The organism is Pseudoalteromonas sp. MEBiC 03485 (assembly GCF_004195145.1).
Taxonomy (GTDB): Bacteria; Pseudomonadota; Gammaproteobacteria; order Enterobacterales; family Alteromonadaceae; genus Pseudoalteromonas; species Pseudoalteromonas apostichopi.
The window spans coordinates 3,196,737-3,427,422 of the sequence record NZ_SGBT01000001.1; the positions used below are offsets into that span (position 1 = coordinate 3,196,737).

The 230,686-nt window shown below is 40.5% G+C and carries 186 protein-coding genes, 16 tRNA genes and 1 pseudogene (2 of these 203 only partly in view); 85 read left to right on the forward strand and 118 right to left on the reverse strand.

All coding sequences use genetic code 11. From position 1 onward, the window contains the following. The 8 genes from EVU92_RS14715 to nth form a co-directional block, all read left to right on the forward strand. On the forward strand, positions 1–1,294 hold the 3' portion of the coding sequence (locus EVU92_RS14715) for a GGDEF domain-containing protein (protein ID WP_130051846.1). The gene continues 650 nt to the left of window position 1, outside the view; the window shows 1,294 of its 1,944 coding nt (coding positions 651–1,944); its start codon lies off the left edge, out of view; its stop codon occupies positions 1,292–1,294. Between the two features lie 176 nt (positions 1,295–1,470). After that, positions 1,471–2,052: an electron transport complex subunit RsxA gene (gene rsxA, locus EVU92_RS14720; protein WP_054553689.1), complete on the forward strand. Its 582-nt coding sequence runs from the start codon at positions 1,471–1,473 to the stop codon at positions 2,050–2,052. A 1-nt stretch (position 2,053) separates the two neighbouring features. Then, complete coding sequence (rsxB, locus tag EVU92_RS14725; protein ID WP_054553690.1) at positions 2,054–2,608, forward strand: electron transport complex subunit RsxB; 555 nt, start codon at positions 2,054–2,056, stop codon at positions 2,606–2,608. Positions 2,609–2,616: 8 nt separating this feature from the next. Next, positions 2,617–5,298 (forward strand): electron transport complex subunit RsxC, encoded by a 2,682-nt coding sequence (gene rsxC, locus EVU92_RS14730; protein ID WP_130051847.1) that lies wholly within the window; start codon positions 2,617–2,619, stop codon positions 5,296–5,298. Continuing rightward, entirely contained in the window at positions 5,295–6,350 is a 1,056-nt protein-coding gene (gene rsxD, locus EVU92_RS14735; protein WP_130051848.1) for an electron transport complex subunit RsxD, read from the forward strand. Before rsxC ends, rsxD begins: the two co-directional genes overlap by 4 nt. Beyond that, the gene (gene rsxG / locus EVU92_RS14740) at positions 6,350–6,985 is read left to right on the forward strand and encodes an electron transport complex subunit RsxG (protein ID WP_130051849.1); all 636 of its coding nucleotides are present in this window, start codon (positions 6,350–6,352) and stop codon (positions 6,983–6,985) included. Before rsxD ends, rsxG begins: the two co-directional genes overlap by 1 nt. Beyond that, on the forward strand, positions 6,985–7,683 hold the full coding sequence (locus tag EVU92_RS14745; RefSeq protein ID WP_130051850.1) for an electron transport complex subunit E: 699 nt from the start codon (positions 6,985–6,987) through the stop codon (positions 7,681–7,683). The genes rsxG and EVU92_RS14745 overlap by 1 nt, the downstream gene beginning before the upstream one ends. 38 nt (positions 7,684–7,721) lie before the next feature. Further along, entirely contained in the window at positions 7,722–8,354 is a 633-nt protein-coding gene (gene nth, locus EVU92_RS14750; protein ID WP_130051851.1) for an endonuclease III, read from the forward strand. A 214-nt stretch (positions 8,355–8,568) separates the two neighbouring features. Here the strand turns inward: nth and EVU92_RS14755 are convergent, their stop codons facing one another. Then, the gene (locus EVU92_RS14755) at positions 8,569–9,762 is read right to left on the reverse strand and encodes a sensor domain-containing diguanylate cyclase (protein ID WP_130051852.1); all 1,194 of its coding nucleotides are present in this window, start codon (positions 9,760–9,762) and stop codon (positions 8,569–8,571) included. 230 nt (positions 9,763–9,992) lie between these two features. Here EVU92_RS14755 and EVU92_RS14760 point away from each other — a divergent pair. Next, positions 9,993–10,230: pseudogene (locus tag EVU92_RS14760) on the forward strand (endonuclease III); the annotation flags it as partial. A gap of 124 nt (positions 10,231–10,354) precedes the next feature. On the opposite strand, the gene EVU92_RS14765 reads toward EVU92_RS14760, so the two are convergent. After that, complete coding sequence (locus tag EVU92_RS14765; protein WP_130051853.1) at positions 10,355–11,893, reverse strand: serine carboxypeptidase; 1,539 nt, start codon at positions 11,891–11,893, stop codon at positions 10,355–10,357. Positions 11,894–12,147: 254 nt separating this feature from the next. Between EVU92_RS14765 and EVU92_RS14770 the strand changes: the two genes are divergently transcribed. Together EVU92_RS14770 and gloA are read left to right on the forward strand one after the other, a co-directional pair. Then, entirely contained in the window at positions 12,148–14,055 is a 1,908-nt protein-coding gene (locus EVU92_RS14770; RefSeq protein WP_130051854.1) for an aminotransferase class V-fold PLP-dependent enzyme, read from the forward strand. A 252-nt stretch (positions 14,056–14,307) separates the two neighbouring features. After that, positions 14,308–14,706, forward strand: a complete 399-nt coding sequence (gene gloA / locus EVU92_RS14775; protein ID WP_054553771.1) for a lactoylglutathione lyase — start codon at positions 14,308–14,310, stop codon at positions 14,704–14,706. A gap of 10 nt (positions 14,707–14,716) precedes the next feature. Here gloA and EVU92_RS14780 read toward each other — a convergent pair whose 3' ends face one another. The 13 genes from EVU92_RS14780 to EVU92_RS14840 form a co-directional block, all read right to left on the reverse strand. Further along, positions 14,717–16,954, reverse strand: coding sequence for an ATP-binding protein (locus tag EVU92_RS14780; protein ID WP_130051855.1), 2,238 nt, complete (start codon positions 16,952–16,954; stop codon positions 14,717–14,719). Then, positions 16,951–18,090 (reverse strand): extracellular solute-binding protein, encoded by a 1,140-nt coding sequence (locus tag EVU92_RS14785; protein ID WP_130051856.1) that lies wholly within the window; start codon positions 18,088–18,090, stop codon positions 16,951–16,953. Before EVU92_RS14785 ends, EVU92_RS14780 begins: the two co-directional genes overlap by 4 nt. Before the next feature lie 92 nt (positions 18,091–18,182). Next, positions 18,183–19,337 (reverse strand): ABC transporter permease, encoded by a 1,155-nt coding sequence (locus tag EVU92_RS14790; RefSeq protein WP_175580516.1) that lies wholly within the window; start codon positions 19,335–19,337, stop codon positions 18,183–18,185. Further along, on the reverse strand, positions 19,334–20,260 hold the full coding sequence (locus EVU92_RS14795; protein WP_130051857.1) for an ABC transporter ATP-binding protein: 927 nt from the start codon (positions 20,258–20,260) through the stop codon (positions 19,334–19,336). The genes EVU92_RS14790 and EVU92_RS14795 overlap by 4 nt, the downstream gene beginning before the upstream one ends. Beyond that, complete coding sequence (locus tag EVU92_RS14800) at positions 20,257–21,204, reverse strand: HlyD family efflux transporter periplasmic adaptor subunit (RefSeq protein WP_130051858.1); 948 nt, start codon at positions 21,202–21,204, stop codon at positions 20,257–20,259. Before EVU92_RS14800 ends, EVU92_RS14795 begins: the two co-directional genes overlap by 4 nt. A 317-nt stretch (positions 21,205–21,521) precedes the next feature. Next, positions 21,522–21,597, reverse strand: a tRNA-Glu gene (locus EVU92_RS14805). A gap of 166 nt (positions 21,598–21,763) precedes the next feature. Continuing rightward, positions 21,764–21,839, reverse strand: a tRNA-Glu gene (locus tag EVU92_RS14810). A gap of 77 nt (positions 21,840–21,916) precedes the next feature. Further along, a tRNA-Glu gene (locus tag EVU92_RS14815) sits at positions 21,917–21,992 on the reverse strand. A gap of 77 nt (positions 21,993–22,069) precedes the next feature. Continuing rightward, positions 22,070–22,145 (reverse strand) — tRNA-Glu (locus EVU92_RS14820). Positions 22,146–22,402: 257 nt separating this feature from the next. After that, positions 22,403–22,478: transfer RNA gene (locus EVU92_RS14825), tRNA-Glu, on the reverse strand. A 168-nt stretch (positions 22,479–22,646) separates the two neighbouring features. Beyond that, a tRNA-Glu gene (locus EVU92_RS14830) sits at positions 22,647–22,722 on the reverse strand. A 130-nt stretch (positions 22,723–22,852) separates the two neighbouring features. After that, positions 22,853–22,928: transfer RNA gene (locus EVU92_RS14835), tRNA-Glu, on the reverse strand. 39 nt (positions 22,929–22,967) lie between these two features. After that, positions 22,968–23,043, reverse strand: a tRNA-Ala gene (locus EVU92_RS14840). Between the two features lie 643 nt (positions 23,044–23,686). Here EVU92_RS14840 and EVU92_RS14845 point away from each other — a divergent pair. From EVU92_RS14845 to EVU92_RS14890, 10 genes are all read left to right on the forward strand, one after another. After that, positions 23,687–23,762, forward strand: a tRNA-Val gene (locus tag EVU92_RS14845). Between the two features lie 36 nt (positions 23,763–23,798). Then, positions 23,799–23,874 (forward strand) — tRNA-Val (locus EVU92_RS14850). A 26-nt stretch (positions 23,875–23,900) separates the two neighbouring features. Continuing rightward, positions 23,901–23,976, forward strand: a tRNA-Val gene (locus tag EVU92_RS14855). Between the two features lie 39 nt (positions 23,977–24,015). Beyond that, a tRNA-Val gene (locus tag EVU92_RS14860) sits at positions 24,016–24,091 on the forward strand. A gap of 43 nt (positions 24,092–24,134) precedes the next feature. After that, positions 24,135–24,210: transfer RNA gene (locus EVU92_RS14865), tRNA-Val, on the forward strand. A gap of 35 nt (positions 24,211–24,245) precedes the next feature. Continuing rightward, positions 24,246–24,321, forward strand: a tRNA-Val gene (locus EVU92_RS14870). A gap of 33 nt (positions 24,322–24,354) precedes the next feature. Beyond that, positions 24,355–24,430: transfer RNA gene (locus EVU92_RS14875), tRNA-Val, on the forward strand. A 629-nt stretch (positions 24,431–25,059) separates the two neighbouring features. Beyond that, on the forward strand, positions 25,060–26,694 hold the full coding sequence (locus EVU92_RS14880) for a response regulator (RefSeq protein WP_130051859.1): 1,635 nt from the start codon (positions 25,060–25,062) through the stop codon (positions 26,692–26,694). Positions 26,695–26,713: 19 nt separating this feature from the next. Beyond that, positions 26,714–28,078 (forward strand): extracellular solute-binding protein, encoded by a 1,365-nt coding sequence (locus EVU92_RS14885; RefSeq protein WP_168990026.1) that lies wholly within the window; start codon positions 26,714–26,716, stop codon positions 28,076–28,078. Then, a complete protein-coding gene (locus EVU92_RS14890) occupies positions 28,075–30,024 on the forward strand; it encodes an ATP-binding protein (protein ID WP_130051861.1) in 1,950 nt (649 codons plus the stop codon). The genes EVU92_RS14885 and EVU92_RS14890 overlap by 4 nt, the downstream gene beginning before the upstream one ends. On the opposite strand, the gene msrB is transcribed toward EVU92_RS14890, so the two are convergent. The 11 genes from msrB to EVU92_RS14945 form a co-directional block, all read right to left on the reverse strand. Continuing rightward, a complete protein-coding gene (gene msrB, locus EVU92_RS14895; RefSeq protein ID WP_130051862.1) occupies positions 30,021–30,464 on the reverse strand; it encodes a peptide-methionine (R)-S-oxide reductase MsrB in 444 nt (147 codons plus the stop codon). The two genes, EVU92_RS14890 and msrB, sit on opposite strands and share 4 nt — an antisense overlap. Before the next feature lie 68 nt (positions 30,465–30,532). Continuing rightward, on the reverse strand, positions 30,533–30,985 hold the full coding sequence (locus EVU92_RS14900) for a hypothetical protein (protein ID WP_130051863.1): 453 nt from the start codon (positions 30,983–30,985) through the stop codon (positions 30,533–30,535). Positions 30,986–30,994: 9 nt separating this feature from the next. Further along, positions 30,995–31,483 (reverse strand): DUF2919 domain-containing protein, encoded by a 489-nt coding sequence (locus EVU92_RS14905; protein ID WP_130051864.1) that lies wholly within the window; start codon positions 31,481–31,483, stop codon positions 30,995–30,997. Beyond that, entirely contained in the window at positions 31,480–31,824 is a 345-nt protein-coding gene (locus EVU92_RS14910; RefSeq protein WP_130051865.1) for a DUF3392 family protein, read from the reverse strand. The genes EVU92_RS14905 and EVU92_RS14910 overlap by 4 nt, the downstream gene beginning before the upstream one ends. Next, positions 31,817–33,838: an NAD-dependent DNA ligase LigA gene (gene ligA, locus EVU92_RS14915; RefSeq protein ID WP_130051866.1), complete on the reverse strand. Its 2,022-nt coding sequence runs from the start codon at positions 33,836–33,838 to the stop codon at positions 31,817–31,819. The genes EVU92_RS14910 and ligA overlap by 8 nt, the downstream gene beginning before the upstream one ends. Before the next feature lie 83 nt (positions 33,839–33,921). Further along, entirely contained in the window at positions 33,922–34,650 is a 729-nt protein-coding gene (gene zipA / locus EVU92_RS14920; protein ID WP_130051867.1) for a cell division protein ZipA, read from the reverse strand. A gap of 37 nt (positions 34,651–34,687) precedes the next feature. After that, positions 34,688–38,089: an AAA family ATPase gene (locus EVU92_RS14925; RefSeq protein ID WP_130051868.1), complete on the reverse strand. Its 3,402-nt coding sequence runs from the start codon at positions 38,087–38,089 to the stop codon at positions 34,688–34,690. A gap of 60 nt (positions 38,090–38,149) precedes the next feature. Further along, a complete protein-coding gene (locus EVU92_RS14930; protein ID WP_130051869.1) occupies positions 38,150–38,881 on the reverse strand; it encodes an RNA methyltransferase in 732 nt (243 codons plus the stop codon). A 111-nt stretch (positions 38,882–38,992) separates the two neighbouring features. Beyond that, entirely contained in the window at positions 38,993–39,439 is a 447-nt protein-coding gene (locus tag EVU92_RS14935) for a flavodoxin (protein ID WP_130051870.1), read from the reverse strand. Then, complete coding sequence (gene truC / locus EVU92_RS14940) at positions 39,426–40,199, reverse strand: tRNA pseudouridine(65) synthase TruC (RefSeq protein ID WP_130051871.1); 774 nt, start codon at positions 40,197–40,199, stop codon at positions 39,426–39,428. Before truC ends, EVU92_RS14935 begins: the two co-directional genes overlap by 14 nt. Before the next feature lies 1 nt (position 40,200). Further along, a complete protein-coding gene (locus tag EVU92_RS14945) occupies positions 40,201–40,515 on the reverse strand; it encodes a YqcC family protein (protein WP_130051872.1) in 315 nt (104 codons plus the stop codon). A gap of 126 nt (positions 40,516–40,641) precedes the next feature. On the opposite strand from EVU92_RS14945, the gene EVU92_RS14950 reads away from it, so the two are divergent. Continuing rightward, positions 40,642–41,670, forward strand: a complete 1,029-nt coding sequence (locus tag EVU92_RS14950; protein WP_130051873.1) for a DUF3549 family protein — start codon at positions 40,642–40,644, stop codon at positions 41,668–41,670. Further along, on the forward strand, positions 41,671–41,970 hold the full coding sequence (locus EVU92_RS14955) for a DUF3301 domain-containing protein (RefSeq protein WP_130051874.1): 300 nt from the start codon (positions 41,671–41,673) through the stop codon (positions 41,968–41,970). It begins immediately after the preceding gene. Positions 41,971–42,709: 739 nt separating this feature from the next. On the opposite strand, the gene EVU92_RS14960 is transcribed toward EVU92_RS14955, so the two are convergent. Further along, a complete protein-coding gene (locus EVU92_RS14960; protein WP_130051875.1) occupies positions 42,710–43,357 on the reverse strand; it encodes a GNAT family N-acetyltransferase in 648 nt (215 codons plus the stop codon). 147 nt (positions 43,358–43,504) lie between these two features. Between EVU92_RS14960 and EVU92_RS14965 the strand changes: the two genes are divergently transcribed. The 3 genes from EVU92_RS14965 (at position 43,505) to EVU92_RS14975 (ending at position 44,929) form a co-directional block, all read left to right on the forward strand. Continuing rightward, positions 43,505–43,735 (forward strand): DUF2789 domain-containing protein, encoded by a 231-nt coding sequence (locus EVU92_RS14965; protein WP_036969581.1) that lies wholly within the window; start codon positions 43,505–43,507, stop codon positions 43,733–43,735. Between the two features lie 154 nt (positions 43,736–43,889). Further along, on the forward strand, positions 43,890–44,156 hold the full coding sequence (locus EVU92_RS14970; RefSeq protein ID WP_130051876.1) for a hypothetical protein: 267 nt from the start codon (positions 43,890–43,892) through the stop codon (positions 44,154–44,156). Further along, positions 44,156–44,929 (forward strand): Zn-ribbon-containing protein, encoded by a 774-nt coding sequence (locus EVU92_RS14975; RefSeq protein ID WP_130051877.1) that lies wholly within the window; start codon positions 44,156–44,158, stop codon positions 44,927–44,929. Before EVU92_RS14970 ends, EVU92_RS14975 begins: the two co-directional genes overlap by 1 nt. A 50-nt stretch (positions 44,930–44,979) precedes the next feature. On the opposite strand, the gene syd is transcribed toward EVU92_RS14975, so the two are convergent. Further along, a complete protein-coding gene (gene syd, locus EVU92_RS14980; RefSeq protein ID WP_130051878.1) occupies positions 44,980–45,519 on the reverse strand; it encodes a SecY-interacting protein in 540 nt (179 codons plus the stop codon). A gap of 59 nt (positions 45,520–45,578) precedes the next feature. On the opposite strand from syd, the gene queF reads away from it, so the two are divergent. Then, the gene (gene queF / locus EVU92_RS14985) at positions 45,579–46,424 is read left to right on the forward strand and encodes an NADPH-dependent 7-cyano-7-deazaguanine reductase QueF (RefSeq protein WP_130051879.1); all 846 of its coding nucleotides are present in this window, start codon (positions 45,579–45,581) and stop codon (positions 46,422–46,424) included. Between the two features lie 68 nt (positions 46,425–46,492). Here queF and EVU92_RS14990 read toward each other — a convergent pair whose 3' ends face one another. Together EVU92_RS14990 and EVU92_RS14995 are read right to left on the reverse strand one after the other, a co-directional pair. Continuing rightward, positions 46,493–47,527 carry an isoaspartyl peptidase/L-asparaginase gene (locus EVU92_RS14990; RefSeq protein WP_130051880.1) on the reverse strand — a complete coding sequence of 345 codons (1,035 nt, stop codon included), beginning with the start codon at positions 47,525–47,527 and terminating at the stop codon, positions 46,493–46,495. A gap of 125 nt (positions 47,528–47,652) precedes the next feature. Then, the gene (locus tag EVU92_RS14995) at positions 47,653–48,357 is read right to left on the reverse strand and encodes a SapC family protein (protein ID WP_130051881.1); all 705 of its coding nucleotides are present in this window, start codon (positions 48,355–48,357) and stop codon (positions 47,653–47,655) included. A 242-nt stretch (positions 48,358–48,599) separates the two neighbouring features. Here EVU92_RS14995 and EVU92_RS15000 point away from each other — a divergent pair, with 242 nt between their 5' ends. After that, positions 48,600–49,310, forward strand: a complete 711-nt coding sequence (locus tag EVU92_RS15000) for a DUF6445 family protein (protein ID WP_130051882.1) — start codon at positions 48,600–48,602, stop codon at positions 49,308–49,310. Positions 49,311–49,348: 38 nt separating this feature from the next. Here EVU92_RS15000 and EVU92_RS15005 read toward each other — a convergent pair whose 3' ends face one another. The 5 genes from EVU92_RS15005 to pgi form a co-directional block, all read right to left on the reverse strand. Further along, positions 49,349–50,860, reverse strand: a complete 1,512-nt coding sequence (locus tag EVU92_RS15005; protein ID WP_130051883.1) for a tryptophan halogenase family protein — start codon at positions 50,858–50,860, stop codon at positions 49,349–49,351. Between the two features lie 239 nt (positions 50,861–51,099). After that, positions 51,100–53,694: a TonB-dependent receptor gene (locus EVU92_RS15010; RefSeq protein WP_168990027.1), complete on the reverse strand. Its 2,595-nt coding sequence runs from the start codon at positions 53,692–53,694 to the stop codon at positions 51,100–51,102. A 653-nt stretch (positions 53,695–54,347) separates the two neighbouring features. Then, on the reverse strand, positions 54,348–55,058 hold the full coding sequence (pgl, locus tag EVU92_RS15015) for a 6-phosphogluconolactonase (protein WP_130051884.1): 711 nt from the start codon (positions 55,056–55,058) through the stop codon (positions 54,348–54,350). Between the two features lie 5 nt (positions 55,059–55,063). Next, positions 55,064–56,536 carry a glucose-6-phosphate dehydrogenase gene (gene zwf, locus EVU92_RS15020; protein ID WP_130051885.1) on the reverse strand — a complete coding sequence of 491 codons (1,473 nt, stop codon included), beginning with the start codon at positions 56,534–56,536 and terminating at the stop codon, positions 55,064–55,066. 268 nt (positions 56,537–56,804) lie between these two features. Beyond that, positions 56,805–58,451 (reverse strand): glucose-6-phosphate isomerase, encoded by a 1,647-nt coding sequence (gene pgi / locus EVU92_RS15025; RefSeq protein WP_130051886.1) that lies wholly within the window; start codon positions 58,449–58,451, stop codon positions 56,805–56,807. Positions 58,452–58,799: 348 nt separating this feature from the next. Between pgi and EVU92_RS15030 the strand changes: the two genes are divergently transcribed. After that, a complete protein-coding gene (locus tag EVU92_RS15030) occupies positions 58,800–59,831 on the forward strand; it encodes a LacI family DNA-binding transcriptional regulator (RefSeq protein WP_130051887.1) in 1,032 nt (343 codons plus the stop codon). 64 nt (positions 59,832–59,895) lie between these two features. Here the strand turns inward: EVU92_RS15030 and EVU92_RS15035 are convergent, their stop codons facing one another. Both EVU92_RS15035 and EVU92_RS15040 read right to left on the reverse strand, forming a co-directional pair. Beyond that, a complete protein-coding gene (locus EVU92_RS15035) occupies positions 59,896–62,151 on the reverse strand; it encodes an aminotransferase class V-fold PLP-dependent enzyme (protein ID WP_130051888.1) in 2,256 nt (751 codons plus the stop codon). A 118-nt stretch (positions 62,152–62,269) separates the two neighbouring features. Further along, positions 62,270–63,337 (reverse strand): AI-2E family transporter, encoded by a 1,068-nt coding sequence (locus EVU92_RS15040; protein WP_130051889.1) that lies wholly within the window; start codon positions 63,335–63,337, stop codon positions 62,270–62,272. A gap of 366 nt (positions 63,338–63,703) precedes the next feature. Here EVU92_RS15040 and EVU92_RS15050 point away from each other — a divergent pair, with 366 nt between their 5' ends. The 5 genes from EVU92_RS15050 to EVU92_RS15070 are packed head-to-tail and all read left to right on the forward strand — an operon-like array spanning position 63,704 to position 67,239. Continuing rightward, positions 63,704–64,369 (forward strand): hypothetical protein, encoded by a 666-nt coding sequence (locus tag EVU92_RS15050; RefSeq protein ID WP_130052308.1) that lies wholly within the window; start codon positions 63,704–63,706, stop codon positions 64,367–64,369. 1 nt (position 64,370) lies between these two features. Next, the gene (locus tag EVU92_RS15055) at positions 64,371–65,831 is read left to right on the forward strand and encodes a M48 family metalloprotease (protein ID WP_130051891.1); all 1,461 of its coding nucleotides are present in this window, start codon (positions 64,371–64,373) and stop codon (positions 65,829–65,831) included. Between the two features lie 54 nt (positions 65,832–65,885). Next, entirely contained in the window at positions 65,886–66,233 is a 348-nt protein-coding gene (gene arsC, locus EVU92_RS15060; protein ID WP_130051892.1) for an arsenate reductase (glutaredoxin), read from the forward strand. After that, a complete protein-coding gene (wrbA, locus tag EVU92_RS15065) occupies positions 66,233–66,787 on the forward strand; it encodes an NAD(P)H:quinone oxidoreductase (RefSeq protein ID WP_130051893.1) in 555 nt (184 codons plus the stop codon). Before arsC ends, wrbA begins: the two co-directional genes overlap by 1 nt. Next, complete coding sequence (locus EVU92_RS15070) at positions 66,784–67,239, forward strand: DUF2069 domain-containing protein (RefSeq protein ID WP_130051894.1); 456 nt, start codon at positions 66,784–66,786, stop codon at positions 67,237–67,239. Before wrbA ends, EVU92_RS15070 begins: the two co-directional genes overlap by 4 nt. An 82-nt stretch (positions 67,240–67,321) precedes the next feature. Here EVU92_RS15070 and EVU92_RS15075 read toward each other — a convergent pair whose 3' ends face one another. Next, positions 67,322–68,659, reverse strand: a complete 1,338-nt coding sequence (locus EVU92_RS15075) for an ankyrin repeat domain-containing protein (protein ID WP_130051895.1) — start codon at positions 68,657–68,659, stop codon at positions 67,322–67,324. A 300-nt stretch (positions 68,660–68,959) separates the two neighbouring features. Further along, positions 68,960–69,553, reverse strand: coding sequence for an ABC transporter substrate-binding protein (locus tag EVU92_RS15080; protein WP_130051896.1), 594 nt, complete (start codon positions 69,551–69,553; stop codon positions 68,960–68,962). Between the two features lie 265 nt (positions 69,554–69,818). On the opposite strand from EVU92_RS15080, the gene EVU92_RS15085 reads away from it, so the two are divergent. Together EVU92_RS15085 and EVU92_RS15090 are read left to right on the forward strand one after the other, a co-directional pair. After that, positions 69,819–70,325 (forward strand): acyloxyacyl hydrolase, encoded by a 507-nt coding sequence (locus EVU92_RS15085; RefSeq protein ID WP_130052309.1) that lies wholly within the window; start codon positions 69,819–69,821, stop codon positions 70,323–70,325. Positions 70,326–70,364: 39 nt separating this feature from the next. Then, positions 70,365–70,511: a DUF2897 family protein gene (locus EVU92_RS15090; protein WP_130051897.1), complete on the forward strand. Its 147-nt coding sequence runs from the start codon at positions 70,365–70,367 to the stop codon at positions 70,509–70,511. 33 nt (positions 70,512–70,544) lie between these two features. Here the strand turns inward: EVU92_RS15090 and EVU92_RS15095 are convergent, their stop codons facing one another. Together EVU92_RS15095 and bamC are read right to left on the reverse strand one after the other, a co-directional pair. Further along, the gene (locus EVU92_RS15095; RefSeq protein WP_130051898.1) at positions 70,545–71,912 is read right to left on the reverse strand and encodes a YjiH family protein; all 1,368 of its coding nucleotides are present in this window, start codon (positions 71,910–71,912) and stop codon (positions 70,545–70,547) included. A gap of 71 nt (positions 71,913–71,983) precedes the next feature. Next, on the reverse strand, positions 71,984–73,045 hold the full coding sequence (gene bamC, locus EVU92_RS15100; protein WP_130051899.1) for an outer membrane protein assembly factor BamC: 1,062 nt from the start codon (positions 73,043–73,045) through the stop codon (positions 71,984–71,986). Between the two features lie 368 nt (positions 73,046–73,413). Here bamC and EVU92_RS15110 point away from each other — a divergent pair, with 368 nt between their 5' ends. Both EVU92_RS15110 and bcp read left to right on the forward strand, forming a co-directional pair. Further along, entirely contained in the window at positions 73,414–73,947 is a 534-nt protein-coding gene (locus EVU92_RS15110; RefSeq protein ID WP_130051900.1) for an ACT domain-containing protein, read from the forward strand. A 10-nt stretch (positions 73,948–73,957) separates the two neighbouring features. After that, a complete protein-coding gene (bcp, locus tag EVU92_RS15115) occupies positions 73,958–74,437 on the forward strand; it encodes a thioredoxin-dependent thiol peroxidase (RefSeq protein WP_130051901.1) in 480 nt (159 codons plus the stop codon). Positions 74,438–74,594: 157 nt separating this feature from the next. Here the strand turns inward: bcp and queE are convergent, their stop codons facing one another. Further along, the gene (queE, locus tag EVU92_RS15120) at positions 74,595–75,260 is read right to left on the reverse strand and encodes a 7-carboxy-7-deazaguanine synthase QueE (protein WP_130051902.1); all 666 of its coding nucleotides are present in this window, start codon (positions 75,258–75,260) and stop codon (positions 74,595–74,597) included. A gap of 121 nt (positions 75,261–75,381) precedes the next feature. On the opposite strand from queE, the gene queC reads away from it, so the two are divergent. Next, positions 75,382–76,062, forward strand: a complete 681-nt coding sequence (gene queC, locus EVU92_RS15125) for a 7-cyano-7-deazaguanine synthase QueC (RefSeq protein ID WP_267894589.1) — start codon at positions 75,382–75,384, stop codon at positions 76,060–76,062. An 87-nt stretch (positions 76,063–76,149) separates the two neighbouring features. On the opposite strand, the gene EVU92_RS15130 is transcribed toward queC, so the two are convergent. Together EVU92_RS15130 and gshA are read right to left on the reverse strand one after the other, a co-directional pair. Next, entirely contained in the window at positions 76,150–76,758 is a 609-nt protein-coding gene (locus EVU92_RS15130; RefSeq protein ID WP_130051903.1) for a transglycosylase SLT domain-containing protein, read from the reverse strand. Positions 76,759–76,894: 136 nt separating this feature from the next. Beyond that, positions 76,895–78,469: a glutamate--cysteine ligase gene (gene gshA / locus EVU92_RS15135; protein WP_130051904.1), complete on the reverse strand. Its 1,575-nt coding sequence runs from the start codon at positions 78,467–78,469 to the stop codon at positions 76,895–76,897. A gap of 392 nt (positions 78,470–78,861) precedes the next feature. Here gshA and EVU92_RS15140 point away from each other — a divergent pair, with 392 nt between their 5' ends. Further along, the gene (locus EVU92_RS15140; RefSeq protein ID WP_130051905.1) at positions 78,862–80,409 is read left to right on the forward strand and encodes a methyl-accepting chemotaxis protein; all 1,548 of its coding nucleotides are present in this window, start codon (positions 78,862–78,864) and stop codon (positions 80,407–80,409) included. 58 nt (positions 80,410–80,467) lie between these two features. Here the strand turns inward: EVU92_RS15140 and clpB are convergent, their stop codons facing one another. The 3 genes from clpB to rluD all read right to left on the reverse strand — a co-directional run bounded on the left by clpB (position 80,468) and on the right by rluD (position 84,848). Beyond that, positions 80,468–83,044, reverse strand: a complete 2,577-nt coding sequence (gene clpB / locus EVU92_RS15145) for an ATP-dependent chaperone ClpB (RefSeq protein WP_130051906.1) — start codon at positions 83,042–83,044, stop codon at positions 80,468–80,470. Positions 83,045–83,142: 98 nt separating this feature from the next. Further along, entirely contained in the window at positions 83,143–83,865 is a 723-nt protein-coding gene (gene pgeF, locus EVU92_RS15150; RefSeq protein ID WP_130052310.1) for a peptidoglycan editing factor PgeF, read from the reverse strand. Positions 83,866–83,870: 5 nt separating this feature from the next. After that, a complete protein-coding gene (gene rluD, locus EVU92_RS15155; RefSeq protein WP_130051907.1) occupies positions 83,871–84,848 on the reverse strand; it encodes a 23S rRNA pseudouridine(1911/1915/1917) synthase RluD in 978 nt (325 codons plus the stop codon). 129 nt (positions 84,849–84,977) lie between these two features. Here rluD and EVU92_RS15160 point away from each other — a divergent pair, with 129 nt between their 5' ends. After that, the gene (locus tag EVU92_RS15160; RefSeq protein WP_130051908.1) at positions 84,978–85,736 is read left to right on the forward strand and encodes an outer membrane protein assembly factor BamD; all 759 of its coding nucleotides are present in this window, start codon (positions 84,978–84,980) and stop codon (positions 85,734–85,736) included. A 69-nt stretch (positions 85,737–85,805) separates the two neighbouring features. Here the strand turns inward: EVU92_RS15160 and EVU92_RS15165 are convergent, their stop codons facing one another. Beyond that, positions 85,806–86,144: a P-II family nitrogen regulator gene (locus tag EVU92_RS15165; protein WP_054551748.1), complete on the reverse strand. Its 339-nt coding sequence runs from the start codon at positions 86,142–86,144 to the stop codon at positions 85,806–85,808. A 139-nt stretch (positions 86,145–86,283) separates the two neighbouring features. Here EVU92_RS15165 and EVU92_RS15170 point away from each other — a divergent pair, with 139 nt between their 5' ends. Next, positions 86,284–86,832 (forward strand): GspH/FimT family pseudopilin, encoded by a 549-nt coding sequence (locus tag EVU92_RS15170; protein ID WP_130051909.1) that lies wholly within the window; start codon positions 86,284–86,286, stop codon positions 86,830–86,832. A 71-nt stretch (positions 86,833–86,903) separates the two neighbouring features. Further along, positions 86,904–87,431 carry a GspH/FimT family protein gene (locus tag EVU92_RS15175; RefSeq protein ID WP_130051910.1) on the forward strand — a complete coding sequence of 176 codons (528 nt, stop codon included), beginning with the start codon at positions 86,904–86,906 and terminating at the stop codon, positions 87,429–87,431. Positions 87,432–87,434: 3 nt separating this feature from the next. On the opposite strand, the gene EVU92_RS15180 is transcribed toward EVU92_RS15175, so the two are convergent. The 15 genes from EVU92_RS15180 to murJ all read right to left on the reverse strand — a co-directional run bounded on the left by EVU92_RS15180 (position 87,435) and on the right by murJ (position 106,080). Beyond that, positions 87,435–87,860, reverse strand: a complete 426-nt coding sequence (locus EVU92_RS15180; RefSeq protein ID WP_130051911.1) for a type IV pilin protein — start codon at positions 87,858–87,860, stop codon at positions 87,435–87,437. 159 nt (positions 87,861–88,019) lie between these two features. Next, the gene (locus EVU92_RS15185) at positions 88,020–91,157 is read right to left on the reverse strand and encodes a PilC/PilY family type IV pilus protein (RefSeq protein WP_233786798.1); all 3,138 of its coding nucleotides are present in this window, start codon (positions 91,155–91,157) and stop codon (positions 88,020–88,022) included. A gap of 587 nt (positions 91,158–91,744) precedes the next feature. After that, the gene (locus EVU92_RS21830; RefSeq protein WP_276319776.1) at positions 91,745–92,650 is read right to left on the reverse strand and encodes a hypothetical protein; all 906 of its coding nucleotides are present in this window, start codon (positions 92,648–92,650) and stop codon (positions 91,745–91,747) included. A gap of 89 nt (positions 92,651–92,739) precedes the next feature. Then, positions 92,740–94,791 (reverse strand): VWA domain-containing protein, encoded by a 2,052-nt coding sequence (locus EVU92_RS21835; RefSeq protein ID WP_276319777.1) that lies wholly within the window; start codon positions 94,789–94,791, stop codon positions 92,740–92,742. Between the two features lie 14 nt (positions 94,792–94,805). Beyond that, positions 94,806–95,288: a pilus assembly protein PilX gene (locus EVU92_RS15195; protein WP_130051913.1), complete on the reverse strand. Its 483-nt coding sequence runs from the start codon at positions 95,286–95,288 to the stop codon at positions 94,806–94,808. Further along, positions 95,276–96,271: a PilW family protein gene (locus EVU92_RS15200; protein ID WP_130051914.1), complete on the reverse strand. Its 996-nt coding sequence runs from the start codon at positions 96,269–96,271 to the stop codon at positions 95,276–95,278. Before EVU92_RS15200 ends, EVU92_RS15195 begins: the two co-directional genes overlap by 13 nt. A 1-nt stretch (position 96,272) precedes the next feature. After that, positions 96,273–96,827 carry a type IV pilus modification protein PilV gene (gene pilV, locus EVU92_RS15205; RefSeq protein WP_130051915.1) on the reverse strand — a complete coding sequence of 185 codons (555 nt, stop codon included), beginning with the start codon at positions 96,825–96,827 and terminating at the stop codon, positions 96,273–96,275. A 175-nt stretch (positions 96,828–97,002) separates the two neighbouring features. Next, a complete protein-coding gene (locus EVU92_RS15210; protein ID WP_275668459.1) occupies positions 97,003–97,713 on the reverse strand; it encodes a LytTR family DNA-binding domain-containing protein in 711 nt (236 codons plus the stop codon). After that, positions 97,710–98,735 carry a histidine kinase gene (locus tag EVU92_RS15215; RefSeq protein WP_130051916.1) on the reverse strand — a complete coding sequence of 342 codons (1,026 nt, stop codon included), beginning with the start codon at positions 98,733–98,735 and terminating at the stop codon, positions 97,710–97,712. Before EVU92_RS15215 ends, EVU92_RS15210 begins: the two co-directional genes overlap by 4 nt. A 37-nt stretch (positions 98,736–98,772) precedes the next feature. Next, positions 98,773–99,702: a 4-hydroxy-3-methylbut-2-enyl diphosphate reductase gene (ispH, locus tag EVU92_RS15220; protein ID WP_130051917.1), complete on the reverse strand. Its 930-nt coding sequence runs from the start codon at positions 99,700–99,702 to the stop codon at positions 98,773–98,775. Continuing rightward, positions 99,702–100,142, reverse strand: a complete 441-nt coding sequence (gene fkpB, locus EVU92_RS15225) for an FKBP-type peptidyl-prolyl cis-trans isomerase (RefSeq protein WP_130051918.1) — start codon at positions 100,140–100,142, stop codon at positions 99,702–99,704. Before fkpB ends, ispH begins: the two co-directional genes overlap by 1 nt. Beyond that, complete coding sequence (gene lspA / locus EVU92_RS15230; protein WP_130051919.1) at positions 100,139–100,639, reverse strand: signal peptidase II; 501 nt, start codon at positions 100,637–100,639, stop codon at positions 100,139–100,141. The genes fkpB and lspA overlap by 4 nt, the downstream gene beginning before the upstream one ends. Positions 100,640–100,648: 9 nt before the next feature. Further along, positions 100,649–103,474: an isoleucine--tRNA ligase gene (ileS, locus tag EVU92_RS15235; protein WP_130051920.1), complete on the reverse strand. Its 2,826-nt coding sequence runs from the start codon at positions 103,472–103,474 to the stop codon at positions 100,649–100,651. Between the two features lie 25 nt (positions 103,475–103,499). Next, positions 103,500–104,426 (reverse strand): bifunctional riboflavin kinase/FAD synthetase, encoded by a 927-nt coding sequence (gene ribF / locus EVU92_RS15240; protein ID WP_130051921.1) that lies wholly within the window; start codon positions 104,424–104,426, stop codon positions 103,500–103,502. Positions 104,427–104,499: 73 nt separating this feature from the next. Further along, a complete protein-coding gene (gene murJ / locus EVU92_RS15245) occupies positions 104,500–106,080 on the reverse strand; it encodes a murein biosynthesis integral membrane protein MurJ (RefSeq protein ID WP_276319779.1) in 1,581 nt (526 codons plus the stop codon). A gap of 243 nt (positions 106,081–106,323) precedes the next feature. Between murJ and rpsT the strand changes: the two genes are divergently transcribed. Then, the gene (gene rpsT / locus EVU92_RS15250) at positions 106,324–106,584 is read left to right on the forward strand and encodes a 30S ribosomal protein S20 (RefSeq protein ID WP_054561913.1); all 261 of its coding nucleotides are present in this window, start codon (positions 106,324–106,326) and stop codon (positions 106,582–106,584) included. A gap of 100 nt (positions 106,585–106,684) precedes the next feature. On the opposite strand, the gene EVU92_RS15255 is transcribed toward rpsT, so the two are convergent. Continuing rightward, on the reverse strand, positions 106,685–107,068 hold the full coding sequence (locus EVU92_RS15255; RefSeq protein WP_054561914.1) for a response regulator: 384 nt from the start codon (positions 107,066–107,068) through the stop codon (positions 106,685–106,687). 151 nt (positions 107,069–107,219) lie between these two features. Between EVU92_RS15255 and EVU92_RS15260 the strand changes: the two genes are divergently transcribed. From EVU92_RS15260 to smrA, 3 genes are all read left to right on the forward strand, one after another. Continuing rightward, positions 107,220–107,663: a hypothetical protein gene (locus EVU92_RS15260; protein ID WP_130051922.1), complete on the forward strand. Its 444-nt coding sequence runs from the start codon at positions 107,220–107,222 to the stop codon at positions 107,661–107,663. Positions 107,664–107,763: 100 nt separating this feature from the next. Next, positions 107,764–108,009, forward strand: a complete 246-nt coding sequence (locus EVU92_RS15265; protein WP_036969134.1) for a hypothetical protein — start codon at positions 107,764–107,766, stop codon at positions 108,007–108,009. Between the two features lie 148 nt (positions 108,010–108,157). Continuing rightward, the gene (gene smrA, locus EVU92_RS15270) at positions 108,158–108,739 is read left to right on the forward strand and encodes a DNA endonuclease SmrA (RefSeq protein ID WP_130051923.1); all 582 of its coding nucleotides are present in this window, start codon (positions 108,158–108,160) and stop codon (positions 108,737–108,739) included. A 223-nt stretch (positions 108,740–108,962) separates the two neighbouring features. On the opposite strand, the gene EVU92_RS21840 is transcribed toward smrA, so the two are convergent. Both EVU92_RS21840 and EVU92_RS15275 read right to left on the reverse strand, forming a co-directional pair. Continuing rightward, positions 108,963–109,097, reverse strand: a complete 135-nt coding sequence (locus EVU92_RS21840) for a hypothetical protein (protein WP_256854724.1) — start codon at positions 109,095–109,097, stop codon at positions 108,963–108,965. 93 nt (positions 109,098–109,190) lie between these two features. Continuing rightward, positions 109,191–110,111: a glyoxylate/hydroxypyruvate reductase A gene (locus tag EVU92_RS15275; protein WP_130051924.1), complete on the reverse strand. Its 921-nt coding sequence runs from the start codon at positions 110,109–110,111 to the stop codon at positions 109,191–109,193. Between the two features lie 123 nt (positions 110,112–110,234). Here EVU92_RS15275 and EVU92_RS15280 point away from each other — a divergent pair, with 123 nt between their 5' ends. Continuing rightward, the gene (locus EVU92_RS15280) at positions 110,235–111,953 is read left to right on the forward strand and encodes a lysophospholipid acyltransferase family protein (protein WP_130052313.1); all 1,719 of its coding nucleotides are present in this window, start codon (positions 110,235–110,237) and stop codon (positions 111,951–111,953) included. 53 nt (positions 111,954–112,006) lie between these two features. Here EVU92_RS15280 and dapE read toward each other — a convergent pair whose 3' ends face one another. Next, positions 112,007–113,185, reverse strand: a complete 1,179-nt coding sequence (gene dapE, locus EVU92_RS15285; RefSeq protein WP_130051925.1) for a succinyl-diaminopimelate desuccinylase — start codon at positions 113,183–113,185, stop codon at positions 112,007–112,009. 70 nt (positions 113,186–113,255) lie between these two features. Beyond that, on the reverse strand, positions 113,256–114,674 hold the full coding sequence (locus EVU92_RS15290) for an MATE family efflux transporter (RefSeq protein WP_130051926.1): 1,419 nt from the start codon (positions 114,672–114,674) through the stop codon (positions 113,256–113,258). Positions 114,675–114,908: 234 nt separating this feature from the next. Between EVU92_RS15290 and EVU92_RS15295 the strand changes: the two genes are divergently transcribed. The 10 genes from EVU92_RS15295 (at position 114,909) to EVU92_RS15340 (ending at position 137,512) form a co-directional block, all read left to right on the forward strand. Further along, complete coding sequence (locus tag EVU92_RS15295) at positions 114,909–115,562, forward strand: OmpW family outer membrane protein (RefSeq protein WP_130051927.1); 654 nt, start codon at positions 114,909–114,911, stop codon at positions 115,560–115,562. Between the two features lie 329 nt (positions 115,563–115,891). Beyond that, the gene (locus EVU92_RS15300) at positions 115,892–118,105 is read left to right on the forward strand and encodes a CapA family protein (protein ID WP_130051928.1); all 2,214 of its coding nucleotides are present in this window, start codon (positions 115,892–115,894) and stop codon (positions 118,103–118,105) included. Between the two features lie 9 nt (positions 118,106–118,114). After that, a complete protein-coding gene (locus EVU92_RS15305; RefSeq protein WP_130051929.1) occupies positions 118,115–120,010 on the forward strand; it encodes a hypothetical protein in 1,896 nt (631 codons plus the stop codon). Continuing rightward, positions 120,010–123,123 (forward strand): poly-gamma-glutamate biosynthesis protein PgsC/CapC, encoded by a 3,114-nt coding sequence (locus tag EVU92_RS15310; RefSeq protein ID WP_130051930.1) that lies wholly within the window; start codon positions 120,010–120,012, stop codon positions 123,121–123,123. The genes EVU92_RS15305 and EVU92_RS15310 overlap by 1 nt, the downstream gene beginning before the upstream one ends. After that, entirely contained in the window at positions 123,110–125,377 is a 2,268-nt protein-coding gene (locus tag EVU92_RS15315; RefSeq protein WP_130051931.1) for a hypothetical protein, read from the forward strand. The genes EVU92_RS15310 and EVU92_RS15315 overlap by 14 nt, the downstream gene beginning before the upstream one ends. Next, positions 125,367–126,110: a hypothetical protein gene (locus EVU92_RS15320; protein ID WP_130051932.1), complete on the forward strand. Its 744-nt coding sequence runs from the start codon at positions 125,367–125,369 to the stop codon at positions 126,108–126,110. Before EVU92_RS15315 ends, EVU92_RS15320 begins: the two co-directional genes overlap by 11 nt. Then, complete coding sequence (locus EVU92_RS15325) at positions 126,095–130,369, forward strand: TonB-dependent receptor (protein ID WP_130051933.1); 4,275 nt, start codon at positions 126,095–126,097, stop codon at positions 130,367–130,369. The genes EVU92_RS15320 and EVU92_RS15325 overlap by 16 nt, the downstream gene beginning before the upstream one ends. After that, the gene (locus EVU92_RS15330) at positions 130,362–134,456 is read left to right on the forward strand and encodes a poly-gamma-glutamate synthase PgsB (RefSeq protein WP_130051934.1); all 4,095 of its coding nucleotides are present in this window, start codon (positions 130,362–130,364) and stop codon (positions 134,454–134,456) included. Before EVU92_RS15325 ends, EVU92_RS15330 begins: the two co-directional genes overlap by 8 nt. 252 nt (positions 134,457–134,708) lie before the next feature. After that, positions 134,709–135,950: a DUF642 domain-containing protein gene (locus EVU92_RS15335; protein WP_130051935.1), complete on the forward strand. Its 1,242-nt coding sequence runs from the start codon at positions 134,709–134,711 to the stop codon at positions 135,948–135,950. A 317-nt stretch (positions 135,951–136,267) separates the two neighbouring features. Next, complete coding sequence (locus EVU92_RS15340) at positions 136,268–137,512, forward strand: DUF642 domain-containing protein (protein ID WP_130051936.1); 1,245 nt, start codon at positions 136,268–136,270, stop codon at positions 137,510–137,512. A gap of 59 nt (positions 137,513–137,571) precedes the next feature. On the opposite strand, the gene EVU92_RS15345 is transcribed toward EVU92_RS15340, so the two are convergent. Further along, on the reverse strand, positions 137,572–138,102 hold the full coding sequence (locus EVU92_RS15345) for a thioesterase family protein (protein ID WP_130051937.1): 531 nt from the start codon (positions 138,100–138,102) through the stop codon (positions 137,572–137,574). Between the two features lie 109 nt (positions 138,103–138,211). On the opposite strand from EVU92_RS15345, the gene EVU92_RS15350 reads away from it, so the two are divergent. Further along, the gene (locus EVU92_RS15350) at positions 138,212–138,700 is read left to right on the forward strand and encodes a hypothetical protein (protein ID WP_130051938.1); all 489 of its coding nucleotides are present in this window, start codon (positions 138,212–138,214) and stop codon (positions 138,698–138,700) included. A 230-nt stretch (positions 138,701–138,930) separates the two neighbouring features. On the opposite strand, the gene tyrR is transcribed toward EVU92_RS15350, so the two are convergent. The 3 genes from tyrR to bcsE all read right to left on the reverse strand — a co-directional run bounded on the left by tyrR (position 138,931) and on the right by bcsE (position 143,957). After that, complete coding sequence (gene tyrR / locus EVU92_RS15355) at positions 138,931–140,487, reverse strand: transcriptional regulator TyrR (protein ID WP_130051939.1); 1,557 nt, start codon at positions 140,485–140,487, stop codon at positions 138,931–138,933. Positions 140,488–140,581: 94 nt separating this feature from the next. After that, positions 140,582–142,162, reverse strand: coding sequence for a cellulose biosynthesis protein BcsG (gene bcsG / locus EVU92_RS15360; RefSeq protein ID WP_130051940.1), 1,581 nt, complete (start codon positions 142,160–142,162; stop codon positions 140,582–140,584). A 169-nt stretch (positions 142,163–142,331) separates the two neighbouring features. After that, a complete protein-coding gene (gene bcsE / locus EVU92_RS15365; RefSeq protein ID WP_130051941.1) occupies positions 142,332–143,957 on the reverse strand; it encodes a cellulose biosynthesis protein BcsE in 1,626 nt (541 codons plus the stop codon). A 121-nt stretch (positions 143,958–144,078) separates the two neighbouring features. On the opposite strand from bcsE, the gene bcsR reads away from it, so the two are divergent. The 12 genes from bcsR (at position 144,079) to EVU92_RS15425 (ending at position 163,967) form a co-directional block, all read left to right on the forward strand. Next, complete coding sequence (bcsR, locus tag EVU92_RS15370; RefSeq protein WP_130051942.1) at positions 144,079–144,306, forward strand: BcsR/BcsP family cellulose biosynthesis protein; 228 nt, start codon at positions 144,079–144,081, stop codon at positions 144,304–144,306. After that, positions 144,303–145,022: a cellulose biosynthesis protein BcsQ gene (gene bcsQ, locus EVU92_RS15375; RefSeq protein WP_130051943.1), complete on the forward strand. Its 720-nt coding sequence runs from the start codon at positions 144,303–144,305 to the stop codon at positions 145,020–145,022. The genes bcsR and bcsQ overlap by 4 nt, the downstream gene beginning before the upstream one ends. Then, the gene (gene bcsA, locus EVU92_RS15380) at positions 145,015–147,681 is read left to right on the forward strand and encodes a UDP-forming cellulose synthase catalytic subunit (RefSeq protein WP_130051944.1); all 2,667 of its coding nucleotides are present in this window, start codon (positions 145,015–145,017) and stop codon (positions 147,679–147,681) included. The genes bcsQ and bcsA overlap by 8 nt, the downstream gene beginning before the upstream one ends. Further along, a complete protein-coding gene (gene bcsB, locus EVU92_RS15385) occupies positions 147,678–149,927 on the forward strand; it encodes a cellulose biosynthesis cyclic di-GMP-binding regulatory protein BcsB (protein ID WP_130051945.1) in 2,250 nt (749 codons plus the stop codon). Before bcsA ends, bcsB begins: the two co-directional genes overlap by 4 nt. Further along, the gene (gene bcsZ / locus EVU92_RS15390) at positions 149,927–151,042 is read left to right on the forward strand and encodes a cellulose synthase complex periplasmic endoglucanase BcsZ (RefSeq protein WP_130051946.1); all 1,116 of its coding nucleotides are present in this window, start codon (positions 149,927–149,929) and stop codon (positions 151,040–151,042) included. The genes bcsB and bcsZ overlap by 1 nt, the downstream gene beginning before the upstream one ends. Next, entirely contained in the window at positions 151,033–154,845 is a 3,813-nt protein-coding gene (locus EVU92_RS15395) for a cellulose synthase subunit BcsC-related outer membrane protein (RefSeq protein ID WP_130051947.1), read from the forward strand. The genes bcsZ and EVU92_RS15395 overlap by 10 nt, the downstream gene beginning before the upstream one ends. A gap of 244 nt (positions 154,846–155,089) precedes the next feature. Beyond that, a complete protein-coding gene (locus EVU92_RS15400; RefSeq protein WP_130051948.1) occupies positions 155,090–156,520 on the forward strand; it encodes a peptide MFS transporter in 1,431 nt (476 codons plus the stop codon). A 116-nt stretch (positions 156,521–156,636) separates the two neighbouring features. Continuing rightward, positions 156,637–159,360: a metallophosphoesterase gene (locus EVU92_RS15405; RefSeq protein WP_130051949.1), complete on the forward strand. Its 2,724-nt coding sequence runs from the start codon at positions 156,637–156,639 to the stop codon at positions 159,358–159,360. A gap of 315 nt (positions 159,361–159,675) precedes the next feature. After that, positions 159,676–160,722 (forward strand): 4-hydroxyphenylpyruvate dioxygenase, encoded by a 1,047-nt coding sequence (gene hppD / locus EVU92_RS15410; protein WP_130051950.1) that lies wholly within the window; start codon positions 159,676–159,678, stop codon positions 160,720–160,722. A gap of 155 nt (positions 160,723–160,877) precedes the next feature. Then, complete coding sequence (gene fahA / locus EVU92_RS15415) at positions 160,878–162,191, forward strand: fumarylacetoacetase (protein WP_130051951.1); 1,314 nt, start codon at positions 160,878–160,880, stop codon at positions 162,189–162,191. 152 nt (positions 162,192–162,343) lie between these two features. Then, a complete protein-coding gene (locus tag EVU92_RS15420; RefSeq protein ID WP_130051952.1) occupies positions 162,344–163,495 on the forward strand; it encodes a M23 family metallopeptidase in 1,152 nt (383 codons plus the stop codon). Further along, a complete protein-coding gene (locus tag EVU92_RS15425; protein ID WP_130051953.1) occupies positions 163,485–163,967 on the forward strand; it encodes a polymer-forming cytoskeletal protein in 483 nt (160 codons plus the stop codon). Before EVU92_RS15420 ends, EVU92_RS15425 begins: the two co-directional genes overlap by 11 nt. Here the strand turns inward: EVU92_RS15425 and EVU92_RS15430 are convergent. Then, a complete protein-coding gene (locus EVU92_RS15430) occupies positions 163,964–164,440 on the reverse strand; it encodes a hotdog fold domain-containing protein (protein ID WP_130051954.1) in 477 nt (158 codons plus the stop codon). The two genes, EVU92_RS15425 and EVU92_RS15430, sit on opposite strands and share 4 nt — an antisense overlap. Before the next feature lie 164 nt (positions 164,441–164,604). On the opposite strand from EVU92_RS15430, the gene EVU92_RS15435 reads away from it, so the two are divergent. From EVU92_RS15435 to EVU92_RS15450, 4 genes are all read left to right on the forward strand, one after another. Then, entirely contained in the window at positions 164,605–165,777 is a 1,173-nt protein-coding gene (locus EVU92_RS15435) for a multidrug effflux MFS transporter (RefSeq protein WP_130051955.1), read from the forward strand. A gap of 223 nt (positions 165,778–166,000) precedes the next feature. Further along, positions 166,001–167,839 carry a S8 family serine peptidase gene (locus EVU92_RS15440; RefSeq protein ID WP_130051956.1) on the forward strand — a complete coding sequence of 613 codons (1,839 nt, stop codon included), beginning with the start codon at positions 166,001–166,003 and terminating at the stop codon, positions 167,837–167,839. A gap of 98 nt (positions 167,840–167,937) precedes the next feature. Continuing rightward, complete coding sequence (locus EVU92_RS15445; RefSeq protein ID WP_130051957.1) at positions 167,938–168,570, forward strand: LysE family translocator; 633 nt, start codon at positions 167,938–167,940, stop codon at positions 168,568–168,570. An 8-nt stretch (positions 168,571–168,578) separates the two neighbouring features. Further along, entirely contained in the window at positions 168,579–169,043 is a 465-nt protein-coding gene (locus tag EVU92_RS15450; protein WP_130051958.1) for a methylglyoxal synthase, read from the forward strand. Positions 169,044–169,073: 30 nt separating this feature from the next. Here EVU92_RS15450 and yegD read toward each other — a convergent pair whose 3' ends face one another. The 6 genes from yegD to EVU92_RS15480 form a co-directional block, all read right to left on the reverse strand. Then, complete coding sequence (yegD, locus tag EVU92_RS15455; RefSeq protein WP_130051959.1) at positions 169,074–170,441, reverse strand: molecular chaperone; 1,368 nt, start codon at positions 170,439–170,441, stop codon at positions 169,074–169,076. Between the two features lie 67 nt (positions 170,442–170,508). Continuing rightward, positions 170,509–171,348 (reverse strand): DNA ligase, encoded by an 840-nt coding sequence (locus tag EVU92_RS15460; RefSeq protein WP_130052314.1) that lies wholly within the window; start codon positions 171,346–171,348, stop codon positions 170,509–170,511. 77 nt (positions 171,349–171,425) lie between these two features. Then, entirely contained in the window at positions 171,426–172,082 is a 657-nt protein-coding gene (locus EVU92_RS15465) for an HAD family phosphatase (RefSeq protein WP_130051960.1), read from the reverse strand. 65 nt (positions 172,083–172,147) lie between these two features. Continuing rightward, a complete protein-coding gene (locus EVU92_RS15470; protein WP_054561952.1) occupies positions 172,148–172,447 on the reverse strand; it encodes a hypothetical protein in 300 nt (99 codons plus the stop codon). A gap of 110 nt (positions 172,448–172,557) precedes the next feature. Further along, complete coding sequence (locus EVU92_RS15475; RefSeq protein WP_130051961.1) at positions 172,558–174,819, reverse strand: TonB-dependent receptor; 2,262 nt, start codon at positions 174,817–174,819, stop codon at positions 172,558–172,560. A 368-nt stretch (positions 174,820–175,187) separates the two neighbouring features. After that, positions 175,188–176,882 (reverse strand): mechanosensitive ion channel domain-containing protein, encoded by a 1,695-nt coding sequence (locus EVU92_RS15480; RefSeq protein WP_240701322.1) that lies wholly within the window; start codon positions 176,880–176,882, stop codon positions 175,188–175,190. A 156-nt stretch (positions 176,883–177,038) separates the two neighbouring features. Here EVU92_RS15480 and EVU92_RS15485 point away from each other — a divergent pair, with 156 nt between their 5' ends. After that, on the forward strand, positions 177,039–177,590 hold the full coding sequence (locus tag EVU92_RS15485) for a DUF308 domain-containing protein (protein WP_130051962.1): 552 nt from the start codon (positions 177,039–177,041) through the stop codon (positions 177,588–177,590). A gap of 53 nt (positions 177,591–177,643) precedes the next feature. Here the strand turns inward: EVU92_RS15485 and purF are convergent, their stop codons facing one another. From purF to EVU92_RS15595, 22 genes are all read right to left on the reverse strand, one after another. Beyond that, positions 177,644–179,170 carry an amidophosphoribosyltransferase gene (gene purF / locus EVU92_RS15490; protein WP_130051963.1) on the reverse strand — a complete coding sequence of 509 codons (1,527 nt, stop codon included), beginning with the start codon at positions 179,168–179,170 and terminating at the stop codon, positions 177,644–177,646. An 18-nt stretch (positions 179,171–179,188) separates the two neighbouring features. Beyond that, positions 179,189–179,683, reverse strand: a complete 495-nt coding sequence (locus EVU92_RS15495; RefSeq protein WP_130051964.1) for a CvpA family protein — start codon at positions 179,681–179,683, stop codon at positions 179,189–179,191. Between the two features lie 323 nt (positions 179,684–180,006). After that, positions 180,007–180,660, reverse strand: coding sequence for an SPOR domain-containing protein (locus EVU92_RS15500; RefSeq protein ID WP_130051965.1), 654 nt, complete (start codon positions 180,658–180,660; stop codon positions 180,007–180,009). An 11-nt stretch (positions 180,661–180,671) separates the two neighbouring features. Further along, complete coding sequence (folC, locus tag EVU92_RS15505) at positions 180,672–181,937, reverse strand: bifunctional tetrahydrofolate synthase/dihydrofolate synthase (protein ID WP_130051966.1); 1,266 nt, start codon at positions 181,935–181,937, stop codon at positions 180,672–180,674. 25 nt (positions 181,938–181,962) lie between these two features. Then, the gene (accD, locus tag EVU92_RS15510; protein WP_130051967.1) at positions 181,963–182,838 is read right to left on the reverse strand and encodes an acetyl-CoA carboxylase, carboxyltransferase subunit beta; all 876 of its coding nucleotides are present in this window, start codon (positions 182,836–182,838) and stop codon (positions 181,963–181,965) included. Positions 182,839–182,996: 158 nt separating this feature from the next. Further along, a complete protein-coding gene (truA, locus tag EVU92_RS15515; protein WP_130051968.1) occupies positions 182,997–183,791 on the reverse strand; it encodes a tRNA pseudouridine(38-40) synthase TruA in 795 nt (264 codons plus the stop codon). Between the two features lie 139 nt (positions 183,792–183,930). Continuing rightward, positions 183,931–184,263: a Na+/H+ antiporter subunit G gene (locus tag EVU92_RS15520; protein ID WP_130051969.1), complete on the reverse strand. Its 333-nt coding sequence runs from the start codon at positions 184,261–184,263 to the stop codon at positions 183,931–183,933. 8 nt (positions 184,264–184,271) lie between these two features. After that, positions 184,272–184,541, reverse strand: coding sequence for a K+/H+ antiporter subunit F (locus EVU92_RS15525; RefSeq protein WP_130051970.1), 270 nt, complete (start codon positions 184,539–184,541; stop codon positions 184,272–184,274). Further along, positions 184,535–185,071, reverse strand: a complete 537-nt coding sequence (locus EVU92_RS15530; RefSeq protein ID WP_130051971.1) for a Na+/H+ antiporter subunit E — start codon at positions 185,069–185,071, stop codon at positions 184,535–184,537. The genes EVU92_RS15525 and EVU92_RS15530 overlap by 7 nt, the downstream gene beginning before the upstream one ends. Next, positions 185,071–186,588: a monovalent cation/H+ antiporter subunit D gene (locus EVU92_RS15535; protein WP_130051972.1), complete on the reverse strand. Its 1,518-nt coding sequence runs from the start codon at positions 186,586–186,588 to the stop codon at positions 185,071–185,073. The genes EVU92_RS15530 and EVU92_RS15535 overlap by 1 nt, the downstream gene beginning before the upstream one ends. Further along, positions 186,585–186,929 carry a Na+/H+ antiporter subunit C gene (locus tag EVU92_RS15540; protein WP_054553167.1) on the reverse strand — a complete coding sequence of 115 codons (345 nt, stop codon included), beginning with the start codon at positions 186,927–186,929 and terminating at the stop codon, positions 186,585–186,587. Before EVU92_RS15540 ends, EVU92_RS15535 begins: the two co-directional genes overlap by 4 nt. After that, positions 186,929–189,721 carry a monovalent cation/H+ antiporter subunit A gene (locus tag EVU92_RS15545; protein WP_130051973.1) on the reverse strand — a complete coding sequence of 931 codons (2,793 nt, stop codon included), beginning with the start codon at positions 189,719–189,721 and terminating at the stop codon, positions 186,929–186,931. The genes EVU92_RS15540 and EVU92_RS15545 overlap by 1 nt, the downstream gene beginning before the upstream one ends. A 211-nt stretch (positions 189,722–189,932) precedes the next feature. Next, positions 189,933–191,105: a hypothetical protein gene (locus EVU92_RS15550; RefSeq protein WP_130051974.1), complete on the reverse strand. Its 1,173-nt coding sequence runs from the start codon at positions 191,103–191,105 to the stop codon at positions 189,933–189,935. 13 nt (positions 191,106–191,118) lie between these two features. Then, the gene (gene nlpI / locus EVU92_RS15555) at positions 191,119–191,997 is read right to left on the reverse strand and encodes a lipoprotein NlpI (RefSeq protein ID WP_130051975.1); all 879 of its coding nucleotides are present in this window, start codon (positions 191,995–191,997) and stop codon (positions 191,119–191,121) included. Positions 191,998–192,125: 128 nt separating this feature from the next. Then, on the reverse strand, positions 192,126–194,255 hold the full coding sequence (pnp, locus tag EVU92_RS15560) for a polyribonucleotide nucleotidyltransferase (protein WP_130051976.1): 2,130 nt from the start codon (positions 194,253–194,255) through the stop codon (positions 192,126–192,128). Positions 194,256–194,498: 243 nt separating this feature from the next. After that, positions 194,499–194,768 carry a 30S ribosomal protein S15 gene (rpsO, locus tag EVU92_RS15565; protein ID WP_130051977.1) on the reverse strand — a complete coding sequence of 90 codons (270 nt, stop codon included), beginning with the start codon at positions 194,766–194,768 and terminating at the stop codon, positions 194,499–194,501. Between the two features lie 110 nt (positions 194,769–194,878). Then, complete coding sequence (gene truB, locus EVU92_RS15570) at positions 194,879–195,823, reverse strand: tRNA pseudouridine(55) synthase TruB (RefSeq protein WP_130051978.1); 945 nt, start codon at positions 195,821–195,823, stop codon at positions 194,879–194,881. After that, a complete protein-coding gene (gene rbfA, locus EVU92_RS15575) occupies positions 195,823–196,227 on the reverse strand; it encodes a 30S ribosome-binding factor RbfA (RefSeq protein ID WP_130051979.1) in 405 nt (134 codons plus the stop codon). The genes truB and rbfA overlap by 1 nt, the downstream gene beginning before the upstream one ends. A 110-nt stretch (positions 196,228–196,337) precedes the next feature. Next, the gene (gene infB / locus EVU92_RS15580) at positions 196,338–198,995 is read right to left on the reverse strand and encodes a translation initiation factor IF-2 (RefSeq protein ID WP_130051980.1); all 2,658 of its coding nucleotides are present in this window, start codon (positions 198,993–198,995) and stop codon (positions 196,338–196,340) included. 25 nt (positions 198,996–199,020) lie between these two features. Beyond that, on the reverse strand, positions 199,021–200,520 hold the full coding sequence (nusA, locus tag EVU92_RS15585; RefSeq protein WP_130051981.1) for a transcription termination factor NusA: 1,500 nt from the start codon (positions 200,518–200,520) through the stop codon (positions 199,021–199,023). Between the two features lie 38 nt (positions 200,521–200,558). Further along, positions 200,559–201,014 (reverse strand): ribosome maturation factor RimP, encoded by a 456-nt coding sequence (gene rimP / locus EVU92_RS15590; protein ID WP_054553177.1) that lies wholly within the window; start codon positions 201,012–201,014, stop codon positions 200,559–200,561. 289 nt (positions 201,015–201,303) lie between these two features. Continuing rightward, a tRNA-Met gene (locus EVU92_RS15595) sits at positions 201,304–201,380 on the reverse strand. A gap of 244 nt (positions 201,381–201,624) precedes the next feature. Between EVU92_RS15595 and EVU92_RS15600 the strand changes: the two genes are divergently transcribed. Next, positions 201,625–202,086: a hypothetical protein gene (locus tag EVU92_RS15600; RefSeq protein WP_130051982.1), complete on the forward strand. Its 462-nt coding sequence runs from the start codon at positions 201,625–201,627 to the stop codon at positions 202,084–202,086. Here EVU92_RS15600 and EVU92_RS15605 read toward each other — a convergent pair. Continuing rightward, positions 202,081–202,854, reverse strand: a complete 774-nt coding sequence (locus tag EVU92_RS15605; protein WP_130051983.1) for a DUF4124 domain-containing protein — start codon at positions 202,852–202,854, stop codon at positions 202,081–202,083. The genes EVU92_RS15600 and EVU92_RS15605 overlap by 6 nt on opposite strands. Before the next feature lie 131 nt (positions 202,855–202,985). Between EVU92_RS15605 and EVU92_RS15610 the strand changes: the two genes are divergently transcribed. Continuing rightward, complete coding sequence (locus EVU92_RS15610) at positions 202,986–204,536, forward strand: cryptochrome/photolyase family protein (protein ID WP_130051984.1); 1,551 nt, start codon at positions 202,986–202,988, stop codon at positions 204,534–204,536. 63 nt (positions 204,537–204,599) lie between these two features. Here EVU92_RS15610 and EVU92_RS15615 read toward each other — a convergent pair whose 3' ends face one another. Next, positions 204,600–205,046 (reverse strand): Hsp20 family protein, encoded by a 447-nt coding sequence (locus EVU92_RS15615; protein WP_130051985.1) that lies wholly within the window; start codon positions 205,044–205,046, stop codon positions 204,600–204,602. A 329-nt stretch (positions 205,047–205,375) separates the two neighbouring features. Here EVU92_RS15615 and EVU92_RS15620 point away from each other — a divergent pair, with 329 nt between their 5' ends. The 3 genes from EVU92_RS15620 (at position 205,376) to EVU92_RS15630 (ending at position 208,182) form a co-directional block, all read left to right on the forward strand. Next, positions 205,376–205,834, forward strand: a complete 459-nt coding sequence (locus EVU92_RS15620) for a TlpA disulfide reductase family protein (RefSeq protein ID WP_240701323.1) — start codon at positions 205,376–205,378, stop codon at positions 205,832–205,834. 116 nt (positions 205,835–205,950) lie between these two features. Next, positions 205,951–206,214: a GrxA family glutaredoxin gene (locus EVU92_RS15625; RefSeq protein WP_054553185.1), complete on the forward strand. Its 264-nt coding sequence runs from the start codon at positions 205,951–205,953 to the stop codon at positions 206,212–206,214. A gap of 147 nt (positions 206,215–206,361) precedes the next feature. Continuing rightward, on the forward strand, positions 206,362–208,182 hold the full coding sequence (locus tag EVU92_RS15630; RefSeq protein WP_130051987.1) for a DEAD/DEAH box helicase: 1,821 nt from the start codon (positions 206,362–206,364) through the stop codon (positions 208,180–208,182). Between the two features lie 173 nt (positions 208,183–208,355). On the opposite strand, the gene EVU92_RS15635 is transcribed toward EVU92_RS15630, so the two are convergent. The 8 genes from EVU92_RS15635 to EVU92_RS15670 form a co-directional block, all read right to left on the reverse strand. Continuing rightward, the gene (locus tag EVU92_RS15635) at positions 208,356–209,915 is read right to left on the reverse strand and encodes an AbgT family transporter (RefSeq protein WP_130051988.1); all 1,560 of its coding nucleotides are present in this window, start codon (positions 209,913–209,915) and stop codon (positions 208,356–208,358) included. Between the two features lie 150 nt (positions 209,916–210,065). Then, positions 210,066–210,344, reverse strand: coding sequence for a YfcL family protein (locus tag EVU92_RS15640; RefSeq protein ID WP_130051989.1), 279 nt, complete (start codon positions 210,342–210,344; stop codon positions 210,066–210,068). A gap of 2 nt (positions 210,345–210,346) precedes the next feature. After that, positions 210,347–211,489: an ATP-NAD kinase family protein gene (locus EVU92_RS15645; protein ID WP_130051990.1), complete on the reverse strand. Its 1,143-nt coding sequence runs from the start codon at positions 211,487–211,489 to the stop codon at positions 210,347–210,349. Further along, complete coding sequence (locus EVU92_RS15650) at positions 211,479–212,048, reverse strand: elongation factor P hydroxylase (RefSeq protein WP_130051991.1); 570 nt, start codon at positions 212,046–212,048, stop codon at positions 211,479–211,481. The genes EVU92_RS15645 and EVU92_RS15650 overlap by 11 nt, the downstream gene beginning before the upstream one ends. A 90-nt stretch (positions 212,049–212,138) precedes the next feature. Next, positions 212,139–215,315, reverse strand: a complete 3,177-nt coding sequence (locus EVU92_RS15655; protein WP_130051992.1) for an HD domain-containing phosphohydrolase — start codon at positions 215,313–215,315, stop codon at positions 212,139–212,141. Between the two features lie 121 nt (positions 215,316–215,436). Beyond that, positions 215,437–217,878 (reverse strand): HD domain-containing phosphohydrolase, encoded by a 2,442-nt coding sequence (locus EVU92_RS15660; protein ID WP_130051993.1) that lies wholly within the window; start codon positions 217,876–217,878, stop codon positions 215,437–215,439. Positions 217,879–217,987: 109 nt separating this feature from the next. Beyond that, on the reverse strand, positions 217,988–219,151 hold the full coding sequence (locus EVU92_RS15665) for a GGDEF domain-containing protein (RefSeq protein WP_130051994.1): 1,164 nt from the start codon (positions 219,149–219,151) through the stop codon (positions 217,988–217,990). Positions 219,152–219,326: 175 nt separating this feature from the next. Beyond that, entirely contained in the window at positions 219,327–219,977 is a 651-nt protein-coding gene (locus EVU92_RS15670) for a glutathione S-transferase family protein (RefSeq protein ID WP_130051995.1), read from the reverse strand. 101 nt (positions 219,978–220,078) lie between these two features. Between EVU92_RS15670 and EVU92_RS15675 the strand changes: the two genes are divergently transcribed. Beyond that, entirely contained in the window at positions 220,079–220,918 is an 840-nt protein-coding gene (locus tag EVU92_RS15675) for a LysR family transcriptional regulator (protein ID WP_130051996.1), read from the forward strand. A gap of 13 nt (positions 220,919–220,931) precedes the next feature. Here the strand turns inward: EVU92_RS15675 and EVU92_RS15680 are convergent, their stop codons facing one another. Beyond that, on the reverse strand, positions 220,932–222,935 hold the full coding sequence (locus EVU92_RS15680; RefSeq protein ID WP_130051997.1) for a winged helix-turn-helix domain-containing protein: 2,004 nt from the start codon (positions 222,933–222,935) through the stop codon (positions 220,932–220,934). 130 nt (positions 222,936–223,065) lie between these two features. Here EVU92_RS15680 and EVU92_RS15685 point away from each other — a divergent pair, with 130 nt between their 5' ends. Next, positions 223,066–225,072 (forward strand): fused MFS/spermidine synthase, encoded by a 2,007-nt coding sequence (locus tag EVU92_RS15685; protein WP_130051998.1) that lies wholly within the window; start codon positions 223,066–223,068, stop codon positions 225,070–225,072. A 67-nt stretch (positions 225,073–225,139) separates the two neighbouring features. On the opposite strand, the gene aroC is transcribed toward EVU92_RS15685, so the two are convergent. Together aroC and prmB are read right to left on the reverse strand one after the other, a co-directional pair. Continuing rightward, positions 225,140–226,237 (reverse strand): chorismate synthase, encoded by a 1,098-nt coding sequence (gene aroC / locus EVU92_RS15690; protein ID WP_130051999.1) that lies wholly within the window; start codon positions 226,235–226,237, stop codon positions 225,140–225,142. A gap of 65 nt (positions 226,238–226,302) precedes the next feature. Then, positions 226,303–227,238, reverse strand: a complete 936-nt coding sequence (gene prmB, locus EVU92_RS15695) for a 50S ribosomal protein L3 N(5)-glutamine methyltransferase (RefSeq protein ID WP_130052000.1) — start codon at positions 227,236–227,238, stop codon at positions 226,303–226,305. 101 nt (positions 227,239–227,339) lie between these two features. Here prmB and smrB point away from each other — a divergent pair, with 101 nt between their 5' ends. Together smrB and EVU92_RS15705 are read left to right on the forward strand one after the other, a co-directional pair. Further along, positions 227,340–227,897 carry an endonuclease SmrB gene (gene smrB / locus EVU92_RS15700; protein WP_130052001.1) on the forward strand — a complete coding sequence of 186 codons (558 nt, stop codon included), beginning with the start codon at positions 227,340–227,342 and terminating at the stop codon, positions 227,895–227,897. A 24-nt stretch (positions 227,898–227,921) separates the two neighbouring features. Further along, on the forward strand, positions 227,922–228,842 hold the full coding sequence (locus EVU92_RS15705; protein ID WP_130052002.1) for an AEC family transporter: 921 nt from the start codon (positions 227,922–227,924) through the stop codon (positions 228,840–228,842). 2 nt (positions 228,843–228,844) lie between these two features. Here the strand turns inward: EVU92_RS15705 and EVU92_RS15710 are convergent, their stop codons facing one another. The 4 genes in view from EVU92_RS15710 to sixA are tightly spaced (at most 49 nt apart) and all read right to left on the reverse strand, a layout consistent with a single transcriptional unit that may run on beyond the window. After that, positions 228,845–229,579, reverse strand: coding sequence for an SDR family oxidoreductase (locus EVU92_RS15710; protein WP_130052003.1), 735 nt, complete (start codon positions 229,577–229,579; stop codon positions 228,845–228,847). Further along, a complete protein-coding gene (locus tag EVU92_RS15715) occupies positions 229,576–230,052 on the reverse strand; it encodes an ASCH domain-containing protein (RefSeq protein WP_168990028.1) in 477 nt (158 codons plus the stop codon). The genes EVU92_RS15710 and EVU92_RS15715 overlap by 4 nt, the downstream gene beginning before the upstream one ends. Beyond that, positions 230,036–230,386 (reverse strand): RidA family protein, encoded by a 351-nt coding sequence (locus EVU92_RS15720; RefSeq protein ID WP_130052005.1) that lies wholly within the window; start codon positions 230,384–230,386, stop codon positions 230,036–230,038. Before EVU92_RS15720 ends, EVU92_RS15715 begins: the two co-directional genes overlap by 17 nt. Before the next feature lie 49 nt (positions 230,387–230,435). Beyond that, positions 230,436–230,686 carry the 3' portion of a phosphohistidine phosphatase SixA gene (sixA, locus tag EVU92_RS15725; RefSeq protein WP_130052006.1) on the reverse strand. It continues 226 nt past the right edge of the window, so only the last 251 of its 477 coding nucleotides appear in the window; its start codon lies beyond the right edge, outside the window; it ends in the stop codon at positions 230,436–230,438.

Genomic DNA, 230,686 nt, shown 5'->3' on the forward strand with positions numbered 1-230,686 from the left:
AACTAAACACGACGATATTCAAAACAATGCGCTGAACATCAAAAAAGAAGCTTATAAAGATGTAGTGACTAACCTTGGCAACCGTAATATGTTTGTTGAGTACTACGAAAAGAATATCGAAAACGCAGAAAAAAGTACTTTTGGTTCACTTGCGATGGTTCGCTGTAGCGAGCTGCAAGCCATCAACCAAACTCGTGGTTACCAAAAAGGTGATGATTATGTTAAAAGCGTGGCCGATATAATTAAACATATCAGTGGTACTTATACTGGTAGCCAAGTGTTTCGTTTAAACAGCTCAGACTTTGCAGTTGTGTTGCCCAATACCCCACTAAAAGAAGCGGAACGTTTTGGTGATAACTTACAGTCTCGATTTACTCAGTATCAACAAAATCAAGAATTAAGCTCAGTCGCGAACACAGGTATTGTCGGTTACGAAAAAGGTAAACCTTTAGGAGAGTTATTATCTATTGTTGATAATGCGATGAGTATGGCGCAATCAAAGCAAGCTAACGCATGGCATGTTCAACGCGAGACTGACCTTGTAAATAATGCTAGCGCTGGTTTTGGTAACCAAAACTGGCGTAAAGTGATTAACGAAGTGATCGAAACCAAACGTGTTCACTTGGTCATGCAAAACATTATGCCAATTGGTAAAAGTGTGAAGGCCTATGCAGAGATTCAGGTTCGTTTCAAAACCGCAGAAAATCAAATGCTACCAACTGCCTCTTTTCTTGCTATGACCGAAAAGCTAGAAATGGCTATGGAAATTGACCGCTTAATCATTGACACCAGCTTAGAAAAAATTAAAACCCGTAATTTTTCTGAGAAATTCTTTGGAATCAATGTTACCGCATCAAGCGCCCATAATGATCAATTTGTGATCTGGCTTGAGCGCCGCCTACTAAAAGACAGTAATATCGCCTCTAAGCTTATATTTGAAGTGAGCGAGTTTGGCTTGCAACAAAATATTAAAGCAAGTAAGCGCTTTATCGATATGGTGCATCGTGTCGGTGCGCGTATCACTGTAGAGCGTTTTGGTGTTGGTTTAACGTCATTTAAATTCTTTAGAGATTTAAAACCTGATTTCATCAAAATGGATGCAAGTTATACCCGCGGCCTTGAAGAAGATAAAAATAATCAATATTTTATGCGCTTAATGGTTGATCTTGCCCACCGTATTGGAGTGAGTGTATTTGCTGAAGGTGTAGAGAGCCAAGAAGAAAAGCATATCATTGAAACTCTGTGTCTTGATGGTGTGCAAGGCTATTACATCGAAAAACCAAAAGACATTTAACCCCCTATTAAAGGCCCAAAAAACCTTACTGTTTTTGGGCCTATTCTATCTATTAACTTAGCTTTAACACTTTAATCGTAAACAGCTTTGCTAATTTTATCTATTCGTCCCTCATGTGTTGTGTCAGCCCCCAGAAAAAAGGATAATAGGGTCGTTTTTATTCTCGTGAGGCACGCATGACAGAGTATGTCTTGTTATTGATTGGCACCGTGCTAGTCAACAACTTCGTTTTAGTTCAATTCTTAGGTTTATGCCCATTTATGGGCGTGTCGGGTAAGTTAGATACCGCGATTGGTATGTCCTTAGCCACAACCTTTGTACTTACACTTGCCTCCGTGACTAGTTATCTAGTAAATCATTATATTTTGATCCCGCTGGATATCGAGTTTTTGCGTACCATGAGCTTTATTTTGGTTATCGCTGTTGTCGTGCAATTTACTGAAATGGTGGTTAGAAAAACCAGCCCGACACTTTATCGCTTATTAGGGATTTTCTTACCGCTTATCACCACTAACTGTGCTGTATTAGGCGTTGCCCTACTTAATATCAAAGAAGATCACTCATTCTTGCAATCCGCTGTTTACGGCTTTGGTGCCGCAGTGGGCTTTTCTATGGTGTTAATACTGTTTGCTGCATTACGTGAACGCTTAGCTGCGGCTGATGTCCCTGCTCCTTTCAAAGGTGCTTCTATTGCGATGATCACTGCAGGCCTTATGTCGATGGCCTTTATGGGTTTTACAGGATTAGTGAAGTTTTAATATGACCTTGTTTTATGCTTTGATAGCGTTAGGTTCATTAGCGCTAATATTTGGTTTAATTTTAGGTTTCGCTGCCGTGCGTTTTCGCGTAGAGAGCAACCCTATAGTTGACCAAATTGATACCATTTTACCGCAAACACAATGTGGCCAATGTGGTTACCCTGGCTGTCGCCCATATGCTGAAGCGATTGCTAACGGCGATGAAATAAATAAATGCCCACCAGGCGGCGAAGCAACTGTAAAAAAATTAGCTGATTTAATGGGTGTTGAAGCAAAACCACTTGCAGGCGGTGAGCAAGCTGATCCGATTAAAACAGTCGCCTATATTCGTGAAGATGAATGTATTGGCTGTACCAAATGTATTCAAGCCTGCCCTGTTGATGCCATTGTCGGTGCAACGCGTCAAATGCATACCGTGTTAATTGATGAATGTACCGGTTGTGACTTATGTGTAGAACCCTGCCCTGTAGACTGTATTGATATGTTGCCCGTAAAAGAAACTAAACAAACCTGGAAATGGCAATTAAACGCAATCCCTGTGACTCAGGTAGATTAGGAGCACAGATGGAAAAGCTAATAGATCAAATTAAACAAGGTAAAGTGTGGCCATTTCCTGGAGGTATTCACCCACCGGGTCAAAAGCAGCAATCAACTAAGCAAGCAATCGTAAGACTACCTCTACCTGACAAACTTGTTGTATCACTAAAACAACATATTGGCGCTAACGGCAAACTCATTGTTGAAAAAGGCCAACAGGTACTTAAAGGCCAAGCATTAACGAAACCAAGCGGGAATTGGTCAGTGCCAGTACACGCACCAACATCTGGGCTGATCAGCGATATTTGCCCAATGCCATCTGCTCACCCATCAGCGCTGCCAGAACTTAGCGTTATCATTGAACCTGATGGTGAAGATAAATGGTGCGAGCTTCGGTCTGTGTCTGATACCAAAGCACTTTCGCATGATGAACTTGTGGATATTATTCATCAAAGCGGTATTTCAGGTATGGGCGGCGCTGGCTTCCCTACTTATGTCAAAGCAGATATACGTAAAGACATTGAGTTTTTAATTGTCAATGCCGTCGAATGTGAGCCATATATCACCGCTGATGACATGCTAATGCGCGAACATGCTGATGGTATTATCGCGGGCATTGAATTAATGCAGCAGCTGTTAAACCCGCAGCTCACAATTATTGGTATTGAAGATAATAAGCCAGAAGCCATTGCTGCTATGAAAAAAGCAGCTGAACATAACGACAGCATAATGGTACAAACAGTGCCAACGGTTTACCCTTCTGGCGGTGAAAAACAACTGATTAAATTGCTAACTGGCAAAGAAGTCCCGAGTGGCAGTATTCCAGCTGATATTGGTATGTTAGTGCAAAATGTCGGTACCTTGTTTGCAGTAAATCAAGCTGTGCATGAGGGTAAACCTCTGATTGAGCGTGTGGTGACTGTAACTGGTAACACCATTCATAAACAGGGTAACGTGTGGGCTTTACTGGGCACTGAAATTAAACATTTATTAGATTGCCAAGGTTTTTCACCAGTACCACAACAACGTGTTGTAATGGGCGGCCCGATGATGGGCTTTACTCTACCAACAGTGCGAATTGGTGTCGTTAAAACGACAAACTGTATTTTAGCGCCAGATCACCAAGAACTTGCTGAGCCGGGTGAGGAAAAAGCCTGTATTCGTTGTAGTGCCTGTGCTGACGCCTGCCCTGCTTCATTGTTACCGCAGCAATTACAATGGTTTGCTAAGTCTAAAGAATACGACAAACTCAACGAGCACAATTTATTCGATTGTATTGAATGTGGCGCCTGTGCTTATGTTTGCCCAAGCGAAATCCCACTCGTTCAGTACTATCGTGTTGCTAAAGCTGAAATCAAAGAGCAGCAAGCAGAGCAAATCAAAGCAGAGCGTGCAAAGGAGCGTTTTGAAGCACGTAAAGAACGTTTAGAGCGCGAACAAGAAGAACGTCAAAACCGCCACAAACGTAAGCCAGCTGCTAAGTCAGATAGCGAAAAACAAAAAGTGGCCGATGCACTAGCACGAGTTAAAACTAAATCTGATGACAAAGAGAGTAAATCAGCTGTCGCTGCTGCTATCGCGCGTGCTAAAGCGAAAAAGCAGGGTGCAGAGCTTGAGCCTGATAACTCTGAAATAGCTAAAGAGCGTGCTGCGCGTAAAGAACAAGCACGTAAATATAAAGAGCAAAAAGCACTAGAGCAAGGTGAAGAAGGCGTCGATAAAGACGATAAAAAGTCTGCTGTTGCTGCCGCTATTGCCCGCGCTAAAGCGAAAAAGGCCGCGCAAGCTAAAGAAGATAACGCAGAAGTAGACTCAGCACCAAAAGATGACAAAAAAGCAGCTGTTGCAGCTGCTATCGCTCGTGCAAAGGCGAAGAAAGCCGCGCAAGCCGCTGAAAATAAAACTGAGGCTGAAGCTGATAGCGCACCAGTTGATGACAAAAAAGCCGCTGTTGCAGCTACTATCGCTCGTGCAAAGGCGAAGAAAGCCGCTCAAGCTGCTGAAAACCAAACTGAAGCTGAAGAAGATAGCGCACCAGTTGATGACAAAAAGGCTGCCGTTGCTGCAGCCATAGCTCGCGCTAAAGCGAAAAAAGCCGCGCAATCTGCTAAAAACCAAACTGAAGCTGAAGAAGATGGCGCACCAGTTGATGATAAGAAAGCCGCTGTTGCTGCAGCCATAGCTCGAGCTAAAGCGAAAAAAGCCGCTAAAGAGCAAGCGCAGAGTGACGATTTTTCAAAGCAAATAAATGATTCAGGTGATGAGATTGATGCCCTGCCACAAGCTGACGCTCCTGAATCTAGCGAAGACAAGAAAAAAGCCGCCGTTGCTGCAGCTATCGCTCGCGCTAAAGCGAAAAAAGCCGCTAAAGAGCAAGCGCAGAGTGACGATTATTCAGAGCAAATAAATGATTCAAGTGATGAGGCAGATGCCAAACCGCAATCTGATGAACCTGAGTCTAGCGAAGATAAGAAAAAAGCCGTCGTTGCTGCAGCTATCGCTCGCGCCAAAGCGAAAAAAGCCGCTAAAGAGCAAGCGCAGAGTGACAATTATTCAGAGCAAATAAATGATTCAAGTGATGAGGCAGATGCCAAACCGCAATCTGATGAACCTGAGTCTAGCGAAGATAAGAAAAAAGCAGCAGTCGCCCGTGCAATTGCAAAAGCTAAAGCTAAAAAGTTACAACAAGAAGGAAACGATAAGTCATGAAACTAACCATGGCGAGTTCGCCGCATAATCATAGCCATAAATCATTAAGTCGATTAATGATGACGGTGATTGCTGCGTGTATTCCTGGCTTAATTGCCCAAGTGTACTTTTTTGGCACAGCCGTTTTAATTCAGCTTATTCTCGCACTTATAACAGTAAGCGCCTGTGAAGCCGCTGTATTGCTGCTTCGTAAGCGCAAAGTTTGGCCAACACTCAGTGATGGCAGTGCTTGGTTAACGGGCGTATTACTGGCGTTGAGTATTCCACCTTTAGCGCCTTGGTGGATTATCGTAATTGGCTGTATGTTTGCAATTGTTATTGTAAAACAACTTTATGGCGGCCTTGGCTTTAATTTATTTAACCCTGCTATGGCGGCTTATGTATTACTACTTGTATCGTTTCCGGTGCAAATGACTAGTTGGTTACCTGTGAGTGATTTACTTGCATCTCCGATTAGCTTCTCACAACAGCTGTCTGTTATTTTCAATGGCTTTACCAGCGCTGGGTTTAGTGTCGATCAATTACGTGTAGCAATTGATGGCACAACTATGGCAACACCGCTTGATACCGTTAAAACAGATGTCGCCCATCACCTAACGGTGGCTGAAAGCATGAGTAAACCAATTTTTAACGACTGGTTTGGTCTTGGCTGGGGCTGGGTTAACCTCGGCTTTTTAATCGGTGGTCTTTATTTATTAAAAGCTAAAATCATTAATTGGCATATCCCTGTTAGCTTTTTAGCCTCGATAGCCGTGTGCAGTGGTATAGGTTATATCGCCGCCCCTGGCACAGAACCAGGTGTGGTATTTCACTTATTCAGTGGTGCGACTATGTTAGGGGCATTTTTCATTGCCACGGATCCTGTTTCTGCATCAACAACTAATAAAGGGCGTTTAATCTACGGCGCGTTAATTGGTTTGCTTGTTTACTTAATTCGTACTTTTGGTGGTTACCCTGATGCAGTGGCATTTAGTGTATTGCTGTTAAATATGGCGGTGCCTTTAATTGATTACTACACGCAACCACGAACTTACGGCCATGGGGTGAAATAATGATCCTTTCCTCAATGACTAAAAATGGTGCTATTCTTACTGCGTTTGCGCTCATTACCACAGGCACTGTAGCCCTTACTCATAACTTGACTGCTGAGCGTATTGAAGAGCAAGAAAAGCAACAACTTGCAGAACAACTGCAACAAGTACTTGATGCTCATCATTACGACAATCAGCTCTATAAAGATTGTGTTGTGATCACCGATGAGCGCTTAGGTCCACGCCCAGAGCAAGTTATTTACCGCGCCTACAAAGACAATAAGCCTTATGCTTTAGTGATGCGCCATGTAACACCAAGTGGTTATAGCGGCGATATCAACTTATTAACAGCAGTTTTTGCCAATGGCGAAATAGCCGGTGTCCGTGTGACTAAACACGAAGAAACGCCGGGTCTTGGCGATAAAGTCGAGATCAAGAAGTCTGACTGGATCACCCTTTTCAAAGGCCAAAATGTACTGGGTGAAGATGACAACCGCTGGGCGGTTAAAAAAGATGGCGGCCAGTTTGATCAATTCACCGGTGCTACGATCACACCCCGTGCTGTTGTCGGCTCAGTTAAACAAGCGGTACTTTTTGCCCAAGCTGAATTTGATAATCTGTTTGCTGCACCAAACATCTGTCAAGGAGCCAAGTAATGAGCCAAGTTAGAACCTTGTTTAAAGATGGTATGTGGGCCAATAACCCTGCCCTTGTTCAGTTATTAGGCTTGTGCCCGCTACTTGCCGTTACATCAACGATTACCAATGCGTTAGGCCTTGGATTAGCGACTTTATTGGTACTGGTTGGCTCTAACGTAACCGTATCGATAGTACGTAACTGGGTGCCTAAAGATATTCGTATCCCTGTTTTTGTGATGATCATCGCAGGCTTTGTAACCATTGTGCAGCTGATGATGAATGCCTATACATTTGGGCTTTACCAATCACTGGGGATTTTTATTCCGCTTATTGTTACTAACTGTGCCATTATCGGTCGCGCAGAAGCATTCGCCTCTAAAAATACCGTGCCACTTTCAGCCTTTGACGGACTGATGATGGGTCTTGGTTTTATGCTAGTTTTAGTGGTATTAGGGGCGATGCGAGAGCTTATTGGCCAAGGTACGCTATTTGATGGCGCCGATTTACTATTAGGGCCGTGGGCTGCTTCACTTCGTATTGAAGTATTCAGTTTTGATAACCAATTTTTATTAGCTATCTTACCTCCGGGTGCCTTTTTGGGACTTGGTTTATTGATTGCTGCAAAAAATGTCATTGATACACAAATAAAATCTAAGCAAGTTGTTACTCCAGAAGTAGAAAAAGGCCCAAGAGCCCGAGTAACGAGTTTAACTTAAAGGAGAGCGCGCACCGTCACTGCGTGCTTTACGCCACCATGAATAAAGAAAAACGCTACGAGATCTTATCTCGTCTTCGTGAACAAAATCCGCACCCAGAAACAGAGCTTGAATATTCAAGCCCGTTTGAATTATTAGTTGCTGTTACCTTATCTGCACAAGCTACAGATGTGGGGGTTAATAAAGCCACACGTAAGCTTTTCCCTGTTGCTAACACGCCTCAAGCGATTCTTGATTTGGGCCTTGAAGGCCTTCGTGATTACATTAAGACCATTGGTTTGTTTAATTCTAAAGCTAATAATGTCTATAAAATGTGTGAGATTCTGGTCAATAAACATAACTCAGAAGTACCAGAGAATCGTGAAGCACTCGAAGCATTACCGGGTGTTGGCAGAAAGACCGCGAATGTTGTTTTAAACTGTGCCTTTGGCTGGCCGACCATTGCTGTAGACACGCATATTTTCCGCGTTTCTAACCGCACTAAGTTTGCCATGGGTAAAGATGTAGTTGCTGTAGAACAAAAATTAGAAAAAGTAGTACCTAAAGAATTTAAAGTCGATGTGCACCACTGGCTCATTTTACATGGTCGTTATGTATGTACTGCACGTAAACCCAAATGCGGCAGTTGTATTATTGAAGACTTGTGTGAGTTTAAGGATAAAACTGAGTAATCAAAGACTTCATTGTTGTATTACTCAAAGTCAGTCAGCATCTTTAGACCAACCATTAAGGGGCAGCTTCGGTAAGTAAGTGATGGGCATACAATCACCCCTGACGTGATAACCCCCCTCAATAAGCACAGTACTTCTACATGAAACCTTCTCTTCATAAAAAGTAGATGCAGCTCACTCTCGGTTATTCGAAAAACGCAGCCACAATATTTCTTCAGGCAGTACAGTTTACCTTATTTCGACCTGAGGCTTTAGCTTGGTAAAGCACAGTATCTGCTTGAGCTAAAATAGAGTCAAAACTTTGTTTATAATCTGGCTGCTGGGCGACACCTATTGATAAGGTAAAACGAATAGTTTGTTGCTCAAATTTTACTTGGCATTGTTCTACATGTGCTCTCAGACGTTCAGCCATGTCTTTTGCCTCTTCTATTTCAGTTTCAGGTAGCATCATCGCAAACTCTTCGCCGCCTATTCTCCCGATGACATCGGACTTTCTTATAATTTTTCGCACTAAACCTGCAAGTGAACAGAGCACCTTGTCACCAGCAGCGTGACCGAAGGTATCGTTAATAGACTTAAAGTTATCGATATCAAACATCATTACACAATACGAATGACAATAACGAACAGCTTGTGAATGCTGACATTCAGCCATTTGATAAAAAGCTCTGCGATTAGGAAGCTGTGTTAATTCGTCCGTTAAGGCAAGTGTTTCAGCTTTTTTCTTGGCTATTTCGATCTCTGCCGTACGGGCTTTAACCTGCTCTTCAAGACTATGATTATATTTTTTTAATTTGGCTGCCATTTGCTCAATATCAATCACATAGTTCGCTTGGCGAATTGCAATTTCAATGTAAGAAGTAACTTCTTTTATTATTTCAATTTCACTGGCCGACCAGTGTTGAGTTGATGCACTGTCCAAGCAAAATAAACCGACGACATTATTTTTTACATTGATAGGAGCATCCAGTACAGCTCTGGTCTTTCCTTCTATCATAGCGTCTTTTAATGGCGCTATAAGTGAGTTGGTTTCGACATCATCAATCGCCAATATTTTTTGTTTTTTTAGCGCTGCGAGGTATTGCGGAGCAATAGTTAAATCAGCTTCTATGCCTTCGATAGAGGGTGAGTTTTCAGTGGGTATACAGCTATGTACGGATAAAATCCCTTGAGGTGAAATAGTAGAATAGGATACACGATACATAGGGAAATATTGGGCTATATCCTTTAGCGCAATGGTTATTATTTGATTCGGCGCTAATTCAGAGCTGATACATTTTGCTATTTTATTAACGATGTCAGCACGCTGTTTATCGAACCTAGCAGCACGCACTTCTATTTGATACTGTCTAATTTTTATAAAGGTAAACAACAGTGTCAAAACTAAAATTATAAAAATGATGCTCACATTCACTCACCTATTAAGTCACTATCATTATAACGATAAAACAGCGATAGGTTACTAAATAATTAACAAATTGATCACATTACTTTCTATACAGGAATCGAAAGAATCGATTTTTAATCAACCAAACACTGAAGTATCTAAGATTATCAAACAAATAGACTAGACAACTTAATCGTTAACAACGGCCATTGGCCTCTCAAAGCAGCCTATTTTAGCGCAATCATCTAAATCTACTTTCAGTATACTTCGGCTGGCCGACAATTGCTGTTGATACGCATTTTTTCCGCGTTTCTAACCGCACTAAGTTTGCCATGGGTAAAGATGTGCTTGCTGTAGAACAAAAACTAGAAGAAGTGGTACCTAAACTTGTTAATCCTGCATGGCCGCTATGTATGTACTGCTCGTAAGCCTAAATGCGGCAGTTGTAATATTGAAGATTTGTGTGAGTTTAAAGAAAAGACTGAGTAGTTGAAGTCTACTCGAAAGCAAATAATCTAAAGGTGATGTTCCCCACTTCTTCTTTTTCTATCCCCATGCAAGCTCATTTTGCACATTGTGCCAAACACAGGGTTTGACACAATGTACTAGGCAATTATCGAGGATTTTGGCTCACCTGCTTTTTAATAAATTCTCGCGTATCTCTTAAAAGCGACACTCTTGCTGGTTCGTGAACATACATCATGTGACCGCCGTGATAATAGTGATAGTCAATTTTATCAGCGTATATACCGTGTCTATTTAAAGTGTATTCAGCATCAAAAAATGGGGTAACAATATCGTAATATCCAGAGGCAACCATCACTTTCATCTGTGGGTTACTACGAAGAACATAAGATAGATCCGGTGCTGTGTTGACGTATTTTGGCTCCCAACCTTGTCCGTCAGGAGCAGTTCGCCAGCGCCAATTATCAGATAACTCAGGGTCGCCAGGATTTAAGTATTTTCTTTTCCACTGCACGTTTAAGTCTGTGTGCATGTATTTCATCAGTGCCGCTTTATATGCCGGCCCTATAACTTTCGAAGCGTCTTGCTTAGGAGCTGCTGTTAGATCATCTCTTTCATCAAGCTTATAACGTCCATCAAGAAAGCCAACGGCAACGCCCTCATCACGCAATAATTCTTTTGCAAATCTAAAGGCGTTAATGCGTAAATCAGCCTGTTCAATATATTGTTTACTTAGCCCTGTATAACGGTGAAGTCCATCAACAATTAGCGCTCTGTCAGCTTTACTGAGCGCATTACCCTTAAATAGTGCAGGCAGTAATTCATCAACTGCAAATTTTCGGCTAGCATCAATGAATGCTTCAAAATTTCCTGATGTGTCTACTTTTTTATGATACCAAGCGGTTGCAGCGAGCGTTGGTATGTAAGTGACGTAAGAAATGATGTTGTCATCAACATAAGGGCTTGAACCTTGATAGTCTAAAGCTTGTGAAACAAAAATAATGCCATTTACATTAATCAGGTGTTTATCCATAAGCACTTTAGAAACCGCTGCTGCTCGAGTTGTACCATAACTCTCTCCCAATAAAAATATTGGTGCATTCCAGCGATTTTCTTTCGTCAGCCACTGGGCAATAAAATCAGCGATAGAAGATGCATCTTCATTCAAGCCCCAAAAGGCTTTGCTTTCAGTGTCACCTAATGCACGTGAGTAACCTGTACCAACAGGGTCCACAAACACCATATCAGTCACATCTAGAATCGTCTCAGGCGCTTCTTTTAATTCGTAAGGAGCCATTCCAGGAGATGTTGCATCGCTTGGTACAACAACTCGTTTGGGGCCATAAGCCCCCATGTGTAACCAATTAGACGATGAGCCAGGGCCACCATTCCAGATAAATGTAACAGGTCTGTTTTTGTTGCCGTCTGAGGCTATGTAATCAAACGAAAAAATAGCAGCTGTTGGCTCTTCGTTTTTGTTTAATAAATAAGTTTCACCTGCTACAGCTTTGTATTTCAGCTTTTTGCCATTGAAAGTGCCTTTATGCTGCGTAACAAATTTTGTGGCTTCGGGTATCGACTTTTTACTGTTGTTTGAATCTGAAATTTCATCTGCATTGACCGCGTTTGTACAAAACGCAAACAATGTCGAGATGACTACGGTTTTGAAATTGGCAACATACGCCATGTTTTATTCTCCCTTGGAAGCTTGCCTTTATTTTTAGCTGTATCTGGCTTGAGTGGTTTTATCACTCAGTGCTCAATTAACCTTTTACTTTAGCGATTACTTTTACAGTAAGAACATGTAATTTCAACTATCTGCGATTAACACGCAAAAAAGCATACCCTGTATCGAAACAAAAAATATCAATGTATTAATTTCACAAGCTTCCATCCTTTCGTTATGCTGTTGAGTAATGTGAATTTTTTATGAGAGTTGCTATGTTACCTTTACTTCGTATCTTATTAATTGAGCAAGATCCTGCCACCTTAAAAGAGCTTTCAATGAACCTAGCAAGAACAATCCCTAACTTTGAACGTACTGATGTTGATATCGAGATTGTTGAGTGCATTGAGCTCAAGCAGGCGTTGAATTATGTAGAGGAAGATGGTGATATTCAAGCTGTAGTGCTTAGTTGGGATGTATTAAATAACGGCGAACGCACCTATAGTCGCTTTATCGAGCAACTAAAAGGCATCCGTCTTGAACTGCCAGTCTATGTTATCGGTGACGATACGAAAGGCTTGGAAATAGTCAACGAGTCTGAAGAAATTGAATCTTTCTTTTTTAAAGACGAGGTCATTTCAGACCCTGAAGCAATCTTGGGCTATATGATCAATGACTTTGATGACAGATCAGAAACCCCATTTTGGACCGCTTACCGTCGTTATGTAAGTGAATCGAACGATTCATGGCACACACCTGGGCACAGTGGCGGTGCTAGCTTTAGAAATTCTCCCTATATTAAAGACTTTTATCAGTTTTATGGCCGTAATGTGTTTGTTGGCGACTTGTCTGTTTCTGTCGATTCGCTTGGCTCATTGTCAGACAGTACCAACACTATAGGCCGCTCTCAAGAATCAGCAGCGGCGACATTTGAAGTAAAACATACCTACTTTGTTACCAACGGCTCCTCTACTTCAAATAAAATTATTTTGCAAACTTTGCTACGTAAAGGCGATAAGGTGATAATAGACCGAAACTGCCATAAGTCAGTGCATTATGGCATTTTGCAATCGGCTAGTTTACCTATCTACTTGTCGAGTATTTTGAATCCTAAATATGGTATCTTCGCACCACCGTCACTGGCTGACATTAAGCAAGCAATTGAACAAAATACCGATGCTAAATTATTGGTTTTAACAGGCTGTACTTACGATGGCCTGCTTAGCGATTTAAAGCAAGTGGTTGAATTTGCTCATCAGCACGGTATTAAAGTGTTTATCGACGAAGCCTGGTTTGCTTATTCACTTTTTCACCCGAGTTTACGCCACTACTCGGCGATTAATGCTGGCGCGGACTATGTTACCCATTCGGCACATAAAGTGGTTTCAGCGTTCTCTCAAGCATCTTATATTCATGTTAACGATCCTGATTTTGATGCCGATTTCTTTCGTGAGATCTACAGTATTTACGCCAGTACCTCGCCAAAATATCAGCTCATTGCTTCGCTAGATGTATGCCAAAAACAATTAGAAATGGAAGGTTATAAATTACTGAATGCCCTACTGAATCACGTTGCAGAATTTAAGCAACAAATGGCTTCCCTAAAACATATAAAAGTGCTCGATAAGCAAGATTTCATGGATATATTCCCACATTTTCGTGGCGATAACATGGGCCACGACCCGCTAAAAATTCTTATAGATATTAGTGAGCTACCTTATTCATTAAAGGATATTCATAAATTCCTATTAGATGAAATTGGACTTGAAATTGAAAAGTATACTCACAGTACTATCTTAGTTTTACTAACTCTTGGCGGTACACGCTCAAAGATCATTCGTCTTTACAATGCACTGAAAAAACTCGACAGTGGTAAAGTGAAGCTAGCCACCACAATGAGGCGCACTCGCTTACCAGAAAACTTACCTGCTATAGACTTGGCTTGTATCCCAAGTGATGCGTTCTATGGTGAACGTGAATCTGTGCCGATTAGTAAAAGTAACAACCGAATCTGTGCCGGATTAGTGACGCCTTACCCTCCTGGTATCCCACTGTTAGTCCCGGGGCAACATATCACTAATGAGCATATCGAATATCTTAAAGAGTTGGCGGGACAAGGTCTGACAATCCAAGGGAGTTTTGATGGCGAAATCTATGTACTGAAAGGTAAAGTGAAAAGCTAAACGTACGCTTATATCTCAAATACCTCATTGTTATGCAGCAATAGCTCTCCCATTGCTGCATATCATTACCTTCTTTATACCAAAGCTTAGTTATTAATTTTACAGCATGGACTTTGCGATTTGTCTCAATGCTACTGTGCAAGCAATCGAAATAACTTATAATCCATTTTTGATAATTTTAACGCGCAGCCTTATACCACACTGCGTTATTAGAATTGTGCGAATTTAAAGACAAGAAAGAGGATGCTAAAAATGCGCTTATTACACACAATGCTTCGCGTTGCTGATTTAGACAAATCAATTGAATTTTATACGCAGGTATTAGGTATGAAAGAGCTGCGTCGTGCAGACAACGAAGAGTACCGCTACACCCTTGCTTTTGTCGGTTATGGTGATGAAAAAGATTCGACAGTGCTTGAGCTTACTTATAACTGGGATACAGACAGCTATGATTTAGGTAATGCATACGGTCATATTGCTATTGAGTTTGATGATATTTATAAAGCTTGCGAAGACATTAAAGCTGCTGGCGGTAATGTGAGTCGTGAGCCGGGTCCTGTTAAAGGCGGCACAACTGAAATCGCGTTTGTTAAAGACCCAGATGGTTATGCGATTGAGTTAATTCAGAAAAAAGATAACAACACTTTTTGATTGATAGTGGCTATTTCAGCAATTGCTGAGATAGCCACTTTGCGAGTACTTTTTCCAGTTCAGTAAAATTAATTGGCTTTGCGATATGGTCGCTGATACCAATTTTTGAACTTCTTTCGATGTCGTCTTTCATTGCATTGGCACTGACTGCAATAATTGGTGTATTAAAACCTGACCTTGCTAATAAATTTTCACTGGCAGTTAAACCATCCATCACCGGCATTTGGATATCCATTAAAATCAGTGCGTAGTCTTTTGTTAGGGTTTTCTCACACGCAATTTGTCCATTTTCGGCCAATTCATAACTTAGACCTAATTGAGTTAAATACTTAGTGATAACAATTTGGTTAATTGGGTTATCTTCGGCAATTAATATAGGCTTATCGACTGAGTTAAAATCAAATTGAGAGTCTTTATCTAACTGATCCACTTTAGCGCTTACACCTTCTGGATATAGCGTTTTAAAACTGACATTAACCGTAAACTCGGTTCCTTTGCCAAGCTCACTAATTATCGCTATATTCCCTGCCATTAAATCAATCATCCCTTTACTAATTGCAAGCCCAAGGCCTGTACCGCCATATTCACGGGTGATATTACTTTGCGCCTGAACAAATGGATTAAACAGTGCTTTAATTTTATCTTCTGCGATACCAATTCCTGAATCTTTTACAGAAAACTCAACGTCTGTGACGCGTTCGTCTCTATTTAGCAAAGTAAGTGAGAGTACAATTTCCCCTTGGTTAGTGAACTTAAATGCATTCGAAAGCAAATTAATAAGCACTTGTTTAACACGTATTTCATCACACTCAACGAGCAAAGATTGTATTGAGGGGACATCTAGATTGCAGCGAATCCCTTTGTTATCACAACTAGGCTTGAATAATAAAATAAGGTCACGACAAAGCGCGACTAAATCACATTCACGCGACTCTAGCTCTATTTTTTTTGCCTCTATTTTTGAAAAATCAAGAATGTCATTAATAACGGTCAATAAAACATCGCTGCAGTTATTAATTTGCCTAACGAACTCTGCTTGCTCTTGCGTTAATTCGCTTTTATTTAGTAACTGTAAAAAGCCCACGATACCATTCATTGGAGTGCGTATTTCATGGCTCATATTCGCTAAGAATTGGCTTTTAACTTGCTCAGAACGCTCAGCCCGATGTTTTTCTAGCTGCAAAGAAGTAATTTGAATATCAATGGTTTCAGCCATGCTATTTAGCGACTCAGCAATATCTTTAAACTCTTGGTAGTGAAAGTCGTCAGTATTTTGTTTGTAATTCCCTAACGCATACTCGCGGCTAAGGGCAGTTATACGATTCAGCGGGTTATGAAGTCGCGCAGTCAGCCAACGGACGAGAATAAATGAAATAACAGAGAGTCCAAAAATTAGTAGTCCTGCTAATACGGCTGTTTGTTTAACGGCGCTGGTGTAACTTGTTTTGGTTTCGTTAATTTGAAACTGTAAGTTCGTTGGTTTGCCTTCGAAGTAAACATTATTAATCGTTGCTTGCCCCATTAGTTTCCCATTTTCGCCCGCATCACCCAAACTAAACAAAGTATTTTTTTCTGCTGTGATTTGTACTTGCTTGCCTTCTTGATAAACTGGCTGCTCATTATGTATTGCAAGCCACTTTAACGCTTCGGATAAGGGGACAAAAGACACTAATACGCCCGTTTTGATAATTGGCTCGCTCAGTGAATCTTGCTCATGGAGCAGTGTTGATGTAATAGCCAACAAGGCATTTTGTTTTGCTTGTGCAGGAACAAACAACTCACTCACTTGGGGGTTATCAATAATTTGAATTGTGTTCTGTTGTGTCGATGTTTGGGCGCTATCGAGAATGCTTTTTGTGAGCTTATAGTTCAAATTTAAAGAGGTAATAGGATAACCCTCAACTATAAACCCTTGGTTATCAATAACAATTGCAGCTTTAATTTGCGGGTTTTGGGCGACAAACTCCTGTAGCTGTACTAGCGCGAACTGTGAGTATACAACTTTATTAGGCAGTTCAGTAATCGCCTTGATACTACTAAGTAATTGGCTGTTTTTCTCAAGCTTAAATAATAGTTGCTCAAGACTAGCCGCATTATTTCTGGCTTGCCACTGTAAACTAGTGTTTGCCTGATCAATCGAGCTTAAATAGAAACGCCCTGTCATCAAACCTGCAAGTATCAATAAAGGTATAATTACCAGAAGTAAAACACTGATAAACAAGGCGCGACTAAAGCGTGGACTGCTCATTCATCCCCTTCATTGGCAATCGAACGCTCTGCCAACCCTTGCATAAATAACCCCGCTTGCTCAGCAGTTAAGGCTCCACTCCCATAGCGAATAAAACCTTTATTTAATACTTCCCATACAATGATCATAGATGGCGTTGATAGCATAGGTTTTGTGAATTGCATAGCATCAATTAAGGTTGATAACCATGAACCTTGTTGTGCTTTTAGCTTATTTAAAACCTCTGTATTGATAGGAATATCTTGGAGCTGTTGCCAAATCATTGTTTGGAACTTTTCTGCTTGAACCAATTTAGCAAATTTGAATAAGTTTTCTTTATTTGCACCATTTAGGCCATCATTTGGAAACGCCAGTACAAAAGTAGAGTAATAAGGCTGCATATACTCACCATTGAGTTTCGGTAACTGTTGCATCCCTAAATTATCACCAAGCGCCTGATCATAAGTTTTTAATGCCCATGCACCATCAATAGTAAATGCGGCTTGCTGTGCTTTAAATGCGTTATTTGAACAAGTGTAATCGCACTGTCTGTCAACGAGGTTTTGTTTACTTAAATCCCAAACAAATTTGAGAGCAGATTGCATTGCAGGCGTGTTTAGCTGAGCTTTATTATCTACTATTAGATCACCATTAAAAGCCGATAAAAACGGAATAAACCAGTACATCTCCATAAAACTCCATGTAACTAGTTTAACCTCTTCAGGCAAGGATGATTTAAAGCTATATATATCCTGCCAATTTTCTATTGGCTCTTTAACGTACTGCTTATTATAAAAAAGTAGCAGGTGATTACCTTGAATAATGGGAATACCCAAGAGCTGATTGTTTAGCTTAGCAGTGTCTAAGGTTCGCTTATCTGTAGTGTCAGCAATGAGTGAGCTTGGAATAACACTGTAGTTGGCATATTTATCAAGACCTAAATGATCTGCAGGCACAATAATAACGTCTGTTGAGGTGCTGGTACTGGTGTTTTGTACCAGTCTTACTTTTAGAGCTTTTTGATCAACCGACACAGAATTAACCGTCAAACCACTTTGCTCAGCGAGTGTGCTTAACAGTTGATCAAAATGCTCATGTTTCATGGTATGGGCTAGGTTTATCTTTGCCGCATAGCTATCAAATGTAACTATTAGCATCACTACCCAAAATACTTGCCACACGCTAAGGTTTGCTCATAAATAATGAAAATTATATTTTAGTTAAGCACATATGCCGTACATTGCCTAGCTTAATCAAGGGTTTTCTTGAACCTAAGTGCAGCCATAGCCAAGCCTAAAATAGTAAAGATCAAAAGCCAAATTAAGTCACTGCTCATACTCATTAGATTGACATCTTTTAGTACTATTCCTCTTATTAGCCTTAAATAGTGCGTTGCTGGTAAGCATTCAGCAAGCCACTGCGCCGCCATAGGCATTCCTTCATAGGGAAACACAAAACCAGACAATAAAATGGAAGGTAACAGAATAAAAATAGTCATTTGCATTGCTTGAAGCTGGTTTTTAGCGATGGTCGAGAGCACTAAACCTAGCACTAAACTGGCGCATATAAAGGCAAATGTTGCGACAACCAGTGCCATTAAACCACCGCCAAAAGGAATATGAAATAATATCTTGCCCATTCCTAATATAATAAATAACTGAATAAAACCAATGAAGATATAAGGCACCACTTTACCTATCATCAACTCAAGTGAGCTTAAAGGTAAGGTTATTAAGAGCTCCATATTGCCTCGCTCTTGCTCTTTAACAATTGCAGCAGAGGTAAACATAATCATAGTCATGGTCAAAATGACAGCTGCTAAACCTGGCACAATATTAACCGCAGAGCGCTGCTCAGGGTTATAAAATAAGGTTGTTTCAAAGGTAGGATAAGTTCTATTCGCGGGCTTATCGAGCAGCTCAGCAAGCGGCATGTTGCGAAGCGATTTAATGCTCGACGCTACCATTGTATCTGAGCCATCAACTAACCAATGCGCAATTGGCCTGACTAACGACTCATTACTACCATCTGGTAAACCAAAACCGACTGTTGGGTGTTGAGCAAGCCGGTTTGCTACATCGTGGGGTATAAAAAGCACGGCGCGCACTTTAGCACTGGCTATTGCTGTTTGTGCTTGCTCTATACTGTTATAGTAATCTGTCACTTTGACCACATTTGTGGCTGATACTGTTTGTACTAAAATGCGGCTGAGAGCAGTGTGACTATGATCGACTACTGCAACAGGGATATCCTTAACATTAGTGTTAATAGCATACCCAAATAGAATCAGCTGGATAAGGGGGATCATTACCACCATAGCAAATGTCATTCTATCACGGCGTAATTGTAATAACTCTTTGCTTACAATAGCTTTTATACGGCTTAAAGAGGTAACAATATTCATTGTCTGCCCTGCCCTGTACAAGTTACAAACACGTCCTCAAGGCTTGGGCGAACAATATTTACTTGCCACGTATCCTTACAAAATGATTGCTGTTTTATAAACTCAACGGGATCTTTAACATCTTTTTTCACTAATACTCGCAATTGTGCGCCTAACTGAGTCGCCGAGATAACTTGATCGATTGTTGCGAGCTGTTTTTTTAATTCTCTAGTTTGCGCCCCAGCTATTTCTACAACATAGGCATGCATGTCTGTCATTAATTGTTTTGGTGAGCCATCGGCGCGTTTAATACCGGATTCTAAAATTGCTAAACGATGACAGCGCTCCGCTTCATCCATGTAGTGAGTAGTGACTAATATTGTGGTACCGGCATTACTTAAATCAAAAAGTGTTTCCCAAAAGTCACGGCGATTTTGTGGATCGACTGCCGATGTTGGCTCATCAAGAAATAAAATTTTCGGTTTATTGATCACTGCAGCAGCCAATGCCAAGCGCTGCCTTTGGCCCCCACTCATACTTCCGGCCATTTGTTCCGCTCTTTGATCAAGACCGTAGGTATGGAGCAATTCATCAATTCTTTGTTGTTTTTGCCGCTTTTTTAAAGGGTAAAGCGCAGCCATGAACTGGAGGTTTTCAAGTACAGTTAAGTCGCTATAAAGTGAAAACTTTTGAGTCATATAACCAAGTTGTGTTCTCAGCTTTTCCGCATCTTTTGGCAGGCTCAAGCCAAGCACATTGATATCACCGGCGGTTGGCTTCAATAAACCCGTAAGCATACGTATTGCAGTCGTTTTGCCACAACCATTGGGGCCTAAAAAGCCATAAATTTGGCCTTGCTGAACGTCTAGATCAAGGTTATCAATCGCTGTTAAATCGCCAAATTGTTTTATCAAGCCTTTGGCATGGATCACCGACTCAGTCATGGCATAACCACTTGGGCAGGTACGCCTGTTGGTAAGTTATTCTCAGTTGCAGGTAGTGTTACCTCAGCAAGATACATTAAACGCGCGCGCTCTTCCTGATTAAGGGCATAAAAAGGAGTGAAAGCAGGCTCTGTGGCGATCCAAGTAAGTTCGCCTTCAATCTCTTGATCTATGCCGTCTACGCGAACCATGAGCCTCATGCCCTGTTTGAGCTTGGCGCGATATGGTTCTGGGATATATACGCGTGCGTATGGTGCGCTGTTCGCTTGAATAATAACCACAGGGCTTCCTTTAGTAACTCGCTCACCTACATGCCAAGGCAAATTATCGACTCTGCCGGAACGCATCGCTTTAATTGTCAGATCTGAAAGATATTTTTGTTGTACTTTTAGCTCAGCTTCTGCGGCTTGAACTTGCGCCTTTGCACTATTAATATCTTCGACACGAGAGCCATTTGTTAGCTCTTTTAGGTTCTGCTTTGCTGATTCTAAATTTGCAAAAGTTTCATCCCGTGCGGCTGTTGCGCTGTCTAAGGTTTCTTGGCTTGCGAGCTTATCTTTAACTAACGTTTTTGCTCGGCGAAAATTAGCTTCGCTTTGTGTGTATGCAGCATTTGCCGCTGCTACTTTGGCTGATGTCGCAGCAACCTCTTCTGGGCGAGCACCATTTAAAGTTTTATCAAGAAATGCTGTTGCTTGAGCTAGTTGCGCTTGAGCTTTGGCTACAATGGCTTGTTGAAGCTCAGCATCGAACTGTGCAATTACCTGCCCTTTTTCAACTAACTGACCTGCTGAGACGGGTAAATCAATCAGTACTTCGTTAGTCGTTGCAGGATGGATCACACGTTCACGCTCAAGAGTCCCTAGCGCTACTCCCTCATTAGAGTCTGAACAAGCTGAAATAACTAAAGAAATAAATATGAGTACAACACGTTTAGCTAACATTTTAAGTTCCTTACGGTTAGCTGATGAGTTGCTAAATACTATAAAGTAATAAAATGTTCAGTAAAAGTGTTCTGTAAAAATTGAATTTTTAGAAATTAAAAAAATAATATCGCAGAGAAATGTTGGAGAGTTAAAGCGATGAAATTCTAGATATGTTTATCTAACCATTTGAAGTTAGATTACAAGGTGATTATTCCTACTTAACATAAGATTATGTCAATATGTGGCATCGCGCTAAGACATTAGTACTCTTGATAACGTCTTGCATAGATTGTTCGGAGTTCACCGAACCGCTACACATAACCTACTTAAGTAAGTGGCGTCCCCAAGGGGATTCGAACCCCTGTTACCGCCGTGAAAGGGCGGTGTCCTAGGCCTCTAGACGATGGGGACGCAGAAATTGGTTTGCAAATCACCGATTTGCTATTTCTGTGTAAGATGAGACCGAGCCTGCGAAGCGAATGGCCTTAGCTTAAACAGAAAGTTTCTGTGTCACTAGGACAACTGAATAGTTAGACTCGATTCAGACGAGTTTTAATAACACAACACTTTTAGTAAGTGGCGTCCCCAAGGGGATTCGAACCCCTGTTACCGCCGTGAAAGGGCGGTGTCCTAGGCCTCTAGACGATGGGGACACATAATGTGTCACTAGGACAACTGAATAGTTAGACTCGATTCAGACGAGTTTTAATAACACAACACTTTTAGTAAGTGGCGTCCCCAAGGGGATTCGAACCCCTGTTACCGCCGTGAAAGGGCGGTGTCCTAGGCCTCTAGACGATGGGGACACATAATGTGTCACTAGGACAACTGAATAGTTAGACTCGATTCAGACGAGTTTTAATAACACAGCACTTTTAGTAAGTGGCGTCCCCAAGGGGATTCGAACCCCTGTTACCGCCGTGAAAGGGCGGTGTCCTAGGCCTCTAGACGATGGGGACGCAGAAATTGGTTTGCAAATCACCGATTTGCTATTTCTGTGTAAGATGAGACCGAGCCTGCGAGGCGAATGGCCTTAGCTTAAACAGAAAGTTTCTGTGTCACTAGGACAACTGAATAGTTAGACTCGATTCAGACGAGTTTTAATAACACAACACTTTTAGTAAGTGGCGTCCCCAAGAGATTCGTACTCTTGATAACGTCGTGCATAGATTGCGCGGTGTTCACCGCTCCACTACACATAACCTACTTAAATAAGTGGCGTCCCCAAGGGGATTCGAACCCCTGTTACCGCCGTGAAAGGGCGGTGTCCTAGGCCTCTAGACGATGGGGACACATAATGTGTCACTAGGACAACTGAATAGTTAGACTCGATTCAGACGAGTTTTAATAACACAACACTTTTAGTAAGTGGCGCCCCCAAGAGATTCGTACTCTTGATAACGTTTTGCATAGATTGCGCGGTGTTCACCGCCCCACTACACATAACCTACTTAAATAAGTGGCGTCCCCAAGGGGATTCGAACCCCTGTTACCGCCGTGAAAGGGCGGTGTCCTAGGCCTCTAGACGATGGGGACACATAATGTGTCACTAGGACATTAAATGATAGTTTGACTCATATCGGAGTTAAGGTTACTAAATTAACATGTAAGTACTCGAGACTAACATATTTATTTTCTTGGCAATTGCTCACTTACTTGAAGTAAGTGGCGTCCCCAAGGGGATTCGAACCCCTGTTACCGCCGTGAAAGGGCGGTGTCCTAGGCCTCTAGACGATGGGGACGCAGAAAACTGCAACCCTAGGACAAACACTATGCAAATCTGGTGGAGCTATGCGGGATCGAACCGCAGACCTCTTCGCTGCCAGCGAAGCGCTCTCCCAGCTGAGCTATAGCCCCGACTTGCATACACACCACCAATTAATGTTGGCTGTGTATCGCTGAGTGCGGGGCGCATTCTATGCAGCCCCCCAAATAAAGTCAACAGTTTTTTATCTAAGTTTATTTAAATGATTTAAATTTCAACAAGCTGACTAAATATCAATCCGTTACGGTGGTGTTTTAAACAAAGTGCTATCAAATTCGCTATTTTGAGCTACTTACAGTACTGGTTTCTCATTTAAAGGCTTCCTGCCTATAAACTTGCTTATTTAAATAAGGTATACATTTATATGCAAAACAAAGATCGCTACCTAAAGCTTTAAATAAAGAAACTAAGCGTACCCTATGTTGTTTTTTAATATACAAAATAGGTCGCTTTTAACTGATGCAAACTTATTGATACGAAGAAACTGCTATAAAGCTTTACTGTTCTCATATCACTTCGATCATTTTACTAAGGTCATAGAGCTATAGATCAACTTATAAATACAAGGTTATGAATATAAATTGCATATTTGTTCACCAAAAAATGCTTAAATGCCATGTCATTGTTTATAAAAGCTGCATCTAACACATTTTTACTCATTCAAGTGTTGACACATTTACAACTCTATCTATAATAGCGCCCCACAACAACGCAGCAATGAGTTGTTTTAGATATGGGTCGTTAGCTCAGTTGGGAGAGCATCGCCCTTACAAGGCGAGGGTCACTGGTTCAAGTCCAGTACGACCCACCATTATTCACTAATGGTGTTCATATCTAAATTCTTAATGGGTCGTTAGCTCAGTTGGGAGAGCATCGCCCTTACAAGGCGAGGGTCACTGGTTCAAGTCCAGTACGACCCACCATTAAGAAATAGGGCTGCATGTAATATGGGTCGTTAGCTCAGTTGGGAGAGCATCGCCCTTACAAGGCGAGGGTCACTGGTTCAAGTCCAGTACGACCCACCATTATTCACTAATGGTGTTCATATTACAAAAAATCTAAATGGGTCGTTAGCTCAGTTGGGAGAGCATCGCCCTTACAAGGCGAGGGTCACTGGTTCAAGTCCAGTACGACCCACCATTAAACACGTTTTAGTGGTGTTCTCATTTAGATTAATCTTCGCGGGTCGTTAGCTCAGTTGGGAGAGCATCGCCCTTACAAGGCGAGGGTCACTGGTTCAAGTCCAGTACGACCCACCATTTTCACCGATGGTAAGCGAAGAAAAAGATTATATGGGTCGTTAGCTCAGTTGGGAGAGCATCGCCCTTACAAGGCGAGGGTCACTGGTTCAAGTCCAGTACGACCCACCATTTAATCTTTAAGCCACTAGGCAATTTATATGTGGGTCGTTAGCTCAGTTGGGAGAGCATCGCCCTTACAAGGCGAGGGTCACTGGTTCAAGTCCAGTACGACCCACCACATATAAACACTTCATTAAATATATTTCCTTATTTACCCTTAGCTTTCAAAAGCATCGCCACCATTAACAAAACACAGGCTCGATGGTTCTAATCCAATACGACCCACCACATATAGACACTTCATTAAATATATTTCTTTATTTTACCCTTAGCTTTCAAAAGCATCGCCACCATTAACAAAACACACGCTCGATGGTTCTAGTCCAGTACGACCCACCACATATAAACACTTCATTAAATATATTTCCTTATTTTACCCTTAGCTTCTAAAAGCATCGCCACCATTAACAAAACACAGGCTCGATGGTTCAAGTCCAGTACGACCCACCACATATAGACACTTCATTAAATATATTTCTTTATTTTACCCTTAGCTTTCAAAAGCATCGCCACCATTAACAAAACACAGGCTCGATGGTTCTAGTCCAGTACGACCCACCACATATAAACCTCTAGTATCTAGTTCCTTTTATCTGACATTTGAGATTTAAACTCTAATACCAACCTCCCCCACTATTGATATAGCCTAAAAGTAAATTTTAAATCGCTGCAAAAGCTGTAATTTGCCTTGTCAGCAGCTAGACTGTTTATTATAGTCGTTGTTAATGTCACTTAGTCGCAAGTCCAATGCCTGCAAAGATTTTTTCGAAAGCCAAAATTTTAATAGTTGAAGAGCAGCCTCTTGCTCAAAGCTATATGAAACAATCCTTAGAAGGGTTGGGCTTTCGTCAATTGCGTTTTGCAGAGCATGCCATTGCAGCAAAAGAACAATGTCAAATTGAGCAATTTGACCTCATCGTTTGTTCATTTAACTTAAGTAAACATCAAGATGGCTATCAGCTTTATGAAGAGCTGAAAATGAAGCGCCTTATTAAAAACTCCACGGGCTTCATTTTTATCTCAGCTGAAACAAGTGGTTCTTTGGTTCACAGTGTGCTTGAGCTACAACCAGATGATTTTTTAGTTAAACCATTTACAATTTACGAATTAAAAAATCGTATAGAAAAAGTATTATTACGCAAGAACAACCTCCACCAAGTTTATCAGCTTATTGATGATGGTAACGATTCAAAAGCAATTAAACAAATTGATGCTTTGTTGCAAAATAAAGGCAATAGTTATAGCGCGATTCTATTGAGATTAAAAGGTGATGCCCTACTTCGCCTCAAACGCTTTGAAGATGCAAAAACATTCTTTAAATCAGTGCTCGATATTCAAAAATTCACATGGGCAAAAGTAGGTTTAGTAGAAGCACTCATTGCCAATAATGAACACACACTTGCACATCGTATGCTGAAGACAATGTTACAGCGCAGTGAAACTCGACTCGTTGCTCTTGATTTACTCGGTCGATTAGAAATAAAGCTGCATAAGTTTGATGAGGCTCAGCAGTTTTTTAGTCAAGCTGTTGAAATTGCGCCACGTAATATTGACCGTCAAAAAACCTTGAGTCATGTATCGTTACTTAATCACGACTACGAAAAGAATTATCTAACTCAAAAAGACATTGCTAGTTACGCAAAGCACTCTATTCACGACAACCCTGATGTGTATTTAAATGCGGCTCGTGCCGGTATTGATTTTGCTTTAACTACAGATCAGACTGATCAAGTTAATCGAATATCAAGACAGACAAACCAATACTTGAGTGATTTAAAAAAACAATTTCCTAATAGTAATAACCAAACACAGATTGACGTTCTCAATGCGCGTTTGCATTACTTAAAGGATGAACATCAAAAGGCCAAAGCACTCATCAATCAACTGGATGAAAGTGACAGCCAAATTCGTTCGGTAGATGGAGCCCTCGATAAAGCGAAAGCGTTTCATGAATTGGGCTTCCACCACAAAGCACAAACATTGTTTAACCAAATTATCAATCACTGTGAACGTCACCCATCAATAAGCGATCCGGTTTATTTACGTTATATTCAACAGCAACAAACTGAGCGGCGTGATATTAAGTTAGGTCCAAAAGAGCTCAATAACCACGCTGTGACGCAGTTTAATAAAGGCCAGTTAAATACTGCACTTGAAGCATTCACACAGGCATTTAGAATAATGCCAAAAAATGCCAGCATCGCCTTAAATTTACTGCAGTGTTTATTCGATACAAATAACCAAGGCCAATCATTTAATTTAGCACTCGCGAAAAAATGTTTTGCCTTGTTAGATGCTCAAACATTAGAAGATGAACAAGCAATCCGCTTTGAAAAAATTAAAGCACAGGCTGCAAAATTAAAAATTAAACTTGCAGAGTAACTTCTTTATGGCGTTTCGTTTGTTAAAACTTAAAAATCTCCCCCTCAGCGTTGCGCTTTTGGTTTTTTGTCAATGTAGCTTTGCCTCAGCAACGTTACAACATTGGCAGCAAGCAACTATAAATTGGCAAAGTGAAGCGGGTAGCCATATAAATATCTTGGCTGACGAGCAACCCGCATTTATGGCTTTAAAACCCTACATTCCTTTGTTTGAAAAGCTAACAGGAATTTCTGTTGGTTTTCATGCCTTAGAACAGTCGCAAATGCGTGCTCGTCGACATCAAGATTTAAGCGAAGCCACAGGTCTTTATGATGTACTGCCTATGGGAATCACATTTTTAGGTGAAGCTCAAAGCCAAGGCTGGGTTGACCCTTTACAGCCATACATTGAAAACCCTAGACTTACAGACAAAGCGTGGTATCAGTTAGAAGATATTAGTGAGCGTAGCCTAGCCCTTTGTAAGATCGACGATACACTATATTCGTTACCGTTTGATTTTTCTGCGCCGATATATTTTTACCGTAAAGATCTTTTCGAGCGCTTCAACCTAGAAGTACCCAATACCTACGAACAACTGCAAGCGACTAAAATTAAGCTGCAAAAGGCTATTGACCGCACCCCTTCTTTGAATGGTATGCACGCATTTGCCTCACGCACACTGCCGGGGGCAGGATTAAACACCTGGACAGTCTTGCCTATTATGCGTGCTTATGGCGCTGAAGTTATCGACGCGCAGGGTCAGTCTGTTTTTGATAGCCCTCAAACAGCACAAAGCCTGCAAGTGTATCGTGATCTAGTCACGGGATTCGGCACCCCTGATAACAGCCGTTTACTGCATTTTTATGAAATTCGGCGCTTGTTTAAAGAGGGCCAACTTGCCTCGGCCTTTTTGGCCTCTCATTTTTATAATGAAATAGATACCGCAGAAGAGTCTGATATTTGGAATAAATGGGAGGCCGCCCCCTTGCCTGCTGGCCCAATAGCCCGAGAAACATCGCCATGGGCATGGGCGTTCGCGATAAATAGCAAATCAAATGAAAAACATGCTGCATGGTTATTTATTCAATGGGCAACAAGTGAACAAACAGCCGCACTACTGAGTACCGGTGGTTCACCACCAAGGCAAAAGGTGTGGCACGAAAAACTATTTACTTTAGTAAACAAGCCTGGCTTTAATAAAACCATGTTATGGGTATTTGATCACGCAACTCCGGACCGCCTGCAGTCTGGTATGGTCGAGTTTCCTGTTATTGGCAAAATTATCTCGCAAACCTTTAGCCAAATTTTCTATGGTGCAGATATAAAGCAATCTATTAAAACTGCTGACGAAAAAATAAACACTAATATGCAAGCGCTAAAAGTACGGAGCAATATTCAGCAATGAGAATTAGTATTGCCCATAAAATTTTAATGATCATCGGCTTTACCATTACCCTTATTTTAGGGGCAAGTACGTCTTTGCATGTTATGGAGCTAAAAGAACAAACACTTTTGAACATGAGTGAAAAAGCTGACGCTATTGTCTCACCCATGTTGTCAGAAATAAAAAGCTTAACTAAAGACAATACGGTAGGTAGTTGGGTACTTAAAATTCAGGGATTAACATTAAAAAATATTCTAAAAAATAATACCTTTGATGACTTACAGACGATTTACTTTATCGATCAAAATAACTTTATTGCTGCCCATCCTGATAACAGTAAAGTTGATACCCTTGAAACTAACCAAATGCTATTAAAGCAGCTTAATCCAAAGCAAAATACCATTGTAGCTATGGAGCAACAATATGCTGTTGCTGTACCAATTAGCAACTTTCAGGGCGAAAATATCGGTTATGTTATTGTGAGCTTTTCAGATAAAGACTTAGCATTAAAAACTAAATCTATCATTAGTAATGCTGTGTCACTATTTGCAATCTACCTTTTAACTGCACTCATCATCGCCTACATCATTATTCGCCGTATTATCTTGCAGCCAATTGATCAGCTTGTTGAGTTTTCTCATGCTGTGACCACTGGTGATCTAAACTGCCCTATTAACATAAAAAGCCAAGATGAGATTGGCACCCTTGCCAGTGGCTTTAAAATGATGCGTGCTGCGGTTAGGCAACAGATTAACAGCATGCATGAACAACATAGTTTACTCGAAGATACCGTTGCTAAACGTACTCAAGAGTATCTTGATGCTAAAGAGCAAGCTGAGCAATCAAATCAGGCTAAAAGCCGCTTTTTAGCCAATATGTCCCATGAACTTAGAACTCCGCTTAATGCAGTGTTAGGCTTCAGCCAGTTACTGCAAGATAGCGAAACAGATAAAAATAAACGTCGTTACTTAGAAGCAATTTCAATCTCGGGTAATTCCCTGCTTAATGTATTGAATGACATTCTCGATTTATCAAAAATCGATGCTGGTAAAATGCAACTCGATATTGAGCGTGTAGAAATCCCTAAAATGTGCCATGAACTCAATATGATGTTTTTACAACTCAGTGCACAAAAAGATCTCGACTTACAGGTGATTTCTAACCCAGCGCTAAAAACGCCCGTGTTACTTGATAGTAATAAAGTTCGTCAAGTACTCACAAACTTGATCAGTAATGCTATTAAATTCACTGCACAAGGCAGTGTCAAAGTGTATTTCGATTTTAAAGCCCACGATGACAACAGCAATATTGATATCAAAATTCATGTCAAAGACACAGGTAAAGGTATTCCTAAAGATCAACAAGATCTTATTTTTAATGATTTTGAACAAGTACAAGGCCAACGTAGTTCTGAGTTTGGCGGAACCGGATTAGGTCTAGCTATTTCTTTGCGCTTTATCAAGCTAATGGGTGGTGATTTATCAGTGATCAGCGAAAAAGGCCGAGGTAGTGAATTTATTGTATCGTTACCAAACGTTGAATTGGCCGAATCAAAAACCGAAGTTGAGCATCGTAATTACCCTGCCATTTCAAGCTATCATTTTAATCCTGCACGTATTTTAATTGTTGATGATATCCCTTATAACCGAGACTATTTAGAGTCCTTCTTATCACGCTGGAGCTTTACTATAGATACAGCTATCAACGGAGAAGATGCGCTTAATAAAATGGAGCAACATCAACCTGACTTGATCATTATGGATTTAAAAATGCCCGTAATGGGCGGTTTAGAGGCAAGTCAATTAATTCGTAGTGATGATCGCTTTAAACATATTCCAATCATTGCAGTTACAGCGTCAACGCTAAAAGATGATAAGGCGCAATCGAATATTTTGACAGACTACATTATTAGTAAGCCAATTTACCGCGAGCACCTTATTTTTATCATCGCTCAATATTTAGATTAGTCGCGTTTTTTCATCGCTATGGCATTCATACAATAACGTAAACCAGTTGGTGGTGGACCGTCAGGGAAGACATGGCCCAAATGCGCGTCGCAAACATTGCAAATAGCTTCTATTCGTTGCATACCATGACTAGAATCAGCCACATAAGCAATACTTTCAAGACTGCTAGGCTGTGTAAACGACGGCCAGCCGGTGCCACTATCGAACTTTTCATTGCCGTCAAACAATAAATTGTCACAACAGGCACACGCATATTGACCGGGTTCAAATAATGTACATGAATCAGAGCTGTGCGGGCGTTCTGTGCCTTTTAAGCGAGTAACATAGAATGTGTCTTGTTCGAGCTCAGCTTGCCACTCAGATGGCGACTTCTCGACTCGACGTGGAGGTGTTGGGTTACCATTATGGGCAAACTCTAGAATATCTTGCCAAGTTAACATAGTGTTCCCTCAGGGTTGAATACAACAGTTGCACAGTACAACACAAGCACTGCAATGGGCAAGCAACATTAGTTTAATTGTAAACGGATATCTATTTTAGAACGCTCGCGCTCAGAGAGTAGTTGCTCTAAATGACTTTTAATTATATCGCTGCGAACACTTAATATTGCGGTTGATTTCTGCTCATTGATATCAGTTACATGGATTATCCCTTCGCCGATTTCAATCTGCTTAATTTGGCCAATTAATACAAACTCAGCTTTGCGTTTGAAATCGAATAAACCCGCTAAGCTTATTAGTGCTAGCTGATTCACATCACGTTTTAATAAGTCAGTAATGGGATTGCGTGCTACAAATAACGGCGTAACTCGATAAAGGCTTGATAGGGTTATAAAACCCCATAACATCACAAACAACGAGAATGCAGCACTGTGCCAAAGTGGTGTAAATACCCATAAAGCAATTAAAACGAACGCGATTGTGAATGATATTTTTGCTAAAAGCTTATTAATTACCAGCATTGTGCTGCCCTATTTATTCTCTATTGGATCTGGCCAATCATTAAAAAAAACTGATAGATATCTGCTTTTTAATAAATATAACAGCACCCATAACACCAGTACCATTTGGCTGGCTAAAAACAACGAAAACTGATAATGGCTGTGCGCTGCCTGATAGGTTAACCAGCTTAAATCTGTAATTGCACACAGAATTAATGGCCAGCGCATAAACCGCCAAATAGACGCTAAACGTTTTGCACTTATGGCGTTTTCTTGTGGCCTGCGTAAGCAAAAGATCACTGCCGGTAATAAGGCAATCGCAGCAATCGCAATTGCTGTAAAGAAATCGCTTTTAGCTTTAAAAAACAGCGACATTATATCTAAATCAGGGCGGCGACTCAGCGCCGCTATTATCCAGATAAAATAACTTCGCAAAAGCACTAGTAAGGTTAAATGAAACGCTAATGGGGTACGATAAGCACCGTGTTTATCCCAGTATTCTGGGCCATAGCGATTCATATTTGGTTCTTCTTATCGGCAATCACGCCAAGTATCAAAAAGGCTGCTATTAGTGTTAGCGCTAGCCATTTAACACCAAGTAACATTAATAGCTTACTTAAAAATGGAGTTACAAACACCACAAGTAAGCCCATGCCAAACCCGGTGACTAGCACAAAGCAAAGCACACGGATAATAAAGTGACGACGCGCAACAAAGCGCTTGGTCACTTTAATAATATCATTTGCATACAAGGATAAAAAACACACCACCAGCAATAATGAAATATTGTAAAGGTGTGGTTGCAGCCAGCTGCCGATTGTTAAAGCAACTGACGACAATGCCTGCAATACACTATCCATTGTGCTCACTTAAAAGTGCAATGAGATCTGCCTCGGTTAATACATCAATACCTAAGTCTTGTGCTTTTGTTAATTTTGAGCCTGCTTTTTCACCCGCAATAAGCGCATCTGTTTTCGCCGATACACTACCCGACACTTTTGCACCTAACGCTTGTAAACGTGCTTTTGCATCATTACGGTTAAGCTCGCTCAATGTGCCGGTCAGTACGTAAGTTAAGCCAGCTAATGGCTGCGCATCGGCACTCGGCGCTGTTAATTCTGGCCAGTGAATACCTTGCTCAACTAACGCATTTACAACTGCCATATTGTGCTCCTCGCTAAAGAAGCCACGCACATGCTTGGCAACGATCTCACCTACGTCACTTACTTCTGTTAACGCATCAACGCTTGCTTGAGTGATTTTTTCTAGCGTTAAAAAATGGTTTGCTAAGTTTTGCGCGGTTGCTTCACCCACTTCGCGAATACCTAACGAATATAAGAATTTAGCTAAGGTTGTTTGTTTCGCATCTTGTAGTGCATTAACTAAGTTCTTAGCAGATTTAGGGCCCATTCGCTCTAGTGATTCAAAATGCCCTTGTTTAAGGATAAATAAATCAGCAGGCGTTTTGATAAGCTCACGATCAACAAGTTGATCAACAATTTTGTCGCCTAAACCATCAACATCAAGGGCTTTACGTGACGCAAAATGTTTAATTGCTTGCTTACGCTGCGCTTGGCACACTAAACCACCGGTACAACGGGCAACCGCTTCACCTTCAATGCGCTCCACATGTGAGTCACAAATTGGGCAAGTAGCAGGAAATTCAATGTCTTTAGCATCGTCTGGACGACGCTCAAGTACAACTTGGGTAATTTGTGGAATAACATCACCCGCACGACGTATAATCACGGTATCGCCAATTTTAACGCCTAAACGGGCAATTTCATCGCCATTATGAAGCGTTGCATTAGACACTGTAACGCCCCCCACAAATACTGGCTCTAGTCGTGCAACTGGTGTAATTGCGCCAGTGCGACCTACCTGAAACTCAACATCAAGTAATTGTGTGATTTCTTCTTGTGCGGGAAACTTAAAGGCAATTGCCCAGCGTGGTGCACGTGCCACAAAGCCTAAACGCTCTTGTAGCTTTTTGTCGTTTACTTTGATAACAACACCGTCAATTTCGTAGGCAAGATCACTACGACGCGTCAAGATGTCTTGATAATAATCAAGAGCAGCTTGCTGACCTTCAACGAGTTTTGTTTCTGGGCACAGAGGTAACCCCCAATCAGTAAGTTTAGCAAGCTGTTGATAATGATCTTCTGGTAGCTGCCCATCCGCAACAAGCCCAGTACTGTAGGCATAAAACATCAGTGGACGTTTTGCTGTTACTTTAGAATCAAGCTGGCGTAGGCTACCGGCAGCAGCATTACGCGGGTTTACAAACACCTTGTCGCCGCGTTTTTCAGCTTCACTATTAAGCTTGGCAAAACCAGCGCTATCCATAAATACTTCACCGCGTACTTCTAGTTCTGCGGGGAAGTCATCGCCACGTAACTTCAGCGGTACATTGCGAATCGTTTTTACATTCTGGGTGATATTTTCGCCCACCATGCCATCGCCACGAGTCGCGGCTTGTACTAAAACGCCATTACGATAAATAATTGATACCGCTAAACCATCAAGCTTTGGCTCACAGCAAAAGGTTAGCTCTTTGTTATCCATTACACGTTCTTTTATACGACGGTTAAAGGCAGCAAACTCTTCTTCTGAAAAAGCATTATCAAGTGACAGCATAGGCACTTGGTGAGTTACTTGTTCAAACTTATCAAGTGCAGCGCCACCGACTTTTTGCGTGGGTGAATCTGGGCTTTGAAACTCAGGATTCGCTTGCTCAAGCGCACTTAACTCACGCATTAGACGGTCATATTCAGCATCAGGAATGCTTGGTGCATCCAGCACATAGTAATTATGGTTATGCTCTTCTAACTGGGCACGTAGTTGGCTAATTTGCTCAAAGATAGGGCTGGACATGAAAACCTCAAAAATCTACATAAAAAAAGCCACTTAGACGACTTAACGCCAAGTGGCCTAATACTTATCATCTGTGCGTGCGATTAAGCTGAAAAGCTGCGAACTTTCTCAACATACTCACGAACGCTTTCAACCGTCATTTCTTCACGGTTGCTATCTAAAATAGTTGCGCCAAATTCATCGGCTAACTTTTTAGCTGCACTATGCAACATATTAAATGCACTTAGACCATCACCATCACATGGAAGGGTCATAAATAAGCTAATTCCCGCAGTGCTAAATTGTTCCATATTATCAATATCGAACGTGCCAGGGTTATACATATTCACTAAACGGAATAAAACAGGACCAGTGCCTGCTGGGTCTAAATGACGGTTAAAGAAACCTTCTTCAGAGTACTTAAAACCTAACATATTAACAGCTGGTAATAGTTGGCTGCCAGCCATGGTTAAGCCTTCTGGCATTTGCAAATGCACAATAATGAAATCACTTGGTCCTTGAGCATCTGCTTGCTCTTGATCTGTTTCTTCTTGCTGAATCTCAGTTTCTTCAACCACTTCTTCTGAAACAACCGGTTCATCGTGACTTTCTGCTGAAAAGCTTAAATCACCAAACTCTGGTTCATCACGCTCTTGTGACATTGCTTTCGTTGGTTCTTGAACTTCACTGGTTGTTTCAGTTGGTTCAACCCGTTCCACTGAAGGCGCATCTGGACTGTCCTTTTTTCGCACCGACCATAAGCCGTGAATTAATAAACCACCAATGACAAATACACTGATTACGATTAAAGCCCATCTTAATTCTTCGGCCATCCCCTCACCTTTATTATTTGATATGCCTAATTAAATTTTATGCTTGTGCCATTTGCACAGCTTGTTCTATATCTACAGCCACCATACGAGATACGCCTGGCTCAGCCATAGTTACACCAGTCAACCTGCCTGCCATTTCCATAGCAATTTTGTTATGACTAATATAAATAAATTGTACTGATTGTGACATCTCTTCTACCAAACGGCAAAAACGACCCACGTTCGCATCATCCAATGGTGCATCCACTTCATCTAGCATACAGAATGGAGCTGGATTGAGCCTGAATATTGAAAACACCAATGATAATGCGGTCAGCGCTTTTTCTCCACCACTAAGCAGGTGAATTGTCGAATTTTTCTTTCCTGGTGGTCTAGCCATGATGCTCACCCCACTTTCAAGTAGATCATCACTGGTCAATTCGAGGTAAGCACTGCCACCACCAAATACTTTCGGGAATAATTCCCCAAAGTCTGTATTTACTTGTTCAAACGTCGCCTTAAAACGGTTTTTTGTTTCTCGGTCTATTTTTTGAATCGCCCCTTCCAGGGTATTTAGCGCTTGCGTTAAATCATCAAGTTGCTGATTTAAATAATCGCTGCGTTGTTTAGCCTGCTCAAACTCATCAATTGCCGCTAAATTCACAGCGCCGAGCTCATTTAAAGCTTGTGTGGTTTTTGTCAGCCTAGTTTGCATGCTATTTAAATTGGCATTGTCAGGCAATTCTTCAAGTACTGTTTTTAAATTTTGTTCCAGTTCTGCAAGTGGCTCTAAAGCCGCTTGAGCTTTAACGATTAAACTTTGCTCATCCAGTGCTAATGCTTGCAACTGCTCTTGTAGCGTAACTAGCTCAGATTGCGATGATTTCAGCGCTGTTTGCTTATCAGCAAGCTCCTTTTTAGCTTGACTCAAGGCCGCTTGCAAGTTTTTCAGCTCAACATCACTTTGTTGATGCTTTTCAAGCAGTAGCATAATTTGCTCTGCCACCTCTTCAAGCGGGATCACTAATTCTTCTAGCTGCTCGTTGAGCTCTAATACCGCTTCACTCGCAGCATTTTGCGCTGCATTGGCGTGTTGCAATTTAGTTTCGCTAAGTTGACACTCACTGCGAGCTTTTTGCTCAGCCAAGTTTGCTTGATGCGCCTGAGTTTTATATTGCTCAAGCTGAGAAGCAACTTGGCGATAACGGTTATTTGCTTCAGTTTGCTGGTGTTTTGCTTGCTCTAACTCAATTTCAAGTTCTAATTGCTGCTCTAGCAATTGTTCAAGTAAACACTGCTGAGTTTGTTGCTGCTCATCAGCATTTTGCTTTTGCTCAGCCAATAAAGTTTGACGCTGCTGTAACTTTACAAGCTGGTTTTGCCACTGCGTTTGCTGCTCTAGCAACATGTCACGTCGCGTGCTGGCCGATGCTATCTGCTGAGCCGCTTGGTGAATTCGCTCTCTGTATTGCTCTTTGTCAGCGATAAGCGTTTTCTTATGTGCTAGATGCTCATTTAGCAATTGCTGCTTTGTTTCTAATTGCTCGTTGAGTTCTTCATCTAACTGCTGTGCATCACTGAGCTGGGCATGCTTTAAAAGCAATGAATTATCGGCGTCTTTATTGGCATTAGAGTGAAAGTTACGCCCATGAATATGGCCTTCTTCATCAATAACAGCTAACCAAAAAGGATCCGCTAAAATAGCTTCATCAAAATGGGGTTGAAAAGCAAACCGTGCTAATAAATCAGGGTAAACACCCGTTTCGATATAATTAGCTAATGACTCTTTTGGTAACGCAGCACTATCAGTCGCAGGCCAAACACTGTTAGCCTCTTTATGTTGATTCACCTTTAGATGCTCTAGACCTAGCAGAGCTTGCTCAACTAAAGGCTCAAAGCCAGAAGTAACTTTTAACTGCGCTAATAAAGAGACACTCCCGCTGTCAGTTTGCTCTACTAGCAAGGAATTAAGCGCAGCAATGCTGGCTCTATTTTCATTACTGTGCTGTTGAACCCGTCTAAAATCCTGTTCTAAGTGCTGTTGCTCTTTATCAGCTTGTTCTAGATTCTGAGTTAGCTTATTCAGCGCACTTTGCTGCTGCGCAAGTTCTTTTGTCAATGTTTGAATATGCTGTTGCTGCTCAGCAATTTGTGCTGCAACTGGGGAGGCTTCAAGCTCACTAATTTCAGCGGCGAGTTGTGCCTGCTGAGATTCAAGTTGTGCAAGTGTCTGTGCAAAATGCCTTAGCTGACTTTTTGCGACAGTAATATCACTGCTATGAGCTTGATTTTTCTGTAATACGCTTTGATATTGCTCATTAGCACTTTGCGTGCTTTGCTGTTGCAAAGCAACTTGTTCTTCAACCTCTGCTACTTGCTCAGCGCACAACAAACTTTGCTCAATCGCTTCTTGTAGCTGCTCTTGTAAAATGGCGGCTGAGGCGTGTTGCTCTTCTTGCAGCTCTTTATTTTGTAACTGCAGTTGTTGCTGTTTGATAAGGTTTTGGCTAAGTGTTTGCTGTTGCTGCTTTAAGCTGATCTGTTGCTGCTCTTTGCGCGTCAAATCAGTGTGTGTTTGATGCTGAGCCTGCTGTGCGTCTTGCTGTTTTTGCTGCTCAAGCTGCACCTGATTTTCAAGACTTGCTAAAACATCATCATGGCCAGAATGCGCTTCTTTAAAGAACTTGATTTGCTCTTTAAGTTTATTAATTTGCTCAGCTTTCTCGATTTGTTGTTGGTGTAACTTCTGCCACTTTAAAACCGCAATTTGCCCTTTTAAGGTGCGCTCAGTGGCTTTTAGCTCTCGGTATTTTTTAGCATCGACTGATTGCACCGCAAGCTTATCAAGCTGTGTTTGTAATTCCTGTCTTACATCAAGTAAACGTTCAAGGTTTTCGCGGGTACTTTTAATGCGGGTTTGCGTTTCACGTCGACGCTCTTTGTATTTTGAAACCCCCGCGGCTTCCTCTAAAAAAACACGTAAATCAGCCGGTTTGCTCTCAATTAAACGCGAGATCATGCCCTGCTCAATAATCGCATAGCTGCGCGGGCCAAGACCAGTGCCTAAAAAGATATCGGTAATATCACGCTTACGGCATTTACTGCCATTTAGGAAATAAATTGACTGGCCATCTCGCGTCACTAAACGCTTAATCGCCACTTGGTTTCGATCAGCAAAGGTATTTGGAAGGTGACCACTAGTGTTATCAAAAACTAATTCAACAGAGGCTTGCGAAATAGGTTTTCGATTAGTAGAGCCATTAAAAATAACATCGGTCATGGCATCGCCACGTAAGTTTTTAGCTGAGCTTTCACCTAGCACCCAACGCACTGCATCGATGACATTTGATTTGCCACAGCCGTTCGGGCCGACAACACACGTCATCTGATCAGGAAATGGGATCTTAGTGGGTTCAACAAACGATTTGAAACCCGCTAATTTTATGGTGCTTAAGCGCATCTAATTGTTTTACCGATTTTTATTGTTATTCTTCAATTTAACCCATTTTAGGGTAAAAGGTTAAGCGTGGCGCTTAAAATTATCTAAAATAATACCTGTTGCCATAGCTACATTGAGCGATTCTGCTTGGCCATATGCCGGAATAGTTATTTTATCAGTAACTAAGCTTTCGCAATCAGTACGTATACCATGAGATTCACTGCCCATTAGTAATACCGCATCTTGCTTTAGAGCGGTTTTGTGGATGTTCTCGCCTTCTAAAAATGCACCATACACAGGAAGGTTTAAACTAGACAAGTAATTGCTTAAGTCAGTTTGCGAGACACACACGCGAGCAAATGAACCCATGGTTGCGCTAATAGTTTTCGGGTTATAAGCATCCGCACTGTCTGCGCTTGTAACAATATGCTTAATACCATACCAATCAGCAACACGAATAATCGTGCCCAAATTACCCGGATCCGACACACCATCAAGGGCTAAAATTAATCCCGACTTTGGTAACGATTGCTGACTTGGCATATCAACAACAGCAATGGCGGCGTTGTTACTAACGAGCGTACTGGCTTTAGTTAGGCTGTCTTCGTCTGCTTCAATGACTTGATGGGCTGCAAGCGCAGGTTGGTGCGCAGAAATAAATGCAGGGGTCGCAAAAATATGAACAACACTTAAACCACTGTTTAGTAATTCAAGTACATTTTTTTCGCCTTGAACAAGGTACTGGTTATATTGCTTTCGGTATTTCTTTTGACCTAATGCACGAATTAGTTTCAGTTGGTTTTTTGAAATCATAACAGCCTCATAAAATGATGCTCTAGTATATCACCAAGGTCACAGATTCTGTACTCGAAAAACCAAGGGGAAAGTGCCAATTGCTTATTCAATCAGCACTTTTAAGAGACACTAGCTAATTTTTGTCAGCCATTCATTTAACCATGGCTCAGTAACAGGCCAAGGCTCAAAATCTTCACAGGCATCAATTTCTAAACGATGACCAACAGGTTTTGCCTGTAAATCACGAAACAGCTCATCAAAACTGCGACCTGCGCCACAAAACGTATCGCCATAGCTACGGTCACCCATAGCAATAATGCCGTATTGCTTGCCTGTTAACATAGGGAATTGATCATTCAGTTGGCTGTATAAAGCGACTAAGTTATCAGGAATATCCCCCTGACCCGTCGTTGATGTGATCACTAAAATATGTGACGCTGCCAGCATGTCATCAACCGTGCCATTTTCAACTAATTGCGCTTGATGCTCTGACTTTTCAATGACTTCAATAACTTGTTCGCTTAAGCGCTCGGCACCGCCGTAAACACTGCCGACAAAAATACTAATGGTTGCCATAATAATCCTTTTCTTCTGTTGGCCAGCCAAGTTGCTGGCAAATCGTTAACATTGCATCGCCTAATGGCGCTTTAATTGTTATTGGTTGCTTGCTATAAGGGTGCACAAACTTTAATTCAGAGGCAAATAACATTAAACGACGAAGCTGAAAATGTTCTCTAAAAAATTGATTATGCTGATTATCACCATGATTTACATCACCAATAATTGGCAATGATAAATGCTTTAAATGACGACGAATTTGATGCTTGCGACCAGTTTTTGGAAAACACTCCACCAGCGAGTAACGAACTGTTGGGTACTTACCTATTGGAATAGGTAAGCTTGCTTGGTGCAGGCAATGAAATTGCGTTTGTGCTTCTTGCGGTGCTTTATCTTGATCAGCAAACTTATCGGCAATTTTATCAAGCTCTTCTTTTAAAGGTTTATCTAAGAAGATTGATTCGTTTAAAAAGCCTCTGACTAAAGCTAAGTAACGTTTTTCAATTTGCCCATCAATAAATAACTGGTTCATGTCACGGGCTGCTTCTGAACTTAACGCAAACAGCAATACGCCGGACGTTGGTCTATCTAAACGATGTACAGGAAACACGTGTTGACCAATTTGGTCACGCAGCATTTGCATAGCAAATTGGGTTTCGTGTTTATCTAAAAACGAACGGTGAACCAATAAACCTGACGGTTTATCAATCGCAATGTAATTTTCATCGCGGTACAAAATCGTTAACTCGTCAAATTGTGGCTTAACAATCTCTTGCATGTTAGTTATCACTTAAAAGTTGATCGAGTTTTTGTAAAACGGTAATCACATCATTTCCGCCACTGTGTTGTGCCAGCATCATTTCAGCCATAGGTGCAATTGCAAAATTACGGGGTAAAGGCTGAGCATGTGCAATTAAGGTATGCATTTTTTCAAGAAAAACAAATTGCAGCCATTGCTCAAAGGCCATAGTGTCGTGGCAAAACGGTACACTTGAATTGAGCGCACTTGGGTCAATGGCTGTTGTTTGCCAAAATGAATGGCGTTGTAATGTGGATTCTAATTCGCGCAGCAGCGCCAAAGTCTGTTGATGCATTGTAAAACTCTTAATACCTTTTTACTTAGGGAAGGTAAACAGACCCTAGTATACCCTGTTCCAAGGCGCCATGGTATGGCGTATAATTCACGACTGATATAGATTAATAACGGTAATTGAGATTTTATGACTGAGCAGATCGCCACTTTAGGGCAACTTCTGGATGCAGCAGGTACCACTTGGCGTGCCTTCGATATTGGCAGACACATCACTAAATTAGACAAAAAACAATTTCTTGCCATTGAAGAGACAAAAATCCCTTACCCATACCCGCTTGCTGGTCATGCTTGGCTTGCTATTCAATTTTGGGATGTAAAAGCGTCTAAAGAACCTTATGTATGGTTTTTAAAATTCCCACTAGATGAGCAAAGCCGCCTAGTAAGCGCAAGCCGCGACCACTTCGCGAATATGGTAATTGAAGCACTCGGCACTGAAATTACCAGTGAAAATGCCGAAGGCAAACTAGATAACAATCCGTATGTATTTACGCCAAACGCGAACAAGCTAGCAGCATTTAATGCGCAGGTTAAATGTTTACTTAAACAAAGTGCCTCACAGTATTACGAATATGCTCAGCTTTATTTTTCAGGCAAGCTTGGTTTTGATAATTGGCAAAGTGTTGCAGTACAAGGTATTGCTGATTTTGCAATGCGTTTAGATAACGACAACAACTTAGCGAACCTACAAGCAGCTTGGGGGCAATTACCTGTAGAAGTATTACAGCCGCTTAGTGCCATGCTTGAACATGTTGCAATCGAACCCGTGTTTGCAGAGCAATTGTTAGCCTATGGTTTAAATGCCATAGAGCATAAAGACGACATCGCCCTTGTCGCAGCTCTTAGAAGTTTATCAAAAACACCGGCGCAAGGTTTAACTGCACAACTTGTTGATGCTGTATTACGCTCGGATATGAACAACCACTCTGATGTACTATTAACGATTGCAGGGCGTTGTTTTAGCACGCTAGAAGACCCTGACCGCTTACATGTGTTTATGGATTGCTGTGCGCACCATACTGAGATTGAGCAGCTGTTTGTGAGTATTTTCACCGATTTAGTTGCAATTCCTAGTATTCGCCCTCACTTACTTGGTTTATTAAGACAAGAAAATCGTAGCGAAACACTCGCTCGAGCAATTGGAAGGTTATTTTCGTAAATGGCAGGTTTGTGGACACTCATCATCATTGGCAGCATCATCTATTTTTTTTGGTTAAACAGAAAAGTAGCCGAAGCTGCTAACCTTCATGCGCAGAGACAAATTGAGCAATTGAATGTGCAATTGATGAGTGTTGCTTGTAACAAACGCAGAATTGGCATTTTAAAAAGCGGTAAACCAGGCATTAAAAGCGAGTTTATTTTTGAGTTTTCAAGTGATGGACAAAGCGTGTATCAAGGTGTTTTGATCATGGAAAATGAAATGCTTAAAAGTGTAGTAATACCGCCCCATAAGATTTAAGTTGCGAGTTGCGAGTTGCGAGTTGCGAGTTGCGAGTTGCGAGTTGCGAGTTGCGAGTTGCGAGTTGCGAGTTGCGAGTTGCGAGTTGCGAGTTTTACAAATTAACTGTTACTGCGAAAAATGCAAACCCTATAAAGAACTAAGGCGTAGCTATTAGCCACGCCCCAATCTTGCTACTTCCATGATTAAGTATCCTTACTTACGCCGAAGCTGCCTTTTTATCTTTCCCCTGAACGGGTATACATCCGATACACCCACCATGCTACTTCATGTAACATTTAACACATCCTAGTGCCGTCCTCTTGCCGTCAATGGCTCTCCACTTCGTTTTCCAAACGCTCCTTTTAGCTTCCTGCTAAATTCATCCTTTGGTCAGTCCTTTTCAATCGCTCCGCGATTGTACTGCATCCTGGCAGTGTCCTCGTTCTTCCTTGCTTCCCTAGCTCTTGTCCCTTTGCTTCCTGCTAAGCATCTTGCTTTGTTGCCATAATCCTAATCCTTGGCATCAGTTCAATCATTGAACCTGTGTCTTACTGACATTGTTAAGTTTAGAGAAACGAGGAATTCTTGATAGGCATAAAAAGTAATTTTTTCCATGTCACAAAAAAGACAAAAACAATAAACCCTTTAAAATCACTAAGATGAACGATTTTAGGTACAAAAATAACAGCATTAAACTGACAATGCGCACAGCAATGTAAGACTTATCTCACATTGCTATTTCCAAAACGTCCTTTCATCAATTTGCAGCTTTAAACATCAAATCTCCTTCGACTTGATTAAAACTAAGACCCTTGAATACGTCAAACCCTTCAGAGCTAAAAAATTCACGTTGCTCAGGGCGGGTAACAAATACTGCTAACCCGCTTGCTTGATTGCTTGATTCAACTAAATCATTAAGACCACGAAGCAAATAGCGCCCTAAGCCTTGTCCCTGAAAGTGTGGGTCAACGGCAATGAAGGTTAAAAACAAATAATGACCTTTGCTCGAAAGAGCTTCACGGATAGTGCGCTCTTTTTCTATAAGCTGATTTGTCTGTAAATAGCCTGCACTGAGCATCAACTTTAAGCGCCAATGCCAATATCGTTCAGCTTGTAGTTCACTTGCAGAATCAAATACACAAGCAATCGCTTTTAATCTACTTTGCGAGTAAAGGCCTATTAATGGCTGTTTTTCTTGCCAAAAACTTGCCAGCTCTTCACGCACCAAAGCACGTAATTTAGTTTCATATTTACTTGGGCTATCTTTTTGAAAACCTAGTACATTCTGAAGAACAGGGTCATCATGATAAGCCTGATAAATAAGGCTTGCAGCAGTGCTAATATCTTCAGCACTTAGGTATTGCACACTTAAGGTTTCGGGTTCAGCAACTGTCAAAATACTCATCCTTTTATTTGTTTTATTATTTTAGTACTAGACTATAAGGTATATACCCTACTGCGATTAAAGACAAATTCAGCGTAAGTTAAACTGCTGTTCATCATCATTAAGTTCAAGCAGTAATAATTATCGCCATACACAAGGAGCAGAACTATGGATACGACAAAACATGACATTTCGACACTATTTGCACAACTTGGTTTGCCAAGCAAAGAAAGTGAAATAGATGCTTTTATAGCATCACATCAACTGTCTGATACGACCCTATTGCAGGAGGCACCTTTTTGGGATGAAGCTCAGCAACACTTTTTAGCAGAATCACTTGCTGAAGATGGTGCTTGGAGTGAAGTGATTGATGAATTAGATGCAAGGTTACGCCAGTAACTTCAGCTAACTTATTTACGAGCTCGAATTACAATTTTTAGCTCGTAAATAAGGAAAGTAATTTCACTCCACATCTATTATTGCTACCATACGCGCGCACTGCAGCCCATATACTGCGGTGCTTTTTAGTCTTTATTAAAGAGTTAACACAAAAATGAATGCCGTTGTATTTGATGCAATTAAAACCCTTCTTGATGAAGGTAAAACCCCGACAGTTGCCTTAACCAAAAGTAAGCTAACTCAACCAATGCCGATGCCTGTGATCATCGCAGCTGTTAGCCAATATAAAAACAACCCGGATTCAATTAATAATTTCATAAATAACCCGTCGAATGAACAACTAATTACACCAAAAGAAAGTCAATTGGATCGTATTGAAGCTAAATTGGATAGGTTATTAGCACTGCTTGAGAAGAAATAATGTTTGTTGTCGATCTGACTTTTGATTGCTACCAAGATACTACCTTAGAACTTGCTGAGCAGGCGATAAATCGCCTGGTCAATGCACTTCGTTTTAACGGCCAAATTATTGGTGACGAATTTCCAACCGTTTTAAAGGATGGATTTTTTATTACCCGAGTGATGTGCCCAACCGAAGATGCAATGCATCCACTCAATCATAGCCCGTTTGTAAAGCACAGTATTGAGCAATTAAACACTGCAGGATTACTAGCACCAAAAGTTAAAGTGGTCGGCCAAGACATTCACTCAAATGGCGCAGACATGTGTAATGACCCCTCATGCTATATTTTATATACCACTTATGTTCACACCTGCAGCCCTCTTTATTGCGGTGATGACTTTTTACCCGTACCGTTATTTCGTATTCCGGCGATTGCCAATGGCGATTACAAAACACTGATAAAATGGCAAGAAGACTGGCAAGCATGCGATCAAATTCAGATTAATGGTGCTACCCGTTGTGAATTTCCTGCTCTTGAAGAGCTGACTAGCATCAACAGTGACTTATATCGCCGTGGTCGCGATATCACTAAGCGTATTAGTTACTTAACAAAGAAGCCGGTTTATTATTATTTATATCGTGTTGGCGGAGTGGATAAAGAGTCAGAGCTAAAACGTCGCTGCCCAAGCTGTGATGGCGACTGGAAATTATCTGAACCTTGGTTTGGTTTATTTGATTTTTGTTGTGAGCCTTGCGGTATTGTTTCTAATATCTCGTGGGATTTTCAATAACTTGCTTTCAAACACAAAAAAGGGGCGATAGCCCCTTTTTAACCAAACAGTTAAACCGTTACTTTATCTAAAAATTCACTAATGCTATTTGCTAACACATGATGTGGTTTCTTACCTACGTATTCTAAGCAAACCTCACCGCTTTCTACTAGCACAGTAATAAGTAAATCATCTTGTTCTGTCAGGCCAATAAACACCGTTTCTGGTTGCTTTAACTTACGCTTCATCAGCACGTGACCGGTAATATTTTGCTGTAAGCGGCTAAAATCATCTTCATTCCATGCTTGGAGCAGTTCAATGTGATGATCATCAACACTCAATAACAAATTACCCGCATATAAATGACCAAACAATGGGTTTAAGTCATCAGGAAAAGATAACTCAAGCGCTTTGGCTAAGTCATCTAAACTTCCGGCAGGTTGCTGTGGGACTGCACACCACTGAATAAGACCCTGCTCATCAACCTCGCCCTGCTCACATGGACTTGGCCATGCTGTATCATGTTCAATAACAGGAAGCTTTCCTGTGCGTTCTAGGCATTTTTCACTAAATGCTTGATGTAACTTATCTAATTTTGTAGAAACAGACATACTGCGAAACTCATTGGCTTTAGGTATAATGCCTCCATTGTAACTACAAAAGTGTAAAGATGACAGATTACAGCAACTCACCCGAACTGAAAAACAGTGTTCTTGGTAAAAGCACAGAGTACGTAGATACCTATACACCAAGCTTATTGTTTCCTATTGCCCGCAAACTAAACCGTGATGCATTAGGGGTTAGCGAAGATAACTTACCATTTAAAGGTCAAGATATTTGGACTGGCTATGAATTATCGTGGCTAAATAGCAAGGGTAAGCCTATGGTCGCTGTGGCAATATTTGTATTTCCTTGCCAAAGCAGTCACATCATTGAGTCAAAATCATTCAAGCTATATCTGAATAGTTTTAATCAGACACGTTTTGCAGCTATTGAAGATGTACACCACGCGCTTAGTAAAGACTTGTCAGAGGCCGTGAATGCGCCTGTTACGGTTAATTTATACCAAGCAGACGATTTCAACTGTTTACCATTTACAGCGTTACCGGGAGAATGTATCGATGACCTTGATATCGAAATTACGAGCTATGATATTGATGCAAGCTCACTTCGCCACCATGGTGATGACATTGTCTCAGAAACACTGCACAGCCATTTACTAAAATCGAACTGTTTGATCACCTCACAGCCAGATTGGGCTAGTGTGATTATTCGTTATAAAGGCCAAGCAATTTGCCATGAAGCCTTATTAAAATATTTGATTTCGTTTCGTACTCATAACGAATTTCATGAGCAATGCGTAGAGCGTATTTACTGTGATTTAATGCAACAGCTAAATCTCGAAGAGCTTGAAGTATATGCCCGCTATACACGCCGAGGCGGTTTAGATATCAATCCTTATCGCTCAACGAATCAAGACGAAACACCATTCAAAGTGAAGATTAATCGCCAATAAATCCTTATTAGCAATAAAAAACCGAGTTACAAACTCGGTTTTTTATGTCTGGCACCTACTGAATGCCATTATTCGCCTTTAAAAATACCCACATAAGTTGGTGATGTATTTGATTTACTCGCACGATACATTCCGGCAGTGTTAAACGGCAAACTAATATTACCTTTGGTATCAATGATGATCACTCCACCAGTACCACCCACTGGCATTAAAACATCATGGATCACTTCGTTACCTGCTTCAACAATAGTTTTACCTTGGTATTTTACGCGAGCACAAATGTCTGCTGCCACATTGTAACGAATGAAATACTCACCATGGCCGGTTGCAGATACTGCACATGATTCGTTCTCAGCAAAGGTACCTGCACCAATTACTGGTGCGTCGCCTACTCTGCCAAAGCGTTTTGCCGTCATACCACCGGTTGAAGTACCTGCAGCAATATTGCCGTTTTTATCAAGTGCAACCGCACCTACCGTACCCATTTTATAATTAACTGGTAGCGCTTTGTGTGCTGCTTGGTAATCTTTGCTCGTTACTTTTTGTTTATCGAGTTTTTCTTTCGCTTTTAATAACGCTTTGTAGCGATTTTCTGTATCGAATAGGTTGTTTTCAACCAGCGGCATACCTTGCGTTTTTGCAAACTCTTCTGCACCTTGACCACTGAGCATGACATGCACTGATTTTTCCATCACTAGGCGAGCAAGATTGATGGGGTTTTCAATATGTTTAACCCCAGCAACAGCACCTGCTTGGCGCGTACGGCCATCCATAATTGATGCGTCAAGCTCATGGGCACCATCATAGGTATATACAGCACCGCGACCGGCGTTAAAATACGGAGAGTTCTCAAGTACATTAATTGCCGCGGTGATGGCATCTAGGCTCTCGCCGCCTTTTTCAAGCACGGTATAGCCTGTTTCTACTGCTTCTTTTAATTTCGCGCGATAAGCTTTTTCTTGCTCTGGAGTAAAGCGGCTCTTTTCAATCGTCCCTGCACCGCCATGAATGGCAATAGCAAAGGGCTGCTCGGCACTGTGACTTAAGGTACTTAATGATAATGCGCTAAGCGCAATGGCTGAGGTGAGTAATGTTTTTAGCATAGGGGCACTTATATTTCTTTTAGTTGTAAGCCCAATGTGAATAATTCGGCGCTGCTTTTCAAGCATTAACCGATGAAAGAAACAAAAAAAGCGCCTAATGGCGCTTTTTCTTTAGCAGTTTAAAATTAAGCTTTTGCTGCTTTTAAACGTGCTAAACGAGCTACTTGGTGAGTAGACGTTAAGAAAGAGTAGATAGGTGCTAAATAGCCACGTTTACGAAGATCTAAGAACTCTTCATCGCTTAGTGAGTTAAGTTTTTTCTCATCAACAAGGTAAATACCGTTGATGTCTTTTTTCTCACCTTTGATTTCTACAGTTAGCGTTTGTGCAACAAGTAGTTCTTTATCTGCAAGGTATTTAGTGAATGCTTCAGTTACCTGAGAAAACTCAATGAAAGAAACAAGTGCTTCTTTACGACGCTTAAGGTATTCAGTTTCTTCACCGTTTTCGAAAAGTGCGTTACCCGTTTCTTCGCTTACAAGCGGGCTTGCTTCGTCGATTACAATACCAAACTGATCAGCTTCTGGGTGCTTAACAAGACCAAGAGGGTAACGAGTCATAGACATAGGTGCAAATGCAGCTGTCCATTTATCATCTTGAATGAAAAGGTTTTCGCCTGGCTCTAGACCAAATAAAGCAACTGCTTGGAATTGGCCTGATTCGTTGTTTTTAACAAATGCCATTGGGAATTCATTTGCCATGCGTGCAAATTCGTGTGCAACCACAGGTACTAAGTGCTGAGTTTTCATGAACTCAATGTTGATGCCATTTTGAACTTTAATGTTGGCATGTTTTTCGTTATGTAAAGGCTGTACTTGTTGCTCCGCCATGATACTGCTCCATTAATTTTATATATGTTTTTGCTGTTAGTGCCCAAAGCCTATAGGTTTTGGCAACAAAAAGGAAGTGAAAATTTTGTGGCAGTTTGTACATTATAAATTAACAAATTTAGCTACCTTATCAATTAACCTTAAACGGCGAAAAAACAAACTATAACCATGCAAATATTATCACTCATAAGCCACTATTTTTGTTAGTATATTCAATAATTATGGAATGAGTGAGGCAAACAATGGAAGGCTATCAATTAAATAAAGACTATAAAGTAAGCAGTGTATTCATTACTGAAATTAATGAAGCAGTGTTCATTATTGATGACTTTTTAAAATACCTAGAGCCAGTTTATCACTTTGCCGCAAATACTGCGTACTTTCAGCCTCTTGGTAGTGATGGAACACTCTACCCAGGCAAGCGTGATGAAATGCCAGCCCCCTATTATCGTGCTTTTGAGCAGTTAATTAGCGAGCTTTTAGAGCATGGAACTATTACAAGTGGTAAAAACAATTTATATCTCCATCGCTGCAAACTTTCACTAGTTACTCAAAATGCAAATGAATTAAATACGTTGCAGCGTATGCCACATATTGATTCAACCGATGATAAAACATTTGCAGCTGTGCATTATTTGTCTCCAAAAGAATGGGGTGGCACAGGGATATACAAATACTTACCCGATAACATTATTAAAGTGACAGCCGATAATCAAAATAGTGTGCATCAAATGATTGCTGATACAGAAAAACACAGCGCAACTCATCAAGGTTACTTAAATGAAACAACAGAGCTTTTTGAAAAAGTGATTAATATAGAAGCCAAAGTGAATAGACTAGTAATTTATAAGAGTAACTTACTGCATAGCGCAGCTCTTTTTAATACCAAAAAGTATAGTAATGACATAAACAACAGCCGATTATCTGTCTCTTCTTTTTTTAGAATAGAATGAACTGGCTAGCTTTGATAGCCAGATCATCTAAGTGAAATTTAGTACTTCTGTAAGCCAAATTTCTTTATTTTATCTAACAGCTCCCTGTGCTCAGGTAGCTCATTCAATAACTGCTTTATGCGTTGCTGTTTAAATTCAGCAACTTGTTGATTGTCGCTCTGCTTGGTTTGCTGCCTTGCCGGTACATAATGCATACCAAACAGTACATATAAGTAGTTTTCTAAGTCAAATAAATCGAACTTACTGGCAAAGTCTTCTCGTACCGGTGTAAAGCGCTGCCAGCGTGCTAGGTTACTTTTTAGTTTTTCTGATAACTGGTCGGTTTTTTTGTTATCACGCCAAAAGGCCGAGTCAGTTCTATCCGAAATACAGTAATGCATTTTTATAAAATCAAAGGTTTGTTGCCATACATAATTAACATGCTGATTGTAATCATCAGCAACTAAGTTAATATCATCTCGGGTACGAGGAAAGCGTTTGGCTAATAACCCCGCAGAAAAATCTGCAATTAAAATGGCTGTGGCTTCAAGTGGCTCAACAAACCCTTGCGACAACCCTACGGCGACACAGTTTTTGTGCCACATTTTTTCTCTGTGCCCTACTTTCATCGGGATCTTTCTTGGCGTTAAGTGCTCAAATTTGTTACCTAAGTAACGATGTAACTTTTCATGAGCTTGTTCGTCGCTCATATACTTAGATGAATAAACAAAACCCACTCCCCTTCGCTCTGTAAGCGCAATATCCCAAATCCACCCTGCTTGATGTGCCGTTGCAATTGTGTAGGGCGGTATTTCATCATCGCTTTGTGTAGGCACTTGCAATGTGATTGCAGTATCAGTTAATAAGCTATCTGATTTATCAACAAAACCAACTCCCAGCTTTTGTCCTATAAAGGCAGCCGAAAAACCAGAGCAATCGATAATAAAGTCAAACTGCAAGGCAGTACCTTCTGAGTCGATTAGGTGTGTAATGAAGCCATGCTCATCACAGGTGACATCTTTAATTTCTGCAAACAGGTGTTTAACAGCAAAATGTTGCGTGGCATGACTTCCTAAGAATGCAGCAAACTTTTTAGCATCAAAATGATAGGCATAACCGTTGACACCGGCATATTGTGGAGTCGCAATTGTTTTTGGTGCTAAATTATTTTCACAGCACGCATGCTGCTTAGAAACAAACTCAGCGTAATCATTACCGCTTCCTTCAGCAAGCCACTGCTGTGTTAACTGCTCACCAAAAATATGTGGGTGATCAAATAAATGATGGTAAAAGTTAGCACCATGTTTGTGTTTATCTAGCCAATTTACAAACTTGATTGACTGCTTAAAAGTAACATCACATTCATTGATAAAGTCACTTTCACTGATACCAAACTTTTGTAAAGAGTTACGCATCGAAGGAACTGTACCCTCACCAACCCCGATGCTGGCAATATTAGGTGACTCGATTAATGTAATTTCAATGCCACTTTGTAACAGTGCATGACCTAAATGGTTAGCAGCTAACCAACCTGCGGTCCCGCCACCAACAATTGCGATTTTTTTTATCATTTATACTCGCCCACTTTTTATACCAATTCGCTTAATTAAATGGTCTTTTTTGAGGCAATAAAACCTCGTTGATAACAAGGCAAAAATTTCGTTATTTAGTCGTTCTAAATCAGAAATTTTTAACGCAGGTAGCGACAGGTTTAATCCCTCAAAATAACTAAGTATTATTGCGGATTGGTATTACTCACAAAAAAGCCCAGTACGAGCTGGGCTTTCTTAATTTCGTTATCTAAATCAAATTAGAAACGTAGTGATACACCTAGCTTGTAGCGTGCTTCACCTTCAAAGCTCCAAGCTGGGTAGCCGTTACGAAGCTCTGGAACAACTTCTGCATCTGAAGGAGCAACACCGATTTGTACGCTATCTTCTTCAGTTAAGTTAACAGCTTCAAACGTTACGTCAATATTATCAGTTACGCTGTAGTTAGCACTGAAATCAAGTGTACCGTATGATTGGTGCTCACGGTTACCGTAGAAGCCTGGAAGCTCACGAATCATGTACTCTGAACGCCAGTTATAAGCTAAACGAGCTGAGTAAGTATCTGTTTCATAGTAACCCACAAGATTCACAGTATGCTTAGACGAATCTGAGAATAATGGGATCATATCTGGGTAGTTTTCAGCTTCTGATGGTGCATCAACAAATGTGTAGTTTGCTGAGTAACCAAAGCCACTATCAAAGCCATCTTGAATTTGTAGCTCGATACCTTCGATTTGACCACCACTTGCATTTAGCTTAGTAGATAGAGTCCAGTTATCACCTTGAGTATCAGGGTCCACGACACCAATTTGTTGATTTAAGATTTGGCTTGAGGTAACAAATGATGTGATGTCTTTGAAGAAGTAAGTTGCACTTACCATACCATCACCATCAAAGTACCACTCAATACCTAAATCAGCTTGAGTTGCTTTGAATGGGTTAAGACCAACGTTACCTTTAGTTAGTACCTCATTATTTGCTGTACCATCAGCGTAACCTGCAAAAGATGATGCAGAGAACATATCAGTGTAGTTAGGACGTGCAATAACTTGTGCTGCAGAGGTACGTAAAATAACATCTTCAGCTAAATCAAATGCGATATTGATGCTAGGTAATACGTCGTTGTAGCTTGCTTTATCAGTACTAAGTGAACTCTCGTACTCACCGTTTGCAAAACCGTAGTAATCTGACTCTGCATCTGTTGAGATATAACGTAAACCGAAGTTACCGCGGATAGATTCTGCAGAGAATTCAGCCATTGCGTAAACTGCAAAGTTTTCTTCTTCGATTGTACCGTAACCTGAACGATATACAGCTGAATCATTATCGAAGCTTGAAATTGCAGCACGTGCATCAGCTACCATCTTGTCAAAATCTGGCTCTGGTAAAGTGAAACCAGCACCTGATGACATAGTACCTGAGTAGTAAGTCTCACCATCGCCACTAGGTAATGTATCAACTAAAGTAGTTGAGTAAGTTTCTTGTTTTACTTCGTGGTCTGCCCAACGGAAACCTGTTTTGATTGCAGTAATAGCACCAAAGTCTACAGGGAAAGATAGATCAACCTGTGCATATGTTTCTTCATCTGTGTTAGGTTGTTTTTTCAGAGCCCAACCAGCTGGAGATAATGGACCTGCAAAGTCTGATGGTTCAAAGTACTTGTTATTAATATCAATTTTTATCACATCGCCAGTTGCATCATAAGTACCAGCATAATCAGATGGAACACCAATGAAGTTACCGTAGTTTGCAGTTAGGTCTGTACCACCTTCTGATTCAGTTGTACCGAAACGACCTTTTAATGTGAAATTTTCACCTTCGTATTTAAGGCTGAAATCAGCTGTGTCAGATGACATGCTTGCAATACGTGCCCAAGTTTGAGTCCAACCCGGGTTTGCACCTTCACCAGTACGACGGTAGAAAGTACATGTACCAGATGCATTTGTTTGCTCACATGCAGCTTCTTTGTCGTCTGGGAACATCACGAAGTTTGAGGTGTTTGCATTGTTTGCATCTAACTCAAGGCTCATAATGTTTAAGCCTAACTCTAGGTTTTCTGTAGGACGATATTGGAAAGTTGCATTTAGTGCAGTACGCTCACGTTCTTGTTGGAACGTAGTAGGCACAATATCACCCCAGCCGATAAGTGACTCAATACCGTTACGTTGATAATTTGTTTCTGCCCAAGATACTGAACCTAGTAAACCGAATGTTTCCTCATCATTTTTCCAGCTAAACAAACCAGAAACTTGAGGATCTGTTTCTTCAGAGATTGTGCCGTAATCGCCTTTTACACTTAAGAAAGTCGTACCAGCGTCAAGATCAAGCGGCTTACGAGTGTTAACGATAACCGTACCACCAACACCACCTTCTACAACGTCAGCTTGAGAAGATTTATAAACTTGGATTTCACCAACTAGTTCAGGTGGTAAAAGTGTGTAGTTGAAACTACGGTCGATTGATTGTTGGTCATACCAACCTGTTGATGCAACAGTTTGACCGTTTAAAAGTGTGCGTGTTAATTGGCTTGAAGCACCACGAATCGACACTTGTTGACCTTGACCGAATTGACGATTAACTGCAACACCTGAAATACGACCAAGTGCTTCACCTACATCGCCATCAGGAAACTTACCAATATCTTCAGCAGAAACAGCATCGACAACGCTGTCAGCAAAGCGCTTAGTATTCATTGAAGCTTCAAGTGAACGGCGAATACCGCGGACTTCAATTACTTCAACATCTTCTTGAACTTTAGTTTCTTCTGCTGCGTATGCAGCACCAGTGAACCCAGCACTCATTACGAGGCCGATATTAACTGCTAATAAGCTTTTCTTAAAATTTTTAGCTAACACAGGATTCCCCTTGAATCATTTTGTTGGTTTTTTATATCACTTCTGCCCAGTGATGATGACAACGCTGTCATCTAGTAACAAACCATACACTCTAAATTACATTTGTGCTACATCTTTTTGGTTAATTTGTGCAAAAAATTTACAACAAAATAATCAAGTTATTGATATAACTAATGTTTAATATTGAGTTTTTAAGAATTGTTACAAATAAACGGCGCAAATATAGCATGACTGTTATCGCAGATGAAAAGACCTGAGGAGTGAGATTTTGACAATAACTAAAAATAACATCTATTTTTGTAAGCTTTAGTTTCCACTGAGCAATTATTAACCATAACTAAAAGTTATATAAAACCTTTTAACTAACAATAAATTAGCTTAATAAACTTGCTTGTTTCCAAAAGCATGCTGTCATGGACAAATTTTTTTAACTTTTTCTGGGCAGAATGAGCTAAAGGAATACTGAGAATAAAAATCAATAACAATGACAGCGTTGTCATTTTTAATTATATAGAGCCCTTTTGTTCTTGTCTAACACTTTATAGCGTTATTTAAAGAAAGCGTATTGATTCAAATGAATCACAAAAAGTGATTATTTAAAAACAAAAAAGCGAGCATAACAGCTCGCTTTTAAAGTTAGGTTTAATCTGCTTTTAAGGGGCCCAATAAACTTCAATATTGATATGTGGGTGATTCAATACTGCACGTAAAGGCATATCAGCAACTGCCCCCCCCTCTTTCGCTTGCTTATAAACAGCCAGTTTTTCTTCACCGCTAATTAAAAGCTTCACTACTTTAGAATCTGCGATAGCAGATAAAGTTAACGTCATACGCTCGGTGATTTTACCAGTCACATCACTTTCAATAGCGTTAATTGCACATACTAAATCATCTGTCGCAAGGCCGTGTTCTAGACCTTCAGCATGAGGGAAAAGAGAAGCCGTATGACCATCAGGACCCATGCCTAAAATTGTCACATCAAAAGGACGCTTTAATGCTTTGTATGCAGCTTCACATTCAGCTACACCGTTTTGTGCCGTTAATGCGTCATTTTTCATTGTTACAAAATTAGCTGCAGCGCCATGGTTTTGTAATAGCGTGCTTTTGATAAAAGCTTCATTACTTTTTTCATGATCAGCATCAACCCAACGCTCATCAACCATAGCAACATCAATGTTTGCCCAGTCAAGGTCAAGGTTTGATAAGTGTTTATAAGCAGGTGCTGGCGATGAGCCACCCGATACCATCAGTACCGCGCGACCATCTTCTTTAATACCTGCAACAAGGCTTTGCTCAAGGCTTGAAGAAAGCTCAGCTGTTAATTCGTCTTTGTTTGCAAAGAATTTTTCAACAATTGTTGCCATCTTAATTACGCCTTATCGCCTGTGTTAAACCATACATGGTTGTTTTCTTCTAACAATTCATCAGCATCTTCTGGGCCCCATGTACCTGCACGGTATAAAGATGGTGCACCTTTTTCTTGCCAACGTTCAATGATTGGGTCGATCCACTTCCATGCCTGACGAACTTCATCACGGTGAATAAACAGTGATGGATTATTTGCAGCTGCATCTAACATTAAGCGCTTATAAGCATCAGAATGGAAACCATTACTGTATGCCTGTGATAACTCAATGTTCATCGTCACTGGTTCTAATTGCATCTCAAGATTATCAAGGCGCTTAGACATCAGTGTTAATTGAATTGTTTCTTCAGGTTGTAGGCGAATAACAAGACGATTTGGCTCAATATTACCTACATTGTCTGTATAAACATTGTGTGAAACTTTTTTGTATTCAACAACGATTTCAGCACAACGCTTTTTCATACGTTTACCAGTACGTAGGTAGAAAGGCACGCCAGCCCAACGCCAGTTGTCGATATGCGCACGAATAGCAACGAAAGTTTCTGTTTTACTTGCGCCTTCGTTTAGCTCTTCTAAATAACCAGGGACGATTTTACCGTCTAAGTTACCTGGCACATACTGACCACGAACAATGTTCGCATCCACATCTTCAGCCACTAACGGACGTAACGACTCAAGTACTTTCAGTTTTTCAGTGCGGATACTGTTAGCATTTAATTTGTTTGGTGATTCCATCGCTACTAGGCAAAGTAATTGTAGCAAGTGGTTTTGTACCATATCACGTAATGCACCCGCTTTATCGTAGAAACCAGCGCGGCTTTCTAAACCAACAGTTTCCGATAGGCTGATTTGGATGTTATCGATTGATTTAGCATCCCACAGGTTTTCAAACAGTGAGTTTGAAAAACGCAATGCCATTAGGTTTTGTACAGTTTCTTTACCTAAATAGTGGTCAATGCGGAAAATTTGTTCTTCACTAAAGTACTCTGCAATTTTCGCATTAATGGCTTCAGCTGATTCACCACAGTAACCAATTGGTTTTTCAACAACAACACGTGATGTTTCTGTGATCAGGCCTTTCTTAGATAAGATTTCACAGCAGCTACCGTATACTGCAGGCGGTAATGAAAGGTAAAAAACACGAGACTTATCAGCGTCGTGTTCATTAAGGATATCTCTTAGTTTATCCCAGTCATCATCTGCTTCAGTCACATTTGATACAACTGGCACAAGGTAAGCAGAAAAAGCTTTCCAATCTTTTGCGTTGTATTCACCTTTACCTAAAAAGTCCTGTAAGGCTTTGTGCGCTGTTTCGATATATTCTTTACGTTTGCTTTCTTCGCGTACCGTAGGCAGGATACGAGAACCTTGAGGAAGGTTGCCCTCTTGATAAGCGCGATACATTGCAGGAAGTAACTTGCGTAGCGCAAGATCACCGCCACCCCCAAAAATTACGATATCAAATGGATTTAACATATATCACTCTCTACATTGGCAATGCCATGTTAATCGACTCATTCAGTATGGCAGTGCGTGTTGTTATCTGGTTGATTGGCTGTGTTAGATGATCCCTTTAACAAAGCCTGTTGAATTTGTTTGTAAGTAGCTCACTCATTATTCTTATGTTGGCTGAAGTAAATGAGTCTTAGGGGCTCTGTAAATCCTCTCACAAAAATACAGGCCCTAAGAACTCCAGCGCTACCCGTTCAAAGGTATTCTGTTTGCAGCAGCTGCTGCGAATCTGTTACTGCTTACGATGTGTCTTATAGTAAGCGATCAGTCCGTTGGTTGAGCTATCGTGTGGATGACTAATTGAGTCATCAAATAGTTCAGCTTCAATTTTCGAGGCAAGTCCTTTACCTAGCTCTACACCCCATTGGTCAAATGAACAGATTTCTAAAATAATGCCTTGGCAGAAAATTTTGTGCTCATAAAGCGCAATTAAACGTCCTACCGTTTTCGCATCAACTTTATCTAATAACATTGACGTTGTTGGGCGATTGCCTTGGTGAATCTTGTGATTCAATAATTCTGCAATTTCTGCTTCAGATTTACCTTTTGCGGTCAAATCAGCAGTGACTTGCTCTGCATCAACACCGGCCATCATCGCTTCGGTTTGTGCAAAGAAGTTTGATAATAAAATATCATGGTGCTTACCAACATTTACTTGCGGCTCAATTGAAGCAATAAAGTCAGCAGGCACAATTACATTACCTTGGTGCAGACATTGGTAAAATGCGTGTTGGCCATTGATACCTGTCATACCCCAAATAATAGGAACCGTCGTATAAGGAACAGTTTCACCAGCAAAAGTAACATGCTTACCGTTACTTTCCATTTCACCTTGCTGTAAATACGCAGGTAACATGTGTAATGCTTGGTCATACGGTAAAATTGCTTGTGCGGTATAACCTAAAAAGCTAGTGTTCCATACACTTAAAAGCGCCATTAACAATGGTACGTTATTTTCAAATTCAGCATTTTTAAAATGCTCATCAATTTCAAACGCACCTTCTAGGATCTCTTCGAACGCGTCGAAGCCTAGGTACAAGGCGATTGGTAATCCTATCGCACTCCATAAAGAAAAGCGACCGCCTACCCAATCCCACATTGTGAATACGTTTTCATCAGCGATACCAAAGGCCGCTGTTTTTTCTAAATTGGTGCTTACAGCAACAAAGTGCTTAGCAATATGCTCTTGAGCTTGGGCTGTTTGTAGAAACCACTCAACAGCCGATTTAGCGTTAGTCATAGTTTCTGAGGTCGTAAACGTTTTAGATGAGATAACAAATAATGTTGTTTCAACGTCTAAACCTTGTAAAACAGATGCAATCTGAACACCATCAACATTAGATACATAGTGAACATTTAATGTGTCATCAGCATAAGCAGCAAGCGCTTCTGTTGCCATTTGCGGACCTAGGTTTGAACCACCCACACCAATTGCAACAACATCTTTCACAGCTTTACCTGTGTAGCCTAACCACTCACCACTGCGCACTTTGCTAACAAACGCTTTCATTTTAGCAAGCTCTGCGTTAACAGCGTCCGTTACATTTTCGCCATCAACCATTACAGCAGTGTTAGCGCGGTTACGTAAAGCAGTATGAAGTACAGCACGGTCTTCAGTAATGTTAATTTTCTCACCACTGAACATTTTGTCTCGCCATGCGCTAATGTCACACTCTTTCGCTAAAGCAATTAATTGTTCAAAAACAGTTTTATTAATTTGTTGTTTCGAGTAATCGAATAATACACCTGGGATCTGAGCAGAGAATTGCTCGAAACGCGTGCTATCTTTGGCAAATAAATCTTTAAGATGAATTTGTTTCATCTTTTTGGCACTTTCAGATAGTGCTTGCCAACTAGCTAATTGCGAACGGCTGCTCATATATATAATCCCCTAAAAACTTGCAACAAACTGATTTTTAAATATCTTTTTATTAATGTTGAATAAAGACAGCAATAAAAAATAAGATGAAAATTAACACTAAGTCAAAATGACAACGCTGTCAATGCTCTACTTTTACATTTTATAGTCGAGATAATAGCGCAATTTTTCTCTTTTGACACCGGTATCATAAAAATTATCTCAATTATTTTACTGCTAATTTAGTAGAACATTAGATACACTAACTAACTTATATTAAATATTAATGTACCTATTAAGAAAAAGCGCTCTAGCGAACACTTTTCAATATTATTATAATACAAATATAACTAACTATAAAGTAACAGTATGAAAGTAACCATAAATGATGTAGCCAAGCTCGCTGGTGTTTCAATGAAAACAGTCTCGCGAGTGATCAATAAAGAGCCATCGGTCAGAAAAAAAACTTACGACATAGTGATGGACGCTGTTAACACGTTGAACTATCAACCAAACCTTGCAGCTCGTAACCTAGCAGGCACATCGTCTTTTACTGTTGGTTTAGTTTATGACAACCCGAATGCTTATTATGTCATCGACATGCAAAATGGCGTATTGTCGCGTTGTAAAGAAGAAGGCTATGAACTAGTCATTCACCCTTGTAACTACCTCGATGGCAACATGGAAGAAGACTTCAAAACCATGATAAAGCGCTCTCGTTTGGCTGGTTTAGTGTTAACACCACCCCTATCAGAACAAAGCAGTATCATCGATATGCTTGATGAAATGGGCATTCATTATGTGCGTGTACTCTCCGGTCGCCCTACAGAGGAAGACCAAGACACCTGTATTTATGTAAATGACTACGCGGCTGCATACGAAATTACTTCTCACTTACTCTCGCTTGGTCATAAAAACATTGGTTTTTTATGCGGCGATAAAGAACATAAATCTACGACTGAACGTTTAGCGGGTTATCAGGCTGCATTAAAAGATCACAGCATCTCATTGAAGGATGAGCTAATCTACGAAGGCCAGTACTCTTTTGAATCAGGTGTTGAAGGTGCAAAAGCATTGCTTGGTGAGAGTAACCCGAAAAGCATCACTGCCCTACTTGGCGGAAACGATGAAATGGCAGCTGGCGCGTTATTCGCCTCACGCTTAATGGGTATTGAAATTCCACAGCAGTTATCAATTACTGGGTTCGAAGATTCTCCATTCTCGCGTCAAACTTGGCCAAAGCTTACCACAGCCCATCAAGCAAATGATGTAATTTCACAGCATGCAGCACGCCTGTTGTTCAGAAAAACCCGTGGTGCACGGAATCAAGATAAAGACATTATCACGACCTTTACCCCATCATTAGTGGTACGTGAAAGTTCAGGCCCCATAACAGCCTAACTTAAACAGCTTACAAAAAAGCCGCTCAATAGCGGCTTTTTTAATGAACGACTTAAATTACCTTTTACAACAACGCTAAACCACCATCTAAGTTATATACCTTTTCAAAACCAAGTTGTGACAGGTTATTTGCTGCTTGCTTTGAGCGGTTACCGCTTCGACAAACCAAGATATAAGTATGCGTTTTATCTAATTGCTCTTCGACGATGGCATTTGCCATACGGCTCAATGGAATGTTGATCACTTTACTATTAGCAACGGAAAATAACTCTGAAAGGTTATTCGCGCCATGTTCATAAGGCTCACGAGTATCAATTATATAAGTAGCTTGAGAGTCAAGCATCGCTTTAGCATCCGCTGCAGTGAGCTGTTTCATAGGTGCGCTTTCAAGGGTTTCAACATAACCACATAAAGAATGACTTGCAGTATGCTTTTGTTCATCAGCTTGATGTTTTAACTCAATAAACTGCGTATCTGATATTTGGTCATTCAATAACTGTGCTAATAGCGGCGTGGTCTCTTTTTGCGCATGCCAATCCATAGCAAAACATTGTTGATAATCATGACCCGAACAAATCACCGTTGAATCTTGTATTGCTATAGCAAGCTGCTTTAATGACTGTGCCATTTGCGCAGCATCGCCGCCACTAATAGCCGTATTACCTAAACCACCCGGTAAGATTAAATCGCCACAGAAGCAATAGCTCACATTACCACTTTGAGTATCTGTTAATAAGTAGCTGGCACTATCTTTACTATGTCCCGGTGTCGCTAATTTAGTTAAGCGTACACCAGTTAATTCGATAGCCTGTGACTCTTTAGGCCAACCAAGTTCATCTATCTCGCTAGCAACATAACGCTCTGCTAGCTCTTTGGTTAACAAACAACGAGCCGATAAACGCTCTTGGTGGTTATGGGTATCTAAAATCGCTTTTACTGTTAGACCTTGTGTCGCAACAATTTTCGCCATACGTGGAATAAGCTCGATGATAGGATCAATCACCACTGCGTTTTTATCGCTATCAACATAAAGCCAGCAGCACGCAGCTTGATGGCGAAGTTGTGTTAAGCCAATCGCACAGACTTCGTGTTGAGGTGATGTACTATCAGACACAACAAGGCAGTTTGCTTCTAGAATCGGTTTTAAAGAACGAATTTTATCGCAAGCAAAGTCAATTTCTTGTTGATTTACAGCTGGGCCAAACGACATACGTATCGCGTTTTCACTTTGCCAATCACTGGCCCCCATCGCATCAAGTACAAAACTACGATTTGCGCCTGAGCTACATGCAGAACCGCCACTCACACGGATACCCGCAGCATCAAATAAATCCATCACTTCTTTACTCGTTAATTCATTAACTGCAAAGTTCAACGTTGTTGGCACTGAATGCTCAAAACTGTGGTTAAACGTGATGCTGCCAAAGGTGTCTGTTAGTGCTCCTAATAATTGCTCACGATAAGCATGTAGCTGCTCAATTGGTTTGAATGTTTGGTTTTGTTTATCAAGTAATAACGAGAACAGCTTATTTAAACCGGCAATACCTGGTAAGTTTTCGGTGCCTGATCGCATACCGCTTTCTTGGCCGCCACCAGCAATAAACGGTGTATATGCACTGCCTTCACGAATATAAAGTACGCCAATTCCTTTAGGGGCATACAATTTATGGCCTGAGAATGGGGCGTAATCAATGGTTGTTTGGCTTAGCGCTAAGTTGGTTTTGCCTAAGGCTTGTACGCAGTCTACCATCCAAGCAACATGGGTGTTTTCACTACGAATAACTTGCTCAATAGCGATTAAGTCTTGGAATACACCGGTTTCGTTATTGACCGCCATAGTACAAATCATCAGCGCATTAGCTGCATGTTTGCGAATAAATTCGTGATCTAAAATACCGTTTTTATCAACGGGAATAGCTAACACCTGTGCATTAATATCAAGCACGCTGTTCCAATGTTTTAGGGTATTTGGCACTGCTTTATGTTCTGTTGCCCCATAAAGTAATACCGGGTTCTCAATTGGGTGATTTTTCGCAGCAATAAGCGTTGAAACAACCGCCGTTTGAATACCTTCGGTTGCACCAGAGGTAAATAAAATATCGCCGTCGGTTGCGCCAATTACTTCACGCGCTTTGTTACGCGTTTGCTCTAATAAGTGCTTTGCTTGAATACCAGTAATATGAGAGCTTGATGGGTTACCAAAACATACTCGCATCGTATGCGAAACCACATCGGCAATTTCAGGAAGTACAGGAGTCGTTGCATTCGCATCTAAATAAATTTGCTGATTAGCATCGTCAGGAAGGTAAAAATTTGCCATGTAAAACGCACCATATTACTAAAAGATATATCTTATAACCTATTTTACATTTTTCACGGCTAAATTATAATAATCAATTAGTCAGTAAAGTGCGTTTTCTATACTTTTTAAGACTAAGCTAATTTTCGATTAGTTCAACCTGTTTTGAAGACCATGCATTAATAAGTGCTTTAACCAATGACGCAAGTGGTATCGCGAAAAATACGCCCCAAAACCCCCATAAGCCACCAAAAAACAGCACAGCCACTATGATAAACACAGGGTTTAAATCGACAGCTTCAGAGAACAGCAATGGCACTAAAACGTTGCCATCAAGTGCTTGGATCACGCCATAGATAATTAGAATGGTCCAAAATTGTGTTTCTAAGCCAAATTGGAATAACGCCACCGCTGCCACAGGAATAGTCACCAATGCTGCCCCTACAAATGGAATCAGAACTGATAAGCCAACCAACACACTTAATAAGGCTGCATAACGAAGATCAAGAACTGCAAAGGAGATGAAGGATGCAGTGCCCACAATTAAAATCTCGAATACCTTCCCGCGGATATAATTCATGATTTGCTGATTCATTTCTTGCCACACTTGAATGATCAAACGGCGCTGCTTTGGCAATAATCGCTCAGCACTTTGCGTCAGCTCTAATTTATCTTTAAGCATAAAGAACACTAAGAGCGGCACTAAAATCAGATAAATCAGCCAAGCTGCTACATCTTTAATAGAGGTTAACGATACGGATAACACCAACTGACCAAACTCAATGGCTTTAGTTTCAACACTGGTAACAATTGATTTAACCTGATCTTCAGTAATCAAACTTGGGTAATCTTCAGGAAGGTGTAAAAGCAGTGCTTTACCTTTCTCAATCATATATGGGGTTTCTTGAACTAGATTACTGGTTTGCTGCCAAAGCACAGGCCCCATGCCAACAATAATCATGATCATCAAGCCACTAAATACCAACATAACAAGAATCGTTGCAGTAAAGCGCTTTAAACCCAGCTTTTCTAAATGAGCAACGGGCCAATCTAGTAAATAGGCAATCACCAAGGCAACTAAAACAGGCACGATTAGCGAGCCAAAAAAGTAGAAAAATGCAAAGGTTGCAATAAGCAGTAACAACAAGGTTACTGAATGGGGATCTGAAAATTTATTTTCGTACCAGGCTTTTACATACTCAAACACGAATGGGCTCCACAGTTAGCACACCTAATTCTAGGTCAATTTTAAAATGGTAATGATGTTTTTCTAAAAATCGCTGCATATCGTCCGTTGCCTCTGCAGCATTAAATGTAAAAGTCACGGGTTGTTTAACTGATATTGCCTTATTCAACCCTAATTTAAACTGAATAAATTGTTGGGGGCACTTATAGTCCCTTAAATCAACCGTTAACATAGCGAATCAACTGCGTTATTAATATGAATAATAAGTATAAGATGTCAGCATCTTGCGGAAATAAGTCTTTATAATGAGAAACAACTCATTTTTTGCTTAAAACACGCAAAACAATAGTTTATCCTTAATCAATAACTGGTAGTAAAGGAAACATGATGCCTGGCTCGCATAATAAAGCGCAATTACCTGCGAATCCAACTCTTAAAGAGATAAATTGGTATAAAAAACAAATTAACTGGGGCGAGCTGCCGCCTTTTTATCATATGGTGGCATCATCAGTCAGCGAATCAGAAGGGATTTTAGACCACGGTTTTGATAATGCTGTTAAGCGATTAATTGACCCACGTAACTGGAACCTTGATTTATTAGGAGGCCATGTAACCGAAATGGGCGAAATTGTTTGCGAGCAAAAACCACGAATCGCATTACATCAAAGCTTTACAGATCGAGGCTTTGAATTATGGGCTTACCCTTATGCAAAAGATGTTACTGTAGATCAATTTATTAAAGACAACCGCTTTATGGAGTTTAAGGTGTGGGATCCGCACAGCATGAAAAACCTTATTCGCTTTAATCAGCTCCATAAGTTCATTGGTTTTTACTTTGAAAGAGGCGATAAAGCAGACAAAGCATTAATTCTTCATGCCCATAAAGTAGCTCATAAAATCATAACTTTTTTACAACGAGAATTGAACGTTGTTAAGCTAGATGGAGTCACAATAAAAGATTTCTATCAATTGTGCGAAAAAGACAGCCGAGCATGCAGCGACGAAATAGACATAGCAAAAGTCATGTTAGGTGAGCAAATCAACAAGGAATAAGATGCGACTAAAATTAGCCTTTATTACACTATGCAGTGCATTACTGACATTCTCGATACTGCATAGTGAGCCGTTGAAGGCACAAACTAACTTTAAGCTGCCCGATTTAGGGACCTCGGCTTTGCAAGCGTTGCCGATTGAAAAAGAGCAAGCAATCGGTGAAGTGATGATGATGCAAATTCGTGGTTCATCGCCTGTTGTGAATGACCCCGTTCTCGATGAATACCTCACTACTCTGGGCAGACGTTTGGTCGCAAACGCTAACGATGTACGTTTTCCATTTTCATTTTTCTGGCTAAACAATTCAGAAATCAATGCATTTGCATTCTATGGCGGCCATGTAGGTGTGCATACAGGCCTCATCGCACAAGCCGATAACGAAAGCCAATTTGCCTCAGTACTTGGACACGAGATAGCTCACGTCACACAACGCCACTTAGCGCGCCGTATTCAACAGCAACAAGACAACAGCGCATTAACTATCGCAGGCATGATTGCTGGTATTTTGGCTACAGTTGTTGCACCTGATGCCGGTATTGCGATTATTTCAGCGAACCAAACACAAGCGGCATTTAGTCAATTAACGCATAGCCGTGCTGCTGAGCAAGAAGCTGACCGTATTGGTATGCAAACCCTTAATAACGCAGGATTTGACCCCCGCCAATCAAGTGAGTTTTTAACTAAGCTTGCTGCACAAATTCGTTATAAGTATAAGCCGCCAGCATTTTTACTGACTCACCCATTACCAGAAAGTCGTGTATCTGATGTACGCTTACGTGCCGAGCAATACCCAAAAAGACACTATGCTGACAGCCTAGAATTCAATTTGGCTAAAAGCCGAGTGATTGCTCGTTATCAGCAAAAGTCAAAAGCAGCGGAAGATTTGTTTCGTAAATTAATGCGTGCAAATACTGTTCACAACGACACAGCTCTCAAATACGGTTTAGGTATTAGCCTGTTGGATCAGAAAAAGCTTGATGAAGCGGCCAACGTATTGAATCCATTGCTTGAGCAAGATCCAAAAAACTTATTTTATATCGATACCCATACAGACTTACTGATTGCTCAAGGTAAAGCTAACGAGGCTGTAGAATTTTTAGCTAAGTTAGATATCGATAGACCTAACAATCAGGTGATTGCCTTAAACTATGCAAATGCCGCTATTGAAGCAAAACAATTTGACCTTGCGGAGCGTATTCTAAAATCTTACTTGTTAGCAAAACCTGAGAACAATCTAGCCAAAGAGCTCATTGCTGATGTCTATAAAAAGCAAGAAAATATGGCTTCCTACCATGAAGCTCATGCCGATGTGCTCGCTCAATATGGCGCTTATTTAAAAGCAGCCGATGAAATTCAAAAAGCACTAAACTTTGTTGAGCCTGAAGAATTAGTAAAACAACAACGTTTAAAAGCCCTACTTACACAATACCGTCAATTACAAAAAGAGCTTGCGAGACTTTAAGTCTCGCGGCGCTTGCCCTAAAATAAGCCAAAATATTAAATGTGAGAACACACCATGTCTGTGACTATTTATCATAATCCACGTTGTTCAAAATCGCGTGAAACTCTTGCCCTATTAGAAAGCAATAATATTCAACCAAGTGTTGTTGAATACCTAAAAACACCGCTTAATGAGCAACAAATTGCGACTTTAATTAGTCAGCTAGGTTTTACTTCAGCGCGTGAATTAATGCGTACTAAAGAAGACATCTACAAAGAGCTTGAGCTTAAAAACGAACAAAATGAAGATAAGTTAATTGCTGCGATGGCTGCAAATCCAAAACTAATCGAGCGCCCAATTGTTGAAAATAAAGGCAAAGCTGCTCTAGGTCGTCCACCAGAAAACGTATTAAGCGTGCTTTAATGGCTATAAACATTGTTGTGCTATACCACTCAAGTCATGGCTCTGTAGAAGCTATGGCTCATGAGATAGCCGAGTCGATTGAGCAACAAGGTGCAACAGCCTTGTTGCGCACTTTTGTTAAGCGTCAGTCACACGATATTGTGATCAGCAAAGATGATCTTATTAATTGTGATGGCTTAGCCTTTGGCACTCCTACTCGATTTGGCATGATGGCCTCGCAAGCAAAGAGCTTTTGGGAAACCACCAGTGATCTATGGCTTAAAGGTCAGCTGATAGATAAACCCGCTTGCGTTTTTTCGTCATCAAGCAGCATGCACGGTGGTAATGAAGCAACCTTGTTAAATCTATCACTGCCACTATTACATCACGGTATGATGTTGCTAGGTGTGCCTTATGAAGTACCTGAATTACTAGCGACTGAAACTGGCGGTACGCCATATGGTGCGACTCATGTAGCCGGTAGCAATAACAGTAATGTGTTAAGTAAAGACGAAATTAAAATATGTCAAAGCGTTGGTAAGCGCCTGACACTAATTGCGAGTAAATTACAATGAGCTTGGAACCTGAGTTAAATCAGCCTGTTGCCAAAAAACCAATTACAAAACGATTCCAACGTTTCGCACTGATTGGTTATATCGGCTTATTAGTTTTAATGCCAGTTTGGTTGTTTTTAATTGCCCCAAGAGAAGGCCATAGTAATGCCTTTATCTTTGTTGTATATATCCTGCCTCTGCTGCTACCGCTAAAAGGTATCATTCAAGATAAGCCTTATACCTATGCATGGGCGAACTTTATTGTCATGTTCTATTTCATCCATGGTTTTACATTACTTTGGGTCGCGCAAGAACAGCTGATTTGGGTATTACTTGAATTAACCTTTGCGAGCCTAATGTTCATTGGCTGCACCTATTATGCACGCCATCGCGGACAAGAACTTGGCCTTAAGATACGTAAATTAAAAGAAGAGCTGGCTGAAGAAAAAGCGGCACATGAGCACGACAAATAAACACTTTTATTTAGAAAAATGAAACAAAAAACGGCAACCTAGGTTGCCGTTTTTTATGTCACTTTATATAGTTTTTATGTCTTCACACCAACTCAGCTAAGGTGGCTAGCGCGACAATACTTGCTAGACCCACTTGGCCAATTAAGCTAAACAACGAAAACAATCTTAAAATAAAAAGTCCCCAAGGATGGCGTATATGTGGGTAAAGCGCACATCGTTTCAAGCTTGTCGCAAAGAAAAAACATAAAATTGAAATTAGCGTAAAGCTAAGTGTTAGCTCACTTTTAATCGAAATACTGTCATCAAAAAAGAAGAACAGCTGCACAGGAAGTAACAAAGTTACAATCGCATGTAATAAATGTACCTTTTTAATGCGATCAAACTGCCCTTCAGGTGAAAGCTCTTTGATGCCAAAGTCATGCTCAAGGCACTTCACTAAGCTATCCGCTTTGATGCTTACTGCTAATCGGTAGCAACTTAAACCATCATTGTTACGAACTCTAAAGTCATAACCTGCTTTTAGAAGCAGCACAAGTAACGGTCCATTCTCGGCTAAAACTGCATAATGTAATGCCGTATTGCCTTTGTTGTCTTGGGATTTTTTATCTTGATACTCAAGCAAAGTCTCAACAACATTCACATAGCCTTTTTCGGTAGCCCACATAAAGGCTGTTTTACCGTTTGCGTCAGCTAATGCACCGGTTGCACCTTGCTCAATAAACCGCTTTGCCATTGTTTGTTTAGCATTTTCATGGCTTAAGTGAGCAAGTAAAGCTTGTTCAAGTAACGATGCAGAATCAACGTCAGGTGACACAAGCTTAAGCAACGTGAAATAATCTTCGCCATGGGCTACCTTTTCTGCTGCTAGCACAGTTAAAGGTTCAAGATCTGCAACAGACTCTGGAATAAAACCACTAAAGCGTTCTCTAAAGTCAACTTCAGTCCAGAGCTCCAGCACATCGTCCGCAGACATTTTCGCACCTTGATTAAGTACATGCTCTATCACAGTGAAATAGCGACGATTAAATAACTGGTGAATGAGTGTAATAGGTGTTTTAACTGCCGACTGTGCAAATGCGCTGGCGTATTTCTCTAAGCGCTGGCACAGCATTAACACAAGACTCTCAGGGGTGTAATCGTTTTCTAAAAAGTGCGATTTCATAGCATTAACATAATGCAACGCAGCTTCATCAAACTCAGAAATGTGTTGGAAATAACACTCTTCAAACGGTTCAAGAGGAGTCAACCAAGTGAGGTAGTAAATAGGCGGAAGAACCGTCGTACACACACCGTCATCTTCATTAGTAGAACGACATGCCGGCCAAGCTTCTAAAGCATCTAAAATATAGGCCCCGTTTTGCTCAGCTAATCCTTTGATCAGTAACGGGTATTCCTTTGGCCAAATCAGTACATTTTCCATTAAAAAAACACAACTCCGCTGCACATTATTCGATGTCTTATTAAGCACTCAGTTATAGCAAAATTTAACTGACAGTTTGCTTAATATTGCAACCAATAACACAGTATCTGAACAGATACTTTGGTAAACAAGAAAAGTAGCATGATTCTACCACAGAGGGTTACAGGTGCTAGCGCAAAGTAGGTGATTTTTAAAGAAAATAGAAAAGCAGCGGCACATGAACGGTGCTCACTGCTTGGTTGGAGACTGAAAGTAGCTAAAATGCTCGATGAGGTGAAGGTAATCGAGCTTTAAGCTAACTTACTTACTTGCTAATTCGCTTGTGACTTCGTCGATACCCACTTGACTGATGCGTTGCAATACTTCTTTTTGCTTCGCGCTTAACAGTGAAATGCCTTCAGCAACGATATCGTATACTTTCCACTGCTTATCTTTGCCTTGGCGTAATTTAAAGTGCAAATCGATGGCTGGCGCATTGTCATCAACAATTTGCGTTTTAACTGTTGCATAACCACCGTCGATGAGTTGTGATTGATCAAAAATAACTTTTTGGCCTGTGTATTTCATTAGTGCGCCGGCATAAGTTACTGTTAAGTAATGCTCAACCGCAGCAATAAAATCAACGGCTTGGTCACGGCGTAGGCCTTTAATGTGCTTACCTAAAAGCTTATACGATACAAACTTAATATCCATGTGCGGCAATAAGCGTTTTTCTACAATGCTTGCCATTGCTTCTGAACTTGCATCACCCTTCGCATTTACATTTGCGATATCAACAAATAAATCTGCTGTGACTGATTCTAATAGTTGCTTAGGCGAGCGGTCTTCACTGGCAAAAGCAGTTGCAGTAAAAAGCGCAGCTATAAGCAAAAATGAGTTAACTAGTTTGGTCATCGTATTCACCTCTCAACGAAAATTTTCGCTAATATACCGATATTAAATCCATAAAAAAAGAAACAATCCGACACCGTTTTAATGCCAATTAAGCACCAATCGATTTTTCCCATAGTTTTCAGTCAATTGCTAAAAGATATGAGAATGTGCACAGCTTCTGTGTTTTTACGCACATTGAAAAGCCCCTACCCTCACCCTTATCTACTTGCTCACAGTCATAATGAGAAGTACCGAGATGAAACTAAAGCACCCACTAAAAGCACTTATGTTAAGTGTAGCCGCCCTACTAGCAACACCGACTTATGCCGCTTCAAACCATGGCTATGCGGTTGATTACATCCAAGGTGAAGGTGATGTGAAAGGCTTAAAGCTGGCCTACCAGTACCATATACCCAATGAAAAGCTGCCTTTTCAACACGCCCGTTTGTACTTCGAGTCTAGTTTTAATATTTGGCAGTATGGCAAAGACAACAAACATCAAACTAATATCGTGTTAGCTATGTCTCCGGTGATCCAATACCCTGTATTTAATCTGAAAAACATGCCTGTTTATGTGGAGTTTGGGATTGGTGTTTCATTGTTAGATGACACCCATTTTGCAGGCAAAAACGTTAGTACTCACTATCAGTTCGAAGATAGATTGGGTTTAGTTGCAGACCTAGGTGACGACTCAACCTTAGCAGTTAGATATTTACATTACTCAAATGCAGGCTTCAAAAGCCCTAACCCTGGCCTTGATTTTATTTCACTGTCTTATGCAAAACGATTTTAAGTGCTACTATATCGCTGTGTATATCGGCAGGATTTAAAGATGGAAACTTGGCAAATTATAGCCATTGTTGTTGCCGTATTTGGTGTGGTAGTTGGTAACCTTATGTTGCTAAAACATGCAGCAAAAATGGACTTCAAAGTGCCTAAAAGCGATGATAATGAAGATAAAAAAAGCCCTGATGAATAATCAGGGCTTTTCTATTTAAGGTTTTAGCTAAGCTTATACTAACCAATGTGCCATTAAGACAATCACCGGTAATGTTACTAAGGTTCTTAAAATAAATATGAAGAACAATTCGATAATATTAACCGGGATTTTGCTACCTAAAAGCAGTGCACCTACTTCCGACATATAAATCAATTGCGTCACACTCATTGCAGCAATGATAAAGCGTGTGACATCACTTTCGATACTACCAGCCGCAAGAATCGACGGAATAAACATATCAGCAAAGCCAACCATAATTGTTTGTGCAGCAGCTTCAGCTTCTGGTACTTGTAATAGCTCTAAGAATGGAACAAAAGGTTTGCCCATATATTCAAAAATTGGCGTATATTCAGCAATAATCAAAGCAAATGTGCCCACAGCCATAACCACAGGTAATACAGCAAATACCATATCAAATGCGTTATGTAAGCCTTCTTTCACTGTACCAGCAAAACCCGGTGCAGTGCGTGCTTTAGCAAGTGCCACATCAAGTGAGTGAGAAACCAATGTTTTACCTTCAGGTACTGATTCTGCGTCTTTATCAGGCTCAGTTCCATCTACATAGAGGTCTTTTTTAAAGCGTAGCGGTGGTAAGCGAGGCACAATTAGCGCAGCTGCTAAACCCGCTAAACACACCGTTAAATAAAACGGTGCAAATAGGTGTTCAAGCTTTACTTGACCAATAACTACTAAACAAAAGGTAATTGATACAGCTGAGAAAGTGGTACCAATAATGGCAGCTTCACGTTGTGTATAATGTTTATCTTCATACTGACGAGCGGTCATCAAAATACCTACACTACCATCACCTAACCAAGATGCCACACAGTTAACTGCACTTCGACCAGGAACACCAAAAAGTGGGCGCATAACCTTAGTTAATAACGTACCCACTAGCTCTAGGAGACCGAAATTTAATAATAACGGTAATAATAACCCCGCTAGAACAAACACAGAAAACAATACGGGCAGCAAGTCGTTTAATACTAACGCACCAGTATTCCCTGAAATAATCATTTCAGGACCTTGCTTCGTGTAAGTCAGAATAATAAATATCATGCCCAGTAACCGAACACTCAGCCACAGCCAACTAACATCAAATAAGTGTTTAATGATAAAAAACTTAAGTAATGGCTGTGGTTTAAACAGCTTTATTATCAAAGATAAAACACCGGTGATACAAACGATACTGGTGATTAAACCCAATGCAAATGGGGCAATCCACTCTTGCACTGCTTTTGCCATAACAGCAATCGGAATAGTCATTGCTTCACCTATGGGTACCGGCGTCATAAACAAAAAGACACCTATAAGTGAAGGAACGAAAAAGGTAAACAAGGTTCGCAAGTCACTGCGATTTGCTGTGTTTAAGTTAGACATATTTTCAACCTGTAAAAACCACAAAAAGAGCGGCGAAGCTCTTTTTGTGGTGGTTTTAACTTTTTTAATTATTAAATATTGATACCGCGTTGACGCAGTGCATTTTCTAATGCTTGCTGGAGGTCATTCATTGTACCAGGCTCTAATGTCGAACCTTCAGAGTCCATCCAAGTTAAACTTGTACCGCCATCATTGGTACGGCTAACAAGAATTTGATATTGGCCTTCTTCAATTGGTAGCTCAGCTAGTTCTTCACCCCAAATTGAATCCCATACGCTTGACTCAGGCTTTTTGTAATCAGCCGTAATCAAACCACGTTCTTGGTCAATCTCTACGATAGTGAAAGATAATCGCTCTAAGAAACCAGAGAAACGATCAAACACCATGTTGTAATCTTGCTCAGTAACCAGTGCCGCATTACCTTTGTTATCAAAGCCCATTTCTAATGAAATAATGCCTTGTTGTTTACGCATTTCAACTTCAAGTTGACGGTAACGGTAATCAAACTCAGCAATCACTTGGTTTAAAGCACGTACTTCAAGTTGTTGCTGTAGTAATGGTGTTAACGGTACTGAGTCGCTTTTATAATCAGCAAGTTTAGCTGTTAAAGAAGCTGTACGCTGATGCGACTTTTCTTCAATAGTAAATATAAAACGTTGTTGTGATACTTCGGTTTCGCTTTCCCAAAACCAACCTTCTTCAGGTTTAATAATCGCATACCAACCTGTTTCAATTGAATTTGATGCTTTATCTTCTTTCAAAGCTGCGGTATTTTTTTCAGCTAGAACGGCTTTTATAGAGTTCCAGATAAATACATCTAAATCTTCTATACCATCGTTTTTATCAAAATAGACCCGCGCTTCTGTGTCACCTTCTTCAACCCAAGTACCTTGAGCAATGGTAATAACTTGCGCTGGCGGACGATAGTTTTTAGCTTCAGGATTATTGTCATATTGCGCAACATCCATTTTATATGTTGGATCTAGAGCTGGTTGCGCTAAACCTGCTGGTGCTTTGACCGGTTCATTTGCTCGATAATTACGTTTTTGATGTGCTTCGTCGGTAAATACACCACACCCTGTTAAACTTACCATTACGCTTACAGCAAGCGCCTTTGAGATCCAATACTGCACAGATATTTCTCCTTAGCAAACCCTTAATTTTTTTAACAAATATATGAGTGGGTAATGCCGATTTGGTTCACTGTAAAATCACTTTTAACTTTACATTTATAGTTTTTATGCAAAAAACCCGAATAGATTCGGCTAGCGTAACGTATTTGTTTGCTTGTCGCCTTGCAAAATTTTAACTATGGTACTTTCAGATGCCCCTAAAAACAAGAAAGAGCGCACTTTATTCACGGCTTAATTAATCGTCGCTATCGTTAACGATGCAAATTATGTTAAACTTCGCCGCCGTGCGGTATTAAACTCACGTGAAATCAAAGCTTACTCAAGCTTATATCCATTGGTATTGTTAATTACTAGGTATTTAAAATTCCATGACTGCTTTTACAAATCATCAGATAGTGCTCACTGCGATTGGCGAAGATAGACCCGGTATCGTTAGCGAATTAACTCAGTTAGTGAGTGATTGCCATTGCAATATAATTGACAGTCGCATTGCTATTTTGGGCAACGAGTTTACCTTTATCATGCTGTTAGCAGGTGATATGTCGGCCATTAGCCGCATTGAGCATACATTGCCAACTAAAGGCATGGAACTTGGCCTTTTAACCATGATGAAACGCACAGCAAGTCATGTTGCATGTGAATTTTGCGCCGGTTACACCCTCGAATACACAGGTATTGATACACCTGGAACATTAAGTAAAGTTACGCGCTTTTTTGCTGACAATAACATCAGCATTTGTTCACTTAAATCTGATACGTACGACGAAGGTGATGAGCTAAAAATGCGTTGTGAGCTAGAGTTTAATATTCCCGTTGAAGTCGATATTGATAACTTTAAAGTGAGCTTTGAAGATCTTTCTCGCAGTTTGAACGTAGATTATATTTTCAGACGCATTCGCTAAGGAGCAAAGCATGAAAACAATTAATCCATTACAGGCCGGTGATACAGCCCCTGCTTTTAGTTTACAAAATCAAAATGATGAAACAATCACACTCGCTGAGCTATTAAAAGAGCAGCAAGTGCTTGTTTACTTCTATCCAAAGGCATCCACTCCAGGGTGCACCGTACAAGCTGAAAACTTACGTGATGAAAAAGCTGAGCTTGCTAAATTAAACACACGTGTCGTGGGTATCAGCCCAGACCCAATAAAGCGTTTAAAGAATTTTGAAACCAAAAAAGAGCTTAATTTTGACTTATTAGCTGACGAAGATCACGCTATTGCAGATGCGTTTGGTATTTGGGGTTATAAGAAGTTTATGGGTAAGGAGTACGAAGGAATTCATCGTATTAGCTTCCTTGTAGGCCAAGACGGTAAAATCAAGCATGTGTTCGATAAATTCAAAACCAAAGACCATCATCAGGTTGTGTTGGATTATTTAGCGCAGAATTAGTAGCGATAAGCTAAAAAGTAAAAAGCGTTGCCATGGTGCAACGCTTTTTTTGTTTTTAACTGGAAATATTAAACCCAGTGTCTACTTTATCGGGGTCAGATCAGACGGCTGACGGCTGACGGCTGACGGCTGACGGCTGACGGCTGACGGCTAAACCCTAACTAATTCCCAAATACTTATGTACTTGAACTGATAAACGCCAGTTCTTTGCAATACAGGTTTCAATGGCAAGTTTAGTTGCTGAGGTCTTTTGGCTAATTGGTTGAAGGTACACTAGACGCGGATTAACACCTGTTTTTAAGAATAAATCTTCGAGCTCTTCAACATGCTTTTGCATTGCCACTGGGTGTTTAATTTCATCAGCGCGCTGCATAGCGCTGCGTAATACTTTGTAACCGCCACGCATATTAATCTTCGGTGATACGGTCACCCATGTTTGTTCAGGGACTAAAATCTCAAATGTGCCGCTGGTTTCAATTTGAGTCGAATAACCATTTGCGTGTAATAACTCACACACTGGATTTAGGTCGTACATGCAAGGCTCACCACCTGTGATCACCACATGTTTTGCGTTGTAGCCACGTTCTTTAAATAGCGCTAACACTTGCTCCGCAGTTGCTTCTGCCCAATGATCTGAGTCTGCTTTTTTCTCAACCGTGTCATCAAGTGACACTTTATATACATTATCAACGTCCCATGTTTGTTTTGTATCACACCAAGCACAGCCTACAGGGCAGCCTTGTAAACGTAAAAAGATTGAAGGTGTACCAGTAAAACTTGCTTCACCTTGAATTGTTTCAAACACTTCGTTAATTTTGTACAAAAGAGATCTCACTTACGACGCAACGATATATAATGCATACCATCAAAAAACCAAAAACACGCGCAAAAATTGTTATTTAGGCCCGAGCCGTGTAGTATATCGCGCCCTGAAGTAAACCTCTATCAAAAGTAAGAGCAAAACAGATATGACGCAAAAAGTAGTTGTGATTTATTCCGGCGGTATGGACTCTTTTACCGTATTAAATAAAGCCCTGCAACAAGGCCACGAAGTATATGCCCTGTCGTTCGACTACGGCCAGCGTCATGTTAAAGAGCTTAAAGTAGCTGCTCAAGTGTGTGAAAAATTAGGTGTTTCTCACAAGATTGTTGATATTTCAGCAATCAATCAATTGATTGGGGGCTCATCACTGACCGATGATATCGATGTGCCAGAGGGTCACTACGAAGAAGAAAGCATGAAGAGCACAATAGTGCCAAACCGCAACATGATCTTACTATCACTTGCAGTGGGTTATGCGGTGTCTTTAAAAGCCAGCAAAGTTTACTATGGCGCACATTCTGGTGATCATGCAATTTATCCTGACTGTCGCCCTGAATTCGTTCAAAAAATGGATGATGTTTGCCGTATTGCCAACTACGACGCTGTTGAGATTTTCAGTCCATATTTAAACAATACTAAAATCGATATTTTAACAGACGGCTTAAAAATGGGTCTTGATTACAGCCAAACTTGGACATGCTACAACGGCCGTGACAAAGCCTGTGGCAAATGTGGTGCTTGTCAAGAGCGCTTGGAAGCCTTTGCACTTAATAACGTTACCGATCCTATCGAATACGAATAAACAAAAAAGGCTATCAAATCTTTGATAGCCTTTTTAAAGACACATTTGGTAAAAATTTAAAGTCCAAACGGTTGCGTCAATGCTCTATTAACTAAATAGACGCTCAAACCAGTTTTTATCTAGATCTGCTTCACACTTTTTAAGTTGCGCGCCATAACGGCTAGCTCGATGTTTAACTTTATTTGCAACACTCATTAACCACTTTTTACTTTTATAAGTACCACGCTTATAGCCGCCCCATCCTTCATGGTAATTTAGGTATTGTGCGTACGCGTCCCATTTCGATACACCATTTACTTTATGAGTTTTGTAAACAAACCACGCCATAAAGTCGATAGCATCATCAAAATCATCCCTGTCTGCACCGCTGTTGCCTGTTTCTCGGATGTAATCTGACCAAGTAGGTGTTTTCGCTTGTGAATAGCCATAGGCAGAACTGGCACGACCTATTGGAATAACCCATAAGAAGTATTCCATTGGCGGAGCAGCATCATGACGAAATGAGCTTTCTTGATACATCATGCTCATTAGCACATGTTTAGGCGATCCCCATTTTTCTTGAGCATCGCGGGCATCGTAGTACCAATCAGGCTTTTCTTCAAAAATCTTACAGATATCATGGGGTTGCTCTGGAGGAGCGGTTGCACATCCAGCCAATGATGCGGCCAGCGATAAAATAATTATACTTTTTTTCATTTTTTTTTGGATCTCGCTGAACTTTTTCTTTTCAGGTCAGTCTGAACTTATGAATGCAGCAGTATAGCATTGTTTCATCCCTGAAGAATCTTTGACGCAGCCACCATAGGCTGCGTTTTTTTATGTCTTCACCTTACTAAGCTTTAGCAAAATAGTCATCTAAAAAAGCAGTAAACGTTTCGCTATCGGCAGCTTTAACTTCACGCTCTTTAAGCACAGAGTCAGCAGCTTGTTTCGCTAAAAATGCATGATCATAAAATTGATACTCTGACGCAAGATGGCTTTGCTTGTACTGCTGTGCAAGTGCTAATGCAAAATTACCATTATCTAGGTTCTCTTTTGCAAGTGTTGCTACGTATTTGCCAGAGTATGTTTTTCTAGGATCTTGTACCCAGGTTGCAAGCTCAGCAATAGTTTCACTGTAATAACTTACCCCGTATGCATTATCCATATAACGTGCAACGGCAGTTAAATTACTAAAAATTGTTTTAGCCCAATCTGTCAGGCGAACTATTTCGCCTTGCTTGTTAAGTGTTAATTCTGGATCTCGGCCTTCATTAACAACCGCATCGAGGTTGGTAGTGCTCAACTTTTGTTCTTGCCAATCCATCTCTGGAGAGTCATTTAATAAGCAATAAGTTAGGAATACGTCTAAAAAGCGTATTTGCTGTAAGTCGATACCCGTTTCACTAAATGGGTTAACATCTAATGCCCTTACCTCTATGTATTCTATACCACCACGAAGTAATGCATCTGTAGGAGTTTCGCCTGATGCTGCGTTGCGCTTAGGACGAATTGGTGAATAAAACTCATTTTCGATTTGCAGAATATTTTTGTTTAACTGCTTTGGTTCAGCACTTGTGTAATCATCAATATGGTCATAAATATCAGATGGCGTATGAATCGCTTCTTTTAAACCTGCTACATATTCTTCTAATGAATTGTACATAACACGTAAAGACGATTGCGCACTGTTGGTATAACCAAGGTTCCCCAAACGCAGCGCTGTGCCAACTTCTAAGTAAAGAGTACCTTTACCTAGTTTTTTAAATGGTAAGTCTGTTTCGCGCCCTTGCAAAAATGAACTACACAATGCTGGCGATGCACCAAATAAAAAGCTGATCAACCAAAGCTCACGTTTAAAGTTACGAATAAGTCCCAAATACCCATTCGAAATAGAATCAGCGAGTGTGCCTTGGCTGCCGTTTAAACTATACAAGCTTTGCCATAAGCTCTCAGGAAAAGAAATATTAAAATGCACACCAGCAATTGCTTGCATCATACTGCCATAGCGATTCTTTAAACCTTCACGATAAAGTGTTTTCATGCGGCCAATATTTGAGTCACCAAACTGTGCCAGTACGATGTCGTCTTGATGCTCAATAAAACACGGCATGCTGATAGGCCATAAGAGCTCATCATCCATCTGAGACAAGGTGAACTTTTGCAGATCTTTTAGCTGAGCTAAGGTTTGCTCTGCAGACGTACTTACTGGTGTAATAAATTCTAATAGCGATTCCGAAAAATCAGTGGTGACATGATCATTAGTTAAAGCGCTACCAACGCCTTTTGGATGACCTTGCTGTGAGATAACACCATTTGGTTTGATCCTTAATGCTTCTCGCTCGATACCACGTTTAATCCCATTAATTGCGTTAGGAAATTGTACTGTTAACGCCTCTAGCGTTTTATTTAAATCATGTTTTATCAAAAATGCTTCCTCGAGCCACGTGGCTGTAATCCTAAGTGTATGGGGGCAAAAAGTAATTACTCAAGTCAGAAAAATCAGTTTCATTTAGTACCCGTTCACTTGATGCTCAATCTTGCCATTGTGAGGGACAATATACAATTGCTTTGGCGGCACTTCATTGTTGCTAAAAACATTTAAAATACTATTTAGACTTATTTCTTGAGGATACTGAGCCTTTTAACTAATATAAAAGACTGAGGCTAAACATAATAATTCAAGCAAGATATTGTTTTAGATCAAAGGGAAGATGAAATTTTTAAAACTTTCATAGTTATCTATATGCACCCCCTTCCCTTACATTTTTCTGAGACTATAATCCGCACACCATAAAAAAGTATATTTCGAGGACTCATATGCGTCGTGGGCAAGAAATCATTAATCAAGAAGTGACATACTCTGATAATCAAGAGCTTGTCTCTACTACAGATTTACGCGGTGTCATCACATACGTAAATAAGGAATTTTGTACGATTGCAGGTTACACCGAGGAAGAGCTACTCGGAAAAAATCATAATATTGTTCGCCACCCTGACATGCCAAAAGCGGCATTTAAAGAAATGTGGGAAAAACTAAAGCAAGGCCATTCTTGGCGTGGCATGGTTAAAAATCTCTGTAAAGATGGTCGTTACTATTGGGTTGATGCATTTGTTACACCCATTTATGAACATGGTCAGTTGGTTGGCTATCAGTCAGTTCGAACTAAGCCATCTGAACAATTAAAAGACCGTGCAACGGCACTGTACACTAAGATTAATAATGGAAAATCAGTCGCGTCATTTCGTGAAAATATTTCGCTGAGACAAATTTTGTCTGCGGTTATTTTATTTGCAGGCATTGTCGGCTTAGCGTTTACTACTTCATGGATGGTTGCCTTAGCGAGCTGTGCCGTTGTAGCACTCCTTTTTGCATTAAATTATGACGAGCTCGTTGTAACCCCAAGCCATTTAAAGCAGCAACGTGCAGAGTTTGATTCAGTATCACGCTATGTGTATTCAGGTTCACACCCTTTTAGTATTGCTGCCTATAATCAGCAAATGCTGTTCGCTAAGCTTAGAACTGTATTAGGTCGTGTTAAAGACTCTACTTACTCATTCAAAGACATTGCTACCAACTTAGATAAACAATCGTCACTAACCGAGCAAGGTATTGCTGCACAAGGTCAACGTTTAAGTGATATTGCTACGGCAATGACACAAATGAGTACAACTATTGGCGAGATTTCAGCAAATACTCATCACACTGCTGACAAGGTTAAAACAACTTACCAAAGCTGTAACGATATCAAACTGCATATTGAAGATAATAGCAGCATGGTGTCTGATCTAGCTAACCAAGTAGAGCAAGCAGCCACTACCGCTAACTCTCTTGCTAGTGAAGCTGACAAAATAGGCCAAGTAATGAGTGAGATTGAAGGCATTGCTGAACAAACAAACTTATTAGCGCTGAATGCTGCAATTGAAGCAGCACGTGCAGGTGAGCATGGCCGTGGTTTTGCGGTTGTAGCAGATGAAGTACGCGCACTTTCTTCACGTACTCAAAATGCGACAGCACAAATTCACAGCTCAATTAAAGAGATCCAAGATACGTTATTTAGCTGGTCTAAAGTGATGCAATCAACTAAAGCGCAAGCAGATAATTGTGTTGATACTACTGCTCACACTCAAACTGAACTAGCGAGCATCTTCGCACAAATTGATGAAATATCAGGCCTTGCGACTGAGATTTCGACGGCTGCAGAGGAACAACAAGTTGTCAGCACCGATATACGCGAAAATGTAGAAAGCATAAAAGGACACAGCGAAGAGAACTTAAAGCTTAGCTACAACGTCGCTAAAGATGCAGCGGGGCTTGTTGAAGGCTCGCGCAAAGTTAACGATATGCTGTTAACCTTTAAAGTTTAAACTTAACTGATACAAAAAAGCCGCGTCAAAATGATGCGGCTTTTGTTTTTAGGGCTAATTAACGACTCGAGAAAACAAGTCCATTCTCATCAGCATCAATATGGATGATGGCACCCGGCTGGTAATCCCCACCTAATAATCGCTGTGCTAATGGATTTTCAATGGTATGTTGTATAGCACGTTTTAAAGGCCTTGCCCCATACACTGGATCAAAACCACTTTCAGCGATGCGGTCTAGGGCTGCATCCGTTACTTCAAGAATGTAGCCTTTTTCAGTTAATCGCTCACGTAGCTTACTTAACTGAATGTCAGCAATTTCTTTAATGTGTTCATTAGCAAGTGGATGGAATACCACGGTTTCGTCGATTCGGTTAATAAACTCAGGACGGAACTGACTAACCAATACGCCCATCACTTTTTCTTTTAAGCCTGCATAATCATTTGAACCAGCTTGCTCTTGGATAATGTCAGAGCCTAAGTTAGAAGTCATAATGATAACCGTATTTTTGAAATCAACGGTACGGCCCTGACCATCCGTTAAGCGGCCATCATCAAGTACTTGCAGTAAGATGTTAAATACATCAGGGTGCGCTTTTTCGACCTCATCCAATAAAATGACTGAATACGGACGACGGCGAACTGCTTCAGTTAAATAGCCCCCCTCTTCATAGCCAACATAACCCGGAGGTGCACCCACTAAACGTGCCACCGAGTGTTTCTCCATAAACTCCGACATATCAATGCGCACCATGGCATCTTCAGTGTCAAACATGAAGCTGGCTAGTGCTTTGGTCAGCTCAGTTTTACCTACCCCTGTCGGGCCTAAGAATAAGAATGAACCGATTGGGCGATTTGGATCAGCAAGCCCTGCTCGAGAGCGACGAATTGCATTCGCAACCGCTACAACGGCTTCATCTTGACCAATCACTTTATGATGCAGTTCATCTTCCATCTTAAGTAGCTTTTCGCGCTCCCCTTGCAACATTTTGGATACAGGAATACCTGTCCAACGCGATAAAATCTCTGCGATTTCGTCTTCACCAACTTGGTTTTTAAGCAAGCTCATTTCTTGCATTTCGGCCTGTGAAGCAAGGTCAAGTTTACGCTCAAGTTCAGGAATACGACCATACTGGAGTTCAGACATGCGCTGTAAATCACTTGCACGACGCGCAACATCTAAATCAAGACGCGCTTGCTCAAGCTCAGCTTTAATGACTTGTGTGCCCTGTAATGAAGCCTTCTCAGCATTCCAAACTTCGTCTAGTTCGCGGTATTGGGCTTCAAGCTCAGTGATCAACTCTTGCATCTCAGTACGACGTTTTTGGCTCGCTTCGTCTTTCTCTTTTGCAAGGGCGTTATCTTCCAGCTTTAACTGAATAATACGACGCTCTAGCTTATCTAAAGATTCCGGTTTTGAGTCAATTTGCAAACGAATTGAAGAGCCCGCTTCGTCAATTAAATCAATCGCTTTATCTGGCAATTGGCGATCACTAATGTAACGGTGCGACAGCTGCGCCGCAGCAACAATGGCCGGATCGGTAATATCAACTGAGTGATGAAGCTCATAACGCTCTTTTAAACCACGTAAAATCGCAATGGTGTCTTCAACCGATGGTTCATCAACAAATACTTTTTGGAAACGACGCTCTAAAGCGGCATCTTTTTCAATATATTGACGATACTCATCAAGAGTTGTGGCACCCACACAATGTAACTCACCACGGGCAAGTGCTGGTTTTAGCATATTACCTGCATCCATTGCGCCGTCTGTTTTACCTGCGCCTACCATAGTATGGATTTCATCAATAAAGAGGATGACTTGCCCTTCTTCTTTGGCTAGTTCATTCAACACTGACTTTAAACGCTCTTCGAATTCACCACGGTATTTAGCACCAGCAACTAAAGCACCTAAATCAAGCGATAATACTCGCTTATTCTTTAAGCCTTCAGGTACCTCTCCATTGATGATCCGCTGTGCTAAACCTTCGGCAATCGCCGTTTTACCCACGCCTGGTTCACCAATTAACACCGGATTATTTTTAGTACGGCGTTGTAATACTTGAATAGTGCGACGAATTTCGTCATCCCGGCCAATTACAGGGTCTAGCTTGCCTTGCTCTGCTCGCTCAGTTAAATCGATTGTGAATTTTTTTAATGCCTGACGGGTTTCTTCAGCATTCGGATCATCAACCTTTTGACCACCACGAATAGCTTCGATTGCAGCTTCAATTTTGCTAGAAGTAATATTTAGCGCTTTAAAAATGTCGCCTAATGGGCCTTTATCGTCACACGCGGCAAGAACAAATAACTCACTCGAAATGAATTTATCTTTTCGCTTTTGAGCATATTTATCACACAAGTTAATTAACGAAATCAGGTTGTTTGACAGCTGAACATCGCCACCAATGCCTTCAACTTTAAACAGTTTTTCGATTTCTTGAGATAACTTGGTGTTTAACTCATCAGCACTCACACCGGCTTGTGCAAGTAGCGCACGCACACTCGAGCCATTTTGTTGAAGCAATGAATACATTAAATGCACAGGCTCAATAAATTGATGATCTCGCCCAAGTGCTAATGACTGCGCATCTGAAAGCGCAGATTGAAATTTACTTGTAAATCTATCTAAACGCATAAGGGTTTACCTATTAAAAAATCTAATTGCTTAATTAATGGGTATGGTTAGTGATTTGTTCAAGTAAGAGAAGAAAATTTAATCACAAAAAAGGCGTATTAATTGCGCCAGATCAAGCTAGCCATGCGACCAGTTTGTCCGTCGCGGCGATAAGAGAAAAATTGTGACTTATCACTGACTGTACAGTATTCACCACCTGAAATATTGGCCACGCCTAATTGCGCTAATTGCTGACGTGCTAATAAGTAGATATCAGCCATGTATTTTTCATGTTTGGCTGTAAATGCCAGTTCGTGAAGCGGGTTTTGCGAACAAAAGCAATCTTTAACCTCTTGCCCAACTTCAAATTGTAAGGGACCAATAGCAGGGCCTAACCAAGCAATAATATCGCTTGTAGGCACTTTGAAATGCGAAATGGTTTTTGCCAATATACCTTGTGATAAGCCACGCCAGCCACCATGCACTGCTGCAATTTCATTGCCAGAATTCGAGCAAAGTAACACAGGCAAACAATCAGCTGTCATTATCGCAAGCGGCTGTTTTACTATATTGGTATACAGCGCATCAGCAGAATGAACTAGGCTTAAATCACACCTTTCATCAACCACAACCACATCACTGCTATGAACTTGGTTTAACCAAACCGCGGGATTTGGTAAGTGACTTGCTAGTAGCGCACGATTTGCAAGTACAGCTTGTTCATCATCACCAACATGTAAACCCAAATTGAAACTATCAAACGGTGCGAATGAAACACCCCCCTTTCGAGTGGTACTGATTGCGCTAACAGTTTTGGGTGCAGTCCATGCTGGTGTGATCATCACAATTAAAGCTCGATATTTGGGTTTGCTTTGGTATCTGCGCGTAATGCTTCTGTCATGGCAGCCATATCATCTGGAATTGGAGCTTGCCATGTCATCAACTCACCCGTAATTGGATGCGCAATAGAGAGCTTAACGGCATGTAAGGCTTGACGTTTAAAATCACGTAGCATTTGAAACAGCTCAGGTGTAGCCCCTTTTGGCGGACGCGGGCGACCTCCATATAGTTGATCACCAACCAATGGATGGTTCAAGTAAGCCATGTGTACACGAATTTGGTGAGTACGACCAGTTTCTAATCGTAAACGTAAGCGTGTATGAGCACGGAATTTTTCTGCTACACGGTAATGTGTTATCGCTGGTTTGCCCATTTCATGCACGGCCATGTGAGTACGTTTTGTTGCATGTCGACCAATTGGTTTTTCAACCATACCACCAGCAGTCATTGTGCCATTACAAATTGCTTCATATTCACGGGTGAAGTTTTCACGCTTTTGCAGTGCAGATACTAAATGTGTTTGTGCCGGAATAGTTTTAGCCACCACCATTAATCCTGTGGTGTCTTTATCTAGACGATGGACAATACCTGCACGGGGTACATTGATGATCTCTGGGTAATGGTGTAATAAAGCATTTAATACTGTGCCATCTGGGTTACCTGCACCAGGATGTACCACTAACCCCATAGGTTTATTAATTACCAAAATATCATCGTCTTCATAAACGATGTTTAATTTGATATTTTGTGCTTCATATTCACGAGGGGCTTCGATGGTTGTTTCAACACTCACCGTTTCGCCACCGAGTAGTTTTTCACGTGGTGTGTTTAAAATTTCGCCGTTCACAGTGATTTTATCATCCAAAATCCACGTTTTTATACGTGAACGAGAATAATCAGGGAACAATTGCGCTAATACTTGGTCTAGACGTTTACCGCCAAGGTCAATTGGAACCTCGGCTTGGAGAGAAATTTGCTCTGACATTAGTAACTTTACCCAATTTACCAGTGCAAGCTGTGCTCGACTGGGTTAGAATCGCTTTAATATAATACGTATAGTTTACTCGGTTTTCCTCACTTGGCCTAGCCGAAGACATCGAAGGTAAGAAATAAAATGATAAATAAAATAGGGAAACGTGCGTTCGCCATAGTTTTTTCAGTATCTGTACTTGGCTTAGGTGCCTGTTCATCAGCACCCGACCAAGAAGATATCCAACGCGTTCCTAATAAATCTGCGCAAGCTTTATATGAAGATGCCAAACAAACATTAGATTCTGGCTTATATGCTCGTGCAATTGAGCTATTAAGCGCTATTGATTCTCGCTACCCTTTTGGTCCTCTATCAAAACAAGTACAAATGGACTTAGTGTATGCACATTATCAAGCAGGTAATACTGAGCAAGCACTGGCAACTATCGACCGTTTTATTCGCTTAAATCCAAACCACAAAGATTTAGACTATATGTACTACATGCGTGGCTTAGTGAATATCAAAGCGGATGAAAACGCCTTCCAAGAATATTTTGGTGTAGACCGTGCAGACAGAGATGCAAACCGTACTCGTGTTGCATTTACTGATTTATCAACACTATTAAAACGTTTTCCTAATAGTGTTTATGCACCAGAGGCAAAAAGACGTGTTGTGTGGTTACTCAATAAAATGGCACGCTACGAGTTAAAAGTTGCTGAGTACTACTATGAGCGTGAAGCATACCTTGCTGCTGCTAACCGTGGCAAATATGTAGTTGAGCACTACTCACAAAGTAGTTACCTTGATCAAGCGCTTGAGATCATGGAAAAAAGCTACAATAAACTTGGCTTATCTGAGCTAAGTGAACACGCTAAAGCAACGCGAGAAGCAAACAAGCGTTAAAATAATTTTAAAAAGCAAAAAAGGCGCCTAGGGCGCCTTTTTAATGTTTGCGATTAATCTAATATTTTATCAAATCGCGTCTTCATCTTCTTCCGCGGTACGAATACGCACTACTCGCTCAACATCAGTGACAAAGATTTTACCGTCACCAATTTTTCCTGTCTGCGATGTTTTAACGATAACATCAATTGCACGGTCAACATCTTCATCGCTTAAAACGATGTCTAATTTTACTTTAGGTAAAAAGTCCACCATGTACTCAGCGCCACGATAAAGCTCGGTGTGTCCTTTTTGACGGCCAAAGCCTTTAACTTCACTTACCGTCATCCCTGTGATGCCAACATCTGATAATGCTTCACGCACGTCATCAAGCTTGAATGGTTTAATAATTGCTTCGATTTTTTTCATTTTAAGGGTTACTTATTATCTCTCGATTGACTCGATTTTAGACAATCCAATTGCTGATGGCAAACAAAGCTATGAATTACGGTGATTAAATCAGCAATCATGATATTATTAAACAAAGTGATTCAGAATAGAGATAACAATGAAATCATTACAACGGGGTTTTACATTATTGGAACTAATGGTCACGATTGCCATTGTTGGCATCGTTGCTGTCATTGCGCTATGGGATAGCTCAGATATGTTAGAAAGCGACCGCGCCGAAAGCTACTTGCTTGAATTAAAACGCACGCTCAGCTTTGCACGAGCAAAAGCGACGAGTAGTGATGAATTAGTCATTGTTTGCGCAGGCGATACAGAATCAATTGAACAAAATAAATCTATATTTTGTTCAAGAGACTGGAGCCTGGGAAGTATTTTTGTATTTGTAGATAAAAGCCCTAACGGTACTTTTAATCCTGGCCAAGGGGATATCATTTTGCGCGTAATGGAAGAGATACCCAATAATAGCTCGCTCAGTTTTTCTGGTGCAAGAGTTATAAGATTTGAAACTAGCGGTATGATTAGAACTGATCCAGGCACATTCGTATATTGCCCTTCAAGTAGCAATAATGATAACAATAAAGCCTTATCTATTTCACAGTCTGGCACCGCAATGTATGAAGGAACAACAACAAAAACATGTAATTAACTCTATTTAATTGACAAATACAAAGCTCCTATTACATTTTAATAAATAGTCGCGATTTGGAGTCTTCAAGGATGAAGACAAATAATTACTTGCGTAGCCTTAAAGGTGCTATGTTAATTGAAATCCTAATAATCTTATCAATTTTTTCGTTTTTACTGCATTTCGCTTTATTTGAATATAAGCCACTCCTCGCCAATAACCGCTTAGAAAGTAATATGCATACAGTTAAAAGAGCACTACAATTTACTCGCCTCAAGGCACAAACTAATAATGCCTATGTGACATTTTGTGCTTTAGAGCTTAACCGTTGTAACAAGGCGATGTGGCATAAATCTTTAACTGTCTTTGTCGATAAAGGCGAGCTTGGTGTGTTTGAAAGTGGCGATACCAAATTATTGGAAGTTGAAGCAATAAATAAATTAGATATGCTGACTTATCCACGTCACTCAGTAACATTTAGCCCAACAGGTATGCCAGTGGGTTTAAACAATGGCACTTTTATATACTGCCCAGAATACATAAAAGCAAGCCTCAAAGGGCTTGCTATTAGGGTCAGTACAATAGGTCGAGTCAGAATGATTGATACTGATAAGTGCTAAAGCCTATTTCCCCCAACAAGTGCTCGAATCAGCAGAACCTTGAGATTTTTTAAGGCCTGTGTCTGTAATTATTAATTTAGTGCATTCTGAATCTTGTAGTGGCGGACCTGATACTGGTGTTGCCTCTAATTCAAAGGTACCGGCATTATTATTGACAGTCGCCTTTAACTTATAAAAATTGTTTTCTGTTGTTTCTGCAACACCTAGAGCAGAAAGTGAAGTTGTATACTCACGATTATCAACAAAGTATTGTTCTTGTTTATTAGCCGCGTCTAATAATGAGGTTATTGCCTCTGTTCTTGCTGTACGTTTTACATGTTCAAAATAACTTGGGATAGCAATGCTCGCAATAATTCCTAAGATTGCTACAGCAATCATCAGCTCGATTAATGTAAAACCTTTTAGGTTTTTTTTCTTTATTATATTCATACAATTAATACCTATGCTTTTGTTAATTCAGAGCATTCTTCGCTTTAAACTTATCATAGGTTTAGAGTCGCGATTATGCAATTAGATAAATACTCAATTCCATCATACAACGCTGCCTAAGTTAGTTTTAAACTGTTAAGCAGAGTCTTTGAACGGGAATTAATTACTGTTATCGTTTATTTCTTGCTTATAAATAAATGTCTGTTGTGTTTTAAATCCAAAGCCAATTGGCACTGCATCACTCACTAATTTGATTTTACCATCTTCAATTGTAAGCCCTGGACCTAAAATTTCTTGAACCTTAAACGGGTTTTGCTCACCTTTAATACCTGGTCCTATAGACAAGAATTGGCTTTGCTCTTTTACCTTTTCACTTGTATTGTCATCGCAGAAACCATCACTATTACCATCGACACAGCTATCGCCTATACCAAAGTAGAGCTGAGGTGTGTCAGGCACATCATTAGAAGTAGTGAATTTTAAGTTATCATATACCTTAGTGCCGTAATGTAAGTGGAAAGCATACAAGCTACCAGAGCCCCCGGTAAGTGAACATTGATTTACTAAATCAGTAGTGGATGCTGGTGAAAAACTTGTAAAGTAAGCAACGCCACCTATTACGGTACTTGCCGCTAGTGACTTTTCACCGGTAGTTGGTAGGTTATAATACCAACCGCTAAATTCACCCAGTTCTACTTCAAGCTCAGTAAATTTATCCAGGTCATCTAGTGCATTACCGAATGGATCTGACCCCACATCCATTAAATCAGCTTGAGTGATAGGCGCTGGTACATCCGTTCCCATAAATGACTGAGTTACCGTATTGATATCGCGTATCATAAAAAGCTGATCATTTGTTGCTGTTGATAACGGTTTTGAGCGATTCCCGCTACCTATTAATACGGCATCAAATGGAGTATCAATACGTGTTGTAATTGATTCACCTTGATAAGTTGTTTTAGATACTTTGCTAAACATGGTCCTGGCAATCATAGGCTTATAGAAAAAACGACGATCTTGGGTAGCTAATGTACTGCCTAAACTAGCTAACTTAAAATGTGTCCATGGCTCTGTTGAATCATTATAATTCTCAGATGGCATATCAATTCGCCAAATATCTCCACCTGTATCTGTTGCGTATAAACGATCAACATAACCATCGTAGTCAGAATCTAAAACCGTTATATCTGAGGCAATACTGTGATTACCTGTAAATCCATTTTCATTTGGCGTTAAGGCCCATATTTTCTTTCCTGTTTCGGCATCAACAATAAAAACGCCTCGTCCTTTACTATCGTTTGTACGAATAACATTATCTTTGTTGGTATCATAACCTGCACCAAATATAAGCACAGGTTTATCTTTGTATCCACTTAAGTTAATGTACGTCACCGTTGGCTTAGACCATGTTTGTGCCAGCTCTGAAAAGTCGCCTGTTCCACCTGTAATAGGCTCATCCCATAATAATTTGGGAGAATCAGGATTAGTAATATCAAGGCCATAATACTTGTTACCACCTCGTCTTAGGCCAAAAAATGCCCAAACACGATCTGAGTCATTAACTATCCCATCATTATTTTTATCATCAAAAAATATTGAAATTGGCCCGTCAACACCATAGACCTTTGTATCTGCTTGATTCTCACGAAGTGGCTTTATAATTTTATATAAGCTTCTAGGGATAAATGCCCAGCTTTCACTTAGTACATCATTTTTATCTTGAAACATATGCAAATAACCTGCATTAGTTCCGATTAAAATACGGATATCATCATTTCCATAATCAATCGTTACAGGTTTTGAATGTAGTGGATCACCAAAGATATCTTTGCGCGAATCAGTTGTTGAACCATCTTTATCTTCATCATCAATATCAAGACCTCTTGACCAATTTATAAGATCCTCAACTTCATTGGCGTCCGCTTCAAAATCGACTGCTGCTTTTGCTATTGTTCCATAATGAAAAACAACTCGGTAACGTGTGAAATTAAGTAATCGGCCATTAACATTGGTGATAACCTTTCTGCCTTGATTAGGAACGCTTGAAGAATTAGAAAGATATAAGTTCACGCCACCTAGCTCTACTGAATTGCCATCAGCATTTTCACCACTTGGTAACCAAAATGTTTTTGCATTTTTATCTATAAGACCATCTTCATTTAGAGCCTGTTTACCATCTTTATCAATAATTTGGTCACCAGACACTTTTAACTTTTTCAAGTTACCACGCCAACGAGCTCCTGTTTTAGGATAAAACATCGCATAATAAATTGATTCTCGGCTGCGTGTTTGATCTACGTTGTTACTCGCTACAGAGGGAGCTGTAAAACTGTCATTGACCTCTCGAATTTGAGTTATGGTATTTTTTAAAGCCTCTGATAATTGATCAGAGGTATTGGCATGAAGGTACTTACCACCTCCAAGGCGAGCGGTTTCAGACAACAAACGTTTACCATTGTCGCTCATTCCAGAGCCAAAACCTATGGTGTAAACCCGACCTGTTTCATGAATTTCGGAAGTATCTGGACGTAGATCAACTTCAACATTGTCAGTTCCATGGATAATTTTTGCAAGCTTGTGCAAATACACACCAGCAATTTTATCGCTATCTGATAGAGAGCTACCGAAATACGACTTGTGTAAACTGCTTATGTTTGAGTCTTGCTCATTATCAGAGCCCGCAGATGGGTCACCATCAGTCATGTAAATTACATTAACTGAGTTATCACAGCGCTTTACTTCATCAGGGTTATCAAAAGGAGAGATATAAGTGTAATTAGTAACTGTTTCATTTTCCCACCAGCACCCCCACCAGTTACACTTCCTGACTCTATTTGTTGTTGATGTTTTACTTTCTACAGAAGTATCGCGAAATAGCTCATTAACTTTCTCGCCATAATATAAACTTTGCCCAGTAATATATAGATACGCTTCCCAGAGAGTTTCAGTTAGCGGTGTCCCTCCATCAGCAGGTAAATTGGCGATCGTCGTTTTCAGCGTTGACATTGGCGAACCAATACCCGCTAGTACATAACCACCGCTAGTACTATTAAAACGCATAAGACCAAAATCAATATCATCATTACCATCTACAAGTTTAGTTATCGCATCTTGTGCAACGCCTAATCGGCTATCGCTGCACAAAATATAGCCACCAGAATAACCGCAACTATTACCTGAGCTGGTTGAAAACGCCATACTACCTGAGGTGTCAAAAACAATGAGTACGCGTGGTTTTTCATCTAAATCAACATTGTGATTAACATACAATTCGATGTCTTCCGCATGGGTCATCATACTGAAAATCACAGCACAATTTAGCAAGAGTTTGCTAATTAATTTTCCTATTTTCATCACAAAACCCAACTCGATGCCAATGTTAAAAAAGAGTGCAGTTCAAGTAGCCAAATGCTTAACTTACTTGCCTGCAATTGTTCATAGTACTAAGTTATTTTTCAAACTTAAAATCTAGTTACTCTTTGATAAAGATATAACTTAATATGTATAATTAAAACTAAAATCTAGATTACATTAATTATAACCAATTATATTGAATTAAAACATAAGTACTGAAATTTGTTTATAGAAAACACCACTTTTTAATACAGACATTCACTACAATAAACATTTAACCATTTGAAAAAGTATTCATTAGCTATAAGTGACATTCAAAGGGTTAGTTAACACCTTAAAAAGCAGTAAAAAATAATCAAAAAACAAAACCCAAACAACCTAAAAGGATTGTTTTCATATTCCAGTAGATATTAATTTATAAAACCAAAGGCCTCACAAAAATATTATAATGGTATTTAACATCCCAAAAAGAGAGAAATAACACCACAAATAAAGGTTATCATCAGCAATCAATTATAAACCATTAATTTTCACTGACTTTGGTCAAACCTTTCTTGTTTATATATATAAGTTTGTTGAACTTCAAATCCAAGCCGATCATTACTGACTAATTTGACTTTACCATTTTCAATATTCAATCCGGGACCCAAAACCCCTTTTGCCACAAATGGCGCTTTTTCACCAATGATTCCAGTTCCAATCAACATGAACTGGCTTTCACCTTTATCATTTTCACCGAAAAATAATTGCGGTGTATCAGGTACATCATTCCCAGTTTCGTACTTAAGTTCATCATATACTTTTGTTCCATAATGCAAGTGAAAAGCATAGAGCCCCCCACTTCCCCCGCTCAGACTACATTGGTCTGTAATATTACTTGTCGAACCCGGTGAAAAACTTGTAAAGTAGGCGACACCACCCACAACAGTACTTGCGGCTAACGATTTCTCTCCTTTTATCGGCAAGTTATAATACCAACCATGAAAACGAGATAACTCAATTTCAAGGTTAACAAAGCCTTTAATATTATCTAGTTGCTTGGCAAATGGATCAGAACTTACATTCATTAAATCAGAGTGAGTAATTGTAGTAGGGACATTATTCCCAGTGAAAGACTTAGTCACAGTATTTATATCCCGGATCATAAATAACTGATCTTTTACCGATGTCAAAGTCGGCTTTGCACGGTTCCCACTGCCTATTAAAACCGCATCAAACGGAGTATCTAAACGTGTTATTGTTGACTTACCATTAACAACAACCTCAGAAACTTTACTGTACACACTTCTTGCAATAGTTGGTTTATAGAAGAAACGCCGATCTGTACTAGCATAAGTACCTCCAAGGCTCGCTAACTTGAAGTGTGTCCAATTATTGGAGTTATCTGTAGCCATATCAATTCGCCAAATATCTCCACCAGTGTCGCTCGCATACAAACGATCTATATAACCATCATAGTCAGAGTCAACAAGAGCAATATCTGAAGCTATACTGTGCTTTCCTTGGAAACCATTTTGCGATGGTGTCAGCGCCCAGATTTTTTTCCTGTCTCTGCATCAACAATATATATTCCCCTTCCTTTAGAGTCTGATGAACGTTGTCTATTATCTTTGTTGGTATCATAGCCCGCACCAAAGATGAGTACAGGACGGTCTTTATAGCCTCGCAAATTTATATAGGCTACTTGTGCTTTAGACCATGTTTGAGCTAGTTCTTGAAAATCACCAGAACCGCCAACAATTGGTCCCCCCCACATTACTTTTGGTGAATCAGGCTTTGTAATATCAAGTCCGTAGTAATTATTACCGCCTCGCCTTAAACCAAAAAATGCCCAAACTCGATCACCTTCACCAACAATACCATCCTTATTTTTATCATCAAAAAATACCGAGATAGGCCCATCGATACCATAAACTTTATTATTTCTCTGGTTATCTCTCAGCGGTTTTATAATTTTATATAGATGTCTAGGAATGAAAGCCCAACTTTCACTTAACACATCGTTCTTATCTTGAAACATATGTAAGTAGCCAGCATTTGTACCTATTAAAATACGAACGTCATCGTTACCATAATCAATAGTGACAGGCCTAGAGTGAAGTGGGTCACCAAAAATATCTTTTCGTGAGTCAGATGTTGAGTAATCATTATTCTCATCATCTACATCGAGACCTCTTGACCAATTAATTAAATCTTCAACTTCTTCTGGTTTTGCTTCAAAAACTGCAGCAGCCTTTGCAATTGTCTTATAGTGATAAACAACACGGTAGCGGGTAAAGTTAAGCATACGCCCACTAAGGTTACTTAAAACTTTGCGTCCACCTTTTGGTAAACTTGAAATACTTGATAAGTAAAGGTTGACCCCACCTAATTCAACAGAATTACCATCAGGGCTCTCTTCATCTGGAAGCCAAAATGTTCTTGCATTCTTAGCAATTAGTCCTTGAGTATTCAATGCAGACTTACCAGTTGCATCAACGATTGAATCACCCGACACTTTCAATTTCTTTAGGTTTCCTCGCCAACGAGCGTTAGTGCTTGGATAGAACATCGTGTAATACAAAGCATCTCTACTACGAGTCTGATCTCTATTATTCGAAGTAATAGCGGGTGCAGTAAAATCTCCACTATCCTCTCTAATGACTGCGAAGGCCTTATCGATTGCTTCAGATAACCCTTTCGCATTATTTGCAAAAAGATATTGGCCGCCACCAAACTCAGCAGTTTTCGTAAGCAGTGCTTCATTGTTATCAGTGATACCACTGCCAAAACCTACGGTATAAATTACCCCTTGGTCATTTACAGATGATGTTTTGGTATACAAATCAACCTTTACATTCTTTGTTCCATGAATAATTTTTGCTAATGCAGCTAAATGGCTATCTGGTTCATAATCATTCACAGGATAAGAAGGCGCTGTTGTACCAAAATAGTTTCGGTAAATATTTTGTATATAAGCATCACGGCTATTATCCCACTGAGGCTCACCATCAGAAATAAGAATAATATTGACTGTATTATCACACCGTTTATTTGGAGAACTAAAAGGCGACACATATTGCTGATCTTTTTCCGCTGTCGTATCTCGCATTGAAGGATCAATTAGTTTCGCAAAATCAACACTTTGCCCGGTTAAATACCGATAAGTTTCCCATAAAGTCTCTGTGACTGGAGTAGATCCCCCAGCTGATATGTTACTAATAATATTTTTTATTGTTTTGTGATCTGTTCCTAACTTTGCTTTTAAATATCCACCTTCATTCGCTGAAAAACGAAATAAACCAAAATCCATATCGGGGTTGGAGTTAATAACTCTTGTAATTACATTTCGGGCTGCATTTATTCGGCTATCTGGACACTCTAATAAAAAGCTAGTGTATGGATCACGACATTGTAAACCAGTTTCTGCTGAACGGAGCATACTTCCTGATGTATCTAACACAAATAATACTCGTGTCTTTTCAGCTAAATCTTTATCGTAATTTACATATAGCTCTGTATCATCAGCATACCCTGGCACGATAAATATTAAGGCAAATATACACATAAAAAAAAGTAAAATAGTACTGGCTTTCATTTTGCTTTCCTTCTCTAACCACCCGTATTTAGGCTTGCCATTTCTTGGGCAACCCCCGTAGTTATTGTCAGAACATGAGTACTTTTCTTGCCATAAGTTATTGTGCTATTAACCTGAATCATGTTGCATGCTACGCCTGAGGTGAAATTATATTTTCGAGGACAAGGTAAATCTAAGGCACCATTATTTAAGTTAGTCATGGTGTTAGTTGTATTGCCAACCCTTCCAATTACAAAGCCCCCCTCAGGTATTTCTGCAGCTTTCATCAGAAAAGCACTATCGCCGCCTTTTGTGGCCTCTGCTGCAATTACTTGCTGAACATTACCAAATAACTCATTTTCAGCGACTTCACGTTCTTGTACTGCGTTTGTTATTTTTATATCAATAGAACTACTATTCATTAAAGTAACAGCAATCCCTGTAACAGCTACCACCATTATCAATGCTACAATTAATACAACGCCTTGTTGCTTTTTTGCTAAGGTTACATGCGCCATAAATTTGCCCCCACATTGTTAAGCCTAATTGTTGTTGTAAAAAGAGCTCGCCTGTAATTGTCATTAAATTTAAGCACCCTACCGCTAGTACCTTCTCCTAACGTGTATGTTTGATTAGTAACCTTTACATTTGCATCAGGCATTAGCGTTCTGGCTAATAAAAACACCTGAACCGTTAAAATTCCTCGGCGATTTTCCCAGTCACTTTCTGTCATATCAGTAATACTTTTATAAGTGTCTACACGACTGTTATTAGTCGTATCCAAGCCAAAAACAAAATGTAAATTCTCAACCCCTTCCATGATGGTTTCTTTTCTCATACCTGCATTTACTGTTAGCCTCATTCGTTTTAGAGCGGGTACTTTGACTGTCTTTTTGTTAAAACTAAACGTTTGCTCTGAAATGTAGTAGACATGGTGCCTGTAACGCCAAATTGTTGCATTCCCATTTATTGCGCCTGCAGCTATCGGTCCTCGAGAAAAAAGCCCAAACTCTTGCTCAGCAACAAAATAAAAGTTTCTGTTATTAGTACTGTTAGGTTGGATTTGTAGTCCTTCTAAAAACTTAACCTGTAAAATATCGGAGTTTTGATTAGCATCGTTAATACAGCCTAAAGCATTGGCTGAACTTGCTTCTATTGCATAAACCGAGCGAAAGTTTGTATTTGCATTAGCATCTGGAAAGCTTGCATTGTTCAAGCCTGCTGAACAGTCATTACCTGGGTTATTAACCCGTGTGGTATCAGTGTTATCACTCGAAAACGAGTCTTCATAAAAGGTGCCCCAAAAGCCGATTTGTTCTATATCACGTTGCATTATATTTAATGCTAAACGACCTGTTTCCTGTAACTCACCAATAGCCATTGTATCTTTTGTAGTTACTTTCATACTGATATAAGTAAACATAACTCCACCAAGAACCAGGCCACCTATAAATAAAGCGACCATTACCTCAACCAGTGTAAATCCATTATGTTTCTTCATATCAAGACCTTAAATAGATATAACTATCAAGAACAACCAAACGACGCTTATCATTAGCAGCGCCACATTTGACAGCATTATTTTCTTTGCTAGCTGATAACTCTTGTCTACCTCGCCAACTGATCACAACTTGAATATTGAACTCATTTGCACTCCCTGCAGCGACAGGGGTGCTACTTATACACACTGTTGCGTCATCTAAAGCACCTGTATTTTCACGTGCTTGAATGGCTCGTATCCACTGTTGTTTATCGAATGCTGCGATTTGTTGCGCAGAACATCTAGCGTTAAGACACGGTTGTACTGCACCAGCCGAAGATTCACTGCTAAATTCTCCATTATACAAACCTGCAAAGCCTGAAGAATCATTAGCTCGCATGCGTTGAATAATGTCATTGCCTAACGCAATTGCAGCAGAGCGTTGCAATGCATCGAAGCTTGCTTGCTTAGCTTTTGCTTGGAGGGCCACAGCGCCTAATAAACCAAAACTTAAAATAACAAAGGCAATAAGTACTTCGATTAAAGTAAAACCTTGCTGGTCAGGATGTTTAAACATGATGAAATTACGGATACTTTTACATACCGTAAGAATAAAAGAACACTAATAAATCACAATCTGAATATGGATAAGCGGTCAAAATGCTCGATAAGCGGTATTCCTTCCTCATTGAAGCTAATACCATTGACCCAGAAAGAGCCAAAACTAATAGGAAAGACTAATTAGGTGACTTTTACTTACCCATCGCAGCTTTAACATTTTTAAGCTCTCGACGACTAACAGCTAACGGCTCTTCAAATTGCTTCATAATCACGGTATGACCACCCGTCAACGAGTTATTAAGACTTACAATATGCTGTGAATTCACAAGCGTGTTGCGATGAATTCGCAGTAGCTGTAACGGATAGGTTTGCTCGAGTTGCTTTAAACTCTGTTCAATAAGCGCTTCACCTTTGAAAAATACAACTCGAGTGTATTTTTGTTCAGCGATACAGCATATAACATCGTCCACATTTATCCTTCTCAATACGCCAGCAAGTTGATAACTAATATAGTTATTTTCAGGTGGGCTTACTTGAGTCCGGTTTAATTTACTAAGTTGAGCCATTGCTTTGGTTAATGCTTGCTCAGAAACAGGTTTAACTAAATAACCATCAACAGCGAGCTCAAATGCAGTTAACGCATGCTCGGCATGTGCTGTTAAAAACATAACTGCAGGAGGGATAGAAAACTGCTTTAGCTCTGCTGCTACCTCTAACCCAGTCAGCTTAGGCATATTAATATCAAGCATGACTAAATCAGGTTGCAAGCACTTACAAAGCTCTATCGCTTGTTCACCATTACTTGCTTCACCAACCACAGTATAACCCTCATTAGTAGATAATAAACGTTTGATACGTGCCCTTGCTAAAGGCTCATCATCAGCAATCAATACTTTTATCATGCGCCCCTCTGCTTTGGTATAACTAGCTTCACTCTAAAAATTCCATCACGAATAGTAGTCGTAAGTTGCGCTCTTTGATTATAAAACAGCGCCAAGCGCTGACGAATATTATCAAGCGCCATACCATTACCTGTTCGCGAATGGCTCACTTGTGCTGCGACTGGGTTAGTTATAATGAAGGTATAAGCTTTGTCTGATTGATGCATTTCGACCGAGATATTTCCCAGCTCAGCGGGCTCCACACCATAAAATACGGCATTTTCAATAATTGGTTGAATTGTTAAACAGGGAATATCAATATCTGGCAGCGCCTCAGGTAATTTCCAACTTAAAGCTAGCCGCTCACCGTAGCGCCAACGTTCAAGTGCTACATACTGTTGGCACAAGGTGATTTCGTCAACAAGCTTAATCGCTTTACCGCTTCGCATAGCAGCCTGTGATAGCGCCGCCAGTGCTAAAATTGCCTGCTCTGCGGCGTCAGCATCATAATGTGTAAGCTCAGCGGCCGTATTTAAACTATTAAACAAAAAATGGGGCCGAATTCTTGCTTGCAATGCATCTAGCTCAGCCTGAGCTAACGCTTTAGTTTGCAGCTCTTTTTGATTATGAATATGCAAAAACTGACCAAATAGTGCCGCTACTAAAAACACAATTAGTAGGTTACTGCCAATAAAGTTTGCTCTCGACTCCATAGAAAAAACATCTGAAAATAGAGTCAAAAACAGCCAGCTATAAACGTAAGTTAATCCAAGTAAGGATAAAATTAAAATGGTCAGCTGATGCGTCTGTGATAGCTTTATGAGTATAACTCGACTCAAATAAAGTAAAGATAAACTAGAAAGAAAGATAAGGTGTAAAAAGCAGCTAAATATTGCAAGACGTGACCACACATCACCTAAACTCATTGGCGAGAAAGCGAGTAAAATAGCAATGACTTGGCTGACGATCAGTGTGGCAAGGACACCACGGGATTGAAAAAGAGCCGCAATCAGCAAGCCGTTTGAATTTGGCTGTTTGCTCATGGGCTCCTCTTTTATTGTTGTCTACTAACTGTTTAGATTAGCGTAGCTCAACGGGAACAGCAAATACTATGTTCTCTTCTTCACCTGGATTTTCAACAACTTGATTACCACCTAATTCTTTTAGACGTGCAATTACCTGCTGAACTAAAACTTCTGGTGCAGATGCGCCTGCAGTGACACCGACAGCATTTACATTGTTAAACCAATCAGCTTCAACATTACTCGCATCATCGATTAAATAAGCGGTCGTTCCCATTTTGTCAGCAAGCTCACGTAAACGATTTGAGTTAGAGCTATTTTTAGCCCCCACAACAAGCAGTACATCTACTTTATCTGCCAAGTCACGAACGGCATCTTGACGGTTTTGCGTAGCATAACAAATGTCATCTTTACGCGGACCATCAATCGCCGGAAACTTAGTACGAAGTGCATCAATCACATCTGCCGTATCATCAACAGATAAGGTTGTTTGGCTACAGTAAAACAGATTTTCAGGGTTTTTAACCGTTAAGCTAGCAACATCCTCAGGGGTTTCTACTAAATAAATACCACCCTTTTCGTTGTCATACTGCCCCATTGTACCTTCGACTTCAGGGTGCCCATGGTGACCGATTAACACGCACTCAGTCCCTTTGCGGCTTGCACGTGTTACTTCCATATGTACTTTTGTTACTAGTGGGCAAGTTGCATCAAACACTTTGAGATCACGACGTTTTGCTTCGTTGCGAACAGCTTGCGATACACCATGAGCGCTAAAAATGACAATGCTGTCGTCAGGCACCTGATCTAGCTCTTCAACAAATACTGCACCACGATTTTTAAGTCCATCAACAACATATCGATTATGAACCACTTCATGGCGCACATAGATAGGTTTTTCAAAGATATCAAGTGCACGTTCCACAATACTAATTGCACGATCAACACCGGCACAAAAACCACGTGGATTTGCTAATAAAATATCCATTAACCTGTTACCTCTAAAATATCGACTTCAAAGGTTAAGCGTTGTCCCGCAAGTGGGTGATTAAAATCAATCGTGACAGAGTCACCTTGCACTTCACGAACAAGTCCTGGTAATTCAGTACCATCAGGCTGAGTAAAAGCTATAATATTACCTACTTCAGCAGGGGTCTCTGCACCAAACTTGCTGCGGTCTACATAATAAATGTTATCTGGATTTGGCTGACCAAATGCATCCTCTGGCTCCAACGCAAATGACTTACTGTCACCAGCAGCTAAACCTAGTAAACATTTTTCAAAGTTTTCTGTCAGGCTACCATCACCCATTCGCAATTTTGCAGGTTTATTATGCACCTTAGTTGAATCGGCTGCTGAGCCATCCTCTAATTTAATTGAGAAATGAAAGATCACTTCAGAGTTTTCACCAATTACAGCTTGGCTCATGCTTGTTGCTCCTTAGGACTTTCGCCTGTGAAGGCATCAAATAAAAGTAATGCGGCACCGATGCAAATTGCACAATCGGCAATATTAAAAACAGGAAAGTGCCAATTTTCATAATATACGTGTAAGAAGTCAATAACATAGCCATAAGCGATGCGGTCGTATAAATTGCCAATCGCGCCGGCTAACACTAACGCATAAGCAGAACACAAGACCTTGTTCGTCGCTGGTAAGCGTTTAAGCCACCACACTAATAACACACTGATCGACACAGCAATCAAACTAAAAAACCAGCGCTGCCAACCACCAGAATCACTTAAAAAGCTAAATGCTGCACCATAGTTATGTACATAGGTGAAATTAAAGAACGGCAGAATATCTATCGACTCTTTGTAGGCCATGGTATTAACGACAAGTGTTTTTGTCGCATGGTCTACTACTAAAAGTAGTAGACTCAGCCATAACCAAACCAAGCCACTTTTTCCGGCTAGTTTGCTCACTAACAACTCCTATGCGAACTGACGCTGTTCACCATCGCCGTCAACATTACTTACACAACGGCCACAGATTTCAGGGTGTGCTGGATCAGCACCTACATCATCACAGTAATGCCAACAACGCTCACATTTTTCAGCAGTTGTTGCGGCAACTTTAATGAATAAACCATCAATCTCAGTCGCCTGAGTACCTTCAGGCTGCGCTGTCACTGTTTCAACTGTCACGCCTGAAGTTAATAGTACAAAGCGCAGCTCATCACCTAATGCAGCTAATTTCGAGCTTAGCTCTTCACTAGCGTAGATGCTTACGTTTGCTTGTAGTGTTGCACCAATAACGTCTTCTTTACGAGCAGCTTCTAGCACACGGTTTACTTCATCACGAACATTAAGGATTGTTAACCAATCATCATTGCTGAACTTACCTTGTGAAGAGGCTTGCAAGCCATCGTACCACACTGAAGTGAATACAAACTTGTCACGCTCACCTGGTAATGCTTCCCAAATTTCTTGCGCAGTGAAGCTTAAAATCGGTGCCATCCAACGCGTCATTGCTTCAGCAATGTGGTAAAGCGCAGTTTGACATGAACGACGTGCATGGCTGTCGCTTTTAGCTGTGTATTGACGATCTTTGATTACGTCTAGGTAGAACGAACCAAGCTCACCGGTACAGAAGTTCATTAGCTTTTGTGTTACAAGCAGCATTTGGTATTTGTCGTAAGCCGCTAAGATTTCATCTTGCAGCTCAGCTGCACGACCCACAATCCAACGATCAAGCTCAACCATGTCTTCAATTGCAACTTGATCCGTTTTAGGATCAAAACCATTAAGGTTCGCAAGTAAGTAACGGCTGGTGTTACGGATACGACGGTAACGGTCAGCTGAACGTTTAAAGATTTCATCAGATACAGTCATTTCGGCTGTAAAGTCAGTTGATGCAACCCATAAACGTAAGATGTCAGCACCTAGTTTGTTCATCACGTTTTGTGGCGAAATTACATTGCCTAATGATTTAGACATCTTGCGGCCGTTTTCATCAACTGTGAAACCGTGTGTTAACACTTGCTTATATGGCGCATGACCATTGATAGCAACCGAAGTCATCATTGACGACATGAACCAACCACGGTGTTGATCAGAACCTTCTAAATAAAGATCTGCCGGACTCGTTAAATCTTCACGAGCATCAACCACACATGCGTGAGTCACGCCTGAGTCAAACCATACATCTAGGGTATCTTGTACTTTCATGTATTGCTCAGCGTCATCGCCAAGCAAGGTTGCAGGGTCTAAGTCATACCAAGCTTGAATACCTGATTTCTCAACCAGTTTTGCGGCTTCTTCGATTAGCTCTTGCGTATTTGGGTGAAGCGCACCTGTGTCTTTATCAACAAATAATGCAATTGGCACACCCCATGTACGTTGACGTGAAATACACCAATCAGGACGGCCTTCAACCATGTTTGCAATGCGGCTCTCGCCCCACTCAGGTAACCACTCAGTCTTTTTGATTTCATTTAATGAATCTTGACGAAGGTTAGCTTGATCCATACTTACAAACCACTGTGGCGTAGCACGGAAGATAATTGGTGTTTTATGACGCCAGCAATGTGGATAGCTATGTGTAAGCGCATGGTGGTGTAATAACGCATTGTTTTCAGTTAATACGTCAATTACGCTCGCATTTGCTTTAAATACGTGCTGACCAGCAAACATAGGTGTGTCAGGTAAGTAAACACCGTTTGCACCTACAGGGTTAGCAACTTCTAAACCATAAGCAAGACCTGCCGCGAAATCCTCTTGACCGTGACCAGGCGCAGTATGAACAACACCAGTACCAGAATCAGTCGTTACGTGATCAGCAACAATTACAGGCACTGTGAAGTCATAGAACGGGTGAGCAACCTGTAAATTCTCAAGTGCCGCACCTTTTACATAACCTAGTACATGGTAATGCTTAAAGCCATAACGGTCCATTGCATCTTTTACTAGCTCTGAACCTAAAATTAAACGCTGCTGTGCGCCTTCGTCATCAACTTGAACTAGGGCATATTCAAGCTTTTCGTGAACTGCTACTGCACGGTTAGCTGGTAATGTCCAAGGTGTTGTCGTCCAAATGGCGGTACTAACAGCACCAGTGCCATGATGGCCCTCTGCTAGTTCGAACGCATCAATAACAGCGTCTTGATCAGCAAATTCAAAACGAACATCGATTGCTGGTGACTGTTTATCTTGGTATTCAACTTCCGCTTCAGCGAGTGCTGAACCACAATCTGTACACCAGTGAACAGGCTTAGCACCTTTATGTAAGTGACCATTTTTAATGATGCGACCAAGTACGCGAATTGCGTTCGCTTCAAAGTCAAAGTTCATTGTTAAGTAAGGCTTGTCCCAGTCACCAAATACACCAAGACGTTTAAAGTCTGTTTTTTGACCTTCAACTTGTTTTTTGGCGTATGCGCGACATTTTTCACGAAACTCAGCGGCAGACACTTTCACGCCAGGCTTGCCTACTTTCTTTTCAACCATTAATTCAATAGGTAAACCGTGGCAGTCCCAACCCGGCACATAAGGTGCGTCGAAGTCAGACAAGGTTTTTGACTTAACAATAATATCTTTAAGGATTTTGTTTACCGAGTGGCCTAAATGGATATCACCGTTTGCATACGGAGGGCCGTCATGCAAAATGAAGGTTTTTTTACCTTTTTTAGCGCTGCGAATTTGACCATATAGATCGTCTTCATACCATGTCTTAAGCATCTTTGGTTCACGTTGTGCCAAATTGCCGCGCATTGGAAACGCTGTTTCCGGTAAATTCAAAGTATGTTTGTAGTCGCTCATTAATCCTACTTTCCGTATCGGCTACCTAATTTAAACCAAAACACTGCTTAGCGGCGGTTACATCATCTGCAATCTGCGCCGTCAGTTGTGTTAATGTCTCGAATTTTTTCTCATCGCGAAGCTTCTTGATTAGCTCCACGTGCATGAATTGTCCATAAATGTCTTGCGCAAAGTCGAAGAGATGAACTTCTAACAATGCACGTGTCCCATTAAATGTGGGTTTGTTGCCAATATTTGCAACCCCAAATAATTCTTTATTACCAACTTTTGCTCGCACCGCAAACACCCCATTCACAGGGCATACTTGGCGTTTCAATGCAATATTGGCGGTTCTGAACCCTAATTCACGGCCTTTTGCCCAACCATGAATAACGCGCCCAGAAATTGCGTATCCATGACCTAACATGGTCTTAGCATCTTCTAATTGCCCTGCAGCAAGCGCATGACGAATAAGAGTACTGCTCACCCTATCATTGAGTCTGCGAAAACTTGCAGTACTTTTCACATCCATGTTTAACTCAGCGCCCATAGTTTTCAGTAGCGCAAAATCACCACGGCGACGTTTACCAAAGCAAAAGTCATCGCCCACGGTTAATGCTTTGACACCTAATTTTTCAACCAGTACATGACTAACAAACTGCTCGGCTTCCATATTGGCAAATTGCTGATTGAAACTAATGCAAATCACCCGCTCCACTCCTAATTTAGCAAGTAAGCTGAGCTTATCACGAAGTCGAGTCAAACGCGCTGGTGCATTATCTTTGGCAAAAAACTCTTGTGGCTGAGGCTCAAATAACATCACGGTACTTGGCAACTGATGTTTTTGTGCGTCTTGAAGCAAGCCTTTAATCACTTCAGCATGACCTAAATGCACGCCATCAAAATTACCAATGGTCAACACACAGCCATAGTGCTGCGCGCGAATATTGTGAATACCTCTAATTAACTCCATGCCACCTTTTTGCCTTTATAAGCGAGCCCAAAACATTGATATCGAGCTTGAAACGCCGATTATAATCTTTTTTTTAGTTTGATTCAGTAGTTGCAACACTTTTTATCGTATTTAGTCGCACACCTAAAATGAATAAGGCCGCAAAGTACACAAAAACCGCCAACACTAATAACCCGCTCAACAGCAGCACTTGCTCAGTAAAGTGCCATGTTCTCCACGCAAATTGCTGACCAACAAACCACACCGAAGCAGCCATTAATATACTTGAAAACAAACACTTAAATGTAAAACCTAAACTCATCACTGAAAACTGATAGACCCCTTCTTTACGCAGTTGATGATACAACAAATAAGCATTACAACTGGCCGACATCGCTGTTGCCAACGCTAACCCCAAATAACCGATAAATGGTGCTAGCATAATATTAAACACCATATTCAACACGAGTGTTTTAATGCCTATTTTTACGGGGGTTTTAGTATCTTGGCGAGAGTAAAAGCCGGGTGCTAACACCTTGATCAACATGAAACTAACCAATCCCACAGAATAGGCCATCACACCGTAACTTACCGCTTTCACATGATCAATTTCACCGTCCTGAAACGCGCCATGGTCAAATAAAACCGTAATAATTAGCGGGCTTATCACCATTAAACCAAACATGGCAGGCAAACCTAAAAATATAACAAACCGTACTCCCCAGTCTAAGGTCAGCTGAAAATCTCTAGTACTTTTGGTGCTATGCAACTTTGACAGTGCCGGCAAAATTACCGTTGCGATACCGATACCAAATAAGCCAAGAGGAAACTCAATTAAACGGTCTGAGTAGTAAAGCCAAGCGATAGAGCCTGTCATCAACATTGAGGCAATCATGGTGTCGAGTAACAAATTTATTTGACTGATAGAAACACCAAACAACGCAGGAAGCATTAGTTTTCGGACTTTTTTAACGTTTTCATCTTGCCATCCCCACTTTGGGCGGCTCAGCATGCGTGCACGGTATAAAAATGGCAATTGAAATAGCAACTGCACTAAACCACCGACAAACACGCCGATAGCAAGCGCATATGCCCCTACCGAAAATTTATCATGAAGTAAGATAGCGCAACTAATGATCGATATATTCAACAGCACTGGAGTAAACGCCGCAACAGCAAAACGATTATATACGTTCATTACCGCACCACTAAGGGCAACTAAACTTACAAAAAATAAATACGGGAAAGTCAGTTTTAAAAGCGCACTGGCAAGTACGAACTTTTCAGCATTTTCGCCTCCTTGCCACCAATCGATAAACCAGCCAGTGCCAAATAGGGCTGCTATGACAGGGGAAGCAACGACCCCAAACAAGGTAACAATTAATAAAATAGTTCCTAAAGTGCCAGCAGCTTGAGCAACAAACAGCCTGACTTTGTCATCACCTTGTTGCTCTTTTATTTCAGATAAAACCGGCACAAAGGCTTGTGCAAATGCACCTTCGGCAAACAAACGTCTTAAAAAGTTAGGAATACGATTGGCAAACAAAAATACATCTGCAGCGGCACTGGCGCCAAGCAGGTTCGCTACAACAGCATCTCGCACTAATCCTAAAATACGCGAAATCATTGTCATTGCACTGACAATCATCCCAGAACGAAATAATCCTTTTGCCACCTTAAACCTATTATCAAAAAACCTCTAAGATGGGCGATTATGCCTAAAATATCTTTAAAGCACTAGGCTCGAACCCGACCCTTTGTTACAATGGCGATATTAACTGCTAAAGCGGCAAATTGATGTTCGTTATAAGGAGCAGTTTTTCTTGAGATGTCAAAATTTCGTTGACATTCATGATAAAAACAGGCATATTCCACGGCCTTTAAATTAAGCTTATTTTAAGATTGTTAGGAGCAAACCTTGGCTAACATCAAGTCTGCAAAAAAACGCGCTATTACGAGCGAAAAAAATCGTCAACATAACGCAAGCCGTCGTTCAATGATGCGTACTTACTTCAAAAAAGTAGTTACTGCTATTGAAGCGGGCGACAAAGAAGCTGCACAAGCAGCATTCGCTGTTGCAACACCTATCCTAGACCGTTACGCAACTAAAGGTCTAATCCACAAGAACAAAGCAGCTCGTCATAAGAGCCGTTTAGCAGCTAAAATCAAAGCGCTATAATTTGTTTTTGATGAATATATAAAAAACCGGCTTATGCCGGTTTTTTTTTATTTAGAATTTAACAAAGTAATCGCTCAATTTACCTCATTAAATTAATTAGCTAGACAATTTCCAGCTCAGGGTAAAACTTCTTCAGCATCGCTGCAATTTTCTTAGGTGTAAAAGGTTTAACAACAAATCCTTTAGCCCCCTTTTCGATCGCCTCTTTAACATTTTCTACTGTCGAATGGGCCGAAACCATGACCACATTTGCTTCAGGCGAAATTTCATTGATTTGTGAGATAATCTCTTTACCGTCACCATCAGGTAATTCAATATCTAAAAAGATAATATTGAATTCTTTTTCTTTGCATGCGCTTAAACATTGCGCGGCCGTAGAAGCCTCACGCACATTGTCTATACCTAGGTGCATTAATGTTTGATTTAAAAAACTGCGAACCGTGCCTACGTCGTCCACAATAAGAATTGAAAGCTGCGTATCCATACTATTCCTCTTAAACTATGAAGATAAACACTCATTGCACTCAAGAGTGTAACGCATTTAACCTATAAGTGATTTGAATTTGACTATTATATCAAAAACTTCGTTATAATCTCATTATAGATACCTACATTTAAAAGGCCAGATAAGCTTTATGTCTAATAAAATAAAAAAACAATCTTTGCTTGGTAAAACACCTGAACGAAAAAAACCAACGCAAGCCAAGCGTCAAAGACCGTCAAATCAACAACAAGCTCGCGCACAAGTAGCGCAACAAACAGCCCCTGAAGTAGAACTTAAAAAAAGCAAAACACGTTGGTACGCACTCGCAGCTGTTGTATTAATTCTATTAATTACACCAAAACCGATGTTAATCACTTATGAAAAGCTTGGTATGGTCTCACAAAGTGTATTTTGGCCAGGTGTTTTTGGCTATGGTGCAAACTTATTTGATTCAAGCCTCAGCCCGCGCGCAGACCTAAGCCGCAACACTATATACTTATGCCAAGATAAGCATAAACCAGATACTTGTCAGAAGTATCGTGTAACAGAACAAAGCGGTTTTATTGCAGCAATGAAAAAGCTATTAATAGATTAAAAAATCTAATCCGAAAATTAAAAATTACTTGGTTGAAAGCTGTGTAAAAGATCACCATAATGGCGCTCCTTTTTCAACACAGACACGATCAGATACGACCATGCTAAACGAGCTAGATTGGCTTTTAAACTTTACATTACTTGCACTAGGGCTAGGTGCATTTTTTATTAACCAGCTCACATTACTGCGTTTTGCGGCAATTAGCGCGTGTAGTTTATTATTTTTATCGTTTAGTTTAGATCTGATGTCATCAAGCGTTATCTCGAATATGAGCTTGGTGTTGATCAACACATTTTATTTATTCAAGGTCTACACATTTGGCCAATTGAATATCAATCAAGGTTAATCTTCTCCTAAGATAAATTGATAGAATAGGCTATCCCATCTATCATCTTTTATGCCCAAACAGCCTTCTGTTTGGGCTTTTTTTTACTTACAAAATAATTGAACTGAGATACCATAAACGGCGTATATAAATAATTTGGAGGTACCTTATGTCATTAAACGACTTCGACTTATTTCTCTCATCAATGGAAGACGTCAAACCTCTTGAACATGACACAGTTCAATTTGATTCCAAAAAGCAAGGTCCTTCGTTAGCACAACAAGAAAAACGTAAAGCCGCAGAGTGTGATTTAGCAATTGATGAAAATTATTTACGTAGTGAATACGTCGAGCTGTTAGATCCGCATAGCATATTGGCATTTAAGAAAGATGGCGTTCAAGGGCAAGTATATAAAAATCTTCGCTTAGCAAAATATCAACTTGACGCTACCCTTGATTTACATGGTCAGCCCTTGCAACGAGCTCGCAGCACACTATTTAACTTTATTGATGACTGCCATAAAAGAAATATTCGGGTTGTACTAATTCGCCATGGCATTGGCATTAAAAATAAATCACAGCCGGGTATTTTAAAGAGTTACACCAACAAGTGGCTGCAAGAAATTCCAGCCGTTTTAGCGTTTCATAGTGCTCTTAAACATCATGGTGGTAGCGGTGCAACGTATGTAATGATTAAAAAGTCAGACGAGAAAAAACACGAGAACAGAGAAATACATTCAAAAAGAAGTTAGTTGAATAAGCGATTGAAGTGCAGCATTTATACCAATACGCTTAATTTAGTAGTCTATTTTGAGGCAACATAGCCTCGTTGATAACAAGGCAAAAAATTAGTTATTTAGTTGTTCTAAATGAAAAATTTTAACCTAGTTAGCGACAGGTTTAATCCCTCAAAAAGATTAAGTATTATTACGGATTGGTATTATACATGCTGCACTAGCTGACAATGATTTGTAGTTATGATTGGCTAATATCAATGGCCTGAGCTGGTTGCTCAGATGCATTAGCTTGATTAAACCATGCTGACACACCTAGAACGATAACTGACACTACGACTAGGCTAAATTTAGCCCCACCTTGATTAGATTTCATAACGCCTCTTTTTATTGTTTTTTTATTGAGCAACAACAGAATAGCAAAGTTACAGATGTTAACAAGGTGTTTATTAAACTAATTTGTAATGCGTCAATAACCTTTTGTTCTATCAACCTGATTTATTAGATTTTTACCCTCAATTAATCTTTTAACATTACCCGCAATTTGCAAAGTGACTGACTCTAAATCTGATAATGCAGCGCAATGAGGCGTTAAGGTTATCTTTTCATGAGACCAAAATGGATGTGTTTTAGGTAAGGGCTCTTCACTAAATACATCAAGCGTTGCACCTCGTAATTGCTCACTATCAAGTGCCCTCAGTAAATCTTCATCAACCACATGTTTGCCTCTGGCAACATTAATTAGCACTGCATGGGTTTGCAGTTTACTAAGAAGTGATTTATTGATAATGCCCTGAGTGTGTTGATTAAGTGGAAGTAAGCAAACGAGAAAATCAATTTGACCAAGCATTTCATACAAACCCTGCTGCGTGTAATACGTATTCACCTCAGAATCATGTTTTTCACTATTAGACCAAGCACTTACTTGAAAACCGTTGCGAAGTAAACGCTTAGCGCAGGCTTTACCTAGTTCGCCATAACCCAAGATACCCACATGTTGATGTGAATACGCTCGCTTTGGCTTCCAAGTGCTGGCTGATTGTTTTAAATAATATTCTTTAAGCCTAAGCTTGTGTGCTAACACATGAGTCAACACATACTCTGCCATGTCATTTGCAAGGTTATGAGCAACAATTCTAACAACGGGAACATGCGCTGCTATCTTCGTTAAGTCGATGCTATCAACGCCTGCACCGAATGAAGAAACCGCTTTTAAATTTACCAGCTTAGGCCATAAATCAGCAGGGGCATTCCAAGCCAGTACAAACTCAACTGCTTCGTAGTCAGTACACTCAGACCAAAGCTGCACGTCAACCTCTGGTAATAACGCTTGTAATCGGGCAATTAATTGGCTGCAATCTCGGCCAGTTACAGCTACAAGTAAAATCATTGTCTTCTCCATTTTGCCTCGTACTCGAAGCGCTCTTTAAAAAGTCACACAACTGCAACCTAACTGTCACAGCGAACTCTTACCCTAACCTCATCGCTGAATGCGTTTATGTTTGAGGTTTGTATGATCAGTGTTGATAAAGTAATAGAAGCAAATTTACCACAGTTAGAAAATTCACCAAAAGTAAAAGGCTTAGTAAAGAAAGGTCTGGGTTATTTATTACATGAGCAAGAGTTTGTTGCCTTTGGTGATGCATACCCACACTTACAAGGACTAGAGTTTGTAGAGCAAGTACTTGATGAGCTGGACTTTGACACGCGCTACAAGCCTAAGCAAATGGAACATATTCCGAGTGAGGGTAATGTCGTCATTGTGGCTAACCACCCTATTGGTTCACTCGATGCATTAGCGCTGATAAAAGTATTATCAAGTGTGCGCCCTGACTTAAAAGTCGTTGCAAACCGCATGCTGATGTCAATCACTCCGATGCACTCGTTACTCCTTCCCGTTGACAACCTCTCTGGTACAAGCAAAAAGAAAGAGCTTGCTAATATCCAACAGCATTTAAAATCAGACGGTGCGTTATTAATCTTTCCTGCCGGTGAAGTTTCAAGGTTAAGTCCAACCGGAATAAAAGACTGTAAATGGAACTCTGGCTTTTTAAGGATGGCAAAAAAAGCCAACGCACCTATTTTGCCAATTTATATCAAAGCGAAAAACAGCCCGCTATTTTATGGTACTTCAATGATCTACAAACCCTTAGCCAGTTTGTTATTAGTCAAAGAGATGTTCAAACAGCGACAAAAATCATTAGAGTTTGAAATTGGCGCGTCCATCCCACCTGAGTCATATTTAATCGAGAATTTAAAAGACAAAGAAATAGCTCAGCTGATAAGAAAGCAGTTGTATCGACTTATCACAAAAAAACCTCTGCCGTTAAAAACGCAAACCCCTATTGCCAGTCCAGAAGCAACGAAAGACCTTAAAAAAGCCATTGAAGAATGTGAGTTATTAGGTGAAACCTCTGATGGTATGAAAATTTACTTATATCAATACTGTGGTAGCTCACCGATTTTCCGTGAACTGGGGCGACTGCGTGAAATTGCGTTTCGGGCAGTCGGTGAAGGCAGTGGCAAACGCCGAGATATAGATAAATACGACATGGATTATCAACACCTTGTACTGTGGGATGCTAAGCAACTTGAACTAGTCGGCGCATACCGACTTGCCTGCGCACAAGACATTATAGAAAAACATGGCCGTAAAGGTTTATATACCGATAGCCTATTTAGCTACAGCAATGATATGACGCCGTATTTTGAAAAGGGCATTGAGCTTGGTCGCAGCTTTGTGCAACCCAAGTACTGGGGCAGAAAGAGCTTAGATTATTTATGGTTCGGCATTGGCGCATTTGTGAACCGCTACCCGCAATACCGCTATTTGTTTGGCGCAGTTAGCGTATCTAACGCACTCCCCGAGCAAGCTAAATCACTACTCGTTCATTATTACCAGCATTATTATGGTGCTAAACAAGTGTTAGCTATCCCCAATAATGAATATCGCCATACCGAATCACAAAAAGAACAATGTGCTCAGCTATTTGCTGGGGATGATATTAAAGAAGACTTTGTTGAACTTAAGCATGTACTTGCCAATATCGGCGCGCAAGTCCCAACTCTATTTAAACAATACACAGAGCTTTGCGAACCTGGTGGCGTACAATTTTTAAGTTTTAGCATCGACCCTGAGTTTAATAACTGTATTGATGGTTTAGTGCTTGTCGACTTAGATAAAGTGAAAGCGAGTAAAGCCAAACGATACTTAGGGCAGACACGCGAATAGTCGTTATAAAATAGCTAAAAGAAAAAGTCGGCACGCTCGCCGGCTTTTTCTTTTTAATTAAAGATATTTCTAAGTGCAGCTAAATATATTTGCTCAATAGTTTTTAAATCTGCGATAGGAACATGCTCATTAACTTGATGAATGGTATGGTTTCGCACGCCACATTCAATCACTTGCGTGTGCTCATTAGCAAAAAAGCGGCCATCAGATGTGCCACCACTGGTACTAAGCATAGGAAAGCTGCCAGTTACTTCATGCACAGCTTGTTCAAGCTGCTGCAATAAGCAATTGCTTGCTTGATGCATGGTATAAAATGATTCGCACGGGCGCTCCCAAACAAGCGTTAGCTGCGATGCTAAATCTGCCAATGCAAACTGAATTTCTTCTTTAACGTCTTTACTTTTATAGCCATGACTATAACGCACGTTAAAAGTGAGCTCACATTGAGCAGGAACAAGGTTATCTACCACATTAGCAATATTAATTCCGGTCACTTGCAGTGTTGTTGCCGAGCCAGCTTCATCTTTGTGCCAGCAAATTGCCGTTAAGCGCTTCACAACCTCTGCACTTAAATGCGCTGCGTTTATGGTGTTTTCTGGATAGGCAACATGTCCAGCTTTACCTTGAATAGATAATCGAGCAGACAATGCGCCACGTCTGCCATTTTTAATGGTATCACCAACATGCAAGTGACTCGTCGGCTCGCCAACTAGGCAACCATCAAGCACGACGCCTTGTTTGGCTAGACGCTCAGCAATCAATAAAGAGCCGTATTCAGCCTCGCCCTCTTCATCTGAGGTTATTAACCAGTAAAATGTGCCTCGTTTATTGCTATTTTGCGCTAAAAAGCGTTTGGTTGCGCAAAGCATAGCAGCAACGCCGCCTTTCATGTCTGCTGCGCCACGGCCATAGATATTGCCATCAACTATCTCACCACTAAAAGGATCAACTCGCCAATCACCTTCTGCAGCAGGGACCACATCAATATGACCAGAAAAAGCAACGATAGGGCCATCACCAAAGGTGATTTTAGCAATTAAATTAGTAACATGATTAAAGCTAAATACTTCACAGTCAAAGCCGAGCTGGCTTAAATTACTTTCAAGCCAATCAATTGCACCAGCTTGAGCAGGCGTTACCGATTTAAATCGGATCAAGGTTTGTAATGTTTCTACCACATCTGATTGCACCGAGAAGTGCGTTGCTAACTCTGCATTTGATATCAAACTCATAATAACCCTAGTCAGTTAGAAAGCTTAGGTTATTACAACGAGAGATTATGACCGCAGTGTGAAACTTAAATTAATGATTTCCTTCTTCAATGAGGGTTTCTTGGGTTACCTTGGCAATATCTTTGTCTTCTTTGGTTAATTGTGTTCGCTGCCAACGACCAGCTGCGAACCAAAGATAAGTAATAATAGCCACAAGTACATTAGTAATAGCAAACGAATACCATATGCCCTGTGGTCCAAGTGAAGTATGCTTTGACAAAATATACGCGGTAGGAAATTGAATAACGCATTGCGAAAGCAGTGACACAACCATAGCATTGAGCATGTTTCCTGAAGCCCTAAATGCAGCAACCACACAAAGCTGCACGCCTATTCCGCCCCAAGTTAAACACATAACGCGAATGAACTCTGCGCCACCAGCAATCACAGACTCATCATCAGGAATGAAAAAAGCCACAAAGTATTCAGCAAACAGATAAGCAACAACGCCCACTAATGTTAGGCCTAGTAATCCCCAAAGCGAGGCTAAACGTGTTATTTGTGCTGCACGCTGTGGATTTCTTGCCCCCATGTTTTGACCAACCAAGGTTGAAACAGCCATTGAAAGACCCATTGCAGGGATCATCACCATTTGTAAAATATTAGAACCAACACCATAAGAGGCAATGGTGTGCGTACCAAAGCTGGCAACCAAAAACGACATAATGATTAAGCCAAAGGCTCTCGCAGAAAGTTCAACCGAGCCAGGAGCCCCTAAAAAGAAGGCTTGTTTCATATATTGCCAGTCTGGTTTAAAGCTAGAGAGTTTAAGTTGGATGCCGTGGCGGCCTCGCAAAAACACCCATACCCCGATTGCAGCCGCTAAGCTTTGCGTGATAAGTGTGGCTAATGCAGCCCCCATTACGCCAAATCCAGCAAAGTCACCAAAACCAAAAATCAGTAAAGGGTCGAGCACAAAATTGAGTAATACAGTAGCGCTTACAATATAAAGCGGTACCTTGGTTTGCCCTATGCCACGCATTAAGGCTTGAAACATGGCATAAATAAATACAAACACAACGCCAATAAAAGATACATGCATAAATTTAAGCGCATCACCAAACACTTGATCTTCAACACCTAATAAAGTCAAAAAGTAAGGAGAAAGCACATAGCCTATTAAACCAAGTATGGTTGCGGTAATTGTCACCATTAACATAGTTTGGGCAGCAACATGGTTTACCTTATCTTGCTGACCAGCTCCCATGTATTGAGCGGATAAAATAGCGCCCGCCATTGCCAAACCAGAGCCAATAGCAATCACTAAAAAAGTAACAGGCATACTGACAGAAACAGCAGCTACTTGCTCTGCCCCTAAACGTCCTACCCAAAATGCATCGGTCAGCTGATAAGCCGACTGCAAAATATTGATTAAGATGATCGGGATACCTAATTTAAGTAGCGCTTTTGAAATCGAGCCATGAAGAAATAAATGCTGGGGTTCAGCCATGAAAAACACCTAATAAGCAAATAACACCGTTAGTTTACCAGCCGTAAATGAATATAGAGTCAATAAGAGTCAATCTTTTTTTTGCTGTACCCGCTTAAAAACTTAATCTAAATCAATAAATGCCTTCACTTAGTTCAAACATTTTTGAAACTTTGATCTAGAACAGGTTTTGTCCGCTTCAAGTTAGTAATAATAGCGTCAACCAAATAAGACAAGTAGTTCGCGGAGAACAACATGAAAACTAAATTAAGCATTGCATTACTTACTTCACTATTAGCACTCTCTCCTGTTGCAAACGCAAACTTAAGCGTGAACGTAGGTGCAATTAATGTAAACCCTGATAACGACAGTTCAAAAATCAATGAAGCACCAACATTAGGTCTACGTGCAGATGATGATACTCAATTAGGTATTACTGTAGATTATGCGCTTGATGACAATTGGGTAATTGAATTAGTAGCAGCAACACCTTTTAGTCATGATGTTCAAGGTGCTGGTGGTTTAGCAGGTAACAAAATTGCGACAATCAAACATTTACCACCAACACTTTTAGCGCAATACCACTTCTTAGACTCAACTTATAAGTTCCGTCCATTTGTGGGTGTTGGTCTTAACTATACAACTTTCTTTGATGAGAAACCTTCAGCAGCTTTAAAAGCAACACTAGGTACTGACGATGTAGAAGTTAAACTAGATGATTCATTTGGCTTTGCAGCTCAAGCTGGTTTTAACTACATGATGAGTGAAAACTGGGGCCTTCATGGCATGGTTTCACTAATCGACATCGATACAGACGCTACAGTTTATGCTGACGGCGCAAAAGCATTAACTTCAACTGTAGAAATCGACCCAGTTGTTGCTATGTTCGGTGTTAAATACAAATTCTAACTTTCATTTTGTGAAAGCCCATACGCACAAAAAGGCCATATATTGGCCTTTTTTATTTAATTCTCATAGCCAATTCCATATTAAAAACTAGCTTAGTGTATCCTCTCTGACCAACTAATGAATTTAGGTTGCACCTCAAAAATAAACCATTTTATATCATTAGTTTTTAATTTTTATTTAGTTAACGCTTCTCATTTTTACCGTTTTTGACTGCAATATCTGAATTTTCAGAGCCCTAGACGTGTTGTTCCCACCCCTACGCAATTATAAAATGACCGTAATAATTTTGACCTATTTAAACTAAACTAGGTGTCAGCTTGAGGTGTTAATTGAGAATAGTTATTAATTCCTTGGTGTTAATTCTTTGCGCAACTTTATTATCATGTAAAGTAAAAGACCCCAATGAAGATAAACCACAACAACAAAAGCAAGATTCAATTAGTGACCGTGAAGCATTAATTGCTGGTTCTACTGACGTCGAATTTACTATAACAGATGAGAATCAAGCGCCTCTTAGTAATGTAACTGTTTCTGTAGCAGCTCAAGAGTATCTCTCTGATGTAAATGGACGAGTCTCTATCAATAACCTTTCATTTGGTAACCATGCAATTTTCATTTCACAAGAAGGCTACTTTCCTAAAGCCGGCATATTAGTGAATCAACCTAACTTTTTCACTTCCCATATTCAGTTAGAAACAAAGCCTGCTAACTCAAAGAGTTTGCTATTTGCAGGTGATACAATGTTTGGTCGACGTTTTCTAGACCCCAAGTTAGACACCATGGGTACATCAGTACCTGATGTTAGTAATGCGCTAATTAGACCTGACTCAGCGCGAGAAGACAGTATTGCGATTACCAACCAAGTGGCAGCACTGTTTAGGGCTGCTGACTTTTCATCAGTCAATCTTGAGTCGCCAGTGACGACAATGCCAACGAATGTACACCCAACCAAAGAGTTCAGTTTCTTTTCATTACCAGAATCATTGCAAAGCCTAACTGAAATTGGCATTGATTATGTCGGCCTCGGTAATAATCACATCTATGACTATTTGCAAAATGGCCTTGAAGATACCTTGCTTGAAGTCTCAAGTGCAGGATTTCTTAATAGCGGTGCAGGCCTTAACGACTCTGAAGCATTTAAAACTGTCTCACATAACCTTGAAGATGTTAACTTAACACTTTTTGCAGCAACCACAATTACGGGAAAAGAGCACCAATATACGTATGTCGCTGATGCGAATAAAGGTGGGGCTGCGGATTTGACTAACTCAGAAGAAGTTAGAGCAGTACTTGAGCAACTTGATCCTAATGATTTTGTAATCGCACAAATGCATGGTGGCGATGAATACTCATATACGCCTTCACCCTATATAGGTAGCCGATTTAAGGTTCTTTCTTCGCAGAACACCGATTTATTAATTGGCCATCATCCTCATATTGCTCAAGGGTTTGCTGTATATAATAAAATACCGGCCATATTAGGTTTAGGTAATTTTGTATTTGACCAGCCTAGACTTGACACTTTGTTAGGTCTTGCTGTGATGCTTGATCTTGATACCCAAAGCCAAACTATTAATCGCGGCTTTGCCTACCCAATATATTTAGAGGACTATAAGCCTCGATTCACAAACGGTTTTTTAAGTCATTATTTATTGAGAAGAATCGCTGAGCTTTCTGATGATAATATTACCCTTATCCCCCGTGAAAACTACGCAGAGATATACTTTACAGCTAATCAAGCAAGTAAAAAATCTCAGCAAGTGACCATTGATATTGACGCGACTACAGACATCATCGATTTAAGACAGTATTCGCCATCTTCAGCAGCCTATGTTTCATCTATTGAAGTGAACAATGAAGCGCTTGATAACCTTTTACTTGGCCGTGATATTATGGTGTTTGGTGATTTTGAAGATTGGGACAATGACACCGAAGCGTTTGAAGTAAGTCGATGGGATCACAGCAGTGAAAGTGTTTTACCTTGCACTGATAAGCCACTTAATGGCTTGCAGGCTCTGTGCTCAACGCGTGATAGATTTGATAATACCCCTTCTATTATTCCATTTAGACATACAATGCGAGTCATGGAATTAACCGATGAAGCAGGCGAGCTTGATCTCAGTAAAGACTTTTCATTACTAACCTATTTACAGTCTGAAAATGGTGGACAATTCGAGGCATTACTGACCTATACCACTGAAATCGATGACCTTACCTTTGCAGAAAACCTAGTTCCAGTCAGCGAAGGAGGCGATCAGCCATGGCACGCTTTTAGCTATGATTTTAGTTTACCTTCAGATGAAAAGACACTTGGGCCTAAAGAGCTCCCCCCGCGTGGCGTAAAATTACAGTTTAGGCACTATCCACCGAATACAGGTGAAGCAATCACTCGCCTAGATGATGTCGCTATGATTAGCTGGCAGCAAAGTATTAACCTAAAAAACGGACAATGGAAGACCGATAAAATGCACGGTTTCGACTTTTTAAAAGTCAATTCAAGTGGTGAGGTAAGTTTAAAGCTTACATTCACTGTACTTGATTAAGGAGGAATTTTGGCTGCATTACAACAGTTGTTGCGATTAACGCAACAAAGAGCCTTTTGGTTCACTGTTTTCTTATTTGCGATTGTGCTTTTTAGTAACCTGCTGAACATATTTCAAGCGAGTGATGCATTTTTCTATAAAAAAATAAGTTCGTTTAGTAGCACTCAGAAAACAAACGTTGTGCTCATCACAAGTGAAAGTCTCAGCACTAATCATTCAGACTTAGTCACTCAGCTATCCGAGTATCAGCCAAGAGCAATCATCATGTTAGCTGATGAGCCATTACAGCCTGCAACCAAGGAAGGGGTTTTCTATCCTTATGCTGGTAGTGATTATTGCATGCCAAAAGTGGAAATTTGGGCAACCTATCAAATGCGTATCCCCGCTGCTGATAATCTTGAATGTGAAAGTGTATGGCAAGCTGTTTTTAATTATAACCATGACAAATCTAAACTGATTAATTTCAGATTAGACGTATCTGCGCTTCCAAAATTTACCGCTAAGCGAATACTTAACTTCGACGTTATGAGTGAACAACTTGAAGATAAAGTGCTCATTGTTGGTCAACAAGCTGCTGAATTTAATGTAAATATACATGCTCCTAAACTTGAAGGCCTAAATGATCCTTTACTTCTTTTTGCTTACATCGCTGATAGTATTGAGAAAAACAGCACTATAAATGAGCTTAATTTTGCTATATCGGTAGTATTTGCACAGGTTTTTGTGTTTACTTTGCTGTTTTTCTATCAAAAAATATCTATAAGTTATTCATTTCTAGTCGCTTTCGGCATAACTATATTTTGGTGTGCTGCCGGCTACTTTTTAGTGAACTTTACAAAACTTTTCATTCCAATTGGTCAATACATCACACTGACCTTTGCAACTTTAATTTGGGTTGTAGTTGCTCGAAAAATTTCTGAAGACAAAGAGCTCACAGCTGATGTAAATAACATTCAGCAGATGATGATGGGCCGTTATATTCCTCAAAGTTTTATTGAGCACCCATCCCCATGGGATCCCATTATTCAATTAATAAGTCAGCAATTAGATCTGGAGAAATCAATCTTTTTAGCCCGTAAAGAAGACGACCACCGAGTAGTTGAAATTCGCGCAATAAATTGCCAACTCGATGATATCCAAGAAATGAGAAGAGACTATCAACGCACACCTTATAGTAATGCGTTAAAGTCATTAGGCATTGTGAAAATAAACCGTCCTTTTTTTAAACAGGTCATTAAAGGTGAAATTGAATTCATTGCGCCACTTGTATACGCTGGTGATGTACGTGGCTTTTGGGCTCTATCAATTGTTCCTAACCAAAGCTTTCATCAGCAAGCGTTTGAAAAAAACGTTAATAAGTTTGCTGCCCAAGTTGCTGAGCTCCTATTCCATTACCATATATTTAAAACAACACAGGCTAAGAATCGAACTCTAATTAATAGACTACTTACATTTAAGCTTCACGAATCGGTTAGCCAGAAGGTTAAAAGCTCACTTAATGAAATGGAGCAAAAGCTAACCACCTTAGAAATGGTATTTAACCATACCAGTCCTGCTACAGTGTTATTTAATTTGTTCGGTCAAATTATTCAAACCAATGCTTCTTTAGAGCACTTTGCTAAGCAGCACCAAATTGCTATTTTTGAAACGACAGCCCTTGATTTACTTTGTCGAAGTTGCGCACTTGATATCGAAACTGCAAAAGGGAAATTACGCTACATAACTCTAAATAAAGCCACTGTTGAGCTACCTGCTAACCTAGATAAACATAGTTATACGCTTATTATTAGAGCACTTCATTCCGATAACTCGCAAACCGCATCCGGTGCGCCTTTTCAAGTGTCTGGAATATTATTTGAATTTATTAAAGACACTCCTGAAGTAATTCCGGAGGCTAGACTTTAATGGACTTCGTTTTAGCGCTTTTTCCTGCAGGTAGTGGACTGGGTCAATCCGTTATTACAACTGTTTGGGTTGGGACTGCCGTTGTATGCCTACTCAATTTGCGCTTTGGATTTCCACTTACAGGCCTTGTAGTTCCGGGTTACCTTGTGCCATTACTCATAATTAGCCCCACCTCAGCAGCAGTTATCATTATAGAAGCTATTGTTGTATATGGGTTTATGCGTATAAGTGCAAGTTACTTGATGGAGCGCTTTGGTTACAGTGAAATGTTTGGCAGAGACCGCTTTTTTGCCATCATCTTAATCAGTATCTTAGTCCGTGTTTGTATGGATACTCTATTTTGGCCAATCATAGCTGACCAGTTAAGCCTATGGGATATTACTTTTGATTATGCATCTCAGCTTTATTCTTTAGGTCTTATTATTATCGCATTAACAGCTAACGTAATGTGGAATGGCGGTTTTAAGTATGGTCTGAAAGTAAGTTTTATTCAGTTATTCATCACTTATATATTGGTGCGATTTGTACTCATGCCGTTTACCAATTTTAGCATCGCTAATTTAGGTATAATGTATGAAGCTGTTGCCGCATCTATTATTGCTGCCCCTAAAGCCTATATTATTTTGGTTATTACAGCCTTTTTGGCCTCTCGTGCAAATTTAAAGTATGGCTGGGAATTTAACGGTATCATGCTACCTGCGCTATTAGCTTTACAGCTAACGCAACCAAGTAAAATTTTAACCTCATTTATAGAAACTGCCGTTATATTAACGGTAGGAAGCTCTCTGATTCATTATACTCGCCTAAGGCATGCACATATTGAAGGTGCCAGATTACTGATGCTATTTTTTACCATAGGCTTTATTTTTAAGCTTGTTTTAAACTATATCGTCGTTTGGTTCTTTCCAACGGTTAAAGTAACCGACACCTTTGCATTTGGGTATATGCTCGCTACCTTACTTGCCCTTAAGATTTATCAAAAAAATGCACTGGGTCTGGTACTTAGAGCTACATTTCAAACTTCTGTAATAGGTGGAAGCCTTGCCATTATTGTTGGCTTTTTAGTCATGCTTGTGCCTTCTTTACTAATAAAACAAAGTATTAGCCCTGAAGCAGAAAACTTACAAGTCATAACACTTAACCAGCAAGTGAGTCAGTATAAAAGCTATTTATATACCACTCGCTCCAATAGAGTAACGGTAAGTAGCTATAAAGCAAGTCAAGCTGTATCTGACTTCAAATATGCTATTTATCAACTGAACAAAGCCATCGAGAATAAGCAAAAAATGGGGCATCTCAGTGCCATGTTCAATTCTATCGGCTTTAAGCTTGTGAGTGATGATAATTATGTATATCTAATAGATATTGTTGAGAATCAACAACGTGGTTTATTTGTAATTAATAAAAAACCACAGACAAATTTAATAATCACTGTGCCCTACCCTATAACTGAGGGCCTTGCTAGTGACTCTGCAGCTCTTATCTTTCAACACTTAAAAAGCAAAGCACTCGTTTTTGGAGCTACAAGGACGCCTCAAGTAACGTTGACGAAAGAAAATCAACAAAGTCCATTTTACCAAGCTTTCATTAATGCATTGGAAATTAATGAGCTGTTACAGGTTCGCGAATCTAACCGTCATACTGCAGCTTTACTCAAAAGCACTCCTAGTGATGTAAAAAGCCAATATTGGATCTTTAATCGACTTCCAGAATCTATAAGTCAGCGCGAGATCCATGAATTTTTAGGCAGTGAAGCAACTTATTTTGGTAAAGCCGCCAAAAGTAGTTTACCAGCAACAGACTTTACCGGGTCTATGCTTGAGGTCTTTCTTGATGGAGATAATTACACCAATATTTTGGCGTATATTTACCGTGAAAATTATCGCTATAGTAATTTAAAACTTAATATTATCAATGAAGATATGGCTCATATTGTCGATGACTTTTCCGCTTATATCAGCAGTAAAGGCAGTTTCAATTATCAGCCATTAACTCACAGCCAAGTAGCCCTTTGGGAATTTGAAGTCTTAACACCACTTTATAAGTTAATTGAGCAAATTGGCAACTCATCACTTAATGAAGATGTATTAAATCACTTAAAACAGATTAATGGCACAGCCGAATTACTCAATTACCAGCTACAACTTGTACAAAATAGTAATGGGCGATACATACTGCTTAGCCCATTGCAAAGTAATGATGCACAGGCTCTTGGGCAAGGTATATATGCATTTTCACTGAGTAAACATGAAGCAATCAGTTTAAGTGTCCCAAGGCCAATATTCGAAGGGAATACGTTAAGTTTCGCAAGTGAGCTTTTCACTAATTCAAATGCTGCCAACTTATTAATTGCAGGTGCACATCCCTACGCTCACCCTGAGGCAAATGTTCTTGCAGCAAATAATGTCGGTTCATTATTCAATGTTGTTCATCAAAGCTATTCACGTTTTAAAGCACAACAACCAAGCTTAAATATTCAGATCCGTAGCCACAGTGCGCCATCATGGATCCGCCCTAACGCAATTGCATTTTCAAATACCCAAGTAAGGGATATTGCAACTCCTCTAATGGAAAAGCTCACTAAAGACTTAAGCAGTCTAGGAGTCAGCTATCAAGTAGTAGAAGGTCAAAAAGCCACTAGGGGCCTCGAAATTGGTAGTTCGCCACAATATGGATATCAACAGTTTAATTCAAACAGTGAACTGGCAACCTTATGGATTGCATCTGACTTTAAAGAACAGTTTTCAATTGATCAAAACAGCCTTCTGATGCGCCTTCTCGCTATCTCGAATAACCCGACTGTAACCACAATAAATCTAGCTACTTTGTCGCCTTCAAACTGGGCAGCGCTCACTAGCCATGATAAACAAATAATCCAACGAAAAATTAATAAATATACTGCTGATAAACAAACTGCGGCCTTAAAGACGATATGTTCTGAACTAAATGAGTGTGTATTACAGACAATAAAATTAGAACAGTTGAATAAATTCGTACTGATGATCAAAAAGCAAAATAACCTCATCGCCATCTATAACCCAGCTAGCAATCAACTGATTGATATAGATGTTTTTAACAACATGATGGTTGGAGGCTTTAATGTATCTAATTAAACGCTTCCTAGCTATCTTAGCTATTATCACTGTTTTATTAATCGCCTTATTTACTTGGAATAGCTTTTTGATTTGGCTGGATTCAGCAGAACCGGTAAACCCAAAAACCAGTAAAGAGACTCGCTCAAAAGTTCAATGGTTAAGTACTAAAAAGCCACTGACTTATACATTTTCTAATCAGCGGACTCACTCACTGCGTATACTTTCAAATGCTGTATTTGATCAATCGGTTACTCTTGATAAACCAGTTAATTATGCCATCAAATATACTCTTTATAATGATAAAAAAGAGGTGATCTTAGATGAAACTTACCACCACGCTTCAAAGCTAGTTAACCAAAGTGAAGAGCAACAGATCAAACAAATCATTGAGAATAAACAATCGCTTAATGTTGCGTCTGGGCAATCATTTTACCTGCCAATAGCTCATTACCCTACGGCAAAAAGCGTAGCGTTATTACTTATCCCTGAAGAAAAATCAATTCAAGGCGTGGTAGTTCGAGTTCATGCGAAAACCCCCGTTCAAAACGTTGATCCACTTAATAGTTGGTTAAAACGGCCTCTAGATAGACGTAAGCGCGCAACTGATTACCTTACCATGGGTGAAAATACTCTAACAAATACTGAAATAACGAATGCAATGGCATTTTGGTGGCAAAAAATTGCACCACAAGGTATTCCTGAAATCGACTTTAAGTCAGACATCCTATACGAAAGCTTACCGTATAATGTAATTAGTTATGACTTCAGTCAGCAGCAGTATAGCCTTGCAGCTTATTATACTAGAGGTAGTTTGTGTGCCAGTGTCAAGTTAGATGAAAGTGATAGCTTAATTTTCACTGTCAGTGATAACCAAAAACCCCCTTCATTGATCTGGTATGACAAACTTCAGTTTGAAGCGCCAAAAAAAATAAACTTTACTCAAACTGATGAAGTAAACACGTACAAAACCCCATTACTTAATGCGGGGTTAATTACAATCTGCAGTGAAAAAGAATTGTTAACTCAATGGCGAACAGAGTCTGGGGCAGTTATTTTAACAAGTTATGCTGGCAGTTATTTGATAAACCCAAAAGTGTCAGTTGAATTTGATATCGTCCCTGAAAGCCATCTAAATTTAGAACTTAGAACATTAAATAGCAGCCAAATATACGTAACTTTATACGACAATAATAAAAAACAAATCGAACGATATGCCGTCACTATAAAAGGTGAAGCATCTAAATTTGACCGGTTAATTGCTAGCAATACCCAGAGACAAGCGGTAGGCATGCTCACATCGTATTACCTACGTACACCGCAACAAGCACGCTATATTAAAGTTGAATCTAGCGACGATGTATACCTGCGTGTAAAGTCAAGACTCGCTAACTTTCATTATCAACGCCGCACTGCACATCAACCGCTTACGACTGAATCAACAGATGGCTTTTATGATATTGCAGCCTGGTATGAGCAAAAAGCAAGTAACCATTACGACTTGGCGCAGCGAGAACATTTCGTAAATATTCGTACTTTCACTCCACCTAGAGATATTGAGGAAACAACAACATACTACCAATCTAAGGAATTATTTAATGTTTTGCCATTATCAAATGTGGCACTTGGTTTAAGTCCAAAACGATATTATGAAAAGCCAGAGCCATCACAAGAATTTAATTTTGGGATCTATAATAACAATCACTACTTCCCCTCTTCTGGCGAAAACGATAACCGACTGATATTAAAAATAAATAACAATAGTGCTAATGAAGTCAAAACCGGTGATATCTCTTTGTCAGAAAAAATGAAATTAATTGATGAAGCAAATACTGTTTATCAAAATTGGTACGGTCATCGCCCTTGGGTAAAACAACGCCTTTACCAATTAGATAAAAATAAGCCAATTAAGCTGCTTTATTCGAAGAACAAACACCCAATAAGCATTGTCTTTAAAGCATTTCGTACTCAAAGTAATAAACCTATTACATTGAGTCTTGAACATACTGCTAATTACAAACTTGGCCTAACTAGTGAGTACAGTATTGCAAAGCAAAGTTATCAGCTACATAACTCTGAGCTATTAGAATCATTTTTAATTCACCCTAAAAAGAGCCAATTAGCTAGCTATCCTAGCGTTACATTCAAAGTCGCTAATGATATAGATTCTTTGCAGTCCGTGACTTTAACCTCTTCCGAAACTATTTGGCTATCAATACTTGAAGAGTATCTTGTAAAGGATCAAAAAGTAAGGTGGTGGAATAATGAACAATAAAATTATCGTTACTGTTCTTATATTATTTACCGCTGCATGTTGTGAGGCCGCTCAGCTAGAAAAACTCACTTCCAGCCTACGAGTTTGGTTGAATAACCAACAACGTGTACCAGAGCACTTTTCCATTAAGAATGGGGCTTTAGTAGCCAATAAGTCTCTTTTTTCGGGTGGTGAAATACATTTTAAAGCTAAAGGGAACACCTGTATTTCTTATGCTCCACATAGATATTTTGATAAACACACATTGCAAATTGCTAAAGCCTTATTTAGTGAATGCCAAGTGTTATTGACTAATACGAAACACCGAAATAGCCGTGATGCCGATGGCAAAACAATCGATTTTAGCAAATATAAAAATAGCAGTAGTAACGCATTTATACTTGCGTACAGCAGTTCAGTTAAATCATTTTCGATTTATCAAATCCATGGATTTGCAAAGGAAAAGCGAACCACAGAGCAAGGACGAAAAGCAGATATTATTTTAAGCGAAGGCCATGTATTCGCCTCTAAACGAACTTTAGACATTGCTCAATGCCTCATTAATAAGCTAGGTATTAATGCATTGGTTTATGGGCGCGACGTGCATGAGTTGGGTGGAACACACAATGTTCTTAATTCGCTGGCTCCTGTTAATAGTCAGTTTTTCCATATCGAGTTAAGTCGCGAGCTGCGAGAGCAGTTAATAATTAACAACCAACTTTTAAAGCAGTTTAGCCTATGCCTTACTTCATAATAGCCTTTATAACATTAACGCTGCTAGCCTATAAACCAGCTCTTGCCGTACAACAAGAGCATGCTGTTCTGCAGCCTCCTATCTGGTTAAAAACCTCTCCAAAGCTAGACGTGCTCGCAACCACACAAGAGATGCAATTTGATTCGTATGAGCATCAATATTTATGGCTACCCGAAGGGCACTGGTTAGAGTTCAACCCTGAGTTATTCGACAAGTTCATTATGAGTGTGGGTAACACACAATATATACAGCAACGAGTTCAAATGGATCGTGACTTATTATGTTTAGAAAAACGGTGTCAACTTCCTGCTCTTGGGCATAACCGTGTTGTAGCGATTCAAAACCGCCAAAATGAGCGGGCTGAATTTTCTGCGCAAGTCGGTCACTATCAAACCACTGTTGATAGCTTTAAACGAGCCCTAAAACTTGCTAAGCCATCAGTATTACTTTCTTCAAGAAAAGGCAGCGAACGGTTTTATAAGTTCGATAAAGGTGATGAGGTCACTCTATATTTTCCTGATGCAAAAAAAATTAAGCTTTCGGTCAGAAAGAATATGGAGTCTTTAGATAGCCATGGTGCTGTCTATGCCTACACAGATGAAGTTCTTACTGCAAAAGTTAACATCATCAATAACCCGGCCCTTGAATACCAAAACCAAAATGTTGGCTTGGTGAATAGTGACTATTTAGCTATTGATGCGGGCCAATATTTAACCATTAAAAGCTATGCCGATTCGTATGTAAAAATATCGCAAAGCCACAGAGCCATATACGATGATTCGACAGCCATAAAAGTTGAAGAAAAACTACTACTCCCCTACTGGTTAAAAACTGCCAATGATGCAATGGAATCAGTTTACAATGAGTATTCGCTGAATGTTTTTAGTGACAGTGTATTTACAAAAAATAACTCCCTCGCAGTTAAGCGCTACTATGATTTGCTTGGCTTAATGTCCACACAAACTTTACTAGAAGGGAGCAGCGTAGTTCATGCTTCGAGCCAATCAAAAAAACGGCTAATTACTGAACTTGAAGAGCAAAGATTAGTTGATGATCAATTTTATCCACGCATTAATAAACAGGTCAGACATATTACGTCGCTTTCACAGATCGCTTTGAATTTTGACTTATTAAGCCAAAAACGAGTCACGCCGTGGCTTACCTTCGTTGCCCGTAGTAATAAAGACAGTCAATTTAAACTTAATGTTGGTGATAAAAGCTGGTTGGTTAATGTTAAAGCTACAAAAGAATACCAAACAATTCACGTCTCAGTGCCATTAAACAGCAAAACGATGACAATTCAGAAAACCACTGATGATGTGCCTGGTATTGATTTTGCTGTTTATGCCAGGACACTTACAGATTTTCCAAGTAATGAAGTACTTTATTTACAACCGGGAACCCTTTCTGAAAAAAGCCCTATTACAGCAGAGCTAATAACTGAGCACTTAAGGAAATTATATAGTGACTATTTAGCGCTAATTGAGCCTTATGCCCCAGCAAGAAGAAAAATTAAATTAGTTAATTGGCAGCAATCTTTGCTAACAGCTAAAGACTTAGCTAAGTCTGCACCTTTAGATGCGCTTGCCTTTTTAAAACCATTAACTCAAAACCCAAATCCACAGGTTGCTATTGAAGCATGGCAAATTAAAATAAATATTTTGCGTGAACAACAACAGTTTCATCTTGCAACAAGTTACTTAGAAGGACTATACAAGAGTACTCAACAAAGGGAATTACAGGAGTTTGCTTTAAAGTCTCTATTAAAAACCTACCAAAATGAGCACCAAGAAATAAAGTTGTTTGCTCTGTGCGCAGGAAACCAAAGCTTATTGGAAGAATGTAATAGTATTCTCACTAAGCTTGCAACTAAACAACAGAAAAATAGACTCGCAATATGGCTTTTAAACAAAAAGGATGAAACTCACACAATTAAGCAAGCTTATATGGCACTTGACTACCACAGTTTAAGTCCTGGATTAAAAGCTGAAGATAAGCAATATGAATTACTTTCTGGAGCCCAAGAAACATTAATAAACTCTCAAGGAAAATTGCAAAACACTGTGCTTTCACAGCATATGCCCTGGAAGTACACTGCGATAGAAGCGGTTAATTTAAGTATAAAAGCGCGCACAGAAGCCAAACAAAACGGCGAGTATCAAACTGCTTGGTTAAAGGCTGATAGTCAATACCAACATAAATTAATGCCAATATACAGCGATATTCCATCAACAACACTCATTGTTGAAAGCCAAAAAGCGGCTTCTGTTGCATCAACAATGATTGTGAGTCTGAAAGCAGGAGAGACACTCACTCTATCAGCTGATCAGAAAGCCTTTATAGAGTTTAAAAATATACCTGACGCATTATATGAAGCTTTTGATTACCGCTCTGATGCTGCAAACCAGCTTGCTACAGACGATATTATGTCATTAGTTTACGCCTATGATGCCACACAAAACGACCTTTTAATTAATGGCTTATATCTATTATCTAAAAAGCGTTTAAACAATAATGAATATACGCAACTATTACAGCGAATAGCTACAATTCCTGCGAGTGCCGCATCGACCTTTTTACAAAATAGAATAGAAAGTTTTGGCCACTGGCAACCCTTAGATAGCCTAATCGATTATGCAGGTACGCGTCTTTTTAATATTCAAAGTGCAGCACAAACTAGCTTTGCTGATAGGTTTAACCAATTCAAGACGCATCTAAAAAATAATGATGGTTTATTGATTCGCCCATTTCATACCCTTTATATAGATTTGGCCGAAACAGAGGCAGAACAAATTCGCTTTGTATTTAATTTTTCTACCGCAGAGCTTGCCCAAGCTAATGTGGCAAACTTATCCATACAACTGGCTAACAGTTTAAAAATATGGTCTGTTACGGAGCAGCAAAGCATTCCCTTTACATTTAATAAACGGGAGTTAGATAATAATGTCATTGCCCTACACTGGCTTAACCCCTATTTATCTCAACAACTAAAAGTTGAAGTACAGCAATATATTGCGGGTCGGTGGAGAAAGATAGAATTACCTACAACGCTACTATTTTATTCTGTTATTCCCACTACCCCTTTGCTTGCGACTTTAAATGCAGATCGTTTAATCAAGTTAGAAAAGATAAATAGCTATAGTCGAAGTGAACGCCAATTTTTCCATCCTGCAGGCAAAATTGAAGTCAAATCATCGGAACTTGAACATGTTCGCCTGTATACTTGGGAGCTTAGTGATCTCAATAATAAGATTTCAGAATTTACACAAGCACAAATTCCTTTGCCTGATTTAGTAACTTATCGAGTACCAGAAAAGCAAACAATTGTAAGTGATCAAAAGTCATTTCAAAGTGATGATCTTAATTGGCAAGGTTTTATACAATTTGACCAACAAGAAATATTTCAAACCGCTGAAAATATCCCAACCCAACAGAGCATTGATATTGGCGCTCGTTTACGTATTAACGACGACAATGATTGGTACCAATTAGAAGGTTACTACTCATTTAGTAAAGAACAAACGGATCTAATTGCACTCAATGGTTACTATTCATGGCAAGATGATACAACTCCTTGGTATGTTGATGCGCAAATTCAAAGCCGTTGGCAACCAAGTCATAATGGATTTGATCTTCAATATGCCCTTGATAGTAGTTTCAGTGTAGGACAAAAATGGCAACGTGATTCTTCGCATCGTCACCAATGGCAGCTAACTCCATTTATTCGTTACAGTAGTGCTGATTTAAATGATTACCTCAGTGACGACCTACTTAATTCAAATGTATTTAATTTTTACCGTGAAAACCATGCCTCGGGATGGCAAGGGTTTTATCAATATCGTTATCACCCTTGGGTCGATAATTATTTAAATTTTGGTGTGTCATCAAGCTCAAACGATGATTGGACGAGCTTAGACTATCTGCACTTCAACACCAGTTGGAATCAATATTATCAAGATCACATTTTCCAACTTGGCATTGATAGCTATTACCGCTTTAAAGATGAAAACCGTGCCACAGCTACGTGGCAATACATCACACAGTTTGCTTGGCAAACACAAATTAGTTTAGGTGATTTTTCACATGGTTGGCTAAAGGTGCGACTACAACAGGATTGGGTATGGGACAACCACAATATTAGCATCGAGTTTTCATCTGGTAACAACCAACATACCGGATTTACCCCTTTTGCCCATGATGAAATCATTTTCCCAGCACTTCAATTAAATCATTTGCTAGAGCACACTGACTATGAGTAACCACTTACTTACAAAACGCCTTGAAAACTTGCTTTTCGCAGACATTGCCAGTTTTTGGTTAGACTTATATCGCCAAAAATACCGCGAACTAGTTGATGAATTAAGTGAATGGGAATTAATAAAAAATCAGCCTGATGACTATGAGGAAGATGATTGGTTACTACTGCAAACTATTTCATTTTTAACTCATAAAATTGATACCCTACAAAGTCAATTAATCAAAATTGATGCCGATCACAGGCGCTTTATCGAGCGTTTAAATCATGCCGAATTAAAAGCTGAGCGTGAGTTTCATATTCTCGATTACGCGTATACTTTAGGTGCAAACCGAGAACAATTAAAAAAAGATCAAGATGCTTTTCAACGCTGGTTTGATGAGGGAGCTATCATCAACAGATACCAAGATAAACTCTCTGAACTTGAGCAATCTCTTAAGTTTTTAATAGGTAAACTGGGTGATTTAACTAATCGCTATTTACGGATCCACTCGGGGGAAATAACCAAATCATGGTTAACACTCAATTTAGAAAGCTTCTTTTTGGGGCTACTAGAAAAAAGTGAGAACGAAGCTATTCGTAACTCTATTTTTCGCGCCCTTGCCAACCAGGTAAACTTAATTAGCGAATATGTAAGTGAAACTCAATTCGATTCTGATCTTGTTGAGCTGTTATTACTATCTCTTGAAAAACAATCAACCCCACATGCTGCAAAAGTAGATATTTTAGAAATTCTGATCAATTTAAGACCCACTTTTACTCACTATTTTATGCGCTCTCAAATTGATTTAGATGTTTTACCAAATGAAAAAATCGAAGCTCAGCACCTGTTTTTATTGGCGTCATTTTCAAAAATTATATGTAAACAGCCTAAATTAAGTGAAGCTAATTATAAGCTTCTCATTTTACTTGCTAAGCATACTTACCCTCGAGTAAGGCAAAGCGTCATTGAACAATGCGCATTATTACCCAGGGCATTTGCTCTCAAACTATTAACAGTTCGGCTCCAAAAAGAAACCCATGAAGCGGTACGACTAACACTCATTAAGCAATTAACAGATCCTCGTTTAACCAAAGAGTTGCAAGTTTTTCACATATGGCGAAAACAACTGAAAATTGCACCAAGCTTTGCCCAGAAGCGTTTATTACTCGAGTTAACGCCAAGGATAATGTTCAACTTACAAGTTGATTATGATCAGCAAAGCCAAGCAGATATATTGTTTAAGTCTTTTATCAATGTCTTAAATACGCAGCTTGAAAATGAGAAAGATACTGCCGTAAAGCGAATTATTAGCCGTGTTAGAGAGCAGCTTGTCAGCTTTGTGTACCAGCAACAAGTCGCTGAGCTCGAGTTTAACTTAAACTCAAACTTTACCATTAATTTAAACTCTGAATGGGTTGAGCAAGATTTATTAGGCCGAATTTTGAGTAAGCAAGCGCAGAATAATGAAGCCTTTAATGTAGCAATGAAAAATAAAGGCTGGCAAATACAACGAGGTTACAGGCGGGGCTTTCGTTTTTGGCGGCTATGGCATGAATTTAAAAATCCAAGTACAGGTAAACGCCAAAGCTTTAATCATGTACAAGCCAGAAAACCAAGTGCATTTATGCATGTGCCGAGCTGCACCGTCGCGGAGATTAGCCAAACGGAGGTACCTGGAGAGCCCCGGTTTGATGCTAAACAGTTTAGTGCTCGACCTCATTTACCTATGTTAGATTTTCTACTGAGTACATTGTCACAAGACAATCTGAAAACGCCAGCTAAATCGTTCACTCCTGATGGTATTTTAATCGTCACCCCTCCCTGTAACGTACTCCAACGCATGTTTGCGTATAGCTGGATTTCTTTCAACTTTGAAAAATTAGATGATTTACGAAATGGTTCTGACCACGAACAACAAGACTTTCTAGAGTTAATAAAAGCAAGAGGCTTCACACTTGATTTCCAACAATATGGATCCGTGCTTAATGCCGAATTCCCTGTTGAGCCGAGTATTGCCAACTTATATCAAAAACTATCCCTCACGCCCTTCTTGTTTAATATGTGGTCAAGCTTTAAAGAATATGCCTATTCGCTTTATCAAAATAGTATTGGTCAACTGATCTTTTTCGTTATGGCTTTCTCAGCCTACTTTTGGGCTCGCCACATAAAAATAAGTAGGCAAATAAAGTCAGATAGAGCCAAAATTCCCGTTTCAATCGGGGGTTGGGGAACACGAGGAAAGTCAGGAACTGAACGATTAAAAGCAGCATTATTTAGTAGTTTAACTCTTAAAGTGATTAGTAAAACAACAGGTTGTGAAGCAACTCTTATTTATGCAAGAGCAAGTGGAGAGCAATTCGAAATTCCATTATTCAGACCTTTTGATAAAGCGAGTATTTGGGAACAAAGCGATGTTTTGCATTTTGCAACAAAAGTAAAAGCCGATGTATTTCTTTGGGAATGTATGGGATTGACCCCGCGCTATGTAAAAATATTAAGGAATTGGATGGATGATAACTTTTCAACTATTACCAATGCTTACCCAGACCATGAGGATACATTAGGTCCAACAGGAATTGATGTTGCAAATGAAACAAGCCATTTTATCGGTGAGAATAGTTTAGTGTTCACCAGCGAACAAAATATGAACCCAATTCTTGAATTAAATGCAAAACAAAAAAACGCTAACTTAATTCAAGTTCACTGGGCCGATGGTTTGCAAATAACTGATGACATTCGCTCTTTATACCCCTACCAGGAACATCCATCCAATATAGCACTCGTGTGCAAAATGGCGGAACATATCGGCTTAAATAAAGATTATGTATTCAAAGAAACATCCGCACGAATAGTGCCTGATATTGGCGTATTAAAGCACTTTACTGAAGCGCCTATCGGAAAAATTAGTCAATCGTTCGTCAATAGCATGTCTGCAAACGAACGCTTAGCTACATTAGAAAACTGGCAGCGCCTTAAGCTTGAAAGATTAAATAACGACCCAAAAAACCAGGTAATCGCGCTTATAAATAATCGTAACGACCGTGTCGCGCGCTCAAAAGTTTTTGCTGCGATGCTCAGTAATGACCTACGTTTTGACCGTGTTGTGGTAATAGGAAGTAATGTAGAGGGATTCTACAGTTACTTTCTCGATGCATTTATAGAAAGAGTAGAAAAGTTAATTGAAATTAATGATCTCGAAAGCCTAGATAAGCTTCTAGAGCAATTTAATTTACTCACCAGAGCTGAAGTTAGAGCAAGGTTTAGAATTGCATATGGCAGTGTAGCAGCTGAGAATTTACTTACACTTAGCGAGGGGGTTGTTAATAAATCTTACATAAAAGAGATCACAGGAGAGATCCCTGATCAAGAACTAACCATAATTCTCTATACCCTTCGTATTTATTATCAGCGTATGCACCTGGATTACCTAAAAAGTGATATCGCAAAGAATAGTAAAGAAATAAAAGAACGCTTGATTTCCATCCTCCAATCTAAAGTCACATTACTTGACGATAGCAATATATCTGCAGATGAAATAACCAATTCGATTGCGGATTTAGCTTTGCCCAATACTCATCAGGTCGTTGTTGGTATGCAAAACATTAAAGGAGCAGGGTTAAATTACGTTTATGCCTGGCAGCAATGGCAAAAAATATCACAAACTATTACGAATATGCTGAGTAAGCCCTGCACAGCTAAAGAGTTCAGAACGGCATTAACTAGTTTAAATATGATAGTGTCATTTAACTTACTTGAAACTGACTACTTAAAACAAAAGTTAGATATATTGAAGAAAAGTCAGCTTGCTCAAAATGAGTTCTGCCAAGCAGAAATAACGACTCTTCAAGAAAAAGTTAATGAGGAGTATTTAAAAGTAGACGAAGAAAATTCGCAATCTCGCCCTACTCGTTACTTTAACCAAGTGATCGAATCATTTTTAGATGCAGGTGCTGCTGTAAAACGTAAAAAACGTGCTATTCAAATATACAATGATATAGCAGAACAGCGCATAACATTAGAAAAAGCAATTAAATTACTTAGCGAGATGAACCGTAACCAAAAGTCAGGTTGGTTCACAAATAAACGAAAACTTTACGACAAAAAATAAGAGAACTTTATTATCAATAAAAATAAAAACAATAATGAAAAATAATAAAAACAAATTCAAAAAATAAAACACAAATAAAACAAAAACAAAAATAAGAAATTTCCTACAAACAAAAATAACCAACCTCATCAATATATTATGTGCAAATTAAAAATAAAACAAAATAAAACAGCGTACCTAAATTGAAAATAACTTTATAAAAGATAAAAATATAACTGATAAAACATTTTATCTAATACAAAGGATAGTTATATGAAAAGTTTATTTTATAAGTTAGCTGTATTACCACTTGCTATTACCTCTGCACTTGCCGTGGCTAACACAAATTTGATTGAAAATGGATCATTCGAAGCCGAGGTTGTCACTGATCATAATGGCCAATGGCAATTATTCAATGAAATCACTGGTTGGACACGCAGCGAAAACGCACCTTTTGAAATACAAACGAGTAGTCTAGGAATTCTCAAAGCGAAAGAAGGCCAAAAATATCTAGAACTTGGCTCTACGCAGCAATATAGCGTGTCTCAAGCCGTAGCTACAACAGCTGGTAAAATGTATGAAATTAGCTTCTATTACTCAGCACGTGTGTCTGGTGATGATACAGCGAGTACAGTTGAAGTGCTGTGGAATGGTGAATCCTTAGGTGTTGTTAATGCTAAATTTAAAGGTTGGACTAAGTACAGCTTTACTGTAGAGGCAACTGGCACAAGTTCAGAGATTACATTAGCTGGCGTTGGTAGCAGAAGTAGTGTGGGTGGCTTCATCGATAATGTTTCTGTAAGTGAAGCTACAGAATACTGCTCAGTCCAAGCGGGTTTGTATGCAATTAATAAATATGGTTCTGATTCAGAAGGCTATATTTACCACTTAGACCCTGAAACATCAGCTGTAACAAAAGTTGCTGGTGTTACTAATACAGCTGCAAACATAGCAGGTATGGACGGTAAGCTATACTTTATGGAAAAGCTAGATAGTGAGACTAGAGACTCAAAAATTTACAGTCTAGATTTAGCATCAAATACGCAAAGCGAAGTCGCAGATACTAACTCTTATACTATTATTCGTTCTACAGTTTCTCCTGATGGTCTTAACTTACGTGCAACAAGCAAAACCTACATGTATGACTTCAACCTTGAAACTGGTGAAAAGACAGTTCTAGGAAAACTAAGCTACGAAGGTGAAGAGTTCATAGGTGGTGATATTGCATACTCAAGTGACAATAACGTACTTTATGCATTAACTGAACAAGCACTATACACAGTTGATCAAGATACTTTAGAACTTACGTTAGTAGGTGAGCATGGAGTTAACTGGGCATCAGGCCTTGCAGTTGCCGATGATGGTACGATCTATGTTACTGGAAGAAAGAGTGGTCAAAGCGCGAAGCTTTATACGCTAGATCAAAACACTGCTGAAGCAACATATATAATGCGAGGTCCAGCTAATCTAAATGATCTAACATTTATTAGTGGGTCAACTTGCTCAACACAGTAAACTTTTAATATTATAAATGCCAGTTAAATACTGGCATTTATAACTATAAAAACTTCAACACGAAACACTCACCTAACGCTCTCAAAAAATAAAAACAAAATATCAATAAAAAATCTTAAAGCAATAAAAAAATATCAGACAAAAAATTATAAAAAAACATAAAAGTAAAATAAGAAATTTCCTACCCTAAAAAACAATATTAAGATTCAAGCACTTAAACACAAAAAACAATTAAAATAAAAAATATAAAATATAAATATTTGATATTTAAATTAATAACATTAAAATTTTAATATTAAAAAATAATGGAGAAATTCATGAAAAACTTTGTTACTAAACTGGCTGTTTTACCTCTAACTATTGTATCGGGTATTGCAATGGCTGGCACAAATTTAGTAGAAAACGGATCATTCGAAAACACAGATACAGTGACCGATCACAATGGTCAATGGCAGTTATTTAACGAGATTCCTGGCTGGACAAGAAGTACTCATGCTAAATTCGAAATTCAAACAAATAAACTAGGGATCGTGACTGCACAAGAAGGTAACCAATATCTAGAGCTTGACTCAACAGCCAATTACAGTATTTCTCAAAATATTACTACACAACCAGGCAAACAGTACGAGTTAACCTTTTACTATTCTGCCCGTAAGGAAGGTAATGAAACAACAAATAAAGCTGAAGTTTTTTGGAATGGTAGCTCTTTAGCTGTTGTTAATAGCTCAAGTAAAGGCTGGACAAAATATAGCTTCATCGTTGAAGCTGATAGCACAAGCTCGGTATTAAGCTTTGCAGGTACTGGTACATCTGATTCAGTAGGTGCATTCATCGATAACGTAGTAGTCACTGAAGTTGCTGAACCATGTGCTGTTGCAACAGGTTTATATGGTATTAATAACTTTGGCTCTGAGACTGAAGGCTATGTATACCACTTTAACCCAGAATCAAGCGCTGTAACTGTTGTTGCAGGCCTTAACAATACAGCATCAAATATTGCCAACAAAGACGGTATGCTGTATTTCATGGAGCAACTTGATAAGAATAGCAAAGCATCAAAAATCTATAGCCTAAATTTAGCCACTAACACACAAGCTGAAGTTGTAGATGCGACATCATTCCCTATTTACCGCTCAACGGTAACTGCAGATGGCCTGTTTTTACGTGCGACAAGCAAAACGTATTTGTATGACTTTGATCTAACTACAGGTGAGAAAACAGTATTAGGTAAGCTTTCGTATGAAGGTGACACATTTGCAGACGGCGACATCGCATACTCAAGTGACTACAACGTACTTTACGTGTTAACAGGAAAGGCGCTATATACTCTAGATGAAGGTAGCCTAGAGTTAACACTAATCGGTGAGCACGGTATAAACTGGGCATCAGGCCTTGCAATTGCAGATAACGGGACAATTTATATCTCTGGTAGAGAAAGCGGCGAAAATGCAAAAATCTACACCTTAGATCAAAACACCGCTGAAGCGACATTCGTAATGGATGGCCCAGCCCACGTAAACGACTTAACGTTTGTTAGTGAAGCAGTTTGCGCAGCAGAGTAAACTGTGTTTAAAGCCATAAAATGCCAGCTTAGCTGGCATTTTTTTACTGACCTTTGGCATCACTTATTTGTGAGTTTCTTTTGTTCTAACATTTCTTTCCAGTGCATTACTTCTGCAGGCAGAATAGGTGCTACGCCATTAAAACCAGCAACCTCAAGCATCTCTTCGACACTTACAACGCCTTTTTTGCGTTTAAAAACACCGCGCACATAAGCAATCGCGTGCAGGCCACGATCAGAATGAAACTTTTGCTCAATATAAAAGTATTTATGATCCCAGCCAACCAAACGTGTACTAACCGTGTACCTTTGCATTGGTTTAATATCGCGAATATAGGTAATTGCAGTTGCGTTAACGATTGGAAACCAACGGCGTTTCATAATGTGCTTTAATAAACCTACTCGCTCAGTCATCCAGGTACGGGCAAGATCCATCATCGCTAAATAACGAGAATTAGTCAGATGGAAATTAATATCGCAATCCGTTGGTAACGCTTTGAATTCAATATCAATTGTGTCTAACAGTTGTTGATAATCACGATTACGTTTAATTTTAAAAAACAGTAGTATTAGTCGAAAATAGAGGTTCACGGCAAAGGTCTAACCAGTTGATGATGCACAAAGTGTATCACAGCATATTGCTAAGGCGAATATTCTGCTCTAATCTGTGCATATATTAGTATAAAAAAAGAATAACCTAATGAAATTTTTTAGTTTGGTAACTTTATTTAGTGCGAGTTTATTCACCACTTCAGCATTTGCTGACTTTAACTTTCCTGGTGAAGGTACTTTAAAGTACCCAACGGGTGTAGAAAAGGCCTTTAATTTTGGCTTTGCGTGGCAACAAGATGCTGAACAATTCTCGATTGGTGATAAAAGCTATGACATGTCTCTGCCAGAGTCATATTCAGTGGCAATTACACTTAGCAAAGACGAGGAACAAGTATGGGTGCAGGAGTTTAATAATGGCTTTATTGAGGGATTCACTTGGCAAATTGCCGATCACACCCTAAAACTCGAAAAGCGCAAATTTAGCGATACTGTAAAAGGCGATTATGTTATTAGCCTGGATAACCGAGATTACTTTTTTTCTCGCAATAACATCAGTATTGTTATTAAATTCGACAATGATGGTATTAAGAATATCGCCATTGATGGTGTCACCAAAGATATGGGTACCAAACAGTAATACCATTCGCTTAATTAATTGGTCTATTTTTAGGCAATAAAACCTCGTTGATTTCAAAAAAATTTGTTATTTAGTAGTTCTAAATCAGAAATTTTTAACGCAGGTAGCGACAGCTATAATACCTCAAAATGGTCAAGTATTATTGCGGATTGGTATGATATTGAACAACAAAGAAAAAGGCTTGAGTTTTCACCCAAGCCTTTTTTATTTAATAAATTAAGTTAGTATCATTAAACCTTTACAGTCTTACGATTAATCCCATAATCTCGAAGCTTATTTGCTACTGCTGTATGACTTAAACCTAACCGCTTTGCAAGCTGACGAGAGCTTGGATAAGCAGGGTAAAGCTTGCGAAGTAAAGTCGCTTCAAAGCGTTTTACCGCTTGGTCTAAGGTTCCTTCAAAGTCAGACTCTAGATAACCTAAATCATGGGTAAACGTTGGTAACTGCAGATGCTCAATGCGCAATTCATTATCATCTAATAATGATACTGCTCGATAAATCGCATTTTCTAATTGGCGTACATTACCTGGCCATGGGTAATCTTGTAAAAAGCGTAAACAATCTTCAGACATTACAGGCACAGAATGACCATTTTGCTGGGCATACTTTTGAATAAAGTGCTCAGCCAAAGGGCCAATATCTGCTTTTCTATCACGTAATGGCGCAATTTCAAGGGTTAACACGTTAATTCGATAGTAAAGATCTTCTCGAAATGTTCCTTCTTGGACCATTGCAGGTAAGTCTTTTTGTGTTGCTGCAATAATCCTCACATTAACTTTAACTTCGTTTTCATCACCGACCTTACGGAAGGTACCGTCTTGTAAAAAACGTAGTAACTTAGTTTGCAGCTGAGTCGACATTTCACCGACTTCATCTAAAAACACTGTACCACCATCAGCTTGCTCTAGCACACCACGTTTAGGTGCTGCATTCTCTTCATAGCCTGCATAACCAAATAATTCTGACTCAGCGACATCATCTGGCAAAGAAGCACATGATAAAGCGATAAATGGTTTTACTGAACGGTTTGATGCGTAGTGGCAAGCACGGGCGAGTAACTCTTTACCTGTGCCTGTTTCACCAGTAATGAGGATCGGCGCTTCAAGCTGTGCCATTTTGCGTGCTTCACGAACAACACGACGCATTGCAGTACTAAAATTATGTATAGTTGCAAAGCTTTCTTGGCCATAACGGCGAAACGCACTTACTTGCTGACCTAGTCTACTTTGTGATTTGATATTGATAACTGCACCGGCTAACACATCCCCTTCTGCACCTTGTGGTACTGAAATTGGCAGAATATCAGCAATAAAGTCTTCGCCAGCTACTTCGACACGCGTTGTTTGGCCAAGTACTTCTTTACCTTCTAACCAGCGAGTAAAGTTAAAGCCTTTAAGCAAGTTATTTATATTAGCGCCAATAACTTCGCTCTCAGATAATTGCAAGTCGCGACACGCGGCATCATTACATAAACGCACCCAGCCTTTAGCGTCAATAGATATAACACCATCAGGTAATGCACGCAGTAATGTATTTAACTCATTATGCTCTCGCTCAGAAGGTAAGAATGCAGTCGTACGAACGTCTTTCACACCATCTATCAAGCGGATAGATGGCATAATTTTTTGGAATTGTTCAAATTCAATAGGCGGAAAGCTGACATACATTCGACAATTAACCGAATCTACTTCGATGCCTTTTAAATCAACTTGGTAACTCACCAAGATATTGAGAATCTCTTGTGCGATACCAATTCGGTCAGCACAGTGGATATCTAAACGCATTACATCCTCAAAAAACGGGAACCTATAGTATGAGAATGATACGCTAACTCCCTGCAACTGGGTAGTCTATTGTAAACAATTTTGGACAAATAACTTAATTAGTCGGGTACCTGGTCCATTCCCCTCCATCTAATTGAATGTAGGGCTGCCCTTTTATGTACATCATGACCGTATCTTCATTCTCTGCGACCTTGGCTGAAGTTGGTAAATTATCAAGCACTCGGTTAATTGGTACCGTCCCTGTGAACAAGTCAAGCTTCATCGTATTGTTGATTAACTCTGACAGTGAAAAATAACTCATTGTTTCATCGACGACATTCAGCCCCTCATGCTTTATATCAGGGCCGATGAATTTAACCGCAGTTGGCACTGAAACAATTGAAGGGCTCGGAATTTCGCGCAAACCAGAGAATTGTAGTTTATCTCCCTGTAATGCAGCGCCATGCTCTGGCACAACCAATAGTATTACATTTCGACCTTGTGCTTCTAACTCAGTTATAAACTTATCGATATCATTAAATAAGCGCTGTTGTCTAAGCGGATAGCTTTCAAAGCTATTCATACGTTCACGACCAGCAAGTTGATTGCCATCGTGTAAGCTAATGGTGTTGTAGTAAAGAGCCCTAGGCTGCTGACTTGTACCTTGTTTATTCAACCAGTTAGTGAGTATATCCGCATCAGAATAAATGGGTTTGCCATCAAACCCATATTGCGCAGCACTAAATTGACTAAAATCCAGTTTCGGCACAGAGACACCACCGTATTGTCTGATCAAACCAATAAAGTCATCAAAGTGACCATCGTGGTTAAGAGCAACGCTAGTCTTATAACCAAGTTCTGCAAGATTAGTGAATAACTGACATTGCTCGTCAACAGGTTTAAATAGTTGCTCTTGACTTGTTTGCCCACAACTTGCTCGTAACAAACGAATTGCCGCAGGACCACTGTACGAAGTTGCTGAATTAAATTGGCTAAACAAGATATCAAAATCAGCAAATAAGTTACGTGGCTCAACACCTATCGCTTTTATATCGGCCGTCGCTAAAGAGCATATATTAAGCACAACAACATCAAATGGTTGACCATTAAATACATCTGGAAATTGACTTTGTAGTAAGTTCTGTTGCTGGTAAAAGTCTTGAAGCTGTTGCTCGGGTGTCTTTTGTTTTGCAGAATCAGAGACTAAAATAGGTACTTGTTTTTGCATAGTTTGGCTATTAGTTGCCACTTGAGGCATAACCTCATTACCGGTAGCGACTCCCCCTAACCAATACGCATAAACAAAGCCGATGATTGATATACTGGTATAGCGCAACCATTTTACAGTTAACCAATAAAAAACCACCAAAGTGAAAAGTGCCAACACCATATCAAGACTGATGACACGCGCTGTAATTTCAAAAAAATAGCCAATACTGAAATCTTGTACATTACCGGCTTGTTTAGTGAGCCGAGAAATTGGAGGTAACCACGAATCGTAATATAACAAGGCCGCACCTACCACCACACTCACAGCGTGTTTAAAACGAGACAACCATATATGTTGAAAAGAGATAGCTAGAAAAGCAAAAAATGCTAAGTTTGCAATTAAATCAAAAGAAATGTCACCTCGGCTATACAGAACAAACTTAACTAAAAAGTATAAATTCCAAACACCTAATCCTGAAAGCCTCACTTGTTATCCTTCTTGTGTCGTTTTGGCGTATAAGGGGTTAATAATACATGCCTAAATGTTAATTTTCGGTATAGCACGACTACTTTATTAAACAATGCCTTACCTATATTACTCAATAAAATACCGATAAGCATTGCAACAATAAAAGTGATAAAAAACTGATTTAAGCTCATGATAGATCACCTTTTAAGGTCACTTTTACTGGCTCGGATATTGGTCGAATCACTTTTTTGAATTCCGGTGTCTCTGTATTTAAAGTCGCTATATCTGAACCTTTTGCATCAAAAATATAACTCACATTTTCTTGTAATTGTTGAGTAAAATCAGTTATTTCAACATTTGCAAAATTACGTTGTATACGGCGACATTCTTGCTGAATATAAAAATGATCGGCAATGACATTTTTAGACATAAAAAAGTCACTCACCTGTAATTTAAATAAATGCTTAATCGCACTTTCTACATCATGCTCTCGACAAGCATGCAGATATAGATAAATCGTGCCATCTGCAAAACTAAAAATATCTCCTTCACGTTTCACATGAAATAAATGCAATGGGTGTATAGCATCAATGCGAGGTAAAAGCTCTAGCATAACAAGCACCCCACTTACGCCAAGATTTGCCGCAGAATCGCTATGCTTGGTAACCTGCTGTGCAAACTTGGTGATTGGTAGATAGCCTTTTGCTAAGGTATTTTCACTGTATTTCAGAACATCATCAATTGATTTAGGGAGTGGTCTTGAAAATTGAAATCCTTGAATTGACTGAATTTGTGATAGCAAACGCGAAGGCTCAGAATAACTATATAAAATAAGGTTAACCCCTAAAGTTAAAAATAAGCACTCGTCCTGATGACGAATTATGCCATCAACATTTTGAATTACTAATTTCAGTCTGCGTCCACATTTCTTTCGAAGAGAGAAACAATCTTTGGCTAACGCTTTTAAATCAGTGTATCGGGTAACTGCAAAAACTAACGTCGCTGATTTTTTGGTAAGCCCTTTAGAAAAAAGAGCATCATTATCATCAATTATTTTATAGAACACGGGTAGCTTTGTACCCTCAGGTACAGCACTGCGAGTTAGCCATACCTCGTCTTCATCAAAGTCTTGCTTCGTTGCTTGCGACTTATCATCAGCCTCTTGCTCTACCTCAACTAATGCAAGTTGACCATCATGAAGCTGTAAATTAACCGAACGCCCAGCGATAACTCCTTCTTTATGACACCAATAATCATACTCAAGAGTGCGAATTGATGCCTCTTGAGTTATATAAATAAGGCCATCGAAGAAACGGTTTAAGGCTAATAACTGACGTCTCAATTCACTGACATAAGCACCTGACATTAAAAACACTAAAGTGACATTTTTTGATTGTGACAAAGCAACATAGAGCTTGAGTTTTTCACCAAGCTGCTGTTCGTTCAAAGAGACTAAATGTTCTGAATCGACATGCACGATAACCGTACTGTTTTTCAGTTGCTCATACTGTTTTATTTCGTTAATAACACCACGGGAAAAATGCAAACTTTTTGATACATTCTCATTATGATGTAAATGGAATGGGTGCAGCACCTTTTGTTCGAACAAGGTAAATAATAACTCGCTTCCCTCTCCTTCGAAAAATAATTCGACTTGTTCAGAAAGCAAAAAAACCGAGTCTTTATGATTGGTTAAAAGATGCCTTGTTAACTCTAATAGCTGATTATCTAGCGGGGCAAGTAAAGCATAGTTTGCGCCTCGCTTTAGCTCAGAGAAAGCTCCGTTTAGTCCTGTAATATTTAAATGAGGCACCAACAAACCCTTAAAAAAGATACTTTAGTACTAGTTTTAAACGCTATTCTATATATAATGCAGATTATGTCCATGGATCGTGAACATTTTTAAGCTAATTTTTCTCATAACGGTTTTTTAGATGAATGACTTTGCAGTAAAAAATTCACACACCTTAACTCAATACGATATTGAAAAGTTGTTACGACAATTTGGCGGCAAGGAAACGGATTATGTTGAAATTGTTGATGTTGAAAAAAATCGCAAAACGATTGAAAAGTACCCTTTGCTTAACGATATCGCATTAGCAACAACACAAACACAGAGCACGAAAAAAGTTAACAAAAACGCAATAAAGAATCATAAATGAAGCGAATTTTTATAAAAGGAATTAAAGGTGGCACTGGTACAACATCTATTGTGGCCAACCTTGCTTGTGCTTTGAGAAAATCAAATGTGCCTGTGTATGCCATCGATTTAGATCCAAAAGGCGACTTAGGCCTACATCTTGGTCTTGCGTGGGAGCATCAGCTAGGCTGGAGTGATTACCCAAACTTTGCCTCTGCATGTGAGCAGTTTCACCAAGATAACGATGGCGTAAAGTTTTTACCCTATGGCAGCCGTTCGAACTTAGGGTTAGACTTTTCATGTATTATAGAGAGTTGTCAGCAGCTTAATGACAGCGATGACAGCTGGTTTTTATTTGACTGCCCAGCCCATGTTGATGTGCACCGCTATTCGCTAAATGAAGACGATATATTCCTTGAGATTATTAATTGTGATGCAATTTGTCACAGCTTTGCTTTCAAACGTTTAAACACTCTAAAGCAGGCTGAATCATCATGGCAGCATTATTTTTTAACCAATAAATATAATTCAGCCTCTGAGCTTGAATCAGATTTATTGCAGCTTTGGCAAACTGAATTGCCATTAATTGCTCCTTTATATATCAATAGAGATGAAGTTATCAAAGAAGCCACTGCGTTTCGTAATGTGGCAATTAATTGTGCGCCATATAGCGTTGCCAATGACGATTTTGAAACGCTAGCTGGTTGGCTTGTAAGCCGTGCGAGTCAGAATGAGTAATAATACAAGTTCAAACGGGGTTTCGCATCGCCTGCTCAAGGGCCTTTTAAGTTTGTTTTTAACGAAACAACTTGTGCGCTTTGTATTTATTAAATTTTATAGTTATTACAATCAGCATAAAATGAGCTTGTTGGGTGCGTTTTTACTTCCTTTCTTTGTACTTTTTTTGTCATTATTTATTAAATTAGATAACAATAAAAAACGTGAACTAAAGCTTAAACTTAAACGCTTGTATCCTCATGTTTCTCAACCAGTACTTACACCAAGCAATTGCATTCGGATTGCATTGCAAAGTGTGTACCTTGCGCTATTCAATACCACCACAACCTCACAGCAACATATCGCCGTTGAGCAGCGTAAATCTTGGCGTAAAATCACGCGATCAGCTCGCTTATTGAGACTGGCAGACAGTAAACTAGTACGCTCTTTTAAAGGGCTTTGGTTAGTTGCTAGAAAGCAAACAAAAACTAAATCATATAAAGCAGTGAGTCGCTCTCCACTTTGGAAAAACAGCACCTTAAAGCTCGCTTTTTTCACTCTCATTATTTTTGCGGTGGCTATATTTGTAACCGTGCCATTTAGTATTGAAGCGCAAGCAGTGTTCATTAGTTTAATTTTGGTTGTTGCTTATTCTCTAAGGCGGGTTGAAGGGAAAATGGCCACTATTGTGATGATCACCCTTTCTGTGACAACCTCTACACGTTATCTATGGTGGCGCTACACTGACACTCTTAACTGGGGTGACCCTTTAGCCCTTACCCTAGGGATTGGTTTGCTGCTTGCTGAAAGTTACGCTTGGTTAGTACTAATATTAGGCTTTTTCCAAACCATCAATCCATTAAACCGTAAACCAATCGCGTTAGGAAAAGACACAGCAAACTGGCCAACAGTTGATATTTATATTCCTACTTATAATGAGCCGCTTGATGTTGTGAAGCCAACAACAATCGCCGCGCAAAGTATTGATTGGCCTGCAGATAAGCTTAACATTTATATTTTAGATGATGGTAAGCGCCCTGAATTTGCCGAATTCGCAAAGCAAATTGGTGTTGGTTATTTAACTCGCCCTGATAACAACCATGCCAAAGCCGGTAACATGAACCATGCGATGAAAGTAACTAATGGCGACTACATTGCTATTTTTGACTGTGACCATATCCCTGCTCGCTCATTCTTACAAATGACAATGGGACAATTCATCAATGACAGTAAAGTGTGTTTAGTACAAACACCTCACCACTTTTTTTCTGCCGATCCATTTGAGCGCAACCTCAAAAACCATCGTAAAATCCCAAATGAAAATATGTTGTTCTATGGCTTAATTCAAGATGGCAACGATATGTGGGATGCGACCTTCTTTTGTGGTTCGTGTGCTGTTTTAAGGCGCAGTGCCCTTGAAGAAATTGGTGGTTTTGCCGTAGAAACCGTCACTGAAGATGCCCACACTGCTTTGAGAATGCAGCGCGCTGGCTACAAAACAACATATATTAATATTCCACAAGCCGCCGGCCTAGCTACAGATAGTTTATCTGCCCACGTTGGTCAGCGTATTCGCTGGGCACGCGGCATGGCACAAATATTCCGATTAGATAACCCGCTGTTTGGTAAAGGCTTAAATATTGCCCAGCGGTTATGCTACTTAAACGCCATGCTGCACTTTTTATCGGGTATCCCGCGTATTGTGTTCTTAACAGCGCCACTGGCATTAATTTATTTTAATGCGCAAATTATCTATGCACCGTTTGTTGCCATCTTTCTTTATATTGTACCGACCTTATTACAAGTAAAAATAACCAATTCCCGAATTCAAGGTAAGTACCGCTATTCATTTTGGGGCGAAGTTTATGAGTCAGTACTTGCTTGGTATATCTTAAAACCCACCACAGTTGCGCTTATCAACCCGAATAAGGGCAAATTTAACGTGACTGAAAAAGGTGGTTTAAACAAACAAGATCACTACGACTGGACGATTTCAAAGCCCTATATCATCTTGTTACTTGTTAACGTGTTGGGTATGGCCTATGGCGTGTTCAGATTGTTCTTTGGTGACAGCTCACAAATAGGTGTACTGGTCATTAGCATGTTATGGGCAAGCTATAACGTGATAATTCTAGGTGCAGCTGTGGCCGTTGCCGCTGAAGCAAAACAAGTGCGCAGCTCACATCGTATAAAAGCAAACTTCCCTGCAGCCATTCGTCTGGCTAATGGCCGTACCATTAAAGTTAAAATTACTGATTACTCAAACAATGGTGTTGGTCTGGAAACTGAACATACCCATCTTTGCCGTGTAAACGATAAGGTAGAGCTGTTAATGAGTCGTGGCTTAAAGCAGTTTTCATTTCCAACTTATATCTGTAACACCCGCGATAAGCAGCTGGGTCTTACCCTAAGAGATTTAGATTTAGAAAAACAAAAAGCCTTTATTCAATGCACTTTCTCACGTGCCGATGCTTGGCTTGATTGGCAAGAGAACTTTAAACACGATAAGCCTTCATACAGTTTTTCTCACGTTTTTTATACCAGCCTAAAAGGCTTTAAGAACTTGATTTTCCATGCTCCAAATGAATTAAGACCAGTGATTTCCTTTGTATCAAGGGTCTTGTACTTTGTGGCGTCATTATTACCTAAAAAACCAACAAAAGTACTAAAAACATCATGATAAAAACTATTTTGACCTTGTTATTAGCTGTTGTCACACTCAGCACATCTAGCTGGGCGATAAGTGCTGAGCCTCTCCCTAATAAAGCTATTTTTGATGATGGTTACCCTGAACAAGCGCCAATTGAAACCATGACATTAAGCTTTGAAAAGCTTGGTTTAAGCAAGTTTAAACTTGATGGTATTAGCAACAGTACGCGTGTTGATTTTACGAATCGCTTAGATAAGCTAGGTAAAAAGCTAACCCTAGACTTTTCATACACATCGTCACCATCACTTCTTGCCCGAGTGTCACATTTAAAGATTTTCTTAAATGAAAACTTAGTAACAGTGTTACCTTTTGATAAGAAAGACTCTCCAATTGGCAAAGTGTCTGAGCAGAGTGTTGTACTTAACCCTAAGTTGATTAAAGACTTCAACCAAATACGTTTTGAGCTGGTAGGTTATTACGACATGGTTTGTCAAGATGGCTACAGTGACACAATTTGGGCAGAGCTAAGTAAAAGTAGCCGTATTTCAATTGACCGCCAGTCACTAGCTCTAGAAAGCTTACTTGAGTATTTCCCTGCGCCATTTTTTGATTCACGTGATTACAGCAGACTAACCTTACCATTTGTTTTTGCATCACAACCGGATGAAAATACGCTAGAAGCAGCTGCAGCGCTATCAAGCTTTTTTGGCGCACAAGCAAAATGGCGCAAAGCGCAATTCCCTGTACAAATCAATGCAACACCAACAGAGCATAGTGTCGTCTTTGCAACAAACGACAACAAACCTGATTTTTTATTGAATTACCCAGATGTTGAAAAACCAACTGTAGAAATTATCAGCAGCCCGACTCAGCGCTACGCCAAAATACTTCTGGTTTTAGGTAAAGACACAGCACAATTAAAAGAAGCCGTTGTTGGTTTAGTCTTTGGCTATAAAGTGATGACAGGTCGCAGTGCGACTATTGATGCAATTAGCAACTTACCACTTAGAGAAGCTTATGATGCGCCACTGTGGGTGCGTTCTGATCGCGCAGTGAGCTTTGATGAGTTTATTGAATACCCAACCCAACTTCAGTCAGAGGGTTATCGCGGTCTGCCAGTTCGTTTAGATTTACGCTTTGCACCCGATTTATTCACTTGGCGTGAAAACGGTATTCCTATTACTTTGAATTACCGCAACACACCAGTTGAGAAAAACATGTTGTCGCGTTTAAATATGCTGATAAACGATAAATTTGTGGATGGCTTTATTCTTGATAATGAAGGTGGTAAGACTATTACAACCAATACCTTATTGCCTCTACTTTCAGATTACAACCCAACAAAAACTCGCCAAGACTTTGAATTAACAGGCCTTGATTTAACAACTAAGAATCAACTAACTTATGATTTTAATTTTGCAGTAGTAAAAACAGGTGAGTGTAGTGCCATTCCTGCCGGTGGTGAGTTTGGTGCAATTGATGGCAGCTCAACGATTGATGTAAGTGACTTCCATCACTACATTGCCATGCCAAACTTACGCGCTTTTGCAAATGGTGGTTTTCCATTCACCAAATATGCCGATTTACACCAAAGTACTTTAGTAATGGAAGCTAACAGCTCAGTTAATGCGATTAGCTTATTACTTAACTTCACAGGTCATTTAGGCGCTATTACTGGCTATCCTGCGCACCGTTTAGACATTCAATTTCCAAGCAACCAATTTGCGCTAAAAGATAAAGACATTATTATCATTGGTAAGCCTGATTCTTTCTTAACATCGCTTGCCAAAGACAGCGCGTTAAGTGTGCTGTTCAACAACAACCAACGCATTGTCGATCAAGCTATCTACAATGGTGCATATGACACCAAAGGCGCTGAAAAAATTAAAATAAACATAAGTAGCATTGGTCGTTTAGCCGTGATGTCAGGATTCCAGTCACCGTTCGATTCAGACCGCTCAGTAGTTTCTTTGATTGCCAGTAATGAAAGTGCTTATGCACTACTAACTGATGCCCTATTAAATGAAGAAAAAACGGTTCAAATTACAGGTAGTTCAGCAATTATTAATAGCCAAGGCATCAAAACGATTAAAACCGATGAGCAGTATTTTGTCGGTCACGTGCCTATTCATACGCTCATTTGGTTTCACTTTTCAGACCGTCCAGTACTGTTAGCGATTTTATCGCTACTAACACTATTACTTATTTCATTTATGTTGTGGCGAGTGCTCGCACTACTAACCAAAAAACGTTTATCTGAAGGAGATAAAGCATAATGAAAACTATCGCTTCTTTATTATTCGTTTTTATTTATTCTACCAATGCATTGGCTCAGTTAAGTTGTAGTACATGGCCGCAGTGGAATAACTTTAAAACTCACTTCATTACACCCGAAGGACGAGTGATTGATTTAGGCAGTGAATACAGCATTACCACTTCAGAGGGGCAATCTTATGCGCTATTCTTTGCTTTACTTGCAAATGATAAAGCCAGCTTTGATAAATTACTTGAATGGACCGAAGTGCACCTTTCTGAAGGTGATTTAAGCACCCGTTTACCAGCATGGCAATGGGGAATAAAGCAAAACCAAGGACAAATCCTTGATTCAAATCCAGCGTCTGATTCAGATTTATGGATTGCTTATAGCCTTTCACAAGCTGCAATATTATGGAATGAAAGACGCTATGCAGTGCTCAGCTCAGTACTTGCTGAGCGCATCATTCGCGAAGAAACAGCGCAGATACCAAACCTTGGCCTGACTCTATTACCTGGGCCAACAGGCTTTAAAAAAGACAGTCACTGGAAGTTAAACCCAAGCTATGCACCGCTATTTATATTTGCGCAATTTGCGCACCTATACCCGCATTCACCTTGGCAAACATTACACGATAACTCTGCGCAGTTATTAATAGATACAGCACCTAAAGGTGTTAGCCCTGACTGGGTTAATTACAGTGTTGAAAAAGGCTTTTATCATGATAAAAAAGCTCCAGCAACCGGCAGTTATAATGCGATTCGTGTCTACCTTTGGGCTAGCATGATGGCTAATAATGCTGCATATAAAAAAAACCTCACTGAACAGTTTAAACCTTTTGTTGATAGCATCGTCTCTTCAGGCAAAGTGCCACTTGAAACCAATGCGCTAACGGGAAAAACATCAGGCAACGCCCCAAGTGGCTTTATTGCGGCATTACTACCACTGCTTGCAGAAGATAATGCTTCACAAACTGTCACTGCGCTACAGCAGCAAATCATGATGGATAAACGCTTTACCACCAGCCGCTATTACGACAGCGTATTGTATTTATTTGCTAATAGCGCCCTGAATAAGCGTTTTAGTATTGATAAAAAAGGAACATTAACAACTAACTGGAGCAATGAATGCCGATAAAGTGGCTACTTGCAGCAGTTTTAGCGAGCTCCAGTGCATCCGCAGCAAATAACAAGGACCTTAATAGTCAATCAATTGATTGGTTAATTAGCCAAATACAACTTGGTGAAATTGAGCGCGATAATCAATTAATGAGCGACAGCTTAGAAAAACTGCAAAGCATTGCACCTAAAAATACTCAAGTGCAATGCGCCGAGGTGCGCGTTTTATATAGTCTAAAAGAAAGTGACAAAGCCAATGCTCGGTTAGCAGAGCTTAGTAATCTGTCGCATCCGTGCGTAACAAGCTTAATCATGCTCGCACGCGTAAATAATCAAGACAAAGAAACCGTTCAGCAAGCTCGGCTACGTGCCAGAGCTGGGCAATACAGCGATGCGGTGAAAATTTATAATCGCCTGTTTAAGTCAGCCTACCCTAATATTGAATATGAACTTGAACACATAAACTGGCTTGCTCAAGACACAAACCAATACCAACAAGCATTGCGTGGCTATCGCTCTTTGATAAAGCGCTACCCGAATAGCGGCCGTTTTGAGCTTGCTTATGCACGTCACTTATTAAAGCAAAACCCGAGTAATAAAGAAGCCATTGCATTACTGAGCCATTATGCACACAGTAACCAATACGGTGTTGAAGCTGAATTTGCTTGGCTTGCGGCACTTGAAGATATGCCGCTTAATAAACAAACTGAACGCGAATATCAGCGTTACTTTGCTGCTTACCCAAAAAGCAGTAAAGGTCAGTTGCAATTTAGTGACTTTAAAAAAGCACATTTAGCTGAGCAAAAGAAACAAGCCGATCCAGCTTACCAAACATGGCTTAAAGGCAGCACTGAGCTTGAAAAACGCCATTTTAATACAGCTGAAAAACTATTTAAAAAAGCTCTACAAGGCCGACCTCAAGACCCTGAAATATACAATAGTCTTGGGTTATTAAATCTTAGACAAGGTAGAAATGCCAAAGCGTACCAGTACTTTAAAAAAGCCCAACAATATAGTATCGATACAAATCGTATTACTGTATTTATAGGTTTGGCCAATACCGCACGTTTTTGGCAATACATAGATGAAGCTAAATCGGCCATCAATAGCAATGAATTGAAACGTGCAGGTCTCAAACTTGATTTAGCTGATACCTTAAATGAAGACCCGAATACCGTGTTGTTTTACCGCGCAGAACTTGCCAAGCAAGCTGGGCAATACCAAAACGCGATGAATTTCTATAAGCAAGTCCTAAAAGACGATCCCTTGCAACAGGCTACCTTGAGCGCCATGCTCGAATTAACTGCCTCAGATGATAATTATGCTCGTAGTCATCGTTTTTATAACAGTTTAAATCAACAACAACAGGCATTGATTACTGAAGATTACACGCTATTACAAACACAACAATTGCGAGCCCGCGCTGATGACCTTACTGCCAAAGGTAAGCTAGATGAAGCAGTTGATGTGTTACTTTTGGCAATCAAACAAAGCCCTCGTCAAAGTTGGCTCTATTATGACCTTGCAAATTTATACCAACAACAAGGTTTGGTTGATCATGCCAAAGCTCTTTATAAAAAAACCTTGTGGCAATTTCCGTTAGATGCAGAGCTACGCTATAGCCATGCTTTATTTTTACGTTCGTTGAATGATTTTCAAGGAGCATTGGCAACCTTAGATTACATTCCAAATAACGCGCGTACTGAACAAATCAATGTACTCACAGAGCAATTGAGCATTAATACCAAGCTTGAAAGACTCTCTGCCAATAATACAGCCACTAATAAGGCCACGGTGATTTATAAGCTCACCGAGTTAGAAGCACAACCATTAACGCCTTTAATGCAAGCAGAGCTTGCCAGCCAATGGCAACAAATTAATGAGCAACAATATGCGATTAGGCAGCTGAAAAAAGCCCTAATTCGTGATCCAAGCTTGAGTCCTTATTGGCATATGACCTATGCAGCTTGGCTTATTGAAAGCGACGATAAAAATGCCTCTGATATCTGGTTTGCTAACTATCAACTGCCGAGTAACGCAACCGATGCTGAGCAGTCACAATGGCTAGCACTGCAAATAAACTATATTAATCGCTTTAGCGATAGTAACCAAAGAGTTACCAAGCTGTCAGCCCTTGCATCACAATACCCTGATAACTCAGAACTGTCAGAAGCATTAATCAATGCTCATATCGAGCAAGGCAATAGTAACGAAGCTATTACTCGCTTTGAGCAGCACATCGCTAAAGGTCAAACAGTGTCAACGGATACCGCTTTGGCTATTGCAACACTTTCGCGTCAGCAGCAAAAACATGATTTAGCTGATCGCATCATTGCTGGGCAAATTAATCAAGTTTCGAGCGAGCAAAGCTATCGTCAGCAGCAATTAATGGCTGCACTTGAACCATTTGAAGATACTCAGAGCGCAATAAATCTAGCTGAGCAATTGCTGGCTAAATCCAACAATAACCAAGAGCTCTATTATCAAGCTGCTGCGGTTGCACAAGCTAAGCACCAGAATAAGCTTGCTCAAAGCTGGTACCGTGCGGCAGTTGACCCATACGCTGCTACGAGCGACTTAAGTGATGAGCAGAACTATGAGCTTTATGCCCTTGATGAAAATGAAGCGTGGTATGTCAATAATGCTAAGCGCCAATTGCAAGGCATCGAGCGAGATGAGCAAGCGTATATTACCGCCGCAATCAACTTAAGTAGCCAAACCAGTACGCAAAATGAGTCAACCCTCGGCGCTGGTGCAAGCCCTATTGAAGCAGGTTTCCCTTTGTGGGGTGGCACAGGGATTGTGAAATTAGACCCGATGACAATATCAAGCCAAGAAACCCGCTTTGATGAAACCTTTGCTGGTAGTCGCTATGGTCAAGGGGCCCTCTGTATTTTTGATTGCCCACTTTTAAGTATAAAACCAAAGCAACAAGGTATGGATATTGGCCTTGCTTGGCAAAACGAGCAATGGCGCATTGATGTTGGTACTACTCCACTTGGCTTTCTAGTCGAAGATATCGTGTGGGGCGTTAATTACAAAGGTGATTTAGGCGACTTTGGTTATGGCGTCACGTTTAATAAACGCCCAGTAACTAGCTCTGTATTATCTTACGCCGGACTTGAAGATGTCTTTACCAACCAAGTATGGGGTGGCGTTAGAGCAACGCAATTACAACTTAGCCTATCCCATGACCTAGGCCTAGACTGGGGTTTTTGGGGCAGCACCAACTATCAAATCTTGCAAGGTAAAAATGTAAAAGACAACCAAAGCTACAGTCTAATGGGTGGTAGTTACTATCGCTATATTCGCGAAAGAAACGCCGAATTAAGCCTAGGTCTTAACTTATTACACTGGTCATATAAGTATAATTTAAGTGAAGAAACCTGGGGACATGGTGGCTATTACAGTCCGCAAAACTACTTGGGTGCTTCTTTACCTGTTATTTTTGATAAACGGGTTGGTCATAATTTTATTTATAGGCTTCGTGCTGGGGTATCTTGGTCTACCACTACCACTGACGACATCGCATTTTTCCCGAACGACCCTATTTTGCAAGGCCAAGCAGAAGCTCAAACAGCCGTAACAGGTGTTGTGCCATACTTTGAGGGCGATACCAGCAGCGGCTTATCGTATAACTTAGGGGCAAGTTTTGAGTATCGATTCACTCCTCATTGGTTCTTTGGTGGTTACTTCAACCTAGATAGAGCCGATTTTTACGAACCGAATTACGCTCAGCTGTACTTCCGTTATTACTTTAATCCGGTGTATAGCGAGCTGGCATTCCCTGGGAAACCTGTTGTGCCTTATGCAAGCTACTAACCATCGCATCCCAAGGGGCAAGTGTCGCAAGATCTTCCCCTCACCATAAGGTCTATGTATACTGTAGCGCACTTGTAGCTAGGATAAGGGTGTGTCTCTTACCTTCAAGTATAAAACTTGAACAACAAACCATTATCTTAGCTGCATCAAAAAACATGGCCGCCCGTTCACTAAATAAATACATAGAACGACCAAAGCAAAAACAATAAGGCCTCAAATAAAAACTTAGAGTTAGGAAGTAAATATGAGTTCATTACCAAAAGCAGGTGACTTTTTAGGGCATCCTAAAGGGTTGTTCCTGTTGTTCGGCACAGAAATGTGGGAACGTTTCGGTTATTACGGCATGCGCGCCATCTTAGTTTTATACTTAGTAGCGCTTGTTCAAGAAGGTGGTTTTGGTTGGTCAAATGCAGACGCATTAAGCCTTTATGGTACCTTCACAATGGCTGTATACATTACACCACTGTTTGGTGGTTGGTTAGCCGATAACGTATTGGGGCAACGTAAAGCAATTATCCTTGGTGGTTTATTAATGGCTGCTGGCCACTTCACTATGGGTATTCCGCACAGCTACTTAGCTGGCCAAGAAGAAAACGTATTCTATATTGGTTTAACCCTTCTTTGTATTGGTAACGGTTTATTCAAGCCAAACATCTCAACCATGGTTGGCGATTTATATAAAGAAGGTGACCAACGTCGTGATGGCGCATTTACTATCTTTTACATGGGTATCAACTTAGGTGGTGCATTAGGTCCTCTAGTTGCGGGTTATGCTGCTGCAGCAATGGGCTGGCAATGGGGTTTCATCGTAGCTGGTGTAGGTATGGTTTTATCTGTACTTTTACAGCTTGCATTAAGCAACAAATACTTAGGCAACATCGGTGTTGTACCTTCAGCTAAGCTTTCTCAAGCGCAGTCTGAATCAAATACTAAAGAGCCATTAACTAAAGTTGAAACTGACCGTATTAAAGTTATCTTCACTATGAGTGTATTCAGCATCATCTTCTGGATGGGCTTTGAACAAGCGGGTGGTTTAATGAACCTTTTCGCTAACGATTACACTGACCGTATGTTACTTGGTTTTGAAGTGCCTGCTTCTTGGTTCCAGTCATTAAACTCAATTTTCATCATTGTATTTGCACCTTTAGTTGCCATTATTTGGTTAAAGCTTGATAAACGTGAACCAAATTCACCAGTTAAGTTTGCTATTGCACTTATTTTCTTAGCACTTGGTTTCATTACTATGATCCTGGCGCTTATGACACAAGGTCAAGGTGAGCACCTACAAATCAGCATGATGTGGTTAGTATTATTCTACTTATTCCACACGCTAGGTGAGTTGTGTTTATCTCCAATTGGCTTATCTATGGTGAGTAAACTTGCACCACTACGTTTAGCTTCAATGCTTATGGGTATCTGGTTCCTATGTACAGCCGTTGCAAACAAAATTGCAGGTTTCGTAGGTTCATTCCTAGGTGAAGGTGAAGAAGCGTTAGACAACGCGATGGGTATCTTCATTGGTTTAGGCGCAACTGCGGTTCTTTCTGCTGTTATCATGTACTTACTAAGCGACAAACTTGTAGCTTGGATGCACGGTGCTGAAGGCCAACACGAGCCACAAACTACTGAGCATATCCTAGCTGAAGAGCTAGAAGTGACAGCTGAAAAGCAATAATATTTATTCCCCGTAGCGCCCGCTGCGGGGAATTTCTCTCTCCCCTATTCCCTCTGCGCCCTTAAAACTGATACTATATTCTTATACTAATTTGGTATGGCAAAGGAACTGAGTAAGTGCGCTCTAACACTCAACTACTGGTCATTATTCTGACTAGCTTATTACTGACAGCATGTGGTGGCGATAAAACAACAAAAGAAGTCGCAGCAGCTCCTGATCAGTCTGGTTTAATTATTTCTGTTGAAAATGGTTTATCGGCTGAATTTGCACAGGGCGATGTCACACTTAATGCAATAAGTAACACGGTTACAACAGACACCACATTTACTTACACTGAGACAAGCGCTTCAAGCACAGATATAGAGCAAGGTATTGTCTCGAGCATTCATACCTTTCGCCCCAATAACCTGATATTTGCTGAGCCATTAAGTTTAGCGATTAAGTTACCAAATGAACAAACCAACCTTGCCTTTAGCATAGTGCAGTTAGTCGATGAGCAATGGCAAACTCTCGCTACTGAACAAAGCGATGATGGATTTGCAGTCAGTGCTATCACAGAATTTGGTAGCTTTGCTTTAATTTCTCGCACCATTCCTTCGGTTAGTAAAACCATTGGCGAGCAATGTAATGACACAGCCAGTAACCAAACTGTACGCTTTATTCATGTTGCTGATTTACACGCGCGCTTTGGCTTTAAAGAGCAATTATTCAGCCGTATTCGCAGTTACTACGACAATGCAAAACTTGAAAACCCTAACACCTTATTCACCAATGGCGGTGACGATTATGAAAAAGGCACTGTAGCTGAACAAACCTCACAAGGGTTAGCCACAGTCGAAGCAATAAAAGCTATGGCCTTTGACGTACGAGTGATTGGTAACCACGACTATGCGTGGGGACCTGAGCAACTGCTGGACTTTGCCGATGACGATAATGCCATCGTGCTTTCAAGTAATACCGAATATGATGGTAGCAGCGAAACGCCATTTGCCGGTGTCGATTTTTCAGTTGTCCAAGTTGGTTGTCTTCGAATTGGCTTTTTTGGTATGACTTCAGTGCCTTGGAATGAACTTGATGATCCTATCGAAGAGGAACCGATCCCTGATTTTATCGCTAATTTCAAAATGAATTGGCAGTGGCAAGAAGTGGCTGAGCAGATTGTTAACCAATACCGTCAAGATGTTGATTACATGGTCATGGTGAGTCACTTAGGTGAAGGCACTGACACCCGTATTGCACAAAATGTTGCAGGAATTGATTTAGTACTTGGTGGACATACCCATGGCGGTGAAAGCTATCAAACCTTAGATAACGGCAGCATTGTCATTCAGCCAAACTTTTTTGCTCAAGGGCTAACTGATCTTACCTTAACCTTTAACCTTGAAGACAAGACACTTGCGGATGTTGATTACAATACCGTAGCAACAACCAGCATTACGACCCGAGATGAAAGCACTAAAGCCGCCATTGATGAAATCATGGGTCGCTATGCCCCAGATGCAAATACCGAAATTGCCGTTTCAGAAAATTACCCCACTGCAGAAGAACTCACGACGATTACTGCCAAAGCTGCCATGCAGCAGTTCCCTGCTATTGATGCGGCCTTGCTTGATGCAAGCCAAGTACAAGATCGCTGGCTACCAGGAACGTTAACCCAAGAAGACTTCCATGCCGCGTTTAAGGTTGAACGCCAACCATCGAATACCCCGGGCTTTAATTCAATTTATCAAGTCGCGGTGACAGGCAGCCAATTAAAAAACATGCTCGAAAGCCGACCTGAATGGGTCTCTTTAGTGCCTGATAACATTAATGATGCAAGTAATTACCACGTAGCTCTATTTAAAGGCCCAGCGCTTAATAGCGAATTATTCTTCCCAGCTCTGCCAAACTTAGAAGCGCAATTGGTCGCTGAAAGTTGGTGGCTGCTTGATAATTACGCACGAGCACGCACCAGCCAATGTTTATATCTCGATACCGATAACACGCTTAATGCGTGTAAAACGGATGATGCAGTCACAGTATGGAATTTTAATAATCCTGAGCAAGGGTTTAGCAGTGACTTTGGCCCTGCAACACTCAGCTTTTATGACCCTGAAGACAAAAACTGGGGGCCAGAGAATAGCCAATTTGCGACCACCACTGAACTTGAAATTACTGATTTACCAAGTGGAGCCTCTGGCGTGTTGTCCTTTGCTCGTCATAGCCCAACACAAGGCTTAACCTTAACGGTTAATAGTGCTGCTAATGGTGATTATCAAACAGAAGGCCTTATCGCTGATTACACCTTAGTGATGGATATTATGTGGCCAGAACAAAGCACCAATGAGTGGCGCTCATTACTACAAACCGATATCACTAATAGTGATGACGCAGACCTTTACGTCAGCCGAGATAACGCCATCGGTATTGCCACCAGTGATAGCGGTTACTTTGGCGAGCTTACAGCAAACAGCTGGCACCGTATTGCTTTTGTGTTTTATGCTGCTCCAAACAATGGTGCACTAAAAATTTATCTTGATGGCGAGCTAATTGGTATTAAAGATGAAGGTGAAATCAATGAGCGCTGGGCAATAAACAATGCGGCCTTACTTTTAACCGATAATGACTACGAAACTAAGCCGGGTTACTTAAACGCCTTGTTATTTGCAGGTCGTGCGATGACTGATGCCGAGATTGCCAATATGGGTGCTGCCCAGCAACAACTTAATTTTACGCAATCAACCCGTACCTTAAACCAAGTAGTTGAGCGTCATTATCAAGCTGCACCACAAATTATGAATAACCCTTGGTTACAACAACGCAGCAAGTTTTTTAACAAAGCGCGCCAAACCGTAAACTAAACTATACAATCGCCTTAATATAAAAGGCCGTTTCAGGCCTTTTTTATTGCCTGAAAAACGCTAAAATTTACTATTAAATACATATAGATAACCATAAAGATGGTTAACCTCTTTTAGTCAACCTAGTGGCTTACTCACTGCCTTTGTTAGGGCAATTGCTGAAATTAAAATCATTGTCCCATTTAATTTACAAAGAAGGCTTTAGCTAAATAGTGCTGGGATCTTCCCCTTATCGAATTTCTGGTTAATCATCCGCTCATTACAGAACAATAATTCTTTTTTAGCGCAGTGCTTATAATTGCGGGAGTAATGACAATGAGCGAAGTAAATAATCCATTAGGCCTAATGGGCATTGAATTCACTGAATACGCAACACCTGATGCAGATTACATGGACAAAGTGTTTACTGATTTTGGCTTTTCAAAGCTAAAAAAATTCAAAGGTAAAGACATTGTTTACTACAACCAACATGACATTCATTTCTTACTAAATAATGAGCGTGATGGTTTCTCTGCTGAATTTGCTAAAAGCCACGGTCCAGCAATCTGTTCTATGGGTTGGCGTGTAGAAAATGCGCAAAAAGCATTCGATGTTGCTGTTGAGCGCGGTGCAAAACCTGCGACAGACTCAACACACAAAGATTTACCTTACCCAGCTATCTACGGTATCGGCGACAGCTTAATCTATTTCATCGAGCAATTTGGTGACAAAGGTTCTATCTATGAGTCAGACTTCGAAGATTTAAGTGAGCAAAACATTGTTGAAGACAAAGGCTTCATCCGTATCGACCATTTAACTAATAACGTTTATAAAGGCACTATGGAAACATGGGCTAACTTCTACAAAGACGTATTTGGTTTTACTGAAGTACGTTACTTCGACATTAAAGGCCAAAAAACAGCGTTATTATCTTACGCACTTAAATCTCCATGCGGTACTTTCTCGATTCCAATCAACGAAGGCAAAGATAACAACAACAACCAAATCGATGAGTACTTAAATGAGTACAATGGTCCGGGTGTACAACATTTAGCATTCCTTACTAATGACCTAGTAAGCTCACTTGATAAGCTTGACCAATCAACGATTGCTACGCTTGATATCATCCCTGAGTACTACGATACAATTTTTGACCGTGTGCCTTGGGTTAAAGAAGACAAAGAGAAGATCCGTAAGCATCAAATTCTAGTAGATAGCCAAAGCGAAAATTGTTACCTACTACAAATCTTCTCGAAGAACCTATTTGGTCCAATCTTTATCGAGATGATCCAACGTGTAGATGACGGCGGTTTCGGTGAAGGTAACTTCCAAGCGCTTTTCGAATCAATCGAACGAGATCAAGAGCGTCGTGGTGTAATCTAAATCATCATTATGAATAAAAAGCAGCGTGTGGTTTGGCTATATTCACACGCTGCTTTTTGTCGTTTTAAATTCTGTTTTAAACTAACTGTTTAAATTGCGTTGATTGCCTCCATATAGATAACTAACACATCAGCGCGAACAAATAAGGAAAGAGTATGAGCCTAATTAACGAAACCCACGATATTAATCTAAAAAGCTGGGTTGCATCTGCTAACGAAGCGAACTGTGACTTCCCAATTCAAAACCTTCCTTTTGCAGAAGTACGTCGTAAAAATTCAGACGAAGCGTTCCGTGGCGCTGTAGCAATTGGTGATCAAGTTATCGATTTAGCGAAAGTAAACGACCTTGGTTTATTCTCAGGTGATGCACAAGTTGCCGTTAAAGCAGCGAGCCAAGCTACATTAAATGAATTTATGGGCCTTGGTCAGCAATATTGGTCAGCACTTCGTCTTGCGTTATCAAAAGCATTACGTGAAGGTGCCAGTGAGCAAGCGCAATTAAGCGAAGCACTTACTGCTCAAGCAGATATCGAATTTGCGCTGCCTTGTCGCATTGGTGATTACACTGACTTCTATACCTCTATTTACCACGCAACAGCAGTAGGCAGCCTATTCCGCCCTGATAACCCACTTTTACCTAACTACAAATGGGTACCAATTGGTTATCATGGCCGTTCATCGTCAATTGATGTATCAGGTCAAACGTTCCACCGTCCTAACGGTCAAACTAAAGCACCAGATGCTGAAGTACCGTCATTCGGCCCTTGTAAACGCCTAGACTATGAACTTGAATTAGGTATTTACCTTGGTAAAGGTAATGAATTAGGCGATGCAATTGCCATTGAGAATGCTGAAAACCACGTATTTGGTTTCTGTGTATTCAATGACTGGTCTGCACGTGACTTACAAGCATGGGAATACCAACCACTTGGTCCGTTCCTTGCGAAAAACTTCGCATCGACTGTATCTCCTTGGATTGTTACTACAGAAGCACTGGCGCCATTTAGAACAAACTGGACACGTGATGAAAATGACCCGCAACCAATGGACTATTTAGAGTCTTCTCATAACCGTGAGTTTGGTGCATTCGATATCAAAATGGATGTACAAATCGAAACTGAAAAGATGCGTGCAGCTGGCGAAGCGCCAACACAAGTATCTAAATCTAGCTTCAAACACTCTTACTGGACTGTGGCGCAAATGGTGACTCACCACACTGTAAATGGCTGTAACTTCCAACCTGGCGACATGTTAGGTTCTGGCACTCAATCAGGCCCAGAGCACGAAGAAGCAGGTTCATTGTTAGAGCTATCACGCGGTGGTAAAGAAAAAATCACCCTTGCTAATGGCGAGCAACGTACTTTCTTAGAAGATGGCGACAACGTAATCATGCGTGGTTGGTGTGAAAAAGACGGTTTTGCACGCATTGGTTTTGGTTCAGTTGAGGGTACAGTGCTACCTGCCAAATGAAAATAACTCGCTATTTTCATTTAAAAAACAAGTATTAAGGGCATTATTTGCCCTTTTTTATTTGCCATTTCTCTCTTGAGTTACAATTTTTTTCTGGCTTTTTTAAATCAGATTGCTATCTTAACTCGGTTATTAGTTAAATTTTGTACGCCATGTTAGTTAAACTTAAGTCTTTTTACCGCACGATTTTTCCAGCTAGACAGCTGTTGATCCGTCAAAATGGCGAAGTAAAGCACTTAGTGTTAGCGCCTTGGTTACAATTAACAACACTTCTGGTCATTTTAACAGCTATTGCTTGGTTAAGTATTTCAACGCTCCAGATCATGTCACAAGCCGACCAAATCATCAGCATCGAACAAAACCAACTCAGCAAACAACAACAGTGGCAAAAACAACGCTACCAGCAACAAGCTGCCTATGAAAAACAATTAGAGCAGTTGGCTATTCTTGAGCAAAAACAAGCGTTATTGCAAAGCATGATTGAGTCGCTACCAGAATCAATGAACAAACCTGCACTACCAACTAATGCAGAGCCATTGCTTTTACCTGTTAAGGAACACTCTGAGGAATTTCATGCTCCTTTAGAAGGTGAACAGCAGCCAAAACAAGTTAAACGCTTAGAAAGTATTCCTGAACGCTTAGTGCGCCTTGATGCCGCTTATAACAACAGCTTTGTGGTATTGGATGAGCAAATAAAACTTCGCCATCAAGAAATCGTTGCCATATTAGAGGGTGCAGGCCTTGATAGCAGCCTTGCCAATGCCTCGGTACTAGAAAGATCAGATACAGCTCAAGGTGGTCCACTCGATTTATTTGATGAATCAAAAATTCCTGCTGAATTTTTAGCGATTGCAGATAACTTATTAGCATTAAACAACCTAGAAAGTTTGCTGAGTGAATTGCCACAAACGCTCCCTGCTGCCGATTACTACATTTCAAGCAGTTTTGGCCTTCGTAAAGACCCATTGAATGGTCGTCGTGCATTTCATAAAGGGGTTGATTTAGCTGGTTGGCATAAAACCGAAATTTTTGCGCCCGCTAATGGTACGGTTCTTCGTGCTGGTCGTAATGGTGGTTATGGTAATTTTATCGAACTACAACACAAAAATGGTTTCATCACTCGCTTTGGCCACCTAAATAAAATTAAAGTAAAAAAAGGCCAAACGGTAACAAAAGATGATGTCATTGGCTTAATGGGAAGTACTGGCCGTAGCACCAGTACGCACTTACATTACGAAGTTTTAGTGAATGGCAAACATGTCAATCCAGTTAAAATAACAAAGGCCCTTTCTCGTGTTCGGTAGAAAAAAGCAACCAGCAGCTAGCTCGTCTGGCTCATCTTTAAAAAGAACCAACCATACTCCTTCAATTATTTCTGAAGACGTCCGTTTAACTGGTAGCCTTACTTGCCAAGGTGAAGTCCAACTTGATGGTCGGATCGATGGTGATTTACATGTTAAACACCTAGTGATTGGTCATACTGGTGTGATTGAAGGCGTGATTGAGGCTGATAGTGTAACTGTCAAAGGTAAAATCTTCGGAACACTCATCGCCAATCAAGTGGTAATTGAAAGCACCGCAGAAGTCCATGGTGACGTATTTCATGACACCCTTAGCATTGAAGCGGGAGCAATCATTGAAGGCAGCTTAAAACATCGTCATGAAGAAGATAATGTGGCGCCTATTAAGCCTGAAGAACAAACCAGTTCATCATTACTCCCCGATGATGACAACGACTTGTCGTTTGTAAACAAACAAGCCGCTGATAAGTCTTAACGCTTTTTAGCAGTTACATACATTGTGATATCTGCTGTAAACACCAATTCATCGCGGCTGTTAAAAACCTTCACCGGTACTAACAAATCTTGCTTTTCTAACCACTCACTCGGTACTTCTATATCTGCAACTGCACGCATGTCTGTGTCAATTTTTGCTATATAATTCACTGTCATGCCTTTTGGGATCCAGCGGTGTGTTTTTGCCGGCACCGTCGCATCGACCATTAAACCTGCGCACAACTCAGCTATATTACACTGGGCAATAGCATGGATAGTACCAATGTGATTATGGATTGCTCGGCGGTTTTTAACGGTTGCACTGCAATGCCCTGCTGTTAAACCTGTGATCAATGGCTTTATTGAGCCGAAATAAGGAGCTTTAAAACAGACAGCTTTACTAAATAACCAATTACCTTTTGGCAGTGACTGACATTGAGTCCAGATTTTTAATAATGATGATTTTGAGCTCAAGACGATTATCCATTATTTTTTGATGTGAGATGGAAATTAACACATCAGACCAGATAGCGAAATGGAAAATTTTTGTTAGCAGTTTTGATGATTACATATTTAGCTAAGTGAATGCTTTTCTTTTCCTTTAGGGGCACATAAAATACCGTTTTAAAGGAGAGCGAATGCAGTCACGCCAGCACAAAAACCTCAGTTTATTATTTATCCTCGGCCTTCTGGTTATTTTTTGCCCATTAGGTATTGATATTTATCTTCCAGCATTTCCTACTATCGCTGAACAATTGAATGCGTCAGAAAAGCAACTTCAGCAAACCGTGGCTATTTTTTTGCTTACAGTCGGTCTTGGGCAGCTTATTGCGGGACCACTTGCAGATAAATTTGGCCGTAAACCTGTTGCGATTAGCGGTGTTACGATTTATGGGCTAGCTGCATTCTGGGCATATTTGGCGCCAGACTTTACCACCTTAATGATAGCAAGAGCATTACAAGGCTTAGGAGCATGCGCAACTTTTGTCGTCGCTTTTGCAATAGTTAGAGACAAATTTGGTAGTGAGCGTAGCGGACAAATCATTACTTACTTAAATGGCATTGTCTGCTTTATTCCTGCCCTTGCGCCTATTCTTGGTGCTTGGTTAACCGTACAATTTGGTTGGCGCATGAACTTTTTATTCATGGTCAGTTTTGCACTTGTTGGCCTATTTATAGTTTTGTTTCTCTATAAAGAAACCCGCCCTAAAGACAGTGTTTACAGTGGTCATATTCTCGACTTAAGGCGCTTTATACCTATTATCTCCACACCACTCTTTCTATTTCATAGCTTAATTTGTTTAGTGACTATGTCCGCTATTTTAGTCTTTGTAACCCTTGCTCCGGGTTGGATAATCACAGAGCTTGGTGGCAGTGTCACCGACTTTACTTTTTGGTTTACCTGTAATGCCGCCCTGAGCATTTTTGCAAGCTTCGTCATGCCCATATATATAAAGCGCCAGCCCAAACGAGCCTTAAAAGCAGGACTTATGTTATTAGTATTGTCTGGCTGCATAATGCTGGCTTTTAGTCAGCAAAATTCAGTTTTAGCTTTAATGTTTCCTATGTTCTTGGCAGCTTTTGGTTATGCCTTAACACTTGGCTCATCAGCAGGTCGTGCATTGAGTATGTTTCCTAAACAAGCAGGCACAGCTTCTGCACTTATCGGCTTGATGCAAATGAGTGGCGCAAGTTTATTAGTGTTTATAACGCAATTTTTAAATTTAACGACACCTGTATTAATTGGCGTACATTTTTTGATGCTCACTCCTTTTACTTACTTATTACTTAAACATAAGCGCTTGTCATAAAAAAGTTTTACCATACTTTTAGCTAATATGGGTAAATGAGAATCGTTATACTTCATTTGCCCATTTAGCCATCCTTTTATATCTCACAGTTATAAAAATCACCTTTCTAGAATAATTTGTTCCGTTTTTGCGGATTATTTTTCTTGTACCCAACCGCATATTAAACTATTGCTTACCCACGTTAACAATTGGTTAACTAAATGACATGTTTGGGATACGAATTATGAAAAAGAATAAATTAGCATTAGCACTGATCATCAGTGGACTATGTGCAGCAGGAACTGCAAACGCAGCAAATGACCGTTACATCATCCAAGTAGACAACAATAAAAAAGGCGTAGTTAAAGCACTCGCTAAAAAGCTCGGTGGTGATATTAAAGTTGATGGTAATGGCTTCATTGCAGCGCAATTCTCAGGTCATGACCTAGCGAGCGTGAAAGGCTTATTAAACAACCCTCACATCAAACTGATTGAAGAAGACCAAAAACGTGTGCCAATGGCGCTTTATAACGATGACGCGGGTAATGCTATGCAGCAGCAGCTGACCCCTTACGCAGTTTACCAATCACAAGCAGACCAAGTTACTTTTGATGCAAATGCTGGCATGAAAGTGTGTGTAATTGACTCAGGTCTAGATGCTTCGAATCCTGATTTCATTTGGGGTAATATTACTGGTGACAACGACAGTGGTACTGGTAACTGGTTCGATAATGGTGGTCCTCATGGTACTCACGTCGCCGGAACAATTGGCGCAGCAGATAATAATGTAGGTGTGGTTGGTATGGCACCTGGCGTTGCAATGCACATCATCAAAGTCTTTAATGCTGAAGGCTGGGGTTACTCTTCAGATTTAGCACACGCAGCGGACTTATGCTCTCAAGCAGGTGCAAATATTATTAGCATGAGCCTAGGTGGCGGTGGTTCAAATAGCACCGAGTCTAACGCGTTTGCTAACTTCACAAGTGCAGGCGGCTTAGTCGTTGCTGCGGCAGGTAATGATGGTAATAACGTACGTTCATACCCTGCAGGCTATCCATCAGTAATGATGGTAGGTGCAAATGATGCGAACAACCAAATTGCAGATTTCTCGCAGTTCCCTAGCTGTACGTCTGGTCGTGGTAAACGCGCTACTACAGATGAAACTATCTGTGTTGAAGTAACAGCAGGTGGTGTTGATACTCTTTCTACTTACCCTGCAGGTATGGCCACTTCGGCTAGCTTAGCAGCAGATGGTGCGGGCTTTGCAACTTCATCAATGGAGAACTCAGGAAATGCATCAGGCACGGCTTATTACATGGGTACTGCTGAAAGTGTAGATTCTGGCGCAGCTGGCAAAATCTGTATGATTGACCGCGGTAATATCTCGTTCTATGACAAAGTGAATAACTGTGAAAACTCAGGTGGTATCGGCGCTGTTATCATTAATAACGAAGCAGGCATGTTATACGCTACATTAGGCGATACTAACGATACAACAATTCCTGCTGTAGGTGCAGCACTTGAAGACCGTTCAGCACTTCTTTCAAGTACAACAATTGATATCGCAATTGGTACCAGTGATTATGGTTTCATGAGCGGTACATCAATGGCGACGCCTGCTGTATCTGGTATTGCAGCACTAGTTTGGTCAAACCATCCTGAGTGTACTGGGACAGAAATTCGTGATGCCTTAAAAGCGACAGCACAAGACCAAGGCGCTTCTGGTCACGATGTTTACTTCGGTCACGGTATTGTCAAAGCCGCTGATGCAGATGCATACCTAATGGCAAATGGCTGTGCAGGTGGCAATAATGGCGGCGGCACAACTCCTGGTAGCGATGATATTAGCCTTTCTACGTCAGGTTATAAATCAAAAGGCACTGCGTATGTTGATTTAAGCTGGAATGGCGCAGCAACAAGCACAGTTGATGTATACCGTAATGGTAGCAAGGTAGGCTCAGTGGCAAACACTAACAGCTATACTGACACTATCACATCGAAAGGCGGTGGTACTTACACTTACCAAGTATGTGAAGCACAAAGCACAACTGTTTGTTCAAACAATAGCTCAGTGACGTTCTAATACTTTCCCCAACCCAAATCAGCGGGCATTGATTGCCCGCTTTTTCTTTTTCTAAAAGCTTGTTAAGATCAAATACCTAGCTTTTTAACTTTGTGCCAATGATCAATCCAGAATCGTTACTGTCGTTTTTAGGCGCCAGTTTTTTAATTGCCGTAGCTCCCGGCCCTTCTAATGCATTTTTAATGGCGCAAACCTTTGCAAATGGCCGTAAAGCCGGAATGCAAAGTGCCTTTGGTTTTGCCTTAGGTGGTGTGGTGCATACTATTTTGGCAGTAGTAGGTTTAACGGCAATTTTAAAAGCATCCACGGTAGCATATACCACAGTTCAGTATTTAGGCGCGGCCTACCTTTGCTACCTAGGTATAATGACCTTAAAGGATACCTTCACAGGGCCTGAACCAGACTGCAGCGAAAAGCCTCATGTTAGCACCAGTAAAAAACAAAATGTGATGTTTCAAGCCATGATGACCGAGGTACTCAATCCGAAAGTTGCCTTATTCTTTATTGCTTTTATTCCTCAGTTCGTCGATCCGAGCTTGTCTTCAACGACATTTCAACTCGCTTTCTTTGGATTACTCTACCCGCTTTTTGCTTTTCCAATCGACTGCACGTATATTTATTTCGGCGATAAGATAGCCAGTTATTTTCGTGAACATCCACAAGCCCAAATTTGGATTGATCGGATCACGGGACTAGTTTTTATTGCGTTAGCAATTAACCTATTGATATAAGAGCACTTATGGAACAAAAACAACAAGCTTTACCCGCCAAAAAGAATATTGCCCTCGTAGCCCATGATGGCAAAAAAGCAGCCCTTCAGGCATGGTGTGAAAAGCACCTGGATATTTTAAGTAAGCACACGCTATACGGTACAGGCACAACGGGTCATTTAATCGAGCGCACAACAGGGCTTGAAGTGATAAAGCTATTAAGTGGTCCTATGGGTGGCGATCAACAATTAGGTGCTAAAATTGCTGAACATGAGGTGCATGTGTTAGTTTTTTTCTGGGATCCACTTGCATCGCAGCCCCACGACCCTGATGTAAAAGCATTACTTCGTTTAGCTGCGGTTTGGAATATTCCTGTTGCCTGTAATGAAGTTAGTGCCGATATGCTATTAAGCTCCCCGATGATGGAGACAGAGCTTTGCCGCACGTTGCCAGATTACGAAAAATACCTCGCAACGCGCCAAGTGACTCTTTAATTATTAAAGTTGTATATCTAAGTGGGGCGATTAGCTATAAAGCTTGTGCGCCCACTTAGTTAAACCTGCAGTAACACTACCAAAGTGATCCCCGTTCAGCATATTAATATCACCTAAATGTGATTTTAACGCAGCCTTGATCAGCGGTGATTGCGCACTACCACCCGTTAAGTAAATTACATCCGGTGTTGTGCCTGCCTCTTGAATCGCTTGTTTAGCTAAGCTCACTATCTGGCTTATTGAGTCATCAACAGCTAAAGCTAAGTCTTTTAGCGTTAAGCATTGCATTAAATCTGAATCTAAGAAACGCAAGTCTGTGGTAAATTCGTTCGCTGACGAGAGTGCAATTTTTGCCGCTTCGCCTTGCTGCACTAATTGATGACCCTGCTTATTTTGCTGCAATTGAATTAAGCGTTTAAAAAGCGCAGGCTCTTTAACTTCACGAACTTGAGTCAATAACTCACGATGATGGGCATCGCTATAAAACTGGCTTTGCAGGTTTACATCATTGATTTTACACGCTTGCCAAAACGGTTGGTTCGGCAGCGGAAGACCCGATTTAAACTCAGTACCTAAACCTAATAATGGCATTAAACCATGAAAGCTCAGGGCAATATCTAAATCATTTCCACCCACACGCTTGCCACTGTGGGCTAAGAAATCATTATCACGACACTGCTTTTCACGGAAGCTCGGCCCCATTTGTACGAATGAACAATCACTAGTACCCCCGCCAATATCTACAACCAATACTTTTTGGTCTTGCTGTAATGAAGTTTCATAATCAATCCCTGCCGCTAGCGGCTCATATAAAAACGACACCTCTTTAAAGCCTGCGCGCTTTGCTGCTCGTTCTAAAATTCCCAGTGCTTGCTGATTAGATTCTTCACCACCAACTGATTGAAAGTTTACCGGTCGTCCGATTACCGTTTCTGTTAATGACTCTTGCAGTGACTGCTCTGCACGCTGCTTAATTTTTAAGATCATCGCCGTAGCAATGTCTTCAAAGAAGTTTATTTGACCTTGCTTTAAGCCCACAGCACCAAAGAATGATTTAGGTGATTTTACAAAGTAACCTTCTTCAGGAAATTGCACATACTCGCTAATTGCTTCACGACCGATGAATAAGGTCTCATCACCAGCTTGAATATCTAAATCTGATTTAATGCGAGGAATGGTATTTAAAAGCGCATTGCGCTCAGTTTTAAAGTCATGCTCAAATGGGCTACCAGTGAGGTGCTTTGCCACAAAATCGACAACTAAAGCACTGTGATGAGTATAAAGTGTTGAGGGTAAATACTGCTTACCTTGTTCAAGCGGCACTAATGACACTTGTTGCTCGTTATCCATTACACCGATTGCACAATTTGAGCTACCGTAATCAAAGCCTGCAAACATTCTAGCACCTATACATCAATAAAAAGGCCGCGAAATTTACCATAGTCGCAGCCATTTTTGAATGACGCTAAGGTGTTTCATGTAAAAAGCTTGCAAATCGTGGCAAACCATTTTTAGTAAAACCATGATATTTATAGGTAATGGTACTACCTATGGCTGGCGGTGACTTTCTTTGTTGATCAGAAAACCCCGAGCCAATTTTAAATTCAGTACCATCACTGCTGCGCACCTTGAGTGCGCCAAGCATATTTTTATACTTACCTTTTCCTGCAACATAACCGATTACAACCGCTTCAGCGTCAAAATAGGGTTTTAACTTTAACAATGCATCACTGCGTCCCGCACTATGCTTAGCAGCCGCTAGATGCAGCATCACGCCCTCAGCACCTTGCGCTATTAGCTCATCCATAAACAAACTAAGTTGCTTGTTATCGTTAAAGTGCGTTTGCTCCACTGCTTTAATATGTTCACTTTGCAGCTGATTTACTAACCGCGAGTAGTCCTCAAAGCGCTGACTAAATGGTTTTGTCGCATCAGGCATATCAAATATCATATAGCTTACTGTTTGCCATTCAGTATCAATAGGAATGGCTTTTCGAACGATACCGCTCAAAGTGGCAAAATCTTGTCGCTTAGTCCAAAGTTCTCCATCAAGCCAAACCCTAGGAAGTGGCTCAGTAAACCAGTCAGGGGCATAAATTGGGTTACCGTTTCGGGTTACTAATTGACTACCAGTCCAGATGGCCCGAACGCCATCATATTTTTCACTAACTAAATACTCGCTTACATTGACCTTGTCAGCTTCATAGACGTTTGCTAAAAGTACTGAAGGGGCTTGTTGAGCTTCGACCGAAAGGCTTAATAATAAAGTGATTGCGCACATCAGCGCACGAGTGATCATAACCATCATTGCTTCCTTGCAAATTTGTAAGTTTTAAGTAGCTTTCACGACTTAATAAATGCTGCTTAGTAATAGCCGTTTAATTATAGGTTAGTTTGTAGCCATTTGAAAAATTCGCCCAAATCAGCAAACACCCCCGCCGCTTTACTAAAGTCATGTTCTAAAGTGAAATGATTCGGCACCGCATACACAGCAACAGCGGCATTACTTGCGGCGGTGACACCGGTAAAGGTATCTTCGACTGCAACGGCTTCATTAGCGGTTATATTTAACGTATCAAGTGCCAATTGGTATGGGTCGCCAGATGGTTTAGGATTGTTAACATCATCTTTGGTAACCACACAATCAAACCAATCAAAAATGCCATAGCCTTTTAAAATAGGATAGGCTTCATCTTTTGCACTGCCTGTTACTAATGCCATTTTTAAACCACTGGCTTTTACTTGCTCAAGCACTGCTTTTGCATGAGGCATATAGGCGGGTAAATTAGTACTAACAAAGCGCCCAAATGCAGCATATTTATCATCGGTTAGCTGCTGTGGAGTGATACTAAGCCCATAATTTTCAACAACTTCCTTTGCAGCTTCAAGAGTTGGTCTACCAGAAAAGCGCTGACAAAACGTGGCCTCATCATACTGCACGCCAAAAGGGGCTAGTAAATCATTCCAAATATTAAAATGCACACTTTCAGAGTCGACAAGTGTGCCATCCATATCAAACAATACTGCTTTTAAAGTCATCCTCATTCCTTTTACAGTCTAAAAAATAAAAGGTGCCATGTGGCACCTTCGATAAATATAATTTGTTACTCAGTTAAACCCGCAGGTGGCTCAGCAAACGCTTCTTCGCCTGTTTCTACATCAACCAGCTCGTAACCACGTTGTTTTCTTACCACTTTTAATACTGGCTTAGAAAACGCTGTTTTTAAACGATCAGCGTCTGCTTCAAGTTCTTCGACTGTATTACCAAATGGCGCTGCACCGGTTTCTGACCAGTTAGTCACTTTGCCATTTAAGTTATATTCAACTTCATGTATTTGATATTGTGCCGCTTCATCTTTTGTTGCTTCACAAAAAATTACACGGTAGTTCCAAAATCCAGCCATACTTCTTCTCTTTCTCAAAATTTAATGCTGCCACTTTAGCAGTTACAAACACGATTATAAACGAAAAAACCCGCTATACAGCGGGTTTTGATAGGACTTATTCTTTCAGCTTAGAAGAAGCTTACTTTGAACTCAGCACCGATGTAACGCTCTTCGTTCACCATTGCTGTGTTGTTATTGAAATCGATAGCGCCGATTGATTGTTGCTCGTCGAACATGTTACGAACGAATGCTGATACTTCATATTCGTTGTCGCCTTCAGCCCAAGCGTAACCGGCACGTAAACCAACTTCAGTTAATGGCTTACCTTCAAATTCAACTGACTCGTATAAGAAGTAATTGATTTCGCTACGGTAAGACACGTCAGCGTATGTGAAGAATTCACCGTCAGCTACTTCGCGGCTATAACGTAATGTTAGGTTAGAGATCCACTCAGGTGCGTGCGGTAAACTATTACCATCAAGAATAGCTTGACCTGCGCTGTTTAAAGAATTTGTAACAGTACACTGAGCACATACGTCAACGGCTAAGTCTTTATCGTCAAGCTCAGTATTGTTGTAGCTTAAGTTAAATGTTGCGTTTAGGTTGTCAGTTAATACCCACTCAGTGTCTAACTCAAAACCGTAACCAGTTGTCTTATCAGCATTAACTAAACGGTTGAAGTTTGCACCACCACCTACAGCTGTTAATTGTTGGTCATCCATTGTGTAATAGAACACTGTGGCATTTACACGACCTTGGCCGTCAAGAACGTCTGATTTGATACCTGTCTCGAAAGACGTCACAGTTTCAGACTCAGCAACAGTTACTTCATCACCGAATAAGATACGACCCTGAATACTTGGTGCACGGAAGCTGTTCGCAACACGTGCGTACCAGTTTACGTCGTCGTTGATCTTATAGTTAGCAGATAGATCCCAGCTAACGTGATCGTCACTTGGGTTTTCTGTAAGGAAAAGCGCACCGCCACCAGCAGGGCTTAAAGTACGGTTCGCAGAGAATTCTTTCTCGTCATCTGAGTAACGAAGACCCGCAGTGATTTTTAGATCATCAGTGATTGTGTAATCTAATGAGCCGAATACCGCCCATGCTTTGGTATCTTGTTGCTGGATAACATAGCCGTTTAACTCACCTGGCGTTGAACCATAAGTGTCGTAGCTGAAGTTTTCGATCGTTAGCGCTTCATCAAAGTAGAATACACCTACTTGGAAATTTACGTCGCCAGCATAGTTGCTAGATAAACGAAGTTCTTGCGTGTACTGGTCTTGATCTGGAATACCGTCAGCACTTTCAGAATAGAATGGAATAAAACCAGGACCCATATCTGGTAAGTAGCTAGCACCGTAACCGCCGTCGATATCAGCGCGAGAATAGATTTCAGCACTTTCCCATGCAGAGATTGACGTAAGTGTTAAATCGTTGATATCCCACTCAAGCTTTAAGCTTGCACCTTGAGATTCAACTTGCTGAGTCGCACAAGAAGCAGCATCGTGGTAAACCACGTCGTGCTCAAAATTATCTACTAAATCGTTAGTACCAGCTTTGATAGCATTACCACGGAATGCGATTGGCGTACCATCCATATCACGTACATGGTAATTGAAAAGACCAGTGAAGTCGTCGCCTTCATATAAGAATTGAACACGTGCCGCTTTTTCAGTGTAACCACCTAATACGTCATCTTGTTCAAAACCTGGTGCACGATTATCAATATAATCATCTTTTTCTTGCCAAAGAACAGAAACACGTGTTGATAAACGATCTGTTAAGCCACCGCCAACAGCACCTTCAAAATCAACTGCGCCACGGCTACCGTAAGATACTGAGCCATAGCCTTCAAATTCTTGTGATGGTTTAACTGTATCAAATTTAACAAGACCAGCCGGTGTATTACGGCCGAATAAAGTACCTTGTGGACCACGAAGAACTTCTACGCGTGCTACGTCAAATACAGGGAAACCTTTTAAGATAGCGTTCTCTTGAACTACTTCATCTACCACTAAAGAAACAGGTTGTGAAGCATTTAGGTCAAAGTCAGTATTACCTAGACCACGAACATAAAAGCGTGGGAATGAACGACCAAACGAAGATTCAATTGATAAGCTTGGGATCTTCGCGTTCATGAAACGAATATCCATACCAGCTGAGCTGTATGCATCTAAGCTGTCACCTTGTAAAGCAGATACAGCTACAGGTACTTCCTGTGCGTTTTCTACACGTTTACGAGCGGTGATTTGAATAACTTCTAATTGATTGTTTTTTGCTGCTGAGGCTTCGTCTGCAGCAAGAGTTGAAAATGAAGTACCTGCTACGGCAGAGAACAACGTTGCATTGATAAGTGTTGCTAACGTAGATCTTTTCATTGCTTTCATGTCGGGTTTTAACCTTTTTTATGCACTCTTATTCAACGGTGATGATGTTGCGTCAATTCATTTGACGGGCTCGGCCAATTTTTCGCGCCTTGTAATAAGCTGCGCGGACCTCTTAATCGAGAGTGCAAAACGAAGTAAAGAGGCTGAACGAACGCTGACGATTATAACACTTTATGACACTTTTACTGCATTAAAAATTATAAATATACAATTATTTTACAACAATTAGCGGCAACATCGCCGCATTTAGAAGATTTTATGCAATTATTTTTGATTAAAGCGGACATATGTCCTGTCCATCTAATCACGACAATGTGTAGACATCACGCACAAATGAGAGCCACTTTCATTTACCCCTTTTTTAGCAACTAATCAGTTACACGTGCGAATTCTGGATTAGCTAATTCGCACTCATGCTCATTTAATAAGCCTAAAATTGCTAAGTTTAATTCTTCTATTACTTCCATATAAAATGCAAAGTCGACAGTCTCTACGTAGCTTAGTACATCCACTTGTAAAGCCCAAGGCGAGAAAGCTTTAAAACGAACCCTGCAAGGCTCAAAGGCGATATGTTTATGTTGTTCTAAAAGCTCTCTTACCGCTTGCATAAACGAGATTAGATTTTGTTGCTTGGTATTCGCACTGAGCATCAATTTCGGCCTATAAGAAATACGCTCTCTTTCAGAAACATTCTCAAGCTGCATATCAACGAACTTTGCATTCGCCACATATATTACAGAGCGGTCAAGAGTGCGAATTCGAGTTGCTCTCAGTCCTATTTCTTCAATTGTGCCTAGCTGGCTACCAAATTTACATAAACTGCCAATTTTAACTGGTGCTGAAATATAAAGTGTGATGGCCGCTATAATATTTTCCACCGTTTTTTGCGCAGCCAGCGCGATGGCTAAACCACCGATCCCTAAACCAGCTAATAGCGTTGTTGCATTGAATCCTAAGTTTTCAAACCACATAAATAGCAAGATAATTACAATTGAGGTTTTTACAACGTTACTAATTGGGCGAAGTAAAAAAACCACTTGGGGCCTATCTTGCTTAATGAAGCGTTGACCAAGTCTATGCTTCACTATGTCAACTGTACGAAGGCATATCCAACCCCATGCAATCAAAAGTACTGTTGCACCATGAAATAAAGCGAGTACAGCAATCGTTACATTCGACTGATCACTCAAAGAACGCGACATTAATACAGCCAGCAATAAGCAAACTGGCCCATTGATGAACGCTATCACATCTTTTTCGACTGGCACTTTTAAATGGGCAAGTATAAAAGTAATAATACGCGTCAAGATGATTGCTATTGCAAGGAAAAGCAAAAAACTAAAAACAAAATATACCCATTGCCAAAGTAGCACACCTAAAAACTCAACATCTGGCAAGTTTTTATATAACCACTCGCCGACATGGCTATAGCCATACTCTTTCGTCAATAAGGGAATTTGGCTTACCGTCGCATTCGATATTTTCCAGATGCGATTGCCACTTTCTGGGTCTGGAATCAACTGTAATAAGATTTGCACAGTACCTTGTGAGGTTGAGATTTCCCCCACTAAATCACGATAACTTGGCACACTTTCTTTTTGTTTTCCTTCGGGTTTATTACTTAAGTTATCAATGTCGACCCAGAGTGTACGATCAAGTACTACAGATAAGTTCTCAGCTAGTTGAAGCTGCCCTATAATAGACACATCCTTAGGTAAATTTCGAAAATCAAGATACTGAGCAGCCCGTTCAAAGTCACGAGCTCTGGCCGCTTTCAAGTAACCCTGCATTGAACTTCTTGGTGTCATTCGACCATATGTGTCGAAAGGTAAATCATCCTCTAAAGCCGTTTCTTTTTCTTCGCTGGCTGCAGGAGAACTGACTTCAGGCTCTTGCTTAGCTGCTTTTTGTTCACTTTGCTCTTCCTTGTTGTCTTTATCTATTAAGGACTTAACGGTAACTTCAGGTGTGGTTGTTGCCCATAATGGCGCATTGAACAACAGTAAAAAACACACTAATAACTTACTAAATTGTAATGAAAACTTTGTATTACAACGGCTCACACTTTGTTCCTTGTCTTATAAACATTAAATCGCTGAAATAATCAGCTAATTAAATTAGAGCACGGTTTGTGTAACTGTACAAAAAATAATTAAAAATCTTTGCAAGTAAGCGCTGAGATGTTAGTTATATAGAGACTAAAGCAAAGGAAAACGATAATGCAGATTTCAAGTTCACTAATCCCCCATTGGTCATCATTAATGATCCACGGTGTCATCGCTATCATTTTTGGTATTTGTGGTTGGTTTGCCCCAGAAGCCTCATTAGCGATTTTGATGTTTATTTTCGCCGCTTACTTTTTTGTCGATGGTGCCATTAGAACTTGGTTAGCTATTGCTTCAAAAAATGAAAACCCACTTTGGTGGATGCTATTAGTTGGTGGTCTAATTTCAATTGCAGCTGCACTTGTGACCCTGTTTGCTCCCAACGTAACGGCTATCTTAATGCTGTACTTTATTGCCGCATGGGCTATTGCTATTGGTGTGATTGAGATTGTTATTGCCAGTAAACTTCGCAAAGAAATCACTAATGAGTGGCTGTTAATTGGCAGCGGTATTATTTCGATTATCTTTGGTGGATATCTGATATTTAACCCTGGCGCGGGCATAATCACCCTGCTTTGGCTCGTTGCCAGCTACGCCATCGTGTTTGGCATAATGATGGTACTATTAGCACTTAAGCTGAAAAAAATGCAACACTCTCAAATATAAAACAAAAAAGGAGCTGTTTAGCTCCTTTTTTATATCAATCAAATCAGGACTGATTAATCAGCGCTGTTTTCTTCTTGATTGTGTAACTCTAAACTCGCAGACATCGCATTTTCACGCGTTGATTTCGCTGAATCATTACGTAAACGGTCAATGTGGTTCAGGTAGTCTTGGTCGATATCACCAGTGATGTATTGACCATCAAATACTGATGTTTCAAAACGGGTGATTTCTGGATTTTCTTGGCTTACTGCCGAGATTAAGTCATCTAGCGATTGATAGATAAGACCATCTGCACCAATGCTTGCGTTGATATCTTCAACTTCACGGCCATGAGCAATTAGCTCAGCTGCCGATGGCATGTCGATACCATAAACGTTCGGGAAACGAATCTCTGGCGCAGCTGAAGCGAAGTAAACGTTCTTCGCACCTGACTCACGAGCCATCTCAACGATTTGTGCTGACGTTGTACCACGCACAATTGAATCATCAACAAGCAATACGTTTTTACCCTTGAACTCGCGGTCAATGGCATTCAGTTTTTGACGTACTGACTTCTTACGCATTTCTTGGCCTGGCATGATGAACGTACGACCAATGTAGCGATTTTTAACGAAACCTTGGCGGTATGGCAGGTTAAGAGCAGAGGCAATTTCAAGCGCTACATCACATGATGTTTCAGGGATAGGAATGACAACGTCGATGTCTTTATCAGCCCATTCACGTGCAATTTTTTCACCTAACTTAGTTCCCATGTTTACACGTGTTGCATAAACAGACATACGGTCAATCGTTGAATCTGGGCGCGCAAAGTAAACGAACTCAAAGATACACGGTGCGTAAGTTGCTTTTTCAGCACACGATTGTGAGAACAGCTGACCATCTTCAGTTACGTAAATTGCTTCACCTGGTGCAACATCACGAACAAACTCAAAGCCGTCGGTTTTTAAAGCAACGCTTTCTGATGCAAACATGTACTCAGTACCGTTTGCTGTTTCGCGCTTACCAAAAACCAGTGGGCGAATGCCGTTAGGGTCACGAAATGCAACAATACCATGACCAATGATCATCGCAATCGTTGCATAGCCACCTGTTACTTTATTATTAACTTCAGTTACCGCAGTGAAGATATCTTCCGCATCAAGTTTCAGCTTGTTTGATTTACTTAACTCATGCGCCATGATGTTAAGTAAAATTTCAGAGTCAGACGTTGTATTAACATGACGGCGAGCTTCTGAAAATAGTTGCTGCTTTAATGCTTCTGCGTTTGTTAAGTTACCATTGTGCGCAAGTGCGATACCAAATGGCGAGTTAACATAGAAAGGTTGCGCTTCTGACGAGCTAGAAGAACCAGCTGTCGGGTAGCGAACATGGCCAATACCAATTGTACCTTGCAGACGTTTCATATGACGGGTATGAAATACGTCTTTTACTAGGCCATTGGCTTTACGTAAGCTAAACGTGTTGTTTTCAATGGTAATGATGCCAGCTGCATCTTGACCGCGGTGTTGCAAAACAGTTAAGCCGTCATATAACGCCTGATTAACAGGAGAAGTTCCGACTATGCCAACGATACCACACATTAAATTTATCCTCGCCGATTAACGGTTTACAGAATTTAAAAAGCTCGAGTTGTTTTCGAGGTACGAGAAGAACCACTCAACAACAAAGCCAAATTCTGGAATCAAAATAGAGTTGCCCCACCAATGCGTATTAGGTGCACCGGTAAAAGCATCAAGAAAGAAGAGTAACGCGCTTACGACCAACACGCCACGAAGAGCACCAAACACTATGCCGAACACACGGTCTGTGCCAGATAAACCAGTACGTTGTACAAGTTCACCTAAAATATAGTTTAGTAACCCACCCAACAGGAGTGTCGCAAAGAATAATATGGCTATTGCGGCTGCATTTCTTAAAAGGGGTTCTGAAATACTTGTTAGGAAGGATGCTAAATATTGGTAAAACAAGCTAGAGATGATAAATGCGCCAGCCCATACAGCTAATGACATTGCTTCTTTTACAAAGCCACGTATTAAGCCGATGATAGTGGATAGTGCAATAATACCAAGTACGGCGTAATCAACCCAGATCATAAGAACCAACTAGTCGTTAATTTGGGGCGCATTCTATACCCAAACCACCTGTGGATGCAAGAATTCAGCATGAGATAAAACGCATTTAGGCAAGGCATTGATTGTAGGGAATGGTGTCCCCTTGTCAAAATCAATAACGCAGAATAAATGCGTTTTAGCCATGCCCTTCGGGCGCTTCACAGGGCTTCCACTACTGCGTTGTAGCAATTTGAAAGGTACCTACATTCCTGCATCGCCACGCCTTGTATTGAAAACCCTGTGATAGCGCTGAATCATGGATCCACAGGTGGTTTGGGTATTTGAGCTATGCTCAAAATGCCAGATCATTTTGTAATTTCAAACTGAGTAACTTTGCCATTTAACTTGGTTAACTGCTTTAACTCAGTAAGCTTACTCTCTAACTCTTTCTTGCTAAGTGAAGGGCCAACAAAGACTTTTGTAAGTGTGCCGTTCGGGGTTTTGACTGGCCGAGTGAAGGTTTTGAAACCATTCGCTTTTAATTTTTCCTGTAGTGATTTCACATTAGGTGCGTGGGAAAAACTCCCCAGCTGAATGACATAAGCCATTTGTGTGAGGTTCTCTTCTGGCTTACGAGTTGGCTCTGGGGTTTTAGCGATTGGCTTTGCTGGTTCTTGCACTACAACTTTTGGCTCAGCTTTGGTAATGACAGGCTCATCTGTTGAGGCTTCAACCATTTTCGGCGCATCATCAATTTGCTGGGTTTCATTAGTAACAAGTTCAGTATCGTTTGCTTGAATATCTTCAACCGAGATTTGCGAAGGTTGCTCCGCTGAAGATACTTTATTATCAATCGCTTCTTGCAAGTCAATGGTAGTGAACTCAGGACGTTCAGGAATTGCTTTAAAGCCTTCTTTATAATGAACCTTTTCACCATCCAAAATGTTTGGAATGAAGACAATAGCCGCCACAACCACAATCGTGGTTCCTACTAAGCGATTAATAAACCCTGCGTTCACCGATTTCCTCTCTATTTTTTAAAGTAATTGATGGCTGCAGCCACAGTTATAAATGAACCAAACACAATCACTAACGTGTTTTCATCGACGTTTGGTAATAACGTATCTAGCGCAGTTTCAACACTCGCATAGTGCGTGCTTGGCGCTGTTGATGCGGTTTCGGCTAATGCTTTAGCAAGATTCTCAACCTTGTCTCCACGGAAACAATCTAAGCTTGCTAACGACCACTGATCAACAACATTCGCCATGGCCGACATAGCAGCCACCTTATCTTTATCTGCAAGCATAGCGACTAATGCATGAATTTTAAACCCTTGATCTTTATACACGCTTAATTTGCGTGCCAAATATCGAGCAGATTCAGGATTATGCGCAACATCGGTAAAAATAAGCGGTTGCTCACTTAACTGCTGAAAGCGACCTTCGACAATAAGGTTAGCTAAGCAGTCACGCACTTGTTGCTCGCTTGGCAGTAGGTCAAGTTTTGCTAGTAAGGTCAACGCGGTTGCTGCATTTTGACAAGGGATCGCAGGCTTAGCTAAGCGCCAGTCTTTATCTTGGTACTGCCATTTAAAGCCTTCACTGTCTTCTGTGAATATGAAGTCACGACCTGATAGCACCATATCAGCGTTAATTTCGTTGCCATAATCAGTTACTGTGTGTGGAATGGCTAAATCGCCAACAATAGCAGGCGTATTGGTGCGGAAAATGCCAGCTTTATCGTAACCAACAAGTTCACGGGTATCACCTAGATATTCTTTATGGTCTAAATCTATGGTGGTGATCACACAAGCATGTGGTTTAACGATATTAGTGGCATCGTAACGACCACCAAGGCCGACTTCTAACAGTACATAATCAACGGCGTGACGTTTAAAAATAGCCAGTGCACCTAAGGTACCGTACTCAAAATAAGTTAGTTGCGTGTCAGCACGGCCTTTTTCTAGCATATCAAAAGCATCAACATGGAATTGATCATCAAGCTCTTGGCCATTAATACGTACGCGCTCGTTGTAACGAATAAGATGCGGCGAAGCATAAGTACCCACACTAAAACCCTGTGCAAGTAATAAGCTTTCTAGGCAACGGGCAGTGGTCCCTTTACCGTTAGTGCCTGCAATAAGGATTATTTTGCTTGATGTATCAAGTAAACCGACTTGGTTTGCCACGCGTTCTACGCGCTCTAAACCCATTTCGATATTGGCAGGATGGACATTTTCTAAATAACAAAGCCAATCATCAAGGCTTGATGATTGGCTAGGAAGGATTTCTGTCATAGCGTTTAATCAGTTAAGCTGAAATTTACGCTACTCTATGCTCTTGTTCAGTAGAAGGCAAGTTCATAAATTTCGCTAAGATACGAGCAAGGGTGTCACGCATTTCACGACGGTCAACAATCATGTCGATTGCACCGTGCTCTAGCAAGAATTCACTGCGTTGGAAACCTTCAGGAAGCGTTTCACGTACTGTTTGCTCGATTACGCGAGGACCCGCAAAACCGATAAGCGCTTTAGGTTCAGCAACGTTTACATCACCAAGCATTGCCAGTGATGCAGATACACCACCCATTGTTGGATCAGTTAATACTGAAATAAACGGTAAGCCTTTTTCGCTCATTTTCGCAAGCGCAGCACTTGTTTTAGCCATTTGCATTAATGACATAAGTGCTTCTTGCATACGTGCACCGCCTGATGCAGAGAAACAAATAAGTGGCATGTCGTGCTCTAAACATTGGTCTACAGCTTCAACAAAACGAGCACCTACTACTGACGCCATTGAACCACCCATAAACGAGAACTCAAAAGCAACAGCAGCAACAGGAATGCCTTTTAAACGGCCTTTCATTGCCACAAGTGCATCTTTTTCGCCGCTTGCTTTTTGTGCTTGGGTAATACGGTCAGAGTATTTTTTAGAATCTTTAAACTTTAATACGTCTTTTGGTTCGTGCTCTGCACCAAGTTCTTGACGATCAGCATCGTCTAAAAAGTTTTCAAGACGTTTACGGCCACTTAAACGCATGTGGTGATCACACTTAGGACACACGTTGAGTGCTTTTTCTAATTCTGCTTTATATAAAATTGAATCACAGTCTGTACACTTAGCCCAAACCCCTTCAGGGATTTCTTTACGACCTGACGATTTAGTCGTTTTAGGTAAGATTTTTTCTAACCAACTCATTTGCAACTCTCTTAATGCTGTTCTGTGTCGCAGTCTGTTTAATTGGAAACACTCACTTGTGTTTCTGATAACAAATAAACAGACAGATTTTTTCAATTAAAACATGAATTACCCGCAGACGATATAAAAAACTGGTCTTAGTAGTAGTCTACTAAAGTCTAACTGTCTGAATCAGGTAAAAACAAAGGCCCTAATGGTGTTTTAGGAATGCCAAAATGTTCTGGGTAATCCACGTCAACTAAGTAAAGGCCAGCAGCTTTCGCTGTCGCACTTGCCTTAGCGCGCTCTTTTAAATCGAGTAATTCTTTTAACCACACGGGTTCATGCTTATGAAGACCAATGTCCATCAAACACCCTGTGATGTTTCGTACCATGTGATGTAAAAACGCATTGGCTTTAATATCAATAATCACATAATCACCTTGGCGTTTTACCGACAGGTGGTGAATAGTACGATTTGCTGTATTTGCTTGGCAATGTAGTGCTCTAAACGAAGTAAAGTCATGCTCGCCTATTAAATACTGACAGGCTTCTTGCATTTTAGTTTCGTCTAATGGGTGATGAAAGTGTGTCACCCCTTCACTCATGATAGCGCCGCGATAGGTGTAATTATAAATCACATAGCGGTAGCGACGAGCTGTAGCACTAAAACGAGCGTGAAAGTCTTCGCTTACAGGCTGGGCAAAGCGAATAGCAATATCTTTTGGCAGTAAGGTATTCATACCCATAGTGAACGCGACCATTTCACGCTCAGCGTGAGTATCAAAATGGATCACTTGCCCGGTGCCATGTACACCCGCATCGGTGCGGCCTGCACAAACAATTTCGACTGGATGATTACAAATACGCGACAACGCCGTTTCTACTTCTTGTTGTACGCTATTGACGTGTGATTGACGTTGCCAACCACTGTAACGCGCTCCGTTGTATTCTACTCCAAGTGCTACTCGCATAATGCTCTATTTACCTACTGTACTAAATGACGGGGCATTTTATGCGATCTACGAGCTCAATAAAAGCCACTCGAGTAGATCACATTGTTCTGTTACTCAGATATCACACCAATTCCTTAAGTATTATTGCGAGCTGGTATTAATCTTCTTCGATGTTATCGAGGCCCTTAGTGCCATCTTTAGCACGAAGCTTATGATGGATTGCTGACTTAATCAGCATATAGCCGCTAATAGGCGCGGTGATCAGTAAGAAAATTGAAATGAGAATTTCTTTTACGCTCATCCCTTCATTGGTATAGCTAAAATACACCATCGCAGCAATCAATAACGATGCCATTCCTAGGGTTGTTGCTTTAGTTGGACCGTGTAAACGCATAAAAAAATCAGGCATTTTCACAAGGCCTATTGAGCCTATTAGAATAAAGCAACCACCAATTAATAGTAAGATTGATACAATCCATTCACTCATCATTTGCTACCCTATTCAATAATATCGCCACGTAGCAAATACTTACATACAGCTACCGTGCTAACAAAGCCAAGCATAGCGATTAATAATGCGGCTTCAAAATATAAATCTGTTCCCATGCTCATGCCATACAGAATAATTAAAGCGATGGTGTTAATAAACATAGTGTCTAAAGCCAAAATACGATCAGGTACCGACGGCCCTACAATTAACCGCCACACGTTTAATAATAAAGATATAGCTATCATGGCGTAAACTATTAAAAAAACGGTATCTAGCATCGAAAAATCTCCTTAAGCGGTGCTTCATAGCGCTGCTTAATCGTTTTAATTAACGCTTGTTCATCAGCTAAATCGAGCACATGGATTAATAAATAGCGCTGCTCAATCTCTGCCCCCTCTTCGAGGGACTCAGGAATAGGGTAAACCTCTGCGCTCACAGTACCCGGCGTTAACGACACTGTACTTGCCAAAATAGTAATTGGCATTTCGTGGCTTAAATCCAAAGGCACTTTTATAAAACCTGGGCGCAATTTTTTAGTGGGCCCGAGAATCAACAGTGCCACTTGTAAATTGGCAGTCACAATATCATAAAGCACCAACAATAAGTGCCTAAACGCAAGACCCGGCCTTACAATTAGCGGCTGAGGATCACGAAATGGGAAAGTAATCCACGGAATGGTAATTGCGAAAAATGCAGCTAAAAACAGGTGTCCAGGCGACACACTGTTATTTAACAACAGCCATACAATAAATAATAAAACACTGCGAAATGGTGTTGGCAACCAACGAAAGCGAGCTTCTAAACGCATCAATGGCCTCCTTGTAATACAGTGTTGATGCTAGTGTTGATATCAAACAACTGCTCTGATGTTGCTAGCATATAGTCTGAAATAGGTCCTGCAAATACAACCATTAAAGGTGAACATGCAAGTAGCGCAACTACTGAAATCACTTTAAGAGGATGTGCTTTGGTGCCTTCAATTGCTTCACTGTCTTTATGAGTATGATCCCAGAATAAGCTTGTACCAGCGCGTGAAACCGCCACTAATAACGCCAAACTAGATACTAGGTAAATTGGCCAAAACAACATGGCTTTTTCACTATCTAGCGTGCTCTTTAAAATCCATACTTTACCTACAAAGCCAGATAACGGCGGCATACCAACAACGGCAAGAGCAGCAACTATGAAACAAGCACCAAGTAAGTATGGCTGTGCAACGGCACGACCTGCTACTAATCGGTCGGCAACTTTACCGCGTTGTTGAGCAATTAAATCTGCAATTAAAAATAGTGCTGCGCAAATAATAGTTGAATGCACTAAGTAGTAAAGTAATGCAGCTGTTGCAGAGACATTTTGAATCGCAACCAATGCCACTAAAGTACCTACAGATACAACAACCAGATTCGCAACAAGCTTTCTAAGGTCTTGACTCGCTAATACACCAATACCACCCATAACTATGGTCGCTAGTGCTAAGCCCCATAACCAAGGTTGTGCCATGTGAGCAAGCTCGCCAGCATTATCACCAAATATTACGGTATACACACGTAGCATGGCATAAACACCTACCTTGGTCATAATCGCAAATAATGCAGCCACCAATGGCATTGCACTTGCGTAGGTATTCGGTAACCATAAATGCAATGGTAATAACGCGCCTTTTAAAGCAAATACCACAATTAATAACAAACCACCAATTTTAGCGAGGTAAACATCGTCACCCGTCAATTGCGGGACTTTTTGCGCTAAATCAGCAATATTCAATGTGCCTAGTACACCATAAAGTACACCTAGCGCAATCAAGAACACACTTGAACCAATTAAGTTTAAAATCACATATTGCAGTGCAGCACGTGTACTGTGTTTGTTACCTGCATGCATCAATAATGAGTATGAGGCAATTAACAAGACTTCAAAGAATACGAATAAGTTAAACACATCGCCAGTTAAAAAGGCACCATTAACACCTAACACTAAAAAGTGCACTAATGGGTGGAAAAAGCTCCCTTTTTTATCATCACCTGCACAGCTATAGAGCACTACAACCGCACCAAGGAAACTGGTAAGTAACACCAGTAGTGTTGCTAGTCTATCGGCAACCAGCACAATACCAAATGGTGCAGACCAGTCACCGATTGCGTAAACAAGCGGTGCTGTACTATTAACGTGGTATAATAAGTAAGCACTTACTGATAATGTGACAATCGACAAAATAACCGACGAAACACGACGGATATGTAAGTTTTTACCACATGGCGGCATGAGTAAAATAACACCTGCCAACATCGGAATTAGAATCGGTAAAGAAGCTAAATGCTGAATCATTTTTGCTCCTTCGATGATTTAACAAGGTGACCATCAACATGGTCATTACCCAAATCTGCACGACCACGAATCGCTAAAATAACCACAAAAGCGGTCATCGCAAAGCCAATTACAATTGCTGTTAAAACCAGCGCTTGAGGGAGTGGGTCGGCATACTCACTGCCTGTACCAAGTACAGCCGCTTTGTTAATTGTTAAGCGACCTGAAGAGAATAAAAACAGGTTAACTGCATACGACAACATAGTCAGGCCGAGTACCACAGGGAAGGTACGAGCCCGCAATATTAAGTAAATTCCGCATGCAACCAGCACGCCGACGCACGATGCGTACAATACTTCCATTAAATATTTACCTCTTGCTTGGGTGTATCAGCAGTTAATTTACCTAAACTTGCTAAAATCATCAGCGTTGCACCTACAACAGTTAAATACACACCTAAATCAAATACGATAGCACTAGCAAGTTCTGTTTTGCCGACTAACGGAATATCAAAATAATCAAACCAGGTTGTTAGGAATGGACGTTCGAAGAACCAACTTCCAATACCTGTGAACAATGCAATAGCAATACCTGACGCAATAATCTTACGATAATTCACGTCAAATCTGTCTGCAATCCAATGCGAACCATTGGCCATATATTGCAAAATAAATGCAATCGCGGTAACGAGTCCTGCAATAAAGCCACCACCTGGTAAGTTATGACCACGTAAGAAAATATACGCAGACACAAGTAATGCAAGTGGTAACAAGCTTTGTGAAATACTCGAGAGTAGAATTGGGTAACGCTCTCTTGCCCATGGGCGCCCTTCGCTATCACTTGCTGGCATAAACAGCGGCAAGTTAATAAGCAGTTTATAAATACCTAATGCAGCAATACCCAATACGGTAATTTCACCTAGGGTATCAAACCCCCTAAAGTCAACGAGGATAACGTTTACAACGTTAGTACCACCACCGCCAGTTTTTGCATTGGCAACAAAGAAGTCAGAAATTGACTCAAGTGGTCTTGTCAGAAGCGCATAACAAATACTTGCCACAACCACACCAATTGCCGATGAGATACCCAAGTCACGCAGAATACGCAGTGAGCTCGATTCTTTCGGAGTACGCTGCGGTAAAAAGAACAGTGCAAGCATCAGTAGCATCACGGTGACAACTTCAACCGTTAACTGAGTCAGTGCTAAATCTGGCGCAGAGAATCGAGTGAAAGCAACAGATACCATCAGGCCTACAATTGAAATCATAATCAAAGATATCATTCGTGAGCGGTGCCAAATAACCGTTGCCAACGCACCAATTATTAGTAAGCCTGCACCTATTGCATTATGGAAATCGATTGGGGTTAACTCGCTTGCTCCTGCTAACTGGCGCATTTCAAATAAAGGCCAACCCGCACACATGAGCACCACCGCAATCATCACAAAGGCATAACGCTGTAAGGAACCATTTTCGATACGTTTAATCTTTTCTTGTGACCACTTAATCAAGCTATATAAGCCACGCTCAAAGCCTTTTTTAGCATTCAAAGTTGGTAATGACGCTTGGAAGTGGAACAGGTGCTTACGCTGCACATAAATCATCACACCAACGCTTGTTGCAATAAAGCTCATTAACAGAGGTAAGTTAAAACCATGCCATACTGATAGCTTATAATCCGGGGCTACATTACCAAGCACTGCGAAAGATGCCGAAGCTAAAATATCGCTTACTGCAAAGTGCGGGAACATACCAACGAGTAAACACAGCACAACCAATATTTCGATTGGTACACGCATATAGCGTGGTGGCTCATGGGGCTGTTTTGGCAAATCAATTGGGTCGCCATTGAAAAACACGTCATGAATAAAGCGCGCTGAATACGCCACAGATAGTGCACCAGCAATCGTTGCTAACACTGGAATTAACCACGACATAGAGCCAAGCACTTGTTGATGTAGTGTTTCGGCAAAGAACATTTCTTTCGACAAGAAACCATTTAACAGTGGCACGCCCGCCATGGCTGCAGCTGCCACCATAGCAAGTGTGGCGGTATACGGCATAAATCGCCACATACCATTAAGTTTACGCATATCACGGGTGCCAGTTTCATGATCAATGATACCCGTTGCCATAAATAACGACGCTTTAAACGTAGCGTGGTTAATAATGTGGAAAATAGCAGCCACTGTAGCAAGCTCAGTGTCTAAACCTAAGAGTAATGTAATTAAACCTAAATGGCTGATTGTTGAATAAGCCAACAAGCCTTTTAAATCATGCTTAAACAACGCGATATAAGCGCCAACCAATAAAGTCGCCAGACCCGTCATCGCCACTAAGATAAACCAAGTATCTGTGCCTGATAGCGCTGGATAAAAACGCGCTAATAAAAAGATACCCGCTTTAACCATGGTTGCAGAGTGTAAGTAGGCACTGACTGGTGTCGGTGCCGCCATCGCATGTGGTAACCAGAAATGAAATGGAAATTGCGCAGATTTGGTAAAAGCACCTAATAGCACTAATACCAGCGCAACTTCATAGAGTTCATGAGATTGAATAAGCGCTTTGCTTGCTAAAATAACGTCAAGATTATAACTACCAACAATATCACCAATAAGTAATAAACCAGCTAGTAATGCAAGACCACCGGCACCGGTAATAGCAAGCGCCATGCGCGCGCCTTTTCGAGCTTCTGATTTATGCCACCAATAGCTAATCAATAAGAACGAGCTAATACTGGTGAGCTCCCAGAAAAACCAAAGCTGAATCACATTGTTCGACATCACGATGCCGACCATTGCGGTCATAAATAGCATTAAATAGCAGTATAGCTTTGGCATTGAGTCGCTATTACTCAAGTAATAACGCGCATAAAAAATCACTAGGGTACCAATACCCAAGATCATATATAAAAAGAGTAACGTTAAACCATCAAGTCGAAACGAGACTTGCATGTTTAAAAGCGGGATCCACTCAGCAGTGTAGCGAATTGTTTCACCAGAAAAGACTGCAGGGGTATACGAAAATACAATTCCAAGGGCAATCAAAGGCGCTAACATGGTCAAAGCAGTGCTTTGGTTACGTGTTAGTTTTGAAGTGCAGGATGAAATAACACTGCCGATTAAGGATAACAGGGGTATCCAGAGCAAAGTCATAATTAGGAGCCTTTTAGTGTCATAAGAATATCAATACCGCTCTAGTTTTAATTAGTTGCGTACTGTTCATTTGGATGGTTAAAAGTTGGCTTCAAAAAAAGCTTACAATGCGTATAGTTATACTGATCAGGTGCTATTTTGTCTATAGGAGACACTCCTATTTGCACAATATTTAACCGCTTTGCATACTAAAATAGCAATAAATAGTCGATTAGTCAGAAAAATTCTGCTCTTTGGAAGCTGTTGTAAACACTGGCTTTAAGCCTAAAAAGGCAAAATATTCAGAAAACCGAACCGGCTTTGTTAAGGGCTGGTTAATTTGTTTTTGCCAAAGCGCTCTGTATTGCTCAGATAACCCCATAGTTTGGTACTGCATAATCGACCAATTAGGGCTAGGTTTATAGGCCTTTTCATTGTCGCAAGCGACACTTTTTTGCCAGCTTTTTGGTGGAAGAACGCCATTTGCGATAAATAAATTTGGAGCGACTAACCCTTGCTGCTTGCACAGCCACTGCTGTTTTTTCTCTGCTAAAGCATATTCATCTTCAAAACCACTAAAGTGCATTAATTCATGTAAAAACACCGCATAAGGTTGCGATGAGTTAATATGCATAATACCGCCTTGAACATTTGCTGCCCCTTGATTCGACATCATCACAATAAAGTCAAAACCTTCAGGCCATTTTTGCTCTGCAGCATTTTGCCAATTACAACTAAGCGCCCCACCACTTGCATCACACTTAAATTTATCGGCTACATAAACAACCTCAGTGAAGCAAAAGCTGTCTTTGGCGGGCTCAGGAGCTTTGCTGTATTGCTGCTTATACTGGTTTAAAGCCTGAATCCCTTTGTAGTGATCTGTCATCATTAAAACATTAAATTTGCACTGGCTGCTTGCTTGTAAAGTCGCTGTTGATAAAGCAAATTGCTGTTGCTTCGCATAAGCAGGGGCAATTTGAGCTACCGGCATTTGTTGTTGCAATAGCCAAGCTTGCTTAGCATTCCCCTCGGGTAACTTGCCAGCTTGGCCTAAACTGCTTATATCGTGCCACTGTTGCGTTTGGACTAGCTGATCCGCTAAGGCTTGCTGCTGCAATAAAGTAAATTCAGCAAAGTAAGGCTGCCACCATAATTTTGCTGCAGTGTAGTCTTGTTGCTGCAAAAACCTAAGCGCAAGCTGATACACGGCATTGCTATCATCGAGCTTTGCCAGCTGGCGAAGTTGCGAGTTACTCAACACTAAATGCTGCAAATTAATAGCACTCGGCGCTAAATGATAGATAGCTGTCACTTGTGAAGGGCTGGTATTTGCGTAATAAAAATAAGCGGGAATAAAACGAGACACTGAGCTTGAAACAAGACCCAAGCTCAGTAATAGAATCACAATTAAAGAAACCTTAGCTTGCGTTTTCACCAGCCATTAACTCAAGCTCTAAACGGGCATATTTGTATTCAACAAATTCATGTACATTGGTGGCAAGGGCAAGCCTAAAATAGTCAGCAGCAAGGTAGTTATCACCAGCTGCTTGATGCATTTTAGCTAGATAGAAATAAGCTTCACATAAGCGATGTGCATACTCTTGCTCTGAAGTAACGCCTTCAATAATGCCAGATAAAAATTCAAACTCACTAATGTCACCTAAGTATAGTGCCAAGAGTTGGTAACCCCATTGTGACTCATCTACACCTTGTGAGTTAGCTTTTAAATCAATTAAGGCTTGCTTTTTATCAGCTTCTGATTGCGCTAAATAAAGCCATAACACACGATAAGGATCGCTGGGTGAACGATTTAAAAACTGTTGTAAATCATCTTGTGCAAGTAATGGGCGCTCACCATAGTAAAGTGCAATCCCACGATTTAAATAGGCGTACTCATGCTGCTCATTAAGCTCAAGTGCAGAATCAAAAAATTCGTAGGCTTGTTCATACTGCTGCATCAGTGTGTGGTGAATACCTAAAAAGTTATATACCTCAGCCAAATCTGGTTTGAGCTTAATCGCACGGTTAAAGTCTATTCGCGCTAACGTCGACATACCTAAGCTGTCAAATAACACGCCGCGATCGTAATAAAGCTTAGCCTGTTGCTCAGCACTTAAATCTGCGCGGTTTAACAACTCAGAGTAACGAGCAATCGTAATTTCATTACGAAAATCAGGCGCCAATGGTGCGGTAAAAGGCACATTAACAATAGGGACTGACTCAGATTGTGTGGTGGTTTGGCATGCACTTAAAGAAAAAATAGCCACAGCGGTCAATGCTAAGTGTTTAAAAATCATTAAATTCCTTAATACCTGAATTCTCTGTAGACAAAATCGAAGCGGATAGGTTTCATTAAAGCATAAAAAAAGGGGCTAAACAGCCCCTTTTTCTTATATCCAGCAAATAACTGGTTATTCAATCATCATTAAGCGTCTTTAGACTCTTCTGCTTTTTCTTCAGCAGCTGATTCCATAGCTTCTTTGATGCTTAGACGTACACGACCTTGGCGATCTACTTCAAGAACTTTAACTTTAACTTCTTGGCCTTCGCTCAGGTGGTCAGTCACGTTGTTAACACGCTCAGTGCTGATTTGTGAAATGTGCACTAGACCATCTTTACCTGGAAGAATATTAACGAACGCACCAAAATCAACGATACGAACAACTTTACCAGTGTAGATAGTACCTACTTCTAGCTCAGCAGTTAATTGCTCGATACGCTTAATAGCATCGTTAGCGCTGATGCCATCAGTTGCTGCGATCTTGATTGTACCGTCATCTTCGATTTCAATCGTAGTACCTGTTTCTTCTGTAAGTTGACGGATAGTTGCGCCACCTTTACCGATAACTTCAGCAATTTTCTTCGCAGGGATTTGCATTGTGTAAATGCGTGGCGCGAACTGAGATAACTCTTCAGAAGGTGCTGAAATCGCTTCGTCCATAACACCTAAGATGTGTAAACGTGCTGCTTTCGCCTGTTTAAGAGCGATTTGCATGATTTCTTTAGTGATACCTTCGATCTTGATATCCATTTGTAATGCAGTGATACCATTAGAAGTACCCGCTACTTTAAAGTCCATGTCACCTAAGTGATCTTCATCACCTAAGATGTCAGAAAGAACAACGAAATCTTCGCCTTCTTTAACTAGACCCATCGCAATACCAGCAACAGATGCTTTAATTGGTACACCAGCATTCATAAGAGCTAATGACGTACCACATACTGATGCCATAGACGATGAACCATTTGATTCAGTGATTTCTGAAACAACACGGATTGAGTATGGGAAGTCAGTTAACGTTGGTAATACAGCTGCAATACCACGCTTAGCTAAGTTACCGTGACCGATCTCACGACGCTTAGGTGAGCCAACAAAACCAGTTTCACCTACGCAGAACGGAGGGAAGTTATAGTGCAGCATAAAGTGGTTTTTGTTAGTACCAGTTAAATCATCAATTAACTGTGAATCACGCTCTGTACCAAGTGTTGCAGTAACAAGTGCTTGCGTCTCACCACGAGTAAAGATTGCAGAACCGTGAGTACGAGGTAAAACCCCTGTCATTACGTCTAGTGCACGGATCATATCTGGTTCACGACCATCGATACGCTTCTCACCTGCGATGATACGGCCACGAACGATTTCTTTTTCTAAAGAACCAAATAGTTTACCAACTTCTTGTGTATCTAGCTCTTCGCCTTCAGCAAGCTCTGCAGTTAAAGTAGCAACAACTTCTTCTTTCGCTACACCTAGTGCTTCTTTACGCGCTACTTTGTCAGTGATGCGGTATGCTTCACCTACTTTTTCAGCAGCGATTGCAGAGATTTTCTCAGCAAGTGTTACGTTTTTCTCTGGTGCAGTCCAATCCCAAGCTGGTTTACCTGCTTCAGCTTTGAATTCGTTGATTGCGTTGATGATAGCTTGAGATTGCTCATGACCATAAACAACCGCACCTAACATTACTTCTTCAGATAGTGTTTCAGCTTCTGATTCAACCATAAGTACTGCGTTATCAGTACCTGCAACAACTAGGTCTAATTGGCTCTCTTCAAGCTCAGCTAGTGTTGGGTTAAGTACATATTCGCCGTTGATGAAACCAACGCGTGATGCACCGATAGGACCATTGAATGGGATACCAGAGATAGCAAGAGCTGCTGAAGTACCAATCATAGCAACCATGTCAGGTTGGATTTCTGGATTAACAGAAACAACTGTCGCAATTACTTGTACTTCGTTTACGAAACCGTCTGGGAAAAGTGGACGGATTGGACGGTCGATTAAACGAGCGATAAGCGTTTCGCCATCGTTAGGACGACCTTCACGCTTAAGGAAACCACCAGGGATACGACCCGCAGCGTACATACGCTCTTGGTAGTTAACTGTTAGTGGAAAGAAGTCTTGACCTGGTTGTGCATCGCGCTTGCCTACAACAGTAACTAATACTGAAGTATCGCCAATGCTTGCTAGTACTGCGCCGTCAGCTTGACGAGCGATAGCACCAGTTTCTAGAGTCACAGTGTGTTGACCTAGTTGAAATTCTTTAATAATTGCTTGCACTTAAAAATATCCTTTAAATGTAAAAGCAACTCAGAGCAGTGCTCCGAATTGGTAAAAAATAGTCCATCAAAGTACCAATTACAGTACTTAATTGTGCTTATGAAAACACGATTAAGTACTACAATTGGCAATGATGTTTTTTCAATTACTTAGTAGATTCACCTACTAAGATGTGCGCTAGTATACCTTTCATGCGCGCACAAAAAAAGGGGCTAAATAGCCCCTTTTCTCGTAATCTAGTTCTTAGCGACGTAGGCCAAGCTCTTGGATTAACGCAGTGTAACGTGCAATGTCTTTACCTTTAAGGTAGTCAAGCAGTTTACGGCGTTGGCTTACTTTGCGAAGAAGACCACGACGTGAGTGGAAGTCGTGCTTGTGGCTAGCAAAGTGACCTTGAAGCTTGTTGATATCGAAAGTTAGAAGTGCAACTTGTACTTCAGGTGAACCAGTGTCGCCTTCAGCGCGTGCAAATTTACCGATGATCTCAACTTTTTCTTGATTGCTTAGTGACATAGTAACTCCAAAAATTAATTTAAATTGTGTTTTAGCCGATCACTAATTCAGCCAAAACGATTGAGCGGGGCGTATTCTACCCAGCTTTGCTTATAACTACAAGGTAATCTTTACTCAGGCAGCTGATTTGATAAGCCACGCTTTGATTTTAAGTGACCATCTTTATGGCGCTCACCGGTACCAATGAACACCCCATCAGCCATTACCTTTACTACCCCATCTGGTACAGGCCTACCAATCACTACTGTTTGACCATGACTAAATGCCACGCCCTGCTCTTGGGTAATCTCAATCACAGGTAAGTCAACCAAAGCAGTATCCATTGGCAATAGTAGCTCATCGAGGTAGCTTGAAGGCGCAACATCGTCTGCTTTTGCTTGCTGTAGCTTTTCTTCAAGTTGCTCAAGAGTGACCATTTTCTCACTTGGATAATGGCCAACTGCACTGCGGTGTAACATGATAACATGAGCACCACAGCCAAGCTTTTCACCTAAGTCGTCAACAATAGTACGAATATAAGTGCCTTTAGATACATGTGCCGTCATTTGTACTTCGTTATTAGCTTCATCAAACTCATCAAGCGTTAAACTAAATACATTAATTTTTCGACACTTACGCGGCACTTCAATGCCTTCGCGGGCATATTTATACAAAGGCTGACCTTGGTATTTAAGCGCAGAGTACATCGAAGGGTATTGATCCGACTCACCTAAGAAACTGGCAATTTGCTCAGCTAATTGCTCAGGTGTTACCGATACTTCACGCGTTTCAACCACTTCACCATCTGAATCAGACGTTGTAGTTCGCTCACCAAGTTTGGCACGAACAACATAGGTTTTGTCTGTATCGAGCAAAAACTGGGTAAACTTAGTCGCTTCACCAAAACAAATAGGCAGCATACCCGTCGCGAGCGGATCAAGCGCACCGGTGTGGCCTGCTTTTTGAGCAAAGTATATTCCCTTTGCTTGCTGCAATGCTTTGTTTGATGAAATACCTTGCGGCTTATTAAGTAATAAGATGCCGTCAATAGCACGACCTTTACTGCGTCTAGCCATTAGCCTTTAGTGCCTTCTTCGCCGTCGTCTTCGTCTACATGCTTAGCATTGTCTTCACGAATAACAGAATCAACCAAGTTTGAAATACGCATACCTTCCATTAGTGAGTTATCGATTACAAAACGTAACTCTGGCATGATGCGCGCACGAATGCGTTTACCTAATAAAGAACGAATATAACCCGTTGCTTCATTTAAGATTTTAGCGCTTTGCTTAGCTTTATCTTCATCATCCGTGTTGAATACCGTGATAAATACTTTTGCGTAAGATAAGTCGCGAGATACCTCAACCGCAGACACTGTTACCATGCCTAGGCGTGGATCTTTGATTTCGCGTTGAAGAATAACAGCAATCTCTTTTTGAATTTGCTGAGCAACACGATCAGTGCGAGAAAATTCTCTCATTTCATTTCACTCTAAAATAATAACTTATTGATGTTAAAGAATAAGTTAATTTAATTACGAATGCACAAATGGGGGCTAGGCCCCCATTTAAAGCAATAACTTAAACGAAATTAAAGTGAACGTTGTACTTCAACCGTCTCGAATACCTCGATTTGGTCGCCAACTTTAACATCGTTGTAGTTCTTAACGCCGATACCACACTCCATACCGTTACGAACTTCTTGAACGTCGTCTTTAAAGCGACGTAGTGACTCAAGTTCACCTTCGTAGATAACCACGTTATCACGAAGTACACGGATAGGTGCGCTACGTTTAACGATACCTTCAGTAACCATACAACCTGCGATTGCACCAATCTTAGGTGACTTGAACACGTCACGAACTTCAGCAAGACCAATGATCTCTTGCTTGAATTCTGGAGCAAGCATACCTGACATCGCTTGTTTAACTTCTTCAATCAGGCTGTAGATTACGCTGTAGTAACGTAAGTCTAGGTTTTCTGACTCAATCACTTTACGAGCTGATGCATCAGCACGTACGTTAAAGCCAACAACAATCGCGTTAGACGCTGCTGCAAGAGTTGCATCAGTTTCAGTGATACCACCTACACCTGAACCTACAATCTTCACTTTAACTTCATCAGTAGAAAGCTTAGTTAATGAATCAGCGATTGCTTCGATTGAACCTTGTACGTCAGCTTTAAGAACGATGTTAACTTCTGATACATCACCTTCAGCCATGTTCGTAAACATGTTTTCAAGCTTCGCTTTTTGTTGACGAGCAAGCTTCACTTCACGGAATTTACCTTGACGGTAAAGTGCTACTTCACGCGCTTTACGCTCATCTTTAACTACTGTTGCTTCATCACCAGCAGCAGGGATACCAGATAGACCTAAAATCTCTACTGGAATAGATGGACCAGCAGACTTAATGTCTTGTCCGTTCTCATCTTTCATTGCACGTACACGGCCATATTCAAGACCACAAAGTACGATATCACCTTGGTTAAGCGTACCAGACTGAACTAGGATTGAAGCAACTGGACCACGACCTTTATCAAGACGCGATTCAATTACAACACCTGCAGCCATACCTTCAGCTGGCGCAGTTAGCTCAAGTAGCTCAGCTTGCATTAATACTGCTTCAAGTAGGTCATCAATACCTAAACCTGTTTTCGCAGAGATATGCACAAACTGTGTTTCACCACCCCACTCTTCTGGGATAACATCTAATTGTGCTAGCTCGTTCTTAACGCGATCTGGGTCGATGCCTTCTTTATCCATCTTGTTTACTGCGATGATTAAAGGAACGCCTGCAGCACGGGCGTGCTGAACCGCTTCTTTAGTCTGTGGCATTACACCATCATCGGCTGCAACAACAAGAATTACAATATCCGTAGCTTTAGCACCACGAGCACGCATTGATGTAAACGCGGCGTGACCTGGCGTATCTAAGAATGTGATCATATGACCATTTGTTTCAACGTGATATGCACCAATGTGCTGAGTAATACCACCGGCTTCACCAGAAGCAACTTTTGCTGAACGAATGTAATCAAGTGTTGACGTTTTACCGTGGTCAACGTGACCCATTACTGTCACAACCGGTGCACGAGGAATGGCTTTACCTTCTTCGCTACGGTCGTTTAGTACTTTCTCTTCTAATTCATTTTCTTTAACAATGATAACCTTGTGACCCATTTCTTCAGCAACAAGCTGTGCTGTTTCTTGGTCAATCACTTGGTTAATGGTAACCATGTCACCCATCTTCATCATTGTTTTAACAACTTCAGCACCTTTAACTGCCATACGTGATGCAAGCTCAGCAACAGTGATTGTTTCACTGATACGAACTTCATTTTTCACGTCAGCGGTTGGTTTTTGGAAACCATGTTGTAAAGACGTTGGTGCTTTTAGCTTGCCTTTCTTACCTTTAGGACCGGCAGCCTGTTTATCTTTTTGAGGTCCTTTTTTCTTTTTCTTACGACGAGCGCTATGCTCTTCACGTGCGTCAGATTCATCTTCTGCTTCACGTGCGTAAGTTGAAGTCGTAAGGTGGTGATCAGCGCTTTCTTCACGCTTCTTACGCTCTTCTTCTTCCTTTTTCCAGCGAGCTTCATTTTCTTCAGCTAGCTTTCTTGCCTCTTCTGCTTGACGTTTCGCTTCTTCTTCAGCTTTTCTCAATGCGGCCTCTTCTGCTTCTTTTTGCAGACGCTCAGCTTCGGCGCGATCTTGTTCAGACTTAGCACTTTGCTCTGGGGTCATCTGCTTCTGTTTCGCTTTACGCTCAGCTTCAGCTTTACGTTTAGCCTCTTCTTTGGCTTTACGCTCAGCTTCTTCTTTCGCTTTGCGTTCTGCCTCTTGTTTCGCTTTTAGCTCTTCAGCTTCTTGCTGGGCTTTAAGCTCTGCTGCTTTACGTGCAGCTTCTTCTGCAGCTAAACGCTCTTCTTCTTGCTGTTGCTCAATGGCGCTTTTCTTGACGTAAGTACGTGTTTTACGTACTTCAACTTGCACAGACTTTGCTTTACCTGTTGAGCCAGTCACACTTAGAGTGCTCTTGCTTTTACGTTGCAAAGTCATGCGAGCAGGGCCTTCAGACCCTGTACCGCCGTGCTGCTTGCTTAAGTGATCAAGTAATGTTGACTTTTCAGCCTCCGTTACCATATCACCTGCTTTTTTAGATATACCGGCTTGCTCAAGCTGCTGTAATAACTTATCAACAGTTGTACCAATATCTCCGGCTAGTTTTTCAACATTTACTTCTGCCATAGTGTGTAATACCTCCGTTAATAAATTACTCGTCTGCGAACCAACAAATGTTACGCGCAGCCATAATTAGCTTACCAGCTTCTTCTTCTGATAGCTCAGTGATGTCTACTAACTCATCAATACCTTGCTCAGCTAAGTCTTCAAGTGTTACTACACCTTTGCTTGCCATAACAAATGCAAGATGACGCTCTAAGCCCTCAAGTGCTAGTAGGTCTTCTGCAGGTTCAGCACCTTCTAAACTTTCTTCCGTTTTAAGCGCTTTAGTTGTTAATGCGTCTTTTGCACGTGAACGTAAGATATCAACTGTTTCTTCATCTAAACCGTCGATTTCTAGGAATTCCGATGCAGGAACGTAAGCAACTTCTTCAAGTGTTGAGAAACCTTCGTTGATAAGTAATGTTGCAAACTCATCATCGATATCTAGGTATTCAGTGAATAAGTTAATTAGCTTGTCTGATTCAGCTTCGTTCTTCGCACGCATGTCATCAACTGTCATTACGTTTAATTCCCAACCAGTTAACTGGCTAGCAAGACGAACGTTTTGACCGTTACGACCAATTGCTTGTGCTAGATTATCTGCTTCAACAGCAATATCCATTGAATGAGTATCTTCGTCCATTACGATTGACGCAACTTCTGCTGGCGCCATTGCATTGATAACGAATTGTGCTGGGTTATCATCGTAAAGAACGATATCAACACGCTCACCACCAAGCTCAGTTGAAACAGCTTGTACTCGAGCACCACGCATACCAACACACGCACCCACTGGGTCGATACGTTTATCGTTAGATTTTACTGCGATTTTTGCACGAGAACCTGGATCACGTGCTGCAGCACGTAATTCAATCATCTCTTCGCCAATTTCAGGTACCTCAATGCGGAATAACTCCATTAGCATTTCAGGTTTAGAACGCGTTACAAATAATTGCGCGCCACGAGCTTCCGGCTTAACTTCGTAAAGTAAACCACGGATACGGTCACCTGGACGGAAGTTCTCACGTGGTAACATATCATCACGGTAGATAACCGCTTCAGCATTGTTACCAAGGTCAAGTACGATTGCATCACGTGTTGCTTTTTTAACAACACCAGTTACCAATTCGCCTTGTTGATCTTTATATTCTTCAACAACTAAAGCACGCTCAGCTTCACGTACTTTTTGTACGATAACTTGCTTTGCCATTTGTGTCGTAATACGGTCGAACTTGATTGACTCAATTTGTTCTTCGACGTAATCACCTAGTTGTAAGTTTTCGTCTTCAACTTGTGCTGCTTCAAGCGTGATTTCGCTGTATGGATGTTCTAAAGAACCATCTTCAAGAACTTCAGCGATTTTCCAGCGACGGAACGTGTCGTAATCACCAGTTTTACGATCGATTGATACGCGAACGTCAATTTCGCCATCGTGTTTTTTCTTTGTTGCAGTCGCTAATGCGAACTCTAACGCTTCAAAAATCTTTTCTTTTGGAACCGCTTTCTCATTGGAGACGGCTTCAGCAACCAATAATATTTCTTTTGCCATGGGTTATGCCTCGCTTGCCCTATTCCTTCGCACTCGAATTAAAACTTTGCGATGATGTTCGCACGTTCAATGTTACTGATCATAATCATATGCTCAGTGCCATCTGCTGAAAGTGTGATCATATCACTGCTAACTGATACTAAATCGCCTTTAAAGTTACGACGACCATCTTGCGGAAGCTTAGTACGCACGCGTACTTCTTCTCCTTGCGCCTTCTCGTAGTGATCTTGTTTGAATAATGGACGATCAACACCAGGAGACGAAACTTCCAAATCATATTCATTTGTAATTGGGTCTTCGACATCTAAAATTGCGCTAACTTGACGACTAACGTCGGCACAATTGTCAACCGTAATCCCTGCATCGTGATCGATATAAACACGTAATGTAGAGTGGCGACCAGCTTGCACAAACTCAAGACCATGTAACTCAAAGCCTAACATTTCAACGGCCGGTGAGAGCATGGCTACTAAATCTTGCTCAAGTTTTGTCACGAAAATCCTCCATACAAACAAAAAAAGGGCATATAGCCCTGAAATACTGAGTTTAATAATGATTTAAAATCACCGCCAAGCAGATACAACAACGCCCCGAACCAAGCGGGGCGTCACACCTAAAGCATAAAACTGTGTGGCCTAGGGCCAAGCTTGGTTGCGAGTCAATTACCTGACCAAATTAAACTAGATAGCCTAAACGCAAAACGCGCATTACCAGAATGCGCGACTTCATACAGTAAAAATTACTGTGCATACTAAGTACACTTACAATGCCTTAGCATGTATTTGGTTGCGGGAGCCGGATTTGAACCGACGACCTTCGGGTTATGAGCCCGACGAGCTACCAGGCTGCTCCATCCCGCGCCAATAGATATTAAAAGTTACTTAATATCATCTAATCGAGTGCAAAACACCTCAATTCAATGGCGGCCATTATAAGCATGTAGCGCTCAATTAGCAACCTTCCAGCATGAATTAGTTAGACTATTTTTTGCCTAAAAAATTTATGACAACCTTGTCATAAATTTTCCAAAACTGGAAATTCTTGTCTATATTTAATCAAATAATAAGAACAACCTATAGCCTCGGCTATTAAGCGATGTACTATATGAGTCTATCTTCATTTCAAAAAAGACTGTTACTACAAGACATTGAATTGCTAAAACCTGATTTTCATCAGTATACAAGCGCCTATCATCGCAATCTTAGTTCATATAAGTTAACTATGGTGGTGCCAGATCATGAAAGCATAACTAAGCGCAGTTATATCTTGTATTGTGCTTTGAATAAGATAATCAGTCATCTTGATGACTTACATCAAGTCACACCATTTATCCATTACTTAGCAAATAACCTAAGCTTTTTAAAAGTATCCTTTAACGATATCGATTCGCTTTGCAGAGCCTTTATCGAAACCCGCAAATCATACATTCACCCAATTGACTCTCAATTGCATCGCGCTTGGCTGCAAGCTACGAGAGTGTTTGCAAATATTGTCAAAAGTTACTTGTTTTCTTATTCAAATGTGGTGTCTTTTAGCGCGTATTGTCCCGCACGATTAAGTTCATAGCTTCGTTAACTCGCTGTTGAGTCTGTCGATTAGTTTTTGCTCAATAGCGATAAGAGTATTAAAGCGACTAGTTAGAGCTGTCATTTTGTCTGCTAATGCATTGTCGCTATTTGCATCAGCTAAATTGCGAGGGCGGCTACTTAGTTGTTGCTCAAGCTCTGACATTTGCATGTTAAGCTCAGCTTGGTAAGTATCTATTTTATTCTCGTGCTCTGAAATTTTACGCATAATCTGTTTTGAGCGAATAAAACTAGCGACCTCATTATTGGCAACCTTGTTAGCATATGATGTTAAGGTGTACTTTTCAGCCATGAGCCTATCAATACTACGCTGCTCGCCGTTAATAAGTAGGCCGTAACGCTCAGATGCGGCGCTCATCTGTTTGGCAATGGCTGCCTGTTTCTTAGCACCCACCAAGTTACGCAGCTGAGAATCAGATTGCTCAGATAAGGCCGCAATTTCCCTGTTCATTTTGAGCTTAAATGTATCAATTTTATTGTTATGTTCTGCAATTTTCGCATCAATTTGCTTTAAGCGGATATAACGTTCGACTTCTGCGGAATCTTTATCTGTTGATGTTTGTGCATCATTATTTGAAGTATACGAAAGGTGTGGCCTTTGCTCTTTAATAGTAATCAACTTTGCATCTTTGCCACAAGGTTGTTGGCTAAACTCAGCAACACCATTTTTCTCACAGTGATAAACAGTGCTGTGCGCCAAAGGGCAAACTAGTAGGCTTATAAATAGTAAATGTAAGTTAATTTTCATGTCGTACCATCCCTAGTTTATTACTCATTAATTATGCCATTAATATACCTTTTTTATAGACTATATTAATCGATCTATCTTAGTGTTTGTTTCGTAACACCTTAGATTACTTGCTGCAAAGGTAATTAAAAGTGCAATACACCACCTTAAGATTTATTTTTGGCGACCAACTTAATGCAAGCCACAGTTGGTTTAAAGATAAATCACAACCAGACACACTGTATGTCATCGCCGAATTAAAACAAGAAACCGACTATGTAAAACATCACCTACAAAAAGTGGCCGCTTTCTTTGCTGCAATGGAAAACTTTGCTAATGCACTTACAAAAGCAAATTTAAACTGCCTACATCTAACACTTGATGACACAAAAAATGATGCTACATTACCTGATCTACTCACCCGTTTAGCAAAGCACTATCGATGCCAAAATATTGAGTATCAATATCCAGACGAATACCGCCTCAAAAAGCAACTTGTAGAATTTTCAAAGCAGAGCGAATTTAATGTTAATGCCGTTGACTCGGAGCATTTTCTACTACCTTTCGATGATATTGACCAGTATTTTAAGCAAGATAAGCCAGTTAAAATGGAGTTTTTTTATCGTGCTATGCGTAAGCGATTTAATATATTAATGGACGATAATAACCAACCTCGTGGTGGGAAATGGAATTTTGATCAGCAAAACAGAAATAAGTTAAAACCGAGCGATCTTAAAGAAATCCCAGAACCTTTGTGTTTTGGTCATGATATTAGCCAAACCCTCAAACGGATAGAAAAGCACAAAGTAAACACCTTTGGCGAGTGTAGCAATACTCTCATTTGGCCAACCACTCGTTCTGAAGCAAAACAATTGCTCGATTTTTTCTGTGAACATTTGCTTGTTAATTTTGGTCAATTTCAAGATGCCATGACATGCCAGTCAAAGTATCAATGGTCTTTGTATCACAGCCGTTTATCGTTTGCCCTCAATACTAAAATGTTGCACCCAATGCAGGTCATCGAACAAGTTTTAACGAGCTTTGAAAAGCAACATATTGATATTGCGCAAGTAGAAGGCTTTATTCGGCAAATTCTCGGCTGGCGTGAATATGTACGTGGGATTTATTGGCAAAATATGCCTGATTACGCAAGCAAAAATGCCTTAAATGCCAAGCGTGCCCTACCCGATTACTTTTGGCACGGCAAAACGAACATGAATTGTATGCACCATGCTATTTCACAAAGCCTGCAAACGGCTTATGCACACCACATACAACGTTTAATGATAACCGGTAACTTTTGCTTATTAACCGCTATTGAGCCAAGCGAAGTAGATGAATGGTATCTAGGCATTTATATCGATGCCATAGAATGGGTTGAAATGCCAAACACTCGTGGCATGAGTCAATTTGCTGATGGTGGCTTAATTGCCACTAAGCCTTACGCTGCCAGTGGTAATTACATCAACAAAATGAGTGATTATTGCAAACACTGTCACTACAACATTAAAGAAAAAGCGACTGATGATGCATGTCCGTTTAACAGTTTATATTGGCATTTTATGTTAGAGCATAAACAGCAACTATCACAAAACCCACGGATTGGTATGATTTATAATAACTGGTATAAGCAAGATGAATCAGTTCAGCAAGCCACACTTGATCGTGCCAACTGGTGTTTGGATAATTTAGATAAACTGTAACAACAAAAAAGCCGCCTCAAGTGAGGCGGCAAAACTAACTAGGGGAAACAATGCTGTTGGGAATTACTTGTTTTCGAGTAATTTACCATTACCAATTTCAATTTTGCGTGGTTTTAATGCTTCTGGAATCTCACGCTCTAAATCGATACTTAGTAAGCCATTTTCAAGGTCTGCGCCAAGTACTTTAACGTGGTCACCTAATTGGAACTTACGCTCAAAGTTACGCTCCGCAATGCCTTGATGTATGAACTTACGTTCAGCATTATCTTCTTTATCAGCTTTCGTACCGCTGACTTTTAAAGTGTTATTTTCTGACTCAATGGTCAATTCACTGTCACTAAAACCTGCTACAGCCATAGTGATACGATATTTGTCTTTATCGAGTGCTTCGATGTTATATGGAGGAAAACTTGGCTGCTTGTCTGTACGCGCTGCCGCATCCATTAATGATGCTAAGTGATCGAAACCGATGAATGAACGATAAAGTGGTGATAAGTCTACTGTACGCATAATTATATCCTCATATTTAAGCGATATTTTGTTAGTGCTCTTCTATAGAACCAGCGCTAACAAAGTTAAGTTAATATTATATATTTCAATTACTTTAGTTTGTTTGGGACCCATCAGGCGTCCTCACTAAACTATCTATGGGCGGGCAAAATCTTTTCAAGATTTTTAGCAAAAAAAATTACAACTTTTTTAAATTAAATGAAATTTATACCATCGCAAACGGGTCTGAATAAGTTGATTTTAAAGGGCTAAACACGTACAAAATAACAATGAAAAAAAATCCAACTTTTTTAAAAAAATTTATCAGTGTGCTAAAAAATGTCGTGTTAATGGCTGTCGTTGTGTATGCCGTGACCGCATTTCAGCAACGTGATTTACTCTCAACTGATAAAACTCCTGCCCCCTATTTTAATTTAGCCACGCTAAATGACCCGACAGAGCGGATGACCATCGCACAATTACAAGGAAAGCAAACAGTGGTGTATTTCTTTGCGCCTTGGTGCTCAATTTGTCGCTACAGCATGCCAAATTTAGAAAAGTCCCATCAGCAAGGTAAGTTAAATGCCATAGCAATTGCCCTCGATTATCAAAACATTGCTGAAGTTAAACAGTTTACCGATTCACTGGAACTGACCATGCCAGTGTTACTTGGCAGTAAAAGTACGGGTCAAGATTATAAAATAAGTGCCTATCCAACTTATTATGTCATTGATGAACAGTTGGCTATTACTGCTCACTCTATGGGTTACTCAACAGAACTTGGTCTTAGGATGCGGACACTTGATTAGCTAAATTACTATGATGAGAAAAACAGAATAGTACAATCGATTTTATGCGCTGTTTTTATTCATTTTATTCGTTAAGATAACAACTAGATAAACACATTCACATCGAGGAGAGCGATATGTTAACTGTAATTTTTGGCCGTGAAGGCTGCCCATACTGTGTTCGTGCAAAAGATGTTGCTGAAAAACTTGCAAATGAGCGTGACGATTTTAAATATCGTTATATCGACATAATCAAAGAAGGCATCAGCAAAGCGGATCTAGAGCAGTCTGCTGGCAAACCTTGCCCAACTGTACCACAGATTTTTATTGACCAAGCTCACATTGGTGGCTTCACTGAATTCGAAGCATACGCTAAAGAAAATTTAGGGTTATATCAATAAATTGTAAACGTGGTTGATTTTGGCAAATTCAAACTGATTAAATTATGACCAACATCAACCACATACAAATTAGTTGTAATTTATACAAGCAATTGCCTCGTATTTCCTATACAATGCGCGCCTCTTTAAATTCGTTGAGGCGTATTAATGTCAGAACCAGTCACGTTTGAATCTCTAAATCTTTCTCCTGCAATCCTTAAAGCAGTTGAAGAGTTGGGTTACAAGACTCCATCTGAAATCCAAGCTCAATGTATACCGTTATTGCTAGAAAGAAAGGACGTACTGGGACTAGCGCAAACGGGTACAGGTAAAACAGCAGCATTTGCACTGCCGTTACTAAATAATATTGACCCGTCTGTGAAGCAGCCACAGATCCTTGTTTTAACGCCTACGCGTGAACTTGCGATCCAAGTAGCTGAGGCATTCGAACAATATGCTAAGCATACTCGTGGTGTTGAAGTTTTAGCCCTTTATGGTGGCCAAAGCTACAGCATCCAACTAAGTGCACTTCGTCGTGGCGCGCAAATCATTGTTGCAACGCCAGGTCGCTTAATTGACCACATTAACCGTGGCACAATCAAGTTTGAGAGCTTACAAGCCCTTGTTCTTGATGAAGCAGACGAAATGTTACGCATGGGCTTCATTGATGATGTAGAAAGCATCATGGAGAAAACGCCACGTGAAAAGCAAACATGTCTTTTCTCTGCGACCATGCCTAAGCAAATTCAAAATATCAGCAGCAAGTACATGAATGAGCCTGAGCAAGTTCATATCTCTGCTCGTAACTCAACTGTATCTACTGTTGAGCAAGTATTTTGGAATGCACATGTACACAAAAACAAAGCTATCGTTCGCTTCTTAGAAGCTGAACAATACGATGGTGCAATTGTTTTCGTACGTACACGTAACGACACTGTACAGTTAGCTGAATTACTTGAGCGCGAAGGTTTCTCTGCCGCACCACTTAATGGTGATATGAACCAACAAGCACGTGAGCGAACAGTAGACCGTTTGAAAAACGGCCTAGTTGATATCGTTATTGCAACAGACGTTGCTGCACGTGGTCTTGATGTAGACCGTTTAAGCTTAGTAATCAACTACGATATTCCACAAGACTCAGAAGCCTACGTTCACCGTATTGGTCGTACTGGTCGTGCGGGTCGTACAGGTAAAGCGATTCTTTTCGTAAAACATAACGAGCGTTATTTACTTAAAAATATCATTCGTCATACGAAGTCAGAGATCGCACAAGTTGATTTACCAACAGCAAAAGTAGTTGAAGAAAAACGTATTAAAGCTCTTCAAGACAAATTAACTATTGCTCTTGAAAACAAAGATATCACTTTCTTTAACCAAGTAGCTGCTGACATGGCAGAAAAGCTTGAGCTAAGTGCTGAAGATTTAGCCGGTGCATTACTTTGTTTAGCGCAGCAACAATCACCAATCAAGGTTGAAGAAGTTAAAGTTCAACCGCGTGGCGAACGTAACGAGCGTCGTCGTAACGAACGAGGTGATCGTGCTGAGCGTGGCGACCGTCAAGGACGTGAGCGTAAACCTCGCGAGCCACGTGAGCGCAATAGCCGCAGCATGGGCCCTATGGATACTTACCGTATCGAAGTTGGTCGTGAGCACGGTGTACAAGTTAAAAATATCGTTGGTGCGATTGCTAACGAAGCTGATATCTCAAGCAAATTCATTGGTGATATCCGCTTACACGACAGTCACAGTACGGTACAGTTACCACAGAACATGCCAAAAGATGTGCTTGATCACTTCCAAAAGGTGTTCATCTGTAAACGTCCGATGAATATGACGCTTACGCAAGACCAAGGTCCTGCGGCTCCTCGCTCTGAACGCCCAAGCGGTGATCGTGGTGACAAAAAGCGTAGCTTCAAAGACAAAGATCGTGGTGAAAAACGTGGCGGCCCACGTAAAGAGCGTCGCCCAGTGAGCTTCACTGCGAACTAATCAAAGCTGTAAGCAATAAAAAAACCTTGTCATGAAAGTGACAAGGTTTTTTTGTGTCTGAAGTTAGGCTATCAGCCTAAAGTTTTTAAAGCCTCAGCTGGGTGGCTGAGGCTTTATTACTTAAATCGTTATGAGCCAATGGCTGGGTGGCTGAGGCTTTATTACTTAAATCGTTATGAGCCAATGGCTGGGTATGCGTAGCTTGATTGTAGGCCAAGTGGGATGCCTAAGCCCCAGTACGCGAGTAAGAAGATACTCCAACCGATTAAGAAGGCGATTGAATACGGCAACATCATGGCGATTAACGTACCAATACCTGTGCCTTTAACATACTTCTGGCAGTACACCACAACCAGTGGGAAGTATGGCATCAGTGGGGTAATGATATTAGAGCTTGAGTCACCTACACGGTACGCAGCTTGAGTCAAATCAGGTGAAATACCTAGTTGCATCAGCATTGGTACAAAGATTGGCCCTAACAGCGCCCATTTTGCTGAACTTGAACCTACAAATAGATTCACAAACGCCGTTAAGAAGATAATACCTACCACAGTCACCGAACTTGGTAATGCCATCGCTTTAAGTAGCTGTGCACCTTCAATAGCAAGTAATGCACCTAGATTTGATTTACTAAATGCGGCAATAAATAACGCGCAGAAGAACGCCATAACAATGTAGTAAGCCATACCGCTCATGGCTTTACTCATGGCATCGATCATATCTTTAGAACTTTTGAATGTACCAACTACAAAACCGTAAACTGCACCTGGGATCCAAAACAGTAAGAATATAAGTGGAACAATTGATTGCATTAACGGTGAGCGGAAATTAGTTAAAGAACCATCACTACTTCGCATTGCTGAGTCAGCTGGAGCAGAGACAAACCAAAGTAATACAAGGCCAACAATCATCACTGTGCTTGCGATATAGAATGCACGTTTTTCATCACTGCGCGCTTCATCAAAAGCAGGTAAATCTTCTGTATCACCATCAAGTGGCGTGTTTTGTAAACGCGGCTCGATAATTTTATCTGTGATATACCAGCCTAATAAGATAATAAATAAGCTTGAAGCAGAGGTGAAAAACCAGTTATTAAGCGGATTAATCGCCATATCAGGATTAATAATTTGTGCTGCACTTTGGGTAAAGCTTTGCAGTAACGGATCAATCCCTGACGGAATAAAGTTTGCGCTAAAGCCACCACTTACCCCAGCAAACGCCGCAGCAATACCAGCAAGCGGATGACGACCCATAGCATAAAAAATGACCCCAGCCAGAGGGATGACTAATACATAACCGGCATCAGTTGCCGTATGGCTGACAATCGCCACTAAGATAATAGAGGGTGTTAAAAGCTGCTTAGGTGTTACTTTTAGCATTAATTTAAGGCCAGTATTGATAAAGCCAGAGTGCTCAGCAACACCAACACCTAACATGGCAACAAGCACCACGCCAAGTGGCGCAAAACTGGTAAAAGTTTTCACCATCGAAGACAAGAAAGTAGCAAGGGAATCCCCTGCTAATAGATTATTTACAACTATGGCTTCGCCTGTTCGCGGGTCGATTGCATCAAATGTGGTGCCCGAGAAGAGCCAAGATAAGAACCAAATAAGCAGCATTGCGACTAAGAAGATAATCGCAGGATCAGGGAGCTTGTTGCCCACCCTTTCAATCGTATTCAGAAAACGTGCGATTGCACCACTTGGTGCCTGCACATCATTATTGTTATTCATTTTCAAATTCCCTGGAAAAATATCTCGTTAACCTTAACGTATCTAAGTTCTAAGGTAAATTTTAAGTTAATAGAATTCCCTAATAAAGGTAATCACTTGATGTAAAAAAAGCGACACAGGTCGCTTTACAGTACTCATTTTAATACTCAACTAAACCGCTAGTGCTTTAACCTCATCCCAAAGGCGCACAACGAGCTCTTTATCTTCTTCGTTTAGCTCACCATTGCGATAAGCTTTAACCAGACTTGATTCAACTTGATTATTAAGTTCATCAATCGATAAATTTAATTCTTCTACTTGTGCGTAGCCTACCGCTAAGTCAAAGTGACCACGCAAATAGCCACCAGCAAATAGCTCGTCGTCAGTTGCTTTATCGACTAAATCATCAAAATATTGCTGCGCTGCATCAATATAACTTACTAAAATCATTGTTACTTCTCCTCTGGGTGCAGCCCATCTTGATGACCCACTGCATACATAATATGGTCATTAAAACCTGTGGTTACGCGAATATAACCACTTAATTCATCGTCTAACTCACTATCACCTGTATCGGCAATCAGTGGTCGGCCATTTAAGGCCTGTAATTTAGTTTTCGTTGCCACTACAATAATGTTGTCGCGACCAATCGCACGGATAAGTGCAGGACTCAATTGTTGATTTCCTCGGCCGAATATATGCCCTTGTCCACCAATTAAGGTGATCACCAACTTAGTATCTTTACCTTGTGTGAGCTCAAGTAATTGCTGTGCAGTTAAATCCTGCGCAACTAGCTCTTGGTCTGCTACTAAATCAACACCTAATAAGGTATTTTCAAGACCCATCTCTTCCATTATTGCAGCCACGGTTGAACCACTGCCCATTACATATAAGCAGTCTTCGTCCATTTCACTGACAACATAGGCAGCAATGTCAGCAAGCACTAATTCATTGGTTTCTTTACCGCCATTTTTAACTGCTTGCACATATCGCACTTCACTCGGAACTTGCATTTCACCATAGCGCTTAGCTTTTACTGTACCTTCACGAAATGCATCTTCATCGATATCCATAACATCGGCATCGCCAAGGCTGACGAGTTCACCTTTGACTAGCATCTCGACAACGCGACCTGCTGCTTTAGGGGTAATAGCGTAAACGCCAGAATGTATTTTACAGCCTGCAGGAATACCTAACACAGGGGTGCTATCACCAACCGCATGACAAATATTACGTGCAGTACCATCACCACCAGCAAATAAAATAAGGTCGACACCTTGCTCAACTAATAACTTGGCAGCCTGCTCAGTGTCATCGGGGGTGGTGATTTCATTTGTTTGGTAAATCACTTGAGTTTTAAAACCAAGCTGGCGCGCCGTCTGCTCGCCCATTTCACCGCCTACTGTGTAAATGGTTAAGTCGCCTTGATGTGCAAGCAGAACTTCAAGAGCAGCTCGGGTGCGTAAGTTTGCTTTTGGCTCTGCGCCAAGTTGCATCGCCCTTGCAGCGGTATCTGCGCCATCACTTCCCTTCAGTGCCACACTGCCACCTAAGCCGGCAACCGGATTTACAATCAAACCTAATTTAAACTGCATCAGATAAAGCTCCTGGGTTGCTTTGAAAATCGCGCTGCCATGAAAACTGTGTAGCCGTTAATGGCCATGGGGTATTATAAAAATCGCTCAATGCTTTGAGGAGTGCTGTAGTGCGCTGATTAAAACCTGTTGCTAAAAAACTCAACACTTGCTGGTGAACCCGAGCCTGAAAATCAAATCGACAGGTTTGTTCACCATTTAAATTATCAACCGATACATTAAAATCGAAACCAGCTGCTGTACTTAGCGCCCATTCAATAGCTTGAGGCTTTACTTCAACCGCTTCAAATTCAGCTTGTTGGTGTTTATCACGACCATCAGGACAATACCAATAGCCATAATCTTCTTTTAATCTACGTGCCTCTCCAGCCACTAACCAGTGAGCAATCTCATGTAAGGCACTGGCATAAAAACCGTGGGCAAACACAATTTGATGATAAGACGTTTGCTCATCAGCAGGCAGGTATATGGGTTCATCATCACCCTTTATCAAACGCGTATTATGGCTTTGATAAAAGGTGTTTTCAAAAATAGCGATTAAGTCAGCAATCTGATGCATACGGCTTGAATTTATCTCGTTAAAAGCGTCACTAAAAACGAGGCGAATTGTACGGACTTTTCCCCCTAAAGTAAAAGCAAGCGCTTCCAATCACAGGTATTTCGCAATATCTACATCATCGATTTGATCTGGATTTAAATAGCGTTTTGCATACTCAAGATAGATACCTGACGTTAAGAACAATTTGAACACATCTTCATCTACATGTTGATCGGCAACCATCTTCGCTAAAATATCAATCGCAACACTCAATGGTTTGGCTTTTTTATAAGGTCTATCGGCTGCGGTCAATGCTTCAAATATATCGGCCAGCACTAACACACGCTCAGGTATCGATAAATCATCTGCAGACAATTTACGGGGATAACCCGTGCCTTTTAATGTTTCGTGATGGGTCGAGGCATAACGCGGCACACGGGCTAATTCATCAGGAAATGGGACGTTATCTAGCATCCGAATAGTACTGATAATATGCTCATTAATTTTAAATCGATCTTCGTTTGTTAAAGTACCGCGCTGAATTTGTAAGTTATACAGTTCGCCAAGATTATACTTGTATTCTGGAATGGTTACTTTTATCCCTAAACGCTCGTCATACTGTATAGGTTTATCGTGGGCAATCAAATGCTCAGGCTTATCTGAAAGTAGCTTTTCAGTGACAGGCAATTGCTCATCATTGCTTTGAACCCTTAACTCTTCAACTGGCGAAAGGCCTATTTTATCATCAAAATTTCGCTGCCAAGTGATGTTGCTAAGCGCCTCTAAACGTCCAAGGCTTGCTTCATCCATAAACTCACCGCCAACATTACAGGCTGCTATAAACGAAAAATCACTACGTAACTCTGCTTGGCGTTTAATAAGTTCAGCCTCAAGCTCTGGTTGCTTTTCAGGTGACACTAGCACGTCTTTTAGATAAGCAATTTCTGCATCCCGCCAAAGTACCTCAAAACGCGTTCTCACTTCGTGGATACGGTTATAAATAGTTTCTAACTTTGTGCCCTTGTCTACGATATGCTCTGGAGTAGTGATTTTGCCGCAGTCATGTAACCAAGCTGCGAGGCTAAATTCCCTTAGTTCGTCTTTATTTTTAAACGCAAACTGTTTAAACGCATCCTCATTTGAGTTTGAAGCTGCTTTGGCCAGCATGATCCCAAGTTCAGGTACCCGTTCACAATGTCCTGCTGTATAAGGAGACTTATCATCGATAGCCTGAGCTATAAGCTCAATAAATGACTCCATTAAGGCTTTTTGCTTTTGCTCATGCTGCTGAATTGATTGGCTCATTTGCACCATGGAGTTGGCTAAATTATTGATTTCTTTAATACTGCTTTTTAGCGTTGAAACCTGATCAAACTGACGGTGTTTAATTTTTAAATTTTCACCCTCTAAGGTCTTAATTGGCGAAACAATTGGTGAGGCAAAAAACCATGATACAGGCAGTACCATAATCAAACAGGCCGCGGTGATAAAAATAGACAGCTTAATTTTTTCACGGGTAGAACTCAATACGCCCTCTTTGGGCACCACTATCGCTAAGTAATCGCTATTGCTTCCCCCTTCTGAAACAGGGGTAATATACACGTACTTCTCAACGCCATTTAGAGTCATTAAACGTAAATCGGCGAAGTTTGCCCGATCTGTAATTAGAGTAAGAAATTCAGGGTATGGCACTGTGCCAATCACTTGTGATTGCTGACTAGGATCGCTCCCTAACCATTTAAGCTCTAGTGCAGCAATATACGAATTTGGGAGCTGCTCTATCGCCATATTAATTAAATCTTTTAGCTCTGCATCATCAGGATGAAACAATAAATGCAGAGTATCTGGTAGGAGATCATGACTATAACTATCAAGCTGATTATATTGAATCCCTTCAATAAAAAACTGATTTTGAGTGTATTTGAACACTGCTTCGTTATCTAACCCTGCATACACACGTCCTTGGCTTACCGCATCGAGCACCGCTTTGGTACTTGGCAGCTCAACAATGTCGATATCAGGAAAGTGCTCTTTAATCACTTTAATTACCGACCAGCCTTCACCAATTGCTAACTGTTTGCCCGCTAACTGCTTCATGCTAACGACCGGTGTTGAACCTTTTGCAGTAATGATACTGAACGGCAAAGTTGCCATTGTTTGGCTCATAAGACCGAGCGACTCATTTGCTGGGGTTTTAAAAATAGGCTGTACAATATCTATTTCATCTTTTGCAAATTGAGTTAAAAACTCAGTCCATGTAAAACCGTTAATAAAAGTTACCTTAATTCCGAGCAACTCAGCCAAGGCATTAATATAATCAATGCTATAGCCTTTCGGGTTACCGCCGACACTAAAGTCCATTGGTGGCCAATTAGTTTCGTTAGAAACGCTCAAATAAGGGTACTTCGCCAATACACTTTGCTGCTGTTCTGTTAAGGGAAGTTTTTCAAGCCTTGGCAAAAGTAAGCTATTTTTTTGTTGGTTAGAGGCAACAATTTCACCTTCTTTATTGTAAATGTACAGCTCACTTAAATACTGGCTACTCATTTTACTTTGCTGTTGACTCAAATATTCAGAAATACTCGACAAGCTAACGTCTAACGCCAACACACTATTTTCATTTGCTGACTTTATTGAGTAGGTTTGCCCAGGTGCTTGCAGGTGAGTAAAGAAATATGGCTTTGTTTTTTTCACGCGTGTTGAGTTTGCTTGCTTAAACCACAAGCGCTCTCGCGGATCATAGCTGGTGCCTTTGGTTTGCGAGATACGTAAATTAAATTGCTGGTCAAAATAATGAGTATGCTGAACACGCTCTGCCCCTTCACCGCTAATGTGGATCACCACCCAACGGTCTGCTTCAATGGCCTGCAACTGCTGACGCACTATTTCACTGCTTTCTAAATTAATTAATTCATAAAAGTCACCATTTTCATAGCCTACATACAACGCATAAAACAATGGATTGAGCTGCATGATTTCACTCATGACATTTCTCAGCTCACTTTTATCTTCGCTGTTGGCACTGATCAAGCTACTATTTTGAACCATTACACTTAGCGTGTTTTCTGACTTTTCATTCACCCTTGCAAGGTAATCAACCACTGAGCCTGTGGCTAAATTAAAGTTTTTGACACTGGCCTCTATAGCCATTTTTTCGCTGAAATAATATTGCAGACTAATTGCAATGAGAGCTGTTAGTGAAGTTGCTAAAACGAACACGGCAACAACGGTAAGGCGAATCGAAAAACGAATTCTCGATTTAAGTTTTTGAAAAGCAGATACCAGCACTTATGCATCTCCTTGCAATGCTTTGTTCGTTAGTAATATTAGCTTGTATATCTTTTATACACCAATAATTTTGTATTACAAACAAAACTCTGCAATTTTATCCTAAAGCATAAGCAAATAATTACCTTAGATATTTTGTTAAATTGACAGAATCAATTTGCGACTCATGTAAAAACTGTTTTGCATATTTTAGGTAAATGCCGGAAGTTAAAAAGAGCTCAAATACGTCACGGTCAATATGATCGTCATCAACCATTTTCGCTAAAATATCAATAGCAACACTCAAAGGTTTGGCTTTTTTATATGGGCGGTCTGCCGCGGTTAATGCTTCGAAGATATCAGCAAGTACTAACACACGTTCAGGTATTGATAATTGTTCCGCGGTTAATTTTCGTGGGTAGCCAGTCCCTTTTAAGGTTTCGTGGTGGGTTGATGCATAACGCGGAACTTTAGCTAATTCTTTCGGGAATGGCACACTACCAAGCATACGAATTGTACTGATCACATGCTCATTGATCTTAAACCGGTCTTCCGCTGTAAGCGTGCCCCGCGCCACCGACAAGTTATACACTTCGCCAAGGTTATATTTATACTCCGGAATCGCCATATTAATGCCCAAACTTTCTGGGTACTCAACGGCTTTTTCGTGTGGAATTAAATCACTTGGCTTATCGCTCAGGAGTGACTCTTCGACAGGTAAATGCTGATTCTTCAAATCAGCCATACGCATTTCTTCAAGGGGCGATAAACCTAAACTTGCGTCAAAATGACGCTGCCACTTAATGCTAGCAACCTCATGTAAACGAGACAGCTGCGCTTCATCCATAAACTCACCACCAACATTACAGGCAGCAATAAAGCTAAAGTCTGCGTGTAACTTTTTGGTTCGTTGGTCAAGCGTTTGCTTAAGCACAGATTGCTGCTCAGGATGGGCTAATAACTGCTCATAATAAGTAATTTTTGCATCACGTAGCAGCACCTCAAATCGAGTACGTACTTCATGAATACGGTTATAAATGGTTTCAAGCTTAGTGCCTTTATCAACGATATGCTCAGGCGTAGTAATTTTACCACAGTCGTGCAACCACGCAGCTAAGCGAAACTCTCGTCGTTCATCAGACGTTTTAAAGCTGAACTCAGAAAACGCCTCATTTTTTGAGTCTGACGCAGCATCAGCAAGCCAAATACCCAGCTCAGGGACCCGCTCACAGTGCCCTGCCGTATATGGTGATTTGTCATCAATCGCTTGGGCGATAAGCTCTACAAATGACTCCATCAGGGCTTTTTGTGAGTTTTCATGTTGCTCAATAGAGCGACTCATATCCACCATCGAACTTGCCAAATAATGGATTTCTAAAATGTGGCTAGAGAGTGTTGAAACTTCATTATAATCTCGCTGCTGAATTTTTTTATTTTCACCTACTAATTTGAGAATCGGGTTGACGATTGAAGAGGCAAAAAACCAAGAGACTGGCAGCAGCAAAATTAAAAATAAACCAGTCACTAAAATTGAAATACGAATTTTATCTCTTATAACCGCCAGCACGTCATCTTTAGATACCAGCACCGTGAAATAATCAACTTCATCTGATTGCATATCGCTACTAAGCGGCAGCGGCAGTACAAACATGTATTTTTCTATGCCCTTTTCATGCACATTTAACATTTTGCCGAATTGATGTTCTTTGTTCGCAAGCCCTGATTTTTGTTCATCCAATTTAACTAACTTAGATAGGTCAGCAAAACTATGCTGATGACTTTGATTTTTACTGCTTGCAATAATTTCACCATTCCCCCGATAAACATACATTTCGCTTTCAACAAGGTGCTTCATTTTAGATTGTTGGTCGGTTAAAAAGTGATTCAAACTTGCACTGGCTATATCAATCGCTAATACATCGCCTGTTTGCGCTGACTTTATTGCATAGGTGTAACCTGGTACCTCAAGTACTTTAAACACATACTGCTCGGTTTTCGTTACAGAGTCACTCGTTGCATCCAGAAACCAAACTCTATTCCGTGGGTCGTAATCCGTAGTTTGGGTGTCTCTTTTACGAATGACCAACGACTCATCTAAATACGTGGTTACCTGCTTACGCTCCCCCCCCTGCCCAGAAATTTGATACACTAACCAATGATCGTCTTCATCGAGCTGGATTGATGGGGGAAGCTTTGCATACCCTTTTAGATTAATAACCTGTAATAAGTCACCATTAGCATGACCAAGAATTAGCGAATAAAAGTCTGGATGACGCGTTAAAATTTCGATCAGCACTTGCTGTAAAATTTCTTTGTTATTTTGGCTCTCTGATAATAGCCTAGTGTCGTGGATCATCACGCTTAAGGTATTATCAGCACGCTGATTGATTCTTGTTATGTGATCGGCTATTTGCTGACTAGTTTGTTTGAACTGTTCTGATTTAGATTGCAGTAATAACTTTTCACTAAAGTAATAATGCAAACTTATCGCCACGATACCGGTGAGTAAGCTAGCAAGGGCAAAAACCAGCAATACACTTGCCCTAATTGAAATTTTATAGCCTTCCGCCTGGCGTGTTAGCATTCGCGACTCCTTGCTTGCTAATAATTCAGATTAAATTAATAGAAAAGAATGTATAAAGATTATACTTAAACGAGCATAAGGTACATATTTTGTACTTATATTTAGGCTATTAAAATTTAATAACTAATTGATTCCGTCCTGCATCTTTAGCCTGATAAAGTGCAGCATCAGCTCTGGAGATAACTGACTTTTGCTCCTCTTCTTTCATTACGGTTAAGCCAAAACTTGCACGTATTGCTAAAGATAACTCACCAACCTCGCACCTTTCACTATTCATCCTTGCGATCATAGTATTAATAATAACAGTTGCATCTGACACTGAGCATAGTGGTAGCACAATAACAAATTCTTCACCGCCAAATCGATATACATCATCAGAGGAACGTAATGAGTCAGTTAAAAAAGCAGAAAAACGCTGCAATACAACATCACCTACCTCGTGACCATGAGTATCGTTAACACGCTTGAAGTAATCAATATCAGCTAAAATAACACATACTTGCTTGGACTCGCCTTGCTGCTGTTTAACCATCCGCTGATATTCTTCATAGGCATTATCAAAAGCACGACGGTTAGGTAACTGAGTAAGGGCATCTTTAAGGGCTTGGCTTTTCATCTCATGGGCAAGCTGAGCAAGCTGGGTGTTCCTTACAAAAAGTTCTCTACGGATAATATGTTCATGAGCAGCCATGATCATACCTGCTAAGTTTGCTGCCACATGCGCTAAAACCACCATGTAAAAAGAGTGGTTAGATATTTCTTTACTGAAATAGATAACAGAGATAGCAAGAGCACTATATGAAATACTTAAAAATACCGATAACTTAATTGAAACCAAGGTCGAGAAATAAAATGTGATCAAGATGATCACATCAAAAAACATATGCAAAATATAGAAACGCTCATAAGTGATAGCCATAAATTGCATGTTCAAAAATAAAAACAGCATAAACACAGATATCACCAAACGAAATGACTGGATGCTTTTAATATAATTCAGAGCAAAAGCACTAAGAATACAAACTGAGACCATAATAGCTCGGCCGATTAAAGCGGTTTCTGGCCAAAATGAAGCCTGTATAATCATCTTATCGAAGAAGGTTACAAGCGCAGTGACTAATGCAATTGTACAGCACAAAAATTGCGCTATTTTTTTATCTTGACCGAATTTACTTTGTAAAAAGACATGCTCTACCTCAAGCGACTTAAATTGACAGGCATAGCGCTCAATTGTCATATCTTGGTTTAATAATTTTGCTGCAAAAGCGCCCATAAATAAATGCCTACTACGAAAGGAAATGTGGGATGTTCGATTAAAGAGCAACTACTCTAGTATAGTGTGTGTGCTCATTAATTGAACTAGTATTTTTGTATAAAAATATGCCAAAAAATCCCACGCAAAAGTATAATAGGCAATAAAATTAATAGTTAGAAATTCTCAATATCGGCTAGTTAATTTCCTCACCTGCTTCATCACAGTCAACGATATCTGTTTCCTTAAGAGCTTCGCTAATCCAGATTTTGATAACCGGGCAAGCAAGTAGATGCTGGCAATAAGTTTGTGCAGCACACGATAGCTCAACTTGATACGTTTTAAAACGAAGTACTACAGGTGCGAACATCGCATCAACAATAGAGAAACCGCCAAATAACCACATATTAGGATAACTTTGTTGCTGAGAAGAAAATATCTCATCGATACGAGCGATATCTTTTTTAGCTTGTTCTGATAATTCAACATGCCTTTTAGCACGAATATTCATTGGCATTTCATTACGAAGTGCAGCAAAACCAGAGTGCATCTCGGCAGCTAGACTGCGCGCTTTTGCTCTTTGGGCTATTTCACTAGGCCAAGCGGCACCATTTAGATAAGCATCATTGATGTATTCACAAATAGCGAGTGAGTCCCACACGGTTAACTCAGCATCAATAAGTGCCGGTACTTTTTGCACGGGAAACTTATTTTTTAATGCTTCATAAAATTCAGGCGTATCTAAAACCAATTGTTGCTCTTTAAAAGAAACATTGAATTTACTTAGTAAATACCACGCTCGCAATGACCAAGTTGAGTAGTTTTTATTGCCAATAAATAATTGCATTGTACTTCCTTTAACGTTTAGATTAGGCTCACTATAAAACAGCAATTGGGCAATTACTCGCCAATTGTTTTTATAGTACCTATAAGAAAAGCTGATACATTATGGATATTGATGCCCTTAGAACATTTTGCGCCTTCGTCGATACAGGTAGTTTCACCCGTGCTGCAGCACAAATTTCCAGAACCCAATCTGCGGTAAGTATGCAAATGAAAAAGCTTGAACAGGACCTCGCAAGTTCACTCTTTGAAAAGCAAGGTCGTCAGCTGGTGCTAACCCATCAAGGCCACCAGCTAGCAAGTTATGCGAAGCAACTGATAGCCCTTCATGATGAAGCCTTTAAACAATTAAAAGCAGGTACTGGCAATTTACGTGTGCGCATCGGCTGTCCTGACGACTATGTCCACTCTTTACTACCACAGCTTGTTTGTGCCCTACACCAACAGTTTGATGCCTTAGATATACAGATAAGCTGCGCCCCAAGTTCTGAGCTTAGAGCTAAACTAGACCAAGGTATGCTCGATTTAGTTGTTGCCACTCGCTCACCAGACAGCGAAGAAGGTTACTTATTGCAATCAAGCCAAGGCGTATGGGTGAAAAGCCCCGCTTTTGAGATTGAAGATTCAACCCCACTTCCTATTGCCCTGTTTCAACGAGACTGTAAGTTTCACCAAGCCAGTATTGAAGGTCTCTTAAAAACCGAGCGTCGTTTTAATATTATTGCCTGCTGTGGATCAGCAGGTGCATTACATGGCTTAATTGAACAAGGGTTGGCAATCGGCAGCATGGCGCGAATAAGCATGCAAAAAGGTTTGGAAGAAATCAGCGATAATTCGTTACCAGTACTGCCTATGATTGATATCGTACTGTTGTACGGTAATCATGCCCACAATCCACTCAATCATGAACAGCTTAAGCAGCTTGTGGAGTTGATTAAGACGTAAAGAACATATCAAGCTACTGAAGTTTTACTAACTTACGAGTTCTATAAGGTTCTGTAAGATATAAAAACTCTTTTAAATCATGAGCACTGTTGATCAACATATGTTGCTTAGGTTGTGTTAACTGCCAACTTTCTGTTTCAGCAGTTGCCAAATCGATACGCTGGAAATTAATTGTATCTGCATGCTCCATTGTTACTGCTAATTGCTGGTTACTAACAGATATACCAATAATGTCATTGCTAGCTGCTTGCCAAACAGTTTCTATATTTCCACGGGTATTAACTCGAAACACTTCATTGCTATTTGAGAAGTAGATCTGATCTTGCTCATCTAAATCCATACCATAACAGCTTAAACGTTTCCCTGAGCCTGTGAATGGTGTCAACGTTAAGCTTGTTAAATCGAATTTTGCTGGATGAAACGTCTGTCCATCCTCTGCTCGATACGAAACTAAAATCGCGTCTTCATTGTGATACATTTCTCTCAAATAAAAAGAGTGATTTCCATGAGGTATTGTTTCATAAGTGCCACTGTTTAAATCAATTTTAAACAGTGTATCTTTACTTGCGGTGTAAACCTGCCGTGCGTCTTGGCTCCAAACAATGCCAAATAACTCATGGTTATCAGGGTTAGCAAAAATGCGCGTTTGCTTGCCACTATCGTATAAAAATAATTGTTTTAATCCAAAACGATGAGACTCAAAAACAAATTTCGTTGAGTCTGGCGAAAACACGGGTAGAAAGTCGATTGATGAGGTATCTACGAGTTTGGTCAGAGTGTCAGGGTTAGCACGTGTTTGGCTAACAATATCTACATCAACATTCACTAACTCCATCAAAATGGCTTCAGCGTCTGGTGTGTACTGGGCATCACGAATTATTTGATAATTATTAAATGAAATTAGCTGAAGCTCACCATCAAGATCTAGATTTACAAGCTGATTTCGTTGGCTAATTAATAGCGCTTGATTATTCGGGTGCCAACTTAACCCTTGAATACCGTTTTCTATGATAGCAATAGTTTGTGTTTTTTTACTGGCAAGGTCGAGTACATCAATACGGTATTTATTTTGCCCAGCCTCAATCCCCATCGCGACTTTACTACCATCTTTCGATAACGCATTAACGAGCAACCAATCTTGCTGTGTAGCAGCTAGTAACTGTGTCTTTTGTTTAGATTCTAAGTTAAGTGAAACGAGTCGAGTATCGTTGTTTAGTTTATCTTTTTCTATGTAATAGAGCAGCTTATCAACATGCCAATCGATGTGGTGACTGGTTAAAACGGTGTCATTAAAAACACTCACAGTCGCTTGTTCTAATGGCTGAAATTTAGATAAATCAATGCTTATAGTGTTTAGATGTTGTTTCTGCTCTGTACTTTTCACAAATGCAATCGCATTATCGGAGGTCGACCACCCCAAAGCGTAGTAGCTTGCAGCATCTTCAGTCAGCCTCACTTCTCGCTCAGTCGCAAGCTCTTTAATCCAAATCTGCTGACTTCCTTTATTACCTCGAACAAAAGCAAGGTACTTACCACTGTGTGAAAGTGACAAATTAGCTTCATTTAGTTCACTCGAAGTGAGTGGCATCAACTGAGTAAAGTAAGCAGTATCTTGTTGTTTAGGCACTAGTTGCCACGCAATAGCAATAAAGCTAACTAGTAAAACAAACAGCAACAGAACATGTTGCGCTTTTAATTTTTTGCCTGGCCCCTGTGTTACTTTCTCAAGGCTATAACCGCGCTTAGGGTGTGTAATTATAAACTGTGGGTTCTTGGCATCTTCTTGGAGTGCTTTTCGTAGCAATGCTATACAACGCTGTACCGAACTGGGGTTATAGGTAGCATTAGGCCACACTTTTGCAAAGATTACTTCTTGGCTTACAACTTCACCTTTATTTAAATAAAGGGTATGTAGTACATCCATGACCTTTGGCTCGACTATTTGCTTATAATCTTGCGATGAAATTAAACATCGACTCTCATCAATTGCAAACTTGCCGATTCGATAACGCGCCACTTACTTCTCCAATAAATATTTACGAATCAAAGATTAAGGTTTTCTTAAGAGAAACTCAAGGGTTACTCCATTGTCACTTTGCTCTGGCTATTGGATTGTTTTTGCTATCTCAAAATAGGTAATAAAAACAATGTATAAATATTTATCAACGCTCACTATTTTCATCAGTGCTTTTTTAATTTTTCAAATCCAACCGATGCTTTCAAAGCAACTGCTACCACAATTTGGTGGTGGTGCCTCTATCTGGTCAGCGAGTTTAGTGTTTTATCAAGTCATGTTACTTATTGGCTATTTCTATGCGCATAACATGGGTCGTTTTCATATTAAGTTGCAGGTAGTCATCCATATAGTTTTAGTCACCTTTGCCACACTCATTGTTGTGACAGAGTTTGCAGCCCCAAATCTCACAAATTGGCCGCCTGCGCTTGCGGTGTTTGTTAATTTATTTATAGAAATTGGTCCAATATTTATTCTACTGAGCGCTACCAGCGTACTTTTACAAAGATGGTATGTGCAAACTGCTTCAGCACAGGTGCCTTACCATTGGTATTCCATCTCAAACTTGGGTTCTTTACTGGCGTTAATGAGCTACCCGCTCGTTTATGAATTACTATTTTCTTTAGAGCAGCAAACTACCTACTGGCTATTTGGACTTATCAGCTACTGCTTGTTATTAGCACTTCTAGTAATCTTTTTACTAAAAAAAGCACCCGATTTATCAAGAGAGTCTATTCAGACTAGGCCTGTCACACTATTAAAAGGTAAAGGTCAATGGCTGTTATTAAGTGCCTTAAGCTCAGCCATGTTGGTATCTACCACGCATATGATCAGCACTAATATTCCCCCCATGCCATTACTTTGGTCGTTACCTCTTGTAATTTACTTGCTCACCTTTAGTTATACGTTTACCAACAAAGCAAATTATCAGCGTCATGTTTGGGCATATGCGTTTATATTTTCGGCTTTTGCAGGTCTGCTGATGTTTTATTTTGGCAGCTTATTCAATGCCCTGGCCCAGCTTATAATTTACAGCCTGATTCTATTAACCGCCGGTATGGTCTGTCATGGTGAGCTGAGAAACAAAGCCCCTGAAAACGAGCAATTTACCGTTTTTTATTTTTATATCGCCCTTGGCGGTGTGTTAGGTTCGCTTTTCAGTACGCTCATTGCCCCATTGCTATTTGTCCAGATTGACGAGTATTTACTTACATTAGCGGTTATTTTTAGTTTTGTGTGTTACTACCAAATAAAAGCTAAAACAAAGACAAAACAGCTCAAATTCACTCTCGCAACCAGCTCAGTTACTTGGTTAGCATGCTATTGTTTTTTAGCGGTAAACTTTAACCAATATAACGTTGCGACTAGCCGCAACTTTTATGGCTATTTAGCGGTTAAAGATATAAACACTCAATCAATAAAAGAAAGGCGCTTAATTGACGGCACCACGATTCATGGCTCAGAGCCACTAAATCCAAGCCAACAGTTTGGGCAAAGTTATTACCACCAGCATACTGGTGTCGCTAAATCACTTGCCATACTAAAGCAACACAGCTCACTAAACATTGGCGTGATTGGTTTGGGTGCAGGCGTATTAGCTCGGTTTGCAGACCAACAGGATAGTATTCACTTTTTTGAGTTAAACCCTGCTGTATACGAGATGGCAAAACGTTATTTCTCATATCTTGAAAACAGTGAAGCCAAGCTCACAGTCAGCTTAGGGGATGGTCGTATTGCGCTAAAAAATAATGCAAACGAAGTATTTGATGTCTTAATAATTGATGCGTTTTCAAGTGATGTAATTCCTGCGCATTTGCTAACCCAAGAAGCAATGTCACTTTATTGGCAGAGGCTCAATGAAAATGGCGTATTGATTGTGCATATTTCAAATAATCATATCGACTTACTGCCTGTATTACAGGCACATAGCCAACACTTCAATAAGGCTATGTTAAAGTTTAGCTATCAAGGCCATACCCCATCAGACATAGGCTCAGACTGGGTGGTGCTAACTGATAATCAGGCTTTTTTAAATCGTGTATCTATCAGTGATTTGTCGCCCATTAAACGCTACCCACATAACGAGCTGGCAATGTGGACTGATAGCAAACACAGCCTACTTCCCTTATTAAAATTCTAACAGGCATAAAAAAGCGCGATGATATTATCGCGCTTATTAACTGCGTTTACTTTATTTAAAGCTGCGCTTAAATCGAACCTTTGATTGGTCCATGTTCATGGCTAACATGTGGGTTTTGGCCACGTTGGCGCAATAAGTGATCCATTAAGGTAATCGCCATCATCGCCTCAGCGATAGGAATGGCACGAATACCTACACATGGGTCATGACGTCCTTTAGTGATCATCTCTACCGCTTCGTTACTAGTATTAATGCTGTTGCCCGGTATGGTGATGCTTGAAGTTGGCTTAAGGGCGATTGAGGCAATGATATCTTGCCCTGTCGAGATACCTGCAAGTACACCACCTGCGTGATTTGATGTAAAACCATCTGGGGTTAACTCATCACGGTGCTCAGAGCCTTTTTGCTCAACCACATCAAAGCCATCACCAATCTCAACGCCTTTTACCGCATTAATACTCATTAATGAGTGTGCAAGCTCTGCATCAAGGCGATCAAATACTGGCTCACCAAGACCTACAGGAACATTTTTAGCAACCACTTTAACTTTAGCGCCTACCGAATCGCCTTGTTTTTTTAGGTCACGCATGTATTCATCAAGCGCTTCTAGCTTGCTGGTGTCTGGAAAGAAAAATGCATTGTTTTCCACCTCATCCCAGTTATAGTCTTCGGCTTTGATTGGCCCTAGTTGGCTCAAACATGCTCGAATTTCAATACCATGAAACTGTTTTAAGTATTTTTTCGCAATTGCACCTGCCGCTACACGAATAGCCGTTTCACGGGCTGAGGAGCGACCACCACCTCGGTAATCACGGATGCCGTATTTATGCCAATAGGTATAATCGCCATGACCTGGGCGAAACACTTCAGCGATTTTGCCGTAATCTTTTGAACGCTGATCGGTGTTTTCAATCAGTAAACCAATGCTAGTACCTGTGGTTTTACCTTCGAATACACCAGAAAGTATTTTTACTTCATCACTTTCGCGGCGCTGTGTTGTATAACGACTTTGCCCCGGCTTGCGACGGTCTAAATCAATTTGTAAATCGGCCTCGCTAATTTCAAGACCTGCTGGTGTGCCATCTACAACGCCGCCTAATGCAACGCCGTGGCTCTCACCAAAGGTGGACACTTTAAATAGTTGTCCGATGCTATTACCTGCCATTAACTTTCCTCATTCCTAATGACTACTGAGACCGAGCCCTCAGGCTCGGCTTTTAAAACTTGCTGTTAATCTGCGAAATACTTCACAAGCTGCTGTTTGCTGATTACAAACACGCCAAGGCCACCTTGTTCGAATTCAACCCACTCAAATGGTGCACCCGGGTACAGCGCTTCCATATGTACCATAGAGTTACCAACTTCGACAAATAACAAACCGTTATCAGTTAGATGCTCTGCGGCTTCCGCTAAAATGGTACGAGTCACATCAAGACCATCATGTCCCGATGCTAAACCAAGCTCTGGCTCGTGATGGAATTCACGTGGTAAATCAGCCATATCTTCAGCATCAACATAAGGTGGGTTAGCTACGATCAGATCGTACTTTTGACCCGGAACACCACTAAACACGTCTGACTGAATTGGCAGTACGCGGTCATTCAGCATGTAATCGCTAATATTAATATCAGCAACTTCTAGCGCCTCGTAAGAAATATCAACCGCATCAACCTGTGCATCTTCAAATGCTTGTGCAAGGGCAATGGCAATACATGCTGAGCCAGTGCATAAATCAAGAATGCGCGTTACCGACTCTGGCTCTTCTAACCAAGGAGCAAAACGATTATTAATTAGCTCTGCAAATGGTGAGCGAGGGATTAACACACGCTCATCAACATAAAACGGCATACCTGCAAACCACGCGATGTTGGTCAGGTATGGTACTGGCGTACAATCATTAATACGCTCTGCAATTAGTTCAGCTAAACGGCTTTTCTCGGTGCTGGTTAAACGCGCATGCATTAGCTCTTTAGGTGCATCGATTGGCAAGCTTAGTGCAGGTAATAAAAGGCTAACTGCTTCATCCCATGCGTTGTCTGTGCCGTGCCCAAAGAAAATACCACTGCTGGCGAATTGACTGGTTGTCCAACGTAACCAATCATGCAACGTTGAAAGTTCTGCAATTGCCTCGTCTAAAATTGCGTCTTCTATCTGGAAATGGTTCATGTATGTTCCTTAACTTTCAAAGTCTGTTCTGACGCGTATTGTACCGTCTTTTCAGTTGGTTTTTACTCGATTTTTAGCGTTTTTTTGTTTAGACTGCCGCCATGAAAAAAGATCCCCACGCCAACAATCACATTAGCACTGACGATATTGACTTATTTCGTCAGAGTATCAGTGGTGCCAAAGCATTTAAACAAGACACTATTCGATTCACCAATAAGCCTAAAGTGTCACAAGCGAAACAATTTTCCCAGCAAAAAAAGCAACATCAGGCAGAATTTTTCTTTTCTGATGAATATGTACCAGACATAGATACTCATGGAACTGTGAGTTATGTCAAACCTGGTCATGATAGCTATTTGGCAAAGCAACTTCGTCGTGGAGATTACCCACCTGATTTAACCCTTGATTTACATGGCTTAAATAAAGAATTAGCCAAAGATGAGCTGGCTGGTTTAATTCATGAGTGTAAAAAGCAGCATTACTATTGTGCCTGTGTCGTGCATGGCATTGGTGAACGCATACTCAAACACAAAGTGCCGCAATATTTAGTACAACACCCTGATGTGATTGCTATGCACCAAGCACCTCTTGAATTTGGCGGTAAAGGTGCTGTGCTTATTTTAATTAACCTTCCACAAAGTGATGAATTCAGACGCTAACGTCTTCTTGTCATAAGGCTTAATGTGCATATTTTTTCGATTATCTTTCCACTGATTTTTATCGTGTTAAGTGGTTATATCAGTTCTCGTAGCAGGTTTTTATCGAAAGAACATATAGCAGGGTTAAGTAAGTTCACTTTTTATATTAGCGTGCCAGCGTTTCTATTTTTAAATATGGCACAAGCCGATTTACAAAGTAGTGTTTCTGTTGCGGGCTTTTTAAGTTTTTACTTTCCAGTATTGGCTATTTACGCCCTTGGCTATGTTATTGACCGCTATTTCATTAAGAAACAATCTGCAGCATCACATCACGCAGTTTTTGCCCTTGGCAGTAGTTATTCAAATACAGTGCTGGTAGGTTTGCCAATTATTATTGCGGCACTTGGCGAGCAAATGGTCGGTATTGTGTTTATGATCATTACTTTTCATAGTGCACTTTTGTTTACACTAACCTTTTTACTTAGTGCTAAATCGCAGCAGTCTTTTTCTTGGCGAGCATTTGCTAAAAACATGCTGCTGAACCCTGTGGTGTTAAGTATCAGTAGCGGCCTTGCTGTTAACTTACTTGGTTTTACACTTTTTGATGATTTAGCAAATGGCCTCACCCTACTTGCCAAACCTGCCATTGCCTGTGCGTTATTCGTATTAGGAGCAAACCTTGCGTTTTATAAGGTGTCAGACAACTTACAAGCATCACTCATCGCAACCATCATCAAGCTTGCCGTGTTACCGTGCGGAGTCTACTTTTTTGCCAACTACGTCTTTCATCTAGAACAATCGTTACTAAACGTGCTGGTACTTTTGAGCGCTTCTCCTTTAGGTGTAAACGCCTATCTAATCGCTAATCAAATTAAGCAACATCAAGCAACACTCGCAAGTGCTGTGGTGCTCTCAACGGTATTAAGTGTTGTAAGCTTTAGTGTTTGGTTAAGTATTTTACTTTAGTTTTATAAGCCACCTGATACATCTATAAAACTGCCGGTTGTGAATGATGCTTGCTCACTTGCCAAAAAGTAAATTGCTGAGGCGACCTCGTCAGCTTCACCACCTCGCCCTAGCGGTAACTTAGATTTTAACCTATTAACTCGGTTTGCTTCACCGCCATCGCGGTGCATATCGGTATAAATAAGGCCTGGCCTTACCGCGTTTACCCGAATAGCTTTACTGGCGACTTCTTTAGCAAGGCCGATCGTGAAAGTATCAAGCGCTCCTTTAGATGCAGCATAATCTAAATATTCATTTGGCGAGCCTGTGCGCGACGCACCTGATGAAACATTCACAATACTGCCTTTATTCATACGCTTAATTGCTTCTCGTGCACACAAAAATGCGCCTGTAACATTGCAACTTAAAATGGCGTTAATGCGCTTTGCATCCATCTCTAAAAGCGGCATTTGCGGCATCATCATTGCTGCATTGTTAACCAGTACATCTAAACGTGGTGCCCAAGTATCAAGCTTCGCAAACATTGCCTTCACTTGCTGCTCATCAGCAACATCGGCTTGTATAGTAAACGCTTTAACGCCCAGTTTTTCTATTTCTTTGGCAACTTGCAAAGCACTGTGCTGATCCGACTTATAGTTGATACATACATCATAACCATGCTTGGCAAATAACTTTGCCGTTGCTGCGCCTATACCACGGCCGCCCCCGGTAATAAAAACCACAGGATTCGAACTCATTCTGATTCCTTGAAAACTAACTTAAACTGCTCACACACCAATGGCATATCAGGATGACATTGATAATCCGTACCTGCTAGCTCTCGCTGATAATAATCCCAATGCACACGCTGCCAGTATGCAAGACTTTTGTCGCCCTCGCCTTCTAATGCAGCGTAATCTGCACTTATTTGATTATATGGGATGATGGTCACTGAGACAGTTTCAATAATGCCTAAGGGCTGTCCGTGCCAATTGGTAAAAATGGCTAAATCACCGACCTCAGGAAGAGCCTCATTATTTGCTTCGAACCAATATAATGAAGGGGTTGTTGCTTGCTTTTCGCCACTTAAAACCAGCAATGCGCAGTCATTGGCATCTTGCTCATTATCGCAAAAATGCCAACTCGGTAGTTCAATAATTGCGCGTCCTGATTGCTCGTTAAATCGAGCAATCAAATGCGCTTTACACCGTTCGTTACTTAACTGCTGCAACAACAGAAATCTCTACGAGCAGAACATCACGCGCCATTTTTGCCTCAACACAAGCGCGAGCTGGAGCATGCCCTTGAGGTACCCATGCATCCCAAACTGCATTCATCGCTGCAAAGTCTTCCATGCTTTTTAAATAGATGGTGGCGCTTAGCATATGCTCTTTGCTACTACCCGCTTCAGTAAGTAAAGCTTCTACCTTATCGAGCATAGTTTGAGTTTGTTCGGTGATATCTTTTTCAGCATCAGCACAAACTTGTCCGCATAGGTATACTGTGCCGTTATGCTTGACGATGCGGCTCATACGCGCACCGGTTTGTAAACGTTCGATTGTCATAGTAAGAACTTGAAAAATTAACAGTGGCGCTAATTTAGCAAATCCACTGTTAGATTTCGACGTTATTTGGCGAGTGAATACTGAGGTAGTGGCTGCGCTGTTTGTGTTCATCATATTCGATAACTGCAACCGCGCCTGTATTGAAAATAGGCATATGACCTGGACTTAACTGATCAACTAAATAGCTAACAATTGGCATATGGGCAACGATTAACCAGGTGTTGCATTGTGGATGCATAGCAATCAGAGTTTCCAAGTAATCAGCAGCAATTTGTGGAACACCATCAGGGGTAATATCGC

Coding starts and splice junctions, on each gene's coding strand:
- rsxA (WP_054553689.1), top strand. CDS start 1,471: ATGACAGAGTATGTCTTGTTATTGATTGGCACCGTGCTAGTCAACAAC.
- rsxB (WP_054553690.1), top strand. CDS start 2,054: ATGACCTTGTTTTATGCTTTGATAGCGTTAGGTTCATTAGCGCTAATA.
- rsxC (WP_130051847.1), top strand. CDS start 2,617: ATGGAAAAGCTAATAGATCAAATTAAACAAGGTAAAGTGTGGCCATTT.
- rsxD (WP_130051848.1), top strand. CDS start 5,295: ATGAAACTAACCATGGCGAGTTCGCCGCATAATCATAGCCATAAATCA.
- rsxG (WP_130051849.1), top strand. CDS start 6,350: ATGATCCTTTCCTCAATGACTAAAAATGGTGCTATTCTTACTGCGTTT.
- EVU92_RS14745 (WP_130051850.1), top strand. CDS start 6,985: ATGAGCCAAGTTAGAACCTTGTTTAAAGATGGTATGTGGGCCAATAAC.
- nth (WP_130051851.1), top strand. CDS start 7,722: ATGAATAAAGAAAAACGCTACGAGATCTTATCTCGTCTTCGTGAACAA.
- EVU92_RS14765 (WP_130051853.1), bottom strand. CDS start 11,893: ATGGCGTATGTTGCCAATTTCAAAACCGTAGTCATCTCGACATTGTTT.
- EVU92_RS14770 (WP_130051854.1), top strand. CDS start 12,148: ATGTTACCTTTACTTCGTATCTTATTAATTGAGCAAGATCCTGCCACC.
- gloA (WP_054553771.1), top strand. CDS start 14,308: ATGCGCTTATTACACACAATGCTTCGCGTTGCTGATTTAGACAAATCA.
- EVU92_RS14780 (WP_130051855.1), bottom strand. CDS start 16,954: ATGAGCAGTCCACGCTTTAGTCGCGCCTTGTTTATCAGTGTTTTACTT.
- EVU92_RS14785 (WP_130051856.1), bottom strand. CDS start 18,090: ATGCTAATAGTTACATTTGATAGCTATGCGGCAAAGATAAACCTAGCC.
- EVU92_RS14790 (WP_175580516.1), bottom strand. CDS start 19,337: ATGAATATTGTTACCTCTTTAAGCCGTATAAAAGCTATTGTAAGCAAA.
- EVU92_RS14795 (WP_130051857.1), bottom strand. CDS start 20,260: ATGACTGAGTCGGTGATCCATGCCAAAGGCTTGATAAAACAATTTGGC.
- EVU92_RS14800 (WP_130051858.1), bottom strand. CDS start 21,204: ATGTTAGCTAAACGTGTTGTACTCATATTTATTTCTTTAGTTATTTCA.
- EVU92_RS14880 (WP_130051859.1), top strand. CDS start 25,060: ATGCCTGCAAAGATTTTTTCGAAAGCCAAAATTTTAATAGTTGAAGAG.
- EVU92_RS14890 (WP_130051861.1), top strand. CDS start 28,075: ATGAGAATTAGTATTGCCCATAAAATTTTAATGATCATCGGCTTTACC.
- msrB (WP_130051862.1), bottom strand. CDS start 30,464: ATGTTAACTTGGCAAGATATTCTAGAGTTTGCCCATAATGGTAACCCA.
- EVU92_RS14900 (WP_130051863.1), bottom strand. CDS start 30,985: ATGCTGGTAATTAATAAGCTTTTAGCAAAAATATCATTCACAATCGCG.
- EVU92_RS14905 (WP_130051864.1), bottom strand. CDS start 31,483: ATGAATCGCTATGGCCCAGAATACTGGGATAAACACGGTGCTTATCGT.
- EVU92_RS14910 (WP_130051865.1), bottom strand. CDS start 31,824: ATGGATAGTGTATTGCAGGCATTGTCGTCAGTTGCTTTAACAATCGGC.
- ligA (WP_130051866.1), bottom strand. CDS start 33,838: ATGTCCAGCCCTATCTTTGAGCAAATTAGCCAACTACGTGCCCAGTTA.
- zipA (WP_130051867.1), bottom strand. CDS start 34,650: ATGGCCGAAGAATTAAGATGGGCTTTAATCGTAATCAGTGTATTTGTC.
- EVU92_RS14925 (WP_130051868.1), bottom strand. CDS start 38,089: ATGCGCTTAAGCACCATAAAATTAGCGGGTTTCAAATCGTTTGTTGAA.
- EVU92_RS14930 (WP_130051869.1), bottom strand. CDS start 38,881: ATGATTTCAAAAAACCAACTGAAACTAATTCGTGCATTAGGTCAAAAG.
- EVU92_RS14935 (WP_130051870.1), bottom strand. CDS start 39,439: ATGGCAACCATTAGTATTTTTGTCGGCAGTGTTTACGGCGGTGCCGAG.
- truC (WP_130051871.1), bottom strand. CDS start 40,199: ATGCAAGAGATTGTTAAGCCACAATTTGACGAGTTAACGATTTTGTAC.
- EVU92_RS14945 (WP_130051872.1), bottom strand. CDS start 40,515: ATGCATCAACAGACTTTGGCGCTGCTGCGCGAATTAGAATCCACATTA.
- EVU92_RS14950 (WP_130051873.1), top strand. CDS start 40,642: ATGACTGAGCAGATCGCCACTTTAGGGCAACTTCTGGATGCAGCAGGT.
- EVU92_RS14955 (WP_130051874.1), top strand. CDS start 41,671: ATGGCAGGTTTGTGGACACTCATCATCATTGGCAGCATCATCTATTTT.
- EVU92_RS14960 (WP_130051875.1), bottom strand. CDS start 43,357: ATGAGTATTTTGACAGTTGCTGAACCCGAAACCTTAAGTGTGCAATAC.
- EVU92_RS14965 (WP_036969581.1), top strand. CDS start 43,505: ATGGATACGACAAAACATGACATTTCGACACTATTTGCACAACTTGGT.
- EVU92_RS14970 (WP_130051876.1), top strand. CDS start 43,890: ATGAATGCCGTTGTATTTGATGCAATTAAAACCCTTCTTGATGAAGGT.
- EVU92_RS14975 (WP_130051877.1), top strand. CDS start 44,156: ATGTTTGTTGTCGATCTGACTTTTGATTGCTACCAAGATACTACCTTA.
- syd (WP_130051878.1), bottom strand. CDS start 45,519: ATGTCTGTTTCTACAAAATTAGATAAGTTACATCAAGCATTTAGTGAA.
- queF (WP_130051879.1), top strand. CDS start 45,579: ATGACAGATTACAGCAACTCACCCGAACTGAAAAACAGTGTTCTTGGT.
- EVU92_RS14990 (WP_130051880.1), bottom strand. CDS start 47,527: ATGCTAAAAACATTACTCACCTCAGCCATTGCGCTTAGCGCATTATCA.
- EVU92_RS14995 (WP_130051881.1), bottom strand. CDS start 48,357: ATGGCGGAGCAACAAGTACAGCCTTTACATAACGAAAAACATGCCAAC.
- EVU92_RS15000 (WP_130051882.1), top strand. CDS start 48,600: ATGGAAGGCTATCAATTAAATAAAGACTATAAAGTAAGCAGTGTATTC.
- EVU92_RS15005 (WP_130051883.1), bottom strand. CDS start 50,860: ATGATAAAAAAAATCGCAATTGTTGGTGGCGGGACCGCAGGTTGGTTA.
- pgl (WP_130051884.1), bottom strand. CDS start 55,058: ATGGCAACAATTGTTGAAAAATTCTTTGCAAACAAAGACGAATTAACA.
- zwf (WP_130051885.1), bottom strand. CDS start 56,536: ATGTTAAATCCATTTGATATCGTAATTTTTGGGGGTGGCGGTGATCTT.
- pgi (WP_130051886.1), bottom strand. CDS start 58,451: ATGAGCAGCCGTTCGCAATTAGCTAGTTGGCAAGCACTATCTGAAAGT.
- EVU92_RS15030 (WP_130051887.1), top strand. CDS start 58,800: ATGAAAGTAACCATAAATGATGTAGCCAAGCTCGCTGGTGTTTCAATG.
- EVU92_RS15035 (WP_130051888.1), bottom strand. CDS start 62,151: ATGGCAAATTTTTACCTTCCTGACGATGCTAATCAGCAAATTTATTTA.
- EVU92_RS15050 (WP_130052308.1), top strand. CDS start 63,704: ATGCCTGGCTCGCATAATAAAGCGCAATTACCTGCGAATCCAACTCTT.
- EVU92_RS15055 (WP_130051891.1), top strand. CDS start 64,371: ATGCGACTAAAATTAGCCTTTATTACACTATGCAGTGCATTACTGACA.
- arsC (WP_130051892.1), top strand. CDS start 65,886: ATGTCTGTGACTATTTATCATAATCCACGTTGTTCAAAATCGCGTGAA.
- wrbA (WP_130051893.1), top strand. CDS start 66,233: ATGGCTATAAACATTGTTGTGCTATACCACTCAAGTCATGGCTCTGTA.
- EVU92_RS15070 (WP_130051894.1), top strand. CDS start 66,784: ATGAGCTTGGAACCTGAGTTAAATCAGCCTGTTGCCAAAAAACCAATT.
- EVU92_RS15075 (WP_130051895.1), bottom strand. CDS start 68,659: ATGGAAAATGTACTGATTTGGCCAAAGGAATACCCGTTACTGATCAAA.
- EVU92_RS15080 (WP_130051896.1), bottom strand. CDS start 69,553: ATGACCAAACTAGTTAACTCATTTTTGCTTATAGCTGCGCTTTTTACT.
- EVU92_RS15085 (WP_130052309.1), top strand. CDS start 69,819: ATGTTAAGTGTAGCCGCCCTACTAGCAACACCGACTTATGCCGCTTCA.
- EVU92_RS15090 (WP_130051897.1), top strand. CDS start 70,365: ATGGAAACTTGGCAAATTATAGCCATTGTTGTTGCCGTATTTGGTGTG.
- EVU92_RS15095 (WP_130051898.1), bottom strand. CDS start 71,912: ATGTCTAACTTAAACACAGCAAATCGCAGTGACTTGCGAACCTTGTTT.
- EVU92_RS15110 (WP_130051900.1), top strand. CDS start 73,414: ATGACTGCTTTTACAAATCATCAGATAGTGCTCACTGCGATTGGCGAA.
- bcp (WP_130051901.1), top strand. CDS start 73,958: ATGAAAACAATTAATCCATTACAGGCCGGTGATACAGCCCCTGCTTTT.
- EVU92_RS15130 (WP_130051903.1), bottom strand. CDS start 76,758: ATGAAAAAAAGTATAATTATTTTATCGCTGGCCGCATCATTGGCTGGA.
- EVU92_RS15140 (WP_130051905.1), top strand. CDS start 78,862: ATGCGTCGTGGGCAAGAAATCATTAATCAAGAAGTGACATACTCTGAT.
- clpB (WP_130051906.1), bottom strand. CDS start 83,044: ATGCGTTTAGATAGATTTACAAGTAAATTTCAATCTGCGCTTTCAGAT.
- pgeF (WP_130052310.1), bottom strand. CDS start 83,865: ATGATCACACCAGCATGGACTGCACCCAAAACTGTTAGCGCAATCAGT.
- rluD (WP_130051907.1), bottom strand. CDS start 84,848: ATGTCAGAGCAAATTTCTCTCCAAGCCGAGGTTCCAATTGACCTTGGC.
- EVU92_RS15160 (WP_130051908.1), top strand. CDS start 84,978: ATGATAAATAAAATAGGGAAACGTGCGTTCGCCATAGTTTTTTCAGTA.
- EVU92_RS15165 (WP_054551748.1), bottom strand. CDS start 86,144: ATGAAAAAAATCGAAGCAATTATTAAACCATTCAAGCTTGATGACGTG.
- EVU92_RS15170 (WP_130051909.1), top strand. CDS start 86,284: ATGAAATCATTACAACGGGGTTTTACATTATTGGAACTAATGGTCACG.
- EVU92_RS15175 (WP_130051910.1), top strand. CDS start 86,904: ATGAAGACAAATAATTACTTGCGTAGCCTTAAAGGTGCTATGTTAATT.
- EVU92_RS15180 (WP_130051911.1), bottom strand. CDS start 87,860: ATGAATATAATAAAGAAAAAAAACCTAAAAGGTTTTACATTAATCGAG.
- EVU92_RS15185 (WP_233786798.1), bottom strand. CDS start 91,157: ATGATGACCCATGCGGAAGACATCGAATTGTATGTTAATCACAATGTT.
- EVU92_RS21835 (WP_276319777.1), bottom strand. CDS start 94,791: ATGAAAGCCAGTACTATTTTACTTTTTTTTATGTGTATATTTGCCTTA.
- EVU92_RS15195 (WP_130051913.1), bottom strand. CDS start 95,288: ATGGCGCATGTAACCTTAGCAAAAAAGCAACAAGGCGTTGTATTAATT.
- EVU92_RS15200 (WP_130051914.1), bottom strand. CDS start 96,271: ATGAAGAAACATAATGGATTTACACTGGTTGAGGTAATGGTCGCTTTA.
- pilV (WP_130051915.1), bottom strand. CDS start 96,827: ATGTTTAAACATCCTGACCAGCAAGGTTTTACTTTAATCGAAGTACTT.
- EVU92_RS15210 (WP_275668459.1), bottom strand. CDS start 97,713: ATGATAAAAGTATTGATTGCTGATGATGAGCCTTTAGCAAGGGCACGT.
- EVU92_RS15215 (WP_130051916.1), bottom strand. CDS start 98,735: ATGAGCAAACAGCCAAATTCAAACGGCTTGCTGATTGCGGCTCTTTTT.
- ispH (WP_130051917.1), bottom strand. CDS start 99,702: ATGGATATTTTATTAGCAAATCCACGTGGTTTTTGTGCCGGTGTTGAT.
- fkpB (WP_130051918.1), bottom strand. CDS start 100,142: ATGAGCCAAGCTGTAATTGGTGAAAACTCTGAAGTGATCTTTCATTTC.
- ileS (WP_130051920.1), bottom strand. CDS start 103,474: ATGAGCGACTACAAACATACTTTGAATTTACCGGAAACAGCGTTTCCA.
- ribF (WP_130051921.1), bottom strand. CDS start 104,426: ATGGAGTTAATTAGAGGTATTCACAATATTCGCGCGCAGCACTATGGC.
- EVU92_RS15255 (WP_054561914.1), bottom strand. CDS start 107,068: ATGGATACGCAGCTTTCAATTCTTATTGTGGACGACGTAGGCACGGTT.
- EVU92_RS15260 (WP_130051922.1), top strand. CDS start 107,220: ATGTCTAATAAAATAAAAAAACAATCTTTGCTTGGTAAAACACCTGAA.
- EVU92_RS15265 (WP_036969134.1), top strand. CDS start 107,764: ATGCTAAACGAGCTAGATTGGCTTTTAAACTTTACATTACTTGCACTA.
- smrA (WP_130051923.1), top strand. CDS start 108,158: ATGTCATTAAACGACTTCGACTTATTTCTCTCATCAATGGAAGACGTC.
- EVU92_RS21840 (WP_256854724.1), bottom strand. CDS start 109,097: ATGAAATCTAATCAAGGTGGGGCTAAATTTAGCCTAGTCGTAGTGTCA.
- EVU92_RS15275 (WP_130051924.1), bottom strand. CDS start 110,111: ATGATTTTACTTGTAGCTGTAACTGGCCGAGATTGCAGCCAATTAATT.
- EVU92_RS15280 (WP_130052313.1), top strand. CDS start 110,235: ATGATCAGTGTTGATAAAGTAATAGAAGCAAATTTACCACAGTTAGAA.
- dapE (WP_130051925.1), bottom strand. CDS start 113,185: ATGAGTTTGATATCAAATGCAGAGTTAGCAACGCACTTCTCGGTGCAA.
- EVU92_RS15290 (WP_130051926.1), bottom strand. CDS start 114,674: ATGGCTGAACCCCAGCATTTATTTCTTCATGGCTCGATTTCAAAAGCG.
- EVU92_RS15295 (WP_130051927.1), top strand. CDS start 114,909: ATGAAAACTAAATTAAGCATTGCATTACTTACTTCACTATTAGCACTC.
- EVU92_RS15310 (WP_130051930.1), top strand. CDS start 120,010: ATGGACTTCGTTTTAGCGCTTTTTCCTGCAGGTAGTGGACTGGGTCAA.
- EVU92_RS15315 (WP_130051931.1), top strand. CDS start 123,110: ATGTATCTAATTAAACGCTTCCTAGCTATCTTAGCTATTATCACTGTT.
- EVU92_RS15320 (WP_130051932.1), top strand. CDS start 125,367: ATGAACAATAAAATTATCGTTACTGTTCTTATATTATTTACCGCTGCA.
- EVU92_RS15325 (WP_130051933.1), top strand. CDS start 126,095: ATGCCTTACTTCATAATAGCCTTTATAACATTAACGCTGCTAGCCTAT.
- EVU92_RS15330 (WP_130051934.1), top strand. CDS start 130,362: ATGAGTAACCACTTACTTACAAAACGCCTTGAAAACTTGCTTTTCGCA.
- EVU92_RS15335 (WP_130051935.1), top strand. CDS start 134,709: ATGAAAAGTTTATTTTATAAGTTAGCTGTATTACCACTTGCTATTACC.
- EVU92_RS15340 (WP_130051936.1), top strand. CDS start 136,268: ATGAAAAACTTTGTTACTAAACTGGCTGTTTTACCTCTAACTATTGTA.
- EVU92_RS15350 (WP_130051938.1), top strand. CDS start 138,212: ATGAAATTTTTTAGTTTGGTAACTTTATTTAGTGCGAGTTTATTCACC.
- tyrR (WP_130051939.1), bottom strand. CDS start 140,487: ATGCGTTTAGATATCCACTGTGCTGACCGAATTGGTATCGCACAAGAG.
- bcsR (WP_130051942.1), top strand. CDS start 144,079: ATGAATGACTTTGCAGTAAAAAATTCACACACCTTAACTCAATACGAT.
- bcsQ (WP_130051943.1), top strand. CDS start 144,303: ATGAAGCGAATTTTTATAAAAGGAATTAAAGGTGGCACTGGTACAACA.
- bcsA (WP_130051944.1), top strand. CDS start 145,015: ATGAGTAATAATACAAGTTCAAACGGGGTTTCGCATCGCCTGCTCAAG.
- bcsB (WP_130051945.1), top strand. CDS start 147,678: ATGATAAAAACTATTTTGACCTTGTTATTAGCTGTTGTCACACTCAGC.
- bcsZ (WP_130051946.1), top strand. CDS start 149,927: ATGAAAACTATCGCTTCTTTATTATTCGTTTTTATTTATTCTACCAAT.
- EVU92_RS15395 (WP_130051947.1), top strand. CDS start 151,033: ATGCCGATAAAGTGGCTACTTGCAGCAGTTTTAGCGAGCTCCAGTGCA.
- EVU92_RS15400 (WP_130051948.1), top strand. CDS start 155,090: ATGAGTTCATTACCAAAAGCAGGTGACTTTTTAGGGCATCCTAAAGGG.
- hppD (WP_130051950.1), top strand. CDS start 159,676: ATGAGCGAAGTAAATAATCCATTAGGCCTAATGGGCATTGAATTCACT.
- fahA (WP_130051951.1), top strand. CDS start 160,878: ATGAGCCTAATTAACGAAACCCACGATATTAATCTAAAAAGCTGGGTT.
- EVU92_RS15420 (WP_130051952.1), top strand. CDS start 162,344: ATGTTAGTTAAACTTAAGTCTTTTTACCGCACGATTTTTCCAGCTAGA.
- EVU92_RS15435 (WP_130051955.1), top strand. CDS start 164,605: ATGCAGTCACGCCAGCACAAAAACCTCAGTTTATTATTTATCCTCGGC.
- EVU92_RS15440 (WP_130051956.1), top strand. CDS start 166,001: ATGAAAAAGAATAAATTAGCATTAGCACTGATCATCAGTGGACTATGT.
- EVU92_RS15445 (WP_130051957.1), top strand. CDS start 167,938: ATGATCAATCCAGAATCGTTACTGTCGTTTTTAGGCGCCAGTTTTTTA.
- EVU92_RS15450 (WP_130051958.1), top strand. CDS start 168,579: ATGGAACAAAAACAACAAGCTTTACCCGCCAAAAAGAATATTGCCCTC.
- yegD (WP_130051959.1), bottom strand. CDS start 170,441: ATGTTTGCAGGCTTTGATTACGGTAGCTCAAATTGTGCAATCGGTGTA.
- EVU92_RS15460 (WP_130052314.1), bottom strand. CDS start 171,348: ATGGTTATGATCACTCGTGCGCTGATGTGCGCAATCACTTTATTATTA.
- EVU92_RS15465 (WP_130051960.1), bottom strand. CDS start 172,082: ATGACTTTAAAAGCAGTATTGTTTGATATGGATGGCACACTTGTCGAC.
- EVU92_RS15470 (WP_054561952.1), bottom strand. CDS start 172,447: ATGGCTGGATTTTGGAACTACCGTGTAATTTTTTGTGAAGCAACAAAA.
- EVU92_RS15475 (WP_130051961.1), bottom strand. CDS start 174,819: ATGAAAGCAATGAAAAGATCTACGTTAGCAACACTTATCAATGCAACG.
- EVU92_RS15485 (WP_130051962.1), top strand. CDS start 177,039: ATGCAGATTTCAAGTTCACTAATCCCCCATTGGTCATCATTAATGATC.
- purF (WP_130051963.1), bottom strand. CDS start 179,170: ATGTGTGGTATCGTTGGCATAGTCGGAACTTCTCCTGTTAATCAGGCG.
- EVU92_RS15495 (WP_130051964.1), bottom strand. CDS start 179,683: ATGATCTGGGTTGATTACGCCGTACTTGGTATTATTGCACTATCCACT.
- folC (WP_130051966.1), bottom strand. CDS start 181,937: ATGACAGAAATCCTTCCTAGCCAATCATCAAGCCTTGATGATTGGCTT.
- accD (WP_130051967.1), bottom strand. CDS start 182,838: ATGAGTTGGTTAGAAAAAATCTTACCTAAAACGACTAAATCGTCAGGT.
- truA (WP_130051968.1), bottom strand. CDS start 183,791: ATGCGAGTAGCACTTGGAGTAGAATACAACGGAGCGCGTTACAGTGGT.
- EVU92_RS15520 (WP_130051969.1), bottom strand. CDS start 184,263: ATGATGAGTGAATGGATTGTATCAATCTTACTATTAATTGGTGGTTGC.
- EVU92_RS15525 (WP_130051970.1), bottom strand. CDS start 184,541: ATGCTAGATACCGTTTTTTTAATAGTTTACGCCATGATAGCTATATCT.
- EVU92_RS15530 (WP_130051971.1), bottom strand. CDS start 185,071: ATGCGTTTAGAAGCTCGCTTTCGTTGGTTGCCAACACCATTTCGCAGT.
- EVU92_RS15535 (WP_130051972.1), bottom strand. CDS start 186,588: ATGATTCAGCATTTAGCTTCTTTACCGATTCTAATTCCGATGTTGGCA.
- EVU92_RS15540 (WP_054553167.1), bottom strand. CDS start 186,929: ATGGAAGTATTGTACGCATCGTGCGTCGGCGTGCTGGTTGCATGCGGA.
- EVU92_RS15545 (WP_130051973.1), bottom strand. CDS start 189,721: ATGACTTTGCTCTGGATACCCCTGTTATCCTTAATCGGCAGTGTTATT.
- nlpI (WP_130051975.1), bottom strand. CDS start 191,997: ATGATTTTTAAACACTTAGCATTGACCGCTGTGGCTATTTTTTCTTTA.
- rpsO (WP_130051977.1), bottom strand. CDS start 194,768: ATGTCACTAAGCAATCAAGAAAAAGTTGAGATCATCGGTAAATTTGCA.
- truB (WP_130051978.1), bottom strand. CDS start 195,823: ATGGCTAGACGCAGTAAAGGTCGTGCTATTGACGGCATCTTATTACTT.
- rbfA (WP_130051979.1), bottom strand. CDS start 196,227: ATGAGAGAATTTTCTCGCACTGATCGTGTTGCTCAGCAAATTCAAAAA.
- infB (WP_130051980.1), bottom strand. CDS start 198,995: ATGGCAGAAGTAAATGTTGAAAAACTAGCCGGAGATATTGGTACAACT.
- nusA (WP_130051981.1), bottom strand. CDS start 200,520: ATGGCAAAAGAAATATTATTGGTTGCTGAAGCCGTCTCCAATGAGAAA.
- EVU92_RS15600 (WP_130051982.1), top strand. CDS start 201,625: ATGAGTCTATCTTCATTTCAAAAAAGACTGTTACTACAAGACATTGAA.
- EVU92_RS15605 (WP_130051983.1), bottom strand. CDS start 202,854: ATGAAAATTAACTTACATTTACTATTTATAAGCCTACTAGTTTGCCCT.
- EVU92_RS15615 (WP_130051985.1), bottom strand. CDS start 205,046: ATGCGTACAGTAGACTTATCACCACTTTATCGTTCATTCATCGGTTTC.
- EVU92_RS15620 (WP_240701323.1), top strand. CDS start 205,376: ATGGCTGTCGTTGTGTATGCCGTGACCGCATTTCAGCAACGTGATTTA.
- EVU92_RS15625 (WP_054553185.1), top strand. CDS start 205,951: ATGTTAACTGTAATTTTTGGCCGTGAAGGCTGCCCATACTGTGTTCGT.
- EVU92_RS15630 (WP_130051987.1), top strand. CDS start 206,362: ATGTCAGAACCAGTCACGTTTGAATCTCTAAATCTTTCTCCTGCAATC.
- EVU92_RS15635 (WP_130051988.1), bottom strand. CDS start 209,915: ATGAATAACAATAATGATGTGCAGGCACCAAGTGGTGCAATCGCACGT.
- EVU92_RS15640 (WP_130051989.1), bottom strand. CDS start 210,344: ATGATTTTAGTAAGTTATATTGATGCAGCGCAGCAATATTTTGATGAT.
- EVU92_RS15645 (WP_130051990.1), bottom strand. CDS start 211,489: ATGCAGTTTAAATTAGGTTTGATTGTAAATCCGGTTGCCGGCTTAGGT.
- EVU92_RS15650 (WP_130051991.1), bottom strand. CDS start 212,048: ATGCATCAGATTGCTGACTTAATCGCTATTTTTGAAAACACCTTTTAT.
- EVU92_RS15660 (WP_130051993.1), bottom strand. CDS start 217,878: ATGCTAACACGCCAGGCGGAAGGCTATAAAATTTCAATTAGGGCAAGT.
- EVU92_RS15665 (WP_130051994.1), bottom strand. CDS start 219,151: ATGGGCGCTTTTGCAGCAAAATTATTAAACCAAGATATGACAATTGAG.
- EVU92_RS15670 (WP_130051995.1), bottom strand. CDS start 219,977: ATGCAATTATTTATTGGCAATAAAAACTACTCAACTTGGTCATTGCGA.
- EVU92_RS15675 (WP_130051996.1), top strand. CDS start 220,079: ATGGATATTGATGCCCTTAGAACATTTTGCGCCTTCGTCGATACAGGT.
- EVU92_RS15685 (WP_130051998.1), top strand. CDS start 223,066: ATGTATAAATATTTATCAACGCTCACTATTTTCATCAGTGCTTTTTTA.
- aroC (WP_130051999.1), bottom strand. CDS start 226,237: ATGGCAGGTAATAGCATCGGACAACTATTTAAAGTGTCCACCTTTGGT.
- prmB (WP_130052000.1), bottom strand. CDS start 227,238: ATGAACCATTTCCAGATAGAAGACGCAATTTTAGACGAGGCAATTGCA.
- smrB (WP_130052001.1), top strand. CDS start 227,340: ATGAAAAAAGATCCCCACGCCAACAATCACATTAGCACTGACGATATT.
- EVU92_RS15710 (WP_130052003.1), bottom strand. CDS start 229,579: ATGAGTTCGAATCCTGTGGTTTTTATTACCGGGGGCGGCCGTGGTATA.
- EVU92_RS15720 (WP_130052005.1), bottom strand. CDS start 230,386: ATGACAATCGAACGTTTACAAACCGGTGCGCGTATGAGCCGCATCGTC.